Genomic DNA, 230,686 nt, shown 5'->3' with positions numbered 1-230,686 from the left:
TCTACTGCTTCTTGCTTTTTGTCCTCCGAATGCTTCTGGATATCTTTCATTTTATGTTCCGCTTGATCCATTTGCGCTTTAATGGTTTGACTCACCTTTGTTAGCTCATTTTTAAGCAATTCACCAGAACCTAAAACAATCGATTCATTTTTTATAAGTCTATCTTCTAGTCCCTCCATTTTTTTTGTTAGCTGGCTGCATTTTTCTAGAATTCCATATATTTCTTCTTCTTTTCTTTTAAAATGTGCATCTTGTTCTTGTTTGATAAATTCATCATTCGTCTCAATAAGTTCTTTAGCACACTCTTTTAATACCCGAAGAGACCTTACTTGTTCTTGTTCAAAAAAACCTATTGTAAAGGTTAAAACAATATACGCAGGTGATGTAAAAATATTTATTTTTTTAATCAGCAATGTATCATTTTTTTCAGTCCATGCCTCTTGTATTCTTTTTGCAACCTGTTCAAGCTCCATTAATGATTGAATATCTTTTTTAAATATCAATTTACAGGATAGATATGCTTCATATGGTGTAACTAACTGTTTATTGAAAAGCTCTACCCCTAAAAGTCTTGGATTGACTTTTTGATGAAGAATATATTTTTTTATGATTTTTTTTCCCTGTCTTTGGGGATTGTGTTCTGTTTCGTTCATTTCCTCCAACTCCTAAAATCACTGTACTTCAAGTTTATTTCAATATTGTAGTAGCTCTCTACCCAGAACAACTACAACAAGTTTTATATGTTTTCTGATATTAAGTAGGGATAGTGTGGCTAGTAACAACTTAATGGCTTTGAAAAGCTTCTTCAATTTCTTACTTGCCTCTTAATCTTCTTGAACGTCTAGATCCTGCAATTTTCTTCTCGACTTTGTCACCTTTGTCTCGTTTAGGTTTTCTTATTTTCTGAGAATTTTTATTGTCTCGCTTACGCTTCTTCTTTCTGTACTTCATTATTTCTTCGTAATGTTTCTCCTTGCGCTTTCTTAAAATTAATAAAAGTAACAATAGAAGCAATAAAAATACAAATGTAATTACGCAAATAACGGTATAAAATAATATGGTTTCTTTATCTGCACTTGCTTTAGAAACTGTTGTTTTCTCTGTTGCCTCTGTAATTTCTAATTCTTTATCCCATTTCCATTCTTGTCCGGTATCTTTAGACTTAGCAGTTAGGTGGACTTGGTATTTCCCAGTTTGAAATTTTTGTTTCTCCTCTGCAATAATGAATTGAAAACTTGAATTTGGTGCCATTCGATGCCCAGTTACTTTGTTTTGATGAACGATTTTATCCGAATTTTTTTCGTATATTTTTGCTGTGTACTCAATATCCTCTAAATTCACAGCTTGATTATTTTGAAGTGTTGCTTTTATAACACATTTATCTGATTCTTGTGATGAACTCATCTCCAATAAGTCCAATTCAGCTTCAACTGGTGTATCTGTCTCTGTTAATTTGACAGCTACGACATATGTTTTTTTACTTGGCTTTTTGTTATTGTCTGATTCGTTTGTTTCATTGTTTTTTTCAAATGAAACAATTTTAATACCACCTAAGACCATTCCATTAAATAGACCCTTTGGCATTTTTAAGTGAACTGAGACTTTGATCATTTCTTTCGGGGGAATAGTTATTTCTGGTTCAGTTGTTGCGATATCCTTTAAAGAAACTTTCAAACTTTTATCCCTTGGAATGAACTTTGATCGATCTGAATAATCGATGTCCCCTGCATCATTTGTTGTTGCCTCATTGATTTGTAGCGTCACTTTTTTTTCCTTATCAGAAGTATTGTCTAGTTCAAGTATCAACTCTTGTTCTTGACTAGGCGCCATTCTAAGATCATAGTAAGTTACTTCTGGATCATGTTGGTTTTTTGGTAAAATTGGTCTCACTGAAACAGCAACCCCGACATCAACTGCAATTATCATAGATGCCAACAATAACAGAAAAAAAACGATCATCAGAGCAGTCCAACGAAGTGTTTTTCGTTCATTAGTCATCGCATTTCAAACTCCCTGCATAATAAAATTTATGTAGACCTTTCAAAAAATAGACATAGCAACTGTATGAACATTATGAAGAACAGCTACAAGTAGGTATAAACAATAAAAGCGAGTACATCTAAGCAAGTTAACTTAAATTTTTCCCCCTATATTTTTAATCATTGACATTGCTACTTTGGCAATGTGTTATTTCTGATATCGGTGAAAAGCACTTTTTTTGCTAGTTTTTTAAATAAACTATGTAGTGATGGACTGGAAAAGCCGACCATTTCCAATCCTTTTTTCTTTAAATAATCAAGATAGTTAGAAGACAAATTGTTTAAGCACCAACTATTGTCTCTTCATTTAATACTATTTGTTCTAGTAAGTAATTTTCTCCTTGTATAAGATCAAAATAGGCTGCTTTGTTTAATATACTGTCATAGTCCATCTTCATGATCCGAACATGAGGCTGGCGAAACCAAGATTTTTTTTTGATTTTTACTCTCGATTCAATTAACTTACACTCGTCTAAAATCAGATAAATTTCATTGGTAGAAACTGAATCCTTAAAACTTCTTACCTGTTCTCTTTCATACGTCAGTTGATTATCAGAAATGGTCATCTTTTCAGACTTTGTAACTAACTCTTTGTTCATTAACCACGACTGTTCCAAAAATTTAGCTTTTTGCAACAACTGAGAATATTCTCTCAAATCAACTTTTAATATCCGATCCCAATTTTCATTTTCATCACTACTAGATTGACTTAACTCCTTCATAGCTCTAGATAAATTTTGCCGCTCCATTTGATCAATTACAACTTCTAATTTTTTATTTGCTAGTCGCATTCTTTCTTTAGCGTATCTTTCTCTGCTAACAGCTTCTTCAATTTTCAGTAAGTAATTAGCATTATCAATATCGTCATCCTCGTAATGCGAAACCTCTGTTTTTTCTATTGGAATGGTACTATTATCTTGAAGTGGTTTAATAAATTTCGACACAAGTCTTTCAATTTCACCCTCAAATGATTCTAGTGCATCATTCTCATCATCAAATAATTGCTGATTCAGTGATTCTAGTAAATTGACCATGAAGGGAAACCCCGTCTCTCTATATGCAATAGGAACAAAATCAATGTAGTAAACCACACGTTTATCCTCTTTTTCCTTAGATCCGCCTATCCAAGCAATTTGAGGAAATGTATGAATCAGCTCATCAAGTAAGGCGGACCAGTCAAGATCTACGAAGTCTAAAGTAATCTCTACATGTTTAAAAAAAGAGATTATGGTATGAAATTCTTCAAAATACTCTTCTACATCTTTTTGAGGATAAGGGATCCTTTTATTTCTCTTTTGAAAAATCTCTTCACAGATATAATAGATATCCCGTAGCATATCATCATCAAAAAGACGCTCACCTACTGCTGGAGCGGCAGCTTGATAAATGTCAACCATAATATTTTGATAAACCACTTCCTAATCCCCTTTCCTTAATCTAGTGATTGGTCAGCTAACCTACTAGCTTTACCTAAAAGATCTTCCATCAGCACACTTGTTTCACTTTGCAGACGAAGTATTCTAGTATGGTAATTTGCTGCTTCCTGATTGATCATCTTCAATTCGATTGACGCTTCAGAAACTGCTTTTTTCGTTTCATGTCTTGCTGCTTCAACAGTTCGATCAGCTTCAATGGTGGCACGCTCAATAATCTGTTGCGCTTTTTCCTTGGCTTCCATCAAAACTTCTGCAATTTGATTTTTCATCATATCTTGTTGGCGCAATTGTTTTTCGATCTCAGCGCCCCTTGTCCGTTCCTCTAATAATTGTTCGTCTAACTGTATACGCAAATCTTCTGATTGCCTTATTTGTTCTTCAAGCGAGAGAATTCTTTCTTTAGATTTAGATGAGCTGGTCAAACGCATTGTTAATTGATCGATTTCCTGCTGTTTATTTTCAACTTCTGCCTTTAATCGCTCTGCCATTGTTTTCTGACGTTGTACTTCTTTTTGAAACTGTTGATTTTCATTGGTTAAATGCTCTACCACAGCCGCTTGTTCCTGTTGTATTTCTTGCTCTTGTTTTCTCATGGCATTTTCCAAACGTTCTCTTTTAGTTGAGGCTTCTGGTCGACTTTTTTTAGGTGGTTCATAAGACTCCTCTTCAAATTCATCATCCTCATACTCATCGTATTCATCATATTCGTCATACTCATCGTAGTACTCTTCATACTCATCCTCGTATTTATTTTTTTTGTTGTTTTTCTTGTTAAATATCGCCAAATCTCCCGCTTCCCTTCTTCTACTTACCCTTCTTTATCTATACACCGCCTACCAGCAGTTCTCTTATGCCTTCCTCCTGATGTTCATCTAATGAAATAAACTCCTGATTCAGGTAGTAACCTATCCCTTTTTTGTTTAAAATGAATGGTTCAAAAATTGACGTTTTTTCCATTATCTTTTGTTTGATACGATTGATTAGATTACTCAGCAATGCCTGTTTATTTTTTTGTTTGGCATTTGTCCAGATGGCTTCACACAGCGACTGACTGGAAAAAACTCTTTGTTCTGACTTGATAAAGTGCTCTAGCACCTGATGTTCTTTTTTAGTCAATGGAATCAACCAATTATCAATAATCAATGTACGATCTTTCAATTGAAAAGAGTACTGCTTTTTGGTTTTAGCTACATTTGAAAATGACGTTGTATTTTGAGAAAAATCGTCATTATTTATAGAGCTTACCGTTCTTTCTTGCTTGTTTTTATTTGTACGACTTGCATCTTCCTCAAAAATAGTTGCCAACTTACTAGCTAAATCAGTAACAGATATTGGATAACGAACAAAAATTATGTTTGTACTATTCATATATTTAGACTTATTGACTTGCTCAGATTCGAACGTCAAGACAACAATTGGTTTGTTCAGTAACGCTAAGTTATCTAGAAATGATTCTTTCAGCCCACTGTACATAGACTGTTGGTAAATAATAAGATCAAAATTTTGCAGAAAATAGAACTCTTTATCTCTCGGTTGAGTTAATATATCTTTTGAAACCATGATTTCATAATCCATATTTAACAAACTATTTTGCAATAGTCCGTTTGCACTTAATGTGTCGGTCAATATAATAATTTTTTTCCTCATAAATGGAAAATCCTCCTTTTAATTTTTATATATACTAAAATGCCAACCATTCGTATTTGTCAAAAATTCCTCAGATAAGTCTACATAATACATATTTTAAAACCTGTACTACACACAAAATGTAAATTTAGATAGTAGGAATTTCCTATTCTTATATAAAATAAGAAAAATTATTACTTAAGTACTATTACATAAGTATTTATATTTCACCTATGACGGTTAGATGACGGTCTATTGAAAGAGTGAAAAAACAATCTTAGAAAAAATAATAATTTTAATAAAATAAACGAATCCTATTTATTTATAAAATATGAAAAAGGAATATTGGGGACTCTTTCTTGATTACTGACAAAAACAGATGATCTATAATAATTTATTTGACGGTCTATTTGACGGCGTATAAAAATAAGTAAGTTTTTTTAGAACTATTCTTTAATATTAGGAATTGATTTTATTTTAACTTTTTCATATTCTAATGCTGTTCGACCAAGCTCTGTTGTCAATTACATAATTTAAGCTCCTAAGTTGATCATAATGTACATTAACTAAATATATTGTTATTCTTTTATTCCGCATTGACATGTCTAAATTATTTATTGTATACTTGACTTGTAAATATTTAATTAAGTATCTATTTAACAGTGTTCATTTAGTTTGAGTTAAACAATTGAAAATTTTTCTTATTTTATATAATAATAAGAAAAATTATTTTTATTTTTACATATTCTGTTTTTTATAAATATTTATTACTCCAAAATATTTATTTTAGTAAATGATCGAATGTCTGGTTAGATTTAATTATTCATTTTGGTTTTGATCTGTGTTTATTGGAATAATCTAAATTTTCGAATAAAAAGAGTGTGGAGGAAAACTAAATATAGTTTTCCTCCACACTCTTTTTATTCAATTGTTAGTCTGATTAATCATTCTTCATCAAAATGAATCTCCAAAATATCTAAGATTCTAGCTAGGTCTGATTGCGAAAGGTACTCAATTTCGATTTTCCCTTTACCTTCTTTTTCTTGAATCGCGACAGTTGTACCAAATTTATCCATCAAACGATCTTCACTTTCACGAATATAATAAGGTTTTTCTTTCCCGCTTTTCTTTTCTTTCTTAGGCACTTTTTTACCTTGGTTTTCATTTAGATCGTTAACGATTTGTTCTAATTGACGAACAGTTAAATTTTCTGCTACCACTCGTTTGGCCAACGTTAGAATCAAATCTTTATCTTTTAATCCCAGTAATGTTCTTGCTTGCCCCATTGACAATGTTTCACCTTGAACCATCTCTTTAACTTGAGTTGGCAATGTTAACAATCGTAAGTAGTTGGCAATGTATGGACGACTTTTTCCTAGACGTTCTGCTACTTCAGCTTGCGTTAATTTCAGATTCTTCATCAACATATCATAGGCTTCTGCTTCTTCCAATGGATTTAAATCTTCACGCTGTAAGTTTTCTAAAACAGCAACTTGCATCATTGTTTCTTCATCGAATTCACGTACAATTGCCGGAACTGTTTCTTTATCTGCTAATTTTGATGCACGAAAGCGACGTTCTCCAGCAATAATTTCATACCCTTTAACTGCGGACTTTCTTACAATAATTGGCTGAAATACACCCGATTGTTGGATGGAATTCGCTAATTCTTGCAGAGAGGCTTCATCAAATGTTTTTCTTGGCTGATAAGGATTTGGACGAAGTTCATTTAAAGGAATTTCCAGTACTTCTTCTTTTTGAACATCTACATCTTCCAAACTAGCAAACTCTTGAAACAATGCATCAATGCCTCTACCTAAACCTTTTCCTTTACTCATTATCCAACACTTCCTTTGCTAGTGCTTGGTACACTTCGGCACCACGTGAACGAGGATCATAATCAATAATTGATAAACCATGACTTGGCGCTTCAGACAAACGAACGTTTCTTGGAATAATCGTATCATATACCTTTTCACGGAAATATTTACGGACTTCTTCAACGACTTCAGCACCTAAGTTCGTTCGTGCATCGTACATCGTTAATAAAACACCTTCAATACGTAAATCAGGATTAAAGTGTTTTTGAACCAAACGAATCGTATTCAATAGCTGACTCAATCCTTCTAATGCATAATATTCACATTGCACAGGGATCAAAATCGAATCACTCGCTGTAAAGGCGTTGATAGTTAAGTGTCCTAATGATGGTGGACAATCGATCAAAATAAAATCATAGATATCACTAACTTCATCTATAGCTGCTTTTAAACGAGACTCTCTAGCCATCATTGACGTCAATTCAATTTCTGCACCAGCCAGTTGGATCGTTGCTGGAACAATATCTAAGTTTTCTCGTGACGTTTGTTGAATAACATTTTTGATTGGCTCTTCATTCACTAATACATCATATACATCTGTTGCAACATCTGGTTTGCGTACACCGATACCACTAGTTGCGTTTCCTTGAGCATCAATATCGATCAGCAACACTTTCTTACCATAATAGGCAAGACAAGCACCAAGATTCACAGTGGTCGTTGTCTTACCAACGCCCCCTTTTTGATTCGCTACAGAAATTATTCGTGCCATTTGTGTCCCTCCATCTTATTTGATTGGTTGCTTATTTGGTAAACCCGGTTTTCTTGGGTATTTTTTAGGTGTTTCTTTTTTCTTTTGAATTACAACAATATGGCGCTCATCATCTGTGATTGGCAATTCAAATGAAACTTCTTTTTGAAATTTGCCTCCTAAAATAGCAATAGCAGGCTTCGCTTCGGTAATTTCTTCCTCGCTTTTAGCAGCTTTTAAGGCTAAGAAAAAACCATCTTTCTTCACTAATGGCAGGCATAACTCGCTTAATACATTTAAACGGGCAACGGCGCGAGCAGTTACATAGTCAAATGCTGCGCGAAATTCTTCTTTTTGTCCAAATGTTTCTGCACGATCATGATATAAAGAAACATCTTCCAACTTAAGTTCATTAACTAATTCTGTTAAGAATGTGATTCGTTTGTTTAATGAATCAACGATCGTTACTTGTAATGTTGGAAACACGATTTTTAAGGGAATACTAGGAAATCCTGCTCCAGCACCAACATCACAAATTGATTTGTTTGTTGAAAAATCTTCAAAGAACGCTAGCGAAATAGAGTCATAGAAATGCTTTAAGTAAACATCTTTTTCTTCTGTGATCGCCGTAAGATTCATTTTTTCATTCCATTCCACCAACAATTCAAAATAACGGGCAAATTGCTTCATTTGGTGCTCTGATAAATGAATCTCTTTTTGGCTTAATAGCTGTTTAAATTCTTCTGGTGTCATATGTTACCTTCCTTGCGTGAAACAGAAAATGTTTCACAGTTCTCTTTTCTTACTTTAACGCAAATAGAGATTTCTTGCAATGTTTTTAACAAGATTTATCACAGTTTAATAAAATACCTTCTACTATATATGCTTAAATAAATCAACTTATTTATTCCGATCCGCATCAATTGATTTTATGGATGACAGTTTTTTTACATATTATTAGAAATTCTCTTGTGTTCATCATACTTGCGATGATATGATAAAGCTTGCTTTAAAAAAAGGAGGTATACTATGGGTAAAATTGAACAAAAAGCTGGGAAAGTTTCATTCGTTCAATCACTAAAAGATTATTTTATTGGATATGTAGATTTTAAAGGGAGAACAACGAGAGCAGGATATTGGTGGGTGACACTGATTCTTTCTATAATCTCATTTGCATTACTAACTTCATTTCTAACAAAGATTATATCTGCTATTATTGCCATTTCAAATTATGAGAGCGATTATGATTATTTATTGGAATCACAATTAAGAGATGTTTTTGCAGACTCCGTAGGACTTTTGATCTTGTTAGTTGTTTTAGGTTTAGCTACATTCCTTCCAACATTGGCAATGACGGTAAGAAGATACCGTGACGCTGGTTTAAGAGGTCGTGGTACTTTAACAATCTATATCATTTTTATTATCTGCGGCATGACTAATCTTAGCGGTAACAATTTATTTTTTGCGATGCTTGTGTTAGCTATTGATATTTTCTTCTTTGTGTTGACTGTTCTTGCAACAGGTTCTCTTGAAACAACGAGTTCTAACGCAGTTCTTCTATTCTTTTTTAGAAAAAAACAAACAGCCATAGAGTTAACTGAAGAGTAAAATGTAAAAAATAGAGAAAAGAGTCTAAAACAAAAACTAGTTTTTGTTTTAGACTCTTTCTTAATAACTCATAGTAATAAAGCTACTTCAACAGAATAATGCTTTTATTTCCTCTACCGTTTGTCTATTAATCTCCCCCAGAAGTCATTTTCACAATTTGATTATAGATCGGTTCATGTCTCATCAAATCATCAATCGTTCCTATTTTTACTCCTTTAGAATAGTACCCATCCAAAATACCTAATTTTTGAAAAATCGTTTGTTTATAAGCAATTTCCGCATTCCATTCCACTGTATCAAGAATGGATAGGGCAGCGTGGATAGCTTCCATTCCAGTTTCTCCACCTGTAGTAATCAACACGCCGTGACTATCTAGTAAAAATTCATGTGGCAAAGCTTTTCTCGCCATGGTTTTAATGTGATTACTTACAATTTCAGCTAATTCTTCTGAACAATTCGGTTCAAATTCTAATACCTCAATATATTCAACTTTCTGTGTTGCCTCCGTTAAGTTCGGCATATCCAAACCGCTAGTAGCCCAGAACATGCTGTTTGGTGCATGCGCATGTAATACCGCTTTGATCTCTGGATTTGCGTCATATACTGCTTCGTGCATATTGATTTCTCTTGTTAATCCCCCTTCACCAGCAACCACTTTTCTCGTGTGAGGTTCTACCACTAAAATTTGTGACGGCGAAACATGTCCTAGATAAGCTTGTGACATCATCGTAGGTGTCATGATGATATATTCTTTGCCATTCTTATCCATTGTTTTAAATGAAAAATTACCTCCCGCAACATTCGTATTTTTACGTTCAAAAATCAACTGTACAATTTTTGCCATGTCTTCTCTTTCACGTTCAAATAAAATCCTTCCATCTGCCATGATTAACTACAACTCCTTCTTCTTTAATATATTACCTTTACGAATCGTCTCTTTTACTGCATTTTGTACAACTTTATATTCTTCGTATTTTTGTTTTTTTCTTTCATCGTATTCTTTAAAAAGTACGGCATTTCCATTTTTATAGATGAAAAAAGAAAGGAAAATGACTAGAAAATATAATGGTACGATATTTATTGATAGTGCCAGCAAAAAAAGGATGATATCTAAAAATAATAATGCCGTCCATGTCCTTTTTTGATTCATATTTCTGTCCCTTCTTTTTACCTATTCAGTTTAGCTAGCTACTAACTTCTTTATATCGTTCACTTGGCACTGGCTCTTTGGACATATATTTGTATAACCACATAAACATTGCGATGAAAATGATAAACCCGACGATCGCCAAAGCATTCAAATTCGCAGCTTCCGCAAATAAAATTCTAAATTCTGGCCCTTCGATCGATGACCATGTAATACTGCCACCTTTTAAATCTACTGCACCTGTTTTTTTCGCTAAACCAGTCAATACTGGCGCAAGATACGTTGCACCATATAAATAAAGTGGTGTATAAATGATTCCTAACGTGATCATTCGATATAAGTTCCCACCAGTTAAAAGTAAACCGCCAACTGCGATAGAGTAGTTGATAATTCCGGCTAAAGGTAAAACTTGATTGCCTGGTAAAATCATGGCGTAACCAATGAAGACTGGTACTAAAATGATTGCTGTTACCCAAATCTCAGATCGCCCAGCTAAAATCGGCCAATCTAAACCAATATAAACTTCGCGATCTTTGAATCGTTGTTTCATCATTTCTGACATCGCATCCGCTAAAGGCGAGAGAGATTGCATAAACATTTTACTGATCATCGGAAATAATGCCATTGCTGTAGCAACTTGAATCCCTAAATTTAATGAACCAGAAACCCCATATGCTGCTCCGAACCCCAGTAAAACACCTATAATAAAACCCATGACACTATTTTCAGAAAAAATTCCTATTTTAGCTTTCAACGCAGACGTATCCGCCTTTTTATTGAAAACAGGAATTTTATCCATCACGATATTAATCGGCAACATCAATACGGCTGAAATATTCATCAAGTGTGTTACCGTCACTAGTGGAATTCCTGTTAAATCCTGAATATGGCGTTGGAACATATCTCCCATTTTCAGCTCCAAAACAACTTGAATAACAGCAGCGATAAATCCAGCCACCAATGATCCGCTGATGAAATATACTAAGTAAGCAGTCAGCGCTTTACCCCAAACATTCCACATGTCGACATTTAGTGTTTTCGTCAAGTTCAGCAGCAACATAATGAAATTCACACCTAAAACAACTGCGAAAAAAACGAACGCATAGGACCAAGACCACGTAATACTAGCTGCACCAGTCCAACCCAAATCAAGCGCTGGTAAACGAATCCCAGTATTTTTAGCCATCGCCTCAGAAGCAGGGCTGACAGCATCTGACATAAACCCGATTACCATACTCATTCCAGTAAAAGCCACACCCAAAGTAATCGCCGACATAAAGGCTTTTTTCAATGGCATACGTGCTATGAGCCCAATGATCAGAATGATCAAAGGAACAAAAATTGCTGAACCAAGATTTAATATATAATCAATCATCGATTGAAAAATTCCCATCTCTTATACCTACCTATCTTTTTAATTTTTTGGTATGATTAGTTTATAGTAACTATTAAAGATATTGAGGATTTCTCCATATCTATCGGCGATCAGATTCATCACAATCTGATCGCCTTTTTTATTTTTTCGTATCGTTGACGATTCCTTCATAGATTTCATCAACACCCATACCTGTCAAAAACGGAACACCAGCATACACAGAAACACCTAATTTTTCTGCTTCTTTCAACACTTCATCATCGGGTTTAGCAATATAAACATAGATACTAGCGTTGGGCAATTCCTGTAAAATCGATTTATAATCCACCGCTTCTACTGGGTAATCAATCCGATCTGCATCAAATCTGCTTTTGATTTTTTCTGCCACTGTAGTACTTGTTGCGACACCACTGCCACATGCTACAATCAATTTTCTAGCCATTTTTAACTTCCTCCCATTGTTTCATAAATAAATTGAACACCTCTTCGCCTTCTGTGATCGTCTTTAACTCAGAGACAAATGCTTCATTTTGAAATAAAACCATCAACTCTTGCAATAAACCAACCTGTTTTCCAGGTTCTTTAATTCCTAAGAAAAATAAATCTCTTACCTCCATTTCTTGATTATCACCCATTTGTTTGACCTTGATTGGTTTTGTTGTTCTTGCAACATAAATGAAAGGCCTTTCAATATATTCTGTGTCTGAATGAGGTAATGCAATATTAAGGTACTCTGTAATTAACCCCGTTGGGAAAATTTTTTCCCTAGATCTAATTCCTTCCAAGTATCCATTATTTACATACCCAACTTGCTGCAACCGCTTTGCGATAAGCTCAAATAATTCTTCTTCATCTTGAACAACAACTTGTAAATCAATTAATTCTCGTTGAAACATTTCTTTTGTCTCCATTTCTTCCCCCCTAAATTTTAAAGCGTAGTGTTAACCCACGAAGCTAGATGATGCACATATTTAAATTCTTTGTGTTCAACTTTGTAAAATTGTGTTAAACTTTGTTTATACAAAAAGGATACAACTTGAACAAAGGTTTGTCAACGCTTTCTTTCGATTGTTTTTTGTTCGTTTTACGTTTAAAATGTAATAGATAAACATTTTCGAACAAAAAGGAGAACATATTATGTTAAAAAGAGAGCGCCATGCGCATATTTTAGAATTACTGGATAAAAGTACTTTTATGACCGTGTCCGATATTGCTACAGAGCTACATGTTTCTGAGATGACGATTCGTCGTGATATCAATGAATTAAGTGACTCAAATCAATTAGTTCGTTTATATGGTGGAGCTCAAAAAATTGATCGAAAAGATAAAGAGCTGGCGACGCACGAAAAAATCAATCTACATATTGAGCAAAAAGAATATATCGGAAAAATCATGAATTCTTTGATTCAGGATCATCAAGTTGTTTTCGTCGGTGCAGGAACGACCATTCTTTATGCTTTGCCTTTTATCAAAAAACAAAATCTGATGATCGTTACCAATAGTTTGTTAGCATTCAATTATGTTATTAAACACACTGACTATCGAATTTTATTAACTGGAGGGGATTTTACACCAATCACAGAAGAATTCATCGGTGAACATGCGGAGCAAACATTTGAAACTATCAATATCGACATTGCTTTTGCTGCGACAAATGGCATCTACAATAACAACGTGACCACTTCCAACTACTTAGAAGGCGGTGTTCAACGAGCCGCTTTTAAAAATGCCAAGAAAAAAGTCGTTGTTGCAGATAGTACAAAGTTCAATGTTAGTGATGTCTATACATTCTATAAACTATCCGACTTAGACTATCTAATCACTGATGATAAAATCGATGAGCAAACCTTTAATTTCTACCAATCTTATGGCAAATTATTAAACAAAAAAAGTTGACTGGGTATCGTCTGCTCTTTCAGAAACCCAGTTAACTAGGCACCTGAAGGAGGAAACGACAATGATTTTAACCGTTACACTTAACCCGTCTATGGATTCAATTTATTTTGCAGAAACTTTTACTGTAGGTGAAATGAACCGTTGCAGCAATCCAGTCAAAGCCGTTGGCGGAAAAGGAATTAATGCGGGCAGAACAGCCGCAATTTTAGGTGGAGAAGTCACAGCAATAGGTGTTTTAGCTGGAATGAACGGAGCGTTCATCCGAACAGCCCTTGAACAAGAACCATTTAATACATTCTTTCTTTCAGCTGAAGGAGAATCAAGAAATGCGGTCACTGTCATGGACCAAGAAAAAAACCAAACTGAGATCGTAGAGCTTGGACCAGAAATAACAGCTGAAACGTCCGAAAAAATAGCAGACACTATTCTCGAATACGCTCTCAAACAAAAAAAAGCCCCCATCATTGCTTTATGCGGGTCTGCTAATACTAAAAACGAATGGTTATATCATGATTATTTACAACGACTAAATAATACACTAGGCTCAAATGTAAAAATTTTAACAGATATATCAGGAAAACAACTACAACATGTACTAACAGGGACAATAAAACCTTATTTTATCAAACCCAATATCCATGAATTCGGGGAACTACTGAATACCTCCATCACCAACAAAAAAGAAGTTATCCAGCATTTAAATCATCCACTATTAAATGAAATTCCCTTTATTTTAGTCTCCTGTGGAGGTGACGGCGCAATTGTAAAATACAATGAACAAATTTTCGATGTTATTATCCCCAACATTGACATTATTAATCCTACAGGTTCCGGTGATGCTACAGTTGGTGGCATTGCATTTGCTTTGGAGCAAGGACTTTCTATTGAAGAAACGCTACGTTACGGGATGGCGTGCGGGATGAGTAACGCTCTTGAAGAAGCTGTAGGTTATGTGTCAATTAAGAACGTTGAAACGCTGAAAAATAACATCATTATACGAGAAGTGTAGTAAATGTTTCACGTGTAACAATAATTTTTTAGAATAAAATAAAGAGCAAATCTTCATTTTTAAGATCTACTCTTTATTTTATTCTATTTAACACAACGAAAAGCTTGGTCTTTTGCCAGATAAAAGGGGCGTAGATAGCCCACTGTATTTGATAAAGGAATAATCTCTTCGCTTAAATGAATATTTAATACTTCTCTGATATAGGTCTTTCTAGCTGTTATTCGCTGCCATAGCTCTGGGTATTCTATTTTGAGTTGTTCTTGTAAACTTGCATCGGCCAAAGCTACGCATTCTTCAGCACTTACACCAGTATACCTTGGTACAGAGGGAATAATGTCGATTTGTAAAATCATTCCGCTTTTCAATGTCTCCTCAGAGTCATCGTAGATCGGTGAAGACATCCACTCTTCATCTGATACCAAATGTCCAGGATTTAAATACCAATGATACGTCTCTTTAGGAAAAACCGTTTCGATTATTTGGTACAGTTCTTTTCCTTTCATATTGATTTTTATTGTTTCCAACCAAGCTACAACCGCTTGATAATAGGGTTTTGCTACTCGTTCTAGATAGTCTTGTTGTCCTTTGGGAAGTTGTGCCGCATTTTCTATAACAAAACCAGTTCTGCTAGATAACCCACCTTTAAATTCTGTTGTTAAAGACATAAGTATCCGTTTGATGTTTTCAACAACTTACTAGATATGAACATAACAAAAATGTTCAAGCAAGTTCTAAACGGAACATTTGCTACAGGTCATTTTAACCCTTCAACGCAAACAATGCATCCGCAATGCCAGGCACACTACAAGGATCTCCATAATTCTTATGCGTTTGGATCACCCAATACTTTTTTCCTTGATAAGATACCTCTTCCCCTTGATAATACTGGATCGGTTTCAAATCAGTTCCTAATTTAAATTCAGGTGTAGAAATAAAACGACCAAGATAGTCTACATTTGCATCATATACTCCTGGTACACCTTCAAATTCTACTTGTGAACTCCATTGCCATCCAGCTGTGTCTGAGTGCAATAGATTGTCACTTGATGGTGCTTTTGGCCATTCTGCTACCCAACTATTTTCTTTACCCAAGACATCGAATTCTAGGTAATTTTCTGTAAACCAACTTGCCATACTATAATGGATCACATTGTTAAATCCACGTTTGTTCAATTGTTTTTTGAATGCCATTGATGTAATCGTTACATCTGCCGGAATCATTTCCCCTTCTTCTGCATCATTAACCATTACTGTATCTGGACTTAAGTTAAGCTCTTCAGCAAAATCAGCAAAGTAATTCGCTTCATCAACCGCTTTTTGCTCATCCACAAACCAAGAATAATGGAAAACTGAAACCGTTAAACCGGCCTTCTTCGCATTTTCTATTTGAATCTTCGCTAATGGGTTTCTATAGGTTGTGAACTCCGTTAATTTTACCACTACACCCTTAACACCTTGTGCATTCATTTTTTTATAGGATTCTACAGATATTTCACCACTCCAAGAAGAAATATCAATAAAGTCAGCTCTTGGAAGTGCTTTTGGCGTATAAGGTAATACAACCTGTTGGTTTCTTTTATATGCTTCTTCTTTCTTTAAGTTGTTTCCCATGACATGGTTATTTTCTTCTGTGATAGTCACATTTTCAGCATGAGCTGGCATGCTTACAGCAAATAAAGTTGTGCTTCCCATACATACAAACAATAGATTTAATAACATTTTTTTCAACTTTTCAACCACTCTTTCTTTAATTTTTTTGATAGATTAACCTATCTACTTCTTTACACTAACATAATTTTATAGAACCTTTCAAACAAAATAGTAGGTATTTTGTCATTTCACCCTTTTTATTAAAATAACAAAATTTATTAAAATAAATCACAAAAAAAACAATGACAATCCCCTGTGTTAAAGGTGGACATCACTATTTTTTTACTCATATTCAAAAACTACATCTGATATTCTCTTTCATGCTTCAACAACCACTTCTTACGCTCCACACCACCGCCATAACCACCCAAACTGCCATCTGTCTGAATGACACGATGACAAGGAATAATGATCGCCAGTTGGTTAGCGCCGTTGGCATTACCTACCGCTCGCATTCCGTTTGGATTTCCGATTGTTGTTGCTAATTCTTTATACGAAGATGTTTGCCCTCGCTCAATTTCCGTTAGTGCCTGCCAAACACTTTTTTGAAATTCCGAGCCTATGCACATATAGGGCGTTTGAAATTCATCTAATTTCTTCTCAAAATACAGACCCAATTCTGCCTTGATCTGTTCACTGATCTTTGTTTTTCCAGGAACAATCGATGCATTCAGACGATTCCGCAGCCGTTCGATCTCTCTTTCTAAACCACGGCGGTCAACAAATTCCAGTAAGTATAAATACTCGTCGTCCGCAATACTCATCATTGGACCAAGAGTCGTATCAATCCAATCTGCAGATAAAATTTTGATCTCTTGTGATTGTTTTGGATTTCTACCCATGATTTTTGAAAAGGCGTCGTAAAATCCGCTGGAAGAATCATACCCTGCATCTAATTGCGTATCGATTCGTTTTTCACCATTTTTAATTGATTTCAAAGCCATTCCCATTCTTCTTGAACGTGCGTATTGCACAAAGGTCATACCGTAAACTTTTTTAAATTGTCTTCTGGCAGTCATTGAATGAATTCCTAACTCAGCAAAATCCTGATCTTTCCAACGCTTTTCTGGATTTGCTTCTACTAATTCCACCATCTGCTGAACCAAAGGTGGGATTTCTCTTGGAAAGGATAATGGTTTACAACGTTTGCAAGGGCGATATCCAGATAAGAGAGCTTCTTCTGCAGTTTCGTAAAAAGTACAATTTTCATATTTGGGTTTTCTAGCTGGACAAGTTGCATGGCAAAAAATACCTGTTGATTTGATGCCTACAAAGAAAATGCCATCATACGTAGCATCTTTTGCCAGTAACGCTTTATAGTACTGTTTTTTTTCTTTTTCGCTGATCATTTGGAACCATCCTTTCTACTTTATTTTCATTGAAATTTTTATATTTAGATAGCCTGTAAAAGAATCTTTTTTGATATCTAACATCTGATTGATGGTAGGGTTAGTTCATTCTGGATGTATTCATTGTTTTTCACCCTTAATATAAAAATACCATCGATTCCTTTGTTTTCACAGGCTTTGATTCGATTAATTTTAGCAATGTCTTCAGTAAACACCTGTCCGTTTTGACCTTTATGAAAAATTGCTATTCATTTTGTTCTTCTAGCTACTATTTTTTATATTCGCTTTTAAGTTCCTCCACTTTATTTTCTTTCATTAACCCCTTCCTGTATTTTGTATTCTTATTTTACTGCTGATACAAAAAAAGTTCATTCGAAAAATGAACATCAATTTTTTATTTTTGAGATGGAGGAAGGAACTACTACAAGAAATTTCCCTGCATTGTTCATCATCTACTTAGGTCAAGCCCATCGTTGTGATGCACAACAAAAAGACCCACTCTTTGGGGAAGAGTGGGAAAAGGAGTTAAAAATGAAAAAGTGTTTTGTTAGGGTTGTTTGTTTGGTATAAAAGTATAATAACCTGAAATTGTGACTATTTTGTGGTGAAAGATTGGTTTATTTTTTACCCATTTGTTACTTTTTAGTTAAATGTAATCCATTGACAGCAAAAGCTTGATTTTGGAATTGAATTTCTTTAGGTATTAGGCCATACTGCCACTTTATCACCTCAAAATGGAAAGATGTATCTAAGTCTTCCACACCAAAAGCGGCTATGTTAGCTTCAGAAGTATATTTAAATGTTATTTGTTCTTTTGTCTCGTTGACTAGTGTGTAATAATTATCTTGTTTCTTGATCGCATCTAGTACGTCTTTGCCTTGCTTTTCTTTGTCAATAATCAAAAGAGCTGATGTCTCTTTTCCCCTATAGCGTGTTGAGTCCACCGGAAAAATAGTTGCGTTCACTTTCATATAGACGCCAGACATGCCATTAAGTTCTTCCACAACCAAATTTGCTTGATTGTCCGATATCTTTAATTCATGTGGCTGGTCAGCTTCTGTTTGCCAACTACCAGCGATTTTTTGATTGATTGGAAGTAAACGATAACTCAACAGCAGCAATAAACTAACTAAAAATAGGATGCTTATACCTACAAACCATTGTCCTAGACTAAAACAAATTATTTTGGCTTTCGAATCCACATCGGCCCGTTGAGAATTTACTAAGGTTATTTCTTCTTTCGTAGGAATACTTTTTTCATCAACCATTTTTTCGACCTGTTTTCCTTAGCGTTTTTTCTGGACGTTTCATTTCTTCTGAATGACGTTGTGGTCTTTTTTTTCTTTTTTTCTTTTTTCTCTGCATTTCTAACCTTCTACGTTGCTCTTTTCTCCTTTTTTGTATCACAATAAATACAATTACCAAAATAACTAATAGTAGAATGCCAATTCCTAATGCTAAATAAAGCCACCAATTGTTTGTTTCCTCTATATCTATCGCTGACTCATTAAGTTTTTTAGCTTCTGCTTGCGTAATCTCAAACTCATCTTGCCACTGCCAGCTTTGACCTGTTATTTTTGATTCTGCTGATAATTCAACCCGATATTTTCCTGCTTTAAAGGGTTGACTCCCCCAAGGAACTTGATAATGAAAATAAGAGTTTGGAGCCATTCGATAGCCTGATACGGCACGTTCTACTAGTACCTCTTGATCGTCTTTAGCGTATATTTTAGCATGATATGAGAGTTCATCTACATTTATTGGCGCTAAATTTCGGATTTTCGATTTGATAATATTACGTCCTGCTTCTTGTGCAGCGAAAGTCTGACCTTTTTCATATAACAAATCGGCTTCAACGAGCTCATCGTTCTCTGTCAATTTGATTCCCACAGAATAAACAACTTTATTCTTTATCTGCATTCCTCCTTCAGAGTTTCCTTGATTATCTTTATCTTCTGAAAGTGATGTTAAATAAATACCGCCTAGTACCATCCCCTTAAATGATTGATTGGGAATTTTTAAACGAATGTTAGTCGTAACCTTGCTTAATGCAGGGATTGTTACTTCTTTATCTGTTGAAGCTATGTCTGTAATAGCAAGTTTTAGAGACTCATCATATTGATAATTTTTTTCTCTTTCCGAATAATCAATCAATCCATTGTCATTGGTTATTCCTGGATTAATCATTACAGAAACTTTCTGATTTTCTTTTGTTGAGTTATATAATTCCAAATCAAGGGTTTGTTCTATACCCGGTTTAACACGTAAATCATAATATGTAACATCGGGATTCAATTGGTTTTCAGGTAACACTGCTTTGACAGAAAAACCGCCTGTTTCAGCACCTTCTGCCCAACTGCCCATTGGTGATCCACATAAAAATCCTACTATACAGCTCACTAAAATACTTATTTTTAGAGCCCGCTGTTTCTTATTATGCTTACTCTTTAGTATGTACAAAATAATCTCCACCTCTATTTATTTGCTAAATTATTATAAGTAAGGGTCGAAGCTATGATACATGTTTCGACCCTCTTCCTTGTTTTTTTAAATTGAATCGATTAATTCCCAAGTGAGTGTGGCTTTATAATTTTTACCTTTTTCAGCTTGTTCTCCTTGTGGTACAAAGAGTTTCACACTTGTATTATTCGTTGCCGCTTTATAATCTTTATCCGATTTGTACTCTTTATCAAAAACAACTGACGAAATTGTAGCATTAGCATTTTTCCCAGTTTTTACCTTCAATAAAGAAAGACTATTTTGTTTACTGATCGGGATAGCTACCGCAGTATCATTTTTCAGTCCTGGAGCATCTAGCAACGTAGAGGCATCTCCATCGCGTCCCAGTGCGTCTTCTTTATCCGCTTTGTTATTTCGAAGCGTTTTATTGTATAACTCAATACGAGTATTTTTTAACTTTTTAGTTGCATCGTTTACTTGTGCAAACTCAGTCGCTGAAACTTTTACTTCAAATTGACCTGTTGTCCCACGTTCATCAACAATTTGGGCAAAGTGAGGAATAGTAATTTTCGGATCTGTTTCTTTCGGTTTCTCTCCATTTGTTGCTACTTGATAGGTTGTCATCAATGCATCGTAACGCATAGATTGCGCTTTAATATTCACTTCACCAAATTTAATGTGTGGAATGTTTGAGAAACGTAAACTACCAGTTGTAAACGTTCCATCCGCTCCGACCCAAATATTGTCTTCTACTGTTCCTGGTTTAACCAACCCTAGAGATTCTGGTGCTGGATCGAGTGGATCAACAGGATTATCCTTAAAGGTTACTGTTGATTCTGTGTTTTTTTCCTCTGTTACTGCTAAACTAGTTATAGGTAGGAATACCATGCTGCTCAAAAGTATGCTTGAAATAATTTTTACTGTTCTTAGCTTTTTCATTTTTTTTCCCCATTTCTGTTCTTCTCGTTAAATACTATCCGTTAGCGTCCAAATCAAATTCGCTGAATATGTCGCTTTTTCTTTTTTATCTTTTCCTGGTGTACGTAGCTGAATACCACTATGATCGATTGAAAGTGCGGCTTGTTTTTCTGCTGCATAAAATGTGGCATCGTTGTCGTAATCTTTTGCTGAAGCAAAAACAATAGAAGTTTTTGACCCGTCTGTTGTTTTCCCCTCTTTCGTTGCCATTACTTTTATAGCATTTCCTTTTACTCCTACTGGAATATCTACAGCATTTGAAGCGTCTAAGCCCAATACCCCGCTGACTAATACGCTAGCATCTGGTTCTACTGTATTAAACAATTGACCTTCATGGATTTCAATCCGGGTATTTTCTAGTGTATTCTTATCATTCTTCGTATTTTGAAATGCTTTTTCTTGGTATACGGTTAGCTCCCACGAACTTTGAATCCCTCGTTCATCTGTAACTTGAGCAAAACTTGGAATTTTTACTTTTGTCTCATCTTCACCTACCGTACCAGATCCCCACAATGCTTGATAATACTCTATTTTGGAACTGATTTTTTGCTGTCCAAAACGAATCGCAGGAACATGTTCAATACGTAAAGAACCGTTTGTAAAACTTCCATCTGTTTTTTCAGGATAAATTCGGGCTCTTTCTTCTGGTCCTTTCCCAGGAACTACAGGATTCCCCCCATTGGCATCATTAGGAATAAATTCTAAAGTCGTTTCTGTTGATGCCTCTGCCGCATCCGTTGTAACCGATTGATTCATGCCTCCGATAAGTGTGATCGTTGACAGACTAAATAAAAACACTCGAAATTTCATCTTCTTCTCCTTCTATACTACATTTTGATATATTAACAGTTTAAACTTATGGTGCTGAAACCAATTCCCAAACTAAGTCTGTACTGTAGTCTTTAGATGTATCAATGATTTGTCCACCAGGAATTGTTAGTTTTACAGCCGCATTTCTTGCTATTTTCGTCTCATCGACTTCGCCATTCTTTGGCGTTCTAACATCTCCTTTAGAAGATACTTTCTTATCCAAATCGCCAACCCGAACAGACCAACTTCCGTATCCTTGGCTTTCAGTGTTTTTAGCTTCAGTGATTTTTACTGAACTACCTACGTCTGTTCCAATAGCCGTTTCTTCCGTCCCTTTTGGAACAGTTGGAAACTGTTCTGCATTGCTGATAGAGCTATTACTTTGAATCGTTATATCTTTAAATGCAAGAGTTGCTTTAAATTGTTTGCCGTCAGTCGAACGAAAAATACGATCATTTTTCAAATTAACTGTCCAACCTTTTGTTCCTCCTCTTAAATCTACAACCTCATAAAAGGTTGGCCGTTCTTCTTTTTTATCGCCAATCTCTATTTCATCAAATAATGCGTAAAAATCTTGTGTCTTGGTTGATAAACGGTTTTGGCCAAATCGAATAGACGGTATATAGTTAAAGCGCAGAGCCCCTGTTGTAGAACTTCCGCCAGCGGGAGGTTTGATTACACTACCGTCTCCTTCGTGTTGACCTCCTTTTCCTGGATCACTGACCTCTATCCCTGTGGAATCAGAGCCATCACCTTCCAAAAAGTGGATGTCCCCTTTAGTCGTTGCCGCTTTTGCAATATTACTTTGGACCGTTATCGCCAACATCAAAGCACTTAGTGTTGCAGCCCCTAATAATGTTTTTTTCATACTGTTTTCTCCTTCTTTACAGACTGTTTGTTAACGTCCAGATTAATGTTGTGTTGTATTGTCCTGCCTCTTTTTTTACCTTTCCAGGAATATAGACAGATATGCTTTTATTAGCTTCGTTCCCCTCCTTTCCAAACTGGATGGACCAAGTCCCTTGCCCTGTTTCTTTAGTTGCTCTGGCAACAAGTACCGGCTCATTTACTTTTGTTAAATTAATCTCTTTTTCTGGAAAATATGGTGCTGTGGCATCAAATAACAGTCCTTTAAGAACTAAATTTCGAAAAGAAAATCTAGTGTTCTCTAGCATAAAACCACGTTCATTAGTCAACGGTCTACTTTGAGTTACAGTCAATTCCCAACCTAAATTTTTTCCAGTTTTATCTGTTAACTGTACAAAATTAGGTACTTCTTTAGATTGATTGGTCTCCTTATCCATAATATTATCTGGTTGCGCAAAATATTCTTGTGAGCGAGTAGACATTGCTTGTGTGCCAAATGACAAATTACTGACGTAACTTAAGCTTAATGCTCCAGCAATTGGTGGCTGATTTGGGACAATGGGTTTCTCTGGTTCTGTTGGGTCTATTGGCTCTTCTGTTGCATCATCTGAAAAAAATTGAATATTTCCACTGGTTGAATGGGCAAAAGCTTTTGTTTCAAATACGTGAATAAGGAAAGATGACAAATATAATGCTAAAAAAATACGACTTATCTTCATCATTTTCGCTTCTCTCCTTTGTATTTTTTGCCAGTAATTATTAACAAAATCAAAAGAAGTAAGAGACCTAAATATGGTAGAGAAAGTACAATTTCTTCCCCTGTTACAGGAAATTTACTACCTATATTTTTGGTTGTTTCATTTTTTTGTGTATCTACTATACCTGTATTTGGAAATTTGTCATCCGTAAATGTCAAACCGACTTGAGATTCCATTTCGGCTCCGTAGCTAATAACAGTTCGATTAAACATTGTCCCTATAAGTAAAAGCGAAAACAGAAAGACAGACAGTTTCTTTTTCATTTTTAAAACTACTCCTTTCTATGGCCCAGTTGCCAATTCCCAGATAATTGTTGCAGAGTAGGATTTTTTCTTAGCTGTTCCGATTGGTACTTGTAATCTAAAATGTCCAGTACTGTCTAAGTTAACACTAGACTTCGTTTGTAACCGATTTGTATTGATCAAACTATTTTTGAATCCAAGCAGATTTTGATCGTAATATAAAACATTTGGAAGTTTATCATTCGTAGTTGAAGTAAAGTCTTTCGTCAGACGAGCATATAATTGCCATCCTTTAACATTTTTTTCTCCTGCTTTCCGATTATCCCCGATAATGATAGCTGGATTGTTGTCTGCCGGCAGTACTGTTTGTTCCTTGGCTAAGACACGACTTTCTTTAAAGGAGATTTGTTTTGGCACAGAGATGAACCTTAATACACCTTTAAAGGATGCATATAGTTGCCATCCCTTACCTTCTTTATAAGGGATCTCCATTCCAGCAAGAGGATATATGGTTGTCTTATCATCTAAAATGTAACCTTTAAACTCATACCCTTGACTCTTGACTGCTTTATCCACCTCGGTCGTTACTTTCGGTTCTTTATCAAAAATAAATGGTTTTCCCACTATTTGCTTAGGCAATTTAACTAGGTTAGTTGTAACATCTTGGTTGTTTTCATCGTAAAGTTTCATCCCTTCTTCATCTATAAAAGAAACCGAAATATCTTCATAACGATACTGTATTGTCCCAACTGTTTGGTCTAGCCTTTTACTTTCTGCTAAAACAGAATTATCTTTTGCTAAAATCTGAAGGATCAATCCTTGACTGACAGCACTTGAAACTGGCTCTGCTTTTCTAAAAGCTTGAAGAGAGTCATCCTTTACTTTTATTTTATTTTGAGTTTCATCAATTAACGTCCCTTTAGAAATTTGATATGCTTTTACATTTCCATATTCTTTCTTTAAGAGTTGATCACTTGAAATAGATTTAGAAATATCCCAAAAGATCGGGAAATTGTTAGAGCTTGTGCTAAAAACATAATCGCCATCAGCTTCTCCACCAACGAATACTTTTACTTTTATTTCTTTCATTGGCTCCCCTGCAATAGCACCATATTTTAGCCGGAAAGTTAAATCATATATTTGCGTTTCTTTTGGATTAGCAGAAGATGCACTATTGATTCTTTTTAAATCTTCTTGATCTACTTCAACATTTAATACACCACCGGAAAGTCTATTGCCTTTGATCCTATCCCAAGCATGTAACCTTGCAAAATCATCCGTTCTTCTTAACATTCCCTCTGTTAGTGTCTGTGCTTGTTCAAAACTAATCGCAAAATTATGCGCATCCATCACGGCTTTGTCATTATAAACAGAGTTACTTGATAAAACACTCACAATACTTGATGTAACCGAAAACTGTTTTTGAGAGTCTGTTACAAAATAGGTAACTCGTTGAGGTCCTGTTTTTTTAATATCAAAACCTAACGCTTTCCAATCAATTGGTTGTGTAATATCTTGAGGATTACGGTTAATTCTGGCATTTAACCATTGTTGATCCTTTAAATCCATACTTTTATTAAAATCATAAAAATCGTAAACTTTCACTGCATTACTATGCTCAAATTTACCAGTAGGAGAACCTGTCAGTAATTTTCTTTCTACATTTTCAGGAATTTGATAAATTGGATTGTTAGGATTAATCAATTGATCTTTCGGCGCCCGAATAACGGGTGGAAAATCAGCGACTTGTTTGATATTTCCATAAAAAATATTATTTTTGGTGTCTACTCGTTTAGTTGTAGGTCCACCACTTGGATATGAGCTTACAAACTGCGTTCCTTGTAAAGTTCCAGCTAAATGGACATTATCACCTTCCATAGAAACAATTGCGTTAGGTAGTACACGTTCCCCACCTGTACCTATAGCAGACATACTTTCAATATTAAAGTTTTTATCCATAAATCCTGAAACAACACTAGGCTCTGTTCCATACCCTTTAAAATCACCTGTAAAGGATGATACATATCCGAAAAATACTACTTTTCCAGTATGTTCATTTCTTGAAAAATGAAAAGAACTTGGACTTGTTCCTCTAGGATATTCTTTCACTAGACGAACCGTTCCAGTAACGGTGTCTAAACATTTCAAATACAATGGATTTTTAGTTGAACTTGATTCAAAAAAATAGATATTATCAACATCAGAAATTTCACTCTTAATACTAATTGAAGTATCTCCTGATGAAGGTTCATACATGTATTTTATTTTTCCAGTAGTAGCATCCCACACATTTAGAAATGAGTATTGTGGTATATCTACTGTTCGGTCTGTTTTCCCTAGTGTTGCAACTCCAACAAAATCGCCATTTCTAGCTCTAGTTACCTGTGCTAATCCGTCATATGCTGAAATTGGTTTGGGAACCCCTAACTTTTTGGAATATAAATCATCTGCGTCCATAGCTTCTAGTTTATTCAAGGTTGAATACACGGCATCTTTTGACACAGTAAAGACATTATAATTTTTCTTTTCAGATGAGCGCCAATATATATAAGACGTCTTATATATATTATTGTCAAAATCCGTACTTGATCGATTATACGTTTGTCCTTCTAAAGCAAAATTTTCACTTGAAATGATCTTTCGACTAACCATATTTAGATCATTATCAATTGTCAAAATCGCTGGCCCTTTCTCATCTCCCACATAGCCTGAATAGACGATGCTGTATGTTCCATTTTTATTATCAGCAATTAGTTCAAAGCTACTTTCTGATTTTTGAATTTCATTATTGTTTTTAGTTGAATTTAAATCCGGTGTCTTCCCATCTATCCATAATCTTTTAAGAATTTGATTATCTTTTGAAAGAAGAACAACTTCAGACGCTACCATCCAATCAGGATCTTCTAATCCATAAGTTGAATGAGACCATATCTCCAGAATGTTTCCGTTTGATGTTTTTACCGCACCGTAAACCGTATCATTAATTGGTGAACTGCTTCCGTAAAGTTCTTCTTTTGTTAGATTGATAACACTGGATTCCCCTTGAAAATAATCTGGATACTTAAGCTTTAACTCTGGCTCATATATTGGTAGTGAATCCGTAGGGACTACTACTGACAATTCAGTCCCAGCATCAATAATACTTTTCTCAACCGGATGTGCTTTAATGTTTGTATTAGAACGATTTGTTAAAAAGAAAACCATCGCAACTCCAAAAATCATGCACAAACAAACAACCACTTTATACCTTCGTTTTAGGTGAATAAACTTACTCATTACTTTTCCTCCTTTCTAAAAGTAATAACTCCTTCATTGATCCAGCTATCACCTTCCATTTTTTCGCTCCCACCCCATCCAACCTGAACCTTGCCAATACTTTAATTACGAAAGAACTGTATTGGTTTGAGCTTTTTTCTAAAAGTTTATTCACCTCCAACTCTGTATCCCATTGAACGCACAGTTTGGATAAAGCCAGAACTGTGATTATGTTGTTCAATTTTACATCTTAATTTGTAAACAATATTTGCTGTACGATATCTACTAATTTTCCAATCTGCGTTATTGTCATTCCAAATGAAATCCCCTAATTCCTGATAGGTAACAGCTCTGCCTAAGTTTTCATTTAAAATACTCATAAAACGAAATTCCAATCTGGTCAAAAAAATTTCCGTTTCTTCTATGCAAATACTTAGATTACTTTCTTTCAATTTGAAGCCTGATATTTTTTCTTTTTTTATATTTTTATTTGACTGTTTTTCAATAAAAGTTTCTTTTGCAAATTTTTTTTGTAAATTCTTTAATTTTTCTATCTGATGGAAGTTGAAACGTATTAACTCTTTGACCGTTACCATTTCTTTCACACAAACAGTTCCATCCGCTCCCAAACTAGAATAAACTAATCGATAAGGGAGTTGATCTGACAAAGAAAACACCCATAGATAAGTCGGATTATATTTTTTTACAGATAAAATCAATTGACCAATTTCTCCAGCAGCTAATGCCTCATCTTCTAAAATACAAATGATTTGTGGTGAAAAGTCATTGTCATCTATAAGATCTAGTTCATTTGGCAATAAAACATCTACTTTCCCTCCTAAATCTTCAAATTCTTGAATATACGATTGTGCAGTTTCTTTATTTAATGTAATTAATACAATATGCTCCATTGTTTAAAAGTCCTCCTATTTATTATCTAAACATTATATTTACCCACTAAGTTTTGGATCTTTTCAAATATTTTGTAAAAGGTAAAGAATATGTATATTTTTTCTTAAAAAGTAAATGTTTTTTATTTCTTTATTATTTATATCATTTTTAATTAATTAAAATTATTCAGTTTTTCCTAACGAGTTATCCCAAAGTGGCGTCAAAAATAATAAGAGTGTAAAACCTTACTAAAAATCAGTTAGGTTTTACACTCTTCTATCAATAGGTCTTATTCTTCATGTCTTATCTATTCATATGATGCTGAGTTTATTTTATTTAAAATTTCATTATCTATTGCTTCAATTAATCGATGAATAGCGTAATAATCAGAAAAAGTCTGCACGAATACTTTATTAGTTGAAGTATCCGTTGTTTTATATTCTTTATCTGTAACAAAAAGATCAACATCTGAACTATATATATCTAAAATAACGACTTTATCAGAAAAAATAGTTTCAATTTTTCTACGAATAATATCTGCGATATATACTTTAGAATTTTGAACATATATTTTGACTTTTTCTTTATTTTGAACTGGTTCAATTCTACATAACAGACTGTATACTAGTAAATAAACTTGCCTTTTAAACGATATCTGATTTTTTTCTCCTTGAATGTTTAAAAGTCTTGAGAATGCTTTATATTCACTTTCCCAACTCTCAACTATCCCCGTAACTCTTTTAAATAGTTCATCCTCATAAACATTTCGCTTTGTATAAACTTCTTCTTCATATTCATAAAAAAATCTTCTTGTATCATAAAAACTGGCTATCGCATAGATAAAAAACAGCGTCACACTGGTACGGATAAAATTGTGACTTTTTTTATTATTTTTGAAAAAGGTTCTTATTATTGAGTCTATTAAAGAATTACATATCTCGTCAAAATTAGGCGTGTTTTTAATATTGACTATCAGTTCGTTGTCTTCAACATATTTCTCCATTCTAATTACTTGAATCCTTAGCATTGAAACAAAGAGATAGTCAATTTCTGAAGGTTTATTTTCAAAGTAGGGAAAATAGTTGATAATATAATTAGAAATATCCGTATATATTTCTGATAATTTCCCTTTCATTTCTAAATCTATTTGTCTTTTTTTAACGAGAACATATCCTTGGCTATTCCTTTTAATAGTAATGTACAATAATAATCTCATTAATTCTTTTTGAGCAGAATCCATTTGAAAAATTGCAGGGAATTCCACATCCAATGAATGTTCTAAAAAGTTATATGCCTCTTTTGAAAAGATCCAGTTAGAACTAGCATTGGAGAAAAAATGCAAGAAAAAATTGCGAATGCGATACTCCTCACTTTTCAACTCACCGTTAACAGTCATTTCAAGTCCAAAACTTTCTAGTAAATCCCGAAGCTTTTTTTTATATCTTATGCATGTAGTTGTGCTGATGTAGTAGTTTTCACAAATGTATTTATTTTCAACACGTCCTTTCAAAAACAACTCTTTGATCATAATAAATAAAATGGACTTCTCTAAATAAAAAAAAGAAACATCCACGTGCGAACTATTACTAAGCTTGACCGATTCAACTTTTCCCACCTTATTATAGTAAATCTCTAGATTCTTTTTATCAATATATGTATTCTCTTCAAAAGAGTCTATAACACTACGAACTGTTTTATAAGATAGTTGTGTTGCCAAACATATCTCTGACATATTTACACTTTTGTTTTCATTTATTAAAAAATCTAATACTTTAATCTTATTATTATCATGTTCACCAATAAATTCCTTCATAGCATTCTCTCTCCATATTCATTGTTTAGTTCAATTATATACTCTGCTATTTGTTGTTGTCTATGAGCATGTAGCTCTTTAATGTGATAATTATTCATTTTCCTTATCATAATTATTTATTTTTTTAACAAAAAATCCCATTGGTGCACTGATAATTTCTATCTAATATATCATAAAAGCCTTCTAGCTATCTTTGATAGCAAAAAGTTTTTTATGCAGAAAAAGACCCACTCTTTGGGGAAGAGTGGGAAAAGGAGTTAAAAATGAAAAAGTGTTTTGTTAGGGTTGTCTGTTTGGTATGAATCTATAATAACTTGAAATTGTGACTATTTTGTGGCGAAAAATTGGTTTATTTTTTACGATTTTCTATTTAAATTTTGAATTTTTCTTTAAGTTTTCTCTCTATTTCCTCAAAATTTTCTAAATCGATTTCTGTTCAATAGAGAAAAGCCCATAGTTCCTATAATCATCATAACGCCCATAAAAATATATTGTTCCGTTTTTTCACCAGTTCTTGGAAACTTCGTTTGATTTGAACGATTGCTATTATTATTTCCAGTCGTTGTAGTATTCCCGTAGCTTCCACTTGTATTGTCAATGAGGTTATTGTTTTGTTCTTCACTGGAACTTGTACTACTAGTTTCTTTCTCACTTGTTGATTCTTCTGGCCTGCTAGGTCTAGGTTTCTCCTCTGGGTCAGGATTTACATTATCACCAACATACGTATTTGTAATTGTAAATGTGGTATTATCCACTTCACTAGTATACATCTCAGGTACATCAACTTCTTTTATTGTATAAACATATTTTTGATCACTTTGCGGTTTATACTCCGGTAGTCCATCTATAGAGAATTCCCATTCATCTGTTTTATTCGCTTTAACCATAAATGGCTTTCCATAAGACTCCCCATCTTGTAACACTTGTACATTAATTGATTGAGGTCGTTGATTTTTTTGGTTTTGATCGCCTTTCCAAATTTTCTTACCTTTTATGCTGGTATATGTTGGCAAATCAAATACTAAACCTAGATCCCAATCGGTATTCACACCTTTCTTTACTTCGATCTTATCTGTTTGTCCATTGATGTTGAATCTTGAATTTTGTTTTTCAGTTATTTCTCCCTTAATTGTCGCAGCATACTCGCTAGGGATTTCTGCATGAATTTGGTAGCTTCCTGGTTTGATTTGTGAGCCGCTAAAATAATATTTTCCATTAGCTGCGGTCTCCACTGTTTTTACCAAAACTTCCTGTCTTGTGTGATCCATGCGATAAAGAGAGACTTTGACATTACTTACTGGACGTTCACCAGCAGACTGTAGTCCGTCACGATCACTATCGTGCCAGATATACCCATCGATAGTCGTTGGTTCTGTATAACCGCCATCGATGTTCAGTGGGTTTGATTCGGTCGATAAATCAACAAAGGTTTCTCCATATTGTTTGTCTGCCTCAAGTTCTAGAAAATCATTGTCGATTGCCTTATCCGAACCTGTTCGATATGTGGTTAAATTAAAATTTGAACTTACGCGCTTGACCGTTACACGATATTTTTTATTATAGAGATGTTCAAATTCATAGGAGCCATCCCCTTTTGTTTTTGTTGTGCTAACTAAATCATTGTTCCAATCATAAAGATTAACTTCGGCGTTCGGGATTCTTGCTTCTGAACCTTCTCTTAGTCCGTTAGCATTTTCATCTGACCATAAAACGCCAGCTATTTTTTTAGTCGGCTCTTCTTTACCAAGATAAACACCAGATTTCACTGGTTCACCGATTTCTAAAGTAGCATTGGTTGCACCATCTATATAACTGCCCCCCACAGCAAAACTATTCCAGATCGTCTCTATGTCACTCTCAACTTTAGGAATATGATAAGAGAGATTAAAAGAAACGGTTTTTTGGCTGTCTAAGCCATCTTTTTTTATGATTTTAATTGCTGTTGCAGATTTATCTACTGGTGTTTGTCCATCCCAAACTTGCCATGTAGACTTGTCATTTGTTAATTGCTGTAATTCTGTTAAATTATTTTGGGCAGTCGTATTCATTGAATAATAAAGCTCATAGTTTCCATCTAAAGCAGAACCATCTGCCAAAGTGATTGCTTTTAATTGTCCACCGACTGTTGAATGACGACCACTTTCTGAAATGGTCATTGTATCATTTTTACTTGGAAGATTATCGATGATATGCAGTTCATTGATTTTAATATCGCCACTGTTTGGTACCTTTAAACGATAGGTAACATCGGTTCCTCCATCTTGATTTAAAAGATTGATAACACGGGAGAAATTGATACCGTCTTTAGAGATTTCCTTTTTACTATCTACGCCTACCGAGCGATTAAAATTGACTTGACGATACTTAGACATAGATGCTACAACTCCACCAACGCCTGGAACACCCGAAACCCAATCAGCTCCACCATCATAGTTTTGTTTTGTATCTCCAGAGACCAAATAATTGTTAAACTCTTCTACTTTTTTTACTTTTTCAGAACCATTGGCAGTAATTTTTACAGCATGGTTGTCATTATATCCTTCATTATTTCGCCAATCATTATTATAACGAATGACCACTAATTGTGTATTGTCATCCACTTGTTTAATCTCAATTTGTGCATTAGGATCGTTTTGTGGATTTACCAGCTCGACATGTTCAATGTTAATAGTAGTGGGTACTGTTATATACAAAATCGCATCTTTTAATGCACCTGAACCATAAACATTATTTACATTTATTTGATAACTAAATGTAGAACCAATATCATTGACTTTGGGAGAAAATGGCTGTTCCCAATTGGAATAACCTGGATATGCCCCTTCACCAGTAAAAATTGTCGTTGCGGTTTGCGTATTATTAGTATCATCCTGATTTGCTTCATAACCACCCTTTACAAAAGCTTCATACGAGCTTTCAGGAGCCTTAGCATGCTTGCGGTCTCCGTAAATATACAAGGTATTTGTCAAACCGTCTTTTAACGAAAGATCAGGATTTTTGACACCTTCCATGGTTTTACCAATCGCTGAGATTGATACTTTACCTGCATCTTTAGGCAATTGTTTTGAACCTTGATACGTAAATACATATTTGACTGTAGTAACATAGTCACCTTTTGCTAATCCTAAACTAGCTACTTGAACTGTATTAGCTAGACTTGTTGAACCCATTGACTGCCAGTTGCGATTGTTTTTCGTTTGATACAATAATTCAGTACTAACTAGCCCTGTAATCTCAGGGTTTTTACTCTTTTGGGCAGACCATGAAAAACTTTGGTAACGGAACCCTTCAAAGAAATCCGGTTCGTTAGTCTTTCTAATAGGATCATCCACCAAGTAAACATCCCGCATATCTAATCTTGGTGTAAACGTCAATGTATAGGCTAACGTTTGATCTTTTTCTTTAAGAACTTTTGCTGGAGCTGTTTTTGTAAAAAATTTGATGCCAGGATAACCAGATAAATTTTCGATTGCCGGAACTGTTTCTGACAAAATAGCTTCATCATTTACCTGTGTTCCGTCTAGTCTTTCTCCAGTCAAAGTCGCTTTGATTTCATGCGTTTTAGAAGTGCCTGTAGCAGAATATGGATATTCATATGTCAGTTCAACTGCTGTTGTGGCATTGGTTACATTGATATCACCAACGAAAATATCAACAGTATATACACCATTTGCAGGCCCACTCACAGGATAATTTTTCCCTTGATACATTACACTATATAACTCAATATCTGCTGGAAATTCAATATGCAACTTACCGTTTTTAATGTTTACTCCGCCGATTTCTGTTTCAGGAATGATTTTTATTTTTGATGTATGAACCTCAATCGGTTCTGCATCAGGATCTTTTTCAGCAACTAAGTGGTTCGGTTGCTCATAAATTTTCGGTTGAATTCCTTCTAGTAATTTCTCTTTCCCTTCAGCATTACTTGCAGTAACTTTGAGTAAACCATTCAGTTTCGTTGCAGGTATACTAATTCCTTTTTTAAAACGTAAACCAAATGGAACATCTAGCATTCTACCTGCTGGCAACTCTTTTAAATAATCAATTGTTACTCTCGTTTCTGAACCAACTTTTTCGGTCTTTATTTGATAATTGTTACTTGTAGGTAATGAAATAATATCAACACTATCAGGCAGTGTGACCAATATCTGAACATTCTTTATCGGGTCTTCAGACTCTCCGATACTGCCGCTGTTTACCCGCACAGTCATATCAAAATATTCACCTGCTAAAGGCGTCGTATTGGAATAAACCTCTGATATAGAAAGCTTCGCTACCATTTGGTTCTTGTTTTTAGCACTTAATTCCTCATTATTTGTAAGGGGAGCTTCTGCGAGTGTATTGTCTAATTCTGATATTTCTGTAACAACTTGATTATCTTCAGAAAAAGTCACTGATAAAGCTAATTTTTGTGACTCTTCCTTATTTCCTTCATAGATCAATTGAATAGAATCAAGTAAAATAAGATTGTTTTGATCCGTGTCCTCTTTCAATGCTTGTTTTTCGATCACTACATCTATTTCTTCTTGGTACTGTCTTTGTGTACCAACCGAAATAGATCTAATGACTTCCCATTGCCCCGTTTGTGGAAGATTACGAACATGGACAAATGGGTTTTGACTAGAAAGTGTTCCCTTGAAATTACTACCCATATCAATAATGTAGCTTAACTCAGTTTGCTCATTGTCAGAGATATTTCCTTTTATACGTAAAGTTCCTTTCCAGTAATCTTGGGTAGCTGTTTCATTCAAATGATGAGTTTCTTCCCTTCCATTTGCTGATACCCATGAAACATTTAATTGATTCTCCTGAACTGGATCAATGGACGGACGTTCACTCTCAGCAATCGTTTCTTCAGAACTAGTAGTTGTTGTACTAGCTGCTAGTTGTTCCTGACCTATCGGTGAACTTGGAGCTTCTGTTTCTACTGTCTTTTCAACATCTTTTTCTAATAGATCTGTAGATACACCGTAAGCGTTGATTGGCCCTAAAATAATAGGTGCTATCAGACATATCAACATGAGTAACGTTGTTATCTTTTTTTTCATCGACTCTCTCCTTTTTCTATAAAAATATAGTTTGATCACAAAATCACAATATACAAAACATACTAAAAGATTATTTTACAAACCTTTTTGTTCTTTATATACAAAAAAATATTAACATTTTTTACATAAAAAAACAAATACATTATAATTGTATCTAAAATATATTGTTTTAACTTTGTACTAACAAATCTAGGGTTAAAAGTATAGGGAGAAACAAAAAAAGACCCACTCTTTGGGGAAGAGTGGGAAAAGGAGTTAAAAAATGAAAAAGTGTTTTGTTAGGGTTGTTTGTTTGGTATGAATCTATAATAACCTGAAATTGTGACTATTCTGTGGTGAAAGATTGGTTTATTTTTTACGATTGTTTGGTTAAAGTCTGAATTTCATTTTGTTTTCTATAATATGTGCTTTCACAGCTCCCTTTTTCAACTCCATAATAGGTCAATTAAAGAAACCTTTTCCCCATGTCGTATCCGTCTGTCCATCATCTGGCCCTACTGCGACATAGCGTCGGTTGGTACCAGAGTCCGTATAACTGATCCAAACATAGCCATTACTATGAATATAGTGATCATAATTGATGCTCATTCCAGATAAATAATAATCTAGCGCCGGGCTAAGTTTGTCATCTGGATTCGTGTCTTTACTGACCGCCAATTGTCTATCAGGATAAAAGGTTCCTTTCATCGGAATCAATCCAGACTGCTGTTCTTGAGGCGCAGGTTTTGGGTTATTTAGCTGCGGTTTTTGCGGAATACTTTCATTTTTTCCATAGCGATAAATAGTAATTGTCGGACAACCATTTAACGACCAGATCGTATCATGATCATTTATTGTGATACCATTGTAGCCATAGTTACAGTGAATGATATTATCTTGATTATCAATAAAAATTCCAGTATGACCTGCTGCACCCCCAGAAGAGCCACGGGTTCCCCAAATAAAAACATCTCCTTTTCTAGCTGGATAGTTGCCCGATGCATCTGCTTTTACCTGAGTCCAACCAGCTTTTTCAAGATGGACAAAAAGTGTATCTGTATTCCCCATTGTTCCATTTTGCAAAAATCCGCCACTAATTAAAGATAAATAAACGGCGCTGGAACAGTCATAACTATCAGGGCCTAGGCGTGCGTTCATTGAATAAGTAACCTTTCCTTTGCGATCAGTCATCCATTTGATCATTTTTTCTAAATCATACATTCATTTATACTCCTTTACTATTCACTTTACTTTGGTAAAGACAGCGAACTTATTTTGATATTTTATATAATGATTCTTAAAATGCCTGTTACGAAAACTTTTTTCAAATAATCGTTCTAGCTATTTCTTGAACCTTTTGAACCGTCTCTTCATCTTCCATCCAATCAGCTTGTTGAATCCTTTTATAAATCATCGCCATCTTCTTCGGTGTCTCTGGATCTTTATTTAGAAAAATTTTTGATTCAAACAACTGATATGCGAACGTGTTAATGATGTCTACATCTAATTTTCTTTGTATTTGAAGAATGTACGTTAGTGGAGGATTCCATTTTTTACTGGCAGCTTGTTGCGCCTTTCCCCCGACTAACTCAGACCAATTTAGTTGCTTTTCTATTCTTATTTCATCGATTACTTCCCAAAAATCTTCGATTGTTTTTATTGTACGTATTTGTCTCGCTCCCTTTCTTTTTAATTTTTCTTTATGAGTTGATTTTACTGTAAAAATTTCTCCTAATACTGTTGATATTCTCCCGAAAAACTTTCATGTTTGTTTGATAATTGACGCAAAAAAAATCTAATAACTATGTATTAGATCCTGATACTGCCATTATTAATGTTGTATTTGAGGAGAAAAGCAGTGAGTATTTTACTTAAATGTTTCACATGAAACAAAAAAAGCTTGAGAATAACCAGATAACTGATTAATAGTCCAATTGGGGTGGTTATTGATAACATCTCCAACATACTACAACACAATACCTCCTTGAGAAGGACTGTTTGGGAACGTTTCTTTTAACATCCTGTTGAAATCCTTACCGTTTATCTTTAAAATTGGGATCAACCGAATATACAATCTCGTTCAGAATCATTTGGATATTTTACTTTATCTATTGTTTTGCACTCTTATCTATCTTTAAAATCACTTAATTTATGTAATACACATTCTATCCTACCTTACGATAAATACAGTATTTTTTAGTCTTCAACAATTTATGTACATAATCATAGTGTCAAAAACAAAACAGCCGAAAACTTTTTTGAATTCACAAGATACTTGGTATACATTAGACAGATTTTAACTATTGGTTCAGCAACATTCTACGCTATCTTCCCTTGCTGGATATATTCGGCGTTTTTATCACCACGGGCATAAATAAATAGCCTCTCCAAAAGGAAAAGCTATCAATAAACGTTATTTACTCAAAAAAACTATCATCATTAGTAATATTAAACTTCGTTTCACTCCATCGTGTACCGTATGGCAAATATTCACTACCAAATTGATATTTTTTCTTCCCATCTTTCGTTTCATAGATTAAAACAAGATTTCCATCACTAGGTATCTCTTTTTCGTAATATAGGACTTTCTTATCTCCATTTTTCAAATCAGGATAGCTAGCAAGAAGAGTATCATCTAAGGAAATTTTCAAATTGGATTCAGATACTCTCAAACTCTGATATATCTTTAGTTTTTCAATCTCGTAGTTCGTTTGGTTTTCCACTATAAATTTATTATCCACTGGAAAAATTTCTCCATGGAATAAGCGCAAATACTTATAAAAAAGCATTCCACATAATAATACTCCAACTATCCCTACTAAAAATTGTTTAGATTTAAATATCTTCATCCTATTACCTTTCTATTAATGATAAACTTTTCCTGTATATCCTGCACCAGTTGTAGCAATTAATCCCGTTCTAGCAGAATTTAGTTTGTACAATCGTCTATTAAAAATCATTTTCACTGTCCAATCAGCCATATCTTTAGCCCCTGGTCTTCTACCCATTAGTCCAATAGTAAAATTTCTACACTCATTATAAGTATTTCTTCCAGCAGCATTGTTTGCTAAATCCATTTGTGTATATGGACCACTTGTACCATATTCATGTGCCGTTCCCCATCTTTCAGCTACTACAGCACCGTATCTATTAAATTTTTATCTGGAATAATGCCATTTGCAAAATCAAGCGCTACTCTAGCATATACTTCTTGTGATCCTTAGTTGTACTTTCTATCTTCACAGTGTTATCTTCTGTGTAGAAAACTTCAGATGCCTAAGTAACTGTGTTACTAGATAATAGAATACCACTAAACAACAATCCTAACACTTTTAGTTTTAACATTTTTTTCATTTGACCCATTTATCTCCAATTGTTATATTTGATAATGAGTTTACTGATATTTTGTGGTCTGATAATATTTCATTGGGATTTACCAATATTTCAACATGAGATTTCGGCTCTATATTTTTCAAAAAACTGAATATTTTTTCTTGGTAGCTTTCTCTCCGGACTGATCAAATGAAGTTTTTTCAAGATCAATTTTTACTAATGAGCTCACTACAATTTCATCAACTTCAGTAGAAGTAATCTTTATTGTAAAATTTAACTCATCTTTTGAAACAATATCTCCAATAACCAGCATAGGCGGAACTGAATTCACTACATAATTTTTAGGTGAATCTATTCTTCTTTTCTGATACATATATCCTCCTACTAAAAATAAAAAAATGAACAGAATTGCTGAAACTTTCCACTTCATAATACATTGTCCCCCATCAAGTCTTATAAAAGAATCACCAAAAAAACACCTTAAACTCATCAATCTAATAATATTTTAATGAAAATGAAAAGTCAATCTCTTTTTTTATAATGTATAAAAAACATGATATTTATGCATGTTTTTATTAAAAATAGAACATATTAGATTATTCGGCATTTTAATAACCACTACAAACTAAAACGCACCATACAGGCATTTCCGAACAAAAAATAGTACAAATTTTACCATTATATACCACTAGAAAAAGTTTTTTCTTAGTCAATATCTTAGTCAAATTAAAATCTCAATTACCACGGGCATAACAATAAAATCAAACTGCTAAATTAGTCAGAGTTTGAGAATCCACTTGAAATACTCCTTCACTATTCCTAACAACCTTACATTCAACTAACTGTTGATAATGACTGGCAGCAAAGTCTTCAATTTTTCCAACAAGTATCCCTTCTATACCATTTAATAATTCTGCCTGATACATGGAAAGATATTGATTTTGATAATCAAATTATTGATATCAATAAAACTCTTGCAGAACTAAAAAGCGGTGAACCAATAATTCAAGATACAAAAACAGAATCCTCTAACAGAAAAACCACATCGTCCAGCAAAAACTTTCTCTAGGTATAAGAGATAAGCATTTTGAGAACAATGTGGTATTTAGCAACTCTGTTTTATATCGAGTAAAAAAACACTTCCCAGACATGAAAATAATCCGAGTACATGATTTTAGAAAAACTAACGCTTCATTACTTTTTGAAAGTGGCGCAAGTATCAAAAATGTTTCCCAAAGATTAGGTCACAAATCAACAAAAATCACAACAGATATTTATATCAAAGTGACCAAAGCAAAACAGAATAAAACTGCAGAAAAATTTTCTGATTACATGGCATTTTTAAAACCGTATTCAAAACCATGGTGGTTTATATGGAATGAGTTGAAACGTTGCTATTACTAACTTTTAGAAGTAGTTTTTGCAATCTTCCCTTGTTCAATATAAAGCAATCAAAATAAATTTAGAAGCTATTTAATACAAGCAAATGTGAGTTTAGGAGATTAATAAAAAACTGTAGTATAAACAATTAAACTGACAATTCTAATATAATTTACAAACAGAGTAAAATTATCAACTATCTTAAGAAAAATGAATGAAATAAGTAAAAAAATTTCTAACGAATGTCAGATATCTTGATTATATGGTAAAATTAATTTGAACTACGCTCAAGAATAAGGAGGGAACGAATGGTGAATATTGCTTCAGATGTTGGAGCTGCTACTAGAGCAACCACAGGAATTAACGCTGTATCTGTAAATAAAGGAACTCACGTTTCTCTGGATAAAAGCAACATCAGTAGTATGAAAAAAGGAACAGAAGTGACGAATCAATTACTATCGGATTTATCGCAGCTAGTTGATTGTGTGAAAGAACAGAGTCAGAAATTTCCAAAGATAGCTGAAATTATGGCAATTGAAGATAGTAAGATCAAGTTTTAAGGGGTTGTACCATGGATAAGAATGAACAAGAACGAGCAACATATAATCGTTTAATCATCGAGAAGGAAAACAGCGTTGATGACTTAAAAAATGACCAACGAAAAATAGAAAACAGTTTGCAACAGTTGCAAGATGATTTACAGAGAGGGTATCGCGCACTTAGCATGCTAAATGATGAAAAGTTTCGTGAAAACCCAGAAAGCCTGCGATTACAAAGAAAAAACGAAGAACAAGAACACTTGTTTAAACGTCAATTAAGCGAAGCTGTGGAAGAACTCTCTGAAAGTTATACGAAACAAAGAAAAGTCCTCGATGATGAAACCGAAGAGCTCTATAGAAAAAGAGGTGAAATTCCTTGGGATTAATTTATTCTAGCTCAGACTCAGCACAATTAATCAGTGCATTAAAAAAGAATCTCCAAAGTGGGAAAGAGGCTTCTCAACAACTAAAAGCAGGCAGTCAAAAAGTGGTTGCTGCAGTAGATGGCAAAACGCTTTCTGGTGCTGCTTATACCGCAGGAAAAGGTCTCTTTAGTGATTTAGTTTTACCAACGATCAGCAAAGTAACATCAGCGATGGATCGTATTGAGCAAGAATTACAAACATATACGAATGCTGATCAGAACATATCAAGTGAAGGAATGCTAGATGAAGACAAATTGAACCAACAAATTGCCACAAAAAAAGCAATGAAAGCTTCCGTTGATGCTTCTGCAGCTGTTGCTAGAGCATTGTCACGAAGTAATCCTGTTGCGAAAGTCTTAGATGCCTTGCTAGATGTTCAAAACAATCTGAATCGTATGTCCAATACGTTTGAAGAGGATATCCGAGAATTACAAAAGAAGGTAGAAAAACTGCATCAGTTTTCTTCACAAACGAATAGTCTTTTTGCCAGTAGCTTAAACGATATGCATATTGCCATGCAAGGTGTCTTGGTACTGAATAATACAGTGGTTAATCGTGATGGCACGTATCAATTACCTACAGGTGTAGATAGTAGCTGGTTTAATCAATTGAAAGAAAAGAATCTCAATGAAGATAAACAGCCAGATGTAGGCGATCGGGAATACAGATTAATTGATTTAGGGTATGGTAAAATGTGGATGTGGGTGAAAAAAGGAAAGACTTCCGCCACAGCCGCAGATATTGATGTAACCTTAGCCTATAATAAATGGCTTAGTCGAATGATTGATAAATACGGCTTAAGTTTCATTCAAGGCGATCGCCAAAAAGGTGTAGATGAATTATTCTATGAGCAAAATGCAACCCTGATAAAAGAATTAGCTACGGGGATTGATAGTGTAACAGGAAAGAAATTAACTCAAGCGGAAATGCTTGGAAAAGCTTCCTTGTTAGCGAATAGCATGATTACCATCGGTGTGATGGTCAAAGGTGTAATTAATGTAGGGAAAACGCAAAATGCTAAACGTAGAAATACTAATAAGAAAGCCAGTGGGGCTGGAACAGAGATTGGAAAACATTCTGTAGAAACTTTAAATAGAGACCAAACTAGGACAGTAGTTGAAAATCTTTTAGACAATGGAGAAATAAGTTTAAAAGATTTACAAAATATGGTGCCAGAAGGGACCCCAAACACATTTAAACCTACAGATACTATGAAAAATGGGGCGAAATATGAATTCCAATTATCTGATGGTCAGAAGGCTATTATTAGATGGCATGAACCAGACCTTGTTGCAGCAGCAAAATTTCCTAATTCATCATCAGGTTCAAGGTGGACTGCTCAAATTAAGATAGGGAATAAACAAGTAACTGTTGATGGATTATGGACAAAAAAACAAAATTTAAATGAAGTTCATGTTCCAATTCAAGGGAGGTAATAAAATAATGGAAAAAGTCATGAAAAAAGAAGATTACTCTGAAATGCCATGGGTGTCTGTAGATAAACTATATTTATTATTTGAACAAGCTATTACGGACTTTAAAAATGAAAAATTAACTAAGAAAGAATTTTTTGATATTCTAGATGAATTGATGATGAGACAAGGGGATACTTACGAAAATTTGAAAGAGCCTCTAAGAAGTGAATTAGATGATGTTTTATGCGGTTTATGGAATACAGAGAATTATGATGATGTGGACATAATTACATCATTATTAATAAATCTGGGATTGAAAAAGACTTATAACAAAATGAAAGAATCTATTAAAGATACTTCAAATATATCTTCAGAAATACTTGAAGAAATAGAAGATACCATTGAAGAGGTAGGAGATAATATAGAAGACCCCTATCATGATTACATGAAAAAAACAACAGAACAAAATCCCGAATAATCAATAAAATAAAAAAGGCACTTTACTATCTGATTGGAGTCGGATAGTAAAGCCTTGAATAGTAAGCTGGAAATCACTAATCAAGTTGCCAATAGCTAACAAAAGCTAGCTGTATTTATTGTACAAAAATTCAAAGGACTTTTCTAGTCTTTTTGAATGTTTATTTGAAGTACAATCAGCTACATTGTATAAACTATTGTGAACGGTATTAGTGAGTAAACAATCACTGATACCGTTTTTTAGTGTATCAAAAATTGAAGGAGTGAAGAAAATGATTCAAACAGAAAATAAACAACCAATCAAAGAAATTAGCCACCAAGATATTTTTAGCCTATATGATATGTGGGAACAGCTTCAATCATGGCAAGAAATTTTACCCGTACTCGAAAGATTTTTCAGTGACAGAAAAAGACCTGTAGATAAACAACAGATTGCGAGAAAATACTATGCCTGTTCCCAAGTATTTACGTTGTTTTACGTAGATTTCAACCAATCTATGGAGAGAATGGAAAAACAGTTGTTAGAATTGCGAAGCAAGAAAAAGGTTTAAAGGTTTTGGAATCCTATTTTGCTAGATTCTGAGGGTGAAGAAAGGAGAATTTAGAAGAACAGATTTAAGTGCTAAAGCAAACGATAGGCATGTTAGGCTAAAAAAGCTCGAGGAACTAGCCAAAGTGATAGCTATTTTGTGAGTTCCTCGGGCACTGATAAAAGTACATGCCTACGAATGAAAGTCAATGGCGATGAAATCGACGAAGTGAACCATTTACTTTTATTAGAGTGTATTATGGATTAGAAGTGTTATTTCTTTCTTTTTCGTCCATATCTTTCATAAATTTTTTTATCACAAGAACTTTCATCATTTCCATTTCTTCATCGGTCATATTAAATTTATCTTTGCCAATATCAAAGATAGAAAATAAGTTCTTTTTCATTTCGTCTGATAAGGTTTGTGCTTCTTCTTTACTTAAATTCTTTAGTTCGTTTTCAGAGATATCCAAATAATTAATATCTGAATTCCCTAGAAGATAATCAACGGTGGAATTTAGTTCAGTCGCAAGTTCTACCACTTTATCAAGTTCAGGTTCTCTTTTGCCGTTTTCCCAATTTGTATAAGTTACTCTGTTTACACCGACTAAATCAGCGAGAGCCTGTTGTGTCATCTTTTTCTCGGTTCGAAGCTGTTTAAGGCGTTCTGAAAATTTAGACATAGTTATCACCTTTCAAATTGAAACAAAAAGGCGAACTCATCCCAATTTTTGGATTGGAAGACGTAACCCACTACGGTAGAAATCTCTCTATTTTTCTATTAGATAAAAGCTATCTAGTAAAAGAAGTCAATCCCTCCCTCTCTTTTATGGAACGAATGAGTTATGCCAGTACTAAGAAAAATGATAGTTGGGACGCACAATGTATTAGTGCTATTCTTATGAGACGTTCCCATCTATTACCAGACGCAACGCCCCAAGATTATTATTGGACAATGCGCCACATTGTGAACCGAAGAAATGCGTTAGTCAAAAATTTAGGTGGACTGACACGACAGTTTCATGAACAATTACAAGTTGCCTATCCAAGTTATAAACATTTTTTTCATGAATTAACCTGTGCCACTTCCCTAGCTTTTTACGAAAAATTTCCATCAGCTAATCATTTAAAACAGGTATCAGAGGAAGAATTAGGCGCATTTTTACGAGTTCCAAGTCATAACACTTGTTCAACGAATCGAGCAATAAAAATTCTTGATTTAGTAGAACAAGAAAAGCAACCAACCTTAGACTATCAACAGGAAAGAGATTGTCTTGTTCGAAGTATTGCGCAATAAATTCGTTTTATCCTAGGAGAAATTAAAAGTATTGAGAAGCTCGAAACAAGCATGTATCGACAACTAGGATATCAATTGGAAACAATACCGGGTGTGAATATCGTAACAGCTTGTTCATTAGTTGCCCATATCGGCGATATACACCGGTTTTCTAGTTCCCATAAATTAGCGAATTATGCCGGAGTAGCCCCCTTACATTTTGTGTCGGCGGGAAAAGGAAAAGACGTACAAAACAAGTCACAAGGGAACAGAAATCTCTATTCTACTCTTTACTTTTTAGCCGTACAACAAATTTATCTCACAAACAAGGGAAAACCGCGAAATCCAGTGTATCGAGCGTACTTTGAGAAAAAGATATCCGAGGGAAAAACAAAAATACAAGCGTTAATTTGTATCATGCGAAAGCTTATTCGAATTATCTACGTGATGATGAAGAAAAAAGTCGTCTATGAATTACCAGAATTAAAACCGAAATCAGTAAGCTAGTGAAAATGTGTTAGAATATTGATGAACCGATGTTCTAACACATAAAATTAGAAGAATATTTCAGCCCAGAGAAAGCCAGTGGGGCTAATTCAATTATTACTCCAGAAATGGAAGAAAAAATCCTTTGGGGTCAAAGGAAAAACCCTACTAAAAATGAAATAATTGGTGGGCATTCTTCAAGTATTAACAATAATCATCCAAACTTTGCAACTGAAACTATTAAAATTAATCCTGATGGTACAAAAGACATCAAACTTGTTACTCAATTTCCAGATGGAAATCTTTCTAAAATAAAAAATAGTACCGTTTTTCCAGATGGATGGAGCGATACTAAAATTTTAGATAGTATTAAGGATGTTGGGAACTCTCCTACAATCAGTGTTAGAGGACGAGACGGGGCAACATGGCATAGAGCAATTGTTGACGGTGTAGAGATAGATGTAATTAAGCTAGGAGATAATATTGTAAGTGGTTATCCAACAGGGAAAGTAAATGCACCAATTCCAGGAGGATTTACTAAATAGAGGAGGAAAAAATAATGTATGAAAAAGTAGATGAAGTTTTATCTGAGGATAGTTCAGACAATTACTTTTTTGATGATGAATTTTTGTATGTACGAGAATTATTAAGTGAATTTACAGAAAATGATTGGAAAGGTTTAACTCATAATTTAAAAAATAAGGAAGAGAAGTATAAAATTAGGTTAGCCTATTGTATTGATGAGGAAACAGGTATGAATGGCTTCAATGTATTATTAGAATTGCTAAATGAAAATGATGAGGTAGTTGAATATGCTTTAGATTCATTACGTTCATTTGATGGAGAACCATATAGAAATTTGATTATTTCAGACAAGGCAATAATCGAAAAAGCAGAAAATTTATTGAAAAATGCTAGTTTACCAGTAAAACGAATTTTGGAGGCATTTTTACAACAAAATAAATAAAAAAGGCACTTTATCACGAGACTGGTAATCAAGTGATAAAGCCTTGACTAGTAAGGTACAAACTCACTAATCAAGTTGCCAATAGCTAACAGAAAGCTAGCTGTATTTATTGTACAAAAATTCAAAGAACTTTTCTAGTCTTTTTGACCGTTTCTTAAGTGTACAATCATTTCAACTAGAAAATGTAAAAGTTATTGAAACGGTATTAGTGAGGAAACAACCACTGATACCGTTTTTTCGTGTATCAAAATTAAAGGAGTGAAGAAAATGAGTCAAACAGAAAACAAGCAACCAATCAAAGAAATTAGTCCCCAAGATATTTATGCGCTCTATGATGTATGGGAACAATCGCAATCATGGTAAGAAGTGTTGCCTGTGTTGGAAAAATACTTTGAAAATGAGAACAGACCAGTAAACAATTTCTAATAGTTTTAGAACGGTTCCCACTAAGAACTCGGTAGACAATGTGATTAATCTGATCTTATAACAACAGAAAGGAAAGTATATACAAATAAAATATAACTTCTAATTACAAAATCTGGATAACAAAACAAAAACAATCAAAATGAACGGTATAAAATACTTCTGAATATTCATTTCACAAACATATGCCGTCAAAATAAAAAATCTTTTTAAGCTAAAACACCTTTGTTACAAGGTTTAAACTATCTAAATGCAAAAAGAATGCTTTCTTTTATGATTTTTTGCATTGCAACCGTTCAATATAGCATTCAATGAGTTCTAAATGTTTCACATGAAACAAAAAAAGGCTTAGTATCAAGCCTTTTCTGTCTTCACCTTCGCTATCTTCCCTTGTTCAATATAAACCATCAAAATCGACACATCAGCTGGATTGACACCACTGATTCGACTTGCTTGGGCAATCGTTTCTGGTTGGATTTTTTGTAATTTTTGTTTAGCTTCTGTCGCTAAACCATTGATTGCTTCATAATCGATATTTTCTGGAATACGTTTTGCTTCCATTCGTTTTAGTTTATCGACTTTTTCCAACGCTTTTTTGATATAGCCTTCATATTTTAGTTGAATTTCCACTTGTTCAATGACTTTATCTTCTAACTCTACGTCTGATGCTTGAATAAATTGAGTCACTTCGTGATAGCTCATTTCTGGACGTTTTAAGAAGTCACTGGCTAAAACCCCATCTTTCAACGGAACAGAACCTTTCGCCTCTAAGAATGCTTGTACATCCGCTGTAGGCTTCACTCTGATTGAACTTAAACGAGCAATTTCAGCTTCTACCGCTTTTTTCTTTTCAAGATAGGCTGTGTATTGTTCTTCTTTTACTAAACCAATCTCATGACCTTTTTCTGTTAAACGTAAATCTGCATTATCATGACGTAAAATTAAACGATATTCAGCTCTTGATGTCAATAAACGATAAGGCTCATTAGTTCCCTTAGTAACCAAATCATCGATCATTACACCGATATAGCCGTCGCTGCGTTTCATTACAAAAGGTTCTTTGTCTTGAACTTTTAGCGCTGCATTGATTCCTGCAATCAGACCTTGTCCTGCTGCTTCTTCATAGCCGCTTGTACCGTTGGTTTGTCCAGCTGTAAATAGGTTTTCGATGATTTTTGTTTCCAGTGTTGGACGCAATTGATGAGGTACGACCACATCATACTCAATTGCATAACCTGTTCGCATCATTTCAGCTTTTTCTAAGCCTGCAATTGAATGTAAAATATCTGTTTGTACGTCTTCTGGTAATGAAGTAGACAGACCTTGAACGTAAACTTCTTCTGTGTTTAATCCCTCTGGCTCTAAAAATAATTGATGACGGGGTTTGTCAGAAAAACGGACGATCTTGTCTTCGATTGATGGACAGTAACGAGCGCCTACGCCTTCAACGATTCCAGTAAACATTGGTGCACGATGTAAATTATCTTGAATGATTTCATGTGTACCTTCATTTGTATACGTTAACCAGCAAGAGCGTTGATCTAAATTATATGCATCATCTGGTGTGCTGAAACTAAAGTGATTGGGTTCTTTATCACCTGGTTGTTCTTCTGTAACAGAATAGTCGATCGTGCTAGATTTTACACGTGGCGGTGTCCCTGTTTTAAAGCGATCCATTTCTAATCCTAATTCTTTCAAATGATCTGCTAAACCAATTGATGGCAAAGAATTATTGGGACCAGAAGAGTATTTTAGTTCACCAATAATGATTTCACCACGGAGAGCTGTTCCAGCTGTAATGATTACGGCTTTACTGTGGTATTGTGCGCCTGTTGTTGTTATAACGCCTTGGCAAACACCATCTTCCACGATTAGTCGTTCTACGATTCCTTGGCGTAAGGATAAGTTATCTGTTCGTTCGATAGTGTGCTTCATTTCAGTGGCATACGCATGTTTGTCCGCTTGGGCGCGCAACGCGCGAACGGCCGGACCTTTTCCTGTGTTTAGCATTCGCATTTGGATGTATGTTTTGTCTATATTGTGCCCCATTTCTCCGCCTAAGGCATCGATTTCTCTGACAACGACTCCTTTAGCAGGTCCTCCCACAGATGGATTACATGGCATAAATGCCACCATATCTAAATTGATTGTTAAAAGCAGTGTTTTACTGCCCATGCGAGCGGATGCTAAGGCGGCTTCTGACCCTGCGTGTCCTGCTCCAACTACGATTACGTCATAAGATTCTGCTTTAAATTGATTCATCGACTCTTCCTCTCTATTTTCCTAAACAAAATTGACTGAATAATTGGGTGATCAGTTCATCTTGAACACTGTCACCGACGATTTCACCTAAAAAGTCCCAGCAGCGGGTCATATCCATTTGAACTAAGTCCACAGGCATTCCTGCTTCAATTCCACGAATCACTTCATCTAGCGCTATAGCTGCCTGATCAAGTAATGCGATATGGCGGGTATTGGATACATAGGTTGCATCTTTTTCTCCTGTTTGTCCGCCGAAAAACAGATCAGCGATTTTTAATTCTAATTGTTCCATGCCTGTATTGGATAACACAGATACAGGTAAGATCTCTTCATCTTTTACAAGTTTTTTTAGTTCTGTTTGATCAAGTTGGGATGGTAGATCCATTTTATTCAGTAAAATCACACGTTTTAAACCTTCTGTTGCAGCTAACAACTGACGATCTTCTTCAGTTAACACATCGTTTTGATTAAGAACGAGTAAAATCAGATCTGATTCAGCTAATGCTTTACGGCTACGCTCTACACCAATACGCTCAACTATATCTTCTGTTTCTCGAATTCCAGCGGTATCGATCAGTTTCAGCGGCACACCACGGACATTGACATATTCCTCTATTACATCACGGGTGGTTCCGGCAATATCGGTTACAATCGCTTTTTCTTCCCGTAACAAATGATTCAATAAACTTGATTTTCCAACATTAGGTCGTCCAATAATAGCTGTACTTAGCCCTTCACGCAAGATTTTCCCTTGTTTGGCAGTTGTTAATAAGCCTTCTATCTGAGCTTTGACAAAACCTGCTTTTTCCAACAATAGTTTGGTCGTTAATTCCTCTACATCGTCATATTCAGGATAATCAATATTTACCTCAACTTGAGCTAGCGTTTCCAGTATCTCTTGTCTTAATGAGCGAATCAAAGAAGACAAATTACCGTCTAATTGATCTAGAGCAACATGCATCGCTCGATCGGTTTTCGCTCGAATTAAATCCATTACAGCTTCTGCTTGAGATAAATCCATCCGTCCATTTAAAAAGGCTCTTTTCGTAAATTCACCAGGTTCAGCCAAACGTGCACCTTCTCTTAACAACAACTGCAGTAATTGGTTAACAACAACAATTCCACCATGACAGTTGATTTCAACAACATCTTCTCTGGTAAATGTTTTCGGTGCCCGCATCACAGATACCATCACTTCATCTAGTAAGCTATCATCTTTAGGATCAAAGATATGTCCATAATGAATCGTATGAGTAGGCACATCTAGCAATTGTTTACTGCCAGAACGGTATACTTTATTTGCGATATTGATCGCTTCATCTCCACTTAAACGGACAATGCTGATGGCTCCTTCGCCAGGAGGCGTTGAAATTGCGGCGATCGTATCGAATTCTAACGTTATTTGTTGCATGATTGATTTCCTTTCATTAATGAATTGAGGTATTTTTCGCGTAATAAGAGTTACGTTAAACAACTCATCTTTTTTAAGCTATGTATAAATCAAATTTTAGCTACAAAAAAAGCGCCCACTCCACCCCTGTTTTTTCAGGTTGGATCTAGCACTTTCACTGCATCAATTCCTATTAATTTCTTGACATAGAATAGCATATTTTCTCTTTTTTCGCAACACTATTTGTTTACTTAAACCATTCGTTAGCTTTGCATTTATTCACTTTTGTTATTAAAATAAACCTAATAAAAAAAGGGGGTTCCTAGGATGACACACTCGAAAAAAGATAAGTTTAATGAACAAGAATTGGAAGATCGTTTAAGCGGAATCACATTATCTACTGGAAATGTCAATAAAAAATATATTGTCCGAGATATCGTCTTTGCAACAGACCGTATTGAGACAGACTTATTTTCACCAGAGGTCAATCCAAATGATGTATTTAGTGGTGTTTACAGGCAACTGAAAGTAATTGCTTTTGAATATGAAGCAGACGCTGTCATCAATTGTCATTTTGAGGAAAAATATGTAGAGTATCACGGAAAATGGGTTGTAGAAATTTTTGCTTATGGAACCGTAGTTCAGTTTACTCAAACAACGATTGGTTAATCCCAGTATAGTAACGTAAAAACAGAATAAAAACCTTTATTCGAGCTCGTTTGTTGCAAAATAAAAAACCTGATTCCAAAAGAACCAGGCTGAAAGAAGCATGACTGCTTCAACTACTTTATCATCGTATTTTGTACGTTGATAAGAATGATTTCGTAATAAAATATACTTCGTTTGAAAACATTTGTCAATCTATTTTTCAGCTCAATAACTGGATTTAAATAATAAAAGTCCCCTTAAAAATTTCTTTTTAAAGGGACTCTTATTTAACTAAAAATGCTTTTTCGCAGGTTCCACAACCAAATAGCGATAAGGTTCATCACCTTCTGAGTGCGTTTTTATAGCCTCATCTTTGCTCAAAGTGAAATGAATTTGTTTTCTTTCAAACGCCGGCATCGGTTCTAGAAAAACTGGTCGTCCAGTTTGTTTAACTTTTTCAGCTGTTCTTTCTGCCAAACGTTGTAAAATCGCTTGACGTTTTTCACGATAATCACCAACATTTACAACGACTGATAATTTATTCACTGCCACACGATGAACAAAAACTTGTGCCAAATATTGAAGGGCATTTAAGACTTTCCCATGTTTGCCGATCAAGATTCCTTGCTTGTCTGTATCTAAATGGAAAACCAACAATCCATCTTTACGTTCTAAGCGAACCAACGCTGGTGCGTTCAATTCTTTTGAAATCGTAGTTAAATACATCGCCAATTCAGTGATTGCTTCTTCATCTTCGAGGTTTTCCAAGACTTTTGGTTCAGAGGAATCAGAATCTGATATTTTATCAGCCAGCAATTCTTCAACCGCTGCTTCTACTTTGACTTCCTCATCTGTCACAATGATATCTTCAACTGTCTCGTCAATTGCTTCTGAGATTTGTTCACTTACAGTAGGTTCGATTGATACTTGAGCAAGCTTTTTACCAAAACCCAAGAAACCTTTCTTTGCATCAGCGATAACGTTGATCTCTACATCTTCTTTTGACAAATTTAGTGTGTGTAACCCTTTAGTTGTTGCTTCTTCAATTGTGTTTCCCTCATAAACCGGCATCTGGAAAACCTCCTTTTATTTTTTCTTATTTTTTTTCTTAGGATTCATTGCTTTCTTCAATGCTCGTTCGCGTTCTTTTACTTGTCGTTCTGCTTCTGCACGCTCTTTGCGGATTTTAAATGGATTGTTAAGTAATAATGTTTGTCCTACTTGGAAAGCATTAGAAACCACCCAGTAAAGAGATAATCCACTAGCTAAATTCATACCCATTACAAAAATCATGACAGGCATTACATAGTTCATTATTTTTAATGAAGCATTTGATTCTATTTGACTCATACTTGTTAAATACGTACTTGCAAAAGTAAAGAACGCAGCAAGAATTGGTAAGATCAGATAAGGGTCTGGTTGACCTAAATTCAACCACATGAAACTTCCCTGCTTCAATTCTGGTACCCGAGAGATTGATTGATACAACGCCATCATGATCGGCATTTGAATCAATAAAGGTAAACATCCTGCATAAGGATTTACATTATTTTCGGCATATAATTTTTGTTGTTCTTCACGGAATAAACGTTGTGTTTCTGGATCTTTTGATGAATATTGTTTTTGTAATGCTTTTAGTTTAGGTTGTAATTCTTGGGTTTTACGCATGCTTTTCGTTTGGAAATGCATCAATGGTAATAAAATAACCCGAATCACTAATGTAAACAGGATGATCCCGATACCTGTATTTGCTGAAACAGATAAGAATTTGATTGCTTCGGCAAAATAATAGACAATATAGCGATCCCAAATTCCAGTACTATTCTCGTTAATCGGGGCTGTTCCACAGGCAGATAACACGAAAACCAGTACCACTAAACCTGCCATCAATAATAAGCGTTTATACTTCTTCACAAAACTGTTCCTCTCTTATTTCAAAATTTTTGCAAGTTTTAATACATGCATGATGTTGCTGTGCATTTCTTCAGATGTTAATTTGTCAACACCTGGCCTTGCGATGATAATAAAATCACAAGTTGGATCGATTGATTCTTTTAATTGATAGATCGATGTACGGACCTTGCGTTTTACAGCATTTCTAACAACCGCATTCCCGATTTTTTTCCCTACGGATATTCCTACCCGAAAATGCTTTTGTTCCGGTTTTTCCAATACATAAACAACAAATCTGCGGTTCGCACAAGATTGTTTATGCTGAAATACTGTTTGAAATTCTTTTTCTTTTTTAACTCTATAGGATTTCTTCATTTGCATCCCTTTGTTTCTTTCTATCTTTCTTTTTTACTCACTTTACAATAATAGCATATTTCGATCATTTTTTTCCAAATTTCAGGGAAAATCTCTGGATATTTTGGTCATCATGACTCTAATTCCATATATTATCATTTTTTTGGTTTTTTTTCACTTTATTTTGTGGGAATGGGAGATTCTGGAAGCATTCTTTGATTTACGTTGTTTTTTCTGTAGTGAAGTCATGCTGCTTTGTGATTCTTCTTGGCTTTTCATTGCTAATATTTGCTTTAGTAGTAAACCTTTGGTGTTTCAAAGCAAAGAACCCTTTATTATTTTCACATATACATTGTGAAGATAATAAAGGGTTCTTAGTTTAAACTTGATTCGTTATTTAAAATCAACATAGATTATGCTGAAATAACTTTTCTGCCTTTACGACGTCTGCTCGCTAATACGTTGCGACCATTTTTTGTGCTCATGCGTTTACGGAAACCGTGAACTTTTTGACGTTTGCGTTTGTTTGGTTGATACGTTCTTTTCATCTCTTGTTCCACCTCCTGAAATTGTAACTATCCATCAATACATAGACATACTTTGATAGTATAACTAGTATTAGGTAGGTTTGTCAATAAATTTTCAGTAATTAATTTTTCTTCTTATTCATATTAAGTTATCCACAAAACAGAAAGGTTTAGGGATAACTTGTGGATAGTTTTTTTAGTAAGCACATTTCATTTTAACTTTTCTCCACACTTTTACACAAAAAAACAGGCTGTTAAAAAGTTATACACATCTTGTTTTCAAATTGTGCATAACTTCTTAAAAACCCTTTATTTATTACCTTTGTTTTACAGAAAGCATTGTGGATAAACAAAAATACTTTAAGAAATCCACGGTTTATTTCTTCTTTGTGGATAAGTTTATAACCTCCTGTGAATTTTTTTTCCACAATTCACAATTTGCCTGTGGAAAAAGTTCAAAAAAAATGCTAAAATTCTATTTGCGTATCTATTTATATTTGTGCTGCTATTTTTTATATAGAAATATTTTTTCTAGCTTCATGGGCTAGTTCCCTAGAAAAAGATAAAAACTGACTGTGGAAAAAAATACCACCTTCATTTTTCCTATTTTTCTGTCGAAACTAAACACGCCCATTACGCTTTTGCTTTGAAACACAGCAAATGAAACGAGCTGATGTTGTAAAGTACAAGAGTTTCAAAGAAACTTTTGAGCATTAATTATTATTAAGGAGGTCACTGTATGCCCGATGTGGAAAGTTTCTGGAAAGATCTAGAAGATACTTACCAGTCTGTTTTGTCTGCTCCAAGTTTTGACGCTTGGATAAAAACGACTCAACCGTTAAAGTTGGAGAATAATCAATTATGGTTAGAAGTTCCTTCTGCTGTTCATAAAGACTATTGGGAAAAGAATTTAGCCGCAAAAATCGTCGAAACTGGCTTTAAATTAACTGGTGCTGAAGTGATGCCTCATTTTGTTATTACTGGTGAAAAAGAAGTGATGACGGTTCAAGAAGAAAAAAAAGCCCCTGTGACACAAGAAAAAATTGCCGAACATGGCAAAAAGGCTTTATTAAACCCAAAATATTCTTTTGACACCTTTGTCATCGGAAAAGGAAACCAAATGGCTCACGCTGCAGCTTTAGTTGTTGCGGAAGATCCTGGTTCCATTTATAACCCGTTGTTCTTTTATGGTGGGGTCGGCTTAGGAAAAACCCATCTAATGCATGCCATTGGTCACCAAATGTTACAAAATCGACCAGATGCCAAAGTGAAATACGTTAGCAGTGAGACCTTTACAAATGAATTCATCAATTCGATCCAAACAAAGAATTCAGAACAATTTAGAAAAGAGTACCGAAATGTTGATCTTCTGTTGGTGGATGATATTCAATTTTTAGCAGAGAAAGAAGCAACATTGGAAGAATTTTTCCATACTTTTAACGATCTGTATAATGAAAATAAACAAATCGTACTGACTAGTGACCGACCGCCAAATGATATTCCAAAATTGCCAGAACGTTTAGTTTCTCGTTTTGCTTGGGGATTGTCTGTCGATATCACACCTCCAGACTTGGAGACACGAATTGCTATCTTACGGAAAAAAGCAGATGCTGAACGGTTGGAAATCCCTGACGATACACTAAGTTACATCGCAGGACAAATTGATTCTAACATTCGTGAATTAGAAGGTGCATTGGTACGTGTTCAAGCTTTTGCTACTATCAATGGCGAAGATATCACAACTAGTCTGGCAGCAGATGCATTGAAATCCTTAAAATCTGTCGGGGCTCAAAATCATCTATCAATATTACAAATCCAAGAAGAAGTGGCAAAGTATTACCATATCCAATTAAAGGATTTAAAAGGCAAGAAACGTGTAAAATCAATCGTTGTTCCTAGGCAAATCTCTATGTATCTTTCCAGAGAAATGACGGATAATTCACTGCCGAAAATTGGTGCAGAATTTGGCGGTAAAGATCATACAACAGTTATTCATGCTCACGAAAAAATCCAACAATTAATGGAAAAAGATCCAGCCATTCAAAAAGAAGTTGGAGAAATCAAAAACTTGCTTAATTCTTAGCCTGTGGATAAAAAAGAGAAAAAGAAAAAAGTTTTCCACAAGTTATACACAGGTGGAAAACTTATCTTTTATTTCGTTTCTAGACTTTTCCACAGAATTAACAAGACCTACTACTTTTATTATTTATTTATATATAAATACAAAACTGTTTTAGCAAAATATAAGCATTTAAATTCAATTAAAAAGGAGTTCAATCATTATGAAAGTAACTGTAAAAAGAAATACATTCTTACAAGAATTACAAACGGTTCAAAGAGCCATTTCTTCTAAAACAACTATTCCAATTTTAACAGGTGTTAAAATCGTTTTAACTGATGAAGGATTATCATTAACAGGTAGTAATGCAGATATTTCTATTGAAAGCTTCCTAAGCCAAGAAGATGAAAAAGCTCAAATGACAATTGAATCAACAGGTAGTATTGTTTTACAAGCTCGTTTCTTTGGTGAGATCATTCGTAAACTACCTGAAGACATGTTTACATTGGAAGTACTAGATAATAATCAAGTAGCAATTACTTCAGGAAAAGCAGATTTTACAGTTAATGGACTGGATGCAGATAATTATCCACACCTTCCTGTCATTGATGCAAAAAATCAAATTCAATTACCAGTTCATCTGTTGACAAAAATCATCAATGAAACAGGTTTTGCTGTTTCACTTCATGAAAGTCGTCCAATTTTAACTGGGGTTCATTTTATTTTAGAAAATCAAAAATTATTAGCTGTTGCAACAGATTCACACCGTTTAAGCCAACGAATCATTCCAATCGAACAAGCGGCGGAAGATTTTAACATCGTTATTCCAGGAAAAAGTTTGACCGAGCTTTCTCGTTCATTTACGAATGAAGAAGAAATGGTTGAAATTAGCATTATGGAAAATCAAGTATTGTTTAAAACACAAAATATGTACTTTTATTCTCGTTTGTTAGAAGGAAACTACCCTGATACAAATCGTTTGATTCCAACAAGTTTTAATACAGAAATCGATTTTTATGTACCAGAATTATTATCAGCAATTGATCGTGCCTCTTTATTGTCACATGAAGGCCGTAACAATATCGTTCGTTTAGCAATCGCTTCTGATTCTGTGGTTCTTTATGGAAATTCGCCAGAAATTGGTAAAGTTGAAGAACCATTGAACTACGAAAAAGTAACTGGCGATCCATTGGAAATTTCTTTTAATCCGGATTATATGAAAGATGCACTACGCGCATTTGGTGATATGAGCATTACAGTCAAATTTATTTCTGCGATTCGTCCATTTACTTTAGAACCTACAGAAACAGATTTAGACTTTATTCAGTTGATTACACCGGTTCGTACGAATTAAAAAAAATCACCTGTCTCATTTTGGGATAGGTGATTTTTTAGTTTTTTTTAAAATTGGAGATATGAATTTTATATAATTGGCTGAAACCTATTTATACATTTATTGGAAAATAACTCATTCAATGACGTAAAATAATTATTATTAGCTATATAATTGGCTAAAAAAATAACCTCCGTCAGTTATTTTCCCTAAGACAAATGCTATCAATACAGGCTTTTGAAAAGTATAAGCTGAATCTATTGATTCAAATTAATTTTTAATCTACACGAACTAATTATCATTTTATTGAAAGCTATTGAAAAAAAAGTTAAAGGCTAAACTTGCAAAATTCTTCTTAAAATGCATTTTAAGCCTTTTTTTATCGTTATAATATTTTTTGTCGATTGCATTTAAAATTGCTTAGAAACAAAATTAGACGGATAAATTTGTTTTCTGGTATAAAAAAGAGTATAATATTAGAGTAAAAGTGAAAATAAAAAAGAGGGATGCATTTTGAAAAAGACGATTGTTTTAGAGACTGATTTTATGACATTAGGTCAAGTCTTAAAAGAAATCAATGTTATTGGCAGTGGCGGTCAAGCCAAATGGTATTTAGCTGAAAATAGTGTTTTCGTTGATGGTGAATTAGAAAATCGCCGCGGAAGAAAATTATATGCTGGTATGATGATCGAGATACCTGAAGAAGGTACTTTTTTTATGGTGAAAAAAGGCGAGCCAATCGATGAGACTGAATAAAATCGAGGTGCAGCATTATCGTAACTATGATGGGCTGACCTTAGATTTTCCTAAAACATTGAATATTTTTCTAGGCGAAAACGCACAGGGAAAAACTAACCTTCTGGAAAGTATTTATGTTTTAGCGATGACCCGCAGTCACAGAACAAGTAATGAAAAAGAACTTGTTCACTGGGACAATGATTCAGCAAGGATCAGTGGTGTTATTGAAAAAAAGACAGGAACGGTACCGTTAGAAATTATAATTTCTAACAAAGGCCGAAAAACAAAGGTCAATCATATTGAGCAAAAGCGTTTAAGTTCATATATCGGTCAATTGAATGTTATTTTATTTGCACCAGAAGACTTGTCCTTAGTGAAAGGTTCACCACAGCTGAGACGTAAGTTTATTGATATGGAGCTAGGTCAAGTTAATCCTATCTATTTATATGATTTGGTTCAATACCAGTCTGTCTTAAAACAACGCAATCAATATTTGAAACAGTTGGCAGAAAAGAAACAATCAGATCTTGTTTACTTAGATATTTTGACGGAACAATTGGCTGAATTTGGCGGTAAAGTGTTATTTGCACGGCTAGAATTTATAAAGAAATTGGAACATTGGGCCAATTTATTGCAAAAGAAAATCAGTCATGAGAAAGAAGAATTAACAATTCAGTATTTTTCAAGTATCCCATTAGACAAAGAAAATTTTTCACTAGAAGAGATCCAAAAGCAGTTGCTGCAGAGTCTCCTTGACAACCGTAAACGCGAGTTGTTTAAGGCGAATACCTTTTTAGGTCCTCATCGTGATGACCTGATTTTTAATGTAAATGGGCAAAATGTCCAAACATATGGTTCACAAGGACAACAAAGAACCACTGCGTTAAGTGTAAAGCTTGCGGAAATTGATTTAATGTATTCAGAAACAGGTGAATATCCTGTGTTGTTATTGGATGATGTCATGAGTGAATTAGATAATGAACGACAATTGCACCTGCTAGAAACGATTGAAGGAAAGGTTCAAACTTTTTTAACCACCACCAGTTTGGATCATTTAAACAATAAATTAACTGTTGAACCAGATATATTTTATGTTCATCAGGGAGAGATAGAGAGGGAAGCATCTATATGACAGAAGAAGAAAAAAACATGAAAGAACGTGCACAAGAATATGATGCCAGTCAGATTCAGGTATTAGAAGGTCTTGAAGCTGTTCGTAAACGTCCGGGGATGTACATAGGATCGACTAGTTCGGAAGGTTTGCACCACTTAGTTTGGGAAATCGTTGATAATTCGATTGATGAAGCTTTGGCTGGTTTTGCCTCAAGTATCCAAGTAGTTATTGAAGAAGACAACAGTATCACTGTTGTCGATGATGGACGTGGAATTCCAGTTGGTATTCAAGCAAAAACTGGACGTCCGGCCGTAGAAACAGTCTTTACCGTTCTCCATGCCGGAGGAAAATTCGGAGGCGGCGGATATAAAGTTTCCGGCGGACTTCATGGGGTAGGTTCCTCTGTTGTTAATGCCTTATCAACAACTTTAGATGTTAAAGTCTATAAAGAAGGTAAAATTTATTACCAAGAGTTCCATCAAGGTGCTGTAAAAGATGATTTAAAAGTTATCGGTGATACAGATCGTCATGGAACAACGGTCCACTTTGTTCCAGACCCAGAAATTTTTACCGAAACAACTATCTTTAACTTTGATAAATTAGCAACACGTGTTAGAGAGCTAGCATTCTTGAATAAAGGTCTAAAAATCTCTATTGAAGATAAACGTGAAGAAAAACCTGTCTTGAAAGAATATCATTACGAAGGCGGGATCAAGAGTTACGTAGAACATTTGAATGCGAATAAAGATGTGTTATTCCCAGAGCCAGTTTTCATTGAAGGGGAACAACAAGACATCATCGTGGAAGTATCTATGCAATATACAGATGGTTACCACACAAACCTATTAAGTTTCGCCAATAACATCCATACGTATGAAGGTGGAACTCATGAATCAGGTTTCAAAACGGCATTAACACGTGTAATCAATGATTACGCCCGTAAACAAAAGATCATGAAAGAAAATGATGAGAACCTAACAGGGGAAGATGTTCGTGAAGGATTAACAGCTGTTATTTCTATCAAACACCCAGAACCTCAATTTGAAGGACAAACCAAAACAAAATTAGGAAATTCAGAAGTTCGGACGGTTACTGACCGCTTATTCTCTGAGTATTTCAATAAATTCTTGATGGAAAACCCAACTGTGGGTAAACAAATCGTAGAAAAAGGTCTATTAGCGTCTAAAGCCCGTATGGCTGCTAAAAGAGCGCGTGAAGTAACTCGTCGTAAAGGTGCTTTGGAAATCAGTAATTTACCTGGTAAATTAGCTGATTGTTCAAGTAAAGATCCTGAAAAATGCGAAATTTTCATCGTCGAAGGAGATTCAGCCGGCGGTTCAGCAAAACAAGGACGTAGCCGTGAATTCCAAGCGATCTTACCAATTCGTGGGAAAATCCTAAACGTTGAAAAAGCCAGCATGGATAAAATTTTAGCTAATGAAGAAATTCGTTCGCTATTTACTGCGATGGGAACTGGATTTGGCGCTGATTTTGATGTAGCGAAAGCTCGTTACCACAAATTAGTAATCATGACTGATGCCGATGTCGATGGCGCTCATATCCGTACGCTGTTATTGACACTCTTTTATCGTTTCATGCGTCCAGTTGTTGAAGCGGGGTATGTATATATCGCACAACCACCTTTATATGGGGTTAAGCAAGGGAAAAATATCACTTACGTTCAACCAGGGAAAAATGCTGAAGAAGAATTAGCTCAGATTTTAGCTTCTTTACCAGCAAGTCCAAAACCAAGTGTTCAGCGTTATAAAGGTCTTGGAGAGATGGATGACCATCAATTATGGGAAACAACGATGGACCCTGAGAGACGAATGATGTCACGTGTTAGTGTGGATGATGCAATTGAAGCCGATCAAATTTTTGAAATGTTGATGGGGGATCGTGTTGAACCACGCCGAGCATTTATTGAAGAAAATGCCCATTACGTGAAAAATCTAGATATTTAATTAAGAAGGAGATAGATTCATGAGTGAAGAAATGAAAGAGAACATTCAAGACGTCAATCTGACCAGTGAAATGAAAGAATCCTTCATTGATTATGCGATGAGTGTTATTGTAGCTCGCGCACTGCCAGATGTTCGTGATGGGTTAAAACCTGTTCACCGCCGTATTTTATATGGGATGAATGAGTTAGGTGTAACACCAGATAAACCTCATAAGAAATCGGCTCGTGTTGTCGGGGACGTAATGGGTAAGTACCACCCCCATGGAGATTCATCCATTTATGAAGCAATGGTACGTATGGCGCAACCATTTAGTTACCGTAGTATGCTAGTTGATGGACACGGAAACTTTGGTTCTGTCGATGGAGATGGAGCGGCTGCAATGCGTTATACCGAAGCGAGAATGAGTAAGATTGCTTTGGAGATGCTGCGTGATATTAATAAAGATACCGTTGATTTCCATGGAAACTATGATGACTCTGAACAAGAGCCTGATGTATTGCCAGCACGTTTTCCTAACCTTTTAGTCAACGGAACAACTGGGATTGCGGTAGGGATGGCTACAAATATCCCTCCTCACAACTTAACCGAGGTAATCGAAGCTGTTGGTTTACTGATGGAAAATCCAGAAGTTACAACGAATGAATTAATGGAAGTGTTACCTGGACCAGACTTTCCTACAGGTGGTTTAGTTATGGGTAAATCCGGTATTCGTCGTGCTTATGAAACTGGTCGTGGTTCGATTACTGTTCGTGCCAAAGTAGATATTACAGAAATGCCGAATGGGAAAGAACGAATTTTAGTTTCTGAATTACCATATATGGTTAACAAAGCAAAATTAATTGAACGAATTTCAGAATTGCACCGTGAAAAACGAATCGAAGGAATCACCGATTTACGTGATGAATCTTCTCGTGAAGGAATGCGGATCGTAATTGATGTTCGTCGCGATGTTAGTGCATCGGTTATTTTAAATAATTTATATAAAATGACAGCATTACAAACTTCTTTTGGCTTCAATATGTTGGCAATTGAAAAAGGTGTGCCAAAAATCTTAAGCTTGAAACAAATTCTTGAAAACTACGTAGAGCACCAAAAAGTAGTTATTACACGTCGTACAGAATTTGATAAGAAAAAAGCAGAAGCACGTGCCCACATCTTAGAAGGGTTACGAATTGCTTTAGATCATATTGATGAGATTATCTCAATTATCCGAAATTCAAGAGCAGATGATGAAGCAAAAGCTTCTTTGATCGAACGATTTGAATTTTCTGATCGTCAAGCTCAAGCAATCTTAGATATGCGTTTGCGTAGTTTAACAGGCTTGCAACGAGATAAAGTAGAAAATGAATATCAAGAATTATTGAAACTTATTTCTGATTTAAATGATATTTTAGCTCGTCCAGAACGTGTAGTTGAAATCATTAAAACCGAATTAGGTGATATCCGTGATAAATATGGTGACGCCCGACGCACAGAATTATTAGTAGGTGAAGTACTAAGTCTGGAAGACGAAGACTTGATCGAAGAAGCGGAAGTAGTTATTACATTAACGAATAATGGCTATATCAAACGTGTAGCCAATAGCGAATTTAGAGCGCAACGCCGTGGTGGACGTGGTGTTCAAGGTATGGGTGTTCATGATGATGACTTCGTGAAAAATCTTGTCTCTTGTTCAACCCATGATACGTTATTATTCTTTACGAATAACGGAAAAGTGTATCGTGCTAAAGGCTATGAGATCCCAGAATACGGCAGAACGGCTAAAGGAATTCCAGTAATCAATATGCTAGGTATTGATTCAAGTGAGAAAATCCAAGCAATTATCGCAGTTGAAGGGCAAGCTGAAGAAGGTCACTACCTATTCTTCACAACACGTAAAGGTACAGTGAAACGTACAGCCGTCAAAGCATTCTCTAATATTAGAAGCAATGGTTTGATTGCAATCGGTCTGAAAGAAGAGGACGAATTAGTCAATGTTATCTTAACAAATGGCGAACAGAACATGATCATCGGGACACACAACGGTTACTCTGTGACATTTGCTGAAACAGCAGTCCGTGACATGGGACGTACAGCATCCGGTGTGCGTGGTATTCGTCTAAGAGAAGATGATTATGTCGTAGGAGCCTCTTTATTGGACGCTGACACGGAAGTTCTAGTGTTGACGGAAAATGGATACGGTAAGCGTACAAAAGCCTCTGAGTACCCTGTGAAGGGCCGTGGCGGTAAAGGAATCAAAACAGCCAACATTACAGAGAAGAATGGTCCATTAGCAGGACTTACAACCGTTCGTGGTGATGAAGATATTCTAGTGATCACCAATAAAGGTGTTATTATTCGTTTCAACGTAGATTCAGTTTCTCAAACAGGGCGTGCCACATTGGGTGTTCGTTTAATGAGAATGGAAGAAGATGCAAAAGTTGTAACGATGGCAGTTGTTGAGCCGGAACCAGAAGTAGTAGTCGAAGAAGTTGAAGGTGTGGAAGCAACAGTTACTGAAACTGAAACACCTGATGCAGATACAACGACTGAAGAATAAAAGAAGAAAGACCCTCTCAGCAGTAATTGAGAGGGTCTTTTTTTCTCAGCTTAAACAAAATCAGTATGAATTGGATAGTTACAGTAAATATAAAAAAAATTAATTATCATAATATTTGTTTTGAAAAAAAGTATGTTTATAATAGATAGTAATAAGAAGTGAGAGGTAACGATATGATACAAGAAAAATTATTACTATCTAAAAGTTTTTCGAAACAATTAAATATTGGCACAGCACTATCAAATTTCATCGAAAATATCTTAGAGATATTCGGGGAAAAGACGACTGTTTTTGAACGTAAACCGATTACTTTTTCAGAGTATTTTTATGTTGAGTTAATTACTTTTTCAAATGGCTTTCAAGTTAGAACAAGTTTAGAACGAGATTCAGAAACATTTGAGATAAAAGCAACAGCTTATTCTGAACCAAATCATGGCTATTTATCAAATTTAACATTAGAAGAATTAAGTATCATGCGTTCACTTGTCAAAAATGAAAGAGAGTTAATCATTAACCAGAAATATTCAACCGTGGATCAAAAGGAATTAGAACTTATTTCTTCCTTGCTCATGAAATTAAAAATCATAACAGGAGAAATTATATAAATAATGCTCTACCTAAAAAAAATAAAGCAAACGAAGGGTTTACTCACTAACCTTCGTTTGTTTTTTTATATGTTTCGATTTTTTGGAAATACTTAAGTAGGTTTGGATCGTTTCTTGGATATACTCTTGATGTTGCTTTAATTGTTGCAGCGTAAAAACCGTTTTTTCTTCCCTCTGGATATACAATTGAATGTATTCTTTGATTTTAAATATTGGCATTTGTGTTTGTCGCTTTTTTAGCTCGTATCTATTTATTGAAAAATCTGCTAATTCTAAGAACAAATCTTTCAATAGACAACAAATAACCAAATATTACTCATTAATAAACGTTAAAGATCATTTTAAACGATCTTTATTCTATTGTTTTTTTACTAATATATTTTCAAAATTATTTGATCTATATGTTGATTGATGAGCAATACGAATGTTTTTAACAAAATTCAAAACATAGTTATTTATTATATGGAAAATCAATATATAGATGAATCCAGCTAAGATCAATATATGAATGAATATTTGCAAAGAGTAGTGATTAATAAGCTCATTATTCACATTTTTTTATTTATTTTTCATACATGTAGTTATTATGTTTTTGTTAATTATTATTTTTATACCTATATATAATTAAAATTTAACATTTGTTAAATAAAACGTTGCTTTTAGATTGTCATTATTTTATTATTAAGTAGGATTTTTAAATAATTCAGATGTGAATTGAGCTAGTTGTAAGAAGATCAAGTCACGAGTTAAATATCTTTTTTTAAGGTTCATTTTGAAAAAAAACAAATAAGTCTACTACGTTCAAAACTTTTCTCTAAATATCAATTTCTAAAGTTAGAAGACTAGCAAAAAGTTTGTTGCTGGATCAAATATCTTTAAACCTAGTTTGTTCCTTTGCTCGCACTTTACTCAGTTTTTGATAAATCCAGTTTAGCCAAGTTATTTCAAATAGACTTTGAACAGATCTGATAATGGAGATGAGAGGGGTTTTGTAAAGGATTTAGAACCAGAGAGGTGGTATCAAAAAAGGAATAAAAAATAGTTCAATAGCAATTTGGTCAAGAATTATTTAATAAATCTCAACTGAAAAGCTAGTGCAATGAAGGCGTTAGGAGAAGAAGGTAAATGGCTAAATTAAAAAAGAGTTTTCAAAGAAAAGAAAAAAAGTATGCACTCTCTGAAGAAACCTATCATAAATTAAGAGAGAAATTAGCACCATACATGCAAGAAGATGATTATGGATTGCATACAATTATTTCTTTATATTTTGACACTAAAAACTACAAGATGATTCGACATTCGATGAGTAAACCCATGTACAAAGAGAAGTTTCGAATCAGAAGTTATGGTGTTCCAAAAAAAGATTCAACGGTTTTTTTAGAAATAAAAAAGAAAGTCCAAGGTGTTGTTTATAAAAGAAGAATGGCTTTGACTTATTCAGCGGCTAAAGAATATATCAATGATTCTAAGCCTGTAGAATGTATGGATACAAAAGATCAACAAGTAAAAGAAGAAATAGATTGGGTACTATCTCAAAATGAACTCGAATCAAAGGTCATGATCGCCTATGATCGACGAGCGCTATTCTATAATGAGGATGAAGATTTTCGAATCACATTTGATTTCAATATTCGTTATAAAAAAGAATGTTTAAGTGAAAATCTGACTGATGAAGGAGCACGCGTGGCGCCTGAAATTGATGTATTGATGGAAGTAAAAGCTTTAGGTTCTTATCCCATCTGGTTCTCTGGTATTTTATCGGAATTAAATATTTATCCAACATCTTTTTCAAAATATGCTCAAACCTATCAGCGTTATTTATATTGTAAGGAGGATTTTAATTATGTTGTCTAGTTTATTGGTGGAAGGTTCAGGAACGCAAGGAGCCGTAGATTTACCGTTTGATAAACTTTTAATTTGTATAAGTGCATCAATCATTTTAGGGGTTCTGGTTGCTTTTGTTCACATGTATAGAAATGTATACAGTAAAAATTTTGTAATTACACTGGCAGCTCTGCCGACGTTAGTTCAATTAGTTATTATATTAGTGAATGGCAATCTAGGTACTGGTGTCGCCGTTTTAGGTGCCTTTAGTTTGATAAGGTTTCGTTCTGTTGCAGGGGGCGCTCGAGAAATTACGAGTATTTTCTGGTCAATGGGTATTGGTTTAGCAACAGGTATGGGATATGTGATGTATATTATGCTGTTTTCTCTTGTAATTGCCTGTTTCTTAATACTTTTGAATACATCAAGCTTTGGAGAGAAGACCAAAGTAGCAGAAAGAGAGTTAAAGATTACGATCCCTGAAGATTTAGATTATCCAGGACTATTTGATGATTTGTTCCAAAAATACACGTACCATGCAACGTTGGATTCCGTAAAAACAACGACCATGGGAAGTTTATATGAACTACGTTATCGAGTGATGTTAAAAGACCAAAAAGATGAAAAAGAGTTATTAGATGCTCTTCGAGTGAGAAATGGCAATTTGACTATTGTTTCTGGAAAAGTGTCTACGAATAAAGATGAGTTATAAGCAAAAAAAGAGCCAATAAGAAGTTTAAGGATATAACTATTTTTATGTAAATAATTGTTTCATATATTTTGAATTAGGGGTGCAATATGAAAAAAGGAAATGTGTTATCAATAATGGTTAAATTTTATCTACTGGTTGCTTGTTTGTTGATGTTGCCAGTTTATTCGTTTGCTGAAGATCAACAAGATCCGTCAGAGGAAGAAATCGTGAGCGAGCAAGAGAGTGATTTAAACAATTTTAATGCTGTCCAAAGTTCATTTTCTCTTGAAAATAATCTGTTTACGATAAAAAAGGAAATCTCTATCGCTATAGGTAAAGATGATGCCAAAGTTAGTGGAAGTGCAGTTAACTCAATAAGTACCGGATTGGATCTTCATGGACCATCACAATATGATACCTATCTTCGCTTTAAGGATGTATCAATTCCAGAAGATGCTGTAATAAAAGAGGCATACTTAGTTTTTTCAGCTAGAAATGCGTCTAACAAACCGACAAATTTAAAGATTTTTGGAGAACTTGGGGAAGGTCTTGAGTTTGGTGCCCAAGTAAGTTCGTTTACAAACAGAACGATGAGCCAACAATTTATAGAAATGAGTACACCGGCAAATGTAGTTGTTAATCAGAACGTTACAACAGCAAGCCTTCTACCTGTTGTAAATGAGATGAGAGCAAGCAATTCTTCACTTAATAATAGTGTATTTAAAATAGTTGGGGATAATCAAGGGTCATTTATCGCACGCTCTTTTGAATCTAATGCTCAATTAGCGCCGAAACTTGTTATTGAATATGAATCTGCTTTTGGTGAAACAGTGAATGTTATTGACACACCAAAAAATATTGCAGAGGAATATGGGACAAGACAATATGTGACTCAAAGTAGTAATTTAGAAATTGGTGGTTATTTTGCCAATTCATTAACACCAGGTAATAAGCAAATCACAGGGGTGCGATTTAATAATGTTCAACTCCCGAAAGAGGCAGAGATAGAGGAGGCTTATCTTGAGTTTGTAACTGCTTCTACAACAACAAATAATGCCGTTTCTACTATGGAAATTCGTACAGAGATGGGGGAAACTCAAGAGTATCAAAGTACAGTCAAAAATATTAGTAATCGGCAATATGGTCAGTTAGCCGTTCGTTATGAACAAAAAGCATTTACCAATCGTAAAGAGGTCGTTCGGACAGCGAATGTCAGTGATTTAATCAATGAACAACGATTAAATGGCTGGACATCTGGAAATGCACTAGCATTTAAAATAGATGGGAATAACTTTATTGGTAGTGTCTATTCTTCTGGTAAAGAAACTGCCCCAAAATTGGTCATTCGTTATAAATATAATACTACGCCACCGACTTTTAATGATGTAATCACTGATCCTAAAGCGATCGAGCGTGTATTTATCAATGAGGTTTCTTCGGAAGGGACAAAAGAGTCAAAAGATACGTGGATCGAACTCTATAATGACAATGAACAAGCGGTTTTATTAGACAAGGATGTTTATGTAACAAACAAAAAGAAACAAGCTGAGCTAACAAACATCATTATCCCAGCTAAAGAGTATCGTACTCTTTATTTGGATGGAAAATCAGATCGAGGTACTGATCACCTTGCTTTTGAATTAAGTTCACAGGGAGATGTGAAACTTTTAGAAAAAAGTCAAGGGAAAGATCGAATCATAGATATGCTTGAATTTAAAAAGCAAAAATACAATCAAACCTATGGACGAAAACCAGATGGCAGCTCAAATACAACTCTTTTAAATACGCCAACATTTAATTATTCCAACAATGAAGCAAAAGCTAATGCAACCTTATCATTCGATCATGAACGGGGGATTTATGAAACTGGGTTCAATCTTTCATTAACAGCGGATGCTGGATTAACGATTGCCTATACGCTAGATGGTAGTGATCCAACAAAAACAAATGGCGTGACTTATACAGGTCCAATTGATATTAAACAAACGTGTGTGGTTAAAGCAGTTGCATTTGATAATGATAGAATGACGGAAATAAGCAGTCACACATTTGTTTTACAAGATAATTATAAAAATGAAAAAATAGAAGGCATTAAATGGCGCCATAAACAAATCGTCAATGAAGAAGAATATGCGTCTTCATTGAAACAATTTCCGATCGTTTCCGTTACAAGTGATTTAAAAAATCTAGATAAAAATAATGATGCGATTGGTACATTTGAATATATTGATGCACATATAAAAAGTGGCAATAAGAATTATGTTAGTACAGCTTCAAGTAAAAAATACGGACAGTTTAGTGCCAATCAAGAGAATTCAGGTGTGACAGTCAAATTTAATCGTAATGCGAATACCAAAAAAGCTAAATACTCATTTTTTGAAACCTACCCTAATGATGCATTTCCAGTGGTAAAGAAATTTGCAAGACTGAAATTAAAAGAGGGGCAAGATGGTCCACAAAATGATATTTATGGGTTAGGCTACAATCGCTATGATGAGAAAGTGACCAATACATTGGCTAAAGATATGAAAAAAATAGCGCTTGATTCGCGATATGTTCATTATTATTATAATGGAAAATATATGGGACTAAAAACCTTAAAAGAAGATTTTGGGGAGAAGATGTTTGAAGAGTATTTTGGTGGAAATGATACGGATTATACCAAAATTAGATTCCAAGATGGTAGTTTTCCTTCTGGTACCATTGAAAGTGATGATGCAGCAATCAAGTCGAGTGTAGCTTCTATCATCAAAATAAAAGATTTCCAAGAAGCTAAACAGTATATTGATATGGATGATTTTATTAAAACACAAATTCTATTTATGTTTGTTGACACTGAGAGAGAAATCGATGCTGTCATTGCCAATGCAACAGTACAAGGTGATCCTAATTCAGTGAAGATGACATTTAATGTGAATGATACAGACGGTGCTTTTCATAACAACAATTTAACTGGAACACGTCAAGCTGCGTTAGCAGGTGGTGGTGGTACTTACCGTTACAAATGGAATAGTGATGTTCTTTCACGAAGAGGTGCAGGGGGCATGTTTGGTGCCTTTTCTGGCGATAGTACGAATCCTAGTTTAGGAAATCTAGAATTCAAAACATTCGTTAAGGATCAGGTACTAAAACAAATTGGTCCAGCTAAAGGGGATTTTAAAGGAGCAAAAGGCGCTCCACTTTCTGTAGATAATGTACAACGTGTAATTTTGGATAATACGAAGGAACTTGAACTTCCTTATAAATTAGATGCAGCCTTTATGGCAACAAGAAAAACCATATATACTGACTGGTTGAAACAACAAGAAAAGGTTATTCCTCAAGTAGAAGATCGTGTGAAATTTTCTCTTCAAATGTGGCAGAAATATAATATGGCACACACACTAGATCCTGTTGAGATTTCTAATAAAAATGAACAGCTAGTTTTTACGAATCCAAATGTTGAAACTGAGGTTTATTACACATTAGATGGAACAGACCCAATGGGACCAAATGGAAGTATTTCTGAGAGTGCAGTAAAATTTGAATCTAATACGGCGCTTAACTCACAATCAACAGTTACAGTTAGAGCTTTCCAAGCGAATAACTGGGGACCAATCAGCCGATCTGTAAAATAGCATAAATTTTCGTGTAATTGATGAAATTTAGAGGATGAAATAAAAGTGAAAAACACTTTTGTTTCATCCTCATTTTTTATGATTCATGTTTTCGACTCATCAACGTACAACGTCCAACACAAGTCAATTCACCGACATCGTTAAAGACTTTTCCTTCCCAAACTTGAATCACTTGGCCTACACGATCAGCTGTGGCAATCACTGTTATTGTTCCTTTAGCGACACTTTTTAAGTGATTAATCTGAAGATCGACACCAACTGCATAAGAATGTGAATCAAGCTGTTCATTAGCGCCAAGACTGCAAGCAGTTTCGATCAATACACCATTGATTCCACCATGTAAAATCCCATAAGGTTGTTTGTGGAAATCTTCTATTTTCATTGATAAAATGACTTTTTCTTTGGATAGTTCGGTTGTTTCTATTTTTAAATAATCTAATAAATGCATTACAATCAATCCTTTCGTTATTGAGGATGAGTAAAGTATATCATAGATAAAGGAATTGTTTATCTTAACAAAGTTTCAATTTTGGTAGTATAATAGTGTTATTAAGATCGAAAGTAGAGGATGTAGGAATGGGTTGTTTAGGAAATATTATTTGGTTTATTTTTGGCGGATTCGCTGGAGGTTTGGCATGGTGTTTAGCAGGAGTTCTTTGGTGTATCACGATTGTCGGAATTCCGATTGGTTTGCAATGTTTTAAGCTTGCAGGGTTGAGCTTTTGGCCGTTTGGTAAAAAAGTTATTTATAGTACAAGCAGTATGTCATTTTTAGTGAATATTCTTTGGGTGGTTTTCAGCGGCTTTTGGTTAGCGGTTGGCCATTGTATAAGTGGGATTCTTTTATGCGTGACAATTATTGGGATTCCATTTGGGATGCAATCGTTTAAATTAGCTAAACTAGCATTGATGCCTTTTGGAGCCCAAGTAGTACCTACGAATAGTGTTTATATGGAATAAGAAAAAGGAGTTGAGCTGAATTGTCGGTCCAACTTCTTTTTCTTATTTAGATATTTCTCTGCATGACTGTTCTAACGTGTAATTTCTTCTAAAACGAAAGATTAAATTAGCACTGCTTTGTTTAATATTTCACTGCTCTTTAAACCGTCTATCATTCTAAAACTCGTATATTTGTGTATAATAGAAGCATTGATTAAGGTTGAATGAGCCTGTTCAGCTTTTAAAATGTTACCTAGCTGCACAAATCAATCCTTCGGAAAATAGATAAATTGTCAATGAAACAAAGAGCGTTTCAATGTCAATATCCTAATTTTCTACAGGATTAACCGATTTGTCTCGCTTTAAATGTTATCTAGCTGCACAAGTCAGCTTTTCGGAAAAAGATAAATGATGAATAATGCAAAAAGCACCTTAGTCATAATTTCCTATTTTTCTATCAGAGATAAGCGGCTTGTTCCGCTTTTAAAATTATAAGGAGGTTTCCTCATGAGAAACTGGACAACGATCAAAGAGTACGAAGAAATTTTATTTGAACAAGAAGGTAAAGTAGCGAAAATCACTATTAATCGTCCTCATGTGCATAATGCTTTTACACCAAAAACGGTTATGGAAATGATTGACGCATTTAACATTAGTCGCGATAGACAAGATATTGGCGTGATTATTTTAACGGGTGCAGGAGATAAAGCGTTTTGTTCTGGTGGAGACCAAAAAGTCCGTGGACATGGTGGCTACGTAGGTGAAGACAGTGTTCCTCGTTTGAATGTATTAGACTTACAACGTTTGATTCGTGTGATTCCCAAACCAGTCATTGCAATGGTTAAAGGGTATTCAATCGGAGGCGGAAATGTTCTTCAACTTGTTTGTGATTTAACAATTGCAGCTGATAATGCAAAATTTGGTCAAACAGGACCAAATGTGGGTAGCTTTGACGGCGGTTATGGTTCTGGTTATTTAGCTCGTGTGATTGGTCATAAAAAAGCAAAAGAAGTTTGGTTCTTATGTAAACAATATTCAGCTGAAGAAGCATTAGATATGGGCTGGATCAATACGGTTGTACCTTTGGATGAAGTAGAAGATGTAACGATGGAATGGGCAGAAGAAATGTTGAAGAAAAGTCCACTTGCGCTGCGCATGATTAAAGCTTCTCTAAACGCTGATACAGATGGACTTGCCGGAATTCAGCAATTAGCAGGTGATGCGACATTACTTTATTACACAATGGATGAAGCCAAAGAAGGGCGAGATTCATTTAAAGAAAAACGTGATCCTGATTTCGACCAATTCCCTAAATTCCCATAAAAGGATGAAGAACATGAGTAGTTGGCTACAAAAACAAGTAAACGAAAGACCCAATCATCCTGCTTTTTACTGGCAGGATGAAACATGGTCGTTTGCTGAAGTTGCTCAAGAAGTAACACATTGGGCAGCAGAATTTTCTTCAAAAATCCCAAATAAAGAAAAACGAATCGGCTTATTTAGCCGGAATTCAAAAGAAATGTATTTTTCGATTTTAGCGTTGTGGGAGTTAGGAAAAGAGCTAGTTTTATTAAATACACATTTAAGCTTGCAGGAACTCCACTATCAATTGACCGATGCTTCGGTGAATCAGGTAGTGGTTTCTACAGAGAGTTTACCGTTTTTCTCAGAGTTGAACCAAGTAACGGTCATTGAAATGTCACGTTTAAATTGTGGAGATAAAAAACTAATCGAAACGAATGCTACGTACCAACTTGATGCTACCGCTTCGATCATGTATACATCAGGCACAACAGGCAATCCCAAAGGCGTGGTGCAGTGTTTTAGCAATCATCTAGCAAGTGCTTTGGCAACGCAAGAAAATATGAGTATCACAACGGATGATTGCTGGCTGTGTCCTGTACCATTATTCCACATTAGTGGTCTGTCAATTGTGATTCGTCAATTAGTGTTGGGGTGCAGTCTGCGTTTATATAGTAAATTCGATGCAAAAATAGTGACGAATGATTTGGCTAAAGGCTGTGGAACAGTCATCTCTGTCGTAGCAGTCATGCTGCAAGAGTTATTGGAACTACATCCTGAGAAAGGCTATAGTTCAAACTTTAAGGCGATGTTACTTGGCGGCGGGCCAATTTCGTCTAAGGCGTTGGAACAATGCGAAAGTTATGGAATTCCTGTGATACAATCATATGGAATGACGGAAACCTGTTCTCAAGTCGTTGCTTTAAGTTTTGAAGATGCTTCTGCAAAAATTGGTTCTGCTGGTAAACCACTAAAAGGTATGAGTATCAAAATCGTTGATGATACAGGACGGTTACTTAAGCAAAATGAAGTTGGAGAAGTCTTGCTAAAAGGAAACAACGTCGTCCAGCAGTATTTAAATGGTGAACAATGGCAAAAGGTAAAATGGACGGTAGATGGCTGGTTTAAAACGGGGGATATGGGTTATTTGGATAAAGATGGCTACCTGTATTTAGTCAGTCGTTTAAGTGAGTTGATTATTTCAGGTGGTGAAAATATTTATCCCACAGAAATCGAGCATGTCATCCAAGAGTTTCCTGGGGTAAAAGAAGTTGCAGTAGTTGGTGAGCCTGATGAAAAATGGGGTGCTGTTCCTGTTGCTTACATCGTTGGTGAACCGACAATTACAGTGGAAAAAATAAATACATTTGCTCAGGCTTATTTGGCAAGGTATAAATTACCTAAACGGATTTATCTGTGCCATTCTTTGCCGAAAACTGCCAGTGGAAAATTAGCAAAACATCGTTTAACAACAATAGAAAGGGAGGCTTTTTTAAGCAAATGAGCATTCCTAAAGAATTAGAACAAGCTTACGAAAAAGGTTATCGTCAATTTAGTTGGGTCAAGGAATTAAATGAATGCACAGATTCTTTGCGTACTTATTTTGAGAAGGGGAAAAAAATATTTAAAGGTGAACGCTTTTATTGGCAAACCCCTGAAAAAGACTTTATTTTAGTAGGTTTTGGTAAAGAAAAAGAATTGATATATAATCAGGCATCTTTTGAACAAGTAGATGCATTTATTTTAGAAGAAAAAGAAAAGATTTATCAAAATCATTTTATTACAGGAACAGGAGCTATTTTATTTGGTGCGTTTGCCTTTGATAAAAAGCCGCCCAAACGCAATGATTGGGGTGCTATGGAACAAGGACTGTTTTATCTACCAACTTTTTTGATTACTCAACTTGGGGAAAAACAGTACATCACCATTAATTTTAGTGCCCAAACGCAAGAGATCCTGCAGAAAAAGTGGGTAGAACTTACGTCACAATTCGCTGATTTGATGGATAGTCAAGTACTAGTAGACAAAGAAGCTACTCAAATAGAATCCAAAGAAGTTGCTGTAGCTGAATGGCTGGCTGTTGTTGATGAAACAGTGGAAAAACTTAGAGAAGCAGGTCCGTTAGAAAAGGTTGTTTTAGCTAGACAGATGGAAGTGAAAAGTAACGTTCCATTTCAAGCGGATACTATTTTAGAAAATCTCCAAGAACAACAAACGAATACGTACTTTTTTGTTTTAGAATCAGGTGAACATGTATTTATTGGTGCTACCCCTGAACGCTTATTAAAAGCTTCTACGACGATTTTTTCAACGGCTAGCATTGCAGGTTCTGTTTCACGTGGAACAACAGAGGCGGAAGATGCGGAGCTAGGAAATTACTTATTGAATGATATCAAAAATCGCCAAGAACATAAAATTGTTGTGGATCGAATCATCAAAGAATTAGAAATGATGACAGGCACCACCATTCAGACGCAACAACCGCAATTGTTAAAAAATCGCGATATTCAGCATTTGCATTTGCCTATTGAAGGACAACGACAAAAAGACTATCGTTTCTTAAAAGGAATCAAGCAATTGCACCCAACACCAGCATTAGGCGGTGAACCGAAGAATTTAGCTTTGGATTGGCTTAAGGAACATGAACAGTTGGATCGAGGGTTATATGGGGCGCCAATTGGCTGGATCGCTATCAAAGAAGATGTGGGGGAATTTGCAGTAGGAATTCGCTCGGCAGTATTTTCTGGGAATGTTGGCTACCTGTATGCAGGTTGTGGAATCGTTAAAGATTCTCAAGCAGAACAAGAAAGAATTGAGACAAAAATTAAATTTCAACCAATGTTAAGAGGAATAGGCGGGGATGACCATGACAAATCAAAGTGAAATGACACACTATTTACAAGCTTTTGTTGAAGGAATGATCAGCAGTGGCGTAGAGCAGGCTGTCATTAGCCCTGGTTCTCGCTCTACACCCTTAGCGTTGTTATTACATCGTCAAGAAAAGGTTGAGACGTTTATTGAAGTAGATGAACGCTCGGCTGCGTTTTTTGCTCTAGGTTTAAGCAAAGCGAACTGTAAGCCAGTTGCTCTGTTATGTACATCAGGGACGGCCGCTGCAAATTACTACCCAGCAATTTGTGAAGCGAATGCCAGTCACATTCCATTAATGATTTTAACGACTGATCGGCCCCATGAACTGCGTCAAGTCGGTGCACCACAAGCGATGGATCAGTTTCACTTATTCCAAAGTCATGTAAAATCATTTATAGAAATGGCACTTCCAGAAGGAACAAAAGACATGTTGGACTATGCTTACTGGCAAGGAATGCGGGCAACAGATACAGCCTGTCAAACACCAAAAGGCCCCGTTCATTTGAATTTTCCATTAAGAGAACCGCTATTACCTGATTTGAATCAATCCTTGGTTGCTGAAAAAACAACTAAAATTCTTGCAGGTAAAAAACAACTGTCAGAAGAGCAACTAGTTGAGTGCGTGAAGGCATGGCAAGGGAAAAAAGGCGTTTTGATCATTGGTGGAAGTCATTCACTAGAAGAAGCCGAAGTATTTATTGCTTTAGCAGAGGTGTTAAACTGGCCGATTATTAGTGATCCATTAGCAAACATTACTTCATGTGGCAAAAACAGCCCTTTGATTATGAGCTATGCTGACCTGTTTATCCAAGAAGTGCCGATGATTCAGCATCCAGAAGTAATTGTTCGATTTGGACTGTTGCCTATCTCCAAAAATACAATGTTATGGTTGAAGTCACTGAATGAGACTACGGTAACCTACTTTGTTGATGAGACAGGTGAATGGCAGGATCAATTAAAACAAACCCAAGTTGCTATCCAAGTTGAAGAACAGCTTTTTGCTCAAGCGATTACAGATAAAATCAAAGTGAAAACACCAGATTCATGGTGCAGTCAATGGGTCGACTGGCAAAAAACAACTGAAGAACAATTAACGGAACTTAGCGAATTGAATGCACTAAACGAAACCTCTGCAAGTATTCTTGTTCATAAAAAGATGACAGCTGACGGTCAATTGTTTGTTTCAAATAGCAACGCTATTCGTTTTTTAGATCGGTTCTCAACACCTGAGACTAATCACTATCAATTATTTGGTAACCGCGGTATCAATGGAATTGACGGGATTGTTTCAACAGCTTTGGGAATGTGTGCAACCAATCCAGATCGTCAGAATGTCTTATTGATCGGGGACTTGGCCATGTATCATGATATGAATGGTTTATTATTAGCAAAACGATATAATTTACCATTAACGATTGTTTTACTAAACAATAATGGCGGGGGTATTTTCTCTTTTCTTTCACAGAGCCAGTTAACAGTAGAAGATTTTGAACCGGTTTTTGGAACGCCGATTGATTTAGATTTTTCTTTAGTTGCCCAATTATATGATGCAAAATATGTGAAGGCTGAAAGTTTAGAACACTTAGATCAACTGCTGGAAGGGACGAAGAAACAACCGGTATTCCAAATAATCGAAGTAGTCGGTGATCGTCAAGAGAATGTATTGTTGTACGAAAAAGTGATTGATGGGTTGAGGAAAAAGCTTGGGAGAAAGAAATGAAAATCAACATAAATGGCGTAAATTATTATTATGAGTGGCTTTCACCCTATGAAGCAGATCGATTAACTTTGGTTTGTTTTCATGGGTTTACTGGTACGAGTGATACATTTATACCCACCTTTCAAAAAGAACAAGATATAAATATTTTAGCTATCGATTTAATTGGTCATGGTCAAACAGATTGTTATGTTCACCCTTATCGCTATCAGCTGGATTGTTTATGTCAGGATATTGCTTTGTTGACAGAAAATTTGGGGATATTCCAGTTTGCTTTGTTAGGCTATTCAATGGGTGCTAGAGCGGCGTTAGGGTTTACCTGCCTATTTCCTCAGAAAGTATTACAACTAATCTTAGAGAGCGGTTCTCCAGGCTTAGAAAGCAAGACAGAGCGAATGGCTCGTAAACGTTCTGATGAGGATTTAGCTGGTTTTATTATGAGTAGACCAATTGAAGAGTTTGTTGATAAGTGGGAGAGGTTATCTCTTTTTGATAGTCAAAAAAGACTACCGATTCAAACCAAGAAAACGCTCAGACAAGAACGCTTATCACAGCGTCCTTACGGTCTTGCTTGTAGTTTATGGTATATGGGTACGGGAGTTCAGCCTGATTTTTGGTCAGCGTTGGCTAATATAGATATTCCTATCTTGTTGATTGTGGGAGAATTAGATCCTAAATTTCAACAAATTGCGCAAAAAATGAAAACAAAACATCCAGTTATAGATATTGAAATCGTGAGTGGTGCGGGTCATTGTATTCATTTGGAAAAACCACAGGTGTTTGAGGAAGTTGTTTTAACATTTCTATCTCGTTTTACGGGCTAGCTCCCGTCCCCCCGTGCGCTTTAGCTTTGAAAGATAAGAATCAGTTATCAGTTACGGAACATAGTTACCTATAATTTAAGGAGGAGATATCGTTGAGAATTCACCGTATTGATCGTTATCGTGTCAGACTACCTTTGCGTACTCCTTTTGAAACCAGTTATGGCCGCTTAACAGAAAAAGCATTTGATATTTTATTGGTTACAGATGAATTGGGCAACCAAGGTATGGGAGAGTTGGTTCCTTTTGAACAGCCAGATTACATAGAAGAAACGATCGAGACTGCCCGAATTATTATTGAAAAGCATTTGATTCCTTTATTGAAAGGTGCAGAGATTCATCATCCTCAAGATGTGTCGTTTCTCTTTGATGAAGTAAAAGGCAATCAAATGGCAAAATCCAGCCTTGAAACAGCAATCTGGGATTTATATGCCAAACGTAATGGAATGAGCTTAAAAACGTATTTTAACGACACTAGAGCACAAATTCCAGTTGGAGTGAGTGTTGGGATTCAAACCGACTTAGCTGTATTGATGGATCAAATTACTGAATACGTGAAGCAAGGATATCAACGAGTCAAATTAAAAATTCGTCCCGGGTACGATTTAAAACCAATCGAAGCGATTCGACAGAAATTTCCTGAATTGTCGCTGATGGTAGATGCAAACTCGGCCTATAGGCTTAAGGATGTTCCACATTTAAAGCAATTAGATAAGTATAATCTAGCTATGATCGAACAACCTTTTGCAGCGGATGATTTTTTAGACCACGCACTTTTACAAAAAGAACTAAAAACAGCTATTTGTTTGGATGAAAATATTCGAACCCTTAAAGATTGTGAAGTGGCTTTTTCATTAGGGAGCTGTCGAAGTATTAATTTGAAAATTCCTAGAGTAGGTGGAATTACGGAAGCCATGAAAATAGTCGATTTCTGTAAAGAAAAAGAACTACTTGTTTGGCTAGGTGGAATGTTTGAATCTGGTGTAGGACGGGCGCTGAATTTACAATTCGCTTCTCAAAAAATCTTCACATTCCCAGGGGATATTTCTGCTTCGGATCGTTATTATTATGAAGATATCATAACAGATCCTTTTGAGATTCATAATGGCAAAATCAGTGTGCCTGATGAGCTGGGAATTGGTGTTTCTTTATCTGGAGAAATACTAGCAAAGTACAGCACTTATGAAACAATATATAGTAAATAAAAAAGAATCTCAGACAAATTTTTATTCCTGTCTGAGATTCTTTTTTATTGTTACTCTTCTTTCAACGCTTTTTCGATCTGTAATCGTTGTACTTTCATTGTAGCTGTACGAGGAATGTCTTCCCAATCCATAATGATTGGCTTATTTAAATGTGGCAAATCAGTCACTTGCTCCCACCAAGCATCCCAGTTCATCCCTAGTTTTTTATCTACTGCTAAAATCGGTTGGGGAGAATTATCTTTGGCTCTAACAATAATAACTTCTTGAAGAAAGTCTAGCGCATCCAACAAATGATCCTCAATTGCTAAACTACTATCAATTTTTTCAATCAAATCTATTTGACGATCTTTCAGGAATAAATGACCATTTTCATCCATAAAGCCGTAATCACCACTATCCCACCATGGACCAAAAACAGTTGCTTGGAATCGTTCATCTTCCTTATAGTATGTTAGAGCGCGTCCTTTAGATAAAAATTGGATATGTCCATCTGTCATGGCAGGTAAAAGGTTCCCCTCTTTATCTGCTATGCGAGCTTCAGTCAATCCTTGTAACCCAACACCCATATCACGGGCATCAGAGGTTTTCAATGATTCTAAGTTATGAGCTTTTAAGATCATTGGACCACATTCGCTTTGTCCGTATACTTGAAGAAAAATCGGTTTATTTTTCTCTGAAGCTTTTAAGAAACTGGCCATCGTAGCATTGTTGATTGCATCAAATGTAGAGTGGTAATAACGTACACTGGCAAAAACTTCAGGTTGTTCTTTTGCTAATGTTGTCCACTGAACAAAGTTGTTTGGATGGGTTTCAAGAGCAATTGGTTGATGAGTTGAGAGCATTTTTGAAACGGAGTCACTGTTTGAAATCGATAATGGCATCATTGGAAAACCCATTGCCATTAAAGAAGAGACGCCAATATTAAAACGAGAATGAACAGGTGAAATATGAAAACCAACAAGTTTTTTTTCAGCAATTTTTGTGAAAATCGTTTTTTGCCATTTTGTCCGCCAACCCATCGAATTAGCAGAGTGACAAATTAACTTAGGAATTCCAGTTGTACCAGAGGTATGAGTCATATAAGCAATAGCATCTTTAGGTAATTCCACTTGGGGAACTTCTTTAGTAGGAGCTTGTAAAAGTCTTGTTATCGAAATTTGTTTTTCTGGAGAACTATTTCTTACTTTAGTTATTTTCTCTTCTGTTTCATCATCAAATAAGATAAATGGATTTTCCAAACGATCGACAAAAACCTCAATCGTTTCTGCTGGAAAATGATAGGAAATCATTGCTGGAACAGCACCTAAATATGAAGCTGCAACTGCTAACAAATACGTATCGAATGTTGAACTTTTAAAAATAATGATCTTATCTTCAGCTTTTACACCTAAACTAGCTAGTTGGTAGGCACGGTTTAAAATAGCTTTGTGACTTAGTTGATAGGTGTAATTAGTTCCAAGCTCAGGAAAAGCTGGTAAAGCTTCATCATGAATAATGGCGGTTTCTGGGGAATTAAGTGAAGCTTGGAGATAATTCGTATACAGGTTAAGTGGTTGGTACTCTAACAGTTGATTCAATATGATAGCATCCCTTTCAAACTACGTTGAGTGTATTAAATATTTGTGTAATATCGAACAAGGTTAGTATAACATGAAAAATAAATAACCTAAATTAATAACAAAAAAATGAAAAAAATAGATTTATACGTATATTAAAGTAAGACATAAGAGAGAATGATTGCTTGATAAAAAAAATGATCAAAAATTGTGAAGAATGCTTGATTTTATCAGCTTTTAGCTGTATAATGAAAAATTGTGAGTAGTCTATATATTTTAGATAACTCTCCTTGCTCTTAGCAAACTAAGAGCCTAAAGTCCATAGGGAGGTGAAATCAATGAGTCAAGCTACGAATTATGAAGTTATGTACATTATTCGTCCGAACATTGATGAAGAAGCAAAAACTGCTTTAGTAGAACGTTTCGACACAATCTTAAAAGATAACGGAGCAGAAGTTATCGAATCAAAAGATTGGGAAAAACGCCGCTTAGCATATGAAATGAACGGATTCCGTGAAGGCATCTATCATATCGTTAAAGTATCTTCTCCATCAACTGCAGGAGCAATCAATGAATTTGATCGTCTTGCTAAAATCAATGACGATATTATCCGTCACATGATTATCAAGGAAGAAGCATAAGAAAATGTTTCACGTGAAACATTGGATTGACGAAAGGAGATGTTTAAATGATTAACAACGTTGTATTAGTTGGAAGACTAACAAAAGATCCAGATTTACGATATACATCTAGCGGTTCAGCAGTTGCGACGTTTACTTTAGCAGTAAATCGTAATTTTACGAATCAAAATGGAAATCGTGAGGCAGATTTTATTAACTGTGTGATTTGGCGTAAACCCGCTGAAACAATGGCAAACTATGCACGCAAAGGTACATTATTAGGCGTTACTGGTCGTATTCAAACAAGAAATTACGAAAATCAACAAGGTCAACGTGTATATGTGACTGAAGTTGTATGTGAGAATTTCCAGTTGTTAGAGTCTCGTTCTGCTTCAGAACAAAGACAAACACATGAAGGATCAAGCTCAACACCAACATATAATGCTGGCGGCGGAAGTTTCCAACAACAGAATAATGATTTTTCTGGACAAAACAATTTTAATCAATCATCCTCTCAGTCTAACAATAACGGTATGCCTGATTTTGATAGAGATTCTGATCCATTTGGTGGAACAGGAGCTACTATTGACATTTCAGATGATGATTTACCATTCTAAACGGATTTGATAGGAGGGAATAAGAATGGCACAACAAAGAAGAGGCGGACGTAAACGTCGTAAAGTCGATTATATTGCAGCAAACCATATTGAATATATTGACTATAAAGATATCGAATTACTAAAAAAATTCATTTCTGAACGTGGGAAAATTTTGCCACGTCGTGTAACTGGTACTGGTGCTAAGAACCAACGCAAATTAACAATTGCAATCAAACGTGCACGTATCATGGGCTTATTACCATTTGTTGGTGAAGAGCAATAATATAGAAATTACTAAGGATCAAAGGGATTTCCCTTTGATCCTTTTTTGATAATTAAAGACAATATCAATTGAAATAAATAAAGGGTAGATTTACCTTGTGTTTTCAAAAGAACTCTGAAAAACAGAGCACATAAAATCTTTTAGAATGTTTCACGTGAAACATATACGATTCGCAGAAACGTCATTTTTATGCTAAAATAAGCTTATCTGTAGAACAACGGAGGAGTCTTTATAATGGGAAAAAATGGAATGAAACGGATTTTGGGTTCTGTATTCGTTCTCTTTTTATTAGAAATAATATTATTTTTCTTTGTGTCTAACAAATATATTTCGATAGCTGGATTACTTATACTTAATATTATATTAATAAATCGAATAGTGTACTTAATTAGAAGTATTGAGATATCTAATACAGAAAAAATTAGAGAAGCCAGTACGATTGCAGAAAAGTCATTAGACTATGCTTTCAACGAAGTATCTGTTGGAATCATAAATTATGACTCTGATACAAAAGAAGCAAAGTGGTTAAATCCTTTTGCAGAAAGTATCTTTCGAAAAGATGGACAAACGCTGATTAGTCCAGAATTAATAGAGACATACGTATTATTAGCAGAAAAAGATAAAGACATTTTCAAGGTTGGAGATCATATTTATCGTTTCAATCTTGATACAAACCAAAATACGATTACCTTTAGAGATATTACGAAAGAAAGTAATTTATACCAAGAAAAAATCGAAATGCAGACAGCTATTGGCATTGTTTCGGTGGATAATTATGATGATATTACGGATAGTATGGATGAAAAAGAAATTTCCTACTTGAATAGTTTTATCACTACAATGGTTTCCGATTGGATGGATGAGTATCAGGTTTTTTATAAAAGACTGAATGCGGAACGTTATTTTTTTATTGCACAACTAGAGGATGTTAAAAAAATGATGGATTCGAAATTTCAAATTTTAGATAAAATTCGAAAAGAATCCAGTACAAGAGAGATAGCGATTACATTGAGTATGGGAATTTCTTATGGTGGAGAAACATTAAGCCAGACAGGAAACACAGCTCAAACCAATTTGGATACAGCTCTGGTAAGAGGTGGGGACCAAGTCGTTGTAAAAGAAGCTAAAGATAATGCCAAACCTATATTTTATGGTGGTAGAACTGCTTCTGTCGCAAAGAGAACACGTGTTCGCTCTCGTGCGATGAGTACAGCAATCCAAGGAATCTTATCGGAGTCGTCAGATGTGTATATCATGGGACATCGCTTTCCGGATATGGATGCTATTGGTTCAGCGTTTGGTATGGCACGATTAGCTAGATTTCATGATAAAGAAGCTTGGGTAGTTTTACAAAAAACAGAAAGTATCCCAGATGTTGAACGTGTCATGACGGAGCTTGAAAAGTATCCTGATCTAGCGAAACAAATCATCACACCAAAAGAAGCAATGAGGAGAAAAACTGATAGTAGTTTATTAATCATGGTAGATTACCACAAGCCATCACTTTCAGTTTCACAAGAGTTGTATGAACAGTTTGATAAAGTTGTAATTATTGATCACCATCGTCGTGGAGATGAGTTTCCAGCTAAACCGTTACTTTCTTATATCGAATCTTCAGCTTCCTCTGCTTCAGAGTTAGTAACAGAATTAATTGAATATCAAAGCAATACACAAAAACGATTAGAGAAACTGGAAGCAACATTACTGCTCGCTGGGATTGTTGTTGATACAAAAAGTTTTAGTGTACGAACAACGGCACGTACATTTGATGTGGCTAGTTATTTAAGAACTTGTGGTGCTGATTCATCTTTAGTACAATATTTATTAAGCTCAGATTTAAATGGTTATTTAGAAATGAACAGTTTGATTGCTGAAAGCGAGTACGTGACACCAGATACAGTTATCATTGCAGGTAGTGAGGACAAAGAATATGATAGTGTAACTGCGGCTAAAACAGCGGACACACTGTTATCAATGGTGGGAATCAATGCAGCATTCGTTATAACTAAACGAACCGATAAGAAAATTGGTATTAGCGCACGAAGTAACGGCTCTATCAATGTCCAACTGATTATGGAAAATTTGGGCGGAGGTGGTCATTTTACGAATGCTGCGGTACAATTATCTAATGTAACAGTGGCAGAAGTAAAAGAACAGCTATTGAAAGTAATCCATCAAAATATTGATGTGATGTATGATTCAGTTTCAAAGGCTAGCTCTTCGGATAAAAGATAAAATATGAACGAGGCTAGTGCGCTTTTACTTTAAAAGTTGATATTACTTGCTACAAGGTGATTGAAAGAAACTATTGATTATTAATTAGTATATGAGGAGGAATCGTACGTATGAAAGTCATTTTTTTACAAGACGTTAAAGGTAAAGGGAAAAAAGGCGAAGTTAAGGAAGTGCCCACAGGATACGCCCAAAATTTTCTAATAAAAAATGGATATGCTCAAGAAGCAAATAAAGGTAGTATCAGTGCTCTTGCAGGACAAAAAAAGGCGCAAGATAAACAAGATGCTGAAGTTTTAGCTGAAGCAAAAAAAATGCAAGAGTTTTTAGAAAATGAAGAGACCGTTGTGGAGCTTAAAGCGAAGGCTGGAGAGGATGGACGTCTTTTTGGGTCTATTCCTTCAAAACAAATTGCAGAGGCCTTAAACAAGCAATATAAGGTGAAATTAGACAAACGTAAGCTAGAACTATCACAGCCGATTCGTTCACTTGGTTTTACTAAAGTTCCAGTGAAATTACATCATGAAGTAACCGCAACGATTAAAGTTCACGTTGTAGAAGAATAACCAGTGAAAACAGAGGGAATCCTCTGTTTTTTGCATTCTTTGATATGTAAATGATACAGGATTGTGAGTGTACATTTTTGTGGTTTCTTGTTAAAATAGAAAGACTGAACGGCGCAATTTGAGCTATAGGAGAGAAAAAAATGAATGAAGTATGGCAAGATCGAGTACCGCCCCAAAGTATGGAAGCAGAGCAGGCCGTTTTAGGGTCGGTTTTTTTAGATGCTGAAGTAATTATCGATGCTTTAGAATACATAGAACCAAAAGATTTTTATCGCCGTAACCATCAATTGATTTTTCAGACTATGCTTACCTTGAATGATCGAAATGAAGCAATTGATGTTATCACAATCAAAGATCGTTTGGAGCAAGAAAATTTATTAGAAGATGTGGGTGGTTTAAGCTATCTATCTGACCTAGCATTAGCGGTACCAACAGCGGCTAATATTGTTTATTATGCTAAGATTGTTGAGCAAAAATCATTACTGCGCAATTTGATTCAAACAGCTACAGAAATTGTTACTAAGGGATTTGAGCAAGGTGAAGATGTTGAAACGATCTTAGATGATGCAGAACGTAGTATTTTAGAAGTTTCAGAAAAAAGAAATCGAAGCGGCTTTTTATCAATCGCAGATGTCTTGAACACTTCGATTGCAAACATTGACCAATTGTATCAAAATGATGAAGAAATTACAGGATTACCTACAGGTTATCCTGCTTTGGATAAAATGACTGCTGGACTGCAAGCAGAAGAATTGATTATCTTGGCTGCTCGTCCTGCCGTAGGTAAAACAGCTTTTGCTTTAAATATTGCTCAGAATATTGGAACCAAAACAGATCGTTCTGTTGCTATTTTCAGTTTGGAAATGGGGGCAGAATCACTTGTTAATCGGATGCTTTGTGCGGAAGGTTCAATTGAAGCAGGACATTTACGTACAGGACAGTTGTCAGAGGATGAATGGCAAAACCTAATTATTGCAATGGGAAGTTTATCTAGAGCGCAAATCTATATTGATGATACGCCAGGTATCAAGATTACGGAAATACGAGCGAAATGCCGTAAACTAGCACAAGAACGTGGAAATCTTGGCTTGATTTTGATCGATTACCTACAACTAATTGAAGGTACCGGTCGTGAAAGTCGTCAACAAGAAGTATCTGAAATTTCCCGTCAATTGAAAAAATTAGCGAAGGAATTAAAAGTTCCTGTTATTGCCTTATCACAATTATCTCGTGGCGTGGAACAACGTCAAGATAAACGTCCAGTATTAAGTGATATTCGTGAGTCAGGATCTATCGAGCAAGATGCTGATATCGTGGCTTTCCTTTATCGTGATGATTACTACGAGCGTGGTGAAGGCGGAGAAGATGGAGATCATGAACCGCCAGAAATAGATAATGTTATTGAAGTAATTATTGAGAAAAACAGAAGTGGTGCCCGAGGAACGGTAGAGTTGTTATTTATTAAAGAATTTAATAAGTTCGCTTCCTTATCACAAAGACCAGATGATTTTTAAAAGTTAAACCTAAAAACAGCTCTAAACCACTATGAATGTTGGTTTAGAGCTGTTTTTTAATTACCATAATTCTGTTATTATCAAAAATCCTGGAATCCAAGCGGTAACAATTCCTTCAAAAATTGCTAAGTATAAAACAAATTTTCCGATAGGAAGCGATAAAACATGTTGTAGAAATCCGCTAAACCATAGAATTCCCCAGAGTATCCAAATAATGGCAAAGCGCCAATCACCACTAGCATAAGCAAGGTAGGCACAAGGAATCGCATTGACAGCAACGAATAATCCGAAAATACCATATGCCCGCCAATCTAAATCAAAAAGAAAGATAGCTCCCATTAATAGATTGGTACAAGCAAATAAAAATCCTGTACCAGCAGAAAAGTACTCTCCTCGCAATAAAAACGTCGTATTAACTATAAACGTTACACTTCCTGTAAAAAAGTTTATAAATGCAGTCGATTTACCGTTTACTCCAGCTAATCCGCAATAGCCATTACTAATCAATGTGATGCCAACAAATAATAATACAACACCCAACAAAATGAAACCCTCCTATTTAAAATGAATTGCGTATTATATTTTACGCTAATTTTCCAAAAAAGTAATCAAAAATTTTTGTGTTTTAGATAAAAAGTTTTCAAAAAAGATAGTAGAAGGAACCTTCATTCATAGAATAGTCTTTTAATATTCGCTTTTTTATTTAATGATTTTTTTTATATAGATAAACGTTCGTGTTTTGACCCATTTTTATTATCTGAAATTGCAAATATTCGATTTTTTTGTTGAAAGCGTTCTGTTTTATTGGTACAATGAATCAGGACAAAATAATTTAGAACGAGGTGTTCGAATGTCATCAGTTGTAGTAGTCGGAACGCAGTGGGGCGATGAAGGAAAAGGAAAGATCACGGATTTTTTAAGTGAGAATGCTGAAGTCATTGCACGTTATCAAGGCGGAGATAATGCAGGTCATACCATTAAATTTGATGGTGTTACTTATAAACTACATTTGATTCCTTCAGGTATCTTTTACAAAGATAAGATCAGTGTGATCGGAAATGGCGTGGTAGTCAATCCAAAATCTTTAGTAAAAGAACTGGCTTATTTAAAAGAAAATAATGTAACAACAGATAATTTACGTATTTCTGACCGAGCGCATGTGATTTTACCTTACCATATTCAATTGGATCAATTACAAGAAGATGCCAAAGGTGAAAACAAAATCGGTACAACAATCAAAGGAATCGGTCCTGCATACATGGACAAAGCCGCTCGTGTAGGTATTCGTGTTGCTGATTTATTAGACAAAGAAATCTTTGAAGAACGCTTAAAAATCAATCTAGAAGAAAAAAATCGTCAATTCGTCAAAATGTTCGACAGCGAACCAATTGCGTTTGAAGATATTTTTGAAGAATATTATGAATATGGGCAACAAATTAAAAAATATGTAACAGACACTTCTGTTATTTTAAATGATGCGTTGGATGCTGGTAAACGCGTTTTATTCGAAGGCGCACAAGGTGTTATGTTGGATATTGACCAAGGAACATATCCATTCGTTACGTCATCAAACCCTGTTGCAGGGGGCGTTACAATCGGTAGTGGGGTTGGTCCTTCTAAGATTAATAAAGTCGTTGGTGTTTGCAAAGCATACACATCACGTGTTGGTGATGGCCCATTCCCAACAGAATTGTTTGATGAAACAGGAGAAACAATTCGCAAAGTAGGAAAAGAATATGGAACGACAACAGGCCGTCCACGTCGTGTGGGTTGGTTTGATACAGTTGTAATGCGTCATTCAAAACGTGTCTCAGGAATCACAAACCTATCATTGAATTCAATTGATGTTTTGAGTGGATTGGATACGGTGAAGATCTGTACAGCTTATGAACTAGATGGTGAATTGATTTATCATTATCCAGCTAGCTTGAAAGAGTTAAGCCGTTGTAAACCAGTTTATGAGGAATTACCAGGTTGGTCAGAAGATATTACTGGATGTAAAACACTAGCTGATCTTCCAGCGAATGCAAGAAACTATGTACACCGTATCTCAGAATTAGTCGGCGTGCGTATTTCAACATTCTCAGTTGGACCAGATCGTAATCAAACGAATGTATTAGAGAGCGTTTGGGCACAAATTTAAAACGCATATCAGACGAGGGACAAGTTAAAAGCTGTCTCTCGTTTTTTTGATTACTTACTTACCGAATAAAGCATGAGTATACGTCGATTATGTGTTAAAATAGAAAAACAGTTAGGGAGGATTTAAAATGACATTTAAATTAATGACAGATTCATGTTGTGATTTACCATATACATATTTAGAAGCAAATGATGTTGATTTTATTAGTATGACGATTCAACTAAATGGAGATGAATTGATTGATGATTTAGGGAAGACCTTTGATTATGATTGGTTTTTACAAGAGATAAAAACTGGCGGTATGCCAACAACTTCTCAAGTAAATGTGGGTCGCTACATTGAATTTTTCAGACCATTTGTAGAAAAGAAGGTTCCAATATTGTACTTGGCGTTTTCTTCAGGATTGAGCGGCTCTTATCAAAGTGCAATACAAGCTGTTGACATGCTGAAAGAGGAATACAAGGATACAGAAATTTATGTTATTGATACGAAAGCTGCTAGTTTAGGTGAAGGATTACTAGTTAGCGAGGTTATTCAATTAAAAGAAGATGGACATACGTTAGAAGATATTTTGTTATGGCTATCAGAAAATAAAATGACCGTTCAGTCTTGGGTGACGGTGGATGATTTAAAACATTTAGAGCGGGGAGGCAGAATCTCTAAAGCAGCAGCTGCGATTGGTGGATTAATGAATGTTAAGCCAATCATTGTAGTGGATGAACAAGGTAAGCTAAAAAATATTGGCAAAGTGCGTGGCCGAGGGAAAGCATTGAAGAAATTAGCTGATGAAACCGTTCAGGGAATGGTGGAACCATTAAAACAAACGGTGTTTATCGCATATGCTGGGGACGTAGAAAGTGCTGAGAAAGTAAAAGCGCTAATTGAAGAAAAAATTCAAGTTAAAGAAATTCGTTTGTATCCACTGGGGCCAACGATTACGAGTCATACAGGAAATGGTTGTATTGCGGTGTTTTCAAGAGGAAAGAAAAGATAAAAAATGCAATACTAGCATAATTAAATGAAAAAATAAAATTATAAAACATATATATGCAGGTGTTAATTTAAAGTTTTTTAAAAGTTAGACTTTTGAAAAACTTTAAATTAACACCTGTTTGTTTGTGCTTATTAGAAAAAAATCAGCGAAAGTTTTTTGATAGGATATTGACAGAAAATTAAAAGAAAAAGGAAGGTAATTTCCAGTAAGATGGATTTGTAGAGATGTAAAATAGATTAGTGATAAGAAAGAATAAAAAGGCAGACCCAGTTGATTTATGAAGTGCCTCAGGGCTTAAATGTGGTAAGTCTGGTTAGTCGATAAACTGGAGAATTTAGTTTTTTAAATAAAAATAAGACTTAAGTCTGATTACATGTATATTACAAAAAGATTACAATTGTTTTACGAAAGTGTTTTGAGAAATCAAAAATGTAAAAGATACTTCTTTTGAAATCTGGAATTATAAAACAATAAAATAACAAAAAATACAATTTTTCGGGAGATTGCTATATATTGTCAGATTAAAAAAGAGAAAAATAAAAAATAGATTGGGGGATAAGTAGATGTTCAAATATATAGAGGAATATGTTGATTTTTCAATTAGGATAAATGACTATATTTCAACAGTTATGGTTGATAACGGGATTGGTTGTGAGGAATACAACTACTCTCATATTTGGGAGTTAGTAAAATCTCAAGGGGTAGCAATTAGAGGTTTCAGTTTTGAAGGAGGCGTAAATGAACGTATTTCTGGAATGCTTCTTCAAGATAAGTGGGAGACGACAATTGCATTTAATCAACAGTTGGATGAAAAAAATAAAAATTTCGTTATCAGTCATGAAATTATTCACTACTTATTCCACGATAACGAAAAAAATGGTGTATTTTTAGATACACAGAAAAGTTTACAATATTACGAACCTAAATTGTTAATGGAGTTTCAAGCGAATATAGGTGCATCAATTATTTTAATTCCTGATACAACGTTAATTTGCCTTTTAAAAAAAGGGTGGAACATAGTTCAATTATCCGATTTTTTTGGGATACCTGAGAATACCTTAACAGTTCGATTGGTTCAAATGATGCAGGCGGATTTGGGAATGACCTTTAAAGTTGCTAAAGGCCATGTTGACGATATATGTTATGAATTTAATAACAAAGGCAAGTTTATTGTTACCATGCTTGCTACGGAGTTAGAAAATCATTTAAAGCAGAAAAAGACAGTTCATTTGGAGCTTTTTTAGTTAGAAAGGAAATTATTGAATGAATTTTTTCTATGTCTTCATGGCTCAAAAAAGCCTATAAAATAGACTTAAAATCTATTTTATAGGCTATAGAATAGTATCAAAAATTAATATTCACCAGAAAATAATTCATCCAATTGTTTTTGAACATCTTTATTTTCTAAGAATTCATCATATGTTGTATCCGCACGATCGACAATACCTTTATCAGAAACAGCAATGATGCGATTCGCTAATGTTTGAATAAATTGGTGGTCATGAGAAGCAAATAAAATAGCTCCTGTAAATGCCATTAATCCATCATTCAAAGCTGTGATAGATTCTAGATCCAAGTGATTTGTCGGGTCATCTAAAACAAGAACATTGGATTTAGACAACATCAGTTTAGATAACATGACACGAACTTTTTCGCCCCCTGAAAGCACGTTAACGGATTTCAGCACATCTTCCCCAGAGAACAACATTCTTCCTAAGAAGCCACGTAAAAAGGTATTATCATCTTCTTCTTTGCTAGCAAATTGACGTAACCAATCTAAGATTGTTAAATCAGTATCGAAGTCTTTGCTGTTATCTTTTGGCAGGTAAGCTTGAGTTGTTGTAACACCCCAACGAACACTACCAGTATCAGGTGTGATTTCACCCATGATCACTTTGAATAAAGTTGTTGTAACGATATCATTATCTGCAATGAAGGCTACTTTATCAACGTTATTTAAAGAGAAAGAAATATTGTCTAATATTTTCTTACCGTCAATGGTTACAGAAACATTTTCTACGTGTAGTAAATCATTTCCGATTTCTCTATCAGGAGTGAATCCAACAAATGGATAACGGCGAGAAGATGGTTGAATGTCATCTAATGTAATTTTATCCAACATTTTTTTACGAGAAGTCGCTTGTTTTGATTTCGATGCATTAGCACTGAAACGAGCGATAAAGTCTTGTAATTCTTTGATTTGTTCTTCTTTTTTCGCGTTTGCGTTGGACTGTAATTTTGCTGCTAATTGACTTGATTCTAACCAGAAATCATAGTTACCAACGTATAATTTGATTTTACCGAAGTCAAGATCGGCCATGTGTGTACATACTTTGTTTAAAAAGTGACGGTCATGGGAAACAACGATAACGGTATTTTCAAAGTTGATCAAGAACTCTTCCAACCAGTTGATTGAACGAGTGTCCAAACCATTGGTAGGCTCATCTAGAAGTAAAACATCTGGTTTACCAAATAGAGATTGAGCAAGTAACACTTTGACTTTTTGACCAGCTGTTAGTTCGCTCATTTTTTGGTCATGTAAGCTTTCAGGAATATTCAATCCTTGTAGTAAAACAGCAGCTTCTGGTTCAGCTTCCCAACCGTTTAGCTCAGCGAATTCCCCTTCAAGTTCAGCAGCTTTGATTCCATCTTCATCAGTAAAATCTTCTTTCATGTAGACAGCATCTTTTTCTTTCATTACTTCATACAAACGTTTGTGACCCATGATAACAGTTTCTAGGACAGTGTTTTCTTCAAAGTCAAAATGATTTTGTTTCAAAATAGCTAAACGCTCATCAGGACCTAAAGCAACATTCCCAGTTGTTGGTTGAATATCGCCAGATAAAATTTTTAAAAACGTTGATTTACCAGCACCATTTGCGCCAATCAAGCCATAACAGTTACCAGGTGTGAATTTAATATTTACATCATCAAAAAGTTTGCGGTCTGAAAATAGCAAACTTACATCATTTACAGTAATCAATAGTTTTCCTCACTTCATATATAATAGTTAAACCTCTCTGCATTATAGCGAGGAAACCCATATTTTTCAAGGAATTTCAGACTTTTTCAGAAAAGATCTTTATTCAAGGAACTTCAATTAAGTTATAAGACATAGCCGTGTTGATATCTAGATGTTATGTATACCGTTTTCAAAGTGGGAATAAAAATACTCAAGTAATTTGTTTATCAAGGCTTTGATTGTAAGATATAGCGTATGGATGCTTTTTTTAATGAAATAGAAGGTAAAATCATCTATAAGTGATTTTACCTTCTAAAAACTAAGAATTGTGTAAATAGTACAACTTCATTCTGTATTTATTCGAATGCCTCTGCATCAATCCAGCCTAGTTCTTTGTCTTCAACTGTAGTGTAATACCAAGTTACATTTACTCCTTTTAAATCAGTAATCGCTTCTTTACTAATTTGTGCTGTTTTCCCATTATACGTTTTTGCTGTACCGACGTTGATAGCATTAAGAGTGGTATTCCAAGGGCCGTTAGCGTAGATTCCGTCATTACGTTCATTTTGATTTATTTGTTTAGTAAGGTTAGTTTCTACTAGACTAGTAATTGTGCTGTAAACATGACTACCAAATGCAAGTGAATCAATCCACCCAATATCTTTTCCGTTGATACTAAAATAGTACCACTTTACTCTTTGTCCAAGACAATCAGTAATTGCTTCTTTAGTAATTAAGGCAATCTGCCCATGAAAATCTTTTCCTACCCCTATGTTGGCAACGCTAGGGCCAGTATTCCAAGGTCCATTAGCATAAATCCCATCATTCCGTGTGGATTGATCGATTTTTTGAGTAAGTATAATATCATTTTGGTTAACAATAGTATTATAATTTTTTGTATCGAAAGCAAGACTATCAATCCAGCCTAACTCTTTTCCATCTATTTTAATAGAATACCAAGTTACTTTTTGCCCCAGACAATCCGTCACCGCTTCTTGAGTGACTTGAGCGATTTGCCCATGAAAGTTTTTCCCAGTTCCTACATTAACAACATTAGGCCCAGTGTTCCAAGGTCCATTAGCATAAATGCCGTCATTTCTTGTACTCTGATTAAATTTTTTTCCAACAAAGATTGCTTTTTGGCTAACAACAGTATTATAGTTTTTTGTATCAAAAGCTGCAGTATCAATCCAGCCAAGATTTTTACCATTTATCTTAATATGGTACCAAGTCACTTTTTGCCCATAGTAATCTGTCACCACTTCTTGAGTGACTTGAGCCATTTGTCCATGAAAATCTTTTCCCATCCTTGTGTTGGTAACGCTAGGGCCGGTATTCCAAGGTCCATTAGCATAAATCCCATCGTTTCTTGAGCTCTGATTAAACCTTTTCCCGACAGATAGATTTTTTTTGCTGACAATTGTACTATAGACTTTTGCTTGGAAAGCTCTAGAGTCTACCCAACCAAGATTTTTGCCATTGTGATTAACATAGTACCAAGTTACGTTATTATCGGTTACCGCTTCTTGAGTGACACTAACGATTTTATTATGATAATTTTTACCGCTATCTACTTTTACAACATTAGGCCCAGTATTCCAAGGTCCAGCAGCATAAATCCCATCATTGCGATTAGATTGATCGAATAATTTTCCTAAAGAGACATTTTTTTTGCTGATAATTTTGTTGTATACATGTGTTGGTAAATCTTTGAAATGGATATAGTTTTCAAAGCTATTTTTGTTAACTGTGCGATAATGATATCGGCCGTCATAGCTGTAATTATACTCTTCAACGGTGACGTTATTCCCCTTTACTTCGTAAACCCAGGCAACGTGTCCATAACCACCTGCTGAGGTCCAGGCAATTGATCCACGCACTGGATTTTTGTCAACCGTAATTCCTAAGTTTTGAGCGTTTCTTTTCCATTCGTTAGCATTCCAAGAAAATCCGTGTCTTTGGAAATTGTATCCGTTTCTATTCACTAGACGAAATGCGGTGAAAGATACACATTGCCGATAGCCCATTCCCCATTGATCGTAGGAGTCCATTGAAGCATTTTTCCATGGATAATCATCTTTTAAAGTCATAATAAGTTCCTTCTTTCTATTTTTATTTATTTCGCAGCTGCTATACATAGTCTATCTAAATAAAATAGCCTCAATCTATCAATATCCAATTAAGATTCTGTCAGTACTTGTTCCATGTGAAACATTCTAATAAAATAGTTATCAGTGTACTTTTAAAACAATACACTGTATGATACACATAAAATTAGTGTATCGTTTTAAGGGGAAATGATGATGAAACGCATTGAGCGAATCTATCTTTATGTAAAAGAACAGACCGAAAATCTGACACCAAGCGATGTTTCTTTGGGAGGCGGTGTGACAACTGGAGATGTCTCTGAAGCTTTAGACATCCAAAGAACGAATGCCAGCAAAGATTTAAATCAACTTGTTAGAGAAGGACTATTAGAGAAAACAGAAGGACGCCCAGTCAAATATGTAGATAAAGTAATTTTTAAATATCAACCGCTATCGAGACCAGTGAAAAGTTATCGTGAACATAGTCTCACTGAAAATCAAGCAACAGATACACACCATTTACATAGACCTGCAAAAAAATTTGCAGGAGAGGATATTTTTAAAGGCATGATTGGTTCTACTGGAAGTATGAGAACGCCTGTTGAGCAGGCAAAAGCAGCCATATTGTATCCTCCTAAAGGGTTGAACTGCTTGATTACAGGACCCACAGGATCTGGTAAAACCTACTTTGCTCATGCAATGTTTCAATTTGCACTGTTAAATCATGTGATTGACTCAGATAAAAAACTGATTGTGTTTAACTGTGCCGATTATGCCCATAATCCTGAATTGTTGATGTCTCATCTTTTTGGTTATGCGGAAGGTGCTTTTACAGGTGCCACGAAAGCTAAAGAAGGGATTATCCATGAAGCAGATGGGAGTATTTTGTTTCTAGATGAGGTTCATCGCTTACCGCCAGAAGGTCAGGAAATGGTTTTTTATTTTATGGATCATGGCACCTACTCGAGGTTGGGAGAAAGTGTTAAAAATCGTCGAGCAGATGTACGGATCATTTGCGCAACAACAGAAAATCCAACCTCTTCTTTATTGAATACTTTTGTTAGAAGAATCCCAATTATTATACAGTTGCCTAATTTTATTGATCGTCCTGCAAAAGAAAAAATTGATTTACTTAGAGTAATGATTTCTATGGAAGCTTCACGTATTCAACGTAAAATTTCTTTATCAGAAGATGTTGTAAAAGCATTGATTGGAAGTGTTTCTTATGGAAATGTAGGGCAATTGAAATCAAATGTTCAATTAGTAACAGCTAGAGGTTTTTTGAATCATATTGATCAAGATGAGTTGAACATTACCATTGATGAGTTAACTGACAGTATTAAAGAAGGTATGATGCAACTGGCAAGTAATCGTGAGACATTGGCTGAATTATCGAAATATTTAGAGCCACAGATGCTTGTGACACCAAATGAACCTCTTGTTACAATCCAGTCAGATTCGTATGAGCTACCATATAATTTATATGAAATTATCGGTGATAAAGCGGCGTTACTAAAAGAAGATGGTTTAGAACAAGAAGTGATTAATAACTTTATTACAACAGATATCAACGTTCACTTGAAATCTTTTTATAAAGATCATGGCTTTACTTTTGATACTGAAAATAAATTGGCCGAAATAGTGGATCAGCGGATAATTGACGTGACTAAAGAAATCTACAATTTTGCCAAACAAAAGCTAAATTATAATTTTCAATCGAATTTTATTTATGCAATGAGCCTGCATATCAGTTCATTTTTAAAACGAATCCAAAATGGTGAAGAGCGACAGCACCAATTAAATGAAAATATTCGAAATATGGTACTGGATTATCCTATGGAATTTGAAACAGCGCAAGAAATCAAGCGGATTATTGAAGTGAATTATCAAATGAAAATTCCCGAGTTTGAAACTTACTATCTAGCTGTTCTACTGATTTCCTTAAGAGAAAATAAAGATGCTGGACGAATTGGAATCGTTGTAGCAGCTCATGGAAAAAGTACCGCTACAAGTATGGTACAAGTGGTCTCTCAACTTCTAAATGTTGATAATTTAAGAGCAGTTGATATGCCCTTGGAAATGCAGCCTAAAGAAGCCCTGAGACAAATTGTCAATGTAGTGAAAGAAGTCAATGAAGATAGTGGTGTAATTCTTTTAGTTGATATGGGATCTTTAGCAACTTTCTCAGATGAAATAACGCGGCAAACGGGTATTGAAGTTCGGACGGTTGATATGGTCACAACGCCTATCGTTTTAGAAACAGCTAGAAAAACGACGTTGATCGATACGCAGTTGGACACGCTATACGACTCTTTGAAAAATTTCCAAGGTTATGCTGACATTCATCAAGAACGCAGTATCGACCCTTTGGCACCGTGGAAAAAACGAGTGATTATCGCGATCTGTGCATCGGGAGAAGGAACCGCTAAACGAATGAAAGAAATGATCGAAACCTCTGTTCCACCACAATTAGGATTAGAGCTAGAAGTTTTACCACTGTCTATTATCGACATGAAAGAGCAACTAGCCACTATTCAAGAAGAATACCGTGTGATTGCTGTTACAGGTATTACGGATCCTAAAATTGCAGCACCGTTTATTCCTATGGAAACCTTTTTTTCAGGCGAAGCCGAAGAAGTTATCAATCAATTGCTGACAGAAAGTGATACTTCTATAAAAACACAAGAAATCGATGAATCAACTGCTAAGAAACTTTGTATTGATTACATGGAACAAAGCTTTATTTTTATTAATCCTAAAAAAATAATCGACCCACTTTGGGAATTTACAGATATCATCAGAACTGACCTTGGGTTACAGATGGATTATTCTTTTTATGTTAATTTGGTAATGCATTTAGCAGGTGCGTTGGAAAGAATACTACAAGATGGGTCTCTAACAGTCACAGAAACCGATCTAACACAACTTACAGCTGATCCTAACTACGAGGTAGTGATGAAAGCAAATAGGTATTTGAAACAAACATTTAGATTAGAACTGCCGATGGAAGAAGTCTATTATATTATTCTATTGATTAAAAATACTCAATTGAATCAAGAACAAAATACAGAAGATACACTATAAGGGATACACAAAAAAGATACACTGCTGTAGTGTATATTTTTTGTGTATTTTATTAAAAAAACCCTTATTTTTTGCTTTTCTTTTACAATACACTAATTTTGGCACGAAACTTGCTTTAAATAAGCTGGTAGGTAAAATCCTCATGTTTTTCAGTTAGTCAATAGTGAATGATTTGGCTGATTGGGTTAGCCGTTATTTTGGCAATAAATGACTGAGCATAGTATTTTATTACTAAAGAACGTGTTCTGTGTAATGCTTACTATCAGCTAATCGCAGGAATATGAAGGAGAGCATTTCATGATGGATATTCGTCTAGTGAGAATTGATGATCGTTTGATTCATGGACAAGTTGCGACGGTTTGGACTAAAAGCACCAATGTAAATCGAATTTTAGTCATTAGTGATGCGGTTGCACATGATACGTTAAGAAAAGCGTTACTCGTACAAGCATCCCCGCCTGGTGTAAAAGTAAATGTTATTACGGTGGATAAAATGATCGAAATTTTTACAGATGAACGTTTTGATAGCTTAAAAGTAATGTTACTGTTCACTTGTCCGGAAGATGTAAAACGTGTGGTGGAAGGCAGGGTTTTTTTCAACTCTGTGAATATTGGCGGTATGAGTTTTACAGGTGGAAAAAGAATGATTACAAATGCTGTAGCTGTTAATGAAAAGGATATTACAGCGTTCAAGTATTTGAGTGATCAAGGAATTAAATTGGAAATTCGAAAAGTGGTTGCTGACAGCCAAGTAGATTTAATGGAATTGCTGAAAAAAGAGCATTTAGTATAATTTTCTCTTCTTCAGCTTCTATATAAATGAAGTTGTATGATCATGTCAATTGTAGGAACTATACCCATAGAATTGAGAGGGGTGATTAAATAAGTAAACGTTGATATAGGTGATTATATATAGGTGGTTATCAACATTATCCAGTTGACTGAAAAAACGAAAACAAGCTGTGTAACGCATTTTTTCTTTTTATATTTTTCTAATAGCTGTTTTCATGTAGAAGATCAACAGATGGTGGAAATGATAAAGTAGTTGAAAAAAATATAGGAGGTATCAAATTATGGTAGGAATTATTCTTGCGAGCCATGGGGAATTTGCTCAAGGTATTTTACAGTCCGGTTCCATGATTTTTGGTGAACAGGAAAAAGTACAAGCAGTTGTATTGATGCCTAGCGAAGGCCCAGATGATTTAAAAGCAAAACTAAAAGAAGCAATTGCGACATTTGATGAAGAAGATGAAGTACTATTTTTAGTTGATTTATGGGGCGGTACACCATTTAACCAAGCAAACAGTCTTTTTGAAGAACACAAAGACAAGTGGGCAATTGTTAGTGGATTGAACTTGCCAATGTTGATTGAGGCATATGCATCACGCTTCTCAATGAATTCAGCCCAAGAGATTGCAGCCCATGTTCTTGAAACAGCTAAAGAGGGTGTGAGAATCAAACCAGAAGAGTTAGAACCAACTGAAGCACCTAAAGCTGCAGTGGAAGATGCACAACCTAAAGGTGCATTACCTGAAGGAACCGTTGTAGGTGATGGTAAAATCAAATTTGTTTTAGCCCGTGTGGATTCTCGTTTATTACATGGTCAAGTAGCGACTGCTTGGACAAAATCGGTATTACCAAACCGTATTATCGTTGTGTCAGATGCGGTATCAAAAGACGATCTTCGTAAAAAATTGATCGAACAAGCAGCGCCTCCAGGGGTTAAAGCTAATGTTATTCCAATCAGTAAAATGATTGAAATTGCAAAAGACCCACGTTTTGGAAATACAAAAGCGTTATTATTATTTGAAAATCCAGAAGATGTGGTGAAAGTAGTCGAAGGCGGCGTAGACCTCCAAGAAATAAACGTTGGTTCAATGGCTCATTCTGTTGGTAAAGTCGTTGTAAGTAAAGTATTGTCAATGGGACAAGAAGATGTCAAAGCCTTTGAAAAATTGGAAGAGCTAGGCGTTAAATTTGATGTTCGTAAAGTACCAAATGATTCTAGCGCTAATATGGACGAAATCCTAAAAAAAGCAAAGCATGAATTAGCACAAGCAAACGCAAAATAATCCACAAATTCAAATGAAAATAGGAGGCTTATCATGTCTATTATAACAATTATTTTAGTAATTTTAGTTGCCTTTCTAGCAGGTATGGAAGGAATTCTAGATGAATTTCAATTTCATCAACCGTTAGTGGCATGTACCTTAATCGGTTTAGTAACAGGTAACTTGGAAGCGGGTATTGTTCTTGGAGGAACATTACAAATGATCGCACTTGGTTGGGCAAACATCGGAGCCGCAGTAGCACCGGATGCTGCATTAGCATCTGTTGCATCAGCAATTATTTTAGTATTAGGCGGACAAGGTGTTAAAGGTGTTCCATCAGCAATCGCTATTGCTGTACCACTTGCAGTAGCTGGTCTATTCTTAACAATGATCGTTCGTACACTTGCTGTGCCGATCGTACACATGATGGATGCGGCAGCTGAAAAAGGTGATATCAGAAAAATTGAAATGTTGCACATTTTAGCTGTATGTATGCAAGGGATTCGTATTGCGATTCCAGCAGCAGCACTTTTATTCATTCCAGCAGAAACCGTTCAATCAGCGTTAGAATCAATGCCTACATGGTTGACTGAAGGTATGGCTATCGGTGGTGGTATGGTTGTAGCTGTGGGTTACGCATTAGTAATCAACATGATGGCAACAAAAGAAGTATGGCCATTCTTTATCATTGGTTTTGTTGTAGCGGCAATCTCTCAATTAACATTGATCGCACTAGGTGCTTTAGGTGTTGCGTTAGCATTGATCTACTTGAACCTTTCTAAAATGGGTGGTTCTTCAAATGGTAGCGGTGGCGGAAGCAATACTGGCGACCCACTCGGCGATATCTTAAATGATTATTAATCCTGAAGGAGGAGAGAAGAGAAATGGCAGAAAAAATTGAATTAACCAAAAAAGATCGTTTAGCTGTTGCATGGCGCTCTACATTCATTCAGGGCTCTTGGAACTATGAACGTATGCAAAATGGTGGTTGGGCATTTTCAATGATCCCAGCAATCAAAAAATTATATAAAACAAAAGAAGATCAATCAGCAGCACTAAAACGTCACTTAGAGTTCTTTAACACGCATCCATACATTGCTTCACCAATCCTAGGTGTAACATTAGCACTGGAAGAAGAACGTGCCAATGGCGCTCCAGTTGATGATGTAGCAATTCAAGGGGTAAAAGTTGGTATGATGGGTCCTTTGGCCGGTGTTGGTGATCCAGTGTTCTGGTTTACGATTCGTCCGATGTTAGGAGCCTTAGGTGCGTCCCTTGCGATTGGCGGAAACATTTTAGGCCCAATCATTTTCTTCCTAGCTTGGAATATTATTCGTTGGTCATTTATGTGGTATACACAAGAATTCGGTTATAAAGCGGGTTCTAAAATCACTGAAGACCTTTCAGGCGGATTATTGCAAGATGTAACAAAAGGTGCTTCGATTCTCGGTATGTTTGTACTGGCAGCCTTAGTACAGCGGTGGGTATCAATCAAGTTTATACCAATTGTTTCCACGGTTAAATTGGATAAAGGTGCCTATGTTGAATGGGATAAACTTCCGATAAATGGTGAAGGACTGCAAAAAGCATTTGAAGAAGTGGGTTCAGGTAAGGCACTTTCAGCAATGAAAGTAACAACGTTGCAAAATAACTTGGATCAATTGATTCCTGGTTTAGCAGCATTACTTCTTACATTCCTATGTATGTGGTTACTTAAGAAAAAAGTTTCTCCAATCGTTATCATTCTTGGCTTATTTGTAGTCGGTGTACTTGGTCACGTAATCGGATTACTATAATTTGTCTATGAGTTTTATACTTGGGATAAAGCCGTTCGGTTTTGTCCCATGTTTCATTTACATAGCTTAATCATTAAAAAGAACGTATAATAAACAATAGAGATCACTGAAGAAATGGAGCAGATAGAATGGTTCAATCACTGAATACTAAAGTAGATTTCATAACGGATGCCACCGCTTTTACGGGACTTACGGATTATGGAAAAATTATGATCGGCGACAAAGGTTTTGAATTTTATAATTCTCGTGATAGTCGAAAATTTGTTCAAATTCCATGGGAAGAAGTTGACTACGTGATCGCCTCTGTTATGTTTAAAGGAAAATGGATTCCGCGATATGCCATTCAAACGAAGAAAAATGGTACCTTTACCTTCTCTTCTAAGCAACCGAAAAAAGTACTTAGAGAAATGCAGGAATACGTAGCACCAGATCATATGGTGCAGTCGTTAGGATTTTTTGATGTGATTAAACGTGCGTTTTTGTCGATAGGTAGAAAAAAGTAAAAGATGAGCGGAACAAAACCTACAAAGTTTTGTTCCGCTCATCTTTTACGTTAGTAGCTATTTTTCTCCTACTTTATAAATATATTTCCGGTAATATCTGACTATTTAGAGTTAGTGAATGTTCTATTAAATAAAGAACGTTTATTTCTTATTTTTGCTATCAGTCTAAACTCAAATTCATAGCTATTTCGATAGATAAAAGTAAAATTTGAAAAAATTATGAGAGATAAATAACAGTTGTTTTTTAATTCGTCTTTTGCTTTGACCGAGTCGGTTTTTAGGAGTACCATAACATTGCAAAACCAATTAATAAAAGGAAGAAGTGGAGTAGTATGAATGAAACAAAAAAAAATGGTGTAGATTGGGGCTCTTTAATTCTAGGAATACTCTTTGTTTTAACATCGTTAATATCTTTTCAAGATCCAACGGGAAATTTGATTGCAATTGTGATGGTGTTTGCTATATTTGCAATTTTTAAAGGGATTTTTGAAATTTTCGCTCGTAACAGAATGAAAGAATTAACAGGGTACAAAGCATATGCGCCAATTATATTAGGTGTGATCGATATTATTATCGGTGTGTATTTCTTATTTAATTTAAATATTGGTGTTGCAGCATTACCATTCATTTTTGCAATTTGGTTTATCTTAGATTCTATTTTTGGACTATTTGCATTAGATTTAGCCAAATCAGTCAGTACAGGTTATTTCTGGTTTACTTTAATTGTTGATGTATTAGGGATTATATTAGGGGGAATGTTATTGATGAATCCTTTATCTTCTGCACTAACATTAAGTTTTCTAGTTGGATTTTATTTTATGCTTTTTGGCATCACACATATCGTTTACGCATTCAGATAAGGCAAAGGGAGGAATAAGTTATGAAAAACTATGCAGAAAAAGAAGCAAAATTAGTAGAAAAAATTGGTAAAGAACTGGATAAGTTAGATGTTACTCTTGAAAAAATGGAAGATACTGACAGTAAAATAAAACACTTCTATGAACAAGAAAAAGCATTGCATGAAGTGAAATCAATTATCCGAAAAGAAAATAAAATCGAAAAAGAGGAACAAAAAGCACAAGATAAAGCAGTCGAAAATACTGAAAACTGGATTGATAATCAAGAATCATTGGTTGGTCAAATCAATAATGAAATCGATAAATTAGATACAACTTTAGATAAAATCGATGGTGATGAAAATAAAGTGAAAAGCTACTTGGAACAAAAAAAAGCTATTCACGAAATCAAAAAAATTATTAAAAAAACTGATGAGTTAGGTTAATTCAGAAGAGGTTGGGACAAAGGTACTTTTTACTTTTGCCTCATCCTCTTTTTTATCTGCTTTTCATTTCTAAAATGAGGTATAATGAAAAAAACGAAGGGATGACACTATGAACTATCATCGTTTTAAGTTGCCTAAGGCGTATTGTCCGAAATGTTCAAGAAAAGTAGAATTACTTTTTTCCGAAGAATCTCAAGAAGCACCACAATTTTATATTTGTTTTAAGTGTAAAACAGTCGGACAATTTGGTTTAGGTGAATTACCAGCAAATGATTATTCAGCATTTTCAGCTGAAAGAAAAAAAGAAATTCAAGAGGCTGTTGAAGAAATTCCTGATAAATATGTCTATAAAGCAAAAGGCAGTCAATTACGTTTAGAAGAAAAAAGTGATACATATACGAGACGTTGGTTAAGTCTTTATGAATATGAAAAAGCGTTTGGAGAAAAAATAGGTTTTGAGACAATTGATTTTAGAGCGGATAAACGCTTGTGCAAGTGGTGCAATCAAACGTTAGAAGGCAGACGAACATCTTTTTGCTCGGATCGCTGCAGCCGTAATTATGGTAAAGCAACTTTTTTCAAGCGAGGCATTTCAACGTTGCCTTATAGAATTGCCAGCAGAGATCAGTTTTATTGCCGAGTAACGGGAGCGGATTTGGCGATTACCAATCGATTTGGCGTTCGAATTCCTGCAAGTAATCATCAAGTAGAAATCCACCATTTAGTTTTTGTATCAGAAGGTGGAAGTGATCATGAAACCAATCTTTTAACCGTATCTAAACAAGTGCATAAAGATTATCATATGGGTATCACGTATGCTGTAGAGGCAATTGATAAAATCAAAAAGCAACAACTATTACTTTATCAAGATAAAATGTACACAACAGAAATAAAATAAACCCGATTCAGTTCCAAATAAGCGAACTGAATCGGGTTTTTATATATGTTTAATAATATCTACGACGATTTGAAGGCCCTGAAATCATGCGGACTAACCAGACAGCGATAGCCACTGGAATCATTATTTTAATCGCAAACCACAATAGGCTACCCACGAGTCCAAGTACAATACTTAAAATAATACTCCCAGCAAAAAATAACCCGATAACCATTAAAATATTCATTATCATTGATTGTTGTCTCATTTTTAAAACCTCCATTTTTCTCTTGTTCTCTATGGATAAAGTATAGCAAGAATCTTTATTCAAGTAATCCACCTTAGGGCTGATTTTCTCTACACCTTAGGGCGGGTCATATTCATTGCATTTGCTTTAAAAGAACGTAAAATAAAGAAAAGGGGGCGAAAAGATATGTCAAAATCTAGACTTGAAGCTTTTACCGATGCAGTGATTGCTATCGTTATGACCATTTTAGTCTTAGAACTACATCAACCAACAACAGATACATTAGCCGGTTTGGCAGGTATAGAACGAAAATTATTCATTTATGTCGTAAGTTTTGTGATGTTGGCGATTTATTGGAACAATCACCATCATATGTTTCAATTGGTTCGCAAAATCAATGGACGGGTTTTATGGGCGAACAACATTTTTATTTTCACTTTGACTCTAGTTCCATTTGCTACTGCTTGGGTGGGTGACTTTATTGATAGTTTAGTGCCTCAATTGACTTATGGCGTAATAATCCTTTTGGCTAATAGTGCCTATCTGATTCTAACAAAGGAGTTAATACGAGCAAACGGGAAAGAATCAGCATTGAGTGAATTATTTCAACGATATAATAAATCCTATGCAACGATTATTTTAAATATTTTAGGTTTGGTTCTGGGTGTATTGATTCATCCTTATTTTGTATTAATTGTAAATATCGGGATTTTGATCATGTGGATTATCCCAGATCGGCGAATTGAAAAACAATACAAAAAATGAGATAAGACAATTGTTGTGTTTTATCTCATCTTTTTTTTATTTTGGAAAAATCGCAAATATATATGTTAATGTGATAAAATGAACTTTTTAAATTAAATATTCTCAATTTTTTTGTATATTTAAGTATTTTATGAAAACAAAAACTGTTGTTTTTAAGGTAAAATTAAAAATGATTGTATAAAAACGAACGTAATAAACATAGAATTATAAAAATAGTCTAGGGTGAATTTTACTAGGAGTAGATTTTTAGCTGATTGATGCTACTTGGAACCAAATAAATTAAAACACAAAAGTCATAAAGGTAAGGAAGATATCCTATTCAATCTGATCAACATTAAGGATATGAATGTAAAGCTACTAGTCTTGGTGTCCAGAGGTAAATGTTTGTTCCAACCTCTACGATGATACAGGAGTTTTTTAGAATAAAGTGAGGTATAAGTAAAAAAGGGGCAGTTAATACATATGGAAAAGTTGAATCTTACAAAAGGTACTACAGAAAACAAAAAAGTTTTTTTTAGAAAAGAGATCGAAGCTAGCCGTTTAGGTGAAGAGCTCTATTCAGATGACGTGTTAAGCCAGTATTCAGTTTATTTATTAAGAAAATTTGAAGTGTCATCAGATTATGAGCAACCAGAGCAATTCGAAGCACTTGTAACTGATCTTCCAGAGCAATTTAATCATGAATTTGAAGACTGTGTGGCAAAAAATCTATACGTACGTGTAACGCAAAAAGCTGTTTACGTTACATTGCTTATTGCTTTAGCGCATCCGTTGAGTAAATTACAAATAAGTGATTTACGCACATGGATCAGTAGTTTAGAAGTTCCAGAATTACCATTGGAGCATCTGTCTAGTTTTTCAGAAGATGTACCACTTGAAATGGTAAAAGGCCTACAGGAAACCAATAGTGAGGTCTTGCTTTTAACGGAGATGATGAATCAGTTTAGCGAGAACTTGAATGATATTTATAAAGAAGTTCAAACTGTAAAAGACCAGCGAACGCCACCCGTAGTTAAAGTAGTACAAAGTAAAGTTGCTGCTAAAGAAGCATTAGAATCAGAAAATGCGAAACAATTAAAAGCAGCTAACGAGAAAATTGAACAATTAACGAACCAATTTTCAACGTTCAAAACTCATGTAGACAATAAACTGTCGAATATGCCCAAACCCAAGAAACCACCGAAATTTAAAATCGTTTTTGGTTCTGGGGATGAATCAGGGCCAACGGTGGAGAATCGTTTAGATGAAGCATTGCAGAAAATCGATGTTCTTGCTCAAAGATTGGAGCACTCAGATCAACAAGTAGCTGAGTTAAATAAGTCAATTGAAAAAAATAAACAAGAGAAAAGACCAAAATTAAACTTTTCTACAGCAAAAATGGCAAATAGTAAACAAAATCAGTTAGCAGATAAATTAGCAAAAACCACTGAAAAGGTTACTTCTATGGCGCAACAGCTGCAGCAAATCAATGATAAGTTAAATACTGCAGAAAAATCAAAGCCAGATGCTGAGACATTGGCGAGAATAGAGAAGGATTACGAGCAATTACAAGAAACAACATCGGAAACAGCTAACTTGAACCAAGTAATCGATCAGCTGACAGCGAAGCTACAAACAATTGAATCCGAACTAACGGTCAAAAAAGAAAAGAAAAAAATACCTGTAGTAAGACTGACTAAAAATGATTCAGGAAGAAAGTTAGCTGAGCAGCACCAAAAAGATCAAGATCAATTAAAATCAAATGCGACTGAAATTAAGAAATTGACGCAAACAGTTGGTAAAGTGGATGTTCAATTGATTAAAGCACATCAAAAAATCGCGGAGTTAGAACAAAAGATGCGGCAAGCAACACCCCTATCCAAAAAAGAACCAGAGGCAGTTCAGACAGAATTTGTGACAACCAGATCAAATAATAAAATGATAGGGCCGCCGATAGCACCGTCAACAGTGCCAAAAACAAATACAGAGGTATCAGCAAATAGAAACTTTCCCACAAAAGAAACATTTTTACAAGCTAATAGACCCGTGAAATCAGCAACACAATCGGATGAAGAAAGACCAACAGTTACTTTGGCAATTGAGGAAATGCTTGATCGAGTGTCAGAAAAGCATCCTCAGACAGAGTCTAGAAGTGAGTGGGCATTTGACGAAGGTTATAATAAAAATAATGTGAGTTTTCAAGATTCAGAAGGCTCTTCTCTTCGCCGATTGAAAAAATTAGAATGGGAAATCCATTCATTTTTCCAACAAACCCGCGGTTTAGGTCACAAAGGAATGATGCCGAAAGATGATTTTTACACCAATATCCGAAAAATCGAAGTTCTTCCATATTTATGGGCGTCTGTATATGAACGAGAAAAGAAAGATATTTTATTAGGCAATGAATTAAGTTGTAATCAGCTGGTCAATGATTTGAACGACTTCTTGGAAGAAGTAGCTGTACTTTCTAAGAAACGAAAAGTAATGGGGAAATGGATCTATTGTCCAAAAGAAGTTGAGCAAAAAATGGAAGGCTACAAGCGATTAAGTGAGTATCTAGAAGCATATCTTGCAAGGCAAATGGTGTAAAGTAAGAAAATAGAGAAGGCAATGTTTTTTGATATGATTTTTTCAAGATAAAGCTGGGGAGTAACTTCTCCAACTTTATCTTATTTTTATATAATCATTGATTTTCTAAATATCAATTACCTGTTACAATAAAAGCAATAAAAAAATTAAAGGTGCAGGCAAATGACAGGATCATTGATTACGAAAAAGAAAATTGCAAAGGTATTTAAAAAATTGGTTACAGATATTGGATTTGAAAAGGTGACAATTGCAAAAATCATGCAAGAAAGTCATATGCGCCGACAAACGTTTTATGATTATTTTCAGGATAAATATGAGTTGGTAGATTGGATCTTTCAACAAGAAGCAATTGAGAAAATTGAGGATAATCTTACATATGAAGGTTGGCAGGTTATTGTAGAGAATCTATTTGCATATTTTGAAGAAAACCAAATTTTTTACCGAAAGATCTTGCTTTTTGATGGACAAAACTCTTTTCAGGAATATTACACTCGGCATTTAAAAGTATTGATCAATCAAGTGCTTGTGGTTAAATATGAACCAGAAGATGGTATTAAAGAATCTGACCGTTTGTTTTTGGAAAATTTTTATGCAAGTGCCTTTGTTTCCTTGACAACAAAGTGGATTGTAGAGGGATGCAAGACGGAATCAAGATGCTTTGCTGAACAAATGAAGTTGGCATTTTTAATGGGATTTAAAGAAAAACAATAAACATCGGTGTACAGTTTAATTACACTGATGTTTATTGTTTTTTGAATTATTCTATTTAGTCGTTTTTATTTCCAGCCAAAGGCATCGGTTGGAATGTTTAAATAGTCCAACCATTTTTCATCTTGAATTGCCAATAAAGTCAATGAAAGCCCGTCTGTATTATATGCAGTTAAAAAATTCCCCATACGTTTGTAGCTAATCCCAATATCTTCAATATCCAATAATTGTTGTACGTCATTCATAAAAATACCAAGTTCCAATAGAGGGATTCCTCCTAAGCCATTTACCAATATTGCGGCTTTTTCTAGCTCATTTCTGTCATATTGCTGTTTTAACTTATTTACAAGTTCGATCGCAATTCGTTCAGAAGACTGCATTGTTTCAATACGATAGCCAGGCTCTCCGTGGATACCGATTCCAAAATACATTTCGTCTTCTGCCAGTTCGTATTGTTGAGGGATGACGCCAATAGGCGATGCAGGTGAGAAGGCAACACCTAATGTTTTGATCATTGGAATCAAATTTTCGCCTAATAGTTGGAGTTCATCTAACGTTTTCCCCTCCGAAGCAGCAGCTCCTAAGATTTTATGGACAAAAATAGTTCCCGCCACACCACGCCGTCTTTTTTTAAATGTGCCACTTTCAATAGAACAGTCATCATCTACGACTACATGAGAAATAAGCATGCCTTTTGCTTTTGCTAAGCGTTCCGCTTCCAGAAAGCGTGCTAAATCTTTTTCAAAGTTTTTAATAATTAGTAAAGTGCCGTGACCGTTGTATGTTTTTTCAATAGCTTGAAGAATTTCTGAACTCGCTGGAGGTTCAAAAATCGTCCCCATCACTGCACAATCTAGCATATTCTCACCGATATAGCCTACATGAGCCGGTTCATGACCACAGCCTCCTCCGCTGATTAAAACAACTTTATCATTAGGAATTATTTTTTTAGTAACGATCCCAGTTTGGGCGTGCCAGTTTAGTTTATCATTATATGTATAAGTGAGTCCGGCTAATAAGTGCTGGCGGATGTTTCCACTAGAATTAATCAATTGTTTCATGAGCTTTTGCTCCTTTTCAAGTAATATCTGCCTCTATTATACGCTGTCTTCTTTCTGAAAACTATAGATTGCAATAAAAGATCTAAATGAAAGCGGACACATAATCTTTTTTGTCCGTTGCATCTTTTTTCATATGAGCGTATTGTAAACGTATACAAAAGATAAAGACTGAAAGAATTCGTTTAGGTTCAATAGCAGAATAGGAGGAAATCATATGAAAAAAATCATCAATCAAGCGCAAAATGTAGTTCCAGAAATGGTACAGGGTTTTGTTCGTGCTCATCATGAGAAAATCCAGCAAGTGCCGGAGACCTTTGTTTTAAAGCAAAAAGAAATCGCAAAACAAGTTGCTTTAATCAGTGGAGGTGGAAGCGGTCATGAACCAGCCCATGCTGGATTTTTAGGATCTGGGATGTTACAGGCGGCTGTTTGTGGACAAGTTTTTACATCACCAACACCAGATCAAATCTTTGAAGGAATCAAGGCAGTTGATCAAGGACAAGGTGTTGTAATGGTTGTGAAGAACTATTCGGGAGATATCATGAACTTTGATATGGCAAAAGATTTGGCTGAAATGGAGGATATCAAAGTTGGCACAGTTGTTGTAGATGATGATATTGCAGTTGAAGATAGTACGTATACTCAAGGTAGGCGAGGTGTAGCTGGAACAATTTTAGTCCATAAAATTTTAGGAGCAGCAGCACGTAAAGGTGCAACGGTAGAAGAGTTAGTTGCATTAGGTGAAAAAGTTGTGAAAAATTTAAAAACAATTGGAGTGGCTTTAACTGGTGCAACTGTTCCAGAAGTTGGAAAAGCAGGTTTTGTTTTAGCAGATGATGAAATTGAATTTGGTGTAGGTATTCATGGAGAGCCTGGATATAAACGAGAAAAAATTAAACCATCTAAAGAGATGGCTGAAGAATTGGTTTCTAAATTGAAAGATGCATTTCAGTGGAGCAAAGGGGAACAGTTTGCTATTTTGATTAATGGATTGGGTGGAACACCATTGATGGAACAATATATTTTTTATAATGATGCGCTGAATTTATTGAATGAGGAAGATATAGAAGTTTCTTTTTCAAAAGTTGGAAATTACATGACTTCTTTAGAAATGGCCGGGCTTTCTGTGACGATGCTGAAAATAGAGGATGATTGGATAAAAGCGTTAAATGAAGAGGTTGACACAGTAGCTTGGTAAGAAAGCTTACTATAGAATTACCTAGAAAATTGTGAGTTTGTAATATCTAGCTTCACGAGCTTTCTTCTCGGGAAAAAAGCATCATAATCAATTTTCCAGTCGAAGGAAGACGAACTCGTTCAGCTTTCAAATTAGGAGGAATTTCAATGTTTACTGTAGACAATTTAAAGCAGACATTAAACTTGTTCAAAGAAAAAATCGATAAGAATAAAGACTATTTAAGTGAGCTAGACACACCGATTGGTGATGGCGATCATGGAAATAATATGTCTCGTGGCATGGAGGCTGTGAGTGAAAGCTTACAAAGTAAAAATCCAGAAACGATACAAGATGTTTTTAAGCTAACTGCAATGGCATTGATCAGTAAAGTCGGTGGAGCTTCTGGTCCCCTTTATGGAACAGCCATGATGGAGATGGCTAAAGCTTCGGCGACAACGTCAGATGCACTACCTATCTTGGAAGCTGGATTAGCTGGTATTGAAAAACGAGGGAATAGCCAACCTGGTGAAAAAACGATGTTGGATGAATGGGCACCAGCAATTGAAGCAATTAAAACAGGTGGTTTAACAGAAGATGTTTTGGAATCAGCTGTGGAAGCAACAAAAGATATCGTTGCAACGAAAGGACGTGCCTCTTATGTCGGTGAACGCTCCATTGGTCATATTGATCCAGGGGCGATGTCTAGCAGGTATTTCTTTCAATCATTGATGGAAGCTGGTGTATTTGATGAGTAATGGAGTAGTGATCGTATCACATGTTAAAGAAATCGGTGAAGGTGTTGACCGCCTGATCAAGGAAGTAGCAAAAGATGTTCCAATAACTGTTGCCGCAGGATTGGAACAAGGAGAAGTTGGAACGTCATTTGAAAAAATCATAGATGCATTTGAAAAAAATCCAGCCCAGACATTACTAGCGTTTTATGATTTAGGCAGTGCCAAGATGAATTTAGAAATGGCCATTGATATGACGGAGAAAGAAGTGTTGTTATTTGATACAGCTCTAGTAGAAAGTGCATATACAGCTGCAGCTTTACTGCAAGTAGATACACCAATTGAAACCATAAAGGAACAATTGGTTCCTTTAAAAATAAAATAAGAAAAGAATAGGAGTTTGTAAACATGAGAAAAGCATTTATCAGTCCAACGAAGTATGTTCAAGGTGAAGATGAGTTATTGAATCTAGGTTATTTTGTCACAACATTTGGTAAAAAAGCATTATTGATTGCACATGCAGATGATGTTAATCGAGTAAAAGATAAGCTAGATAAAACCGCTGAAACGTTTGATATTTCTTTTGTAGAAAGTAATTTCCACGGAGAAGCGTCACGAGTAGAAGTTGCGCGTCTGCAAAAAGTGGCTGAGGAAAACAATTGTGATTGTGTAATTGGTCTTGGTGGAGGTAAAGCGATTGACACAGCCAAATGTGTAGCTGAAGGTCATAACTTAATCATTGTGCCAACAATCGTTGCAACAGATGCGCCGACTAGCCATTCAGCTGTACTTTATACAGAAGATGGTCAATTCGATGATTATGCTTACTTTGTTCAAAGTCCAAGTGTGGTTCTAATTGATACGGTCGTTATTGCTAACGCTCCTACACGTTTCTTAGTTTCTGGTATGGGTGATGCATTATCAACGTACTTTGAAGCAAGAGCAACACATAATTCTTATTCTAATGTAAACGCTGGTTTACCTTGTGGAGCACGTGAAGGTGTCTGTCCACCAGCTAAAGGAACGAATACAGCTTTGGCATTGGCCAAGTTATGTTACGAAACAATTTTAGAAGACGGTTTAAAAGCGAAAGAGGCCTCTGATAATAATGTTGTAACACCTGCGCTAGAAAATATTATTGAGGCAAACATCTTACTTTCAGGTTTAGGTTTTGAAAGTGCTGGACTGGCTGCAATTCATGCGATCCATGATGGTTTGACGGTTTTACATGATGCTCACGGAGCAACCCATGGTGAAAAAGTGGCGTTTAGCACAATTTGTCAGTTGGTTTTAGAAAATGCACCAAAGGCGGAATTATATGAAGTCCTTGATTTTGCTTTGTCCATTGGATTGCCTGTTTGTTTAGCAGATTTGGGTGTGAAAGAAATTTCAGATGCAGAGTTAACAGAAGTGGCAGAAAAATCGTGTATTCCAGAAGAATCAATTCATTCAATGCCATTCCCAATCACAGTCGATCAGGTGAAAGCTGCGATCATCGTAGCAGATAAAATGGGTCAAGAATATAAGAATCATAAATAGTTAGATGAAAGTAGTTGTTAAGCTCTGATAGTTGAGTTTAACAACTATTTTTTTGTAGAAAAAAAGCAAATAGAAGAACCTAAGTGGAAAAATAATCCGTTATACGCTAACATATAAAAGAAAACTTGATTACAAGAGAGGTGGTGAATGGATGAAACTTAAGCTCAATCAACTATTTCATTGGTTGAAAGCACATAGCTTATTGTTAAAACTAATTTTTCTTGGTTCAGTCTTGATATTTGTAGCGAACCAAGTGACGCATATCGTTCAGGGAATGACTTGGCAAGATGTCTTCCACACAATGGGGCAACAAAGTCGTTTTCGTATCATAGGAATGGTACTAGTTGGTTTAGTTGGTGTATTGCCGATGCTTTTATATGATTTAGTGGTAGTCAAAGTATTGGAAGAGCAGGGAAAGCCGAAAATGAGTCGTTGGGAATGGTTTGTCTGTGCATGGGTCACAAATACGATCAATAATCTCGCAGGCTTTGGTGGCGTTGTAGGGGCAACCTTGCGAGCTAATTTTTATGGAAAAGATGTTTCTCGAAAAAAAGTTGTAGCAACGGTTTCTAAAGTGGCGTTATTCATGATTTCTGGTCTCTCTATTCTAGCATTTTTAGCCTTTATAGATATTTTTTTTATTCGTCCAAATAGTTTGTTCACAGAGTATTGGGTATGGCTACTTGCAGGAAGTCTGATTGCGCCAGCGTTATTGTTGTTTACTCAATTTAAGAAGTATACTTTATTTAAAGATTTTTTCCCGAAAGGTATTTTTTTATTGTTTGGAGCATCTTTAGGCCAATGGTTAGGTGCAATGTTTGTCTTTTTAAGTGTAGGTGCTTTGATGCAAGTCGATGTGTCTTTGCTTTCGGTGTATCCTATGTTTGTAATCGCAACGTTGATTGGGATGTTGACAATGGTACCTGGCGGCATGGGGACGTTTGATGTGTTGATGATTCTGAGCTTGTCACAGCTAGGTGTGAGCCAATCAACAGCAGTTGTCTGGCTGATTTATTATCGACTATTTTATTATGTATTGCCTTTTATTACTGGAATTATTTTATTTATCCATCAAACAGGTGTTAAAATCAATCGATTTTTAGATGATCTGCCACGAATTTTTTCACAAAAAATGGCTCATTTAATTTTAGTTGCAGCCCTTTATTTTGCTGGAATAATGATGGTTTTATTATCCACGATCACGAATTTATCAAATGTTAGTCAGTTGTTTAAATTTTTAACGCCATTTTCTTTTGATTTTTTAGATCAAACATTTAATATGCTGATTGGTTTTTTACTTTTGGGTCTGGCTAGAGGAATTTCTATGAAAGTAAAGAAAGCTTATTGGCCAACGATTGGTTTATTGATTTTTGGAATTATTAATACGATTTCAAGAACGGCATCTTGGCAGCTGATACTTGTTTATCTAGTGATTCTTTCAGCTGTTTTCTTGGCTAGAAAAGAGTTCTACCGAGAAAAATTTGTTTATTCTTGGGGAGCGCTAGCCGTTGACAGTATTTTGTTCAGTTTCTTATTTATTATTTATGCGGTTGCTGGTTATTACAGCTCACATCCAGATAAAAACGGTCCGCTGCCCCATATGTTTTTACTATTTCCTTCAGACGATGTCTGGTTTTCTGGTTTAGTTGGACTAGGTATCTCAATGATTGGTCTAATCACGCTATATCAATACTTGGCTGATACGGATAAGAGATTGGGTGAATCTTTTCAAGAAGCTCGTTTAACGGCATTGATCAATAAATATGGAGGAACAGAAGGCAGTCAGTTATTGTATTTAAAAAATTATACTTATTATTATTATCAGGAAAATGGGCAAGATGAAGTGTTATTTGGTTATCAAATTAAAGCGAATAAATGTTTTGTTTTAGGCGATCCGGTCGGTCATAAAGCAAAATGGATGCAAGCGACATTAGCTTTTATGAACGCTGCTGACTTGCTTGGTTATCAAGTAGCTTTTTATCGGACCAGTGAAAGCTATGCAATGATTTTACATGATTTAGGCTATAATTTCATGAAGGTTGGAGAAGAAGGAATTGTTGACTTTTCCATGGTGGATTCAGCGCCAATTTCTTTAGCAACAAATAGCATGGAATTGCAACATTTAACTAATCTAGGTTATACATTTACGATGTATCATGAACCTGTTTCTGAAGAGCTGTTTCAAGAGCTATTACGCGTGTCAGATGAATGGTTAGGGAGTCAACGGGAACGAAATTTTGTTGGCGGCCAATTTGATCGAGACTACTTGTCTTTAAGTGATATGGGTATAATGAGGAATAAAGGTCATGAAGTGATTGGTTTTATCATCGCTAAGACTATTATTCAAAATGACGAAATTTCCTATGATTTATTGCGTTATTCTGAAAAAGCGCCAGAGCATAGTACGGATTTTTTATTGACGCATTTTATTGCTGAGTATCAAAATCGAGGATATCGCTCTGTCGATCTAGGTACAGCACCATTATCCAATGTTGGTGAAACAAAGTATTCATTTTTAAATGAGCGTTTGATCAATGTTTTTTATAAATATGGTGATCAATTATATGGTTTCAAGGATACTAGAAAAGAAAAAGAGCGCTATGTAACAACATGGGAACCTAGATACTTTGCTTACACTAAGCAGAGTAATGTATGGTTTGCATTTATCCAGTTAGTTTTGTTGATAGAACGCGGGAAAAGAAAGAGTATTTCTTTGGTAGAAGAGGCAATGATTCTATCATAAAATAGAAGGTGAGAAGAAACCAGAAAATGGTTTGTTTCTCGCCTTTTATTTAATTTAAAGTATCACTAGCAAAAAAATAGGAATAGCGTATAATAATTAAAAAAGGATATTGGAGGTTTTTTGGGATGGCTATTGAACAAGTTACAGTAAGAACAAAAGCTGAACTGGCAGTTGAGTTAGACAAGAAGACTGATGAAATTATTGTTGAAGGTGATTTTAGTCAAAGCATCGCAGAAATCAAAAAAGGCCAATTAAACGATACGGATACGATGGGCTTTACTGTTGGTAGCGGTGGTGCGGGTGTTCTAATAGAATATGGGATCAACAAGTTGATGGATGTTTTTGATCCCACTAGCAAAGAAGATAAAAAACTTCATAAGCAAATCGAACGTTTATATACAATCAAACGTTTGAGTAAAGAGTCATTTTTGCTTCACTTAAAACAATTAGATTATTAAAAATAGAAGAGGACAGGAGAACAGTCACTTTTTCTGTTTCCTGTTTTTTTATATAAAAAAAGGGGAGGCTTTAGTGAAGTAAAAATCAGCGTGTGAGAATGGGTGTTTGCTAACTAAAGTCTAAAGGAAGGAAAACATAAAGTGAAAAAACTAAGAAAAATCATCATCGATACAGATCCTGGAATCGATGACGCAGTTGCAATTGCTGCTGCATTATTTGATGAAAGGTTGGACATCAAGTTATTTACCACTGTTGCAGGCAATGTCAGTGTGGATAAAGTGACAAAAAACCTGCTTAAACTATTGGCTTTTTGGAACAAAGATGTTCCTGTGGCGATCGGCTCTGATCGACCGCTTCTTCGTGAAGCAATCAATGCAAGTGATATTCACGGAAGTACGGGTATGGATGGGTATGAATTTCCAGAATCTAAGTATGAATTATTAACAAAAAATCATGCAGTGATCGAGATGTATAAAGTGTTGATGGATTCTAAAGAAAAAACGACGATTGTTGGGATCGGTCCATTGACGAATATTGCGCTTTTACTTAGAATTTATCCCGAATGTGTAGAGAGAATCGAAGAACTTGTAATCATGGGCGGTTCTTTAGGACGGGGAAATCAAGGCGCATTGTCGGAGTTCAATATTGCAGCTGATCCAGAAGCAGCGAAGATCGTTTTTGAAAGTAGAGTACCCTTAACGATGGTTGGATTAGACGTTGGAGAGAAAGCATTAGTTTTATCAAAAGAGCGCGAAGAAATTCAGAAAATGAATAGAACGGGTAATATGATTGATCATTTATTCAAAAAGTATCGTGGGGGCAGTTTGGATAAAGGATTGAAGATGTATGATGGGTGTGCGATTGCCTACTTATTAGCACCTGAGATGTTTGAGGTAAAAGAGACTTATGTTGCTGTGGAAACGCAAGGTACGTTGACTGCTGGAGCCACACTGGTTGATTTAGATGGGTATTTGGGTAAAGTGGCAAATAGCCGAGTGTGTGTTGATATTGATGAACAGTTGTTTAGACAGTGGTTTTTAGAAGCTATTGAGAAGTGTAGTTAATTATATTAGGGGTGGAGCAAATCTGTACTTGGTTTGTTCTACGCCTGTTTTTGCCAATGTAGGAAAATGATGACTGAAAACGATTTGAAAAATGCTCTGAAAATAGATAATGCCAACTTAGTTAGGAATACGATAAAAGCTGATCCGTCAAAAAATGGCATCCCAGTCCCATTTCAAAGTGGTTATTCTGAGTATGAAGCAAAAAAAGCATCTCAAAGTAGTATTGAAATTGTTCTGTTTTATGTATTGGGTATCCTTTTTTCTATCGGGGCTTATTTTTGGTTGATTGATTCTTCTTTTTTGAATGAAGAATGGCAGAATGATGGGACAAACATCCATGGTGCTTCCTAGCATCAAACAGCATGAAAATAAATTGTTTTTATAATTGAAATAGCCTTTTCTGTACTTTTTAAGAAGGAAATCTGAAATGGAAGATTTCCTTCAGTCTTGTTGTGCTGGGGTGGATATCCATAAAAAATAATTCTTGTTGCATCCTTCTTTTTGTTGAAGGATGCAGCAAGATTATTCTCTACACTTGTGTAAATGGTTGACCTACTATTCTTTTTTTCTAAGAACAAAACATAAATCTAACAGATTAATTTAGAAAATTTCCATAAATAATTGTCCAATTGCTACCATTCCTTTTTAAAATCCAATAGAAATTTGAATAAGTAGTCAAAGGAGATAACGATCCAGAAAATAAATTAGTTTTAATATCTGAATTTAGAACAATGATATCTTCATGTTTTTGAGATTTATATGATGAAAGTGTAGGTAAGAAAGTACGCTCAATCAGTTCAGAATTGCTGTTACTAAATGTTAGCGATATAGGTTTAGCAATCTTTACGAAGTTATTATAATCCTTTTTTACAACTGACATAGCTGATCTTATATCATCCTCTGAATATTTATCTGACCCTCCAATCGTTTCCTTTATAGGAGAAGAGCAAGATACTAAGAAGTAGACACTAAATGATAAGATTAGTAATTTTAAATGTTTCATTGAATGCATCCTTAAAGTAGTATTTTTAGCATGCTCGGTGTTTACTTTATTAAGAAATTAAAGAGCTCGTATAACGTAAACATAGTCCGTACCAAAATTTATAGGAATGTTATTCCAATTATCATTATTTCTGTTACTGCTATGTTGACTAACGTATAATGTGCCTCCTTTTTTTTCAGTTACAATAGCATTATGCCAAGATCTACCCGTTTTTTTGTTTGCATAATTTAAGATATCTCCAAGTTTAGCAGTGTTTGAAACTGCACTTTTACTAGTATGCCGAGTAACACTACGTCCTTTAACTTGCCAGTACTGTCTAAATGAGTTAGCGTTAATCCATGCAGCTGAATCAGCTAGACCTAGGTTTGATCGTTTTGATGACCAGTTAATATATGTAGGATAACCAGTCACACCATCTTTTGCTCCTCCAGCTCTAAGCGCTTGTGAAGCGAAATTTGTGCAGTCACCGCCACGACTATCGTAATTTGCATAAGCTGGATTATAACGAAAAGCAAAAGTTCTTGCATAATTTGCTACGTGATTGTTTGTGAACATGGCTCTAGGTGTCGGCTGTATATTTTTATGTGACTCAATAGCTAATTGTTCAGTTTCTAAGTTTTCTTCATCCACGATATCTTTAATATCATTCAGTGTTAAATCAGACACAGAATCTATATCTTCAACTGAATGATCGCGAGAATCATTAGGAAGTGTTTCACGATAAATATATTCAGAAGCATAGGCTAAAATATTCTCATAAGATTCTAGTTTTTCTAATTCTTTATCGCTTCTGTTTACTAATTGATCATATAAATAATTGGAAAGCTCTTCAGAATGCAATGAATAGTTCAACCCACGCTGCTTAAGATGATCCATTAAAGTAGATTCAATTTCTCCAAGTGTCACATCCATATCATCTTTCGTAGTGCTTTGTGTAGTAGGGTTATCACTCTCGTTAGCAAAAGCGATAGCTCCACCTAATGAGAAGGAACAACAAATAATAATACCTAACAACAATTTTTTCATAAAAACACCTTTCTTTCTTTTTTATCGAAACAATTCTAATTGTATTTTAATAATACTATATTCTTATTTTCATGTCAATGATATATTTATGTCATTAAGTTTGTTTAAGTTGATAAATTTTAATTTTAAAATTCCTTATAGTTTTATATAAATATCTATATTGAGTTAGATAATCATAGAGAGAGGTTCTATATGATTTTTGGATAACAAAGTATAGCAGTTTTTTTAGTGGTTTTCTAAAAATAATTTCACAAATTGAACAATATTGTGGAGAAATTCTTACTGTATTTTCTCATAGTGATTAAACCTTTTTTGTTATTTTATCCTATAAAATTCGAGAAAAAGAACAAAATAAATAGGCACTTCATTGAAGGGCACCAACCGCTCAATGAAGCCCTGAATAGATAGCTTTTGAAATTTTTCCGAAATCAGTGAAAGAGTCTTGCTACAGATTTATAATCAGATCAACGGTAGAGATGGTAATCTCTATCGTTTTTTCTTTTTCTCATTTCCGTTCTATCAAAAACATCACTAGAAAAAGGAGGAATTACTAATGAAAAATTCTGCTGTATACATCAAAGCAGTTCCTTATCAAGAAGTCATCGACCTGAGAGATACCTTGGAACGGTTGTCTTCTTGGCAAGAACCGCTGACAACGTTAGAAAAATACTTTAATAACCCTAATACACCGATCAATAAAAAGCAGGTAGTCAAACATATTATGCCTGTTCAAAGTTTTTTCAGCTATTCAATCAAGAATTTGAAAACTTACTGATAACAGCTGAAAAGCAATTAAATAATGTTAGTTGGAACCAAGCAATAGCAAATATCTGAGAAGAAAAGAAGTCTGTATACTAAAAAATGAAGGAGCTTGTTACTAGCTCCCTCATAGTATTTATCGTATTCTGCGCTTACGAGTCTTAGGTTTCACTAAAGCCAGTTTAGGTTTATTCGTCACTCTAACATAAACCACAAACCCACCGATACAAACAATAAACAAAATCACACCCGGCAAAAATCCTTCCGGCAGATAAACAAATTCAATCGTATGTTCACCTTGCGTTACAGGAATACTAACAAATGCTTTTTTAAATACTTCAATTGGTACTTTTTTCCCATCTACATAGGCTTTCCAACCTTTATCGTAAGGAATGGATGTTAAAAGGACTTGGTCTTTATCAGCCGTCACTGTTCCAACTGCTTTCCGTCCTTTAGCTGTTAAATCGGCACCTTTATCTTGAATTGCCTGAACAGACTGTTCAAAGGCTGTTGTATCTAAGCCGACAACTTTTGGCTCCATAAAGCTGACTGTAGTTGTACCATAGAAGCTAACCGTAAAGGTAACGGTTGTTGGTTTGTCATAATATCCGATATTGTAGTATTGGCCTGTGATATTGATTTGAGATTTTTGACTAGTTCCGTTTACTGATAAGGTCGCAGTAGAACTTTCTAGTTGCCCAAAATCTGTTGGGAACAGGCTAAGATAGGCTTGGGTATTGGCAGGTACATCTACCGTCCAAGTGATGTCTTTAGCCACGTTGTTTTGCAGTTCACGATAGGTTACTGACTTGGCATTTTGTTCAATTTTTACATTCTTTTTATCAATGATTGTTGGTTGATAGAAGGTAAAATAATTTTGTTTTTGATCAGACAGCGCATTGAATAATTCTGTTTGACTGCTTAGATTATCATTGGCTGGTTGTTTAACTTTATAGATGTCTTTATCCGCTAAAAATCCTAAAGGCAACGAATTGCTGTTTTCATATAGTGAAAATTTTCCAGCTTTGTCTGTTTGGAAAAAGCCGAATTTCAACGGATCACTTTCAGAAATATTGTATTTGATGCCAACAAGAGAATCCATCAACAGGGTGTTATTCGGATAACGAATATTCAAACCAGTTCCTCTTGAACGGAAACCTAGGTCATTTAAATAAGAAGATGAATGACGATTTCTGATGGAAGAGAACAAGCTTACACCACTATAACCATAATTGATACTATCATTAGAAGAAACTGGGTTTAAGTTCTCTAAACGGTAAAACGTATCGTTTTCTTTTTTTGTTTTGTCGACTAACTTTTTGATAGATGGATACGGCTCAGAATAAAGGCTGCGGGAAGCATAATTCCAATCTGTTAAAATCCCTTTCAACATCGCATTAGTATTGATAAAGGCCTCAGCTGAAACAAGCAATATCAGCAATGTGATCAGATAGTGCATAGGTATTTTTTTCAATTGATAAAATACGATTCCAGCCAAGTACAAGAATAAAAATACAAGGGTTAAAATCAAGGCTGAGATAGGTATATAGCCATAACTTTTTGCATCCTTTGTTCCTTCAGCTAAAGCAAAAACAGCGATCAGCATGATCGTGGAACCCGTTAATAAACCTAAATCATCTGTTTTAAACTTCTCAAATCCATACCCAGCTAGTAAAACAACTAAGAAAGAGAACAAGAAGCTGTAACGAAACAGGAACATATTTGGCGCATGCATACCGTGCCAGAATAGGTTTAATGGTGTGATATAAAAACTTGCGATCAAAATAATAAAGAGACTGCCGAATAATAGTTTGTTTTTCCGAGGAATTTCTCTTGTGACAAAGTAAAAGACACAGAAAATTAGCGGAAGTAATCCTACATAAATAAAAGGAATCGATCCATATTTTGTCGTATCATAAACACCGATCATATTTTTCATGATGATATCCCAAAAGGCTGTTGCTTCTGTCTTAAACTGAGTGACTTCAGACAAGGTTTCTCCATTTGCTCGTAAATCAAGAACTGCAGGCAAGACCAAAATCATCGAGGCTCCTCCTGCTAAAAGAGAAGTAATCCCATAAGGAATAATGCGTTTTTTATACACTTTCCAATTCGTTAGCATACGTACGATAAAGTAAAGGAATGAGAAGACTCCGATCATAAAGCCCATATAGAAATTTGAGATAAACAATAACATGTAACTAACGAAAAGCAACGTAGGTTTTCGTTGATCCATCAGGCGGTGAATACCTAAAATAACCAATGGTAAATAAGTAAAAGCGTCTAACCACATGATGATTTCGGAATGTGCTGTAGCAAAAGACATCAATGCATATGGAATGCTAAGCATCACATGTCCCCATTTTGGCATTTTATAGGTATTTCGAGCAAATACCCAAAAGGCTAATCCTGCCGAACCGATTTTCAACAAGGTAATCAAGTACAGAGCATCAGGAATATTTTGGTTTTTAAAAAATAGGACAAGTGGTGTAAACAATCCCCCTAGATAATATGAAATCAGAGAAAGATAATTTAGTCCGAGAGATGCGTTCCAAGTATAGAAAATACTTTGTTTGCCATGCAATACGTTATTGAAACTAGCATGAAAGTTCGAAAATTGTGAAAAAGAATCACTGGCCATCACACTGCGGCTGCTTCCAGGGTAAATTCCAATACTTAAATAAATAATGACCATCACAAAAAAAGGAATGAAAAAGCTGGCGGTCATATATGGCCAGTTTTCTTTGATAAATGCATGTATTTTTTTCTTCATAATCAACCTCACAACGTAATAAATAGAATATATATAGTTTAGCATATCCATCGAAAAATTGATTGTAAGAAAGGGAAAAAAGGTAAAATTTAATCGTTCCTTATCAATAGATAAAATATTTTTTTTAAAGTCAGAAATATGTCAAAATAAAAGGTAGAAAAATGAAACTTATTATCACCACGGAATATTTTACCAAAAAATATTGTGACGTTACTGCAGTCGACACGGGAATTTATGGAAGACCACAAATAATTAGTGTAAACTGAAGGTTAAGAAATAGCTATTCTCATATAGTTAAGAAAGCGAGGGAATATTTATGTGTACAGGAATAAGTTTAAAGTCGTTAGAAGGCAATCATTACTTAGGTAGAACACAAGAATATAATATTGATTTTGATTATGTTAGTGTCCAAATTCCTCAAAGATTTGAAGTCACGGAAGGGATTGAAACTTGGCAGACGATCTATTCAGTATTAGGAATGGGCATCAAAGAAGATCAAAATAAAGTGGGGCAAAGCGTAGTTGATGGTGTCAATCAATTTGGACTTGGGGGCGTTACACAATATTTTGCGGAGTTTAATCAATATTCGACAGTGGAAGAAATCAAGAAAGCTGGGAAATTATCACTAGTAGCTGAGCAATTTGTTTTTTGGGTATTAGCTAATTGTAAAGATACAAAGGAAGTTGAAGAAAAGATTTTGGATGTAGCGATCGCAGATATTTCGGTAGATGGAAAAGCACCAGGTTTGCCACAGCATTTTATGTTTACGGATACTAAAGGTCGAACGATCGTGGTTGAGCCTTCAATAAAACTAGGATTCGCTGTTTATGAAAATCCGGTTGGTGTTATGACCAACAGCCCTAAGTTTGACTGGCATATGACTAATTTAGAAAATTATACAGGATTAGCTGATACAAATGCGAAAGACGCAGTGTTCGAGAACACAAAGATTCTTTCTGCTGGAAAAGGCTCAGGCTTGCATGGGATTCCCGGAGATTATACGGCAACTTCACGCTTTGTTCGAGCGGCTTATTTATTGAAATTTAGTGATCCAGTGGGGGAAAAAGACATTATCAACAAGGCATTTCATATTTTGTCCACATCAGATATTGTCAGAGGCGTAATCAAATTAGATGAACCCAAAGGACAAGATCGACAATATACGCAGTATACCTCTATCTATGATTTAAGCAAAAGACAGATGTATGTTAAGATGTATGACAACTTTACGATTCAAACAATCAGTTTTGATGAAGCAGCAGGAAATAACGATCAGATCAAGAGTTATGATTTGGTGAAAACATCGCAGTATGAAGCATTGAATTAAACAAAAAATAGTAACTTTAAAAAAAAATGAAGGTAGGGAAAATGATGGATATGAAGGAAATAAAAGAGGAAAGCCAGTTCCTCGTAGATGAATATAAAGCTAGTCTTATGAATGGACTTGTTGAAACACCGAGCCAGTTTATGATGCGTATGAAAGTAGATTCGAAGGTTGAAAGTTATTTACGACCGTTATTAAATGAGGCGGAGCAATGGTATAAAGATAGTAAAAAATAGCGAGTACTAAAAAACTATAGCGTGAGATTGATTAACTTCCTTCATTGTTATCAAAAATGATTTCAATAATTGGAGCGACATTGCAAAAAAAGTGTTTCTCGCACTTCCTTCAAAGGATTGGTTCAGCAATAATCTTGTTATTACAAAAAAATGTAAAGTACTTAGCTCCTTGAAAAGTTTGATTTTGAGTAGCTTTTGCTGAACCAGTGTTGTTCCGTCTTTACCTAATAATCAAGCAGGTATAGAAAAGGAGATGAAGAGGTGATATTAATAGTTTTAAAAACTCTATTGAGCAAGGTGTCAATCAAGCAAAAGATATATGAAACAAGCATTTTCCATGGTCGGATTCTCTTTTCATAGCACTGATTTTGGGGAAATCAGGTGAATATATGGTGAAAAAGTGTGCATGATCATAACAGAAAAATAAGCCTGATTTTGAGAATTATTCTCAAAATCAGACTTATTTTCTTGTTGAGAAGGACTATTTTTAAAATTCAAGGTATTAGTTTTTTAATTACTCTAAAAAAGACTATAGATCAGTAATTTATTGTCTTAGTAATCTTGAGTTTTTTTTATTTTATCACTAAAATATTGTAGTTGTTTGATCTTTTTCTCAATATCCAATGCAATTTTTTTTATTAAATCTGAGTAAAAATCAGTTCTTTTTTTTACAGTATCTTTTCCATGATTATATAGTTTTAAAAATTCTTGAGTTTCTTTTATACTTAAATCTGTTTCTAAAAGGCAAATGATTAAATGAAGTTTTTCCAAATCCTCAGTAGTATAGAGGCGTCGGTCATTTTTATCTCGGTGAGGAACAATTAAATCCATTTTTTCATAGAACCGTAAAGTATCAACTGAAATCTTCATTTTTTGTGAAACCTGACCGATTCTTAGTGTGGCATTTTTTTTATTTTTAAGAGAGTCCAGCATAAATTCCTCCATCAATATTTATTGAAGTGCCACTCATAAAGCTTGCTTTTTCAGAAGCAAGAAATTCTGCTGCATTAGCTACATCTGAAGGTAACGTTATACGACCAAAGCCACTAAGAGCTCGCATTTCTGTATCAATAGTTTGTCTATCTTTTTCTTGATAACGATCTGATAATTCATCGAGTGTTCTACTCCATAATTCAGTATCTACAGCACCAGGGTTGATTGCATTTACATTGATTCCGATTTTTGATAAATCATCCGCAATTGCTTTTGTGAAAGATAAAAGTGCAGCGTTCGTCATGCTTCCAACGATAAAATCTGGAGAAGGTTGCTTACCAAAAGTACCTACAACGTTAATGATTTTGCCGCTAGGGCTTTTTTTGATCAATGGTAAGAACTCACGACACATACGAACATAACCTAATTGCTTTAGGTCGATATTCTTTTGCCATTCTTCATCCGATATATCAGTAAAATCTCCAACCGGTCCTCCACCAGCAGTATTCACTAAAACATCAATTTTTCCAATAGTATCTTTGATATTTTTGACGACCATTTTTATATTAGCTGTATCTGTAACATTGCACATATGATAATTTATACGAGGATCTTCTTTTTTCAAATTTTCAAGTTTATTTTGATTGATATCAAGTAAAATTACATTATCTTCTAAATCCAAGAATCGTTGGGCAATGGCACTGCCAATTCCACCGGCACCACCACTAATTATGATAGTTCTATTCATTTATAAAAACTCCTTTTCTATAATACTAATTCAAATATTTTATTCATATTTGGATTATTTCTAGCCATCATTTCAGGGTGCCATTGAACGCCAAAAATTTTATTCTTTTTATTTTTTGATTCAAAAGCTTCGATTATTCCGTCTTCACTTATTGCAGAAGGGTTAAGTTCATTTGACAACTGGTCAATTCCTTGATGGTGAATTGAATTTACCTCACACCCCCCACCAAGATGTTGGTAGAGTATAGAGTTTTGAAAAATTTTAATCTTGTGAGTAGGTAATTCATTATTAGTATTTTTTGATTGCTCATGTGCAATAAAGGCACTAGAAAGTGATAAGTCTTGATACAAAGTTCCTCCTAATGCGACGTTAATTAGTTGACTACCACGACAAATCCCAAGAATCGATTTGTGATTTCGAATTGCTTGCTGGATCAATTCAATTTCAAATACATCTCTTTCTATATGAGTTGTACGAGTAAGAGGGCCCTCGTCTTGACCATACAATTCGGGTGTTATATCTTGACCGCCTGTTAAAACAAACCCATCAAATGAATGAATGTAATCATCGATGCTTTGAGGAGTACCATAAGGAATTATAAAAGGAATAGCTCCACAATTTCTGATAGCGTTTATATAGCCGTCCATTACATAAAAATGGTTTTCACTTCTAAATAAATCAGTTTCATTTGTAAAATAGTTAGAAGTAATACCAATTTTTTTCTTTTTGATTCTCTTCACCTTCATCTCTGGTTAAAATTTTACTATAGTTGTTTATATAGTTTGCTAACATCGCTAAAAACTTTGGAAGTATTGCCTTGAATGAATAGAGTATTTTCGTCCAGACTATATGGTTTTTCCAAATTTATTATTACTTTTGAAGTTTGACTAGGTAAGCTTCCTCTACTTTGTTTGGTACCCGCGATCAGGATTAAATCGGCTTGGTGAAGAAGAGTAGTACCTTGTTGAACATTAGTTGAATATGTAGCCAAACTTCTTAAAACAAAGTCAGGAATAACTACGCTTCCGCATGTTTCACATATTGGAACTTTGTTCTCTTTAATTATGGTCCAATCATATTGTCTTTTGCAGTTTGTACAATGGTTAAGTTGCACATTTCCCCAATACTCATAAACGTTTTTACTTCCAGATGTTTGGTGTAAGCAGTCAATATTCATTGTTGCGATCCCTAGAATTTTTTTTTGACTTTCTAATTCAGATAAAAACGTATGACAGGGGTTCGGTTTTGCATCAGGATGAAAAAAAGTTTTTCTATAAAGATCATAGAATAGAGCTGGATTATTAATCGCAAATGTTGGATTAAGCATACCGAACACCCCACCATCAAAATTTGGTTCAGCATTTAAAATGGTTGATATACCGGCTAGATCAGGGATGCCACTGTCTGTTGAAATTCCTGCTCCTGTAAAGGCTGCGATCCGATTCTTTGAAGCTACCAATTCTGCTACCCGTTCAATTTTTTCTGAATATTTGATATCAATTACCCCCTAATTCTAACTAGGATTTTTTTCTGGTTGCAAACACTTCTTTTGCAACAAATATCGCATTTAAAACTCTAGGAAATCCAACATAAGGACTACACTGTATAAATATTTCTACAACTTCTTCTTCGGTTACACCAACGTTCAAAGCAGCGTTGATATGAACATCTAATTGCTTTTCAGTACCTCCTAGAGTCAGGAGTGAGGTGATGGTGATTATTTCACGCTGTTTCCAATCAAGAACGCCACGCTCATAAACATCTGCAAAGGTAAATTCTAAGATTAGTTTTCCTAAATCGGGTGCAACACCTTCTAAAGCATCAATGACTTTTTTTCCATCTTCTCCGTCTATTTTTAATAAATTTTCCAAACCGATTTCTACTCTTGTTTTTTTGTCCATGTTAGTTACTTCCTCTCTAAAACTTACTTTGAATTTCTTTTGCATATCTAATTAGTGATTTTGAAATTTCAGTATTTAGAAAGTTAATATTTAAGTTTCCATGAAATCTGAGCCTATCGAGAGCGTCACAATCATCAAAAATATTACTTAAATAAATGAACTCTTTACTTTCTGAAAGGTAAAATCGTTGTTTATATAATTCTTTTTGCTTAGCGTCCAATGAATGAATACAAATGAGGTGTTTTAACAGCTCAGTATCTGTCTCTGATAAAGGAGATTGGATAGTCAGCGACTTAAAGAGCAATGAGTTTAGGTTAGTAGTCAACTTGGAAAAGTTTGTTTTTGAGCAATTTAAAACTGCTGCTAACCGATTGAAACTTTTTTCTCCATGGAACTGATCGTCTAAGTTACTCCATGTTCTTCCTACATCATGAAATAATCCAGCAATAACTAAAACGATCGTCTGGTTAAAAGTAAAGTGCTCTATTGTTGATATAACTGTACTTAACCAAGCAACTCGAATTCCATGGGAGTTTCCATGCCCAATAATGCAAGAATCAAAAAGACCCATATTATTAATGCTGTCCAAATAATTGATTAGTTCAAAGAAAAAGTTTTGATGATGGTTTTGTTGAATCAATCTATCTATATCTAATACTTCATATTGAGGATATGCATAAATATTTTCATCATCACTTATTTTTTCAAAAAGAGTCGTGCCACTTTGCTTTGTTAATTTACTTAGAATAGTAAACTGATTTGTAGTCCAATCTTTGGCTTTCGGTAAGCTCTTATTTACACTGTAGTAGGTGGTCATACCTATTCTCCACTAATAACATTTTGATTATTTTGAGATTGACCTGCATAAGGAAGTATATTTTCAGTTAATTTAAACGTGAAGGTTTCTCGATTAACATAACCTACAGAATGATTGCTATCATATAAATCAAGAAGAAATTGTGCCACTTCTTTACTAGAATGATATGTTCCAAATGCTTGATCATAGTCGTAAGAGTCAAGTCCATTTGCTATTTGTCCAAATTCTGTTTTTGTTGCAGCAGGAGCCAAAACTTTTGCTCTCATTTTTGCTCCAGACTGAATGAGCTCTTGCGAAAGACCCTCGGTAAAGGCACTTACAAAGAATTTTGTTGCACAGTAAACTACAGCTGTTGGTACTACAGTATAGCCACCCGCAGACGAAACATTAATTAATTGAGAGCCTTCGACATTTTTGTACTTTTTCACAAAAAGGGTTGAGAATAGTGTTACGACTTCAATGTTTAATCGGAGAATTGCTTCGACTTTGTCAAACTCATTAGTATCTAATTCTCCGTACATACCAAAGCCAGCATTATTAATCCACGTTTCGAGTTCAAAATTTTCTAATGTTGAGAAAATTTTGTATACATTACTTTTTACTGAAAGATCGAAAGGTAGGATAACTACATCAATATCACTGTTTTGTTTTTGAATCTCATTTTTCAGTTGTTGTAAATGTTTTTCTCTTCTAGCAATGAGTACCAAATTTTTATTTCTTGATGCGAAAGCTTTGGCCACTTCATAGCCGATTCCAGAGCTTGCTCCAGTTACAACGGTGTATTTTTTGTTTACCATTGTTATCACCTCCTAAAGTTATAACTAGTAATTTACATGCTAGAGTATACTCAATGTCAAGCTATTAAATCATTTTAGTAAAAAAGGAAGGATCTTAGGCTTGAGGTCTGGGTTCAGAGTTGAATAAAAATGGCGCCGGAAAATCGTGAAGGTGATTTTCCGGCGCCATTTTTATGTAATAGAAACGATTTATTTTTATAGCAGATGCTATGACCCAATAATTGGTATAAATAATTAAGAGAATCTAGTTTGTTTGGGGGAGAACGTAAAAAAGTGATCAATCCACAAATCATTCTGTCCTTTCTAGTAACATGTAACATAGAAAATAAATTGTAGGTCAATCACTTTGGTTTTTATTATGGTTGGTGAGGATGGTAGGGCTAGATATTCGTTCTAGATACTTTCTGATTTTGTTCAAACAACATATTTTGATAAATTCCAATTTTATTTTGAAGAAAATCTCTATATTCATCTATTTCTTTTTTTTGTTCATTAAGTGTTTCTGACTGATTGAACAGTAAATCGAGTCTTTGTTGAATCGTTTCATCACCCTCATATCGTAGTTGTGCGTACAATTTAATATCTTTTAACTTCATACCTGTCATTTTCAATTTTTTTATAAATTCAATCCAAGTTATGTCACGTTCAGAAAAAATTCGGCGATTGTTGTGATCTCGATCTGTAATAATTAAACCTTCTTTTTCATAATAACGTAATGTATCAATAGAAAAACCAGACAGCTCAGAAAATTTACCAATATTATAATTCATTTAAATTCCTCCTTGACATTGAGTATACTCTAGCATTTATTATAAGTTATCATAACATATATATATCATTAAACGAACGACTATATGTACAAATTGTATAAAAAAATTATATATAATTCGTATTATAGCTATTTAAAAGGTGATTATCGAGATGTATTAGGTAATTCTAAGTGTTATAAAATAACGAGATATTTGTGTTTTGAAAGGTGGGTATGATCCAAAATATTCTTGAAATTTGACATTGATCAAAGGTGAACTACAACTAGGAATTAGACTTCTTTTTCTTAATTATTGTTAGAAAATGATGAGTATCGGGTTCGGAAAATTCCATATTTTATAGACTGGAAAAATCATTTCGTATTCGAATTGGATAAAAATAACTATAAAGTAAGTAAATACTTCTATTTCCAAAAAGAAATTACAGTTAAAACATAAGGAGGGAAACTTTTGAAACAAGATACAAAAATAATTCATGGTTATGAAATGATAGACGAATATACTGGGGCAGCATCGATTCCAAAATTTCAAGCATCAACCTTTCATCAAAAAGATATATTTTCTAATCAAAAGTTCGTCTATTCTCGTTTTGGTAATCCTACAATTTCAGCTGCTGAAAATGCTGTTTCCTGTTTAGAAAATGGAGACTATGGTCTAGCTTTTTCTTCCGGTATGGCTGCGATTAGTTCTGTATTACTACTTCTTTCAGCCGGAGAGCATATCATTCTTTGTAATGACATTTATGGTGGAACGTATTGTATTGTTCGAGACTTTTTAAAGCGCTTTGGGATTGAGGTGACTTTTGTTGACGAAGAAAACATTGATGAGTGGGAGGAACAGATAAAAGAGAATACTAAAATGATTTATATTGAAACACCATCCAATCCTCTGTTAAAAATTACAGATATAAAAAAAATTGCCCAAATTGCAAAAAATCATGATCTTTTATCTATTTGTGATAATACTTTTATGACCCCATATTATCAAAAACCACTTGACTTGGGAGTAGATGTTGTAATTCATAGTGCAACGAAATTTTTGAATGGTCATAGTGATGTTGTGGCAGGATTTGTTGTTACAAATAACAAGGAATTAGAAAAAAAAATTCGATTACAACAAATTAATTTGGGCGGAATATTGGGTGTTGAAGATGCTTGGCTTTTAATGAGGGGATTAAAAACACTATCTGTGAGAATGGAAAAATCTGAAAAAAGTGCAAGAGCAATCGCAAAGTATTTATCATCACATCCAAAAGTTAAGAAAGTTTATCATCCCTCACTGGCTGAACATAAAGGAAAGAAAATTCAAGAAAATCAAGCGGATGGATATGGAAGCGTTCTTTCTTTTGAACTAATGAGTCAAAGACAAGTTGTTCAATTGTTCAATTCGTTGAGGTATCCATTGGTGGCCGTTAGTCTCGGTGGAGTTGAATCAATAGTGTCCTATCCTTGGTCAATGTCCCATGGTGCAATGTCTCCTTATGAGAAAGAGAAGCGAGGTGTCACTGAATCTCTGGTCAGGTTTTCAGTAGGAATTGAGAATCTAGAGGATTTAATACTTGATTTAGATCAAGCATTAAACTCTATTGAATGAGGAATATTAGTATGAAAAAAGAGTATAGGGTAAGGGCTCCGCCAAAAAAATAGTACACAGCGTAACTAAAAAATATGAAAGAAGTGATCAACTGATGGCAAGTAATATGGTAACAGAAAGTCAAACAACAGTCCCAAAATTCACATTAGTTTACACTGATGAAAAAACAGAGGATGTTCAGTTAGGAGCAAATGAAATTCCATTTCACTCAATCAGAGAACTTGAATTATTGAAAATTTCTTTAGGTGAAACAGTATCAAATATTTCTATTCGGGGAATGGAGTCAAGTAACCTATTAAATGCGAGAGATTTTAAATGGGACTATAGAAATCCATTGGAAATGTTTGATATTTCCAAAAAAATTCCAATGCCCGATTTCGTTGAAGAAAAACTATTTGATGAAGAGCAAAGAATTGACAAAAAATTTGTTCATAAGCAAAATGCAGAAAATGTTTTGTTGTCAAAGCCAATTAATTATGGGAATGTTTGGTATTTCAAAGGATTTTCAAATATTGCAGAGTTAAATAGTGACCATTTATCAGATCATGTTGATGGAATTAAACTATTTGAAGCTTTTAGGCAAGCAACGCTAGCTTCGTTTCACTTGAATGGAATGAATTTTGATGGAGTCGTTGCCTTAACTAATTTTAAGATTGATTACATCAACTATGTTGAACTTGATGAACCTTATATTATTCAAACTATTCCTGCTTGTGAAAGTGACGGAGGAGCGATGTATTGCATTTTTAATATTTTTCAAGGTGGGAAAATAGTAACATCAGGGTTTCTTGGTGCATACACGTTCAGATCGAAAGAGATCTATCATGAAAAAAGAAATAAATAATTGTGGGGTTTAATTGTCTATGAAGAATGAAACAAGGTTTAAGCTTTTAGCATTGGATATGGATGGAACGACTCTGAATAGTAGTCATTCACTTAGTTTAAACACTATAAATGCAATTAATTCTTTTGCAGAAAAGGGAGTTAAAGTGGTATTTGCAACTGGGCGGATGCCAAGTGCAGTAGCCGAACATTTGACTCATATAAAGTCTGATGGACTAGTTGTCACACATAATGGAGCTCTGGTAAAGAACATTTTGACAAATGAGGTTTTAGTAAAAAAGACTGTAGATGCTAAAGTAACAAAGACGGTCATTGATTATGCTAGAAAATTTAAGTTAACACTTCATATTAATTTGGAGGACAGTACCCTTATTGAAAAAGACAGTGATAAAAGCGATTTATACGCAGATGAACTACGTATTGATCTAAAAAAGGTTACTAACTTTGATGAAATTAATGAATTACCGATATCTTTGTTATTAATCAGCCAAAAAGAGCTCTTAGAGAACTTTCTGGAATTATACAAGAAATCAGATGGACTAAATTTTGATTATGTTCTAATGCCTTGGAATGAAGATGACTGGATGCTACAACTTTTACCTCCGAATACATCAAAGGGGAATGCTGTAATTGAATTGGCAAATAGATTGAATATTGATCCTAGCAAAGAAGTTATTAGTTTTGGGGATAGTTATAATGATTTTGAATTAATAAAAGGAACATTCTTTGGAGTAGCGATGGATAACGCTTGTAAGGAACTAAAAATAATAGCAGATTATGTCACAAAAAGTAATGATAATGACGGAGTTGCATTTGTATTAGAACAATTGATGATTAATGAAGCTCGTTTTGTTTCATCATTAAAATGAAAGGAGTAAATAAATGCCATTTTTTACATTAAAAACATCTATGTTGTTAAGCGATGGGGAAAAAGCAGATATCATTTCAAATTTAACGAGATTAACCACAAAACTTTTTGATACTGTTGCTCCTGATAAAATTCAAGTTACTATTCAAAATCTTGATCGAGCTAATTTTGGAAGAGCGGGGAGTTCGCTTGTCAATCAAAATTTTAGTTATTCAAGTCGCTTTAAGAATGCGAACTATGACGAAAGTTATTTTAATAAGGAAAATGGACTTGAGGATCTTATTACAATTGAGCTAGATATTTGGGAAGGATTTAGCATTATTCAAAAAAATCTCTTAGGAGAAGAAATTAATAATTATTTAGTTTCAGCATTTAATATCACGGGAGATAATTGCCTTATTTTAATCAGAGATATGATTCCAGCAAATTGGATTCAAAATGGGATAGCGGGAAATAATCCTAGCTTTTTGGATAAAAGTAGAACGATATAAAAATACTATGTCTATACGTTGTGGAGCAACAAAAGACAAAATTTGAAATTAGAGGAGAAACTATTATGAAGTTAATTAAAGAAAGTGCACCTTATTTGGTGGTTACAGAATTTGAATTTTTGTCAAATAAAGATGAGGAAATTATTTCAATTTGGAACAAAAGTGAGGCAAAAGATATTCTCAAAGAATCAGTGCTATATCGTGCATTAAAGAAAAATACATTAGTTTTATTGTATAAAATTCAAGATTTTTCTGAAATCCAAAAATTTGTGGAAAGCAAAGAATTTAGTCATTTCATAGCTGAAGTATCTGAAAAAATGAACAGTGATTTCCATCAAGAAGTCGTTGCCTTGGTAAAACATGTCGCGCCAAGAAACAATTTACTACCAACGACTAAATTTATGCAACTACGGCATATTGAGGTTCCCTTGTCGGGGATTGAAGAATATTTAGATTGGAGAGAGCGAACCATCTTTGACTATGTTAAACGTAATGAAAAAGTAACATCATTTGTGGCTTTTCATAGTTTGTTTTCATCTACTCCTGGTGTGCTATTTGTGACTGAATTTGAAGATGACCCCGATGAATATCGTAATAGTTTTTTGACTTCAGAATATCAAGTAATTATTAAGGAAGCTGGACACGATCATATTAAGGGGGGGCTGAATACTTTTGAATATGAAAAAGTAGGCTAATTTTTGAGTATTCTGCAGAGCTTCAGAATAATGTTATTCTGGGGCTCGTAATTTAAGGAGGAGAGTATATGTCTATTGTTGAAATTTATGGTTGGAAGGGTATTGATCCAGAAAAGAAAAAAAAATGGATAAGAACTTGTACCGATGTTATTGCAGAACAACTTAATGAGCCTTTGGACGAAATTACTGTGTTTATAAATGAGATTCCAAGTGAGAATTGGGGACAAGCTGGTGCCATTGGTACAGATAAAGATTGGTTGGAAAAATCTCGCCGTAAAGAAAGGAAGAATTAAAATGCCTATAATTAAGGTCGAATTAATGACTCCATGCAGTAAAGATGAAAAGAAAAAACTCATATTTGAATTGACGAAAAGGACGCATGATTTACTTGGCATTCCAGCTGAGAAAATTTCGGTGGTTCTTCATGATGTTATCTCTGAGGACTGGGGAAGAGCGGGGTATCTAAGTACACATGTAGATTTTGAGAAAGTAAGCCGAAAATTAGAAATGGAAAAAGAGGAGTGATTTTTTGAGTAGAAAAGTAGTAATAGTTAGTGCACTTCGTACAGCTATAGGTGCTATGGGTGGGACCTTAAGTAATGTTAAAGTGAGTGATCTAGGTGCACATGTAATTAAAGAAATACTAATATCTACTGGGATTGATAGTAAAATGATTGACGAAGTTTATATGGGATGTGTTTTTCAAGCTGGACAAGGTCAAAATGTAGCAAGACAAGCAGCTGTAAAAGCGGGAATATCCTACGACGTACCAGCGACAACAGTAAATATTCTATGTGGATCTGGTTTACACACAGTAAATTTAGCTGCTAAGTTGATTGCTTCTGAAACAGCAGATGTGATTATTGCTGGTGGAATGGAAAACATGTCTGCGGCTCCATTTTTGTTAGAAAAAGCAAGATTTGGTTATCGTTTAGGCAATGATAAACTGATTGACTCAATGATTAATGATGGGCTGGAAGATGCCTTTCATCAAATTCATATGGGAGAGACTGCTGAAAATGTTGCAGAACAGTGGGATTTGACACGAGAAGAGTTAGACTATTTTTCAGAGAATAGTCAAAAAAAGGCGATCAATGCTCTTGAATCAAAAATTTTTAAGGATGAAATAGTTCCTATTACTATAAAAAATAAAAAAGGTTCTTTCGAGTTTGTACAAGATGAATGTGTACGCTCAAATACTTCCTTTGAACATTTATCTACTTTAAAATCAGTTTTTAAACAAAATGGTATTGTAACTGCCGGTAATTCATCAGGAATTGGAGATGGTGCGGCAGCTATATTATTAATGAGTGAAGAAAAGGCCAAGCAATTAAATTTGAAAATTTTAGGATATTGGGAAGCAGGGGAATTGTCTGGTGTTGATCCTAGTATTATGGGTATTGGACCTATTGCTGCTACAAAAAAAGCTTTGAAAAAAACAAAATATTCAGTTGAAGACTTTGATTTAGTTGAATTAAATGAAGCTTTTGCTTCTCAATCTTTAGCAGTGATCAAAGAATTAGGCTTAGATCAACAGATAGTAAATGTAAATGGAGGAGCTATTGCATTAGGTCATCCTTTAGGAGCATCTGGCTGCCGAATTTTAGTAACTTTATTACATGAAATGAATAGACGAGGGTCGAAACTTGGTTTAGCGAGTTTATGTATTGGAGGAGGAATGGGGAGTTCAACAATTATAAGTAATCTTTAGCACTAGATAGAAAATGGTGACACAAAGGAAAATCCTTATAAAATGAGTCTCTCGATGAAAAAAAGTTATAGAATAAATCCATTCTTATTTTGTTAAAAGAACAGAATTGTAGTCGATAGTATGTCCATACGTTGTGGAGCAATATATGAATACGAAGAGAAAACAACTCTGTTCCAGGGAAAATTGTTTGATAGGTAAATAAGTTAATAAAAATGAGATTGGAGTTGTCTACCAATATCATTGCTCAGTCTTAATAAAGCAAGACAAGCAAATAAAAACTTATATCCCTTCTAACTTGAGAAAAAGCTAGGAATTTTGTGAAATTGATCAAAAGTGATTACCCTATCAATATTTTTTGTTGACTAAAGGTAAAGGACACTTAATTGGTCAACAAGCATGACTAAACTAGGGATTGAAAGAATAGTGGGTACTAATTTTTCAAATATATTTTGTATTTAAATTCCTAACATACGAACTCTATTTTAATTAAAAAATATCTTTTAGTCAAATAGTATGGGATACTATTGTAAAAATGTCCATATGTTAGTATATAAAAGAGTTCAAAAAGAAGTTGATTAGCAATCAGCTTCTTTTTACATAGTCTGAAAAAATGCTGTAGCTTCGGTGTGATCATTTTCTTTTAGTACGGTTATGCACAACTGTGGATAACTATGTGGATAACCCTGTTTATAACATTCAGTGATGCTCAAATATGACTTTAATTATCCTTGTTAGAACAAGTTACAAGCTACTATATAAAACGATATTTTTGAAGAGTAATAACCTGTCCTCCCTTAAATAAATAGAAGCATGGAGTATTTAAACAATCTCTTATCCACAGCTCTAAATCCAAACTCTTAATTGAAAATTTTTCTTTTGCTAGAGCAATTTTTTTCTTTTATTTGGTTATTAAATATAGTATGATTAACTTTTGGAAAGGAGAGAAAAAGATGGAAGAGACTTCAAAAGTAGTACCTTCAGAGGTAAAAGGTTGGAATTGGGGAGCATTCATGTTCAATATTATGTGGGGGATTGGTAATAAATCATATTTACCATTACTATGTTTAATTCCCTTATTTAATTTTGTCTGGATATTTGTTTGCGGATTTAAAGGAAATGAATGGGCATGGCAAAAAGGTGAGTATAAAGATGTAGAAACATTCAAAGCTGTACAAGCTACATGGAATCGTGCAGGCTTAGTCTGGTTTATTTTAACAATTGCTATTGTACTGTTTTACATTTTTATTTTTGCAACTGTCATTACTTCTATTCTAAGCAATTATAATAGTTACTAATATTTATTAATGACTCGTTGATTTTAAATAACGATTGAGTTTGGAACTGTAGTCCATGCTCCCAATAAAAAAGCAGGTATACTTTTGATTAAAAGTATACCTGCTTTTTCTAAGTATATTCTATTTTCGATACTGTCCATCACCATAAACAATATATTTCGTAGAAGTTAGTTCTTCTAATCCCATCGGACCTCTAGCATGTAATTTCTGCGTACTAATGCCAATTTCTGCGCCAAAGCCAAAAACAAAACCATCCGTAAAGCGTGTAGAAGCATTAGCATAAACAGCGGCTGCATCAACTTGTTGTAAAAATTGTTGTGTAGCAAAATAATTATCACTGATGATACTTTCAGAATGTTTAGTGTTGTACTGATTAATATGCTGAATCGCTTCATCTAAAGAATCAACTACTTTAACCGCTAGAATATAGTCATTGAATTCTGTTGCCCAGTCTTCTTCTGTTGCTGGGATCGATTGTTCAAAAATCGCTAGTGCTCGTTCATCTGCACGTAATTCTACATTATATTCATTCAGTGCTTTTTCAATTACAGGTAGGAAATTCGCTGCTACATCTTTGTGGATCAATAATGTTTCTGCTGAATTACAAACAGAAGGACGTTGGCATTTTGCGTTTACAATGATATTTGTGGCCATCTCTAATTGGGCATCTTTGTCGATATACACGTGACAATTGCCAGTTCCTGTTTCGATCACTGGAACGGTTGCGGTGGTTAAGACTGTTTTGATCAAGTTTGCACCGCCACGAGGGATTAAAACATCTAGATAGTCATTTAATTTCATCAACTCTTGAGCGGTTTCCCGAGAGGTATCATTAACAAATTGGATGGCAAAAGGAGAAGCATCTTTTTGCTCTAATGCCTGTTGTAAAATGCTTACTAACACTTGATTCGAATGAAAAGCTTCTTTTCCACCTCGTAAAATTACAGCATTTCCAGTTTTAAAGCATAGACTTGCCGCATCCGTTGTTACATTTGGACGAGATTCATAGATAATGCCGATTACACCAAGCGGTACTCGTTGTTTGCCGATCGTTAGACCGTCTTCGTTTTTCCACATTTTATCCACTTCGCCGATAGGGTCAGGTAAAGTCGCTACTTGACGGATACCATCTGCCATATCTTTGATACGTTCATCAGTTAGTCGCAAACGATCTAGCATGGTTTCTGTGATGCCATTTTCTTTTGCTGTGGCTAAATCTTTTTCATTTTCAGTTAAGATTTTTACTGTGTTTTTTTCTAGTTCATCCGCCATATGCAACAATAAATCATTTTTTGTTTTTGTGTCCATCAAACCTAGTTTGTAGGCTGTCTCTTTGGCTTGTTTGCCTAAACGAATTAAGTCAGTCATTGAACTTTCTCCTTTCGATTGAATAAAGTACCAATCATTTCACCATCTAAAATATCAAAAATAATTTTAGGATTCTGACCATTTGCTAAAATCATGGCACCATTATGTTCTAGAACTCGATCGGCTGCTTTTAGTTTACTGTACATACCGCCAGTTCCAAAACGGCTGCCTTTTCCGCCAGCTAATTGTAAAAGTTCATCATTGATCTCATTTATTTCAGAAAAAAGTGTTGCATCTTTATTTGTATTTGGATTATCAGAGAAGAAACCATCGATATCAGATAACATGATTAAAGCATCTGCCTGAATCAGTTGGGCAACGATTGCCGATAGTTGATCGTTATCACCAAATTTAGTTAAGTGATCTAATTCATCAATAGCTACCGTGTCGTTTTCATTGACGATAGGAATGATCCCCATTTGCAGTAATTGTTCCATCGTATTGGTTACATTTTTGCGGCTTTCTGGATATTCAATCACGTCTCTAGTCAATAGTAATTGAGCGATTTGCTGACTGTAAGTTAAAAAGCGTTGGTTATAGATATTCATCAACTCCGCTTGTCCAACTGCAGCAACTGCTTGTTGTTCTGGAATGGTCGAGGGACGCTTACTCATATTTAACTTATTTAAGCCAACACCAATCGCACCAGAAGAAACTAAAATAATTTCTTTACCTTGGTTGCTTAGATCAGTCAAGGTAAATGCCAATTGGTCGATGGCGCTTAAATTGATATTTCCATTTGGATAAATCAAAGTACTTGTTCCTACTTTGATGACGATTCTTTTTGCTTCTTTTAATTGGTTTCGCATGGTTGACCTCGTTTCTGTCTAGCAGTGTATTTGCAAGAAAGCTTGGACAAAAATTCTGCTTTTGTCCAAGCTTAGAGTTTTATTCTTCTATTTTACAGCTTTCTGCTTAATTTGTCTCTAAATCGTGCACAAATAATCCACTTAATAATTTAGGTTCGAACCAAGTTGATTTTGGCGGCATGATTTTACCTGCATCCGCAACGTTTAGTAAGTCATCCATGGTAGTTGGATAAACAGCAAAAGCCACTGACCATTGTCCGCTGTCGACTAACTGTTCTAACTCTTTCATCCCGCGAATCCCACCGACAAAATCGATGCGTTTATCTGTGCGCACATCTTGAATATCAAAAATGTCAGCAAACACATGATTTTGAAGCAAAGAAACATCTAATCCATCCACTGGATCAGTAGAAAAAATTGTTTCTTTAGCAGTTAAAGCAAACCACTGACCGTCTAAATACATACCAAAGGTTTTTGATTCAGTCGGTTTTCCTGAAGTTGTTTTTACCACAGTGAAGTTTTTTTCTAAACGTTTAAAGAAATCTGCTTCAATTGGTACATTCAAGACGCGATTATAATCTAAAATTTCCAATTCTTCTTTTGGAAAAATGACAGATAGGAAGTAATTGAACTCATCTGTGTCACTTGAGTTCATTCGGGCTGTTTTTTTCTTTTGTCCTACTTTTACAGCTGACTCTGTTCTGTGATGACCATCTGCAATGTATAAAGCTGGCACATCTTGAGCAAAAACTGTGACTAGTTCTTCGATTACTTCTGGCGTATCTACAAGCCAAACACGATGTGTCACTTCGTGGAAACTAGTGAAATCATAAGCTGGATCATGTGATTTTTTCCAGTTATCCATTAATGTTTGGATCTGTTTGTTTCTTCGATAAGTGAGAAAAATCGGGCTAGTATTCGCATCGCAAGCTTCAATATGTCGAATGCGATCTACTTCTTTTTCTGGGCGGGTAAACTCATGTTTTTTTATTTTACCTTCAGTATAATCAGTAATTGATGTACAAGTCACAAGACCTGTTTGTGCCCGACCATTCATTGTTAATTCATAAAGGTATAAGAGTGGTTGAGAATCTTGGATCAACCATTTTTTTTGTAAAAATTCCTTTAAATTACTAGTAGCTTTTTCATATACTTTATCGTCATATGATGAAAGATTTTCTGGTAAATCGATCTCTGATTTATCAATATGCAGGTAGGAATAGGGATTGTTTTCCCCAAGATCCCGTGCTTCTTGAGAATTAAGCACATCATAAGGTAATGTAGCAATTTTTTCGCTAAATTCAGCATTTGGTCGAATACCTTTAAATGGATGGATTGTAACCATTAATAACTCACCGCCTCAGTATTTTTGATCGTCCGTACACGGATAATATTTTCGGCTGCTTGAATTTTTTCAGCAGCGGCATGGATTTTTGCTTCGTCTGTTTCAGAAATATCAACGATTGTATAGGCATAATCATCACTACTGCGGTTGATCATCGTATCAATGTTGATCTCTAAATTTGCGATTCCTGTTGAGATTTGTCCTAACATATTCGGAACGTTTCTATGGACGATAGTGAAACGGAATGGCGAGTTGAAGGACATTTCAACGGTTGGAAAATTAACAGAGCGTTTGATGTTACCTGTTTCTAGGAATTTTTTCAGCGTGCGTGCAGCCATTTTTGCACAATTGATTTCAGCTTCTTCTGTTGATGCACCTAGGTGAGGAAGAACTAAGATTTTTTCGTTGTGTAATAGTCGTTCGTCAGCAAAATCAGTAACAAAATTGCTGATTTCACCTTGCGTAATTGCTTCAATGACGGCAGTAGTTTCCACTAATTCACCACGAGCAAAGTTTAATAAGACGGCATTCTTTTTCATTTGAGCTAATTGCTCTTTGCCAATCAAATGATGGGTATTCTCAGATAGAGGAACGTGAACGGTAATAAAATCACAGGTTTTCAAGACTTCTTCCATGCTTTGCGCTCGTTTAACACGACGTGAAATACTCCAAGCGGTGTCAACAGAAACAAAAGGATCAAATCCTGTAACTTCCATACCTAAACGATAGGCGTCATTAGCAACCATAGCGCCGATTGCCCCTAGACCGATTACCCCTAATTTTTTACCCTCCAGTTCAGTACCAGCAAATTGTTTTTTCTGTGCTTCCGCTTGTTCCTCTGCATCTGTCCCTGTTAGTGTCTGAACCCAGTTTGAGCCTTTTAAGATCGGACGAACAGATAAAAGTAAACAAGCAATGACAAGTTCTTTTACAGCGTTGGCGTTAGCACCTGGTGTATTAAAAACAACGATTCCATCTTCGGTGCATTGTTTAACAGGAACATTATTCGTTCCCGCTCCAGCACGTGCTACAGCTAAAACAGAAGCAGGAAAATCATAGTCATGGAGTTTTTCACTACGTAAGATGATGCCAGCAGGTGATTCCGTTTGATTGATTGTAAAGTTATCTTCATTAAAACGGGCTAAACCAATTGGCGCAATTGCGTTGAATGTTTTAATATCATACATCTATTTTTTTCCTCCATTTTCTGCTTCAAATTTTTTCATTAAGTTAACTAGAGCTTCAACACCAGTTTTAGGAAAAGCGTTGTATAAACTTGCACGCATGCCGCCTACAGAACGATGTCCTTTTAAGTTTTCAAAACCTTCTGCTAGAGCTTCCTGATTGAATTTTTTATCTAGCTCATCGTTTCCAGTGATGAAAGGAATATTGTTGATAGAGCGGTCTTTTTTATTTACAGGTGATGAAAATAGGTCAGATGCATCAATTTCATCGTATAAAATCGCTGCTTTTTCTTTATTTTGTTTTTCCATTTGACCAAGGCCCCCTTGTTCTTTGATCCATTCAAAGACAAGTTTAGCCATGTAAATACCGTAGGTTGGCGGTGTGTTATACATTGATCCGTTTTTGGCATGGATATCATAGTCCAACATGGCGCTAAGAACGTCTACTTGGCCGATCAAATCGTTACGAACGATAACAACTGTTAAACCAGCAGGCCCAATATTTTTTTGTGCACCCGCATAGATCAAACCAAAATCAGCGACATTGTAGTCAATGGATAAGATATTGGACGACATATCAGCCACAATCGGTACATCACCTGTATCCGGCAGGTCATAAATTGTTGTTCCTTCGATCGTATTGTTGGTCGTAATATGGACATAGGCTGCATCTTGTGGAATGTCTTCTTTATTGATATCAGGAATATAAGTGAAGTTTTTGTCTTCACTTGAAGCAATTACTTCCACGTCAACATTGCTAAGCTTTTTTGCTTCACTGATGGCTTTCTTTGCCCATGAACCAGTGTTGACGTACAAAGCTTTTTTATTTTGTGCTAAATTCAAAGGAACCATGGTAAATTGCATACTAGCGCCTCCTTGTAAAAAGAGCACTTTATAATTATCAGGAATATTCATCAATTCTCTGAGTAAGGTTTCAGCATTTTCAATAATCGTTTCAAAAAGGGAGGAACGATGACTCAACTCCATCACGGACATGCCGCTGTTCTCGTAATTCACCAATTCGGATTGTGCTTTTTCCAATACACTTTTAGGTAAAACGGCGGGACCAGCTGAAAAATTGTAAACAGTTTTCATACATCTATCTCTCCTTTGATATTCTCTTTCATCTACTAGGATTATTGTATAGTAAATGTGAAAACAATTATAACAGAAAGATTAGATTAAAAAAAGATTAAAAGTAAGTTTCGTAAAATTTTTCACAGTTTTTTTCATGAGGTCTCTTGTAAACTTGTTTGGACAAGTGTGAAAGCGATTTTTGTTGCTGTTTCCCATTATAATATGTCATGAAGAAACATCAACTAAAATGTTCTTCTACTGTAAATTTTAAAATGTGGACTCATTAATAATTCAGAACTGTACCAAAAAATAATTGGGAATGAAAATCTTGATAGGGGGCTTGGAGAGTAAGTATTGGTAACAATTGAAAGTGTAGAGCTCTTGTTGATGGTTGACTAATTATTGCCAACAAAGGTTGGAAAAGTGGTTTGTACTTCATTTTTGTCAAAATATTTGATTGTACAAAAATAAGGCTGGTACAGAATGGATTACTTCTGTATCAGCCGTTTATTCAGATTCTAAGTGACCATGGGAACTGGTAGAGTATGTCCTAATCAGATCTCATTCTTTAAATAATCATGAAACATCAGTCGATGTTCCAAATAGCTATGTTTTAGCAATAAAACAATATAAAAAATGGTATCTCTAGAAATATTATACTTTCATAATAAGAAAGCATAGGTACTTTTCTTAGATTAGTGTGATTTTATCTAGAGTTTTCCAACGTTTTGCGGCCATTTGACCCAGTTATCAACACCTGTACGATCTGGGTGTTTGATTGTAGGGAATTTTCCGCCAATCGGTCCAATCACAATAGGATTAATAACAACCTTATTAGCTCCACCAATAACTTTCTTCATTTCTTTTTCATTCAACTCTTTAGAAAAATTTAAATCCAACTTGATAACCTACTTTAATTACTTTATATTAAATATACTAGACTATTTATTCGTAGTCAATATAATGATTAGAGGTTTTATCGATTTGAATGGCTATTAAATTAATGAAACAACAAGATCAGAAAGATTGTGGCGTGGTTTGTTTGGCCATGATTTTAAACTATTATAAAACAGAAATTCCAATAAATAAATTACGCGAACTGTCAGGTACAGACATTGATGGTACTTCAGTTTTCGGATTAAAAACCTGTCTGAAAAAGCTTAACTTTGATTGTAAGGCAGTCGAGGCAGAGTCCGCTATTTGGAAAGAAAAAGAGTTACCTCTCCCATTGGTTGCTCATGTATTAATTGATCAATCTTATTTACATTATGTAGTTGTTTATAAAGTTCAAGGAGATACGTTATTTATTGCTGATCCTGAAAGAGGATTAGTAAAACAATCTATACAAGAGTTTGAACAACAGTGGACGGGTGTTTTATTACTTATGACTCCAAACGAAACATATCAACCTATTACCGAAAAAGTCGGTAATTTGACTTCTTATTTGCCTATATTATTCAAACAGAAAAAAATCATTACGTATATTGTGTTAGCTTCCGCTTTTATCACACTTTTTGGTGTTCTGGGTCCCTACTATTTTCAAGGAATCATTGATTCTTTCATCCCAAGGCGTACGGTATCTACTCTGAATGTCATTTCAATTGGTCTTATTTTTGTCTATTTTTTTCAAGCTTTTTTTGAATATAGTCGAAATTATTTGTTAGTTATTTTGGGGCAAAAAATGAGTATTTCAGTTATGCTAAGTTATTTTAAACATGTATTGAAGCTTCCTTTATCATTTTTCTCAACAAGAAAGTCTGGGGAAATAATCTCTCGTTTCTTAGATGCAAATAAAATTATTGATGCTTTGGCGAGTGTGACGCTTTCTATTTGCTTGGATATTGCTATGGTTGTGATTATTGGCTTGATTTTGTTTCTTCAAAATCGTTTGTTATTTTTAATTTCGCTAGGTACTATTCCTTTTTATTTGCTTGCAATTTTAGCATTTGTGAAAGCATTTGATCGTTCGAACGAAGAAGAAATGGTTGCTGGTTCCGCTTTAAATGCGAGTATTATCGAAAGTATAGAGGGAATAGAAACAATAAAATCCTATAATGGGGAAGACAAAGTTTATGATAAAGTTGATCAACAATTTAAACAATTGATGAAAAAATCTTTTAAACAATCGAATTTGGACAATATTCAACAAGTGATTAAACGCTGTATTCAACTGATTAGTAGTGTTTTGATTTTATGGATTGGCTCGTATTTGGTTATTGGTGGTACAATTAGCCTTGGGCAGTTGATTTCATTTAATGCTTTACTTGTGTTTTTTACAGAACCTTTGCAAAATATCATTAATTTGCAAGTGAAAATGCAGACAGCACAAGTGGCAAGTCGACGGTTAAATGAAATTTTTTATATTGATGAGGAACAACAGAAATCTGATTCCTACAAAATAGTCGATCCCATTATTTTCAAAGAAGGTATTTGGATTAAGAACGTTTCTTTTTCTTATGGAATGAAAATGCCTGTCCTGCAAAATATATCAGTATCTATTAAAGCTGGATCTAAAGTTGCACTTGTCGGTATTAGTGGTTCAGGTAAGTCAACTCTTGCAAAATTATTAGTTCACTTTCATTCTCCTTCTGAAGGAGACATTTTCTATCAAAAAACGAATATGAAAGAGATTGATCGTTATTTTTTGAGAGATCATGTGACGTATGTTCCGCAAGAATCTTTCTTTTTTCATGGAACTATTATGGAAAATTTGGTTTTTGGGTTAACTGACCTGCCTTCATTTGAACGTATTGTTGAAGTTTGTGAGATGGTTCAACTAATGGATTATGTTAATCAACAACCATTGAATTTTGACACTTTAATTGAAGAAGGAGGCACAAATTTATCTGGTGGTCAGAAACAACGAATTGCTTTAGCTAGAGCCCTTTTAAAAGATGCTGAAATCTTGATATTGGATGAAGCAACGAGTGGGATGGATACATTATTAGAGCATGCAATTGTGCAAAATTTAAAGCAATTACCTAACAAAACTATTTTGTTCATTGCTCATCGTTTGTCTATTGCTAAAGTCTGTGATCATATTTTTGTTATGCATCAAGGGAATTTAATTGAACAAGGAACACACAAAGAACTTCGATTTAATGCTGGGATGTATCAACAATTGTGGGAAATTGATAGCTAAAAGCTGGACTAAATTATAAGTGGCTGATAAAAGTATACAACTAGTAACTTTTCCGATTGTGATATTCAAAATTCCATTAAGGTCACTGGGTTGAAAACGCCAGTTAAAAGAAAAAATCCATAACTAAAAATTTAGCATAGAGTGTTTGGTTATTAACTGAATGCTCTATGCTAGATTTTTTACGTCGGAAGAATGATTTCACTTTTCTGCTTAACATGATAGACTACCTACATAACAAACCGTCTTAAAGGAGATCAAGCAATGTCCAAATTAAAAGAATTGGCTCGCAATTGCCTGCAAGTTGCGCCGTTTATTTTATCTAATACAATTATCTTTATTCCTTATTTTTTATTTTTGAGTTTAAGTGATGGAACAACAATGGAAAGAATTTTACCTTTTGTTCTTTTTTATACTTTTCGCATGACTGGGATTTTCCTGTTAAAAAGCTTTAAACTAGCATTAACAAGTTTTAATATTTTGATTATCTCCATTTTGATTGGCGGGATAGGCTGTTTGGTTGGAGTGATGGGACAATTTTATTTTCCAGCTTATTTATTTTCTGCTGTTCTACTGGGACTAAGTGCTTCTTGGCTGCCTGCTGCTAACACGACAGTTAATTATCATGAAAAACAGCAAGGATATTTTCCTTTAACAGGTAGAAAGTACCTATTTATTTTACTGATATTAGGTGGAGTTATTGCTTCTTTAACAATGACAAGGGAATTGAGAATCCCTTTAGTTTTAGGTGAATATGTTCTGCTATATGTGGCTGCTTATCATACAGTTACCCATTATCCAGATTATGAAATTGATTTCAATGAAGTGAATCAGAAAGTTGTTTCAGTGAAAGAATTCTTTTTATTTTTGAGTTTTTTTGTATTACTGTTATTTATTCGTTCAGCTCGTTTGTTGTTTAATCCGCAACTTTTAGACATTGGTATTGTGGGATTTTCTGTGCTATTTCTGATAAGTGCGTGGTATTTGAATCGTCAAAGAAAAACATGGAAGCTGCCTTTGTGGTTGAATCTATTACCATTTGCTGTTGGAATGTGTATGAATTTTCTATTACTTTTTGGGACATTTTATGTTTCTCTACGTTTAGGGGCAGATCAATTGGTTCTTAATTTATATCTTCCTTATCTTTTAGGAATTGTTGGTTCAGCTGTGTTTATTAAGTTTTTGTATCGCCTGTTTCCAGAAGTTGATCCTAAAATAGTCCAGCTCAGTGCTTTTATTGTGTCTTTATTCTTCTTGCTATTTCGACCACTTTTTCCAGCGGGGATTTTTTTGCTAAGCTTATGTATCAGTGCTACTGGCAATTTTTTGAATCAACTCTATTATCAAGAGAAATTATTGCCGCAAGATCAGCGAATTATTACTAAATATAGTATACAAACCAAAGGCAGTGTAACCCATCAGCTGTTATTGATGAGTGTACTGTGGCTGCTTGTAGAGCAAGAAAATTTACCAGTTAAAACTGTTTTGCAGATCACGGCTCATCGGACAAATAATCCAGCTGCTATTCAGTTGGTTGAACAGGTTCATATAATCAGTGTGGCTGGTTTGATTTTATTCTTTTCTTTTATTCTACATGAAGTGGTAAAAACGACTAAAAATCAAGTCTATAAAGAAAATGATCTAAAATGATGTGAAAACAATAAAAAAGCACAAGAGAATATTAAAGATAGTATAAAACTAAACTGGGAAGCAGTGGAATATGTTAAAATAGAAATAGTTTACAAGTAGAGGAGATTTTTGATGAAACAACGAGGATTTGAAGTTATAACTGATTATTCAGACCAAGGGATTACAATTCCACAACGTGCTACAAAAGGAGCTGCAGGGTACGATTTTGAAGCGGCTGAAACAGTCGTCGTACCAAGTATTTGGCAATTACAAGCACAAGGAATTGCGCCAAAACCAGTTTTAGTAAAAACAGGGATTAAAGCGTACATGTCTGAAAATGAATATTTAGAATTAGTAAGCCGTTCATCGAACCCATTGAAACGTTTTTTAATGTTAGCTAATGGCGTAGGTGTGATCGACAGTGATTATTACAATAACGAAGGTAATGAAGGACATATCATGTTCCAGTTTTTAAATTTCGGTTATGAAGATATGGTAATCGAAAAAGGGGAACGAATCGGACAAGGAATTTTTAAACCGTTTCTTTTAGCGGATGTTGATAACGTAGAAAATGAACGGACAGGCGGTTTTGGTTCTTCTGGTAAAAACTAAGTGGAATGCGCTGTAAAACAGCTTTTTAAAAGGCTCGTCTTAGTCTAGGATACGTATAGTATGGTAAAATAAAGAATACATTAAAACAAGGGGATAGCATATGGCAAAAAAAGCTAAAGTTCAATTTGAATGTCAAACTTGCGGGTACATTTCCCCAAAATATCTAGGTCGTTGTCCTAATTGCGGACAATGGAATACTATGACCGAAGAAGTGATTCAAGATACATCTGATCGCCGTGCCAGAGTTAGTTTGACTGGTAAAAAAACACAACCGCAACGTCTAGCTGAAGTGGTTCCTAAAAAAGAGCCTAGAGTGAAGACTAAGTTAGTAGAGTTGAATCGTGTGTTAGGTGGTGGGGTGGTTCCAGGCTCATTAGTTTTGATTGGTGGAGATCCAGGGATCGGCAAATCAACGCTGCTTTTACAAGTATCACAACAACTTGCAGAAATCGGCGGAAAAGTACTTTATGTTTCTGGAGAAGAAAGTGCGGAACAAATCAAAATGCGGGCGGAGCGATTAAGTTCGATTGATACTGAATTTTATTTGTACGCTGAAACAGATATGAATGAAATTTCTCGAGCAATCGAAAAATTAGAACCAGATTACGTGATTATCGACTCTATTCAAACGATGACTCAACCAGATGTAACTAGCGTTGCTGGCAGTGTTAGTCAGGTGCGGGAAACAACCGCTGAATTATTGAAGATTGCTAAAACAAATGGTATTGCGATTTTTATTGTTGGTCATGTGACCAAAGAAGGTTCGATTGCTGGACCTAGAATGTTAGAGCATATGGTGGACACGGTGTTGTATTTTGAAGGAGACAAACATCATACCTTTAGAATCTTAAGAGCGGTAAAAAATCGTTTTGGTTCAACTAACGAGATCGGAATTTTTGAAATGAGAGAGCATGGATTGGAAGAAGTTGCAAATCCTTCTCAAGTATTTTTAGAAGAACGGCTAGCTGATGCTACTGGTTCAGCGATTGTGGTAGCGATGGAAGGCACACGCCCGATTTTAGTTGAAGTGCAGGCTTTGGTAACCCCGACAATGTTTGGGAATGCGAAGCGGACAACAACAGGACTGGATTTTAATCGAGTATCCTTGATTATGGCCGTTTTAGAAAAACGTGCCGGATTACTACTGCAAAATCAAGATGCTTATCTAAAAGCCGCCGGCGGCGTGAAAATCAATGAACCAGCAATCGATTTAGCGGTGGCGGTGAGTATTGCTTCTAGTTACAAAGAAAACGGTACAAAACCAACAGAATGTTTTATTGGTGAAATTGGTTTGACCGGTGAGATTCGTCGTGTGAATAGTATTGAGCAACGAGTACGTGAAGCGCAAAAACTAGGTTTTACTAAAATTTATGTACCAAAGAATAATTTAGGCGGTTGGACACCTCCAGAAGGAATCGAGATTGTTGGTGTTGCTACAATCGGAGAGACACTAAGAAAAGTTTTCAAATAAAGGTGAGGGGGAGAGATCATCACAAGATTTAGGACTGATCTCAACCTCTATTCTTTAAATTAAGTATGAGTATATAGGAGGATGAAGCTATGCAAAAACGTGTCATCACACTGCTGATGGTCGTCGTTGGCATAAGTCTAGGTATCTCACTGTTACCGATGGCTTGGGATATGGCGAAACAAGCAGATAATACATGGCTGAACAATAACTTTACTAACAGTTTAATTGGTGCACTTATTTTCTTTATTTTATCTTTAGGGTTAGCAAAGTACATTGTTTCAGGTGTTAAAAAAATAGAAGCAGCATTAAATGAGATGAGTTTGACCTATCTTTTATTTGGGAGTGTAGGTGCGATTATTGGCCTGATTATTGGTGTCATCATCTCTATTCCAATGTATAACTTGAATATCCCATTTGTGAATAGCGTATTGCCAATTTTAGTTATGATTATTTTTGGTTACCTTGGTTTTCGCATGGGTACAACTCGGATTGATGAGTGGCGTAAAATTTTCACTCCAAGGCAAAAGAAAGTTCAGACTGAAAATGACGGAGAAGTTTTAGAACGTAGGGCAGAAGATCATTTTCATAAATATAAAATTTTGGATACAAGTGTAATTATTGATGGTAGAATCTATGACATTGCTAGATCTGGATTTTTAGAAGGAGTCATTTTGATTCCTAATTTTGTATTGTATGAATTGCAATATATTGCTGATTCTGGTGACAGTTTAAAACGTGTACGTGGACGTCGTGGACTGGATATTTTAAATGCACTGCAAAAAGAAGCGGGTATTTCTGTTGAAATGTATGATGGCGATTTTGAAGATATTTCTGAAGTAGACAGCAAATTGATCAAATTAGCTAAGTTGCTAGACGGTGTTGTTGTAACGAATGATTACAATTTAAACAAAGTCTCTGAGTTCCAAAATGTTCCTGTATTGAACATCAATGCTTTGGCAAATGCTGTAAAACCAGTTGTGATTCCAGGAGAAACAATGAATGTTATGGTTGTGAAAGCTGGAACTGAAAGACAACAAGGTGTGGCTTATCTGGATGACGGTACAATGGTTGTAGTTGAAGATGGTCAGCATTATATGAATGAACATATTCAAGTGGTTGTTACTAGCGCCTTGCAGACCGCAGCGGGACGGATGATTTTTGCAAAACCTGCTCACTCTGGACGCGGGATCGATGAGAGTAAAGAAGATCATAAAGCCAATGAGAAAAGCTGAAAATAGAAACAAAGCACTAGATTATGAAGTTATCTTGTTAGCTGCTGGGCAAGGGAGAAGAATGGGAGCCAGCCGTAATAAAATTTTACTTCATCTAGTCGGTAAACCAATTATTTCTTATTCATTAAATATGTTTTTGAACGATCCAGCTTGCAAACACATTGTCTTAGTTACACAAGAAGATGAACAAGGTTTATTAGGGGCTATGGTCAAGAAAGAAACCAAAAGGAAACAGAGTCCTGTAACAATTGTTTCTGGTGGGAGTGAGCGTCAATATAGTGTCTATAATGGATTACAATTTTTATTAAATCCAGAAAACATCGTGATGGTACATGATGGGGCAAGACCATTTGTTACGTTGAAGCAATTGAAATTATTACATCGTAAAGTACAAGAAACCAGAGCAGCTATTTTAGGTGTTCCAGTCAAAGATACGATCAAACGTGTAGTTGATGGAATTGTTCAAGAAACAGTTCCACGTGAAACGTTGTGGCAAATCCAAACGCCTCAAGCCTTTTATGGAGAAGATTTATTAGCAGTTCATAGGTGTGCACAACAAGAAAATTATTTAGGAACAGACGAAGCTTCTCTTATTGAAAAATACAGCAATTTATCTGTATCCATGGTATTAGGAAGTTATGAAAACATTAAACTGACAACACCGGAAGATATGCTGATTGGTGAAGCAATCGTGAAACGAAAAAGAAGTTAGGTGAGGAAATATGATACGAGTTGGGCAAGGATTTGATGTTCATCAATTAGTAAAAGGACGGAAATTGATTATCGGCGGAGTAGAACTTCCGTTTGAAAAAGGCTTATTGGGACATTCTGATGCAGATGTGTTGCTTCATGCGATCACTGATGCAATTTTGGGAGCTGCAGGTCTGGGAGACATCGGTCATTTATTTCCAGATACAGACCCAGCGTTTAAAGATGCGGATTCAATCAAATTATTATATGTGGCAAATCAAAAAATTTTAGCTGACGGCTTTACTATTGGCAACATTGATTGTACAATTCTAGCAGAACAACCAAAAATGAAACCTTACTTAGAACAAATGAAAGAAAACATCGCCAAAGCGTGCCAAATTGAAATGAATCAAATCAATTTGAAAGCAACAACGATGGAAAAAATGGGTTTTATTGGTCAAGAAGAAGGTATGGGAGCGATTGCGGTCGCTTTACTTGAAAAATAGAAAGAGGAATGCACAATGACAAAAGTACGTGTACGTTATGCACCAAGTCCAACTGGACACCTGCACATTGGGAATGCAAGAACAGCTTTATTCAATTACTTATTTGCTCGCCACAACGATGGTGAATTTATTATCCGTATTGAAGATACGGATCAAAAGAGAAACATTGAAGATGGCGAAAAAAGCCAACTAGAAAATCTAGCATGGTTAGGTATGGACTGGGATGAATCTCCTGAAAAACCAGGTGAATATGGACCTTACCGTCAATCAGAACGTGGCGAAATTTATCAACCATTGATCGATCAATTGTTGGTAAGTAACCGTGCGTATAAATGTTATTGTACGGAAGATGAACTAGAAGCGGAAAGAGAAGCACAACGTGCTCGTGGTGAAATGCCTCATTACTCTGGTAAATGTGCAGAATTGACGCCATCTGAACAAGCGGAAAAAGAGGCACAAGGATTTGAGCCAGTAATTCGTTTCCGCGTGCCAAGAAATACTTCTTATACATTTGAAGACATAGTTAAAGGTGAAATCGTTTTTGAATCAGATAACATCGGCGGCGATTTTGTTATTCAAAAACGCGACGGCATGCCGACATATAACTTTGCGGTAGCAGTAGATGACCACATGATGAAAATTACTCACGTATTACGCGGGGATGATCATATTGCGAATACACCAAAACAATTAATGGTTTATGAAGCATTTGGTTGGAAAGCGCCAGAATTCGGACATATGACATTGATCATCAACTCTGAAACAGGTAAAAAATTAAGTAAACGTGATGAATCGATTTTACAATTTATTGAACAATACCGTGAATTAGGTTATTTACCAGAAGCAATGTTCAATTTCACAGCCCTACTAGGTTGGTCACCAGTTGGAGAAGAAGAAATATTCTCGCAAGAAGAATTAATCAAGATTTTTGATCCAGAACGTCTAAGTAAATCACCAGCAGCTTTTGATGGTAAAAAACTAGAATGGGTCAACAACCAATATATGAAACAATTAGACTTAGATGTCTTAACAGATATGTGTCTGCCATATTTAGTAGCAGAAGGTAAAGTTGAAGCTCAACCTAGTGGTGAAAAACTGGAATGGCTGAAAAAAGTAGTCAGCTTATACCAACCTCAAATGAGTTATGCGGCAGAGATCGTTGATGCATCTGAATTGTTTTTCAACGAACACCCTGTCTTAGATGATGCAGCAAAAGAAGTATTAGCTGGAGAAACTGTTCCAACTGTTTTAGCTGCATTTAAAGCACAATTAGAAGCAATGGATGTTGTTGATGTGCCAAGTATTAAAGCAGGGATCAAAGCGGTTCAACAAGAAACGGGTGTTAAAGGAAAGAACTTGTTTATGCCAATTCGTGTGGCTGTTTCAGGACAAGTGCATGGCCCTGAATTAGGCGATACAATCGAACTTTTAGGAAAAGAAAAAGCGTTAGATCATTTAAATAACGTTTTATAATAAAAATATGTAGATAAGAAGAAGTAAAAAAGTATTTGTCTTAAGAGAGACTGTGGATGGTGAAAACAGTTGTCAGGACTTTTTGAAATGCATCTTTGAATAGTTTCAGCGATATGTAGCTGAAAACGGCCAACAACCGTTATCTGTTTTGAGGCAGGGAGACCTGTAAAAAAAAGTGGAACCACGCAGAAGCGTCTTTTAAACGAAGTTATTTTGTTTAAAAGACGCTTATTTTTTATTGAATGAAAGGGGAGGCAATATGGAGTGGTTAAAAAAAGCGGTCATAGCAGTCAAAAAAAATGATCCAGCAGCACGTTCAACACTAGAAGCAGTACTTACATATCCTGGTGTACACGCATTGTTTTGGCATCGTTTTTCGCATTTCCTGTATCGACATCGCTTGTTTTTATTAGCAAAAATACATGCGCAATTCTGGCGCTTTTTAACAGGAATTGAAATCCATCCAGGGGCAAAAATTGCTTCAGGCGTTTTTATCGATCATGGGATGGGCATTGTGATTGGACAAACTGCTGAGATTGAGGAAGATGTAGTTTTATTTCACGGAGTGACTTTAGGCGGAACAGGGAAAGATGTGGGAAAGCGTCATCCAACTGTAAAAAAAGGTGCCATGATTCATGCTCATGCACAAATACTAGGACCAGTAACGATTGGTGAACGAGCAAAAATTGGAGCCTCAGCGGTGGTTTTAACAGATATTCCAGCCGATGCGACAGCAGTAGGAATACCAGCGAAAGTTGCGAGAATTAAAGGAGAAAAAATGGAGGAAGAATATGATTCAAATTTATAATACATTAACAAGAGAAAAAGAAGTTTTTCAACCAATAGAGGAAGGAAAAGTCCGGATGTATGTCTGCGGACCAACTGTCTATAATTATATTCATATTGGTAATTCACGGAGTACAGTCGCCTTTGATACGATCAGACGTTACTTTGAGTATCGTGGTTATGAAGTGAATTTTGTATCAAATTTTACAGATGTCGATGATAAAATTATCCGTGTAGCCAAGGATTTAGGGATAACAGCACCAGAAGTAGCTGAACGATTTATTCATGCTTTTGAAGAAGATACCAACGCTTTAAACGTACTGCCTGCTACCAAACACCCACGTGTAATGGATCATATGCCGGATATTTTAACATTTATTCAAACGTTGATCGACAAAGGATATGCTTATGAGTCTCAAGGAGATGTGTATTATCGAACACGTAAATTTGAAGGTTACGGGAAACTTAGCCACCAGTCCATTGATGAATTGGAGATCGGCGCTAGTCAGCGAACAGGGCTAGAAAAAGAATTAAAAGAAGACCCGTTAGACTTTGCACTATGGAAAGGGGCAAAAGCAGACGAAATTTCTTGGGAATCACCGTGGGGAGTGGGGCGTCCAGGGTGGCATATTGAGTGTTCAGTCATGGCAACCAAACATTTAGGTGATACAATTGATATCCATGGAGGCGGTCAAGATTTAGAATTTCCTCATCATGAGAATGAAATCGCTCAAAGTGAAGCAAAGACTGGAAAGACATTTGCTAATTACTGGATGCACAACGGTTTTGTAACAATTGGTGAAGACGATGAAAAAATGAGCAAATCTTTAGGGAACTTTGTGACTGTTCATGAATTGATTGAGCAGGTTGATCCTCAACTTCTGCGCTTTTTCATGGCAACTACCCAATACCGTCGTCCGATCCGTTACAGTGAAACACTACTAAAAGAAGCGGGCGTTAATTTGCAAAAATTAAGGAATGCTTTTGAGAACCTATCATTTAGACAAAATGATGCTGCAGCAACACTTGAAGAAGATGGTCGTAAATTACAAGAATTAGAAGAATTAGAAATACGTTTCACCACTGAAATGGATGATGATTTCAACGCAGCTAATGGGATTACAATTGTTTACGAACTGGCTAAGTGGCTAAATCAATATAGCGAGCAAGAAAAAGTTTCCGCAATAGTTATTGAAAAAGCGATAGAAAAATTCACGCAATGGTTGAGTATTTTTGGTATTTTCTTCCTATCAGAAGAATTACTAGATGATGCTATTGATCAATTAATCGAAGAGCGCAATCAAGCCCGTGCGAACCGTGATTTTGCCCGCAGTGATGAAATTCGTGATTTACTGAAAGATAAAGGAATAACCTTGGAAGATACAGCGCAAGGAACTAGATGGAGAAGAAGTGAATGAGAGATTATACACAATTAAACGGTTTAGCCTTAGCTTATGTAGGAGATGCGATTTATGAAATCTATATCCGCGACTACCTAGTTGAACAAGGGCAAACCAAACCCAATGTTTTACATCGTATGGCAACACACTACGTTTCAGCTAAAGCACAAGCCTTTTTGATCCAAGAAATGCTAGAAGAAAAGTTACTGACAGAAGACGAAGAACTAATGTATAAACGTGGTCGTAATGCTAAAAGCCACACGTCAGCAAAAAATGCTGATATCACAACGTATCGTGTTGCAACAGGCTTTGAATCGTTGATGGGGTATTTGCATTTAACGAAACAAAATGAACGTTTAGAAGAATTGATCAATTGGTGTATAAAAAAAGTAGGTGAAAAAGATGAGAAATGATAAGAAGCGTCCTTTTAAAGGAAATAAACCTAAGAAAAATCAGCCATTTAAAAAAGAACCAGTAAGAAAAGAACGGGAAGTCTCTCAAGAAGCAATCGAAGATAACTTTGTTTTTGGAAATCATGCCACGGTTGAAGCCATTCAACAAGGTCGTGGGAATAAATTGTTTCTACAAGAAGATAGTAAAAGTGAAAAAGTAGAACAGCTGAAATTACTGGCAAAAGAAAATGCAGTTCCAGTAAAATGGGTACCAAAGCAAAAGCTAGACACAATGACCGATCATGGTGTGCATCAAGGGATCGTATTGGCGATTACAGCTTACGAATATCTTACCTTGGATGAATTGTTGGATCGTACAAAAGAGAAGACAGAGACCCCATTTTTCTTGATTTTGGATAGCATAGAAGATCCCCATAATTTTGGTTCGATATTACGAACAGCTGATGCAACGGGTGTGGATGGCATTATTATTCCCAAACATCGTGCAGTAGGAATCACGCCAGTAGTTACAAAAGCATCAACTGGAGCAGTGGAATACATTCCAGTTGCCCGTGTAACGAATTTAGCCCAAAGTATTGCAACACTGAAAGAAAATAGTTTTTGGGTTTTTGGAACGGATATGAAAGGGACTGATTACCGTCAATGGAATACTCAAGGAGCAATTGCATTGATCATCGGTAATGAAGGTAGAGGCATGAGTCAAGGTCTTCACAAAGAAGTGGATGAATTATTGACAATTCCAATGACTGGTCACGTTCAAAGTTTAAACGCCGGTGTTGCCGCAGGTCTATTGATGTATGAGGCATATAGAGGACGGAATCCGCTCTAAATCCGAGTAAATGGCGAGAAAAAAAGCAAACTGTATAATACTCCGATTACATTACTTCATTCAGTGCTTAAGAGCTGAATGAAGTAATGGTGAATATCTTGTTTTTCGGAGCTAGTCGCTTTTGTTTCGACTACCCATTATAAAGAAGGGGACAAAACAAAATGAAAAAACAATTACTGATTGTTGATGGGTATAATATGATTGGTTCTTGGCCGGAACTGGTTCAGTTAAAGAATCAAAATAAACTTGAAGATGCTAGAGAAGTCTTGCTGCAGCGTTTATCCAACTATGCAAAGTATGAGGACTTAAAAGTGATTGTTGTTTTTGATGCACAGTTAGTCCCGGGAATTCAGCAGACCTATAAAAAATATCTTTTGACTGTTGTGTTTACCAAAGAAGATGAAACAGCTGATAGTTATATCGAACGGATTGCAGGTGAAAAAAATGATCGCTTGACTCAAGTGACAGTAGCAACAAGTGATTTGGCTGAACAATGGCTCGTTTTTTCAAAAGGTGCATTACGTACGTCAGCGAATGAACTATATAAAAGTGTTAAAAAATCAGAACGTACGATTGCAATACATGCCACAGATATCCATTTTCAGGATTTTCGACGAAATTCTCCATGGAATCTAGAACAATTGTCAAAGTTGTCCGACAAATTAGAAGAATTATCCAAAAAGGATGATTAAACGTTTGTTCGCTTCTATTTTTTTCTAAAAAAATGTTACGCTTTTTTTAAGCATTTTGCGTATTAGTGAAATGTTTGAAAGGAGAAGGTTGGTATGAATAAGTATGAAGACATTTTAAAGGGAGATACATTGGCATTTGATTGTTTATATCGGAAATATTATCCAGTCGTATATAAGTTTCAGAAAAAGTATTACTTGAAAGACTTTGATCGCGAAGACTGGATTCAGGAAGGACGAATCATTTTCCATCGATCACTGGAACGCTATGAGGAAGTTCATAATGTTTCTATTGGGAAATTTTTTAAGTCAAATTTTGAAAATCATATTCGCAGTTTAGTCAGAAAACAGTGTGCAATTAAACGTACGATCGATGTACAATCGGTCTCTTTAGATCAAAAAGTAGAGAAACAGGGAGAATCTTTTTTTGATTATATTGGGGCGGAAGAGGCAGATGTATTAGAGCAAATGATCATTAGAGAGAAGTTGGAGCAATTACCAATCGTGTTGTCTCCATTTGAGCGAGTAACGTTTCAGGAATACATGAATGGTAAAGAGTTGGAAGAGATAGCAAAAGATACAGCTAGTCGTGAAATAACAGTTAGAAGTGCTTATGATCGGGCTAAAAAGAAGTTGAAAGCAATAATTTATGATTAAATGAGAACATTGGATTTTTTCACATCAAATAATTATCGGTTTATAAATTATAATTAGTTGCAATTAATTTTCTGCTATGGTAAACTTGTTATTTTTATTATTACGTGGTACAATGGAATTTGAGGTGAATGCAATGCCAACAACTTTAGCGTCAATTAAAAAAGATCTAGAATGTCGTATCGGCAGCCAAATCACATTAGTTGCTCAGACCGGCAGAAAGCGCCAAACTGAACGTAAAGGTATTTTGACAGAAACGTATCCATCTGTCTTCGTTGTAGATTTAGATCCAGATGAAAACTCATTTGAACGAGTTTCTTATAGTTATTCTGATGTGTTGACACGCACAGTAGAGATTGAATTTGTCAGTGAAGCAGTTTAAAGTTTTAAAAGTAGAGTCAAAGCGATATCGCTTTGACTCTACTTTTTTATTGTTATCTGTAAGGTTAAATTGTTTAAAAACAGTCTTCCGGAATGTGTGAGATAGCTAAGATACAGCGTTTGTGGGATACATACTAGTTGCAAGTACAAAAATTAGATGCAAGTAGACTTTTAGAAAATGCTACTGGGACTTAAAAAACGGTGAATAAACAGTTTATCAATACTTTTTTACATCTAAGATGTGTATGTGACTTCGAATTTTAACTATTTTTTAGTTGGAAATTAGAAATAAGATAGTTAACGCAAAACTATATCAATTTTTCAACAATTATATACTTCTCCAACAACATATGTTAGAATTTAAAAGATTGTGAAGTTGGTCAGGTATTGGGATTAGATAGGTGAAAAAGAATGGAAATCATAGAAAAAGCGCCCGCAAAAATTAATTTGGGGTTGGATGCTCTCTATAAAAGAAACGATGGTTATCATGAATTAGAGATGATCATGGCTAGCGTAGATTTAGCCGATCGGTTGACTTTTAAGTTATTACCGAAAAATGAGATAGTGGTCGAAACAGATAGCTCCTTTTTACCAGTAGATAGAAGAAACCATGTGTATCAGGCCGCAGAACTACTGAAAAACACATTTCATCTTACTCAAGGAGTCAAAATTTATATAGAAAAAAAAATACCTGTCGCAGCTGGTTTAGCTGGCGGTAGTAGCGATTGTGCTGCTGCATTGCGAGGGTTGAATCGATTATGGAATCTAGGCTTGTCTTTAGAAGAGCTTGCAGAACTAGGAAGTAAGATTGGTTCAGATGTCCCTTATTGTATTCATGGCGGGACGGCGTTTGTCACAGGACGTGGAGAAAAAATCGAGTTTTTACCGCCAATGCCTCAGTGTTGGGTTGTTATGGTGAAGCCTAAGATGAGTGTTTCTACTAGTTCAATATTTGGTAGTTTATCATTCAATAGTGTACAGCATCCTGATATTGCTGGATTGAAACAAGCGATCGAAACAGATGACTACTATTTAATGACTGAAAAAATCGGAAATACTTTAGAAGATGTGACAATCAAACGGCATCCAGTGGTACAGCAAATCAAAGACCGTATGATGAAATATGGAGCGGATGCGGCGTTAATGAGTGGCAGTGGTCCAACGGTATTTGCTTTATGTGAGAAAAAAACTCGAGCACAACGTATATACAATGGCTTGAAAGGCTTTTGTGACGAAGTTTATATTGTGCGAACATTAAAATAAGCAAGAAATGAAGAGGGCTTATTTCAGTCAACTCTTCATTTTTTTAGCAAAAAATCGGAAATAATAAAATACTTTTTTCATTTTTTAGATTTTCTCTTGACGATAGTTCTTCCTTCTGTTAAATTAGTTCTTGCTAACAAATCGTAAATGTTACGATTTGAATAAGATAAATCGAAATGGAGAAATCAAAATGAGAAAAAATACCTGGAAATATATGGTTGGATTACTTTTAACAGCTACAATTTTTGTCTTAGGGGCTTGTGGAGAAACAAAAGAGCAAGAAAAATCTGGAAAAAGTGATACAATAAAAGTCGTAACAACTTTTTATCCAATGTATGATTTTGCTAAAAATGTGGTTGGCGATGCTGGTGATGTTCAGTTGTTGATCCCTGCTGGAACAGAACCTCATGACTATGAACCAAGTGCAAAAGATATTGCGAAAATAACAGATGCCGATGTCTTTGTTTACAACAGTCATGAATTAGAAACATGGGTCAACGATGTTTTGGAAAATGTGGATAAGAAGAAAGTCGCTGTTGTAGAAGCAGCAGGTTCGATTGACTTGATGGCTGGAGAAGAACATGACCATGATCACGATGAAGAAGCTGACCATGACGAACATGATCATGACCACGAGCTGGATCCTCATGTCTGGTTAGATCCAGTTTTAGCACAAAAAGAGGTTGAAGCTATTCGTGACGCTTTAGTAAAAAAATATCCAGAGAAAAAAGAAACATTTGACAAAAATGCAGCAGCCTATATTGAAAAATTAAAAGCGTTAGATACAGAATACAAAGAAGCTTTTGCAAATGCTAAAAATAAAACATTTGTGACGCAACACGCAGCATTTGGCTACTTAGCAAAACAATATGGATTAACGCAAGAATCGATTGCTGGAATTTCTCCAGACCAAGAACCATCACCGAGCCGTTTGGCAGAGTTGAAAAAATATATCAAAGAACACAACGTATCAGTGATTTATTTTGAATCATCTGCTTCGTCAAAAGTTGCTGAAACATTGGCGCGTGAAACAGGTGTTGAATTAGCAGTGCTAAATCCGCTAGAAAGTATTACGAAAAAAGATCAAGATCAAGGTGAAGATTATATTTCTGTGATGAAAGCTAATCTTGACGCTTTGAAGAAAAGTATTAAGTAAAAAATAAAGGCGGGATAAAAAGTATTAGGCTTTTATCCCGGCTTTCAGTTGTGTATAAGTTTATTATAAAAGGAGAATGGTCATGCATTACTTAGAAGTCAAAGACCTCACATTTTATTATGATGATGAACCAGTCTTAGAAGGTGTTTCATATTATGTTGATCCGGGCGAATTTGTAATCCTGACTGGTGAAAATGGTGCCGCAAAGTCTACATTGATTAAAAGTACTTTGGGGTTATTGAAGCCGACAAAAGGTGCGATCACAATCGCCAAAGAAAATACAACAGGAAAAAAGCTCAGTATTGGTTATATTCCTCAGCAAGTGGCTTCTTTCAATGCGGGGTTTCCAAGTACGGTGATCGAGCTAGTTCGTTCAGGTCGTTTTCCCCGTGGTCGTTGGTTTAAACCATTAACCAAAAGAGACCATCAGCATGTAGAAAAAGCATTGAAAGCAGTAGGAATGTGGGAGATGCGTCATAAACGAATCGGAGAGCTTTCCGGTGGACAAAAACAACGGATTAGTTTAGCTCGTATTTTTGCGACAGACCCGGATTTATTCATTTTAGATGAACCAACAACAGGAATGGATGAAACGTCTAGAAATGAATTCTATCGCCTTTTAAGACACAATGCCCATGATCATGGGAAGGCGATTTTGATGATCACACACGATCATGAAGATATCAAATCTTATGCAGATCGACAAATTCGTTTGGTTCGGAAGGAGGACTCACAATGGAGATGCTTTCATATGAGTTCAGATTCAGTGTGAATTAAGACGAAAATACTATAAAAACATTGTTTCTACCAATCTTGTTTTGTACAAATAAACTTAAAGAAGACCTACTATTCTCAGTAGGTCTTCTTTTTGAATCGAAATTAGTCTGTTCCTGGCTTGTAAAGTTTAATTAAGTTATTTACCATTATACAAAAATTTTCTTCGAACATTCACCTAACTAACCCATGTCAACTAAATCTGAAGTACTCACTTCAAGGATAAACTCAATTGAAAAATACTCTTCATCAACATAAAAAGAGAATGAGGTTCCTCGATATTGAGCCAAAATCTTCGAGATACTATTAAGCCCTGCATTTTTCAAAGCTCTTTTATTATTCAACGCGTAGTCAGCAGTTTCAGTAAGGGACATATGCTGTTCTCCGATATTTGTTAATCTAACATAAAGATGGGCATTCTCTTTTTCTACAGTCAAAATGATTTCATCTTCCAGTTTAAGGTCTTTTTTAGTTAGTACATAGTCAAAGCTAGCAGATAGACAACGGATAAAATCAATTAAACGAATAGAAATATCTATCTCCTGAATGGTTTGAGGAATAACAATTGTAAGCTTGATGTTTTTTGTTTTACACCTGTCCACAAAATGAATCAACAATCCTTGCACCGAAGGAATTAATAAATAGCTCAGCTGCTCATATTGATCATCTTCCAATAAATCCTTTGAGTAATTGGTAATTGAAGCAATATATGCCAATGCCTCTTTTGTTTTACCTTTCTCAACATAACTCATTAAACTTACCAAAATATTACGATAATCATGTCTAAATTCATCAGCCAGCGCAATTTGTTCCATTTCATTATTATATCGTTGAAATAAAAGGGTCTTTTTTATTTGCTGCAAATAATAGCGACTATATAAATAAGCTGTAAGGAAAAAAACGGTACTAAGTGTGAGTAGAATAAAGGTTAAGTATAAAAAAGTAATCAGAGTAGATGTAACGACGGACAGATGTCTCAGGATGCTTAGAATAATCAAAAGAATAGTGAGAATGATTACTGATACTTTATAATTTTTTTGAATTTGGGAAATGGAGTCAAAAATTTTATATCTGAATTCCAATTTTATAATCAACAAAATCAAAAGAAGGAGCAATAGCTGTTGTGCTACTAAAGAAAAAGGAGAAAACTGCTGATAAAGAGTCGCTGGAACTTTTCCTGTTTTAACTAAGAAAAACAAAAGATCATGTGTGAACAACCAAGCAAGAATAACTAGGGAATTTTCTAAATAAAGAAAAAGCCCCATTGACAGCCAATTATTTGAGTAACGGATAATAAATATAGGATGTAGAATTGAAAAAAGAAATAAAACACCCAAAATATAGGGAGCTTTAATGAATAAACTCAACAAAAACTGAAAAACTAATAATGAAGAAAGAACAGTTGTTTGAAAAGGAGAAGTAAATTTTTTGTTTCCTAAAAGCCAAATGGTCTGGAGATAATTTAGTGCAAGCATTCCAGTAAAAACAGATATGTCCATGAATAATCTCCTTTTACGTATGATCAACGTGTTTTTTAAGAATAGTAAATTTAGCAATAAAATGATTGTTTTTCTTAGAAATATTATAGCTACTTTGCTTATAATTATCCAAAATACTCAAGAAGATATGCAGTCCTTTACCTTGATGACCTTTTTTAGTAGAAAAATTATTTTGTAAAAGAGAATTAAAAGGAATAGATTCCTTTTCCTCAAAAGTATTTACAACTTCCACAGTTATTGTTTGGGTGTTTCCAGTGATGTTAATAGCGATCTCAGGCTGATTAGCCACTTCTGTTGCTTCATAAGCATTATCTAACAGTATTGAGAAGCAGCGAATAAAATCAACGACATTCATATCAATATCGGTTAGCTTTTCCGTGATCTGTAAATCTATCTGGACACCTGTAGCTAAACAACGATTTAAAAAACTAGTTAAAAGCCCTTGGATTGGTAAATTTTCTATAACTGATATTTTCTTATATAAATTGGGTGTAAGTAATGAATCAGAATAGTCAATAATGCCACGGAGCAGTTCGAGGGTTTTTTCTGTATCTCCAGACTCTAAATATCCAGTTAAACTGAGTAAAAGAGCTTTATAATCTTTGCGAAACTCATGTGAAAGAGTAATTTTCTTTTTTTCTCGGTCGTGTGTTTCCGATAAAAGAGCAATATATTGTTTTTCATTGTTGTATTTGACTAAAATCAAGATCGTAAATCCAATAAATAAGGTATAACCGATCACAATAAATGAGCTGTAGAACAGGGAAGAAAGGTCACCACTCAAAACACTGATCTGTTTAAGATTGATAGATAAGAATAGAAAAAATAAAAAGATTGTTGATAGGAATTTATAATTTTTAGGCAATAAAGCAATTGAATGCGTAAATGAAAATCGTGTATTTAAATAATTCGTCAATACAATAAATAAAAAAAGTAGAAATTGTTGTAAAAAAATAAATAGAACTAAAAAAGCCATATATGTACTAGTAGAAATTTGTTGATTAATGTACAAAATATCCCATGTATCTAGAGTTGGTATCCAAGATAAGAGAATTAAAGAGTTCTCAAAACTAATCAATAATGAAGGAATAAACCAATTTTTTAACCGTCTCATAGAAAAAGTAAACTGGAAAAAATAGAAGGGGAGTTTAAGTATGGTTACGTATTGATAACTAATAAAAAAAGCTAAAGTAAATTGTAAGAGAACAAAGCACGTTAAAATCAGACTTTCACGCAAGTTTAGTAATTTTTTATAGGTCACGAACCAAATGATTTGTAGAAAGTTTAAAGCAATTAGAGAAGTAAGTAGTGACGTATTCAATAAAGGACTCCTATAAAATTTTTTTTATTTTGTCAATAATTTTTATGCCGACTAGCAATTCCTGACCATCGGAAAAAGTAATCATACCATGTCGTCTATCTACAAATGTAATGGCGGACAAGTTAATAATGTATGATTTCAAAGATGTTAATAGATAAGGCTGATCTAATAATGTTTTTATTTTTCCAATTCGTCCATCAATTAAAATATCTTCAGACAAAGTCTTGATTAAAATCCTTCCCCTCATTCCTTTTAATGATTCAATATAAAGAATATCTTTGCAATTAAGATAGACATTTTCTGTTCCATTGGTCAACATTACAACATCTTCATCTTTTCGCCAATAACTTCTTAAATTATTCTCTACTTTAGTCAGTAATGTTTGAATCGACTCGGTCAAGTTTGATGCCGTCGAAAGATCTTTAACAAGATAACCTAACGGAAAGATATTATTGTTGATGATCGAAATGGCTTGATCTTCAAGGCTAGTAAGAAAAATAATCATACATTTGGTATTTTTTTTGCGAACCTCTATTGCTAAATCTATTCCAGAAAAAGTAGTTTTTAAATCGATATCAAAAATAAAAATATCTGTATCACTTATCGGAAGTATTTGAAGTTCCTCCATAAAAAATAAATGATTATCAACAGGAGAAACCTCAAAATGAATAAAACGAGAATGATAGCTTTGTAAAGATTGGATAATTCCTTTTCTATATTCATTGTCATCTTCTATTATGTATACTTTTGCAGTGAGAGTCATCGATCTCCTCCTTTGTTTAGGATAATTAAAAGCAACGAGTTAATTAAATAATTTTAATATATTTTAGATTATATTTGCAAAAAAAGAAAGTATTTGTTAACTAATATCAAAAAAATGCTCGAAAGTGACGATGAAGCGCTTACAAGGAATTTTTTTAAAAAGTTGGAGATTGTAGTATTTAAAGAGTATTAGAACAGCTTCTTTTAGATACATACAAAATTACGATCAATAATTTAGGTAAAAGGGCTATTCCAATACAAAATAGATTTTTGAGCAAGAACAAAAAATATTAAGGAGGTGTTTTTTATGAAAAGGGAACGATTGCTTCTTTTATTTCTAGTGTTGGCCTGTTTTACATTCTACCCTAAAACTGTCTCAGCTGTCGAACAAAACGCTGGAAATAAAGCAAGCAGTCAAGTAAGTATTAGATTTTTAAAAGACAATACACCAATAAAAAACGGTAAATTTCCTGATACACTGGGGAATTTTCTAGGGGACTTGGGTGTTGGAGATGGAAAGAGATTACCACAAACAGGAGAAATTCTGACGATTGTTGGAATCGCACTTGGATTCCTACTCATCTTAGCCGCAGGCGGCATTATTATTTACAGATATATATTAGGAGGAAGAACAATGAAATTATGGAAATCAATGTTAGTAACAACGGTTGTATTAGGTGGACTTGTAAGTCCGACTTTGGCATTAGCTGATAACACAGCTGGAGATAAAGAAGAAAATAAGGATGCAACATCTTATGGAACAGTTGAATTAAAAGCTGGTGAAGAAGAAGAGGGTAAGCCAACTAATCCAGGAGGAGAAGAAGGCGGAGGAACTGGTAATACAGGACGTTTAGCACTTGTGTTTGTTTCACCATTAGATTTTGGCACGTTCCAATTGACAGGGAAACAAGAAATCATCAAAGCAAAAAATACAGCGCCAAATATCGAAGTAAGAGATATTCGCGGAACAGCAAAAGGTTGGACTGTCAGTGTCTCAATGTCTGACTTTGTACAACAAGAAGACAATAAAGTTACATTGAAAGGTGCAGAGTTGTACTTACCGATGGGAGAAGCAACATCACCAGATAAATTAACAAATGGAAAACCGACACCTATCGAAGTGAAATCTGTAGAGAAAGATCCTCAACTAGTATTTGTCGCTAACGATAAAGAAGGTGCTGGAATTTGGCTGAATGAATTTGGTAAAGATAAGATTGAACTGAAAATTCCTCAAGATGCTTTAGTAGGAAATTATAAAGCGGAATTAAATTGGACAATTGCAACGACACCAACTGGAACAGAAGAAGAAACTAAAGGAGAGTAATAAAAATGAAAAAGACAATTATTTTAAGCAGCACAGTTATTTTAGGGGCATTATTAGTGGCAGGGGCAAATGCAGCACATGCAGATGAAAAAAATCCATTAGTAGCAGCTTCACAGGCAACGTTTGAATTTACACCAGCAGATCCATCTGAAACAAATCCCCCAGTGGATGAAACTAAACCAGTTAAACCAGAAACAGGCAATAAAGGTCCTTTAGTAATTGATGCTGTTTCTAAATTTGCATTTGAGTCAGCAGAGATCAAAGGTGGAGAAACAAAAACAAACGTAAAGGTTCCAACTGGTGAAACAATTGGTATCCAAGTAACTGATAAACTAGGAACAGCAAAAGGTTGGGCAGTTCATGCACAAATAACTGACTTTACAGAAGAAACCAATGAAACTCAAATTTTAAGAGGTGCATACATTACTGTACCAGCAGGAACATTCTACACAAGAGCTGATGGAGATATGAATAATCCGCCAGTAGCAGCAGATGCAGCAGGAACTGTAATTGGTAAAGATGCTGCATCAAAAATTTTATTTGCAACTGAGGGTAAAGGTAACGGTTCTTGGGTCAATGATTGGGCAGATGAAGTAGAATTAACAATTCCAGGCGGAAACTTACTTGGTAAATATAAAGCAGCAATCACATGGACAATCAGCGCTGCACCAGCTGGAAACGAGTAAGTTTAAACAAGGGAAGGACTCTTTAAATGAAAAGAATTAGTTTAATAATAGGATTAGGAATGACAAGTTTATTGTTTGTAAATGTATCAGCAGCTTTTGCTATAGATACCCCTGTAAACAAAACTTCGTCTGCTGAAGTAGAAGTAACAAAATCTCAAGGTAGTGGCGGAGCGGAACCAGAAGAACCGATTGGTGAACCAGGAAAACCTGGTATTGGGTCTGGCGATTTTACGATTAATGGACTCTCAGACTTCAACTTTGGAAAAATTGAAATGGGTAAATTAGGAAAAGCAATTGTTGCAAAAGATCGAAAATTAGGATTAGAAGTAATTGATGAACGAGGATTCGGTTCAGGTTGGAATGTTCAAGTAGTTATGGGTGAATTTAAGTCAACAGAAGAAGGCAATAAAAATACAATTGCTAAAGGTTGGAAGTTAGTCATTCCAGCAGGAACAGTTACCAGTAAGTTTGGAGATTTGGCTAATCCACCTAAATCTCATGAAGTTATTATTGATAAAATGGCGGCTTCAGTTGTATTTTCAGCGGACAAAGATTCTGGTTTGGGAACATACACGAATGTTTTTATGGATGACAAAACAACAGATGAAGAGAAATCAGTTCGTCTTTCCATTCCAACGTATGCAAAAATCGGCAAATATAAAGCAGATTTAATTTGGGTTCTAACAAATGCACCAAAAAACTAAGGGTAAGATAGGGAGAATAAAATGAAAAAACACACACTAGTATTAGCTTCATTAGCATTAGGATTATTAACGGTAGGTAGTCTTCAATTAGAAGCACAGGCAGAAAAAAAATCAGATGCAAATTCAATTACAACCATCAAGATGTTACCTGGAGATGAAAATGCTGTTCATCCACCTGTTGATAAAGATAAAGACGATGAAGATGAAGAGAACGAAGGAACTGGTAACAAAGGTACACTTACTATCGATCGTGTACCAAACATAAAGTTTGGTGACATCAACATCAATGGATCTGATCAAGTAGAATATGCTAAAAACAGCAATCCTTACACTCAAGTAACAGACGTTAGAGGAACATCAAATGGCTGGGCATTATATGTAAAAGCGGATGAATTTGCTAGTGATAAAAATGAAAAATTAACAGGTGCAGCTCTGACCTTAAATAAGGGGAACGTTGTTACAAATAGTACAGGTAAGACAATTACACCGCCAATCGCAAATAATGTAACACTAACAAAACAAAACCAAAAAATTATGACAGCAGCAGCAAAATCTGGTGAAGGTACTTGGATGCTTTCATGGAAAAATCTAGAACAACAAGAAAAAAACAAAAATATTCAATTGTCAATTTTAGCTGGTACAGCAAAAGCAAACACTGAATATAAAACAACGATCTACTGGGAACTTCAAGACGCACCTGGAAAATAATTATAAATAGAAGAACCAACAGTTAGATTCAATAGTTCAAGTAATGAAACTGAGAAGTACAATGAACGATTAAGTACTTCTCAGGATAATTACTTAATCAGAGAATATACCTGATAGGCTATGTTAAGTAGCAATTTTTATTACATAGGAGGAAATAACATGCAACATATAAAAAGAAGCTTATATGGTCTACTTAGTTTAATCATCTTACTAACTCTATTCACATCACAAGCAAAGGCCGCTGATATGGACTATTCAGTCAGTGCGAAAATACCAGAAAATCAAATTGATAAATCACAATCTTATTTTGATTTAAAAGTAAAACCGGGTGAAAAGCAAGACCTAATTCTTAACGTTACCAACTCTGGAGACAAAGAAATTGTCATCAATATTGTCCCGAATGTTGCAACAACGAACCAAAACGGTGTAATAGATTTTAGTGAAAAAGACCGCAAAATTGATTCAACCTTAAAGTATCCTGTAACAAAACTACTTTCAAAAGCCCAAAAAGTAACAGTCGCCCCTTTTGAGAAAAAAGAAGTGATTTTTAACTTGGAAATGCCAAAAGAAGAAATCCCAGGCAGAATTGTCGGTGGATTTTATATTAATAAAGAAGAAAAAGAAGACAACAGCAAACAATCAGGTGGCGTGCAGATTTCTAATAAATATGCCATGGTTGTGGGCTTACAATTAAGAGAAAATGACGAAAAAGTTGCACCAGAAATGATATTAAACGATATCAAACCAAGCTTGATCAATTACCGAACAGCAGTAACGGCCAATCTCCAAAATACCAAACCAACATTTCTCAACGGATTAAAAGTGGTTGCTAAAGTAAGTAAAAAAGGTTCAACAGAAATTCTACATGAAACAACAAAAGAAGCAATGGATATGGCACCAAACTCAAACTTTGATTTTCCAATCAACTGGGACAATCAAGAATTAGCTGCTGGAAAATATACAATGAATTTAGTTGCTAGCAACAAAGATGATGAATGGACATTTAAGAAAGACTTTGAAATTACTGCGAAAGAAAGTAAAAAATTAAATGACGAAGCTGTTGAATTAGTGAAAGTACCAAATTACTGGCTGATCGGCGGAGTAATTGCGGCAATCGTGATTACTATCTTTATCCTTATCCTAGTAATTGTGAAAGTGATTAGCAACAAAAAGCGTAAAGCAGCTAAGGAAAGAAAACGTAAAGCCAAGAAGCAAAAACAAGAACAACAAAGAAAACGCAAAGTAAAACGAGACAACGACAAATAGTTAAAAAGGGGAGAAAAAAGTGAAACAACGAATAAAATCAATCTGCTTACCATTTTTCTCTCTGATTTTAATCAGTTTATTTCTAAATATAAACCAAACGATAGGGCTTGCTGCTGCAAGTGATTATTTTACAGAAGTGGATACGAATGGGGATATTTTAACAGGTACGGTTTTTTACCCAGATAAGCCAGTAATCAGACCAGAATATCAAGGATCGTGGGAGACGTTATTGAATGATATTGTTGATACATCCGGGAAACCTTACTTTACTAACTTTGGAGAAGCTAATAAACGTGAGTATAAAAAAGGCACGACAATTTTTTATAAAAATGTAGGTATTCATAATAAAAGAAGTCTCTCATTAAAAATGACTTATGTTCAAGGAGCGACTGGGATCAGTACTGATTGGTGGTACGGAACGTGGTTAAATGAAGATGGCTCGTTAACTCAACATACTTTAGGAACTTCAGCCGCCGCCGAAGCCATGTTAGCCTATCAACTTGTTTATACGGATACAAAGGAAGTAGTAAAAGATGTTTATTTAGAATTTCCTCAAGTAATTTTTAATCATCAAGGATATAACTCGAATCATAAAAATTATTCGTATAATTCATTTGATCCGAAGGGGTTGAAGAAAGTTTATTTGACGAGAAGTCGGGATATACAACCGACTATCGTAGAAATGGCTAAGGGGCCTTTAACTGGGAAAGAAATATTGCAAGCAAAATTAGCAGACACATTTAAAGCAGAAATACCAGAAAATTTTATTATTCTATCAGACAATAATTCCGAGATGATCTTAGGTGTGTTGTGTGTGTTTGCTTATATGCCAAAATTCAATATCTTTTCAAGTTCGGTCGAAGTCCCAAGTGTTCCGACTTATATGACGCCAAAAATTGAAGGGAAAAAAACAGTAACTGATTTTCAAGCGAGCTATACAATAGAACAATCAGTGAATGCCACCTACGATCAATATTATCCTGACAATGTAACGGTACTCTTAGAAGATAAGGAAGAAATTTTTACCTCAATGGAGCCAGCCGCCATCAAGATAACAGATCGAAGTGGTAATAACATCAAAGATAAAGTGATGATCAAAGAACTGGCAAAAGATACATTAGCAATCATAATTCCTAATGCTACATTGAAAGAGCTAAAGAGCAACTCTGTCAAGATCGATGTTGACTTTGCTAAATTAGATTTGGATAAAGTATTGGCTCTATACAACACTGAAAGTGCTTCTGCTAAAGTTCCATTATCAGTATCTAACACTAGAAAAAAAGCTGCTGAAGAAATTGGGTCATCTAAAAATGAAAGTACAGCAGAAATTCTACCTTTGATTTCGGCAACAGCTATAGCAAAAAAAGTACCGATCAACACTACTACAGCAGATTTAGCAATAGAGCAATTAGTAACTGATTTGCAAAGCAATATCCCTGGTGACATCGTTAAAATTATTGGTATCACAGAAGAAAAAGTGTTTGATACCGTAAAAAAAGACTCAATTAAAATTAAGATTCAAAGTCAACGTCTTCCCGAATTGACAAGGGACATTTCAGTGTCGATAGATGTGACGGATGACCTGATTACTTCATCATTTTTTGAAAATCAGTCATGGATCATTGATCAAGTAAACACTCAACTAGCACCTAAAAAAATCAATACAAACGTCTATATGTCTGATTTAGCAAAAATAATGCAAATTAATAGTCAAAATAAAGGATCTTTTAAAGGACAGCATATTCCTAAAACAATCCAATATTTAAGAAACCTAGACTATCTTGCTTTAGGTGAGACGGATTTATCAGGCCAATTACCAGAAGAGTTAGGTTCTTTGACTAAAATGACTGTTCTCTCTATTTTTGGTAATTCATTCACTGGGGGTATTCCTGAAAGTCTCAGTAACTTAAAAGAGCTGAGAAGCTTAAATTTAAGTAGAAATAATTTGATTGGAAGGGTGTCAAAAAGCTTAATGGCTTTACCGAATTTGAGTTATCTAAAGTTAGATGACAATCAATTAGTAGGACAAGTACCAGAAAGTGATACACCTTTTATTACAATAGATATCAGTAATAATCAATTCACGTACAATTCAGCTGAAATCCCAGAATTTCTGGCTAACTCAGTTGAAAAAAAATATACGGGCACCTTTTTACAAGATTTGTCATTAGCTGGAAAGCCAGCACTTAGTATTAAAGATAAGCACTTAAGCACGATTAAACCTTTTGATGAAAGCAATCAAGGCTATTTTAACTTACACGCAATGTCTGAAAACCAAACACAACTTTTTTCAGGGCACACGTATACGATTTTAAATGATGTAACCAAAAAGGTGCTATATGAAGGTAGTTGGGATCAAGAGATAACTATTCCTTACGAAAAGGGAATGGTCTACAGTGTAATCTTAGATGAAGCACCATTAAATCCAAATAACAGGTACGTCATAAAAACAAAGATCCCAGAATTGAAACTCGAATCGTTACCATCCGTTATGTCATTTGGACTCTCTTTAGGGGGGCACTTAAAAAAGGCAGTCGATTTGGAAGGAAGCCTAACAATATTTGATAATCGAGATACAGGAAATTGGAAATTAAGCATGACGCCAAGCAGACTAGTCTCTGAAACAAAAATATTAAAAGGAGAATACAGTTATATCGATTCAAACGGTGTAGAGACAAGTATCGTAAATGACCAAAAAGCATCTATTGAAACAGGGATTAGTGATACTGAAAATGAATTAATTGAAGTCTCAAATAACTGGAACGAGAAACAAGGCCTACAATATACAATGAATGGTTCAAATTATTTAGGTAGCTACAAAGGCAATGTGATATGGACATTAGAAGATGTGCCAACTTCAAATTAGAAGAAACATTTTTTCTAATACCGCTGTGAAAAGCCAACGATTGAAGAAAAAGTGATCACTTCTGGATATTGGATGCTAGAGCATTGTAAAAAGTGCATCGTTAATCAAAAAAATTAAGGTAGCGAGAAGGGAAACTCACTAGTAATACAAAGTTGTTGGTACTTTGTGTATTTTGAAAATAAATCGTCAAAAAACGTAAATTTCTATAAAAGGAGCATATATTGATAAAAAATGGGAGGGAAAATAGATGAAAAACAGAGGAAATATCTTTTTAGCATCACTTTTTTGCTTATTATTCAGTAGTTTATTTTTATTGAAAGGGGAAGTTTCTTTCGCAGATGATCCTAAGGATTATTTTACTGAATTAAATAAAGAGGGGGATGTCGTACAAGGAACGATATTTAAACCAGATAAACCAGTATTTAGACCAGAGTACAAAGGAGAGGATTTACTAAGAGATGTTGTGAAATCTAACGGAGTGACGCCTTTTTTTTATGATTTTTCTACTGCAATCCCATACAATAGTGATGATATTATGTACTATAATAATGTTGGTGTGTACAATAACAAGCCAGTCTCCCTAAAAATGACCCATCTTGTAGGCCCAAAGGTTTCTACTGAAAGAATGGATTACAAAACGATTTTAGGTAGATCGGGTAGTACAAACCAACATGTCAGGCGGATGAATCGCGCTTCTGGAGAAGGGAGTATTTCTTACCAATTAGTTTATACAGATACTAAAAAAGTAGTTTCTGGAATTTATCTTGAAATGCCTGTGTTGATTTTGAACCCTAGTTATTCTGCGAAATATCCGGATATTGGTTTTGATGGCTTTGAAATGAATAACTTAAAAAAAGTCTATTATCATCGTCTGGAAGAGCAGCTAACTATTACCTATTATGACATAGTTGCCAAAGATTCTAAAAAATTGCTTCGATTAAATTATAGTAAGAAGACAAATTATGAGAAGGAAGCTCGCCAGTACGTTACGGTAGTTGATAACGACTATCCTACAGTAATTGGTTCCTACAGTCTTTATGATGGTTTTAGTATTCATAACTTTGTGGGGGAAGTTAATACGCCTGGGATGCCCAATTACTCCCAACCAAACATTGAGGGAAATAAAACTGAAACCTTTACCGCAGAATATCAAGTAGAACAAACGTTAATACCTGCCTATGAAAAGAATTATCCTGATAACGTGACAATCATTTTAGAAGACAAAGAAAAATTGTTCACGACATTGGATTCTGCCACTGTTCAATTAGTTGACAGTGGAGGGAATGACATTACAAGTAATGTAACGGTAAAACCGATTGGAACAACTAAATTAAGTGTTACTTTATCTAAAAGTACATTACAGGAGTTAGGAAGGAATCGGATCGACATGAAAGTGGCGATAGATAAAATTGATGTAACAAAAGCAAACAAGTTATACAATGCGTCTACAGGAACAATCAAGTTACCTTTAACAACCTATAATATTAGACAAGATGAAACAGAAGAAATTATATCTGATTCGAGCACAGCCTCTGCTGAAGTAATGCCGCAACTTTCTGCGGAATATGTTACACCAACAGTGCCAGTAGGTAGTTCAACTAAGGATTTAGATTTAAAGAAGCTCTTAAAAAATGTGAGCAGTAACATCCCAGGAGATGAGATAATATACAGTGTACTTCAAGATAAAGAGTTCAATACTGTTAAAGTGGATAGCCTAGTGGTTAAGATTCAAAGTGAATTGATGCCTAACGTGATAAAAACGGTTATGGTTCCTATAAATGTGACGGATGAGTTGATCAGCACTGATTTTTTTGAAAATCAAGCATGGATTATTGACAATATAAATGAGCAATTAAAACCAAAGAAAATTGGTTCAAATGTTTATCTATCCGATTTAATGACCATTACAAAGATTGATACAGAGAAAACACGACCATTTAAAGGACAGCATATCCCTAAAAATATTAAAGCTCTTAAAAATCTAGAGTTGTTGTATTTGAGAAATACAAAGATGAGCGGTTCATTGCCGCAAGAACTAGGTAGCTTAACAAATATGACCGATTTACGGATTTTCGATAATACCTTGACGGGTGGAATTCCGAAAGAATTGGGGAACTTAAAAAATTTAGAATATCTTTATTTGGATATGAATGACTTAACTGGAACCATTCCCAAAGAGATCGCACTATTACCAAAACTGCATAGCGTTTATTTAGATAGAAATAAATTTGTAGGCCTATTACCAGATTTTAAGGATGGACTTAAGATTCTTCATGTAGGAAGTAATCAATTAACGTATAATTCAGACCAAGTTCCAAGCTTTATAACAAGTGCTGTGAATAAAGGGATGAATGAATCTTTTTTGAGTACATTATCTTTAAAAGGCAATGGAGTATTGACTGTTAATGACGGGGAAATCATTCGTCCATTTGATCCAGCAGCTGCCAGAACCTTTGACTTACATGCATTTTCAACAACGAATGGCAAACAGGCGCTTTATGACGAGCATATTTATACCATTAAAAATCAAGATGGAACAGTGTTATATGAAGGAAGTGCGGAAAAAAATGTTTCGATTTCCCATAAAAGAGGAACGAAATATACCGTAATATTGGACAAAGCAGATAAAAATCCAAATAATGTTTTTAAGGTAACCGTTAAGGAAGAAGATGTGATTACCGCGGCCTTTTTTGAAAATCAAGCTTGGATTATTGATAACATCAATGATCAATTAAGCCCTAAAAAAATCGATGTAGATGTTTTTCAATCTGATTTAGACACGATCAAAAAAGTTATTACAGATAATAAACGACCATTTAAAGGACAACATATTCCTAAAAACATCAAGGCTCTTACAAACCTGGAGTCACTCCATTTAAGAAATACAAAGATGAGTGGTTCACTGCCAGAAGAGTTAGGCAATTTGACGAAAATGAAAGATTTACGTATTTTTGATAATACGTTAACTGGAGAAATCCCAAAAAGTTTAACGAATTTAAAGGATATAGAGTATCTATACTTGGATCAAAATGGGCTAACTGGAACAATTCCTACAGGATTAAAAGATTTACCTAAGCTTCATAGTCTTTATTTAGATAAAAATAAATTAGTAGGTCTATTACCAGATTTTAAGGATGGACTTGAGATTCTTCATGTAGGAAATAATCAATTAACGTATAATTCAGACCAAGTTCCAAGCTTTATAACGAGTGCGGTTAATAAAGGAATAGATGAATCCTTTTTAAGTACATTGTCTTTAAAAGGCAATGGAGTATTGAATATTAAGGAAGGACAAATCATTCGTCCATTTGATCCAGCAGCTGCCAATTACTTTGATTTACATGCATTTTCAACAACGAAAGGCAAGCAGGCACTTTATGGCGAGCATATTTATACCATTAAAAATCAAGATGGAACAGTATTATATGAAGGCAGCCCAGTAAAAAATGCCTCAATTTTTCATGAAAAAGGAACAACATACACAGTGATCCTAGACAAAGCAGATCAAAATCCAAATAATGTTTTCAAGGTAACCGTTAAGGAAGAAGATGTGATTACGTCTGACTTTTTTGAAAATCAAGCTTGGATTATTGATAACATCAATGATCAATTAAGCCCTAAAAAAATCGATGTAGATGTTTTTCAATCTGATTTAGACACGATCAAAAAAGTTATTACAGATAATAAACGACCATTTAAAGGACAACATATTCCTAAAAACATCAAGGCTCTTACAAACCTGGAGTCACTCCATTTAAGAAATACAAAGATGAGTGGTTCACTGCCAGAAGAGTTAGGCAATTTGACGAAAATGAAAGATTTACGTATTTTTGATAATACGTTAACTGGAGAAATCCCAAAAAGTTTAACGAATTTAAAGGATATAGAGTATCTATACTTGGATCAAAATGGGCTAACTGGAACAATTCCTACAGGATTAAAAGATTTACCTAAGCTTCATAGTCTTTATTTAGATAAAAATAAATTAGTAGGTCTATTACCAGATTTTAAGGATGGACTTGAGATTCTTCATGTAGGAAATAATCAATTAACGTATAATTCAGACCAAGTTCCAAGCTTTATAACGAGTGCGGTTAATAAAGGAATAGATGAATCCTTTTTAAGTACATTGTCTTTAAAAGGCAATGGAGTATTGAATATTAAGGAAGGACAAATCATTCGTCCATTTGATCCAGCAGCTGCCAATTACTTTGATTTACATGCATTTTCAACAACGAAAGGCAAGCAGGCACTTTATGGCGAGCATATTTATACCATTAAAAATCAAGATGGAACAGTATTATATGAAGGCAGCCCAGTAAAAAATGCCTCAATTTTTCATGAAAAAGGAACAACATACACAGTGATCTTAGACAAAGCAGATCAAAATCCAAATAATGTGTTTACAGTTCAAAGTAAAATACCTGAACTGAAATTAAACAGTATACCATCAAAATTATCTTTTTCAATTACAGCGAAAAGCAACCAGAAAAAACCAGTAAAACCAATAGATGGGCATGCTTCTGTCTTTGATAATCGGGGCAAAGGTAATTGGCAACTAAGCATTCTGCCAAGTGAGCTGATTTCTGGCAACAAAAGACTAATTGGGGAATACCAATATCTCAATACGAATGGTACTGCGAATACAATTATAATGGGTCAAAAAGTATCGATTGAAAAAGGCTCGAGTGATGAAGAGAATGAAATCATTCCAGTTTCTGAAAAATGGACGGACAAGCAAGGTCTGCACTTTAATGTTAATCAATCAAACTATTTGGGTGATTATAAAGGTAGTATAACGTGGATCCTGGAAGATGTACCGAGGTAAAAAATAAGTTTAACAGACAAAGTTTTATATTATTATTTATTCAGATTTTTAGGTAAACGAGGCAGAAACGTTCGTTTCTTGCCTCGTATACTATGTAAAAAACATAAAAAATACAACGGAATTTGTTTTATTGGCAACTAAAAAAGAGTTACTAAACAACATAATTCCTAGTTAAAAGCTTACATAAAAATTAATTTGTTTGGAGGAAACAATGATGTACACAATTAAGTTTTTGACTGATGACGACTCGCAAGAAAATAAACACATTGACTATTTAAAGGGAAAAGGCTGGGATGTTTCACCAATTCAAATAAACAAACTTCTAGAAACGGAAGAAAAAATGACAGCTATTATTATAGAAGAAAATACGATTCCTATAACTTGTTGTTGGTTGATGGAATTGACGCAACGATTTGACCTACCTATTTATTTATTTTCGACTGGTGGAGGCTCAGAGGCAAATATTGTTTACTTACAATTAGGTGTAAAAATCTGTTTTGCCGAAAGAACCAATGCTGAAGAACTTTTTCACACACTGACGAATTTGTTGACACATAACCTGTTGGAGCGAGCAAGAGGTAAAGAAAAAATAGCACGCTCAACAAGTCTAGAATTGAACCCAGAAAATTTAAGTGCCATAGTCGACGGGGAAAGGGAAATCATTTTAACTAGAAAAGAATATCAGGCGTTGGAAATACTATATGACAATCCATGCGTGGCAATTTCATATCAGGAGTTTAAGAAACATTTATGGGATACAGAACATAGTTTAAACAATGAAAACTATCGAATCGCCAATGTTATTTTTCATTTAAGAAATAAAATTGAGAAGAATACAGCAAGGCCTAGATTTATAAAGACAGTTCGTTCAAGAGGCTATATGCTAGACATTAGGTAAAACCAAGAAATGTTGAGATAGAAGTGTAGTTTATATTAGGCACTTCTATCTTATCCTGTATTTTTTATCAATAAACTAATTAAATTAAACATTACATAGATAAGCTTAGGTGAGATCAGCAAATACCCAATCCGAAGCATTAACGAAGGGGAAAGAATGTGAAACAAAAAATATTTATTAGCATAATTTTACTAATTGGACTATTTTCAACAGGACAATCAGCTGCTGCTGAAGTGAAAGAGAAGGAAATTAAAAGTATTGAAGAACCTGTCTGGTTATTTAAAGCGGGTATCTCTAAAGGACAAAATCATGATCGTCAGGATTTAGGCTTCATATTAGCTGAAAATACTGTTTTAAAGGTTCGACAAATAAATACAGAAATCAAAAATAAATTAACTGTTCGCCTCCTATCTAATGATTCAAAAGAAGAAAAATCTATAAGTGTGGGTTCTGAATGGACTGAGATTTCCAGTGAGGCTGTAACTGTTCCTTTTGTGGATACACCATTTGGTAATGTGAATGCAACGATTGAATTTCAAATTGAAAATGATAAAATTCAAAAATTATTACCAATTTATGAGAAAAAGGAAAACGAAACTCAATTTTTCAATCTCTGGGATCAAATGGATAGTGAGTTTGCGTTGATTAAGTCAAAAAATTTTCAGTTTTTTTTACCCCAAATAGATAAAGAGTTACTTAGAAAATCAAAAGATTTTGACTCTATTGATGAGCTGATTGATCATTATGAAAATATATTCGATACATATGATAAGTATATTGGGTTAGATAATTCATCGTTTGAAAATCAACAATCAAAAAATCGTTATTTTTTGAAAGCTGATACGAATGGTCCAGGCGGTGCTTATTATGGACATATTTGGACGGCTAATTCTAAAAATAATACGGTCTTGTGGCTAAATAAAATGAGTTGGGGTGCGCTCCATGAAATTGCGCATGGGTATCAAGCGGAATTCAAAAATAAAGGGCTATATACAGGAGAAGTATCAAATAATTTATTAGCGGCTCAATATCAATATGATCAGTATGGAAAAGAAGCAGATCGGTTTAGCTGGCTATTTAACAACGGTAAAAGAGAAGCGGTAGATAATAATTTATATCAGAGAACGATTGTTAATGGGGAAGGATATTCTGCGCTTGATTTACGAAGTCAATTAGTTCTATTAGCCATGTTAAAACAAAAAGCTGGAACAAATACGTATGCGAAACTATATCAAGAATATAGAAAGTTAGCGCTACAACCAGATGTCAAAAAAGAAACTATTTTATTCCCAGATTTGATGAATAAGTATTATAGTGAAACAACTGGTTTAGATTTTACTCCTGCCTTAAATAAGTGGAAAATTCAAACCAGTAATTTTCAAGATGAGATCAATCGTTATCAAAACTACGAAGCGGTCGCATCATTGGTTAATATTGTACCGTCAAGTCAATTAGCTAATGCGCGTAAACTTGTAGATCCAACCATTCTCATGAATTCCAATTTTGAACTGGTTAATAATAAAGATATTGCTCCTTTAGGATTAAAAGGGGACGTTACGATTCATTTAGCAATCGATGATATCAATGTTTTAAAGGGAAAAACATTGAAACTCAAAGAAGGACGTCGTGTGATTCAAGAAGTTGAGATTGATCAAGAAAATATTCATTTTTATAATGTTCCCAATGGTGTTTATACAGTTGGATTTTCTAATGAATCGAATGAGTATAGATATAAGGGACACTACGTGCATATCAAAGAAAAAAACAATGAAGCAACGATTGAAATGGAGAAACTGAATTCAAGTGAATTGATGAATCAAACAATCAAATTTTTAGGTCTTAGTGATTATACATTTGCAAATTTAGAAACGGATATAAATAATGAAACAGCCACGTTCTCTGTTACATCAAGTACTCCTCATTACTTTTATGCAAATGAATTGTATGCGTCAATAAAGGTTTTTGATGAAAATGATCAGGCTATTTATTCCAAAGAAATTGAAGGAATGAATGCTCAATTGGTCAAGGACGTGATTCCTATGAAAAAAGGGTACAGAGTTGTACTATTTCATGCAGAGACTAAAAAACGATTAACAAATGGGGAAGGGATCATTGATTCTACTTCAAAAACGAATTCATTTAAAATGACCGAATTAGGGCTGCAAAATGAGACTCTTAAAAATGATTTAGAAGCTACTTTAATTAATAAAATTACTGAACAAGCATCACAGATCAGCAGTTCAGAAATACCGAAAGATACGATTGGATTAAATGGTATCAAACAGCTTTTTATGGCAATTAATGCCTTAAGTGAACCGAATCGATCCACTTATTTAGAGAAGTACAATGATTTGTTTGAGCGGTCATTAGAATCAGCAAACAGCAAAGCAATAGTTGAAGTGACAACACCCGATTTAAACGAAGAGCAATTACCAGAAGAACCGATCGGTCCACCAATTGGCTCAGGCAATTTTACAATAAATGCTGTATCTGACTTTAAATTTGATAAAATTCAAATCGGTCAAACGGCAAAGGCTCAAGTTGAAGTAAATAAAAAGCTTGGTTTAGAAGTAATCGATAAGCGGGGGACAGGCGGCGGTTGGAACGTTCAAGTGGCTATGACCGATTTTGTTGCAATTGCTAAAGAGCAAGAAGTAGTATTGAAAGGTTGGAGCTTAACGATACCTAAAGGCACCGTTACTAGCAAACTAGGTGATTTATCTGCTCCTCCTGAAACTAAAGAAGTCATTATAAATGCCGCAAACGCTGCTCAATTTGTATTTTCTGCAGAAAAAGATCATGGTTTGGGAACGTATTCTTCCATTTTTATGGATGAAAAGACGTCTCTTGAACAGGCTGTTCGCTTATCAGTGCCAGCTTATGGAAAAATCGGACAATACAAGTCGGAATTAACATGGTCGCTAATTGATGCTCCTTTAAATTAAGTTATGTACACATGAAAGGTGAAAAAATTCATGAGCTAAACTATTCTAATGTAGAAAGTACTTTAAGAATAGTATACTCAAATGAAGATATAGAGGTTGTAAAAGGATTAGACCAGAATTTTTAGGATAATTCTCTTGACTAGCCATTTTTATTCTGCTAAAGTATATCTTGCTTATTAATCGTAATTGTTTCGATTTGTTTCGGTAAATCGAAATGGAATATAGTGTGATAACAATGTTCTCACGGTTGTTTCCACGAAAAAATTTGGCTTCTAAAGCCTTATATAGCAGGGAGGAATAAGATTTTGGAGATGCTTTCATATGAGTTCAGAGTTAGTAACGGATAAGGTAAAAACACTGTGAAATAAGCGTTTCTGTCAATCTTGTTTTGTGCAAGTAAACATAAAAAAGACCTACTGTTCTCACGAATGTTCCCAGTAGGTCTTTTTTATGTTTATCTATTTTAATAAAATCATAGAAGTAGATATCGACTTTAGGTATAATAAAAATAACATAAAGTGAACGTTTTTCGGGTATAAGGAAGGTGAGATGAAGATGAAAAAGTTTTTTGTAATGTTAGTAGGGATTTGTTGGTTGACTATGTTCAATTTTGCTATTGTAGAGGCACAAGAAATAGCGGAAAATGATTTGGTTGTTGAAAGTGGTGAAATTAGTGCAGAAATGGATTCATATGCAAAAAATAATGTATCAAAAAAATTAGTCTCAATGATAATTCCTGAGGGGAAAGGATACGCAGAACTAAATGATTATACATTGGGTTCAGGAATTAGTATGTTGAATACTTATGAAAAAGTTGAGGAAAGAACTGCTGTGTATCCTATATACTATGATGGACAAATTGTCTATACGTATATGTTGAAAAAAGATGATGGACAATATGTAGACACATTGGGAGTGTCTCTTGTTAAAGAATTAAATGAATTAGCAGTAAAAGAAAAAGATTCTGAAGTACCAGTTAAATTATTTAATAAAGGTTATGATATTTATTACACTGATGGGAATGAAAAGACAGAACTTTTATATCAGGCTCCTATTCAAAGTGATGTTCAAAAAGAAACTACGGTGGAAGAAGTCGTAGATGTGATTTCAAGTGAACGCACTGAGGTAGTTGATGTGAGTGAAGAAAAAGAATATGTTAATCGTCCTTTAACTTTAGCAGAAAACAGAAATGAATTAAATAAGGGAAATCCTATCTTTGTGTTTTCTAAAGTAGAATATGATGCAAATGCAAAATATGATTACCATGCATTAGTTCTTCATGGATGGGTAAGTCCAGAAAAAGGATTGAATGTTTATTATATTTGGAATCCTTGGTATCCACATACAAATTGTATTGATGGAGGTGTAAAATCACCAACACTACCATTTCCAGGAGGGAAATTTAAATGGGAAACATCAATAAGAAATTTCCAATAGTTATTTGTCTCTTTATTATACTAGTTGTGGCAGTCCTTCTTTTTTTTCCAAAAGTATCTAAGCCTAAAGAAGAACAAGTATCAGCTAAAGAATATATTTTCCGTTTTTTATTAGATAAACATTGGAAAAATGAAAGTCAAAATACAAATGTTGTCTTTAAAAGTAAAGATATGAAAAAATTGGAGATTATTGAAGATGGAGAAAAAAATAGCATGTTTTATAACTATGATGAGAAATCAAAAGGAAATAGTTTTATTTTCACTAATAATAAGAGTACCTGCCGTATTGAAATCAAAGGGAAATCTACAATAACATATCAATTTGCTTCAAATATTGAAGGGAATGGCGGACTATCTGTTCCTATTGAACTTACTTCAAAATAAACATCAAAAAGACCTACTATTCTTGCACGAATATTCTTAGTAGGTCTTTTTTCTTTATTTTTTAGCTTTCTTTAATGAGTCCGACAGAGTATGAAACGTTCTCAATGCTATCTTTATTGTGCGTCAATTCTTTCACTTCATTGTTGACATTTTTAGCATGTTCAGAATCGCCAATATCTTCTAAAATTGTTATAAAATTATTGATTTGTTGCATATATTTAAGTTCTCCAGTTTGTAACCAATCAGCTAAATTTTCGAGATATTTCAAATTCATGCGATAACTATAGTTACTATTTGATAGTAACTTTCTAGGATTTTCTTTTTTGTAGATTGGTTGTTTGGATGGTTACCACAATAATAATAGAGATGATTAAAAATTTCTTGTTGATCCTCCCAACTTGTTAATGCGAAAAATTCTTCCGTCTGAACGTTAAGTTGTTTCGGTATAACCTCAAATGATTCAAGAGAGATTAAGTTATGAAAACATCGAAATGACGTTGGGAATATACTCACATTTATATCCAAATGAAGATGTAGATGTTATAGAAAGATTGAATCAAATTATTTAGAATAATTCTCTTGACTAGTCGTTTTTATAATGCTAAAGTATATCTTGCTGTTTAATCGTAATTCTTACAATTTGTATTTTTAAAGCGTAATAGGCATAGTAAGAGAATCTGTTGTTCTCACAACTGTTCCAAAAAAAATAAACTAGGCTTCTAGAGCCTTGTGTAACAAGGAGGAATAAGATTTTGGAGATGCTTTCATATGAGTTCATAATTAGTAATAGTTAAAGCAAAAACACTGTAATATAAGCGTTTCTATCAATCTTGTTTTGTACAAATGAATGAAAAAAATACTTACTGTTCTCATGAATGTTCTCAGTAAGTATTTTTTTATGTACTATATTGGAGAAAATATGACAATAAATGACATTTAGTTCTTTCTAAGGTTGCTCATCAAATTAATAAATTTGATAAAATGTAACTATCGATTGTATACATGAAATAATTACTACTGTAGATGTTACGAATCCATATGGATTTTTTCTTAGAATCAAATAGATTAAATAAGTTAGTTTTGTTCATGATATTAGTAAAAATTTTTTGTAAATTATTTTATATTCTAAGTGTCAAATTATTCTGGCTATGTTATTATTAATAGGTTGGGTTTATTTTTGATATACTTTTTGTTTATGAAGAGGTAAAGCTTCATGTGAATTGATGCATAAAAGGAGCAATTTATTTTTAATTAAAATTAATTGAAATGTTGTTATATTAAATTGAAAACGTTTAAACACTATTAAATTTGTGAGGGTTTGCTATGAAAAAAATAAGTTCTATCAAAGTTACTCATTATCATGTTCTAGGGTTATTTATTGTGCTAAGTTATATCTATGGTATAACCCAATTCAAAAATAATGATATCATTAAAACTTTTGACCTTGAATTTCAGTTGAGTCGTATATACAGTTTGTCTGATGTATTTTTTTCCCCAACAAACTTTGATACGTTTGGTTCATATGGGCAGCCAATCAATATATTTTATGGTTGGTTGACAGTTCTGCCTGCGTACCTTTTCTTTAAAATATCAAATAATATGGCAAGTGCGTACAATATGTATTTATTTTTCATTACTTTTGTAACGTTACTATGCTCTTATTTCTGTATGTATAGAATATATAAAGAAAAATTTGTTAGTGTATTTTTTTCCTTAATTTATACGTTCTCTATGTATAGAACCCTAAGTATCTTTTTTAGAGGAGCACTTGGAGAAGTTATCGGCATTGCATTTTTACCTTTAGTGTTTGGTGCAGCATATGGAATCATATTACAAAAAAAAGATGAATGGCTTCTCTTAAGTGTTGGTTTCTCATTGCTTATTTATACGCATGTATTGTCTACTATTATTACTTTTGTTTTTATTCTTGTCTTTTACATATCTGCTATGGTGAGTAAGTTAAGTTATAAAAAGGAAATCACCATATCTTTTCTAAAAGCTGGTATAAGTTCTGTTATTTTATCATTGCCTTTTTTTATTTCGTTACTTGAAGAACAAACTTTTCAAAGAATAACACCTCCTGGATGGTCAGATTTAGATAATAGAGCGCTCACAATGAAGCAGTTGATTTTAGGGGCTGTCAGACAAGATTTTACAACATATTCTTTTGGAATTATTCTATTGATATTAACAACTATTACGTTGCTCCTTTTTTTCAAATTGAAAACACAATATAAATATATACTAATTCTAGGTATATTGACTTTATTGATGACAACAAAGCTTTTTCCTTGGAAACTTGTACAGGAAACACCGATCATATTGATTCAATTTCCATGGAGATTGATGAGTATAGCAACACTGTTCTTGTCTTTTATTTCTAGTTATGTGATTAAAAATCTTTTAAAAAAAGATGAATTAAAGATGGTGGGAGTATGTATTACAGCTATTATTTTAATTTTTATAAACGTGTATTCCATTTCACATTCTCCCTTCGTTAATAATAGAATAGGTTCGGATGATATTCCCAATATAATTAGTAGTTATAAAACTGATAATTACAAGCCTGTTGGATATGAAAAGTATGATTATTTAACAAATGACCATCTTGTAAGTATTGACGGTGTTCCAAAACAAACTGATAGAGTAGTAACTGAAAATGAATATAAATTTAAAGTGATTACAACTAAATCTGATGAACTAATATTACCCATCTATTTTTATAAAGGTATGCAAGTTTTTATTAATGAAAAGAAAGTAGATATTTCTCAAGCTAATCACCCAATGATTTCTATCATGTCAGTATCAGGTGAAAATAATATAAAAGTTGTTTTTAGATATTCTATGTTGAGTAAGTTATCTGTGGCTATTTCCATGGTATGGTGGATTGTTATTGCTATCTGGTTGCTAAAGCACAACAAACTATATTTGAAATAAGAAATATTTGTTATTTAGAAAATAATTTTTATTTTAAATATGAACGAATTCTTTGGAGTATATTTTTATTAATGACGGATCGAAAGACCGTACCTTAGATACCTTAAGAAAACTTTATAAAGAATATCCGGACAAAGTTCGCTATCTTTCTTTTTCAAGAAATTTTGGCAAAGAAGCTGGACTGTATGCTGGATTGAAAGAAGCCAAAGGTAGTTTAGTGACAGTAATGGATGTCGATTTACAAGACCCTCCAGAATTATTACCAAAAATGATTAAGATGTTAGAAGAAAATAAAGATTTAGATTGTATTTGGACAAGGCGTGGCGATCGTGAAGGAGAGCCGGTTATCCGTAGTTTTTTTGCTAAGCTATTTTATCGCTTGGTTAATAAAATTGATGATACTGAAATGGTTGATGGGGCTAGAGATTTTCGTCTAATGACTCGTCAAATGGTTGATGGAATTTTAGAATTAACAGAATATAATCGTTTTTCAAAAGGGATCTTTAGTTGGGTTGGTTTTAACACCGAATATCTATCTTATGGAAATCGAGAGCGCGTGGTGGGAGCTACTTCGTGGTCTTTTTGGATACTCTATTGATGGCATTGTAAACTTTTCAGAAGCACCATTAATATCGCTTCTTATGTCGGTGCATTTTCATGTATTGGCTCTGTACTTGCGATGTTTATAATTTTCTTTAGAACAATCATTAAAGGTGATCCGACTAGTGGTTGGCCGTCAATGGTTTGTATTATTTTATTTGTTGATGGACTGCAATTACTTTGTCTAGGGATTATAGGGAAAATATTTTTGGAAACGAAAACGTGACCAATATATATTATAAAAGAAACAAATGAAGATTATTGAAATGTCTAGTTTTAAAACAGACTTTATTTAATGGAATAGAGTTATTTTTAAGTGGTACGCTTGAGCAGCTCTCCACTTAAATTTTTTATAGTATATTTATAGTAAATAAAAACATGCTATATATTATTTTTGTGAAACAGATAGAGATAAATAAAATTAAATAATTAGACTATTTCATATGAACGATGTTACTCGGTACACTCACTTGCTAAGGGTGTAAAAAGAAGAGTTATAAATTACTTTTAAAATTAGCAGCATTATTAGTACTTACACTACTTATCAAGTACTAAGTCTACAAAATAGCTGCTTAACATAAATAAACAATGTAATATGTTTAGTATTTATTAAATGGAGTTACTAGAATAGGAGAGTGTCAGGGTGAAAAACAAAAAAACTCATTTGTTTGTTTTAATTTGTATGATATTTATAAGTACATTTGGGGTGTTGCAAACTAAAGAAGTTGAAGCGGCAGTTATTGGTGATGATTATCCTACTAAATGGAAAAATCTGCCATTAGGTGGTGCAATTGACGATTGGAGACTTTACACAAGGTATTGTACTTCGTTTGTGGCAAATAGATTAAGCAAAGTTAATAAATTTGATATTCGTAATGGTGGGTTGGATTGGAATGCCAACCAATGGGCAAATAATGCTAGAAGACAAGGTTATCGTGTTGATAATACACCTAAGATAGGATCTGTTGCACAGTGGACAGGAAAATATCATGTTGCGTGGGTAGCAGATATTAAAGGAGATCAGGTGCAAATTGAAGAATATAATAATCCTGCTGGTTCGGGTACTTATAAGACACGTTGGATAAATAAAAATGATCCAGATGCCTACATTCATTTTAAAGACATGGCAGTAACTATACCTGTTCCAACTGGAAAAACAACAGTAAGTAAAGAAGGAACTATGGTCACAATTACCTCAACGTTCACTGGAACATCGGAACAATTAGCAGCTATTAAGAAAGTAGAATATCCAACATGGTCACACAATAATACAGCTAATAAAATATGGCACACTGCTAAAAAAATAAACAGTAATACGTATCAAGCTCAAGTTGATTTTAGTATATATAAGCAGTATGGATTGTATTCGACTCACAGCTATGTAACAATGAGTGACGGGCGTCAATCTACTTTTGCTAATAATAATGGATACACATTAAATCCTCCTATATTTCCAGAAGGGACAACGACTGTTGAGTTGGAAGGAGACGTTGCTGTTGTAACATCTATATTTGCAGGAACATCACAGCAATTAGCAGCCATAAAGAAAGTGGAATATCCAACATGGTCACATAACAATTCGGCTAATAAACTATGGCACACGGCAACGAAGATAAACGAGACTACGTATCAAGCGCGTATAGCCTTAAGTACCTACAAACAATATGGATTGTATTCAACTCATAGTTACATCACAAATAAAGACGGTTACCAAAAATCATTTGCTAATAATAATGGATACACGTTAAATCCTCCTATATTTCCAGAAGGAACAACAACTGTAGAATTGGAAGGAAGTACGGCGGTATTAACATCAACATTTACAGGAACACCTGAACAGTTAGCAGCTATAAAGAAAGTAGAATATCCAACGTGGTCACATAATAACACATCAAATAAAGTATGGCATATGGCAACAAAGATAAATGAAACTACGTACCAAGCAAGAGTTGATCTAAGTACTTACAATCAATATGGGTTATACTCAACCCATAGTTATATTACAAACAAAGATGGTTACCAAAAATCATTTGCAAAAAATAATGGTTATGTACTAGATCCACCAGCGATACCAACAGGAACAACGACAGTGGTATTAGAGGGAAATATAGCAGTTCTGACATCGACATTTACAGGAACATCGGAACAATTAGCAGCTATTAAAAAAGTGGAGTATCCAACATGGTCACACAACAATACACCGAATAAAATATGGCATATGGCAACAAAGATAAATGAAACTACGTATCAAGCACGAATTGACCTAAGTGTTTATGATCAGTATGGGCTATATTCGACGCACAGTTATCTGACAATGAACGATGGTCGAGAAATATCATTTGCAAAAAATAATGGTTATGTACTAGATCCACCAGCGATACCAACAGGAACAACGACAGTGGTATTAGAGGGAAATATAGCAGTTCTGACATCGACATTTACAGGAACATCGGAACAATTAGCAGCTATTAAAAAAGTGGAGTATCCAACATGGTCACACAACAATACACCGAATAAAATATGGCATATGGCAACAAAGATAAATGAAACTACGTATCAAGCACGAATTGACCTAAGTATTTATGATCAGTATGGGCTATATTCGACGCATAGCTATCTGACAATGAACGATGGTCGAGAAATATCATTTGCAACAAATAATGGATATACATTTGAGAAACCGCAATAAAGTGTTGTTATCAATAGACTAATGATATTTTTCTGAATACCTAGTGAGATTAGTAGTTGGTTAAATAAGCTCTTAGTATTATCTTGTCATATTTAATAAGTAAGAACAGCAATGATTGTTTGCTCTAATGTTAGCAATCATTGCTTTTTCTATTTGGTTTATGATGAGTGGTAAATGAGTTTATAATTAGTAATAATTAAATAGAAAATACTTTAAAATAAGCGTTTCTATCAATCTTGTTTTGTATAGAGGAATTAAAAAAGACCTGTTGTTCTCACAAATGTTCACGGTAGTTTTTTTAATTAGTCAGAAACGTATAACTAACTTTCTTTAATTAGTCCAACAGAATAAGAAGCGTTAGTATTTATATCTTTATGGTGAGTTAAATCTTTGACTTCTGCTTTAACGTTTTTTGCATGATCGTAGTCGCCAATATCTTCTAAAATAGTGATGAAGGTAGAAACATGTACAAAACAAGATTTGATAGCTAGAGGCTACTGTGAGTATCAAGCACGAATAATTATTAAATCAGCAAAAAAAGAAATGGTTGAACGTGGGTGTGTGTTCTATTTAGGCAATAGGGTTGGGCGCATCCCATGTTGGTTTGTTGAGGAAATGCTTGGTTTTGAGTTTGGAACAGGAAAAGAGGTTTAACTCTATGGCTAGAAAATCAAATGTTTATAAAGATAATAACGGTTGGTATTGTAAAGCTAGTTTAGGTAATGATCCACATACAGGAAAAAGAAGAACAAAGACTAAGAGGGGGGTTAAAACAGAACGAGAAGCAAAGAAGGCGTATATGGAGTTTATGCTTTTGTAGGAATTTCAATAAGAAAATATAGGTGATAAAACTAACGAAAACATGACTTTCAAAGAATTTACTGATTCTGTATTTTTGCCATGGTATCAATCACAAGTTAAACCGAATACTTACAATAGGAGAGTATTGTATTTGAAAGAAAGGTTGTCTATATTTAATGACAAAAATCTTAGAGAGGTAACTAAACTAGAGGTACAATTACTTCAAAGTCAGTTAGTATCTGAAAATTTAAGTGGAAGCTATATAAACCTGTTGTTCTCATTAGGTGGTATGATCTGGGTGGGGTAGGGCAAAAAAATTTGATTTAGTTCAAGAAAATCCTTTCAGAGAAGTAGGTAGAGTCCGAGTTAATCCGAAAAAAATAAAATTTTGGACTGTTAGTGATTTTAAAAATTTTTACACCAGAACTTGAAATTCAAATAATGAGAAAAGAAAAATTGGCGTATAATCAATATTATGATTTTTTTCATTACTTGTATTTTAGATTTTTATTTTCTACAGGTCTAAGATTTGGTGAAAATGCTACGTTATTATGGGAAAATATAAATTTAAATAATGGTAAGTTGAATATATGTTAGGTAATGTGGCTAAACATAAAAATGAGCAATACCTTTCAACACCTAAGACAAAAAGCAGTGAAAGAGAGCTATACTTAGATAGTAAAACTTTAAAGCTAATTTGCATATGGAAAGAATATCAATCAAAAGTAGGAAATGTAGAGTTAGTGTTTAGCCATGATGGTACATTTCTAGATCAAGGATGGATGTGGAAGAAATTTAGGACATTACAGAAAAAATTGGAGTTACCCTTTATTAGCATTCATGATTTAAGACATTCACATGCAAGTATGCTTGTTCATTTGGGAGAAAATCCAAAAATGATACAAGAGAGGTTAGGGCACGCAAATATAGAAATGACGTTAGGAACCTATTCTCATTTATACCCAAATCAAGATGTAGAACTTGTGAAAAAATTAGATCAAATAAACTAGAAATAATTTACTCTTGACTAGAATTTTTTATTCTGCTAAAGTATATTTTGCGTTATAAGTGTAACGTTTACGATTTGCACGTGTTAATCGTAACGAAGTAAACTATGATCTATTGTTCTCAAAAATGTTCTCACAAAAAATAAGAGGCTTGAAAAGCCTTGTTTAATAGGGAGTTGAACGGTTTTGGAGATGCTTTCATATGAGTTCATGAGAAAAGCCTTTTTAGCAGCAACCTTTATTTCGGTAATTGCACCGATGTTGGGCGTATTTCTTGTAATCAGAAGACAATCTTTAATGGCAGATACTCTTTCTCACGTATCGTTGGCGGGTGTTGCGTTGGGCTTTTTCTTAAATTGGAATCCTGATATCATGACGCTTGTTGTTGTGATTATTGCAGCAATTATTTTAGAATATCTACGGATGGTTTATAGTACGTACTCGGAAATCTCGATTGCGATTTTAATGTCGGGAGGATTAGCGTTAGCGTTGGTCTTGATGAATCTAAGTGGAGGTAATTCAGCTGCCAGTATCCAGTCTTATCTATTTGGTTCGATCGTCACTATTACGTGGCAGCAAGTTATTATTTTAGCCGTTCTTTTTGTAGTATTAGTGACGTTGTTCTGTTTATTTAAACGGCCAATGTATGTGCTGACCTTTGATGAAGATACAGCTCATGTGGATGGACTACCGATTCATTGGATGTCGATGCTCTTCAACGTGATCACTGGTGTGGCCATTGCAGTGATGATTCCAATTGCTGGGGCGTTATTGATTTCAGCGATCATGGTCTTACCTGCTGCAATTGGGATGCGGATCGGTAAAGGCTTCAATACAGTGATTGTTATTAGCGTCATCATGGGATTGATTGGCATGTTAACAGGATTGACGGGTTCTTATTATTTAGAAACGCCGCCAAGTGCCAGCATCACGCTGATTTTTATTGGGCTATTTATTCTGGTCAGTATCATTCGTAAATTAGTTGTTACAACGCAGCGGAATAAGAAAATGAGTCAAAGATAGAGAGTAAATTTTTTTAAAGCAAAAAGAGAGACAACTATTCTTCTGATTTTGAAGAATGTTTGCCTCTCTTTTTGCTTTTAGTCTAAGTGGGATGGATGTAGGATAGTTCAATTAGATATGTATTCATCACGAATACTATCCCTGTTGGAAGTTCAATTGTTTTAAAAACCAATCTAATAAAGATTCTTTTTCATAGACAATATATGAAATAGTCGGCATAGATTGTTTGAGTTGAATGATTTCTTTTTCATTTTTTAAGTAGTCTTGATTTAATGAGATTTTTAACGAATAAAACAGTCCTCCAGACAGGTCATCTTTCTTTAATGAGTTTGAAATAGCTTCAATTTTTCCAGTGATAAATTTAAATTTATTTGCATTTACACCATTCAAATAAATTTTTACTTCATCAGTAGTATTTACTTTGTTACGATCCTCTTCAGCAATGAATGCATCAATAAATTTTGATGCTGTTTGGTTAGTTTCAGTAAAAATAAATCCGATCTTTTGTTGTTGTTGAATCGCATCGCCTTGTTTCAGTTCTTCAAAATAATGAAGTAAACCAGCATTATTTGCGCGAATAAGTGATTGTTCTTTGAGTTCTTTTTTTACTTTTAGTTTTTCATCTAACGCATCTATCTTTTCGATTAAGGCTTCTTTTTTTTCATCCGCTTCTCTAATTAATTGATTAAAGTCATCACTTTTAGTAAGTTCATTTCGTTTTAGTTCTAATTGCTGGATGTCGGTATCTATGCTATGAAAAAGTCTAGATACTTCACTTTGTTCATTTTGTAGATCTAATTGTTGGCTTGATTGCATCGAATTCATTTCTGCTTCTAAATCAAGAATGTCCTTGTTTTTATTTTGAATTTCCATTTGGATGGATTCATCATTGTCTTGTTGAAGACGCACAACTAAACTATCTCTTTGAGACAATAACTGATTCAAAGATTGTTGTTTTCCTGTGTGTTCTTTGGCATATTTTTCAGCGATTAGCAGTTTTTTATTGTTAGACTCTGAAAGAAGGCGATTTTTTTCTTGTATGTTTTTTTCAATTGAACGGGTTAAAAGGTCTATTTCTTTTTGATTGCTATTTAAATTTTCCAAATAGCTATTGATTTTTAGAAAATATATTTGTTCTGCTTCTTCATTCTTTAGAAGGTTTTCTTTTTTTTTGATAGACTCAATGTAACGATCTAGGATATTTAATTTCAATTTTGATTGTTGTAGTTGTTTATCCCATTCAATCTGTTCTTGATTACTCTCTCCTGTTTCTAATTCGAGAATGATATCATCTTTTTTTATTATATCTCCAGATTTTTTGTGAATCATTTTTATTTTTCCGTTTTCAAGAGAACTTACGTTTACGGTATTTTTCATTTCAACGGTTCCTTTGACTTTTACTATATAATTTTTAGGAATGTATTTTAATGAAAAAATCGAAATAACAAGTATAATAAAAAGTCCGTATATGAAAAAATGAATCAGTTTGTGGGGTGATTTTTCTATATATAATCTACTATTTTCAAAGCTCTTTTTATCATAAAATTTCATAATCCAACTATGCTATGGGTTTAAATAGATCTATTTCTGCCAATCCTTGTGAGTTTTCTAAATAAACCATATACTCCTCTCCAGAATCGATTAAATCTTCTTCCCAAATATGAATTTTCATTTTTGATTGAACATACTCTATATCCTCAATTGAACCCTTAAATTTGGAATATAGGCAATTTGGTACATTCACGTTGCCTTTAAATTGTGTGTTTAATGCACTATTTGCTTTTAATGTTTTAGTGGTTTGAACCATTAAGTCAAAATCAGAATATAGTATCCCGTTTTCATCAATTTGGCTATTATATTGACGTGTGATTAGAGGGCCTTTTGTTTGGATTTTTGCAACTGAAAGAAAATTTGTGTATTTGGTAATTTCTTTGTACAGGTCTACTACTTTGACCATCTTCTTTTTTCTAATTAAAACATTGATTAATTTTAAATTTTTATTTGTTTCAATTGAAATTTTAGACATACTCAATATCCTCACATTCATTACTTGTTGTTTGTATTTTATCTGTATCATATAAAAATTGTTTTTCTATGATTTCTCGATAAGTTTCGTTCTCTTTTAAAAGGGTCTCGTGATCTCCGCTTCCTAATATCTTGCCATTGTTTATTAAAAAAATAATGTCACTCTTAATTACAGTGGAGATTCTATGGGCGATTGTGATAGTCGTTTTATTCTTGGTCAATTCATTAATATATTGTTGGATCCGATACTCGTTAAAGACATCTAAGCTACTGCTAAATTCATCAAAAATATACAGATCTTTGGGAGTCGTGAAGGCTCTTGCAATTGCGATTCTTTGTTTTTCTCCCCCAGATAGATTAGAACCGAATTCTTCAACAATACTGTCATATCGGTTAGGTAAAGTTAAAATGAATTCATGAATACCTAAATTTCTACAAAGAGAGACAATTGTTTCATATGGAACATCGTCGTTCCCTATACGAATGTTATCTAAAATGGTTCCAGAAAATAATTCAATGTCTTGAGAAACGTAACCAATATTATTTCTTAAAAAATCTAAATCTAAGTCTCTAATTTCGTAATCGCCAATGAAAATATTTCCTTCATTTATTTGATAAAATCCCATCAGTAATTTAGCTAAGGTACTTTTACCAGAACCGCTCTCTCCAACTAATGCCACTTTTTTACCTTCTGGAATAGTAAAGCTTAGTTGATCAATAATTGGTGGAGTAAACCCGTGTTGAAAAGATACTTCTTTAAAGAAGATATCTTTTTTTAGAGAACCACTTTTTATGTTTCCTTGATGTTCTGTTTTCAAATTGATAATTTCGTCTAGCCGAGCAATTGAAGTTTTGGCTTCTTGTATTTCCAATTGTAGGCTCAATAAGTTATTGATTGGCGAGACAAAATAATTGCTTAGCGTGTTAAATACAATAAAAGTTCCTAAGGTAATTTGGCTATCCATTATTAGACTGGCTCCGACTAGTAAAAAAAGTGCTTCACCAACATTCTCAATGAGATTTGCCAAAAAACTTTGAGTATTTTTTAATTTAGCTAAGTCGAAATCTACTTTTTGTAAAGTTACGGTTTTTTGTTCAAAGGAGTCGGAATTATGATTTTCTGCTCTGAAACTTTTTACAGTTTCGATATTACTGATTGTTTCAATTACATGGGAATTTAGAATGCTCTCTTGAATAAGATATTCTAATTTTTTCTTTTGAAATGGTTTTCTATACATCAATACAAGGATGATACTAGCAAAGATTATCAATAGTAATACAAAAAATAACTCTTTATTGATCATAAGTAAGATACCACCTGTGATGATTGATAAGAAAATATCAAGAAATAATGAGACAGTGATCTTAGTAAATATTGCTCCAACAGTTTCTACATCTTGAAATCTTGTTAAAATATCGCCACTTTGTCTGTTTACGAAAAAGGTATAGGGTAATTTTAGAATATGTCTAAAAAAACCTGACATCAAAGGTATCTTTACTTTTAAAGAGATAAAGTTGATCATATGCTGTCTAAAAAACAACAAAATAGAACGTGTTAAATAAATGATGAGAATTACTATTACATAGATGTATAAGCTGTTTTTTATGGAATAGGGGATGACTTCATCATAAATTAATTTTGAAAAAAAACCTGTTATGATGCCAAAACAAGTCGTTAAAAAGCTTGCTAAAAAAATAGTCGCTAAAATTTTCTGTTGTTTGAAAAAAAGAGAAATGACAAACTGCTGTAAGTGAATTCGTTCATCATTTTTTGTTTTTGCTTCGAAATTTTCCAATGGAAGCATCAAAATTAAAATACCTGAAAAAACGTTTTCAAAATCAGTGTAAGAGTATGACATTAATCCTAACTCCGGATCAGCTAACAAAATTTTTTCAGGTGTGATTTTGTATAACACAACAAAGTGATCATCACCGTATTCATTTGTCACCTGAGCAATTGCTGGAAGCGTCATTGTTTTATCGAAATTTTCAATAAATACTTTGACCGCTTTCACGTTGAAGCCCAGATGTTCCGCACCTTCTTTAAGACCTAAAATAGAGGTGCCGTGTTGAGTTGTACCAACGATTTCTCTAATTGAAGCAATAGGTAGATTTTTTTTGTAAAACTTGCATACCATTGCTAATGCTGCTGCACCACAATCTGTTGAATCATGTTGCTGTATGTAAGGGTACTTTTTCTTTAGAAAATAAAGTTTGATTTCCGAGAACATAATCAGTAAATCCTTTTCTGTTTAAAATTAAACTAATATAAATTGAATGTTTTTATATCATGTATTGTTTTATTATTGTTCTATAAAAACTTAACGAGCTGGCTGTTTTCCAAAGAATTTAGAAACTGTGTTTACAGCACCAATGATTCCTTTAACTGTTGATACCACTTTGATACCTGTTGATACTGCTTTTTTTGCCCATTTCCAAGCTTTTTTAAAGAAGCCGCTACCTTCCAAGTACATCATTTCCTCATTTGTCAATTCTACATAATTGTTAGGCATAACTAGTTCATTCATAATTTTTCCCTCCATATAATTTATTTACATTAGATTGATATAAAAACATTCAACTTATTTCTAATCAAATATTAACTTAAAGTTGAATGGTAGTCAAGCTTATTTTACTAAAAGAGTGATTAAAATTAATGTGAACATTTATAACTGGAAAATAGATAAATTTTGCCTATAGGTTCAATAAATACGAACAATTTTTGTTTTTTTTAAATAAATACTCGAAATTTCCTGTAAAACAACTTATAATAGATAGGATACATTAGTAGAAGGAGTGAGATTTTTGAAAATTCGGAGAAGTGAACGATTGATTGATATGACACAATATTTGTTAGATCATCCACATACATTAGTTTCTTTAACCCATTTTGCACAGCGCTATAAATCAGCCAAATCATCAATAAGTGAGGATTTAGCGATTATCAAAAAAACATTTAAACAACGAGGAACGGGAATTCTTGAAACAATTCCAGGGGCTGCTGGTGGAGTTCGATTTATCCCTGAAATTCCCTATGAGGAATCAAAAGAGTTAGTACTGGCTTTGTGTGAACGTTTGTCAGAACAGGATCGTCTGTTGCCAGGAGGATATGTGTATCTGTCTGATTTGTTAGGACAGCCAGAGTTATTGCGCCAAGTGGGCCGAATTATTGCTTCTAAATATTTAGGGGAACAAATCGATGCAGTTATGACTGTAGCGACAAAAGGTGTACCAATCGCTCAAGCTGTTTCTTACTATCTAAATGTACCGTTTGTGATTGTTCGACGTGATTCAAAAATCACTGAAGGGTCTACCGTTAGTGTAAATTACGTTTCTGGTTCATCAGAACGAATTGAAAAAATGGAATTATCAAAACGCAGCTTAAAACGTGGATCTAGAGTTTTAGTCGTAGATGACTTCATGAAAGGTGGAGGCACAGTTAACGGAATGAAGAGTTTGATCGAAGAATTTGAGGCAGAACTTGTTGGGATCACCGTGTTTGCGGAGTCTAAATTTAAAGGACAACGCGCGATCGATGATTATACTTCACTACTTTATGTAGAAGATGTGGATACAAGAACAAAGACAATCAATGTAGTTCCTGGAAATTATTTTAACGAATAAAACCTGAAATAGAAGTTGGGATGAACCTGTTTAGCTCCGAGAACCAAGTAGGTACTGTGGAACATCAACTTGTACCTTGTTGTGTTTTACATCAATAAGAAGAAATTTTTGTGAATTTCAGCTTATTTTCGAAGTTAATGTGATAGAGCAACACTTAGTATGCTTTTGTCTCACCGTTTTTCCGATTTTAAGGATCTGAGGTATAACTTGAAGAGTTATGTCCCGGATCCTATTTTATTTGGAAAATAACCTTTTTTATTTAACGAATTTTCTAATTAGGTGTATAGTTAAGTTGTAAGCAATTTTATCCAGTTTTTTTCTCACACATGATACGCTAAAAGTCTGGATGATCAAATGAAAGAAGGCAAACAATATGGAAAATCAAGAAAAAGTACAAATTTTAAAGGATATCGTAGCCATCAAATCAGTCAACGGTAATGAAAAAGAGGTCGCTGAGTATTTAAGCAAACTATTCAAAAAATACGATATTGATTCAACATTTTTAGAATTTGAAAAAGATCGTGACAACTTAATCGTTGAGATCGGTAATAAAAATAGTGAGAAAGTTTTAGCTTTTTCTGGACATATGGATGTTGTATCAGCAGGGAATGTGGCGGATTGGACAACAGATCCCTTCAAACCTGAAATTCGTGATGGGAAAATGTATGGCCGCGGCACTTGTGATATGAAAAGTGGTTTGGCTGCAATGGCGATTGCTATGATCGAATTAAAAGAAGAAAATGCAATGTTTAATGGACGTCTTCGTTTACTAGCTACAGTTGGTGAAGAAGTCGGTGAACTTGGGGCAGAACAATTAACAAAAGAAGGATACGTGGATGATGTTACATCAATGGTGATTGGTGAACCTTCTGGATATGCGGGGATTGTCTATGCTCATAAAGGATCAATTAACTTTAAAGTAGACTCTCAAGGGAAAAATGCTCATAGTTCAATGCCACAATTAGGTGTGAATGCGATCGATCATTTGAATGATTTCTATACAAGAGCCAACCAATTATTCCGTAGTGAAATTCACACAGATGAAGTGTTAGGCGATTTTATCTATAATGTAACTATGATTTCTGGTGGTGAACAAATCAATAGTATTCCGAGTGAAGCCAGTCTTCAAGGAAATATCAGAACCATTCCTGGTTATGACAACGATGTAGTGATTAAAAAAATGAATGAACTGATTGATGAATTGAATCAAAAAGAAACATATCATTTAACATTAACTATCGAAGCAAATAAAATCTCAGTCAAAAGTGAAAAAGATTCAGATATTGCTAAAATCGCTCAACAGGTAGCGAAAAAACATGTTAATGTAGATATTCCAATGGTGGGTGTTTCTGGAACTACAGATGCTGCAGAGTTTACCAAAGGCAAACAAGCATTTCCAGTCATTATTTTTGGTCCTGGTAATGAAACGCCTCACCAAGTAGATGAATATGTAGATGTGGATAACTATTTGGAAATGGTGGATATCTATAAAGAGATGGTGACGACTTATTTGAATTAACTGGTCGCCATAATATAAAATTGCCCAACTCTATGATAATTTAAAAGAACTGATTGAAGTACTAGGGAAAAATATGAAGATACCACTCAAATTTGTAAGAATCACTAGTATTTCTTACAAAAATTGACTAGGGCAACTTATGTTATTAGTTTTGGCTGATAATATGAGGCTCTGTACGAGGATGTCCGTCCTTTTACAGAGTGCCTTTTTTCGCTCTAATTACCTGATTTTAAACACAAAAAAATGATATTAGTCAGCTACTAATACCACGAAGCGTTCGTTAAATTAAATAACCATTCACTAACAGTATTGAGCAAGTAAAAAAGAGTGGGAAACTGTTCTTACTTTTAGTACAATAATATTAGTCAATAAGAAATTATTGGCGAGGCAACTTGTATTCTTAGTTTTGGCTGATAATACAGGTCTCTCTTTAGAAGATGTCCGTCTTCTGACAGGGCGCCTTTTTTTATTTTATGTTGTAAATTTATTCTAATGTAGAGAGGTTCGGATAGTTAATAGAATATCGTGGAAGAATTCAAATAGTCAAAAGAGCCTCAAAGAAAGGACAAGTTTGACTAAAGCAGTGAATTTTTTAAAGTGTTACTTGCATTGCTGATCGAATGTTGAGAGAAAAGTGATAGTTTAAATCGAAATGAAACGCTATACTCATGTTGTAAGAGTATATAAAACAAACAAAACCGTTCTTTTGATGAGCTATACTGAAACAAAAGTAGTTGAGATGAATAAAAACATGTGGTAAGATTAATTTGTAGATATTTTGAAACAAAAAAAGCCTGATTGGCGTCAGACTTCTTTTGCTACTAATTTTGATACGTAACCTAAATAATTAGGCTTGCAAAAACAAGTTGGCATTCCTGATTTAGTATCAAAAAAAGTATTGAATTACATACTTATTTCTTTAACCGACCACAAGATGCCTTCGAAAACTTCTTGTTGGTCTTTTTTTTGCTTTCACATCTAATTTTAGTTCGTTTAGTCTTATAATGTTCTCTGATAGTTAATCCAGGAATATCCATAAATAATACCAAAACAAATAAAATCACAGAAATCCATGCCGGAAATCCGCTGATATAGTTAAGCAAAAACGTACATATAAGTGTACTTTGTTTCATTCTGACCCTCACGTAATTTATTTACCAAAGTGAGTTTACAATTATTTTTCATGTATCACACTCCATTTGATAGTATTAGGAGTGCTACTTGTTTTCTAATTATTCAGTTACCTATAACTATATCAAATTTACATAGATATTCGCAATAGATATAGTAATATTTATTGCTCTTAGTGTTTTTTTATTGATACTATTTGCAAGTGAGACAAGATAGATAAAAAGGGTCTTTGCCAACATTCGTTGACAAAGACCCTTTTTAATAAGTACAATGATTCAACTTGTTTATGAACTATTTCATAAATTTTACATTCTGAACAAAGGTCTCTAACTCATCTCTACGCTCGATATTATGGTTGCATTTCTCACTGTCATAGCAAATATAGTTCCCACGCTTCGTATACATCCCATCGCCAGATTCTTTCACCTTAGATAAAAACATCGAAACTTCTGATGTTTCATGACAAATCGGGCAAATGCCTTTTTGAGTTGTAGGCGAAATTGTTCCTGAAACACCGACTAGCTGTCCGTCAATTGAAGCGATAATAAATTTTTGCTGTTTTCCGCTATCATTCCAACTGTAAAAAGTATAATCTCTCAAGTCCATTGTTTCCCAGTCTGGGATTTTCAACTTCTTGGTCTTTTTAAAGAGCTTTGTCAGTTGTTGTTTTGAAGGTGGAGCAAAGGGAATAACAGCTTCTTTCAGTCTATTCAGATATTGTTCTAGTCGTGGTTTAGAAGTCGCTGCTTCTAAAAATCCTTCTAGAAGCGGCTGTAATTGATCTTTATCTACACCAAATTGATCATTGATTTTTTCAAGAACAATCGCTTGCAGTGTTTTGACTGTATTCTTATCATTTACAGATAAATGGGCTTGTAGTAAAATATTGGCTTGTTTTCTAATAAAATTAAATTGATATGGTTGTATTTTTGTGTTCATAATGGATTTCCTTTCTATCATTCAAGTGATAAAGTACTTAGGGTACAGGTAATCCTTACAACCAAAGTACTTTATTATTTCAAATCTGAATGGTTTTTTGATCGAGATACGTGTGTTTGAGTTTGTATCATATTATCACCCCGCTGACATAAATTTTCTTTCATTATAACGCAAACACCCCAAATTATAAATTGGTATAGCAAAAAAGCAATTGGTTCAGTTGAAAAACAGTAAAGAGTAAGCTAAACTAAAAGACGGCGCTATTTTAAATCGAATGAAACAGTTAAAAATAAATCAAATTTTAGGAGTGAAGCAATTGGAAAATAGATATGTCATCATCCTTGCAGCCGGTAAAGGAACTCGTATGAAATCGAAGCTTTATAAAGTGTTACATCCTGTCGCTGGAAAACCAATGGTAGAGCACATTATGGATCAAGTAGAAAAAACGAATCCAAGTGAAGTTGTAACAATTGTCGGTCACGGGGCTGAGGCGATCAAAGGTCATCTAGGTGAGCGTAGCCAATATGCTTTACAAGAAGAACAATTAGGAACTGGTCATGCAGTTTTGCAAGCAGAAGCTCATTTGGCTGGGAAACAAGGTACGACACTTGTGATTACAGGTGATACGCCACTTTTAACATCAGAAACATTAACTAATCTTTTTGACTATCACCAAGGGAAAAATGCCAGTGCTACGATTTTAACTGCTCATGCAGAAGATCCAACAGGATATGGCCGCATCATACGCGATCATGTTGGAATCGTTGAAAAAATTGTTGAACAAAAAGATGCTTCTGAACAAGAGGCTCGCGTGCAAGAAATCAACACAGGAACATTTTGTTTTGACAATGAGGCGTTGTTTAATGCTTTATCTAAAATTAATACCAACAATGCACAAGGAGAATACTATCTAACGGATATTATTGAAATTCTTAAAAAAGAAGGCAAAGCAGTTGCCGCATATCAAATGTCCAATTTTGAAGAAGCGATGGGTATCAATGATCGTGTGGCGTTGGCTGAAGCGAATAAAATCATGCATCAGCGTTTGAATAAGATGCATATGATGAACGGTGTTTCTTTTGTCGATCCTGATTCAACATACATTGATGAAGGAGTTGTGATTGGCTCTGATACTGTCGTTGAAGCTGGTGTACACATAAAAGGTAAAACAGTGATCGGTGAAGACTGTTTTATCGGCGGACATTCTGAAATCGTTGATAGCGTAATTGAAGATAATGTGAAAATTATTCAGTCTGTGGTTGAGCAAAGTGTTATTCGCAAACATGCAGATGTTGGCCCATTTGCTCATATACGTCCAAATACAGATATCGGCGAACGCGTCCATGTTGGAAATTTTGTGGAAATTAAAAATGCAACAATCGCTGAAGAGACAAAAGTTGGTCACTTAACGTATGTAGGTGATGCTGATTTAGGTAAAGATATCAATGTTGGTTGCGGCGTTGTATTTGTAAATTATGATGGCAAAAATAAATACCGTACAACAGTCGGTGACCATGCCTTTATCGGTTCATCCTCAAGCTTGATTGCGCCAGTAAAAGTTGCTGCAAATTCAGTTATTGCTGCGGGTTCAACAATCACGGATGACGTGGAAGAATTTGACTTAGCTATCGCTCGGGCAAGACAGGTAAATAAAGAAGGATACGGAAAGAAACTACCGTATTTTGATAAAGAGAAATAGAAGATAAAAAGAAGATGAATGCTAATGTTTGGCATTCATCTTCTTTTTGATTTTTACTACCTAAGATAGAGTGTGTATTTTTTCATTTTCAACGTTTCCCTCGCAAACTGGGATTCAATGAGAACGATTTGATTTAACCTATTTTGCGTTTTCGGTTATAGTCATAAAGACTGTAACCAGAAAGTCCAATCACAAGTAATCCTAAACTTAAATAAGAAGTAATTTTTTCACCTGTTTTTGGATAATTTGTTGTTTTTCCAGTCGCATATTTACCAGTTTGAGGTGTTTTTATTTCCTCTGTTGGCTCCTTAGTCGGATCTTTTGGATCTGGCGTTGGTTTTGGCGTAGGTACTGGTTCTGGTTTGAATTTGTTCTTAAAGTCAGTTTCTGAAATAGAAACAATGCGCTCACCAGGAAAGGCTTCTTTGTATTGTGATAAATCAATATTGGTAGCAGCATTGTATAGACGAAGGTTCGCTCCTTGTTTTAAATGATTGATTAAGACCGTATCTAAAGATGGGCCTTCTTCGGGTGAGCCACCTAACATATCGTAACCGTCTCCACGAGCTGCTAAAAAGTCATTGGTTGCCATATGGTAAGTTGCTTTTTCATCTATTGGTTCAAATTCACCAGTTTTGCGGTTTTTGATTTCAACACGAAGTACACGTTCACCTACGAGGGTTTTATCAGTTCCGTTTCCTTCATCTGCTGGTAGTAACGAACCTTTTTTCGTTGAGTCATAATGAACTCGAATCGAACTTGAAACGTGTAAGAAACCACCATTTGCACCAAGTTTTGGCTGATTGTATTCGTCTAAGATGTCTTTGCCGTTTTCGTCTTTTTGAGTCATAGACCGTAACGATAATTCGAACATTTCTTTGACTTGTGAGCCAGTTACTTTTATTTGAGAGATTCTGTTGCCAAATGGTAATACAGCAATGACATCACCTAAAGTGACTTGTCCGGGTTCGATATTTGTACGTATACCGCCTCCATTTGTTACGGCAAAATCAGTTGGATTTTTGAATCCCTCTTGTCCATAAGCTAACATAGCATCGCCAATCAAGTTACCTAAATTGGTTTCTCTTGTTCGTACATTGTCACGTTCACCGTTGAACTGATAAGGATTATTTTCAATGATAACCTCTGAACCCCAATCTTCAAAATTCGCTTTTGCTGTATCAACTAAAGCTTTGACTGCTGGATTTTCAGCTAAATTCGCTAGTTCATTTGCAGGAGTCAATGATGCTGTTTTTTTACTTAAATCAGTTAGATCAACATCCACTAAGCCAACATTATTTAAATAGTTTCCAGTTTGTGTATACATGACATTGCCGAATTGTTTTCCGCCATTTACAGCTGTATGTGAATGACCATCTAAAACAGTGATGTTTAAATCAGAAAATTCTTTGCTTAAAGTTTCGGCTAACGTATCTCCTCGCCATTCATGAGGTGTCGTTTCGTCAATACCTAAATGTCCAGTAACAACATAAGCATCGATTGTTTGAGTCGGATTTTTTTGAATCTCTGCAATTGTTTTTTTCGTTTCACTGATTGGATCAGCGAAAGTTACGCCAACGACATTGTTAGGGTGTGTTTTTGTTGCCGTTTCTGGTGTTGTTACGCCGATAATAGCGTAAGTTTTCCCATTTTTTTCAACGATTGTATAAGGATCAAATACAAGTTTTCCATCTTTGAATGTATTGTTGGAAAGGATTGGGAAATTTAATGCCTCTTTATACTTCATCGCTGTATCAAATCCAAAGTCGAACTCATGGTTTCCGACAGCCATCGCATCGTATCCGACAGCATTCATTACATTGACCATGTCCATCCCTTTGGAAAAATTAGAGATAGGTAATCCTTGGAAAGCATCACCAGCATCAATCAAAAGTTCTGGTTCTACCAAATCTTTGTATGTTTTCAAACGCGCCATACCTAAAACATCTTTGCCGTTACCTTCCATGCGACCATGCACATCGTTGGTATGCATAATCGTAATCTTTTTAGGTGAAAACCCTGCGTTGATTACATCTTGCTTGGTGATAGGTTTAACATTTGGCGTACGACCATCTGGTGCAAGTTCTGTTTGAAGCGTTCCGTCATTGACTAGTTGAACAGCCAACTCACGCCAGTTTTTGTTAAAGTGGTAACCGATCACTTCCCAGTTGTTTTCGATTTCTTGTGCAGGATCAAGGATCTGTTTCTCTCTGATATAATCTGCAATCAGTCCTCGTATGGTTTCAGGATCAGTTGATTTTATCGGATCTCCTGAAATGATTCCTTGTGCTAATAAACCTTCATAGCGGTAATTATTCATTGCGATAGTATAGTTTGCTGCAAGATCAACTGGTTGTCCATCAATCGTTGGATTGATGATACGTTCACCGTGAGGTTTAGAAATATCGATCTTATAAGAAATACCGGAAATTATATCATAATTAAAGACGCGGATATTTTGGTTAAAGCTGATTGTTAAATCATCAGGCCCAGGAGTATTGTAATAATCTGCTTGATTTTCCATGTACGCTAGGAGATTTTCTCCAGTAATGTTGGCGCTGACTAAAGTGTTAGGATACTTGTAAATATCAAAAACATTTGAATAAGAGAGATCTCCAGCATTTAACTTACTGTCTGCTTTAAATAGGGCAGATGCAGACAGTTGTGCGCCTGTTGCTTTTCTTTGAACATTATTGATAAGAGAAATCATAGCTGTTGGGCGCAATTGTGCTTCTGGAATTCCTTTAACTTCTTCAGGAGGCAAGAAGTTCCCCGTTGCTGTTCCAATTTTTTCAGAGATAAATTTTCTAGTTGTATCATGGTATTCTTTTATTTCTGCTTTTAGTACTTCATCTGCTGGAACAGTCTTGGTATTGACGATTGCAGCGTTGCTATTTTTAACAACCCATTTTTCATCCGATTTTTCAATATCAAGATCGATACGTACCATTTCAACGCCTGTATCTCTAGGACCAGCGACAGGTACTAAGCCAGTTGGACCTTGTAGTTGTTCGGCGAAAGAGCGATGGTCGTGTCCTAAAATATAGGCGTCAATACCGGCAACGTTGCTGATTACTTCATCGGCACTTGAAGCTGCACTAGAACTTTTTCGACCAGCATGCATCGAAGCAATGATGATATCAGTGTCATCTTTTAACTCAGCGACAGCTTTTTCAGCTTCTGCTCTCAGTGGTTCAAAATGAAGACTATCTACTTTGGCACCATCCCATAAAGGCACTTGGGGTGTTGTCAACCCGATGATTCCGACTGTTAAGTCTTTTGTGCCGTCACCATCTATATCGATATCTTTCTTCATGGTTCCGCCAACGAAGCGAGTATTTGTTTCTTTCACGTATGTGTTAGCAGATAAAATTGGGAATTGTGCTTCACTGTGAAGTTTTTTGATTAAATCCAACCCGAAATTGAATTCATGATTCCCCAAGACCATGGCATCATATTTCATGTAGTTCATTGCTTTGATCATAGGGTTAGGTTGATTGATCAGTGGTGTTTTGTTATATAAATCATCAGTTAAAATAGTTCCTTGATTTATATCACCATTGTCGATCAGAATCGTACCATTTGGGTTTTCTAAACGGACATTTTCCACAACAGAGCTTACTTGTGAAAGCCCCACTGGTGTTTGTTTGTCATCTTCGTAGGACCAATCCCATAATTGACCATGGACATCCGAAGTCCCTAAAATAGTTAATGTTTGTGGTGTTGCTGCTGCTTTTGTTTCAATTTTTGGTTGAGAAATAGTTTCTTGCGTACTTTCACTTTCTATTGTACTTGAAGCAGTCGAACTTTCTGAGATTGTTGTATCTGTTGTTTGCGTCTCACTGCTTAGTGTCTCCCCAATAGCTAATGCAGTTGTTGCACTTGTTCCTGCTAATAATGTAGATACCATTAATACCTGTAAACCAAGTTGTACTTTTTTCAAAACTGACTTTTTCACAAAATTCCTCCTTAATTTAAAAGCGTAGCGGGCTTGTCCAGTCTCGAAATAAAAATAGGAAGGTGGCTTTTTTTGCCACAATCAAATGTCATTTTTTTCGACAGCGGAGCCCAAGAAACGAGTTTAAAAAAATAATACGCTTTCAATTTTTGATACCATCTAAATAGTAATATATATCTACTCTCTTGTCATTAGTAAATGTGATAATTTTTAAAAAGAAAACAACAAAAACTACATATTTTTGTTGCTTTCATTTTTTTCAAAGGAACAGCAGTCCATTTTTATTAGAAAATCGTATTAATTTAGAGGAATGCCTCAAAATCACTTGATTTATTTCGGAAAAGTGACTACTATTTATAAGGAAACTATTGTTCAGTAAAAGAAAGTGGAGGTCCCCATGTCAAAACATTATTTTGATCCAAGATTGAAAATCTTTTCTCTTAACTCGAATCGTCCGTTGGCAGAAAAAATCGCAGAAGCTGTTGGTGTAGAATTAGGAAAATCTTCTGTAAATCAATTTAGCGATGGCGAAATTCAAGTAAATATCGAAGAAAGTATTCGTGGTTCTCACGTTTACATCATCCAGTCAACAAGTAGTCCAGTGAACGATAACTTGATGGAGTTATTGATTATGATTGATGCCTTAAAACGTGCCAGTGCTAAAACAATCAATGTTGTGATGCCTTATTACGGTTACGCACGTCAAGATCGTAAAGCCCGCGCCCGTGAACCAATCACAGCGAAACTTGTAGCAAATATGCTTGAAAAAGCTGGAGCGACTAGAATGTTGACATTAGATTTACATGCGGTCCAAATTCAAGGATTTTTCGATATTCCTGTAGATCATTTGATGGGAGCGCCATTGATTGCGGATTATTTCTTAGAACGTGATATTAAAGGCGATGATGTTGTCGTTGTTTCTCCTGACCATGGTGGAGTGACTCGTGCTCGTAAATTAGCAGAGTATTTGAAATCACCGATCGCAATCATCGACAAACGCCGTCCAAAAGCCAATGTTGCTGAAGTTATGAACATTATTGGACATGTAGAAGGCAAAACATGTGTACTTATTGATGACATGATTGATACTGCAGGAACTATTTCACTAGCAGCTAATGCATTGAAAGAAGCTGGCGCAAAAGAAGTTTACGCCTCTTGTACACATCCAGTATTGTCAGGACCTGCGTTACAGCGTATCGAAGATTCTGCTATTGAACGTTTAGTTGTGACAGACTCTATCTATCTTTCTGATGATAGAAAAATTGATAAAATTGATGAAGTTAGTGTGGGTGAATTAATTGGGGATGCCATCAAACGTATCCATGAAAATAAACCAGTTAGCCCATTGTTCGAAACAAAACATCGTTAGAATCAATAAATAATAGGTCGACAGACATTATTTTTCTGTATTAAAAATGCAGATGAATGATGTTTGTCTTTTTTTACGTAAAAATATCAAAATTAGTTTTATAACTGGAAAAATTGACTGTTTTTATATTTATATTGTTTTTTCTACGGAAAATAAAAAGGTAAAATAAGCGGATACGGGACAAGAAAGCGTTTTATTGGATATGTTTATAAAAAATAAAAAGGATAATTTCTTTCTATGGGGAATCGCAAGTTCAATTTTAGGCACGTACCAGAAAAAAATAACCATTCGGTCGATAGTTTGATGATATGCTGAAAGTAGGGAGTTATCTTTTATTATACATAGTAAACATATAAAAAAGGAGCAATCATGAGAAGAGAAAGATATGAAATTTGGGGTTTAACAGTGCAATTAGTTATTCTGGCTGTTGCTTTAATCTACTACTTTTTTATTTATAGGTGAACAGAAAATTATAGTTAGAAGGAAGGGAAATTAATGTTTTTTAGGATAAAAAGAAAACTTGGCGGAGTTATGGTTGCAAAAAATAAGTGGCTGACAAAGCTAGAAACAATCCGAGACCTAAGCGCACCTAAATCAATTGTTTTGCCAATGAACATGCATATTGGTAAGCCTGCAAAAATTATTGTTTCAGTGGGACAAGAAGTAAAAATAGGAACATTAGTAGGGGAAAAAGATGGTTTGATTTCTTCTAACATACATAGTTCGATTTCTGGAATTGTTGAGAAAATTGAACAAAGAATCATCGGAAACGGTGAAGTGACAGTTGTGGTCATCAAAAATGACTTTAAAGATACATATGAAATCCCGCAAGTAGAGAATGCAAATTTAGTTGAAATGATCCGAAATAACGGGATCGTCGGAATGGGCGGAGCCGGTTTTCCAACAGACGTAAAATTTTTACTGAAGGAACATCAGAAAATAGAAACGTTGATTATAAATGCTGTAGAGTGTGAACCGTTTGTTACAGCGGATAGAAGAATCATCATTGAACAATTGAATGACTTTCTTAAAGGAATCAGCTTGCTTCAAGAGATGTTGTCAATCAAAGAATGTGTGATTGCAATAGAAAGTTCATCAGAAGAAGCCGTTCAAAAACTGCAAGAAAAAATTGATAATGAGCGTATCAAGCTAAAGATACTACCTAATTATTATCCTCAAGGTGCGGAGAAAATCGTTATCAAGGCGGTAACGGGAAAAGAACTTCCAGTAGGAAAACTGCCAATCGATCTGAATGTTGTGATCATGAATGTTTCTACCGTGCTAGCGACATTTCAAGCATTGAAGGAAAATCGTCCTTTGATTGATCGTGTAGTTACTATTTCCGGTACACCTATCAAACATCCACAAAATCTTCGAGTTAGAATCGGAACACCAATCGAGCATGTAATTGAAGCGTGTGGCGGTTTTACGCAAAGTCCGATGAAAATGATCAATGGCGGTCCGATGATGGGGAAAGTGATCCAAACACTAGACGAGCCAGTGACCAAAACAACCTCTTTAATTCTTGCTTTGACTAAAGAGGAAGCCAATATTCCGGAAGAACAAAATTGTATTCGCTGTTCAGAGTGTGTTAACGTTTGTCCAGTCAATTTACAACCGATTTCCATTAGTAATGCTTATCGAGCAGGAGATATAGAAGAAACCAAGCGATTAGGTGTGTTGAACTGTATTGATTGCGGGGCTTGTTCCTATATTTGTCCGTCAAAAATCGATATCTTAGGAGATATTCGAGCAGCGAAGCAGAAAGTATTGGAGAGTCGATGATGATAAATACAGAATATAAAAGTACAGGACCATTTATGGGGCCTCATATTAGAGAAAAGTGGACATCACAGTGGATCATGCAGCAAGTGTTGATTGCCCTGATCTTTCCAACGATTGCAGCAACCTACTTTTTTGGTTTGCAATCGTTAATAATGATTTTGGTAAGTATTTTTGCCTGTGTAGGACTCGAATTTTCTTTTCAAAAAATCTTTCATAAAAAAGTGACGATAAATGATTACAGCGCAGTTATCACAGGTTGGTTGTTAGCCTTGTCATTACCTGTGACAGCTCCTTTATGGACATTACTTGTAGGCGATTTTATTGCGATTATTGTCGTGAAACAATTTACTGGCGGTATTGGTAGAAATTGGCTAAATCCTGCTGTGGCAGCGCGTGTATTGCTGAAACTATTTTTCTCACCATGGATTACGAACTGGGTTACGCCTCAACCAGATGTTGTGGCAACAGCGACACCATTGGCTGGTTTAGGAAATTTTGCTAGAGACGTGTCTTCGACAACGCCTGATTTATTTGATTTGTTTATGGGAATCGGATTAGGTGGACCTATTGGAGAAACAAGCAAATTTGCGTTGCTTTTATCAGCAATTTACTTAATTGCACGTAAAATTATCAATCCGTTGATTCCAGTTCTTACATTAGGGTCATTTTATGTAGCGATTTTGCTTTATAGTTCATTTAATTTTGCTTTTGCTAATGCACATTTATTGAGTGGCGCATTGATTTTTGCAGCGGTATTTATGGTGACGGATTATACAACGTCACCATTGACAGATAAAGGAAAGTACATCTTTGCAATTGGGTGTGGAGTGTTAGCGGTAGTCTTGAGAATTAGCTTAGATTTACCAGGCGGGATCGGTGTGGCGATTTTGGTCATGAACTTACTGACACCGTTAATCAATAAATATACAGTATCAAGGATTTATGGGGAATAATATAAAATGGAGACCAGAACAAATTGTTCTGGTCTCTTTGAAATTTTAGTATTAATTACTCTCTATTGCAGACATCTGTTCTCCATACAATTTTCCATCATACATCTTAAAGAACGGATAATAACAAACAACCGAAACAGCCAAATTAATAAATGCAATCAACACTGCACGAAAATCTCCCCCAGTTCCAAGAAACGCTCCGATGCCCACTGGAGAAATCCAAGGAATCCCAGTAGTCACCTTATTCACGAAACCAACAGAAGAAGCAAAATAAGCAATTGTCACATTAATCAAAGGTGTCACAATAAAAGGAATGATCAAATACGGATTATAAACAATCGGAGCTCCAAAAATTACCGGTTCATTGATATTGAATAAACCAGGCAGCACGGCTGCTTTACCAAGTACCTTAAGCTGATCTGATTTTGCAACAAAAATCATCAATAAAACCAAACCAAGCGTACTGCCAGCACCACCGATAAAGATATACATATTAATAAAATCACCGGCGAAAATATTCGTTCCACCATTCACGTTTTCAGTCAAGGCTACTAATAAAATTGGGTTGATAAAACTGTTTTTTATCACCGCTGTTCCATGAACCCCAACGGCCCAAAGTAAATGAATCAGCAACATAATCACAATGATTCCCAACCAAGAACCGGTCAACTCTTTTACAAATTCAAAAGGTTTTGATAATAATCCATGTAAATCAGTATGGAAAATAGCTAAAATGGTATTGATAAATAGCATTACAAAAGTAATAAAAATAGCAGGAATCAATGAAGCAAAAGCTTTACTTACACCATCAGGAACTCCTTCTGGCATCCGAATCGTAATATTTTTTTTCACACAAAAACGATAAATCTGAGTAGCAATTACAGCAGTGATAATTCCAATAAAAATACCAACACCACTAAATCGAGTGATCCAACCGCCCAAGGCAATGCCGTTGTAAATAATTGACGTCTCACTTTCAGATTGAATCAGTTTGGCTCCACCATCGGTTATATCAGTTTGCACAATCGTCATTAAAAAGGCAAACAATCCCAAAATAGCTCCTACAAAACTGCTTAATCCATCATTTTCTTCTTTCCGATAAATATCGGTTAAATAATAAGCTGTAGCTAAACAATAAAAAATCGCAATCGAACCAATTGACATAGTAGTAGCTACACTATAAATCGGTGCAAATTTCAAAATCGTGTTCTCAAAAAATGGTGCCAGTGGCGGAATGATCTGAGGGAGATTATTGATAATCAGAAAAATAGAACCGACAATTGTGAAGGGAACCGTGATAATCCCAGCTTGCATGATAGCACGAATAAAACGCAAGTTAGCAACTTTATTCAAAGGCGGCATCAGTTTTGTTTCTAAAAATGTAAATAACTTATTCATTTTTTCTCCTTTTCTTATGAAGGCAGTTGATTGGTTTCAATTAGTTTTTGATACCAATAAAAGCTGTCTTTTCTATATCTAGCTAGTTCTTTTTCGTCATGTTCTGTACGATCCACATAAATAAATCCGTAACGTTTACTAATTCCTTCATGAACGCTGACTAAATCAATGGCTGACCATGGACTGTAACCAATCAAATCAACACCAGCTTCAATTGCTTGTAAACATTGGTCAATATGTTGTTGTAAATAATTGATGCGATAAGTGTCATGGATGTTGCCTTCAGTTGTTAATTCGTCTTTTGCACCTAAGCCATTTTCGGTAATAATAATCGGTAAGTGATAACGATCATAAAGTGTTTGTAACGTCGTTTTTAAACCATCAGGATCAATCGTCCAGTTGAATTCATTTTTCTTCAAATAAGGATTAGTAAAACCTTTATAAAAGCCCCATTCCATAATATCTTCACTTTGCTGATCACTGATACCATTAGCCATACCGTCTTTTTCAGTTGGTTTTTCTACAGTGACAGTGGTATAAAAGTTCATGGCAATAAAATCGGGGAAATTATTTTCCATTAATTCGCTATCTTCTGGTGCAAAGTCGATGGTAATGTTGTTGCGCTTTAAGTAATCTTTAAAGACAGTATTATAACGGCCAAAACAAGAAAAATCTAAATACGCCCAATTACGAACACTATTAAAATAAAGAGCTGCTTGATTATCTAAAGGCTTGCTAGTTGCTGGATAAACAAGAGAAATATTTGGTACCGGTCCAATTTGTCCGCCTTCGATCAATTCATGGCAACGTTTAAATGCATACTTTTCAGCAATCATTAGGTGGTGGAACTGTTGGTATTTTTCCTGTAGTGGAATTTCTTTTCCTAGAATTTTTTTATCCACTAAAAGCATGATGTTGGGTTCATTAATCGTCAGCCAATGCTTTGCGCGGTCGCCATAGGCTTCAAAAACTGTTTCAGCGTAATGTTTAAAGGCATCCACGGTACTACGAACACCCCAGCCTCCTTCATCTTCTAATGCTTGAGGTAAATCAAAGTGGTTCAACGTGATGTACGGTTGAATATCATATTTTAATAATTCGTCGATTACAGAATTGTAGTGCTGTAGTCCTTTTTGATTAATTTCACCACGTCCATTTGGGAAAATTCTTGTCCAAGCGATAGAAAAGCGGAAAACTTTAATGCCCATTTCAGCTAACAACCGAATATCCTCTTTGTAATGATGATAATGATCAACTGCTACAGTGAAATCAGCAATCTCATGATTATCTCTTTGGCGTGTGTCTTGCACGCTTAAGCCTTTACCATCGCTTTGATAAGCGCCTTCTGTTTGATGAGCGGAAATTGATGCGCCCCATAAGAAATTCTCTGGAAATGTATGTGTCATTGGTTTCTCCGATCTGTATTTTTTTAATGATTTTAGAAGAAGTGATGATATGATTTACTAAAGAAAAGTTATCTCCTTTAGTATACCTTTTTTATCCAATATTTGAGAGAGTTTTTTCGTGATAAAAAGCGAGCTTGTTTCAACAAGGATTTGATGCTATATTTTGTTAAACATGCTAGAAAAAAGTCAGGAGGGTCAAATATATGGTAGAATCCAAACAATTTCCTTTTCACCTGTCATTGATGAAAGTTAGCTATGCACCGCCGCAAATTAGTGATTATTTTACGTTATTTCTTATGCTTAGTGGAAGTATGAATGTCACGGTCGGGGAACAAGAATATACGCTGAATACAGATGATCTATTAGTCATCAATCCCCGCCAACAGTATCAGGTGAAAAGTGAAGATAAAAATTTATTGTTGTCTTTACGTATCTCTAAAACACCGCCAACAACACATTTTAAAGAAAACTGGCTACCATATATTGACTGTTCAACAACAGATGCAAAGGTCAAGGATGAAGAAAAATTTCAACAATTACGTGAAGCGCTCGTTCATTTAATGGTGGCATATTTTAAGAAAAATGAGGAAACAGAGCTAGAAATCTACCAGTATTTATTTACAGTACTTAAACACTTAGTCAAAGATTTTAAAAAAGATGTCGTACCTGTTCCTCAAATCAGGATGGACTTAGCAGATGATCGAATGAGTCCGCTGTTAGAGGAAATTCAAAGGAACTATGATCAGCCTATTTCTTTGGAATCGCTTGCGGAAAAAAGTGGGCTATCTTACTATCATTTATCTCGTTCCTTCAAAAAGCAGGTAGGTGTTACATTTACCGAATATTTAAATCAAATCCGCTTAATGCATGCGGCGGAAAGTTTAGTTTTGACATCCCAATCTGTGATTAAAGTGGCTCTGAATAATGGCTTTTCAACTGTTAAAAATTTTCACCAAGTCTTCAAGAAACAATATGGAGTGACACCTGCAAATTTCCGTAAAACCTACTCTTTGGAAAATAATCAGATGAAACAGACAACAGGAAGCCCTGACTACCAAGAGATAACTGGTGGGGCGGCATTACAGGAGTTAGCAAAGTATTTAGTAGAAAAAGATATCGAAGATGAGAATGCTACAATTGAGCAACAGTTGCAATTAAGGTTACCCAAAGAACAGCAGTCTGATTACAAAGGAAGTAAAAAAATTATAAAAATTGGACCAGCAAGAGAAGGCTTGGCTAATGGCGTTCAGCGTGAATTATGTATTTTACAAAAAGACCTAGCCTTTGATTTCGTTCAATTTGAAGGTTTTTGTGAGGAGACCAATTTTGAAAATGATGTTTTGTTGGTATCAGAGTATATTTTAAATAATCAATGGTTCGATTTTTTAGTGAAGATCCAGCTGAAACCGATGATTCTGTTTTATTTGCCAGAGAACTATATTGAAAACGAAGAGGTGCAACTTTGGTGCGACAAGCAGTTAAAAATCATTCGTCATTTTCTAAATCGTTATGGTAGAGACGAAGTTAATCAATGGTATTTTCAATGGTCTTTGCCTAAGGTAAGTGGCATTTGGAATGAGGGAAGTCGTTGGGGATATCATTATTTTTATCGCAAGCTAAAACAACTGCTGCCTAACTGTAAGGTAGGGTTGATGTCGCTGCGTTCGCTAGATGACAAAGAGTATCGGCAATACCAAGAGTTTATTCACGAGCAAGAAGAACAACATTGTCTGCCAGATTTTATTAGTTTTCACGCAGATCCTTATGCTTCACCTTTGATCAAAGATGAACATGCATTACGATTTAAAAAGTATCAGCAAGATATTTTAAGTCGAGTGAAATCAGTGATCGCAATGAGTCAAACAAAAAAGGATTCAGTATGTTCAAATTGGACACCAGAATTATTTTTAACGGACTGGAATACGTTAGTTGGGGAAGGAAATACATTTTCAGGAACTTTTTTCCGTTCAGCGTTGATTTTGGAATCGATTGTTGAATTGTCAAAAGAAGTAACAGGAATTGCTTTTTGGCTGAATATTAAAGTAAAGGAACGACAAACACATACAAGAGAAGACAGCAGTTTGTCGGTTTTTCTATATGAAGAGTTACGACGTCCGCTCTTTTTTTCACTACGCTTTTTGAACCATCTAAAGGGAGAATTGCTTGCCAGTGGAGATGGGTATATTTTGACGCGAAATCAAGGGCAATATCAACTGTTGCTTTATAATTCCAGTTACCTTGACCCTTTGTATTCAGTTGACACTTTTCAAGTTCAGTATCAGACGAAAAAAGTCAGGGTTCATTTAAACGAGCTTCCTGTGGGGAATTATTTGATTAGGGAATATGTCTTGGATAAAGATCACGGGGGGATTTACAATGATTGGATTAGAGTCGGTGGTCAAGCGGAATTAGATCATGAGCTGCAGAGATATTTGGAGCAAAAGATTGTACCGAAGTTTGAGCTTAAGAAAGAAAAGATTGATTCTTTCGGGTATGAGTTGGAAGCGACCTTGACCTTGAATGCTTGTCAGTTGTACTTGTTTCAGCCTTTGTATTGAGCGTTGCTAGAGGGGGAGTCAAACTACAAATCATTAAATAAGCTGAAGTTATATTATAGGTTAGATGGATCAAGGGATGATTAGTAAGTGGGAGGAGATACTTTGAAAATAGTCGATAGAATATCCGATTTTTTGGATGATCAACGAAGAAAAAAACACAAGAAAATTAGAGAAAGAAATGATAAGCTGCGTGCAAAAGGGAAAAATCCTACTAAAAAAGGCTGGGGGTCAATGGTAAATACTGGAACTGGCAGTATGAATCAAGACAGAATTACGCGTATATATGATGCTGCCCAACAACAAAAAAATATCTCTGAAGAGCATGAGATCAAAGAACGTCGTTCTGGTGAGGTTAAAAGAAAATAAATTATTTGAATAAAATAAACAAAGCAAAAAAGACTGGTTCTTTTTTGCTTTTATGTTTAATTTTCCTTTGGATTCAAAATATTAATACCATATCAAGCAATTATAGTGATTTTTAATTCTAGATAGTTTTATATAATTAAGTGGAAAGAAAACGTTTTCTTGTATTTTGAAGATGGAGGGAAAAAATGGAGACACAAGTTGAAAAAACAACAAACAAAAGTAGTGCTGGATTGATTTTTGCCTTAATGGCAGGATACTCGATGATTTACATGGACAAGAGCATGATTTCTACAGCTGTTTTACCGATGGCAAAAGAGTTTAATCTGGATGCAGGGCAAACGGGAATGATCATGTCATTCTTTTTCCTAGGATACTCAATGATGCAGATTCCTGGTGGTTGGTTAGCAGATAAAATCGGAGCAAAAAAAGTATTAATGTTGTCACTAGCAATTATTTCAATCTTTTCATTCGCATTTGGGGCGGTCAGTAGTTTGATGCTATTTATGGTTATCCGCTTTTTTGCTGGAATCGGACATGGTGGCTATCCACCAAGTTGTTCAAAATCAATTGCTGATAATTTTCCGCAAGAACGCAGAACGTTTATCCAGTCATTGATTCTTTCAACTTCTGGTATCGGCGGTATTTTAGCTTTTACTTTAGGAACAAATTTGATCAATGCCAATTGGCGTTACGGGTATTTAGCATTAGGAACATTATTTGCGGCTTCACTGGTTTTGGTTGCTTTATTTGTACCAAACCAAGCAGTCAGTTCTCATTCAGGACGAGGAAGTAAGCCGGCAATTAAATTTAGTCAAGTGATTACAAATCGAAATGTATTAGTTTTGTTTGTAGCAATGCTGTTATTGAACTTCTTGCTTTATGGAAATATGTCTTGGCTTCCAAGCTATTTAGCACAAAAATTTGCGATTGATATTAAAACAATTGGTTATCTATTGGCAGTCAATGCAGTGTTCCAAACAGCTGCAACGATGTTTGCAGGAGCGTTATTATCGAAATTATTCTTAGGCAAAGAACGAGTGTTTATCATTAGCGCCACTGTTTTAGCTGCAGTTTTAGTGGCTGCGTTTGTGGCATCGAATAATCTAGTTTTATCAATGATTTGTTTAATTGCAGTAAGTATGGTTTCTGTTAGCGCCTTTACAGCGATTTTCACATGGCCTCATAAAATTATGGATCCATCGATTATCGGTTCATCTATCGGAATCATAAATACTGGTGGTACATTAGGTGGATTCTTAGCACCACTGATTTTAGGGCAATTAATTAAAGCTGCTGGCGGTTCGTTTACTCTAGCCTTTGGTTTTATGGCAGTAGCTAGTTTACTGTGCGGACTTTGTGTATTGGGAGTGAAAAAAGAAGCGTAATGTCAGACAAAAAATTTAAATATAAAAGTGCCTTTGATATTATCGGACCAATCATGGTTGGTCCTTCTAGCTCTCATACAGCTGGAGCGGTTAGAATCGGTAATATGGCAAGAGAACTCTATAAACATACACCCCGAAAATTGATTGTGACGTTTTTCGGCTCATTTGCAGAAACCTATAAAGGTCATGGCACGGCCGTTGCGATTGTTGCAGGAGTTTTAGGTTTTGAAACACATGATGAACGAATTCCAGATGCTATTGAAATTGCAGAAAAACAAGGAGTTATGATTGAATTTTTAGTGAGTGCAAAAGAAACAGAACATGCTAATACAGTCAATTTAGAATTGATCGATGAACAAGAAAAACTGAATTTAACAGCTATTTCAATTGGGGGCGGCAGTATTCAGTTGACTGAGATCAATCATCATTCAACGCTATTGAATCAAAAGCAAGGGAATGGATTGGTTTTTACCACAGATCAGTCGAATGTGACGATTCCAGCTATTGAAGATGCATTGGAAAGTCCAGTGTTTGTGGAGGTTCAAGAATTAAATAAGGAGACGGTTTTCTTTGTTGAAACAGTCAGTGACATTAGTCAAAAATTAGTAGCAAAAATCAGAGAAATACCGGGAATAACAGCAGTCTTGCCAACGACCGGCTAAATTAGAGGACGTGAATGTTTTGTTTGAATCAATTGAAGAACTTGTACAACGAGCAAATGAGAACCAGTGTAAAATATCCGAGGTTATGATCACTCAAGAAATAGATACTTCTGGACGTAGTAGGACAGAAATCATGAACCAAATGATGCTAAACTTAGAAACGATGGAAGCAGCAGCGGCCAAAGGGGTTCAAGGCGTTCGCTCTCATTCTGGTTTAACTGGGTATGATGCGAAGAAATTACAAGCATACCTAGATGGAAAGACAGTTTTGACAGATACTACTTTTGTTAAAGCTTTATGTTATGCGGTAGCAACCAATGAAGTAAATGCGGCAATGGGGATGATTTGCGCCACGCCAACAGCAGGTTCCGCAGGAGTGGTTCCAGGTGTCTTACTTGCGTTTAGTGAAAAGTTTGGCTCAACTCGTGAGGAAATGCTGAACTTTTTATTTACCGCAGCAGCTTTTGGTTTTGTAACGGCGAACAATGCCATGATTTCTGGTGCAGAAGGCGGTTGTCAGGCTGAAATCGGTTCTGCCTCAGGAATGGCGGCAGCGGCCTTAGTGGAAATGGCAGGAGGTACACCTGAACAAGCTAGCCATGCTTTTGCTATTGCTTTAAATAACTTGATTGGTTTAGCTTGTGATCCAGTTGCGGGGTTAGTAGAAATTCCTTGTATCAAAAGAAATGCAGGTGGCACATCAAATGCAATCAGTGCGGCAGAAATGGCTTTAGCAGGAATCGAAAGTGAGATTCCTGCCGATGAAGTAGTAGAAACTATGTACCGAGTAGGACGAAGTATGCCCGCTGATATTCGTGAAACAGGAATTGGCGGATTAGCAGGTACAAAAACCGGAAAAAGAATTGCCAAAGAACTGTTTGGAATCGATAGGTAGTTGTAAGGAGTATAAGTTACTGCAAAAAGGAAACACTAGGCACAACAGAGAAAGGAAGAACTAAAAATGAATGCAAAACAACAAATTTCAGAGTTAATTGATGCAAAAAAAGACCAATTTATCGCTGCGGCAGATCGTATTTGGGGAACACCAGAAACAAGATTTGCCACAACAGAATCTGTTAAACCATTTCTAGAAATTTTAGAAAAAGAAGGATTCTCGATTGAAAAAGGTGTTGCTAATATGGAACATTCTTTTGTTGCCACCTATGGTAGTGGTAATCCAGTTATTGGAATTTTAGCGGAATATGATGCATTAGGGAATTTAAGTCAGATCGCTGATTTAGGTGAACAAAAAGCAGAGAATGAAGGTGGCAACGGACATGGTTGTGGACATAATCTGCTAGGGACGGGTGCTTTAGCAGGTGCTGTGGGAATCAAAGATTTAATGGCGCAGGAAAACCTAACAGGCACGATCAAATTATTTGGTTGTCCAGCTGAAGAAAGTGGCTATGGTAAAGCATTCATGGCAAGAGATGGTATTTTTGATTGTTTAGATGTAGCCCTTTCATGGCATCCAATGGATTCAAGTTCTGCATGGGGATTAAGTAGTTTAGCCGTTTACCAAATTTATTATAATTTCAAAGGTATTTCAGCTCATGCAGCGGCAGCTCCTGAACAAGGGCGCAGTGCCCTTGATGCGGCAGAATTAATGAACATTGGAGTACAATTTTTACGTGAACATATCATTGATGAAGGGCGTGTTCATTATGCCTTTATGGATGCAGGTGGCGAGTCAGCGAATGTTGTTCAACCGACGGCAAGTTTATATTACTTTATACGTGCACCAAAATTAGAACAAGCAGAAGAAATCTACAAACGTGTCAATAAAATTGCAGAAGGAGCGGCTTTGATGACTGAAACAGAGTTGGAAATTGTATTCGATTCTGCCTGTGCCAACTATTTGCCAAACCGCGCTGTCACAACTGCAATGTATGAAAACTTTAAAGAATTCGGCAATTTGAACCTAACAAAAGAAGATCAAGAATATAGCCAAAGATATTATGACAGCTTGAATGAAGCAACAAAAGCTAGCTTAATAACTAGAGCAAGACAAAGCAACCCAACTGCAAGTGAAGAAGAGATTGAACGTCTTGGAACAATGCCGATCTTAGATCAAATAAGTCCCTTAGTTTTTTCAGAAGCAACTTCTGGATCAACTGATGTGGGTGATGTTAGTTGGGTTTGTCCAACCGCACAAGTGTTAGTAGGCTGTGAGCCACAAGGAACACCGCCACATTCATGGCAATGGGTAGCAAATGGTAAATCTTCTGTGGCGCATAAAGGGTTGTTGGCCGCAGGTAAAACGATCGCAACAACAGCGTATGATTTGCTGAAAAATCCAGAGCTTGTTGCACAGGCTAAAGCAGAACATCAAGCAACGGTTGGCGGCAAAAAATATCAATCTGCTATTCCAGCAGAGGTTATGCCTAAATAATAAAACAGATTGAATTAAATGGGAATTTAGGTCAGTTTGAATAGAAAAAGCCCTGATATCAATTGATATTAGGGCTTTTAGATTAATATCCGTTCAATAAATATCTCGTGAAAAGAATATAAGAAGAGCGCATCTCATTTTAAATTCCAGAAAAATGTTCAAATTTAGAAGGCAAAATAGTGAGGTTTATCAGCGAGAAGGAAGATGGCAACGGTGGTCAAAATGGTAAAATCTTGCTTAGTAATAAAAATTAGCCATATTCACTGTGCAAAAATTCAATTAGGGACTATTGATTCTTTAAATAGGAAGAAAATATTTTTCTGGATATTGAAAAAACATCTAAATGAAGTAGTTTTTCTATTTTAAAACGACAAAAAACTCTTTTTTATGTTATAATCGTAGTGTTTATAACGGAAAGAAAGGAAGTGGATTTATATGTTAACTCAAATGAGTATTGAAAATTTCTTTTCTATTAATGAAAAAGCGACTTTATCATTAGAGCATCCACATAGTAATGCTGAGGTTTTTGAAAGAAATACTGTATTTAGCTATTATGATCAAAAGAAAAAAATAAGTGTCGTAAATGGTGCTGTCATATACGGGGCAAATGCTTCTGGAAAAACCAATTTATTATTAGGTGTGTCTATCATTCGGGAAATTATTCGTAAAAGTTATAATTATTCCAAAAAAGAAGATTTTGAACACCGAGCTCAGAGTTTTAAGTTTTCAGCTGAGACAGATCCAGTAAGTCGTTTCTCTATCTCTTTTATTGCTGAAGAAAATTATCTTTCGGATGTGGATTTTCCATGTGTAAAATTTACATACAATGTGGCCATCAATACAGAAACATTAGAAATTGAAACAGAATCACTGAGCTACCAAAAGATATTAAAAACGACGTTAGGCAAGACTACAGTAATCTTTGATAGAACGAAAAATCGAATTACATCTCAAGTTGTTGAGTTGAAAAAAATGTTACGAAAAGTAGAACAAGAGAATTTGACATTCAAATCAATTGCTTCATTGCTTATTTATGACATTAATAAAGAATACTTTGAAAAAGAGACAGAAACTTTTTCTTATACGGTTTTAATGGTATTAGCTTATGAAGTATTAATGGGATTTTCAAATGAACAATTTATGGGTAGCCAATTGGAGGAGTTTGCACAAAAAGTAGAAGAGAGTGAAAAGTTTAAGCAAAATATTTTAGATACACTCTATGATTTTGATTTTGCGATTCAAGATTTTTCTATAACAGATACGACAGAGTTGTTGGTTGACGCAATCAAGCTCTCCGATCTTCCAGATGAAATAAAAGAAGGTATGCTGGAACGAACTAAAGAAAGAAAAACATTTGAAATTAAAACGGTGCATGCTACCAATGAAGGTGATTATGAATTAGATGTCGAGGTAGAATCTGATGGAACAAAGAAATTTTTAGAAAGTTCAATAAGAGTATTCGAGGCATTAGAATCAGAAACATTATTTATCTCTGATGAGTTCGATGATAAATACCACATCAAAATTCAAGAAGGTCTACTAAACAAATTTTTGAATCAGGAGTCTGGTAAAAGCGCACAATTTGTCGTTTCTACGCACAATCCGCTGTTACTGAATCCAGAAATGTTTGCGAAAGAACAAATTGTCTTTGTCCAAAAAAATCGGGATACACAAGCAAGTGAAGTATATCAATTAAGCGAATTCAAAGAGATCACTTATCATAACCACAGTTGGGTCAATGCGTACTTAGATGGACGATTTGGGGCAATTCCGGAGGTGTTTTAATCAATGGCAAGAGAAATCAAAAAACTAGTTCACCTGTATATTCCAGAAGATAGTGGCGGCAATAAACCAAATACTTGTGAAGCAGGGTATTTTCAACACTTGTTTCAACGTCGTTTAAAAAATCATCAATTGAAATTTTACACGGAACCTCAAACGAATAGTTTTAAAAAGGCCCTAAAATCAAATGAATTTAAAGAAGATCTATTTTTTGTTCTTACCGATTTAGACTACAAAGAAGATCGCTCGAATATCTCTGATGTTGTTAGAGATATTCGTAGTCTTAGTAATGAGTATCGAGAGAAAGCAACAATCGTTGTATCTGGTAGAAGCTGGGAAGTTTGGGTTTGCATGCATAAATGTGCGTATACCAAACCTTTTTCAACACAAAAAGCACTGAATAAAGATGTGCAAGAAGATTATGTTAAAAAACACCAATGGTATAAAAAAGAATCGATAAATCTATATTCAACGTTAGATAATGCCTGTGCAAATGCAAGAATAGCTAGAGGAAATCGGATATCAGGATGTATTAAACAACCTGATTCAAAAAATTATGTAACTGAATTACCTGATTTTGGGAATGAAGCCTTGACGCAATGGTTTATAAAAGAAGTAGAAACATTCACTTACGTGGATTTTTTAGTTGAGAAGCTTAAAGCGTTATGTTTGTGAAAAAGGTAACTAAAATGCATACTTTCTTTAAAGTTACTATTTAATGGTACTTGTATTCCTGTGATAAGATTTAAAATAAAAGAAGATAAGGAGTGGAGTCGTGCGTACTTACGAGAATAAGCAGGAATTGATTGCGGAAATCAAAAAAAGATATGAGAAGTATGATGAAGAGTTCGAACAAGTACCAGAACCCTTAAAAAATAAACGAATAGAAGAAGTAGATAAAACACCTTCTGAAAATTTATCTTATCAGCTTGGGTGGACGAACTTGATCCTTCAATGGGAGAAAGATGAGCAAGCAGGTAAAGTTGTACAAACGCCCACTCCAGAGTATAAATGGAATAATTTAGGTGGTTTATATCAGTCTTTTTATGAAACGTATGGGAAGTACAGTATTGCTGAACAAAGAAAACTGCTAAGAGAATCTGTTGATGAAGTATGTATATGGCTAGAAACACTTTCTGATGAGGAATTATTTGATTCAGGACAAAGAAAATGGGCGACAACGAAAGCGATGTGGCCAGTATACAAATGGGTACATATAAACACCGTAGCACCATTTACAAATTTTCGAACGAAGATCCGTAAATGGAAAAAACTTGTTTTATAAAAAGCTGATTTAACTAGAAAACCACTCACTTATGTTTCCGCAAGACATGTAGGAAACGTAAGTGAGTGGTTTTTTGAGTGACTCATTCTTCTTTTTTGCGTATTTTCTTCTTCTTCCGTTTTAATCGTTGTTCTTCTCGGTATTTTTGTTCTTTATTCATTTTGTGTACGTAACGCCAGAATAATAAAATAAGTAGGATGATGATGATTAGGAGAACGGTATTTAAGTAACAGCACCAGTTTGGCATTTTTTTCTCCTTTTCTTTCTTTTCCAGTGGAATTCGTTCACCTCTGACAAGGAGGCGATGAGTATTTACCATATAAGGTGTACAAGTAAGCAGTGTAATATAGTCTTTTTCAGGAACCACCCTCAAATCAGTGATATCTTCGGGTAAAACAGTTTTGATTTGATTGATTCTATACTCGTGGGTTTCACCTATAATATCAATGAAAAAAGTATCTCCTTTTTTTAATTCAGGAAGATCCGAAAAAAGCTTTGAACTGGGCAGTCCACGATGACCAGTAAGTACGCTGTGGGTACTTTTCCCACCGATAGGTAATGAGGTTCCTTCCAGTACACCGATTCCTTTTTGTAACTGTAAATCAGATGCACCGCTGTATAGAGGAAGCTTAGCATCTATTTCTGGAATCGTGATATATCCTAGTACTTCACCTAATTTATTTTCCAATGCATCAATGACTTTGTGTTTTTTTTCTTTTTCTTTCGGTTCTTTGTTATCAAAGGGATCTGCTCCCACCAGTTCGCCACCAGTCACCATATCTTTATTGTAGTTGATCATGTCAGTGACTAGCTTCATTTTTTCATCACGAGATTTTTTATTTACTTCTTTTTGATAGGTATCAATAACTCTAGTATGATAAAAGTTGGCATATAAATTACTTAAGATTGGGTAAGAAAATATAAGAAAACCAGCAAGGAAAATGATACCCATAATTATATTGATACCTGTATTCTTCTTCCTTTTTTTTTGCACTTGGTTTTTCTTCATTTTCTCCCCCACCTTCAAGATATCCATTATTTGTAATTATAGACAGAAAAGCATGAGAAATGAATTCTCACGCTTTCTTTCTATCCAAGTGAAATCAATTATGCATGACTATATTTTTTTCTGTAAATTAGGAATGCTAATCCCATTAGAATTAGACCTAGAACAAAAAATAGGATAGTCCCGATTGACCCAGTAATGGGAATCGTCGGTGCATTTGTATTCACAATCACTAACTGAGCCTCGTCAGAATAACTCTTCTTGTCAATAGTGAATTTTTTGTCTTCTGTTAATAAGTTGTATCCACTTGGTGCTTTTGTTTCTTCTAGTAAGTATGAGCCATATCCTAAGCCGTACGCTTCAAACTTACCATCTTGGTCAGAAGTAAGAACGGTAGCATCTTTCTTTTCTTTTGTCCAAGTGATGGTTTTGTCATTATTTCTTTGCAGATAAAGTGGACCTTTGTAACCGTCATGTCCTTTGCCATTTACATTTTTATAAATAACAAACTCTGCATTGGCTAGCGGTTTTTGAGAAGAATTAACTTTTAAGAACTTACGGCCACCCGTTTCAACCGATGGAGCTGTTGGGTGAGTAGATGTAGCATCCACATAACCGTTATTTACAGTCAATATTGAATTATTAGAAATAGGTGTACCTGGCACAGCTGTATGATTGATAACCGTGTCAAATGTAATAATTAGCTGTTTTCCATTAGCTAATTGATCTGTTGCACCTGGGAACAGTTCATCAATAAAGATAATTGTGATCACACCGTTTGACTCAGTTACTTTGTAGTGTGAAGGATTTACTACAACACCGTCAAGAGTAATAGTTATATTCCCAATGTAACTTAAATGAGATTCTAAAGTATTGGTAATAACGTATTTAGTATAGTCCGTGATATTTTTTGGTACATCTGTTGTGACTTTCCAAGTAACGGTTTGACCAATATCAGTGCTTTCGTCAGTCAATCGCTCTCCTGATAAGGTTGGTTTTAGATAGTTGAGCAAATTGGTTGAAACAACTTTAGTCTCATCTAATGTACCACTTTCATCGTAGGCGTGGTTTTCAGGCTTGATTGAGAAGTCGATTTTTCTACCGTTTAATAAGAAATTATCTGGTGCATTTGTTTCAACAAAATAATAATCCCCTACTACCAAGTTTCCAATAATATCTGTGTATCCATCCCCATGAGATACTAAGTTAGCTTGGACCAAATTGTCAGGTTGACCAGTAAGTCCCTTTTTATAAAGAGAAAATGTCGCGCCGATCAATGGTTGATTATCTTCCGTTAATTTTTGCGTCTTCGCAGCACCTAAAGTTACTGCATTTTTGGTATAGATATGAACTTGATCATTCCAAGCAGATCCATCTGAGTTCATTGTAGGAAGTGAAACAACGACAGGTGCAGCAATTTTTGTTGCTCCTAATTCAGACGTTAACTCTACAACCAAATATTTATCTGCTGGTAATGTTTTTGTTTCAAAAATACCGGCAGCATCTGTTTTACCCGTAGTTTGGGTAATACTTGGATTGTTTTTCACTGAATTGTAATAAGCAATTGCTTCAGCTTGGCTCGGGCTAGCGCTTAATTTACTCTTTTTTAAGGAAACAACTGCAAATTCAACATCGGGAGAAGGCGCTGCTCCAGAAGGAAGTTCACTTAACTGGGCTCCATCTCCCATAATCGATGGTAAATCTTGTACCCCAGTAAACTTCAACTTGTGAATAAATAATTTTCCTTCTTTAGGTTTTTCCGTAACCGCTTCAGCAGGGCTACTTAGCAAAGAAAAACCGAGAGGCACCATCAAAACAAAAATCATAAGCAACGACCACAAACTCCTTAAACGTCTCTTTAACATTTGTAACATTCTCCTTTCTGTTCGTTCATAATATGAATTTTTTGAAATTCATATTATTACTTTATCATTTATATTTGTTTTTTGAAAATAAAAAGTAATATATTTTTATTTTAGGGTTAAAAAGCTTATTTTTATTGAAGTTTAATAAAAACTAAATGAAATATAGAAGTTATCAGGAGTAGGAAATTTATTTTAACGAATAGAACCAAATTATGTAAGAAGTATAGAAATAAGAAAAAAGTGATTAAGACAAAACTTAAAGGGTTTTGTCTTAATCACAAAAAATCCGAATACATAGTTTAAAAAGCTAGGTACTGTAACTTGTCTAGACTACATCAATCTTTCCGCTAGACTATGCAAATGTAAGTAAATAAATTGAAAATTATATAGAGTTGTGTTTAGTTATTCCAACTTTAAAACTGATCTACATTTAGTTCAGTCATTGATGCAACTTGTAAATCAGCACCCTGTAATGTTTCGGTAGAAGATATTCCTACAGCATACATGCCAGCTGCTTTAATTCCGTCGATGCCAGCTTGTGCATCTTCAAAACCTACTGCATCTTTTGGCTCAACGTTGATACTTTCAGCTGCTTTTATGAAAATTTCTGGATCTGGTTTCCCTTTTTTTAGAGTTTCCGGATCAACGATATGTCCAAAGTAAGCAAGAACACCTAATTTTTCTAAAATCATAGGTGCATTTTTCGATGCGGAAGCAATTGAACATGGAATATTACGTTCTTTTGCTTGAACTAGAAAGTCGTGAACACCTGGCAGTAGGTCTTTTTCAGAAAGGTCAGCTAGAAGTGTCACATATTCATCATTTTTCTTTTGAGCTAAGGATTTTTTTTCTGCTAATGTAAAATCATTTTCCCGTTTTCCATAAGCTAAAATTTTATCCAGAGAATCCATGCGGCTAATTCCTTTTAAGGTCTCGTTGAATGTTTCGTCAATTAAGATACCTAGGCTTTTCGCTAAATTTTTCCAGGCGATGTAATGGAACTTAGCAGTATCTGTAATAACACCATCTAAATCAAATACAAATCCTTTTTTCATGAGTACGCTCCTCTAATCGTTGTTATTTTATTTGCAGTCAACTGATAAGGCTGTTTTTTGATGATCACGGTTGTTTCTTGAGAAGGGCAAATTTGAACATAATTTTTTGAGACAGTTAATTCGTAATGGATCCCTTTGTGATCAACAGTAAATGTCATGTCCTTCCAATTGTTCGGTAAATTTGGTTGAATTATCAGGTGATTCTTTTTGATGTCAATTCCGGCGTAGGTAGTCAAGGTAACGTAAATCGTTGCAGCCATTACACCAGTGTGGATTCCCTCAGCAGTCGTTCCTCCTTGAATATCTCGATAGTCAGAATATAAAGCTTCTTGATATAGTGTCCAAGATAAATCATGAAAAGCTACTTCTTCAGCCAATTGAGCATGAACGATTCTTGAAAGTGTGGAACCGTGTGAAGTTCTGTTGAGATAATATAAAAGATTTTTTTCTAAATAATCTGAAGGTAGCTCATAACCAAGCTCCTCTAAAATTTCATCAATTTTTTCTTTATTTAAATTATAAAACAGCATCAAGGTATCTGCTTGTTTGGACACTTTATAATCATCAGGCGACTGACCTTCCGCTTTTAAAATACGATCCATTCTGTAAATGTTACCGTATTTTTTTCTCGCTTGTTCCCAATCGATTTCTTTTAAGTCAAAATAGCCTTCATATTGGGCGATGATTCCTTCTTCATTTGTTTCGATCGCTAAACGTTTACGAATGTCTTTCATTGTTTTTAGATTTTCTTGGGTGATTCCTGTTTTATTAAATAATTCTACTTGTTCTTGCGTATTTAATAGTGAAAGGATCTGTTCTATTTCTTCAAATAGCCAAACCACCATTAAGTTGGTGTAGGCGTTGTTTTTTAAACCACTTTGTGTACTGTTGGGATAGCCTTCATGGAATTCATCAGGACCCATGACTTTATCGATGTAATAACGATTCGTTGTTTCGTCAAAAGTTGCAGCACTACGCCAAAAATTGGCGATTTCTAACAGCATTTCAGCACCGTAGTTTTTGATGAATTCTTCATCGTTAGAGTTATTCCAGTACATCCAGATATTGTAAGCTATTGCTAAGGACACATGGCGCTGAAGGATACTGTGATCTTCACCCCATTCGCCATTTAAAGGATTCAGGTGAAGTTTTTGCGTATCCTCGCTACCGTCTAGGCCAGATTGCCAAGGATACATTGCACCTTCATAGTTACTTTCCCGTGCATTCTCTTTTGCTTTACCTAAACGATTATATCGGTACATTAATAACTGTTTTGCTGTTTCTGGGAAATGAAGAATGTAAAAAGGCAAGATAAAGATTTCATCCCAAAAAATGTGTCCGCGATAAGCTTCACCATGTAGTCCACGAGCAGTTACAGAAACATCTAATGCGTTGTTATTAAATGGAGAAGCTGAAACAAGTAAATGATAGGTGTGAATACGTAGTAATTTCTGTGACATTAGATCACCAGTTAGTCGGATATCTGATTTTTTCCATAGCGCTTCCCAAGCAGTTTTACTTTCAGTAAATTCTTTCTCAAAAGAAGTAGCCAGAGGTGTAGGCGTTTCCCAGTTAGCCTTAGCAATAGAGGCTTTAACTTGTACATGCTTTTCCATCGTATAGGTGTTATTTTGTTCCCCATAAAAAGAGAGGGTTTGTTGGATGCTTTTTTCACTAATGAAATTATTTACAGCATC

General features: G+C 34.8%; 200 protein-coding genes, 3 pseudogenes and 1 other annotated feature (2 of these 204 cut by a window edge). Of the genes and pseudogenes, 124 read left to right on the top strand and 79 right to left on the bottom strand.

Annotated features, from left to right (window positions below; translation table 11 throughout):
* From BCR23_RS09595 to rsmG, 8 genes are all read right to left on the bottom strand, one after another.
* On the bottom strand, window positions 1–653 hold the 5' portion of the coding sequence (locus BCR23_RS09595; RefSeq protein WP_069635271.1) for a hypothetical protein. It extends 592 nt beyond the left edge of the window; the window shows 653 of its 1,245 coding nt (coding positions 1–653); its start codon is at window positions 651–653; its stop codon lies off the left edge, out of view.
* Between the two features lie 160 nt (window positions 654–813).
* A complete protein-coding gene (locus tag BCR23_RS09590) occupies window positions 814–1,998 on the bottom strand; it encodes a WxLIP family cell surface protein (protein WP_069635270.1) in 1,185 nt (394 codons plus the stop codon).
* Between the two features lie 322 nt (window positions 1,999–2,320).
* Entirely contained in the window at window positions 2,321–3,454 is a 1,134-nt protein-coding gene (locus BCR23_RS09585) for a hypothetical protein (protein WP_069635269.1), read from the bottom strand.
* A gap of 17 nt (window positions 3,455–3,471) precedes the next feature.
* Window positions 3,472–4,260 (bottom strand): coiled-coil domain-containing protein, encoded by a 789-nt coding sequence (locus BCR23_RS09580; RefSeq protein ID WP_069635268.1) that lies wholly within the window; start codon window positions 4,258–4,260, stop codon window positions 3,472–3,474.
* A gap of 37 nt (window positions 4,261–4,297) precedes the next feature.
* Window positions 4,298–5,122 carry a helix-turn-helix domain-containing protein gene (locus BCR23_RS09575; RefSeq protein WP_069635267.1) on the bottom strand — a complete coding sequence of 275 codons (825 nt, stop codon included), beginning with the start codon at window positions 5,120–5,122 and terminating at the stop codon, window positions 4,298–4,300.
* 923 nt (window positions 5,123–6,045) lie between these two features.
* Complete coding sequence (locus tag BCR23_RS09570; RefSeq protein ID WP_069635266.1) at window positions 6,046–6,939, bottom strand: ParB/RepB/Spo0J family partition protein; 894 nt, start codon at window positions 6,937–6,939, stop codon at window positions 6,046–6,048.
* The gene (locus BCR23_RS09565; protein WP_069635265.1) at window positions 6,932–7,693 is read right to left on the bottom strand and encodes a ParA family protein; all 762 of its coding nucleotides are present in this window, start codon (window positions 7,691–7,693) and stop codon (window positions 6,932–6,934) included. The genes BCR23_RS09570 and BCR23_RS09565 overlap by 8 nt, the downstream gene beginning before the upstream one ends.
* A 15-nt stretch (window positions 7,694–7,708) precedes the next feature.
* The gene (gene rsmG / locus BCR23_RS09560; protein WP_069635264.1) at window positions 7,709–8,425 is read right to left on the bottom strand and encodes a 16S rRNA (guanine(527)-N(7))-methyltransferase RsmG; all 717 of its coding nucleotides are present in this window, start codon (window positions 8,423–8,425) and stop codon (window positions 7,709–7,711) included.
* Between the two features lie 276 nt (window positions 8,426–8,701).
* On the opposite strand from rsmG, the gene BCR23_RS09555 reads away from it, so the two are divergent.
* On the top strand, window positions 8,702–9,280 hold the full coding sequence (locus BCR23_RS09555; protein ID WP_069635263.1) for a DUF805 domain-containing protein: 579 nt from the start codon (window positions 8,702–8,704) through the stop codon (window positions 9,278–9,280).
* 127 nt (window positions 9,281–9,407) lie between these two features.
* Here the strand turns inward: BCR23_RS09555 and BCR23_RS09550 are convergent, their stop codons facing one another.
* The 5 genes from BCR23_RS09550 to BCR23_RS09530 all read right to left on the bottom strand — a co-directional run bounded on the left by BCR23_RS09550 (window position 9,408) and on the right by BCR23_RS09530 (window position 12,713).
* Window positions 9,408–10,166: a class II aldolase/adducin family protein gene (locus BCR23_RS09550; protein ID WP_069635262.1), complete on the bottom strand. Its 759-nt coding sequence runs from the start codon at window positions 10,164–10,166 to the stop codon at window positions 9,408–9,410.
* A 6-nt stretch (window positions 10,167–10,172) separates the two neighbouring features.
* The gene (locus BCR23_RS09545) at window positions 10,173–10,430 is read right to left on the bottom strand and encodes a hypothetical protein (RefSeq protein ID WP_069635261.1); all 258 of its coding nucleotides are present in this window, start codon (window positions 10,428–10,430) and stop codon (window positions 10,173–10,175) included.
* 34 nt (window positions 10,431–10,464) lie between these two features.
* Entirely contained in the window at window positions 10,465–11,820 is a 1,356-nt protein-coding gene (locus BCR23_RS09540) for a PTS galactitol transporter subunit IIC (protein ID WP_069635260.1), read from the bottom strand.
* Between the two features lie 121 nt (window positions 11,821–11,941).
* Window positions 11,942–12,244 carry a PTS sugar transporter subunit IIB gene (locus BCR23_RS09535; protein WP_069635259.1) on the bottom strand — a complete coding sequence of 101 codons (303 nt, stop codon included), beginning with the start codon at window positions 12,242–12,244 and terminating at the stop codon, window positions 11,942–11,944.
* Complete coding sequence (locus BCR23_RS09530) at window positions 12,237–12,713, bottom strand: PTS sugar transporter subunit IIA (RefSeq protein WP_069635258.1); 477 nt, start codon at window positions 12,711–12,713, stop codon at window positions 12,237–12,239. The genes BCR23_RS09535 and BCR23_RS09530 overlap by 8 nt, the downstream gene beginning before the upstream one ends.
* Before the next feature lie 226 nt (window positions 12,714–12,939).
* Here BCR23_RS09530 and BCR23_RS09525 point away from each other — a divergent pair, with 226 nt between their 5' ends.
* Entirely contained in the window at window positions 12,940–13,698 is a 759-nt protein-coding gene (locus BCR23_RS09525) for a DeoR/GlpR family DNA-binding transcription regulator (RefSeq protein ID WP_069635257.1), read from the top strand.
* A gap of 61 nt (window positions 13,699–13,759) precedes the next feature.
* The gene (locus BCR23_RS09520) at window positions 13,760–14,707 is read left to right on the top strand and encodes a 1-phosphofructokinase family hexose kinase (protein ID WP_069635256.1); all 948 of its coding nucleotides are present in this window, start codon (window positions 13,760–13,762) and stop codon (window positions 14,705–14,707) included.
* 83 nt (window positions 14,708–14,790) lie between these two features.
* Here BCR23_RS09520 and BCR23_RS09515 read toward each other — a convergent pair.
* The 18 genes and pseudogenes from BCR23_RS09515 to BCR23_RS09425 all read right to left on the bottom strand — a co-directional run.
* Window positions 14,791–15,372: pseudogene (locus tag BCR23_RS09515) on the bottom strand (M24 family metallopeptidase); the annotation flags it as partial.
* 94 nt (window positions 15,373–15,466) lie between these two features.
* Window positions 15,467–16,426 carry a GH25 family lysozyme gene (locus BCR23_RS09510; protein WP_083241933.1) on the bottom strand — a complete coding sequence of 320 codons (960 nt, stop codon included), beginning with the start codon at window positions 16,424–16,426 and terminating at the stop codon, window positions 15,467–15,469.
* A gap of 230 nt (window positions 16,427–16,656) precedes the next feature.
* Window positions 16,657–17,706: a bifunctional transcriptional activator/DNA repair enzyme AdaA gene (locus BCR23_RS09505; protein WP_069635254.1), complete on the bottom strand. Its 1,050-nt coding sequence runs from the start codon at window positions 17,704–17,706 to the stop codon at window positions 16,657–16,659.
* A gap of 635 nt (window positions 17,707–18,341) precedes the next feature.
* Window positions 18,342–18,974, bottom strand: coding sequence for a hypothetical protein (locus BCR23_RS09500; RefSeq protein WP_069635253.1), 633 nt, complete (start codon window positions 18,972–18,974; stop codon window positions 18,342–18,344).
* A complete protein-coding gene (locus BCR23_RS09495) occupies window positions 18,967–20,070 on the bottom strand; it encodes a WxLIP family cell surface protein (RefSeq protein ID WP_069635252.1) in 1,104 nt (367 codons plus the stop codon). The genes BCR23_RS09500 and BCR23_RS09495 overlap by 8 nt, the downstream gene beginning before the upstream one ends.
* 183 nt (window positions 20,071–20,253) lie before the next feature.
* Window positions 20,254–21,105: a WxL domain-containing protein gene (locus BCR23_RS09490; RefSeq protein WP_069635251.1), complete on the bottom strand. Its 852-nt coding sequence runs from the start codon at window positions 21,103–21,105 to the stop codon at window positions 20,254–20,256.
* Between the two features lie 27 nt (window positions 21,106–21,132).
* A complete protein-coding gene (locus tag BCR23_RS09485) occupies window positions 21,133–21,954 on the bottom strand; it encodes a WxL domain-containing protein (protein ID WP_069635250.1) in 822 nt (273 codons plus the stop codon).
* A gap of 46 nt (window positions 21,955–22,000) precedes the next feature.
* The gene (locus BCR23_RS09480) at window positions 22,001–22,822 is read right to left on the bottom strand and encodes a WxL domain-containing protein (RefSeq protein ID WP_069635249.1); all 822 of its coding nucleotides are present in this window, start codon (window positions 22,820–22,822) and stop codon (window positions 22,001–22,003) included.
* Window positions 22,823–22,838: 16 nt separating this feature from the next.
* Window positions 22,839–23,543 carry a WxL domain-containing protein gene (locus tag BCR23_RS09475; RefSeq protein ID WP_069635248.1) on the bottom strand — a complete coding sequence of 235 codons (705 nt, stop codon included), beginning with the start codon at window positions 23,541–23,543 and terminating at the stop codon, window positions 22,839–22,841.
* Window positions 23,540–23,842 (bottom strand): LPXTG cell wall anchor domain-containing protein, encoded by a 303-nt coding sequence (locus tag BCR23_RS09470; protein ID WP_069635247.1) that lies wholly within the window; start codon window positions 23,840–23,842, stop codon window positions 23,540–23,542. The genes BCR23_RS09475 and BCR23_RS09470 overlap by 4 nt, the downstream gene beginning before the upstream one ends.
* Before the next feature lie 18 nt (window positions 23,843–23,860).
* Window positions 23,861–27,097, bottom strand: a complete 3,237-nt coding sequence (locus tag BCR23_RS09465) for a hypothetical protein (RefSeq protein WP_069635246.1) — start codon at window positions 27,095–27,097, stop codon at window positions 23,861–23,863.
* Between the two features lie 146 nt (window positions 27,098–27,243).
* Window positions 27,244–27,987 carry a winged helix-turn-helix domain-containing protein gene (locus tag BCR23_RS09460; protein ID WP_069635245.1) on the bottom strand — a complete coding sequence of 248 codons (744 nt, stop codon included), beginning with the start codon at window positions 27,985–27,987 and terminating at the stop codon, window positions 27,244–27,246.
* Between the two features lie 287 nt (window positions 27,988–28,274).
* The gene (locus tag BCR23_RS09455) at window positions 28,275–29,780 is read right to left on the bottom strand and encodes a helix-turn-helix domain-containing protein (RefSeq protein WP_069635244.1); all 1,506 of its coding nucleotides are present in this window, start codon (window positions 29,778–29,780) and stop codon (window positions 28,275–28,277) included.
* A gap of 410 nt (window positions 29,781–30,190) precedes the next feature.
* Window positions 30,191–34,831 (bottom strand): SdrD B-like domain-containing protein, encoded by a 4,641-nt coding sequence (locus BCR23_RS09450; protein ID WP_069635243.1) that lies wholly within the window; start codon window positions 34,829–34,831, stop codon window positions 30,191–30,193.
* Window positions 34,832–35,272: 441 nt separating this feature from the next.
* Window positions 35,273–36,031 (bottom strand): peptidoglycan amidohydrolase family protein, encoded by a 759-nt coding sequence (locus BCR23_RS09445; protein ID WP_069635242.1) that lies wholly within the window; start codon window positions 36,029–36,031, stop codon window positions 35,273–35,275.
* Window positions 36,032–37,227: 1,196 nt separating this feature from the next.
* Complete coding sequence (locus BCR23_RS09435; protein ID WP_069635240.1) at window positions 37,228–37,659, bottom strand: hypothetical protein; 432 nt, start codon at window positions 37,657–37,659, stop codon at window positions 37,228–37,230.
* Between the two features lie 15 nt (window positions 37,660–37,674).
* On the bottom strand, window positions 37,675–37,887 hold the full coding sequence (locus BCR23_RS09430; RefSeq protein ID WP_069635239.1) for a hypothetical protein: 213 nt from the start codon (window positions 37,885–37,887) through the stop codon (window positions 37,675–37,677).
* Between the two features lie 395 nt (window positions 37,888–38,282).
* Complete coding sequence (locus BCR23_RS09425) at window positions 38,283–38,573, bottom strand: hypothetical protein (RefSeq protein ID WP_069635238.1); 291 nt, start codon at window positions 38,571–38,573, stop codon at window positions 38,283–38,285.
* A gap of 707 nt (window positions 38,574–39,280) precedes the next feature.
* Here BCR23_RS09425 and BCR23_RS15015 point away from each other — a divergent pair.
* The 6 genes and pseudogenes from BCR23_RS15015 to BCR23_RS09395 all read left to right on the top strand — a co-directional run.
* Window positions 39,281–39,484: pseudogene (locus BCR23_RS15015) on the top strand (tyrosine-type recombinase/integrase); the annotation flags it as partial.
* 347 nt (window positions 39,485–39,831) lie between these two features.
* Window positions 39,832–40,083 (top strand): hypothetical protein, encoded by a 252-nt coding sequence (locus BCR23_RS09415; protein WP_069635236.1) that lies wholly within the window; start codon window positions 39,832–39,834, stop codon window positions 40,081–40,083.
* A gap of 11 nt (window positions 40,084–40,094) precedes the next feature.
* On the top strand, window positions 40,095–40,448 hold the full coding sequence (locus tag BCR23_RS09410; RefSeq protein WP_069635235.1) for a hypothetical protein: 354 nt from the start codon (window positions 40,095–40,097) through the stop codon (window positions 40,446–40,448).
* Window positions 40,439–41,923 carry a T7SS effector LXG polymorphic toxin gene (locus BCR23_RS09405; protein WP_069635234.1) on the top strand — a complete coding sequence of 495 codons (1,485 nt, stop codon included), beginning with the start codon at window positions 40,439–40,441 and terminating at the stop codon, window positions 41,921–41,923. The genes BCR23_RS09410 and BCR23_RS09405 overlap by 10 nt, the downstream gene beginning before the upstream one ends.
* A gap of 7 nt (window positions 41,924–41,930) precedes the next feature.
* Entirely contained in the window at window positions 41,931–42,380 is a 450-nt protein-coding gene (locus tag BCR23_RS09400; protein ID WP_069635233.1) for a hypothetical protein, read from the top strand.
* Between the two features lie 271 nt (window positions 42,381–42,651).
* Window positions 42,652–42,930: a hypothetical protein gene (locus BCR23_RS09395; protein ID WP_083241931.1), complete on the top strand. Its 279-nt coding sequence runs from the start codon at window positions 42,652–42,654 to the stop codon at window positions 42,928–42,930.
* 235 nt (window positions 42,931–43,165) lie between these two features.
* Here BCR23_RS09395 and BCR23_RS09390 read toward each other — a convergent pair whose 3' ends face one another.
* Complete coding sequence (locus BCR23_RS09390) at window positions 43,166–43,591, bottom strand: helix-turn-helix domain-containing protein (protein WP_069635232.1); 426 nt, start codon at window positions 43,589–43,591, stop codon at window positions 43,166–43,168.
* A 17-nt stretch (window positions 43,592–43,608) separates the two neighbouring features.
* Between BCR23_RS09390 and BCR23_RS09385 the strand changes: the two genes are divergently transcribed.
* The 4 genes from BCR23_RS09385 (at window position 43,609) to BCR23_RS09370 (ending at window position 45,637) form a co-directional block, all read left to right on the top strand.
* Entirely contained in the window at window positions 43,609–44,205 is a 597-nt protein-coding gene (locus BCR23_RS09385; RefSeq protein ID WP_071870054.1) for an IS110 family transposase, read from the top strand.
* Window positions 44,206–44,256: 51 nt separating this feature from the next.
* Window positions 44,257–44,691 (top strand): transposase, encoded by a 435-nt coding sequence (locus BCR23_RS09380; RefSeq protein ID WP_071870053.1) that lies wholly within the window; start codon window positions 44,257–44,259, stop codon window positions 44,689–44,691.
* A 107-nt stretch (window positions 44,692–44,798) separates the two neighbouring features.
* Window positions 44,799–45,215 (top strand): EndoU domain-containing protein, encoded by a 417-nt coding sequence (locus BCR23_RS09375; protein WP_069635229.1) that lies wholly within the window; start codon window positions 44,799–44,801, stop codon window positions 45,213–45,215.
* Window positions 45,216–45,229: 14 nt separating this feature from the next.
* Entirely contained in the window at window positions 45,230–45,637 is a 408-nt protein-coding gene (locus BCR23_RS09370; protein ID WP_069635228.1) for a hypothetical protein, read from the top strand.
* Window positions 45,638–46,414: 777 nt separating this feature from the next.
* On the opposite strand, the gene mnmG is transcribed toward BCR23_RS09370, so the two are convergent.
* Window positions 46,415–48,322: a tRNA uridine-5-carboxymethylaminomethyl(34) synthesis enzyme MnmG gene (gene mnmG / locus BCR23_RS09365; RefSeq protein WP_069635227.1), complete on the bottom strand. Its 1,908-nt coding sequence runs from the start codon at window positions 48,320–48,322 to the stop codon at window positions 46,415–46,417.
* A gap of 13 nt (window positions 48,323–48,335) precedes the next feature.
* Window positions 48,336–49,733, bottom strand: a complete 1,398-nt coding sequence (mnmE, locus tag BCR23_RS09360) for a tRNA uridine-5-carboxymethylaminomethyl(34) synthesis GTPase MnmE (RefSeq protein ID WP_069635226.1) — start codon at window positions 49,731–49,733, stop codon at window positions 48,336–48,338.
* 306 nt (window positions 49,734–50,039) lie between these two features.
* Here mnmE and BCR23_RS09355 point away from each other — a divergent pair, with 306 nt between their 5' ends.
* A complete protein-coding gene (locus BCR23_RS09355) occupies window positions 50,040–50,381 on the top strand; it encodes a hypothetical protein (RefSeq protein WP_069635225.1) in 342 nt (113 codons plus the stop codon).
* Between the two features lie 270 nt (window positions 50,382–50,651).
* Here BCR23_RS09355 and jag read toward each other — a convergent pair whose 3' ends face one another.
* The 4 genes from jag to rpmH all read right to left on the bottom strand — a co-directional run bounded on the left by jag (window position 50,652) and on the right by rpmH (window position 53,155).
* Entirely contained in the window at window positions 50,652–51,431 is a 780-nt protein-coding gene (jag, locus tag BCR23_RS09350; protein WP_069635224.1) for an RNA-binding cell elongation regulator Jag/EloR, read from the bottom strand.
* Window positions 51,432–51,446: 15 nt separating this feature from the next.
* Complete coding sequence (locus BCR23_RS09345) at window positions 51,447–52,274, bottom strand: YidC/Oxa1 family membrane protein insertase (RefSeq protein WP_069635223.1); 828 nt, start codon at window positions 52,272–52,274, stop codon at window positions 51,447–51,449.
* 15 nt (window positions 52,275–52,289) lie between these two features.
* Complete coding sequence (gene rnpA, locus BCR23_RS09340) at window positions 52,290–52,628, bottom strand: ribonuclease P protein component (RefSeq protein ID WP_069635292.1); 339 nt, start codon at window positions 52,626–52,628, stop codon at window positions 52,290–52,292.
* Between the two features lie 392 nt (window positions 52,629–53,020).
* The gene (gene rpmH / locus BCR23_RS09335; RefSeq protein ID WP_010762140.1) at window positions 53,021–53,155 is read right to left on the bottom strand and encodes a 50S ribosomal protein L34; all 135 of its coding nucleotides are present in this window, start codon (window positions 53,153–53,155) and stop codon (window positions 53,021–53,023) included.
* A 718-nt stretch (window positions 53,156–53,873) separates the two neighbouring features.
* Between rpmH and dnaA the strand changes: the two genes are divergently transcribed.
* From dnaA to BCR23_RS09300, 7 genes are all read left to right on the top strand, one after another.
* Window positions 53,874–55,217 (top strand): chromosomal replication initiator protein DnaA, encoded by a 1,344-nt coding sequence (gene dnaA / locus BCR23_RS09330; RefSeq protein ID WP_069635222.1) that lies wholly within the window; start codon window positions 53,874–53,876, stop codon window positions 55,215–55,217.
* Between the two features lie 199 nt (window positions 55,218–55,416).
* The gene (gene dnaN / locus BCR23_RS09325; protein WP_069635221.1) at window positions 55,417–56,547 is read left to right on the top strand and encodes a DNA polymerase III subunit beta; all 1,131 of its coding nucleotides are present in this window, start codon (window positions 55,417–55,419) and stop codon (window positions 56,545–56,547) included.
* 492 nt (window positions 56,548–57,039) lie between these two features.
* A complete protein-coding gene (gene yaaA, locus BCR23_RS09320; RefSeq protein ID WP_069635220.1) occupies window positions 57,040–57,282 on the top strand; it encodes a S4 domain-containing protein YaaA in 243 nt (80 codons plus the stop codon).
* Window positions 57,269–58,396, top strand: coding sequence for a DNA replication/repair protein RecF (gene recF / locus BCR23_RS09315; RefSeq protein WP_069635219.1), 1,128 nt, complete (start codon window positions 57,269–57,271; stop codon window positions 58,394–58,396). The genes yaaA and recF overlap by 14 nt, the downstream gene beginning before the upstream one ends.
* A complete protein-coding gene (gene gyrB / locus BCR23_RS09310; RefSeq protein ID WP_069635218.1) occupies window positions 58,393–60,342 on the top strand; it encodes a DNA topoisomerase (ATP-hydrolyzing) subunit B in 1,950 nt (649 codons plus the stop codon). Before recF ends, gyrB begins: the two co-directional genes overlap by 4 nt.
* A gap of 19 nt (window positions 60,343–60,361) precedes the next feature.
* A complete protein-coding gene (gene gyrA, locus BCR23_RS09305; RefSeq protein WP_069635217.1) occupies window positions 60,362–62,881 on the top strand; it encodes a DNA gyrase subunit A in 2,520 nt (839 codons plus the stop codon).
* Between the two features lie 173 nt (window positions 62,882–63,054).
* On the top strand, window positions 63,055–63,486 hold the full coding sequence (locus BCR23_RS09300; RefSeq protein WP_069635216.1) for a hypothetical protein: 432 nt from the start codon (window positions 63,055–63,057) through the stop codon (window positions 63,484–63,486).
* A gap of 39 nt (window positions 63,487–63,525) precedes the next feature.
* Here the strand turns inward: BCR23_RS09300 and BCR23_RS09295 are convergent, their stop codons facing one another.
* Window positions 63,526–63,705, bottom strand: coding sequence for a hypothetical protein (locus tag BCR23_RS09295; protein WP_141706728.1), 180 nt, complete (start codon window positions 63,703–63,705; stop codon window positions 63,526–63,528).
* A 906-nt stretch (window positions 63,706–64,611) separates the two neighbouring features.
* On the opposite strand from BCR23_RS09295, the gene BCR23_RS09290 reads away from it, so the two are divergent.
* From BCR23_RS09290 to BCR23_RS09280, 3 genes are all read left to right on the top strand, one after another.
* Window positions 64,612–65,340 carry a polyphosphate polymerase domain-containing protein gene (locus tag BCR23_RS09290; RefSeq protein WP_069635214.1) on the top strand — a complete coding sequence of 243 codons (729 nt, stop codon included), beginning with the start codon at window positions 64,612–64,614 and terminating at the stop codon, window positions 65,338–65,340.
* Complete coding sequence (locus BCR23_RS09285; RefSeq protein ID WP_069635213.1) at window positions 65,330–66,022, top strand: DUF4956 domain-containing protein; 693 nt, start codon at window positions 65,330–65,332, stop codon at window positions 66,020–66,022. Before BCR23_RS09290 ends, BCR23_RS09285 begins: the two co-directional genes overlap by 11 nt.
* Before the next feature lie 86 nt (window positions 66,023–66,108).
* Window positions 66,109–69,618: an FN3 associated domain-containing protein gene (locus BCR23_RS09280; protein ID WP_069635212.1), complete on the top strand. Its 3,510-nt coding sequence runs from the start codon at window positions 66,109–66,111 to the stop codon at window positions 69,616–69,618.
* Between the two features lie 76 nt (window positions 69,619–69,694).
* Here the strand turns inward: BCR23_RS09280 and BCR23_RS09275 are convergent, their stop codons facing one another.
* Complete coding sequence (locus BCR23_RS09275; protein WP_069635211.1) at window positions 69,695–70,066, bottom strand: PaaI family thioesterase; 372 nt, start codon at window positions 70,064–70,066, stop codon at window positions 69,695–69,697.
* Window positions 70,067–70,194: 128 nt separating this feature from the next.
* Here BCR23_RS09275 and BCR23_RS09270 point away from each other — a divergent pair, with 128 nt between their 5' ends.
* The 7 genes from BCR23_RS09270 (at window position 70,195) to menC (ending at window position 78,473) form a co-directional block, all read left to right on the top strand.
* Window positions 70,195–70,578: a YccF domain-containing protein gene (locus BCR23_RS09270; protein ID WP_069635210.1), complete on the top strand. Its 384-nt coding sequence runs from the start codon at window positions 70,195–70,197 to the stop codon at window positions 70,576–70,578.
* 486 nt (window positions 70,579–71,064) lie between these two features.
* On the top strand, window positions 71,065–71,880 hold the full coding sequence (gene menB / locus BCR23_RS09265) for a 1,4-dihydroxy-2-naphthoyl-CoA synthase (RefSeq protein ID WP_069635209.1): 816 nt from the start codon (window positions 71,065–71,067) through the stop codon (window positions 71,878–71,880).
* A gap of 13 nt (window positions 71,881–71,893) precedes the next feature.
* Window positions 71,894–73,363: an o-succinylbenzoate--CoA ligase gene (locus tag BCR23_RS09260; RefSeq protein ID WP_069635208.1), complete on the top strand. Its 1,470-nt coding sequence runs from the start codon at window positions 71,894–71,896 to the stop codon at window positions 73,361–73,363.
* Window positions 73,360–74,742: an isochorismate synthase gene (locus BCR23_RS09255; RefSeq protein ID WP_069635207.1), complete on the top strand. Its 1,383-nt coding sequence runs from the start codon at window positions 73,360–73,362 to the stop codon at window positions 74,740–74,742. Before BCR23_RS09260 ends, BCR23_RS09255 begins: the two co-directional genes overlap by 4 nt.
* A complete protein-coding gene (menD, locus tag BCR23_RS09250; protein ID WP_069635206.1) occupies window positions 74,726–76,450 on the top strand; it encodes a 2-succinyl-5-enolpyruvyl-6-hydroxy-3-cyclohexene-1-carboxylic-acid synthase in 1,725 nt (574 codons plus the stop codon). Before BCR23_RS09255 ends, menD begins: the two co-directional genes overlap by 17 nt.
* A complete protein-coding gene (menH, locus tag BCR23_RS09245) occupies window positions 76,447–77,271 on the top strand; it encodes a 2-succinyl-6-hydroxy-2,4-cyclohexadiene-1-carboxylate synthase (protein ID WP_069635205.1) in 825 nt (274 codons plus the stop codon). Before menD ends, menH begins: the two co-directional genes overlap by 4 nt.
* A gap of 92 nt (window positions 77,272–77,363) precedes the next feature.
* Window positions 77,364–78,473 carry an o-succinylbenzoate synthase gene (gene menC, locus BCR23_RS09240; protein WP_069635204.1) on the top strand — a complete coding sequence of 370 codons (1,110 nt, stop codon included), beginning with the start codon at window positions 77,364–77,366 and terminating at the stop codon, window positions 78,471–78,473.
* A 50-nt stretch (window positions 78,474–78,523) separates the two neighbouring features.
* Here the strand turns inward: menC and BCR23_RS09235 are convergent, their stop codons facing one another.
* Entirely contained in the window at window positions 78,524–80,050 is a 1,527-nt protein-coding gene (locus tag BCR23_RS09235; protein WP_069635203.1) for an AMP-binding protein, read from the bottom strand.
* A gap of 317 nt (window positions 80,051–80,367) precedes the next feature.
* Between BCR23_RS09235 and rpsF the strand changes: the two genes are divergently transcribed.
* From rpsF to dnaB, 6 genes are all read left to right on the top strand, one after another.
* Window positions 80,368–80,670 (top strand): 30S ribosomal protein S6, encoded by a 303-nt coding sequence (gene rpsF / locus BCR23_RS09230; protein ID WP_069635202.1) that lies wholly within the window; start codon window positions 80,368–80,370, stop codon window positions 80,668–80,670.
* Window positions 80,671–80,717: 47 nt separating this feature from the next.
* On the top strand, window positions 80,718–81,266 hold the full coding sequence (ssb, locus tag BCR23_RS09225; protein ID WP_069635201.1) for a single-stranded DNA-binding protein: 549 nt from the start codon (window positions 80,718–80,720) through the stop codon (window positions 81,264–81,266).
* A gap of 25 nt (window positions 81,267–81,291) precedes the next feature.
* The gene (rpsR, locus tag BCR23_RS09220) at window positions 81,292–81,531 is read left to right on the top strand and encodes a 30S ribosomal protein S18 (RefSeq protein ID WP_010762117.1); all 240 of its coding nucleotides are present in this window, start codon (window positions 81,292–81,294) and stop codon (window positions 81,529–81,531) included.
* 234 nt (window positions 81,532–81,765) lie between these two features.
* Entirely contained in the window at window positions 81,766–83,766 is a 2,001-nt protein-coding gene (locus BCR23_RS09215; RefSeq protein WP_069635200.1) for a DHH family phosphoesterase, read from the top strand.
* Window positions 83,767–83,876: 110 nt separating this feature from the next.
* Window positions 83,877–84,329: a 50S ribosomal protein L9 gene (gene rplI / locus BCR23_RS09210; protein WP_069635199.1), complete on the top strand. Its 453-nt coding sequence runs from the start codon at window positions 83,877–83,879 to the stop codon at window positions 84,327–84,329.
* Window positions 84,330–84,469: 140 nt separating this feature from the next.
* The gene (gene dnaB, locus BCR23_RS09205; protein WP_069635198.1) at window positions 84,470–85,843 is read left to right on the top strand and encodes a replicative DNA helicase; all 1,374 of its coding nucleotides are present in this window, start codon (window positions 84,470–84,472) and stop codon (window positions 85,841–85,843) included.
* A 60-nt stretch (window positions 85,844–85,903) separates the two neighbouring features.
* On the opposite strand, the gene BCR23_RS09200 is transcribed toward dnaB, so the two are convergent.
* Window positions 85,904–86,386 (bottom strand): AmiS/UreI family transporter, encoded by a 483-nt coding sequence (locus BCR23_RS09200; protein ID WP_069635197.1) that lies wholly within the window; start codon window positions 86,384–86,386, stop codon window positions 85,904–85,906.
* Window positions 86,387–86,693: 307 nt separating this feature from the next.
* Between BCR23_RS09200 and BCR23_RS09195 the strand changes: the two genes are divergently transcribed.
* From BCR23_RS09195 to BCR23_RS09185, 3 genes are all read left to right on the top strand, one after another.
* Complete coding sequence (locus BCR23_RS09195; RefSeq protein ID WP_069635196.1) at window positions 86,694–87,986, top strand: adenylosuccinate synthase; 1,293 nt, start codon at window positions 86,694–86,696, stop codon at window positions 87,984–87,986.
* Window positions 87,987–88,113: 127 nt separating this feature from the next.
* Window positions 88,114–88,980 carry a DegV family protein gene (locus BCR23_RS09190; protein ID WP_069635195.1) on the top strand — a complete coding sequence of 289 codons (867 nt, stop codon included), beginning with the start codon at window positions 88,114–88,116 and terminating at the stop codon, window positions 88,978–88,980.
* A 563-nt stretch (window positions 88,981–89,543) separates the two neighbouring features.
* On the top strand, window positions 89,544–90,224 hold the full coding sequence (locus BCR23_RS09185) for an ImmA/IrrE family metallo-endopeptidase (RefSeq protein WP_069635194.1): 681 nt from the start codon (window positions 89,544–89,546) through the stop codon (window positions 90,222–90,224).
* Window positions 90,225–90,331: 107 nt separating this feature from the next.
* On the opposite strand, the gene BCR23_RS09180 is transcribed toward BCR23_RS09185, so the two are convergent.
* Window positions 90,332–91,963, bottom strand: coding sequence for an ABC-F family ATP-binding cassette domain-containing protein (locus BCR23_RS09180; RefSeq protein ID WP_069635193.1), 1,632 nt, complete (start codon window positions 91,961–91,963; stop codon window positions 90,332–90,334).
* 335 nt (window positions 91,964–92,298) lie between these two features.
* Window positions 92,299–94,032 carry a GW dipeptide domain-containing protein gene (locus BCR23_RS09175; RefSeq protein WP_069635192.1) on the bottom strand — a complete coding sequence of 578 codons (1,734 nt, stop codon included), beginning with the start codon at window positions 94,030–94,032 and terminating at the stop codon, window positions 92,299–92,301.
* A 213-nt stretch (window positions 94,033–94,245) separates the two neighbouring features.
* Between BCR23_RS09175 and BCR23_RS09170 the strand changes: the two genes are divergently transcribed.
* The 9 genes from BCR23_RS09170 to BCR23_RS09130 all read left to right on the top strand — a co-directional run bounded on the left by BCR23_RS09170 (window position 94,246) and on the right by BCR23_RS09130 (window position 103,642).
* Window positions 94,246–97,113, top strand: a complete 2,868-nt coding sequence (locus BCR23_RS09170; protein WP_069635191.1) for a sigma-54-dependent transcriptional regulator — start codon at window positions 94,246–94,248, stop codon at window positions 97,111–97,113.
* A 297-nt stretch (window positions 97,114–97,410) separates the two neighbouring features.
* A complete protein-coding gene (locus tag BCR23_RS09165) occupies window positions 97,411–97,905 on the top strand; it encodes a mannose/fructose/sorbose PTS transporter subunit IIB (RefSeq protein WP_069635190.1) in 495 nt (164 codons plus the stop codon).
* A 280-nt stretch (window positions 97,906–98,185) separates the two neighbouring features.
* Entirely contained in the window at window positions 98,186–99,184 is a 999-nt protein-coding gene (locus tag BCR23_RS09160) for a mannose/fructose/sorbose PTS transporter subunit IIA (RefSeq protein WP_069635189.1), read from the top strand.
* Window positions 99,185–99,217: 33 nt separating this feature from the next.
* Window positions 99,218–100,024, top strand: a complete 807-nt coding sequence (locus tag BCR23_RS09155; protein ID WP_069635188.1) for a PTS mannose/fructose/sorbose transporter subunit IIC — start codon at window positions 99,218–99,220, stop codon at window positions 100,022–100,024.
* Window positions 100,025–100,047: 23 nt separating this feature from the next.
* On the top strand, window positions 100,048–100,959 hold the full coding sequence (locus BCR23_RS09150) for a PTS system mannose/fructose/sorbose family transporter subunit IID (protein WP_069635187.1): 912 nt from the start codon (window positions 100,048–100,050) through the stop codon (window positions 100,957–100,959).
* A 128-nt stretch (window positions 100,960–101,087) separates the two neighbouring features.
* Window positions 101,088–101,462 carry a DUF956 family protein gene (locus BCR23_RS09145; protein ID WP_069635186.1) on the top strand — a complete coding sequence of 125 codons (375 nt, stop codon included), beginning with the start codon at window positions 101,088–101,090 and terminating at the stop codon, window positions 101,460–101,462.
* 332 nt (window positions 101,463–101,794) lie between these two features.
* On the top strand, window positions 101,795–102,322 hold the full coding sequence (locus BCR23_RS09140; RefSeq protein WP_069635185.1) for an HdeD family acid-resistance protein: 528 nt from the start codon (window positions 101,795–101,797) through the stop codon (window positions 102,320–102,322).
* Between the two features lie 20 nt (window positions 102,323–102,342).
* Entirely contained in the window at window positions 102,343–102,744 is a 402-nt protein-coding gene (locus BCR23_RS09135) for a hypothetical protein (RefSeq protein ID WP_069635184.1), read from the top strand.
* Between the two features lie 109 nt (window positions 102,745–102,853).
* Window positions 102,854–103,642 carry an HNH endonuclease gene (locus BCR23_RS09130; protein WP_069635183.1) on the top strand — a complete coding sequence of 263 codons (789 nt, stop codon included), beginning with the start codon at window positions 102,854–102,856 and terminating at the stop codon, window positions 103,640–103,642.
* Between the two features lie 49 nt (window positions 103,643–103,691).
* Here the strand turns inward: BCR23_RS09130 and BCR23_RS09125 are convergent, their stop codons facing one another.
* Entirely contained in the window at window positions 103,692–103,889 is a 198-nt protein-coding gene (locus BCR23_RS09125; protein WP_069635182.1) for a hypothetical protein, read from the bottom strand.
* A 165-nt stretch (window positions 103,890–104,054) separates the two neighbouring features.
* On the opposite strand from BCR23_RS09125, the gene BCR23_RS09120 reads away from it, so the two are divergent.
* The 3 genes from BCR23_RS09120 (at window position 104,055) to dhaS (ending at window position 107,912) form a co-directional block, all read left to right on the top strand.
* Window positions 104,055–104,633, top strand: coding sequence for a TMEM175 family protein (locus BCR23_RS09120; RefSeq protein ID WP_069635181.1), 579 nt, complete (start codon window positions 104,055–104,057; stop codon window positions 104,631–104,633).
* Between the two features lie 462 nt (window positions 104,634–105,095).
* Window positions 105,096–107,201 (top strand): coiled-coil domain-containing protein, encoded by a 2,106-nt coding sequence (locus BCR23_RS09115; protein WP_069635180.1) that lies wholly within the window; start codon window positions 105,096–105,098, stop codon window positions 107,199–107,201.
* 162 nt (window positions 107,202–107,363) lie between these two features.
* Window positions 107,364–107,912 (top strand): dihydroxyacetone kinase transcriptional activator DhaS, encoded by a 549-nt coding sequence (gene dhaS, locus BCR23_RS09110; protein ID WP_069635179.1) that lies wholly within the window; start codon window positions 107,364–107,366, stop codon window positions 107,910–107,912.
* Between the two features lie 65 nt (window positions 107,913–107,977).
* Here dhaS and BCR23_RS09105 read toward each other — a convergent pair whose 3' ends face one another.
* On the bottom strand, window positions 107,978–108,970 hold the full coding sequence (locus BCR23_RS09105; protein ID WP_069635178.1) for a dihydroxyacetone kinase subunit DhaK: 993 nt from the start codon (window positions 108,968–108,970) through the stop codon (window positions 107,978–107,980).
* Between the two features lie 214 nt (window positions 108,971–109,184).
* On the opposite strand from BCR23_RS09105, the gene dhaK reads away from it, so the two are divergent.
* From dhaK to BCR23_RS09065, 8 genes are all read left to right on the top strand, one after another.
* Entirely contained in the window at window positions 109,185–110,168 is a 984-nt protein-coding gene (dhaK, locus tag BCR23_RS09100; protein WP_069635177.1) for a dihydroxyacetone kinase subunit DhaK, read from the top strand.
* 146 nt (window positions 110,169–110,314) lie between these two features.
* Window positions 110,315–110,902, top strand: coding sequence for a dihydroxyacetone kinase subunit DhaL (gene dhaL, locus BCR23_RS09095; RefSeq protein WP_069635176.1), 588 nt, complete (start codon window positions 110,315–110,317; stop codon window positions 110,900–110,902).
* A complete protein-coding gene (gene dhaM, locus BCR23_RS09090) occupies window positions 110,895–111,263 on the top strand; it encodes a dihydroxyacetone kinase phosphoryl donor subunit DhaM (RefSeq protein WP_069635175.1) in 369 nt (122 codons plus the stop codon). The genes dhaL and dhaM overlap by 8 nt, the downstream gene beginning before the upstream one ends.
* Before the next feature lie 23 nt (window positions 111,264–111,286).
* Window positions 111,287–112,417 carry a glycerol dehydrogenase gene (locus tag BCR23_RS09085; RefSeq protein ID WP_069635174.1) on the top strand — a complete coding sequence of 377 codons (1,131 nt, stop codon included), beginning with the start codon at window positions 111,287–111,289 and terminating at the stop codon, window positions 112,415–112,417.
* 151 nt (window positions 112,418–112,568) lie between these two features.
* Entirely contained in the window at window positions 112,569–115,160 is a 2,592-nt protein-coding gene (gene mprF / locus BCR23_RS09080) for a bifunctional lysylphosphatidylglycerol flippase/synthetase MprF (RefSeq protein WP_069635173.1), read from the top strand.
* 125 nt (window positions 115,161–115,285) lie between these two features.
* Window positions 115,286–115,618, top strand: a complete 333-nt coding sequence (locus BCR23_RS09075; RefSeq protein WP_069635172.1) for a hypothetical protein — start codon at window positions 115,286–115,288, stop codon at window positions 115,616–115,618.
* A gap of 141 nt (window positions 115,619–115,759) precedes the next feature.
* On the top strand, window positions 115,760–116,683 hold the full coding sequence (rihC, locus tag BCR23_RS09070) for a ribonucleoside hydrolase RihC (RefSeq protein WP_069635171.1): 924 nt from the start codon (window positions 115,760–115,762) through the stop codon (window positions 116,681–116,683).
* Between the two features lie 69 nt (window positions 116,684–116,752).
* A complete protein-coding gene (locus BCR23_RS09065) occupies window positions 116,753–117,034 on the top strand; it encodes a hypothetical protein (RefSeq protein WP_069635170.1) in 282 nt (93 codons plus the stop codon).
* A gap of 244 nt (window positions 117,035–117,278) precedes the next feature.
* Here the strand turns inward: BCR23_RS09065 and BCR23_RS09060 are convergent, their stop codons facing one another.
* Window positions 117,279–117,686, bottom strand: coding sequence for a hypothetical protein (locus BCR23_RS09060; RefSeq protein WP_069635169.1), 408 nt, complete (start codon window positions 117,684–117,686; stop codon window positions 117,279–117,281).
* A gap of 57 nt (window positions 117,687–117,743) precedes the next feature.
* The gene (locus BCR23_RS09055) at window positions 117,744–118,712 is read right to left on the bottom strand and encodes an amidase domain-containing protein (RefSeq protein ID WP_069635168.1); all 969 of its coding nucleotides are present in this window, start codon (window positions 118,710–118,712) and stop codon (window positions 117,744–117,746) included.
* A 553-nt stretch (window positions 118,713–119,265) separates the two neighbouring features.
* On the opposite strand from BCR23_RS09055, the gene BCR23_RS09050 reads away from it, so the two are divergent.
* A complete protein-coding gene (locus tag BCR23_RS09050) occupies window positions 119,266–119,487 on the top strand; it encodes a hypothetical protein (RefSeq protein ID WP_240482544.1) in 222 nt (73 codons plus the stop codon).
* A gap of 120 nt (window positions 119,488–119,607) precedes the next feature.
* On the opposite strand, the gene BCR23_RS09045 is transcribed toward BCR23_RS09050, so the two are convergent.
* Window positions 119,608–122,244 carry a YfhO family protein gene (locus tag BCR23_RS09045; RefSeq protein ID WP_069635167.1) on the bottom strand — a complete coding sequence of 879 codons (2,637 nt, stop codon included), beginning with the start codon at window positions 122,242–122,244 and terminating at the stop codon, window positions 119,608–119,610.
* A 316-nt stretch (window positions 122,245–122,560) separates the two neighbouring features.
* On the opposite strand from BCR23_RS09045, the gene BCR23_RS09040 reads away from it, so the two are divergent.
* Both BCR23_RS09040 and BCR23_RS09035 read left to right on the top strand, forming a co-directional pair.
* Window positions 122,561–123,571 carry a choloylglycine hydrolase family protein gene (locus tag BCR23_RS09040; protein ID WP_069635166.1) on the top strand — a complete coding sequence of 337 codons (1,011 nt, stop codon included), beginning with the start codon at window positions 122,561–122,563 and terminating at the stop codon, window positions 123,569–123,571.
* A gap of 41 nt (window positions 123,572–123,612) precedes the next feature.
* The gene (locus BCR23_RS09035) at window positions 123,613–123,804 is read left to right on the top strand and encodes a hypothetical protein (protein WP_240482543.1); all 192 of its coding nucleotides are present in this window, start codon (window positions 123,613–123,615) and stop codon (window positions 123,802–123,804) included.
* A gap of 552 nt (window positions 123,805–124,356) precedes the next feature.
* On the opposite strand, the gene BCR23_RS09030 is transcribed toward BCR23_RS09035, so the two are convergent.
* The 8 genes from BCR23_RS09030 to BCR23_RS08995 form a co-directional block, all read right to left on the bottom strand.
* Window positions 124,357–124,749 (bottom strand): MerR family transcriptional regulator, encoded by a 393-nt coding sequence (locus tag BCR23_RS09030; RefSeq protein ID WP_083241929.1) that lies wholly within the window; start codon window positions 124,747–124,749, stop codon window positions 124,357–124,359.
* Entirely contained in the window at window positions 124,721–125,485 is a 765-nt protein-coding gene (locus tag BCR23_RS09025; RefSeq protein WP_069635164.1) for an SDR family NAD(P)-dependent oxidoreductase, read from the bottom strand. Before BCR23_RS09025 ends, BCR23_RS09030 begins: the two co-directional genes overlap by 29 nt.
* A 17-nt stretch (window positions 125,486–125,502) precedes the next feature.
* Window positions 125,503–126,225, bottom strand: a complete 723-nt coding sequence (locus BCR23_RS09020) for a gamma-glutamyl-gamma-aminobutyrate hydrolase family protein (protein ID WP_167352166.1) — start codon at window positions 126,223–126,225, stop codon at window positions 125,503–125,505.
* A 23-nt stretch (window positions 126,226–126,248) separates the two neighbouring features.
* Window positions 126,249–126,944: an SIR2 family NAD-dependent protein deacylase gene (locus BCR23_RS09015; RefSeq protein ID WP_167352165.1), complete on the bottom strand. Its 696-nt coding sequence runs from the start codon at window positions 126,942–126,944 to the stop codon at window positions 126,249–126,251.
* A gap of 58 nt (window positions 126,945–127,002) precedes the next feature.
* Window positions 127,003–127,386: a carboxymuconolactone decarboxylase family protein gene (locus BCR23_RS09010; protein WP_069635162.1), complete on the bottom strand. Its 384-nt coding sequence runs from the start codon at window positions 127,384–127,386 to the stop codon at window positions 127,003–127,005.
* Window positions 127,387–127,402: 16 nt separating this feature from the next.
* On the bottom strand, window positions 127,403–128,203 hold the full coding sequence (locus BCR23_RS09005) for a hypothetical protein (protein WP_069635161.1): 801 nt from the start codon (window positions 128,201–128,203) through the stop codon (window positions 127,403–127,405).
* 2 nt (window positions 128,204–128,205) lie between these two features.
* The gene (locus BCR23_RS09000) at window positions 128,206–129,000 is read right to left on the bottom strand and encodes an SDR family NAD(P)-dependent oxidoreductase (RefSeq protein ID WP_069635160.1); all 795 of its coding nucleotides are present in this window, start codon (window positions 128,998–129,000) and stop codon (window positions 128,206–128,208) included.
* A 380-nt stretch (window positions 129,001–129,380) separates the two neighbouring features.
* Complete coding sequence (locus tag BCR23_RS08995; RefSeq protein ID WP_069635159.1) at window positions 129,381–129,770, bottom strand: MerR family transcriptional regulator; 390 nt, start codon at window positions 129,768–129,770, stop codon at window positions 129,381–129,383.
* 447 nt (window positions 129,771–130,217) lie between these two features.
* Here BCR23_RS08995 and BCR23_RS08990 point away from each other — a divergent pair, with 447 nt between their 5' ends.
* The 9 genes from BCR23_RS08990 (at window position 130,218) to BCR23_RS08950 (ending at window position 137,263) form a co-directional block, all read left to right on the top strand.
* Window positions 130,218–131,360, top strand: a complete 1,143-nt coding sequence (locus BCR23_RS08990; RefSeq protein ID WP_069635158.1) for a trans-sulfuration enzyme family protein — start codon at window positions 130,218–130,220, stop codon at window positions 131,358–131,360.
* A 94-nt stretch (window positions 131,361–131,454) separates the two neighbouring features.
* On the top strand, window positions 131,455–132,204 hold the full coding sequence (locus BCR23_RS08985) for an AfsA-related hotdog domain-containing protein (RefSeq protein ID WP_069635157.1): 750 nt from the start codon (window positions 131,455–131,457) through the stop codon (window positions 132,202–132,204).
* A gap of 19 nt (window positions 132,205–132,223) precedes the next feature.
* Entirely contained in the window at window positions 132,224–133,072 is an 849-nt protein-coding gene (locus tag BCR23_RS08980; RefSeq protein ID WP_069635156.1) for a Cof-type HAD-IIB family hydrolase, read from the top strand.
* A 13-nt stretch (window positions 133,073–133,085) separates the two neighbouring features.
* Complete coding sequence (locus BCR23_RS08975; protein WP_069635155.1) at window positions 133,086–133,562, top strand: hypothetical protein; 477 nt, start codon at window positions 133,086–133,088, stop codon at window positions 133,560–133,562.
* Between the two features lie 65 nt (window positions 133,563–133,627).
* On the top strand, window positions 133,628–134,257 hold the full coding sequence (locus BCR23_RS08970) for a hypothetical protein (RefSeq protein WP_069635154.1): 630 nt from the start codon (window positions 133,628–133,630) through the stop codon (window positions 134,255–134,257).
* Between the two features lie 68 nt (window positions 134,258–134,325).
* Window positions 134,326–134,550, top strand: a complete 225-nt coding sequence (locus tag BCR23_RS08965; protein ID WP_069635153.1) for a tautomerase family protein — start codon at window positions 134,326–134,328, stop codon at window positions 134,548–134,550.
* Window position 134,551: 1 nt separating this feature from the next.
* A complete protein-coding gene (locus BCR23_RS08960) occupies window positions 134,552–134,782 on the top strand; it encodes a tautomerase family protein (protein WP_069635152.1) in 231 nt (76 codons plus the stop codon).
* Window positions 134,783–134,786: 4 nt separating this feature from the next.
* Complete coding sequence (locus BCR23_RS08955) at window positions 134,787–135,968, top strand: acetyl-CoA C-acetyltransferase (protein WP_069635151.1); 1,182 nt, start codon at window positions 134,787–134,789, stop codon at window positions 135,966–135,968.
* A 950-nt stretch (window positions 135,969–136,918) separates the two neighbouring features.
* Complete coding sequence (locus BCR23_RS08950) at window positions 136,919–137,263, top strand: ribonuclease G (protein WP_069635150.1); 345 nt, start codon at window positions 136,919–136,921, stop codon at window positions 137,261–137,263.
* A gap of 120 nt (window positions 137,264–137,383) precedes the next feature.
* On the opposite strand, the gene BCR23_RS08945 is transcribed toward BCR23_RS08950, so the two are convergent.
* The 6 genes from BCR23_RS08945 to BCR23_RS08920 all read right to left on the bottom strand — a co-directional run bounded on the left by BCR23_RS08945 (window position 137,384) and on the right by BCR23_RS08920 (window position 143,945).
* Entirely contained in the window at window positions 137,384–138,631 is a 1,248-nt protein-coding gene (locus tag BCR23_RS08945) for a glutamate-5-semialdehyde dehydrogenase (RefSeq protein WP_069635149.1), read from the bottom strand.
* A complete protein-coding gene (proB, locus tag BCR23_RS08940; protein ID WP_069635148.1) occupies window positions 138,628–139,440 on the bottom strand; it encodes a glutamate 5-kinase in 813 nt (270 codons plus the stop codon). Before proB ends, BCR23_RS08945 begins: the two co-directional genes overlap by 4 nt.
* Before the next feature lie 106 nt (window positions 139,441–139,546).
* The gene (locus BCR23_RS08935) at window positions 139,547–140,785 is read right to left on the bottom strand and encodes a DUF1015 domain-containing protein (protein ID WP_069635147.1); all 1,239 of its coding nucleotides are present in this window, start codon (window positions 140,783–140,785) and stop codon (window positions 139,547–139,549) included.
* Window positions 140,785–141,972, bottom strand: coding sequence for a phosphoglycerate dehydrogenase (locus BCR23_RS08930; protein ID WP_069635146.1), 1,188 nt, complete (start codon window positions 141,970–141,972; stop codon window positions 140,785–140,787). Before BCR23_RS08930 ends, BCR23_RS08935 begins: the two co-directional genes overlap by 1 nt.
* Window positions 141,973–143,064 (bottom strand): 3-phosphoserine/phosphohydroxythreonine transaminase, encoded by a 1,092-nt coding sequence (gene serC / locus BCR23_RS08925; protein ID WP_069635145.1) that lies wholly within the window; start codon window positions 143,062–143,064, stop codon window positions 141,973–141,975.
* Window positions 143,065–143,756: 692 nt separating this feature from the next.
* The gene (locus tag BCR23_RS08920) at window positions 143,757–143,945 is read right to left on the bottom strand and encodes a bacteriocin (protein WP_069635144.1); all 189 of its coding nucleotides are present in this window, start codon (window positions 143,943–143,945) and stop codon (window positions 143,757–143,759) included.
* Between the two features lie 89 nt (window positions 143,946–144,034).
* Between BCR23_RS08920 and BCR23_RS08915 the strand changes: the two genes are divergently transcribed.
* The 18 genes from BCR23_RS08915 to BCR23_RS08830 all read left to right on the top strand — a co-directional run bounded on the left by BCR23_RS08915 (window position 144,035) and on the right by BCR23_RS08830 (window position 162,141).
* Window positions 144,035–146,188: a peptide cleavage/export ABC transporter gene (locus BCR23_RS08915; RefSeq protein ID WP_069635143.1), complete on the top strand. Its 2,154-nt coding sequence runs from the start codon at window positions 144,035–144,037 to the stop codon at window positions 146,186–146,188.
* Between the two features lie 261 nt (window positions 146,189–146,449).
* On the top strand, window positions 146,450–147,835 hold the full coding sequence (locus tag BCR23_RS08910) for a hypothetical protein (RefSeq protein WP_069635142.1): 1,386 nt from the start codon (window positions 146,450–146,452) through the stop codon (window positions 147,833–147,835).
* Between the two features lie 111 nt (window positions 147,836–147,946).
* Window positions 147,947–148,426: a dCTP deaminase/dUTPase family protein gene (locus BCR23_RS08905; RefSeq protein ID WP_069635141.1), complete on the top strand. Its 480-nt coding sequence runs from the start codon at window positions 147,947–147,949 to the stop codon at window positions 148,424–148,426.
* Between the two features lie 100 nt (window positions 148,427–148,526).
* On the top strand, window positions 148,527–149,897 hold the full coding sequence (radA, locus tag BCR23_RS08900) for a DNA repair protein RadA (RefSeq protein WP_069635140.1): 1,371 nt from the start codon (window positions 148,527–148,529) through the stop codon (window positions 149,895–149,897).
* A gap of 89 nt (window positions 149,898–149,986) precedes the next feature.
* Window positions 149,987–151,129 carry a PIN/TRAM domain-containing protein gene (locus tag BCR23_RS08895; protein WP_069635139.1) on the top strand — a complete coding sequence of 381 codons (1,143 nt, stop codon included), beginning with the start codon at window positions 149,987–149,989 and terminating at the stop codon, window positions 151,127–151,129.
* Entirely contained in the window at window positions 151,089–151,841 is a 753-nt protein-coding gene (ispD, locus tag BCR23_RS08890; RefSeq protein WP_338030592.1) for a 2-C-methyl-D-erythritol 4-phosphate cytidylyltransferase, read from the top strand. The genes BCR23_RS08895 and ispD overlap by 41 nt, the downstream gene beginning before the upstream one ends.
* A gap of 10 nt (window positions 151,842–151,851) precedes the next feature.
* Window positions 151,852–152,325: a 2-C-methyl-D-erythritol 2,4-cyclodiphosphate synthase gene (gene ispF / locus BCR23_RS08885; RefSeq protein WP_069635137.1), complete on the top strand. Its 474-nt coding sequence runs from the start codon at window positions 151,852–151,854 to the stop codon at window positions 152,323–152,325.
* 15 nt (window positions 152,326–152,340) lie between these two features.
* On the top strand, window positions 152,341–153,798 hold the full coding sequence (gene gltX / locus BCR23_RS08880; protein WP_069635136.1) for a glutamate--tRNA ligase: 1,458 nt from the start codon (window positions 152,341–152,343) through the stop codon (window positions 153,796–153,798).
* A gap of 1 nt (window position 153,799) precedes the next feature.
* Window positions 153,800–154,000 (top strand) — a binding site (T-box leader).
* Between the two features lie 57 nt (window positions 154,001–154,057).
* Window positions 154,058–154,606: a serine O-acetyltransferase EpsC gene (gene epsC / locus BCR23_RS08875; RefSeq protein ID WP_069635135.1), complete on the top strand. Its 549-nt coding sequence runs from the start codon at window positions 154,058–154,060 to the stop codon at window positions 154,604–154,606.
* Window positions 154,590–156,002, top strand: a complete 1,413-nt coding sequence (gene cysS, locus BCR23_RS08870; protein ID WP_069635134.1) for a cysteine--tRNA ligase — start codon at window positions 154,590–154,592, stop codon at window positions 156,000–156,002. The genes epsC and cysS overlap by 17 nt, the downstream gene beginning before the upstream one ends.
* The gene (locus BCR23_RS08865; RefSeq protein ID WP_069635133.1) at window positions 155,999–156,397 is read left to right on the top strand and encodes a Mini-ribonuclease 3; all 399 of its coding nucleotides are present in this window, start codon (window positions 155,999–156,001) and stop codon (window positions 156,395–156,397) included. Before cysS ends, BCR23_RS08865 begins: the two co-directional genes overlap by 4 nt.
* Window positions 156,387–157,226, top strand: coding sequence for a 23S rRNA (guanosine(2251)-2'-O)-methyltransferase RlmB (rlmB, locus tag BCR23_RS08860; RefSeq protein WP_069635132.1), 840 nt, complete (start codon window positions 156,387–156,389; stop codon window positions 157,224–157,226). The genes BCR23_RS08865 and rlmB overlap by 11 nt, the downstream gene beginning before the upstream one ends.
* 161 nt (window positions 157,227–157,387) lie before the next feature.
* Window positions 157,388–157,918 carry an NYN domain-containing protein gene (locus BCR23_RS08855; protein ID WP_069635131.1) on the top strand — a complete coding sequence of 177 codons (531 nt, stop codon included), beginning with the start codon at window positions 157,388–157,390 and terminating at the stop codon, window positions 157,916–157,918.
* A 93-nt stretch (window positions 157,919–158,011) separates the two neighbouring features.
* Window positions 158,012–158,572: a sigma-70 family RNA polymerase sigma factor gene (locus BCR23_RS08850; RefSeq protein ID WP_069635130.1), complete on the top strand. Its 561-nt coding sequence runs from the start codon at window positions 158,012–158,014 to the stop codon at window positions 158,570–158,572.
* Window positions 158,573–158,705: 133 nt separating this feature from the next.
* The gene (locus BCR23_RS08845) at window positions 158,706–158,951 is read left to right on the top strand and encodes a Veg family protein (RefSeq protein WP_069635129.1); all 246 of its coding nucleotides are present in this window, start codon (window positions 158,706–158,708) and stop codon (window positions 158,949–158,951) included.
* Window positions 158,952–159,361: 410 nt separating this feature from the next.
* The gene (gene ispE / locus BCR23_RS08840) at window positions 159,362–160,213 is read left to right on the top strand and encodes a 4-(cytidine 5'-diphospho)-2-C-methyl-D-erythritol kinase (protein ID WP_069635128.1); all 852 of its coding nucleotides are present in this window, start codon (window positions 159,362–159,364) and stop codon (window positions 160,211–160,213) included.
* A 190-nt stretch (window positions 160,214–160,403) separates the two neighbouring features.
* Window positions 160,404–161,369: a metal ABC transporter substrate-binding protein gene (locus BCR23_RS08835; RefSeq protein ID WP_141706726.1), complete on the top strand. Its 966-nt coding sequence runs from the start codon at window positions 160,404–160,406 to the stop codon at window positions 161,367–161,369.
* 82 nt (window positions 161,370–161,451) lie between these two features.
* Window positions 161,452–162,141, top strand: a complete 690-nt coding sequence (locus BCR23_RS08830; protein ID WP_069635127.1) for a metal ABC transporter ATP-binding protein — start codon at window positions 161,452–161,454, stop codon at window positions 162,139–162,141.
* Window positions 162,142–162,325: 184 nt separating this feature from the next.
* Here the strand turns inward: BCR23_RS08830 and BCR23_RS08825 are convergent, their stop codons facing one another.
* The 3 genes from BCR23_RS08825 to BCR23_RS08815 form a co-directional block, all read right to left on the bottom strand.
* A complete protein-coding gene (locus BCR23_RS08825; protein WP_141706725.1) occupies window positions 162,326–163,480 on the bottom strand; it encodes a hypothetical protein in 1,155 nt (384 codons plus the stop codon).
* 175 nt (window positions 163,481–163,655) lie between these two features.
* Window positions 163,656–164,348, bottom strand: coding sequence for a GHKL domain-containing protein (locus BCR23_RS14905; RefSeq protein ID WP_240482542.1), 693 nt, complete (start codon window positions 164,346–164,348; stop codon window positions 163,656–163,658).
* Window positions 164,349–164,973: 625 nt separating this feature from the next.
* Window positions 164,974–165,726, bottom strand: a complete 753-nt coding sequence (locus tag BCR23_RS08815) for a LytR/AlgR family response regulator transcription factor (RefSeq protein WP_069635124.1) — start codon at window positions 165,724–165,726, stop codon at window positions 164,974–164,976.
* A gap of 306 nt (window positions 165,727–166,032) precedes the next feature.
* Here BCR23_RS08815 and BCR23_RS08810 point away from each other — a divergent pair, with 306 nt between their 5' ends.
* From BCR23_RS08810 to BCR23_RS08760, 11 genes are all read left to right on the top strand, one after another.
* A complete protein-coding gene (locus BCR23_RS08810) occupies window positions 166,033–167,049 on the top strand; it encodes a WxL domain-containing protein (protein WP_069635123.1) in 1,017 nt (338 codons plus the stop codon).
* 5 nt (window positions 167,050–167,054) lie between these two features.
* Window positions 167,055–167,735, top strand: coding sequence for a WxL domain-containing protein (locus BCR23_RS08805; protein ID WP_069635122.1), 681 nt, complete (start codon window positions 167,055–167,057; stop codon window positions 167,733–167,735).
* A 26-nt stretch (window positions 167,736–167,761) separates the two neighbouring features.
* Window positions 167,762–168,439, top strand: a complete 678-nt coding sequence (locus tag BCR23_RS08800) for a WxL domain-containing protein (protein WP_069635121.1) — start codon at window positions 167,762–167,764, stop codon at window positions 168,437–168,439.
* 21 nt (window positions 168,440–168,460) lie between these two features.
* Window positions 168,461–169,147 carry a WxL domain-containing protein gene (locus tag BCR23_RS08795; RefSeq protein ID WP_069635120.1) on the top strand — a complete coding sequence of 229 codons (687 nt, stop codon included), beginning with the start codon at window positions 168,461–168,463 and terminating at the stop codon, window positions 169,145–169,147.
* A gap of 159 nt (window positions 169,148–169,306) precedes the next feature.
* The gene (locus BCR23_RS08790) at window positions 169,307–170,413 is read left to right on the top strand and encodes a WxLIP family cell surface protein (protein WP_069635119.1); all 1,107 of its coding nucleotides are present in this window, start codon (window positions 169,307–169,309) and stop codon (window positions 170,411–170,413) included.
* Between the two features lie 19 nt (window positions 170,414–170,432).
* Entirely contained in the window at window positions 170,433–173,279 is a 2,847-nt protein-coding gene (locus BCR23_RS08785; protein ID WP_069635118.1) for a hypothetical protein, read from the top strand.
* 247 nt (window positions 173,280–173,526) lie between these two features.
* Window positions 173,527–178,107 (top strand): leucine-rich repeat domain-containing protein, encoded by a 4,581-nt coding sequence (locus BCR23_RS08780; protein WP_069635117.1) that lies wholly within the window; start codon window positions 173,527–173,529, stop codon window positions 178,105–178,107.
* Window positions 178,108–178,321: 214 nt separating this feature from the next.
* Window positions 178,322–179,005 carry a winged helix-turn-helix domain-containing protein gene (locus BCR23_RS08775; RefSeq protein WP_069635116.1) on the top strand — a complete coding sequence of 228 codons (684 nt, stop codon included), beginning with the start codon at window positions 178,322–178,324 and terminating at the stop codon, window positions 179,003–179,005.
* A gap of 158 nt (window positions 179,006–179,163) precedes the next feature.
* Window positions 179,164–181,950 carry a putative mucin/carbohydrate-binding domain-containing protein gene (locus tag BCR23_RS08770; RefSeq protein WP_069635115.1) on the top strand — a complete coding sequence of 929 codons (2,787 nt, stop codon included), beginning with the start codon at window positions 179,164–179,166 and terminating at the stop codon, window positions 181,948–181,950.
* Window positions 181,951–182,505: 555 nt separating this feature from the next.
* Window positions 182,506–183,387 (top strand): hypothetical protein, encoded by an 882-nt coding sequence (locus BCR23_RS08765; protein ID WP_141706724.1) that lies wholly within the window; start codon window positions 182,506–182,508, stop codon window positions 183,385–183,387.
* Window positions 183,357–183,770 (top strand): hypothetical protein, encoded by a 414-nt coding sequence (locus BCR23_RS08760; RefSeq protein ID WP_069635113.1) that lies wholly within the window; start codon window positions 183,357–183,359, stop codon window positions 183,768–183,770. The genes BCR23_RS08765 and BCR23_RS08760 overlap by 31 nt, the downstream gene beginning before the upstream one ends.
* Window positions 183,771–183,831: 61 nt before the next feature.
* Here BCR23_RS08760 and BCR23_RS14745 read toward each other — a convergent pair whose 3' ends face one another.
* Window positions 183,832–183,984, bottom strand: coding sequence for a hypothetical protein (locus BCR23_RS14745; RefSeq protein ID WP_167352164.1), 153 nt, complete (start codon window positions 183,982–183,984; stop codon window positions 183,832–183,834).
* 1,109 nt (window positions 183,985–185,093) lie between these two features.
* Between BCR23_RS14745 and BCR23_RS08755 the strand changes: the two genes are divergently transcribed.
* The 8 genes and pseudogenes from BCR23_RS08755 to BCR23_RS08735 all read left to right on the top strand — a co-directional run bounded on the left by BCR23_RS08755 (window position 185,094) and on the right by BCR23_RS08735 (window position 192,827).
* On the top strand, window positions 185,094–186,707 hold the full coding sequence (locus BCR23_RS08755) for a 6-pyruvoyl-tetrahydropterin synthase-related protein (protein WP_069635112.1): 1,614 nt from the start codon (window positions 185,094–185,096) through the stop codon (window positions 186,705–186,707).
* Window positions 186,708–186,750: 43 nt separating this feature from the next.
* Window positions 186,751–187,533 (top strand): annotated as a pseudogene (locus BCR23_RS08750) (glycosyltransferase family 2 protein); the annotation flags it as partial.
* A gap of 417 nt (window positions 187,534–187,950) precedes the next feature.
* Complete coding sequence (locus BCR23_RS08745) at window positions 187,951–189,996, top strand: GBS Bsp-like repeat-containing protein (RefSeq protein ID WP_069635111.1); 2,046 nt, start codon at window positions 187,951–187,953, stop codon at window positions 189,994–189,996.
* Window positions 189,997–190,446: 450 nt separating this feature from the next.
* Window positions 190,447–190,650, top strand: coding sequence for a DUF3173 family protein (locus tag BCR23_RS14500; RefSeq protein ID WP_071870077.1), 204 nt, complete (start codon window positions 190,447–190,449; stop codon window positions 190,648–190,650).
* Between the two features lie 4 nt (window positions 190,651–190,654).
* Complete coding sequence (locus tag BCR23_RS14495) at window positions 190,655–190,816, top strand: Arm DNA-binding domain-containing protein (RefSeq protein ID WP_083241925.1); 162 nt, start codon at window positions 190,655–190,657, stop codon at window positions 190,814–190,816.
* Between the two features lie 42 nt (window positions 190,817–190,858).
* Complete coding sequence (locus tag BCR23_RS15010; RefSeq protein WP_141706723.1) at window positions 190,859–191,104, top strand: tyrosine-type recombinase/integrase; 246 nt, start codon at window positions 190,859–190,861, stop codon at window positions 191,102–191,104.
* A 283-nt stretch (window positions 191,105–191,387) separates the two neighbouring features.
* A complete protein-coding gene (locus BCR23_RS08740) occupies window positions 191,388–191,807 on the top strand; it encodes a site-specific integrase (protein WP_069635110.1) in 420 nt (139 codons plus the stop codon).
* A 183-nt stretch (window positions 191,808–191,990) separates the two neighbouring features.
* Window positions 191,991–192,827 carry a metal ABC transporter permease gene (locus tag BCR23_RS08735; protein WP_069635109.1) on the top strand — a complete coding sequence of 279 codons (837 nt, stop codon included), beginning with the start codon at window positions 191,991–191,993 and terminating at the stop codon, window positions 192,825–192,827.
* 135 nt (window positions 192,828–192,962) lie between these two features.
* Here the strand turns inward: BCR23_RS08735 and BCR23_RS08730 are convergent, their stop codons facing one another.
* The 4 genes from BCR23_RS08730 to BCR23_RS08715 form a co-directional block, all read right to left on the bottom strand.
* Window positions 192,963–194,156 carry a beta-barrel domain-containing protein gene (locus BCR23_RS08730; protein WP_167352163.1) on the bottom strand — a complete coding sequence of 398 codons (1,194 nt, stop codon included), beginning with the start codon at window positions 194,154–194,156 and terminating at the stop codon, window positions 192,963–192,965.
* A 229-nt stretch (window positions 194,157–194,385) separates the two neighbouring features.
* Window positions 194,386–194,853, bottom strand: coding sequence for a hypothetical protein (locus BCR23_RS08725; RefSeq protein WP_069635107.1), 468 nt, complete (start codon window positions 194,851–194,853; stop codon window positions 194,386–194,388).
* Window positions 194,846–197,083 carry a peptidase domain-containing ABC transporter gene (locus tag BCR23_RS08720; RefSeq protein ID WP_069635106.1) on the bottom strand — a complete coding sequence of 746 codons (2,238 nt, stop codon included), beginning with the start codon at window positions 197,081–197,083 and terminating at the stop codon, window positions 194,846–194,848. The genes BCR23_RS08725 and BCR23_RS08720 overlap by 8 nt, the downstream gene beginning before the upstream one ends.
* Before the next feature lie 90 nt (window positions 197,084–197,173).
* The gene (locus tag BCR23_RS08715) at window positions 197,174–197,380 is read right to left on the bottom strand and encodes a hypothetical protein (protein WP_069635105.1); all 207 of its coding nucleotides are present in this window, start codon (window positions 197,378–197,380) and stop codon (window positions 197,174–197,176) included.
* A 277-nt stretch (window positions 197,381–197,657) separates the two neighbouring features.
* Here BCR23_RS08715 and purR point away from each other — a divergent pair, with 277 nt between their 5' ends.
* Together purR and BCR23_RS08705 are read left to right on the top strand one after the other, a co-directional pair.
* Window positions 197,658–198,476 (top strand): pur operon repressor, encoded by an 819-nt coding sequence (purR, locus tag BCR23_RS08710; RefSeq protein ID WP_069635104.1) that lies wholly within the window; start codon window positions 197,658–197,660, stop codon window positions 198,474–198,476.
* Window positions 198,477–198,849: 373 nt separating this feature from the next.
* A complete protein-coding gene (locus BCR23_RS08705; RefSeq protein ID WP_069635103.1) occupies window positions 198,850–199,995 on the top strand; it encodes an ArgE/DapE family deacylase in 1,146 nt (381 codons plus the stop codon).
* Window positions 199,996–201,417: 1,422 nt separating this feature from the next.
* Here the strand turns inward: BCR23_RS08705 and BCR23_RS08695 are convergent.
* Window positions 201,418–202,065: a FusB/FusC family EF-G-binding protein gene (locus BCR23_RS08695; RefSeq protein ID WP_069635101.1), complete on the bottom strand. Its 648-nt coding sequence runs from the start codon at window positions 202,063–202,065 to the stop codon at window positions 201,418–201,420.
* 316 nt (window positions 202,066–202,381) lie between these two features.
* On the opposite strand from BCR23_RS08695, the gene glmU reads away from it, so the two are divergent.
* The gene (gene glmU / locus BCR23_RS08690; RefSeq protein ID WP_069635100.1) at window positions 202,382–203,764 is read left to right on the top strand and encodes a bifunctional UDP-N-acetylglucosamine diphosphorylase/glucosamine-1-phosphate N-acetyltransferase GlmU; all 1,383 of its coding nucleotides are present in this window, start codon (window positions 202,382–202,384) and stop codon (window positions 203,762–203,764) included.
* Between the two features lie 133 nt (window positions 203,765–203,897).
* On the opposite strand, the gene BCR23_RS08685 is transcribed toward glmU, so the two are convergent.
* Complete coding sequence (locus tag BCR23_RS08685) at window positions 203,898–207,722, bottom strand: 5'-nucleotidase C-terminal domain-containing protein (RefSeq protein WP_069635099.1); 3,825 nt, start codon at window positions 207,720–207,722, stop codon at window positions 203,898–203,900.
* 397 nt (window positions 207,723–208,119) lie between these two features.
* Here BCR23_RS08685 and BCR23_RS08680 point away from each other — a divergent pair, with 397 nt between their 5' ends.
* The 3 genes from BCR23_RS08680 to BCR23_RS08670 all read left to right on the top strand — a co-directional run bounded on the left by BCR23_RS08680 (window position 208,120) and on the right by BCR23_RS08670 (window position 211,829).
* Window positions 208,120–209,091: a ribose-phosphate diphosphokinase gene (locus BCR23_RS08680; protein WP_069635098.1), complete on the top strand. Its 972-nt coding sequence runs from the start codon at window positions 208,120–208,122 to the stop codon at window positions 209,089–209,091.
* A 495-nt stretch (window positions 209,092–209,586) separates the two neighbouring features.
* Window positions 209,587–210,876: an electron transport complex subunit RsxC gene (rsxC, locus tag BCR23_RS08675; RefSeq protein WP_069635097.1), complete on the top strand. Its 1,290-nt coding sequence runs from the start codon at window positions 209,587–209,589 to the stop codon at window positions 210,874–210,876.
* The gene (locus BCR23_RS08670; RefSeq protein WP_240482541.1) at window positions 210,876–211,829 is read left to right on the top strand and encodes an RnfABCDGE type electron transport complex subunit D; all 954 of its coding nucleotides are present in this window, start codon (window positions 210,876–210,878) and stop codon (window positions 211,827–211,829) included. Before rsxC ends, BCR23_RS08670 begins: the two co-directional genes overlap by 1 nt.
* Before the next feature lie 51 nt (window positions 211,830–211,880).
* Here BCR23_RS08670 and celB read toward each other — a convergent pair whose 3' ends face one another.
* Window positions 211,881–213,227 (bottom strand): PTS cellobiose transporter subunit IIC, encoded by a 1,347-nt coding sequence (celB, locus tag BCR23_RS08665; RefSeq protein WP_069635095.1) that lies wholly within the window; start codon window positions 213,225–213,227, stop codon window positions 211,881–211,883.
* A gap of 14 nt (window positions 213,228–213,241) precedes the next feature.
* The gene (locus tag BCR23_RS08660; RefSeq protein WP_069635094.1) at window positions 213,242–214,633 is read right to left on the bottom strand and encodes a glycoside hydrolase family 1 protein; all 1,392 of its coding nucleotides are present in this window, start codon (window positions 214,631–214,633) and stop codon (window positions 213,242–213,244) included.
* Window positions 214,634–214,836: 203 nt separating this feature from the next.
* Here BCR23_RS08660 and BCR23_RS08655 point away from each other — a divergent pair, with 203 nt between their 5' ends.
* The 9 genes from BCR23_RS08655 to BCR23_RS08615 all read left to right on the top strand — a co-directional run bounded on the left by BCR23_RS08655 (window position 214,837) and on the right by BCR23_RS08615 (window position 225,063).
* Window positions 214,837–217,191, top strand: coding sequence for a helix-turn-helix domain-containing protein (locus BCR23_RS08655; protein ID WP_069635093.1), 2,355 nt, complete (start codon window positions 214,837–214,839; stop codon window positions 217,189–217,191).
* 102 nt (window positions 217,192–217,293) lie between these two features.
* Entirely contained in the window at window positions 217,294–217,557 is a 264-nt protein-coding gene (locus tag BCR23_RS08650; RefSeq protein ID WP_069635092.1) for a hypothetical protein, read from the top strand.
* 185 nt (window positions 217,558–217,742) lie between these two features.
* Window positions 217,743–218,942, top strand: coding sequence for an MFS transporter (locus tag BCR23_RS08645; RefSeq protein ID WP_069635091.1), 1,200 nt, complete (start codon window positions 217,743–217,745; stop codon window positions 218,940–218,942).
* Window positions 218,942–219,604 carry an L-serine ammonia-lyase, iron-sulfur-dependent subunit beta gene (gene sdaAB / locus BCR23_RS08640; protein WP_069635090.1) on the top strand — a complete coding sequence of 221 codons (663 nt, stop codon included), beginning with the start codon at window positions 218,942–218,944 and terminating at the stop codon, window positions 219,602–219,604. Before BCR23_RS08645 ends, sdaAB begins: the two co-directional genes overlap by 1 nt.
* 19 nt (window positions 219,605–219,623) lie before the next feature.
* Window positions 219,624–220,499 (top strand): L-serine ammonia-lyase, iron-sulfur-dependent, subunit alpha, encoded by an 876-nt coding sequence (sdaAA, locus tag BCR23_RS08635; protein WP_069635089.1) that lies wholly within the window; start codon window positions 219,624–219,626, stop codon window positions 220,497–220,499.
* A gap of 66 nt (window positions 220,500–220,565) precedes the next feature.
* On the top strand, window positions 220,566–221,996 hold the full coding sequence (locus BCR23_RS08630) for an amidohydrolase (RefSeq protein ID WP_069635088.1): 1,431 nt from the start codon (window positions 220,566–220,568) through the stop codon (window positions 221,994–221,996).
* Between the two features lie 435 nt (window positions 221,997–222,431).
* A complete protein-coding gene (locus BCR23_RS08625) occupies window positions 222,432–223,781 on the top strand; it encodes an AAA family ATPase (RefSeq protein WP_069635087.1) in 1,350 nt (449 codons plus the stop codon).
* A gap of 3 nt (window positions 223,782–223,784) precedes the next feature.
* A complete protein-coding gene (locus tag BCR23_RS08620) occupies window positions 223,785–224,453 on the top strand; it encodes a hypothetical protein (protein WP_069635086.1) in 669 nt (222 codons plus the stop codon).
* Between the two features lie 100 nt (window positions 224,454–224,553).
* Window positions 224,554–225,063: a ClbS/DfsB family four-helix bundle protein gene (locus tag BCR23_RS08615; RefSeq protein WP_069635085.1), complete on the top strand. Its 510-nt coding sequence runs from the start codon at window positions 224,554–224,556 to the stop codon at window positions 225,061–225,063.
* An 82-nt stretch (window positions 225,064–225,145) separates the two neighbouring features.
* Here BCR23_RS08615 and BCR23_RS08610 read toward each other — a convergent pair whose 3' ends face one another.
* From BCR23_RS08610 to BCR23_RS08595, 4 genes are all read right to left on the bottom strand, one after another.
* Complete coding sequence (locus tag BCR23_RS08610) at window positions 225,146–226,072, bottom strand: class C sortase (RefSeq protein ID WP_069635084.1); 927 nt, start codon at window positions 226,070–226,072, stop codon at window positions 225,146–225,148.
* Between the two features lie 98 nt (window positions 226,073–226,170).
* Window positions 226,171–227,934, bottom strand: coding sequence for a SpaH/EbpB family LPXTG-anchored major pilin (locus tag BCR23_RS08605; RefSeq protein WP_167352162.1), 1,764 nt, complete (start codon window positions 227,932–227,934; stop codon window positions 226,171–226,173).
* A gap of 413 nt (window positions 227,935–228,347) precedes the next feature.
* Window positions 228,348–228,989: a beta-phosphoglucomutase gene (gene pgmB, locus BCR23_RS08600; RefSeq protein ID WP_069635082.1), complete on the bottom strand. Its 642-nt coding sequence runs from the start codon at window positions 228,987–228,989 to the stop codon at window positions 228,348–228,350.
* On the bottom strand, window positions 228,986–230,686 hold the 3' portion of the coding sequence (locus tag BCR23_RS08595; RefSeq protein ID WP_069635081.1) for a glycoside hydrolase family 65 protein. Its footprint extends 1,017 nt past the window's final position; 1,701 of the gene's 2,718 nt are visible here — the last part of the coding sequence; its start codon lies beyond the right edge, outside the window — the gene reads right to left on this strand; the stop codon is at window positions 228,986–228,988. The genes pgmB and BCR23_RS08595 overlap by 4 nt, the downstream gene beginning before the upstream one ends.

This window comes from Enterococcus quebecensis (assembly GCF_001730365.1).
Classification (GTDB): Bacteria; Bacillota; Bacilli; order Lactobacillales; family Enterococcaceae; genus Enterococcus_L; species Enterococcus_L quebecensis.
This window is presented reverse-complemented; position numbering and strand designations above follow the sequence as displayed.

What these genes read in the sequence shown, in the direction of transcription:
- BCR23_RS09370 (WP_069635228.1), top strand. Translation starts at nt 45,230, where the DNA reads ATGTATGAAAAAGTAGATGAAGTTTTATCTGAGGATAGTTCAGACAAT.
- BCR23_RS08715 (WP_069635105.1), bottom strand. Translation starts at nt 197,380, where the DNA reads ATGAATGAACTAGTTATGCCTAACAATTATGTAGAATTGACAAATGAG.
- BCR23_RS09260 (WP_069635208.1), top strand. Translation starts at nt 71,894, where the DNA reads ATGAGTAGTTGGCTACAAAAACAAGTAAACGAAAGACCCAATCATCCT.
- BCR23_RS09270 (WP_069635210.1), top strand. Translation starts at nt 70,195, where the DNA reads ATGGGTTGTTTAGGAAATATTATTTGGTTTATTTTTGGCGGATTCGCT.
- epsC (WP_069635135.1), top strand. Translation starts at nt 154,058, where the DNA reads ATGGAGTGGTTAAAAAAAGCGGTCATAGCAGTCAAAAAAAATGATCCA.
- BCR23_RS09165 (WP_069635190.1), top strand. Translation starts at nt 97,411, where the DNA reads ATGATGGATATTCGTCTAGTGAGAATTGATGATCGTTTGATTCATGGA.
- BCR23_RS09400 (WP_069635233.1), top strand. Translation starts at nt 41,931, where the DNA reads ATGGAAAAAGTCATGAAAAAAGAAGATTACTCTGAAATGCCATGGGTG.
- proB (WP_069635148.1), bottom strand. Translation starts at nt 139,440, where the DNA reads ATGCGAAACCAATTAAAAGAAGCAAAAAGAATCGTCATCAAAGTAGGA.
- BCR23_RS15010 (WP_141706723.1), top strand. Translation starts at nt 190,859, where the DNA reads ATGACTTTCAAAGAATTTACTGATTCTGTATTTTTGCCATGGTATCAA.
- BCR23_RS09035 (WP_240482543.1), top strand. Translation starts at nt 123,613, where the DNA reads ATGATGGATATGAAGGAAATAAAAGAGGAAAGCCAGTTCCTCGTAGAT.
- BCR23_RS09175 (WP_069635192.1), bottom strand. Translation starts at nt 94,032, where the DNA reads ATGACTTTAAAAGATGATTATCCATGGAAAAATGCTTCAATGGACTCC.
- BCR23_RS09255 (WP_069635207.1), top strand. Translation starts at nt 73,360, where the DNA reads ATGAGCATTCCTAAAGAATTAGAACAAGCTTACGAAAAAGGTTATCGT.
- BCR23_RS09140 (WP_069635185.1), top strand. Translation starts at nt 101,795, where the DNA reads ATGAATGAAACAAAAAAAAATGGTGTAGATTGGGGCTCTTTAATTCTA.
- BCR23_RS09120 (WP_069635181.1), top strand. Translation starts at nt 104,055, where the DNA reads ATGTCAAAATCTAGACTTGAAGCTTTTACCGATGCAGTGATTGCTATC.
- BCR23_RS09290 (WP_069635214.1), top strand. Translation starts at nt 64,612, where the DNA reads ATGGCTAAATTAAAAAAGAGTTTTCAAAGAAAAGAAAAAAAGTATGCA.
- BCR23_RS09460 (WP_069635245.1), bottom strand. Translation starts at nt 27,987, where the DNA reads ATGGAGCATATTGTATTAATTACATTAAATAAAGAAACTGCACAATCG.
- recF (WP_069635219.1), top strand. Translation starts at nt 57,269, where the DNA reads ATGAGACTGAATAAAATCGAGGTGCAGCATTATCGTAACTATGATGGG.
- BCR23_RS08720 (WP_069635106.1), bottom strand. Translation starts at nt 197,083, where the DNA reads ATGTTCTCGGAAATCAAACTTTATTTTCTAAAGAAAAAGTACCCTTAC.
- BCR23_RS09030 (WP_083241929.1), bottom strand. Translation starts at nt 124,749, where the DNA reads ATGGAGGAATTTATGCTGGACTCTCTTAAAAATAAAAAAAATGCCACA.
- mnmE (WP_069635226.1), bottom strand. Translation starts at nt 49,733, where the DNA reads ATGCAACAAATAACGTTAGAATTCGATACGATCGCCGCAATTTCAACG.
- rsmG (WP_069635264.1), bottom strand. Translation starts at nt 8,425, where the DNA reads ATGACACCAGAAGAATTTAAACAGCTATTAAGCCAAAAAGAGATTCAT.
- BCR23_RS08965 (WP_069635153.1), top strand. Translation starts at nt 134,326, where the DNA reads ATGTCTATTGTTGAAATTTATGGTTGGAAGGGTATTGATCCAGAAAAG.
- BCR23_RS09575 (WP_069635267.1), bottom strand. Translation starts at nt 5,122, where the DNA reads ATGAGGAAAAAAATTATTATATTGACCGACACATTAAGTGCAAACGGA.
- BCR23_RS09195 (WP_069635196.1), top strand. Translation starts at nt 86,694, where the DNA reads ATGTCATCAGTTGTAGTAGTCGGAACGCAGTGGGGCGATGAAGGAAAA.
- BCR23_RS08780 (WP_069635117.1), top strand. Translation starts at nt 173,527, where the DNA reads ATGAAAAACAGAGGAAATATCTTTTTAGCATCACTTTTTTGCTTATTA.
- BCR23_RS14495 (WP_083241925.1), top strand. Translation starts at nt 190,655, where the DNA reads ATGGCTAGAAAATCAAATGTTTATAAAGATAATAACGGTTGGTATTGT.
- BCR23_RS08805 (WP_069635122.1), top strand. Translation starts at nt 167,055, where the DNA reads ATGAAAAAGACAATTATTTTAAGCAGCACAGTTATTTTAGGGGCATTA.
- BCR23_RS08865 (WP_069635133.1), top strand. Translation starts at nt 155,999, where the DNA reads ATGAGAGATTATACACAATTAAACGGTTTAGCCTTAGCTTATGTAGGA.
- BCR23_RS09570 (WP_069635266.1), bottom strand. Translation starts at nt 6,939, where the DNA reads ATGAGTAAAGGAAAAGGTTTAGGTAGAGGCATTGATGCATTGTTTCAA.
- rlmB (WP_069635132.1), top strand. Translation starts at nt 156,387, where the DNA reads ATGAGAAATGATAAGAAGCGTCCTTTTAAAGGAAATAAACCTAAGAAA.
- BCR23_RS09025 (WP_069635164.1), bottom strand. Translation starts at nt 125,485, where the DNA reads ATGAATAGAACTATCATAATTAGTGGTGGTGCCGGTGGAATTGGCAGT.
- BCR23_RS09430 (WP_069635239.1), bottom strand. Translation starts at nt 37,887, where the DNA reads ATGGATTTAGCAAACAATGCTGCTGGAAGAAATACTTATAATGAGTGT.
- dhaM (WP_069635175.1), top strand. Translation starts at nt 110,895, where the DNA reads ATGAGTAATGGAGTAGTGATCGTATCACATGTTAAAGAAATCGGTGAA.
- BCR23_RS09000 (WP_069635160.1), bottom strand. Translation starts at nt 129,000, where the DNA reads ATGGTAAACAAAAAATACACCGTTGTAACTGGAGCAAGCTCTGGAATC.
- BCR23_RS08795 (WP_069635120.1), top strand. Translation starts at nt 168,461, where the DNA reads ATGAAAAAACACACACTAGTATTAGCTTCATTAGCATTAGGATTATTA.
- BCR23_RS09480 (WP_069635249.1), bottom strand. Translation starts at nt 22,822, where the DNA reads ATGAAAAAAACATTATTAGGGGCTGCAACACTAAGTGCTTTGATGTTG.
- sdaAB (WP_069635090.1), top strand. Translation starts at nt 218,942, where the DNA reads ATGTCAGACAAAAAATTTAAATATAAAAGTGCCTTTGATATTATCGGA.
- BCR23_RS09375 (WP_069635229.1), top strand. Translation starts at nt 44,799, where the DNA reads ATGGAAGAAAAAATCCTTTGGGGTCAAAGGAAAAACCCTACTAAAAAT.
- menH (WP_069635205.1), top strand. Translation starts at nt 76,447, where the DNA reads ATGAAAATCAACATAAATGGCGTAAATTATTATTATGAGTGGCTTTCA.
- BCR23_RS09280 (WP_069635212.1), top strand. Translation starts at nt 66,109, where the DNA reads ATGAAAAAAGGAAATGTGTTATCAATAATGGTTAAATTTTATCTACTG.
- BCR23_RS09065 (WP_069635170.1), top strand. Translation starts at nt 116,753, where the DNA reads ATGACTGAAAACGATTTGAAAAATGCTCTGAAAATAGATAATGCCAAC.
- BCR23_RS09505 (WP_069635254.1), bottom strand. Translation starts at nt 17,706, where the DNA reads ATGATCAGCGAAAAAGAAAAAAAACAGTACTATAAAGCGTTACTGGCA.
- BCR23_RS08705 (WP_069635103.1), top strand. Translation starts at nt 198,850, where the DNA reads ATGGAAAATCAAGAAAAAGTACAAATTTTAAAGGATATCGTAGCCATC.
- ispD (WP_338030592.1), top strand. Translation starts at nt 151,089, where the DNA reads ATGAGAGTAAAGAAGATCATAAAGCCAATGAGAAAAGCTGAAAATAGA.
- BCR23_RS08790 (WP_069635119.1), top strand. Translation starts at nt 169,307, where the DNA reads ATGCAACATATAAAAAGAAGCTTATATGGTCTACTTAGTTTAATCATC.
- BCR23_RS09300 (WP_069635216.1), top strand. Translation starts at nt 63,055, where the DNA reads ATGATACAAGAAAAATTATTACTATCTAAAAGTTTTTCGAAACAATTA.
- BCR23_RS09465 (WP_069635246.1), bottom strand. Translation starts at nt 27,097, where the DNA reads ATGAGTAAGTTTATTCACCTAAAACGAAGGTATAAAGTGGTTGTTTGT.
- BCR23_RS08680 (WP_069635098.1), top strand. Translation starts at nt 208,120, where the DNA reads ATGTCAAAACATTATTTTGATCCAAGATTGAAAATCTTTTCTCTTAAC.
- BCR23_RS08970 (WP_069635154.1), top strand. Translation starts at nt 133,628, where the DNA reads ATGAAGTTAATTAAAGAAAGTGCACCTTATTTGGTGGTTACAGAATTT.
- BCR23_RS09275 (WP_069635211.1), bottom strand. Translation starts at nt 70,066, where the DNA reads ATGCATTTATTAGATTATTTAAAAATAGAAACAACCGAACTATCCAAA.
- BCR23_RS09190 (WP_069635195.1), top strand. Translation starts at nt 88,114, where the DNA reads ATGACATTTAAATTAATGACAGATTCATGTTGTGATTTACCATATACA.
- BCR23_RS09475 (WP_069635248.1), bottom strand. Translation starts at nt 23,543, where the DNA reads ATGATGAAGATAAGTCGTATTTTTTTAGCATTATATTTGTCATCTTTC.
- BCR23_RS09150 (WP_069635187.1), top strand. Translation starts at nt 100,048, where the DNA reads ATGGCAGAAAAAATTGAATTAACCAAAAAAGATCGTTTAGCTGTTGCA.
- BCR23_RS09125 (WP_069635182.1), bottom strand. Translation starts at nt 103,889, where the DNA reads ATGAGACAACAATCAATGATAATGAATATTTTAATGGTTATCGGGTTA.
- BCR23_RS09380 (WP_071870053.1), top strand. Translation starts at nt 44,257, where the DNA reads ATGTATCGACAACTAGGATATCAATTGGAAACAATACCGGGTGTGAAT.
- BCR23_RS09550 (WP_069635262.1), bottom strand. Translation starts at nt 10,166, where the DNA reads ATGGCAGATGGAAGGATTTTATTTGAACGTGAAAGAGAAGACATGGCA.
- BCR23_RS09105 (WP_069635178.1), bottom strand. Translation starts at nt 108,970, where the DNA reads ATGAAACAATTGATTAATTCTAGTGGAAACATCCGCCAGCACTTATTA.
- BCR23_RS08760 (WP_069635113.1), top strand. Translation starts at nt 183,357, where the DNA reads ATGGGAAACATCAATAAGAAATTTCCAATAGTTATTTGTCTCTTTATT.
- BCR23_RS08645 (WP_069635091.1), top strand. Translation starts at nt 217,743, where the DNA reads ATGGAGACACAAGTTGAAAAAACAACAAACAAAAGTAGTGCTGGATTG.
- pgmB (WP_069635082.1), bottom strand. Translation starts at nt 228,989, where the DNA reads ATGAAAAAAGGATTTGTATTTGATTTAGATGGTGTTATTACAGATACT.
- dhaK (WP_069635177.1), top strand. Translation starts at nt 109,185, where the DNA reads ATGAAAAAAATCATCAATCAAGCGCAAAATGTAGTTCCAGAAATGGTA.
- BCR23_RS09075 (WP_069635172.1), top strand. Translation starts at nt 115,286, where the DNA reads ATGGCTATTGAACAAGTTACAGTAAGAACAAAAGCTGAACTGGCAGTT.
- BCR23_RS09155 (WP_069635188.1), top strand. Translation starts at nt 99,218, where the DNA reads ATGTCTATTATAACAATTATTTTAGTAATTTTAGTTGCCTTTCTAGCA.
- BCR23_RS08755 (WP_069635112.1), top strand. Translation starts at nt 185,094, where the DNA reads ATGAAAAAAATAAGTTCTATCAAAGTTACTCATTATCATGTTCTAGGG.
- BCR23_RS08855 (WP_069635131.1), top strand. Translation starts at nt 157,388, where the DNA reads ATGAAAAAACAATTACTGATTGTTGATGGGTATAATATGATTGGTTCT.
- ispF (WP_069635137.1), top strand. Translation starts at nt 151,852, where the DNA reads ATGATACGAGTTGGGCAAGGATTTGATGTTCATCAATTAGTAAAAGGA.
- BCR23_RS08845 (WP_069635129.1), top strand. Translation starts at nt 158,706, where the DNA reads ATGCCAACAACTTTAGCGTCAATTAAAAAAGATCTAGAATGTCGTATC.
- BCR23_RS08905 (WP_069635141.1), top strand. Translation starts at nt 147,947, where the DNA reads ATGAAACAACGAGGATTTGAAGTTATAACTGATTATTCAGACCAAGGG.
- BCR23_RS09115 (WP_069635180.1), top strand. Translation starts at nt 105,096, where the DNA reads ATGGAAAAGTTGAATCTTACAAAAGGTACTACAGAAAACAAAAAAGTT.
- BCR23_RS08980 (WP_069635156.1), top strand. Translation starts at nt 132,224, where the DNA reads ATGAAGAATGAAACAAGGTTTAAGCTTTTAGCATTGGATATGGATGGA.
- BCR23_RS09535 (WP_069635259.1), bottom strand. Translation starts at nt 12,244, where the DNA reads ATGGCTAGAAAATTGATTGTAGCATGTGGCAGTGGTGTCGCAACAAGT.
- gyrB (WP_069635218.1), top strand. Translation starts at nt 58,393, where the DNA reads ATGACAGAAGAAGAAAAAAACATGAAAGAACGTGCACAAGAATATGAT.
- BCR23_RS08610 (WP_069635084.1), bottom strand. Translation starts at nt 226,072, where the DNA reads ATGAAGAAAAACCAAGTGCAAAAAAAAAGGAAGAAGAATACAGGTATC.
- BCR23_RS08915 (WP_069635143.1), top strand. Translation starts at nt 144,035, where the DNA reads ATGGCTATTAAATTAATGAAACAACAAGATCAGAAAGATTGTGGCGTG.
- BCR23_RS14745 (WP_167352164.1), bottom strand. Translation starts at nt 183,984, where the DNA reads ATGCAACAAATCAATAATTTTATAACAATTTTAGAAGATATTGGCGAT.
- BCR23_RS09520 (WP_069635256.1), top strand. Translation starts at nt 13,760, where the DNA reads ATGATTTTAACCGTTACACTTAACCCGTCTATGGATTCAATTTATTTT.
- BCR23_RS09390 (WP_069635232.1), bottom strand. Translation starts at nt 43,591, where the DNA reads ATGTCTAAATTTTCAGAACGCCTTAAACAGCTTCGAACCGAGAAAAAG.
- BCR23_RS08985 (WP_069635157.1), top strand. Translation starts at nt 131,455, where the DNA reads ATGGCAAGTAATATGGTAACAGAAAGTCAAACAACAGTCCCAAAATTC.
- BCR23_RS09545 (WP_069635261.1), bottom strand. Translation starts at nt 10,430, where the DNA reads ATGAATCAAAAAAGGACATGGACGGCATTATTATTTTTAGATATCATC.
- menD (WP_069635206.1), top strand. Translation starts at nt 74,726, where the DNA reads ATGACAAATCAAAGTGAAATGACACACTATTTACAAGCTTTTGTTGAA.
- BCR23_RS09445 (WP_069635242.1), bottom strand. Translation starts at nt 36,031, where the DNA reads ATGTATGATTTAGAAAAAATGATCAAATGGATGACTGATCGCAAAGGA.
- BCR23_RS09005 (WP_069635161.1), bottom strand. Translation starts at nt 128,203, where the DNA reads ATGACCACCTACTACAGTGTAAATAAGAGCTTACCGAAAGCCAAAGAT.
- rnpA (WP_069635292.1), bottom strand. Translation starts at nt 52,628, where the DNA reads ATGAAGAAATCCTATAGAGTTAAAAAAGAAAAAGAATTTCAAACAGTA.
- BCR23_RS09135 (WP_069635184.1), top strand. Translation starts at nt 102,343, where the DNA reads ATGAAAAACTATGCAGAAAAAGAAGCAAAATTAGTAGAAAAAATTGGT.
- BCR23_RS09525 (WP_069635257.1), top strand. Translation starts at nt 12,940, where the DNA reads ATGTTAAAAAGAGAGCGCCATGCGCATATTTTAGAATTACTGGATAAA.
- BCR23_RS08835 (WP_141706726.1), top strand. Translation starts at nt 160,404, where the DNA reads ATGAGAAAAAATACCTGGAAATATATGGTTGGATTACTTTTAACAGCT.
- BCR23_RS08910 (WP_069635142.1), top strand. Translation starts at nt 146,450, where the DNA reads ATGTCCAAATTAAAAGAATTGGCTCGCAATTGCCTGCAAGTTGCGCCG.
- dnaB (WP_069635198.1), top strand. Translation starts at nt 84,470, where the DNA reads ATGAATGAAGTATGGCAAGATCGAGTACCGCCCCAAAGTATGGAAGCA.
- BCR23_RS09565 (WP_069635265.1), bottom strand. Translation starts at nt 7,693, where the DNA reads ATGGCACGAATAATTTCTGTAGCGAATCAAAAAGGGGGCGTTGGTAAG.
- BCR23_RS09495 (WP_069635252.1), bottom strand. Translation starts at nt 20,070, where the DNA reads ATGGGCAGTTGGGCAGAAGGTGCTGAAACAGGCGGTTTTTCTGTCAAA.
- BCR23_RS09145 (WP_069635186.1), top strand. Translation starts at nt 101,088, where the DNA reads ATGGTTCAATCACTGAATACTAAAGTAGATTTCATAACGGATGCCACC.
- celB (WP_069635095.1), bottom strand. Translation starts at nt 213,227, where the DNA reads ATGAATAAGTTATTTACATTTTTAGAAACAAAACTGATGCCGCCTTTG.
- BCR23_RS09530 (WP_069635258.1), bottom strand. Translation starts at nt 12,713, where the DNA reads ATGGAGACAAAAGAAATGTTTCAACGAGAATTAATTGATTTACAAGTT.
- gyrA (WP_069635217.1), top strand. Translation starts at nt 60,362, where the DNA reads ATGAGTGAAGAAATGAAAGAGAACATTCAAGACGTCAATCTGACCAGT.
- BCR23_RS08930 (WP_069635146.1), bottom strand. Translation starts at nt 141,972, where the DNA reads ATGTATGATATTAAAACATTCAACGCAATTGCGCCAATTGGTTTAGCC.
- BCR23_RS09540 (WP_069635260.1), bottom strand. Translation starts at nt 11,820, where the DNA reads ATGGGAATTTTTCAATCGATGATTGATTATATATTAAATCTTGGTTCA.
- BCR23_RS09450 (WP_069635243.1), bottom strand. Translation starts at nt 34,831, where the DNA reads ATGAAAAAAAAGATAACAACGTTACTCATGTTGATATGTCTGATAGCA.
- mprF (WP_069635173.1), top strand. Translation starts at nt 112,569, where the DNA reads ATGAAACTTAAGCTCAATCAACTATTTCATTGGTTGAAAGCACATAGC.
- rpsR (WP_010762117.1), top strand. Translation starts at nt 81,292, where the DNA reads ATGGCACAACAAAGAAGAGGCGGACGTAAACGTCGTAAAGTCGATTAT.
- BCR23_RS09500 (WP_069635253.1), bottom strand. Translation starts at nt 18,974, where the DNA reads ATGGTTGATGAAAAAAGTATTCCTACGAAAGAAGAAATAACCTTAGTA.
- BCR23_RS09455 (WP_069635244.1), bottom strand. Translation starts at nt 29,780, where the DNA reads ATGAAGGAATTTATTGGTGAACATGATAATAATAAGATTAAAGTATTA.
- BCR23_RS09160 (WP_069635189.1), top strand. Translation starts at nt 98,186, where the DNA reads ATGGTAGGAATTATTCTTGCGAGCCATGGGGAATTTGCTCAAGGTATT.
- BCR23_RS08625 (WP_069635087.1), top strand. Translation starts at nt 222,432, where the DNA reads ATGTTAACTCAAATGAGTATTGAAAATTTCTTTTCTATTAATGAAAAA.
- BCR23_RS08895 (WP_069635139.1), top strand. Translation starts at nt 149,987, where the DNA reads ATGCAAAAACGTGTCATCACACTGCTGATGGTCGTCGTTGGCATAAGT.
- BCR23_RS08830 (WP_069635127.1), top strand. Translation starts at nt 161,452, where the DNA reads ATGCATTACTTAGAAGTCAAAGACCTCACATTTTATTATGATGATGAA.
- BCR23_RS09555 (WP_069635263.1), top strand. Translation starts at nt 8,702, where the DNA reads ATGGGTAAAATTGAACAAAAAGCTGGGAAAGTTTCATTCGTTCAATCA.
- cysS (WP_069635134.1), top strand. Translation starts at nt 154,590, where the DNA reads ATGATTCAAATTTATAATACATTAACAAGAGAAAAAGAAGTTTTTCAA.
- BCR23_RS09415 (WP_069635236.1), top strand. Translation starts at nt 39,832, where the DNA reads ATGGTGAATATTGCTTCAGATGTTGGAGCTGCTACTAGAGCAACCACA.
- BCR23_RS09045 (WP_069635167.1), bottom strand. Translation starts at nt 122,244, where the DNA reads ATGAAGAAAAAAATACATGCATTTATCAAAGAAAACTGGCCATATATG.
- BCR23_RS08725 (WP_069635107.1), bottom strand. Translation starts at nt 194,853, where the DNA reads ATGTCTAAAATTTCAATTGAAACAAATAAAAATTTAAAATTAATCAAT.
- rsxC (WP_069635097.1), top strand. Translation starts at nt 209,587, where the DNA reads ATGTTTTTTAGGATAAAAAGAAAACTTGGCGGAGTTATGGTTGCAAAA.
- gltX (WP_069635136.1), top strand. Translation starts at nt 152,341, where the DNA reads ATGACAAAAGTACGTGTACGTTATGCACCAAGTCCAACTGGACACCTG.
- BCR23_RS08655 (WP_069635093.1), top strand. Translation starts at nt 214,837, where the DNA reads ATGGTAGAATCCAAACAATTTCCTTTTCACCTGTCATTGATGAAAGTT.
- menB (WP_069635209.1), top strand. Translation starts at nt 71,065, where the DNA reads ATGAGAAACTGGACAACGATCAAAGAGTACGAAGAAATTTTATTTGAA.
- BCR23_RS09170 (WP_069635191.1), top strand. Translation starts at nt 94,246, where the DNA reads ATGAAACGCATTGAGCGAATCTATCTTTATGTAAAAGAACAGACCGAA.
- BCR23_RS08850 (WP_069635130.1), top strand. Translation starts at nt 158,012, where the DNA reads ATGAATAAGTATGAAGACATTTTAAAGGGAGATACATTGGCATTTGAT.
- BCR23_RS09355 (WP_069635225.1), top strand. Translation starts at nt 50,040, where the DNA reads ATGACACACTCGAAAAAAGATAAGTTTAATGAACAAGAATTGGAAGAT.
- rplI (WP_069635199.1), top strand. Translation starts at nt 83,877, where the DNA reads ATGAAAGTCATTTTTTTACAAGACGTTAAAGGTAAAGGGAAAAAAGGC.
- BCR23_RS08620 (WP_069635086.1), top strand. Translation starts at nt 223,785, where the DNA reads ATGGCAAGAGAAATCAAAAAACTAGTTCACCTGTATATTCCAGAAGAT.
- radA (WP_069635140.1), top strand. Translation starts at nt 148,527, where the DNA reads ATGGCAAAAAAAGCTAAAGTTCAATTTGAATGTCAAACTTGCGGGTAC.
- ssb (WP_069635201.1), top strand. Translation starts at nt 80,718, where the DNA reads ATGATTAACAACGTTGTATTAGTTGGAAGACTAACAAAAGATCCAGAT.
- BCR23_RS08975 (WP_069635155.1), top strand. Translation starts at nt 133,086, where the DNA reads ATGCCATTTTTTACATTAAAAACATCTATGTTGTTAAGCGATGGGGAA.
- BCR23_RS08765 (WP_141706724.1), top strand. Translation starts at nt 182,506, where the DNA reads ATGAAAAAGTTTTTTGTAATGTTAGTAGGGATTTGTTGGTTGACTATG.
- BCR23_RS08670 (WP_240482541.1), top strand. Translation starts at nt 210,876, where the DNA reads ATGATAAATACAGAATATAAAAGTACAGGACCATTTATGGGGCCTCAT.
- BCR23_RS09055 (WP_069635168.1), bottom strand. Translation starts at nt 118,712, where the DNA reads ATGAAAAAATTGTTGTTAGGTATTATTATTTGTTGTTCCTTCTCATTA.
- BCR23_RS09395 (WP_083241931.1), top strand. Translation starts at nt 42,652, where the DNA reads ATGATTCAAACAGAAAATAAACAACCAATCAAAGAAATTAGCCACCAA.
- BCR23_RS09295 (WP_141706728.1), bottom strand. Translation starts at nt 63,705, where the DNA reads ATGCCAATATTTAAAATCAAAGAATACATTCAATTGTATATCCAGAGG.
- BCR23_RS08695 (WP_069635101.1), bottom strand. Translation starts at nt 202,065, where the DNA reads ATGAACACAAAAATACAACCATATCAATTTAATTTTATTAGAAAACAA.
- BCR23_RS08730 (WP_167352163.1), bottom strand. Translation starts at nt 194,156, where the DNA reads ATGATTCACAAAAAATCTGGAGATATAATAAAAAAAGATGATATCATT.
- BCR23_RS09215 (WP_069635200.1), top strand. Translation starts at nt 81,766, where the DNA reads ATGGGAAAAAATGGAATGAAACGGATTTTGGGTTCTGTATTCGTTCTC.
- dnaA (WP_069635222.1), top strand. Translation starts at nt 53,874, where the DNA reads ATGCCCGATGTGGAAAGTTTCTGGAAAGATCTAGAAGATACTTACCAG.
- BCR23_RS09285 (WP_069635213.1), top strand. Translation starts at nt 65,330, where the DNA reads ATGTTGTCTAGTTTATTGGTGGAAGGTTCAGGAACGCAAGGAGCCGTA.
- BCR23_RS08945 (WP_069635149.1), bottom strand. Translation starts at nt 138,631, where the DNA reads ATGACTGACTTAATTCGTTTAGGCAAACAAGCCAAAGAGACAGCCTAC.
- jag (WP_069635224.1), bottom strand. Translation starts at nt 51,431, where the DNA reads ATGCCGGTTTATGAGGGAAACACAATTGAAGAAGCAACAACTAAAGGG.
- ispE (WP_069635128.1), top strand. Translation starts at nt 159,362, where the DNA reads ATGGAAATCATAGAAAAAGCGCCCGCAAAAATTAATTTGGGGTTGGAT.
- BCR23_RS08775 (WP_069635116.1), top strand. Translation starts at nt 178,322, where the DNA reads ATGTACACAATTAAGTTTTTGACTGATGACGACTCGCAAGAAAATAAA.
- BCR23_RS09485 (WP_069635250.1), bottom strand. Translation starts at nt 21,954, where the DNA reads ATGAAATTTCGAGTGTTTTTATTTAGTCTGTCAACGATCACACTTATC.
- BCR23_RS08630 (WP_069635088.1), top strand. Translation starts at nt 220,566, where the DNA reads ATGAATGCAAAACAACAAATTTCAGAGTTAATTGATGCAAAAAAAGAC.
- BCR23_RS09425 (WP_069635238.1), bottom strand. Translation starts at nt 38,573, where the DNA reads ATGAAGTGGAAAGTTTCAGCAATTCTGTTCATTTTTTTATTTTTAGTA.
- rpsF (WP_069635202.1), top strand. Translation starts at nt 80,368, where the DNA reads ATGAGTCAAGCTACGAATTATGAAGTTATGTACATTATTCGTCCGAAC.
- BCR23_RS09085 (WP_069635174.1), top strand. Translation starts at nt 111,287, where the DNA reads ATGAGAAAAGCATTTATCAGTCCAACGAAGTATGTTCAAGGTGAAGAT.
- BCR23_RS09435 (WP_069635240.1), bottom strand. Translation starts at nt 37,659, where the DNA reads ATGAAGATATTTAAATCTAAACAATTTTTAGTAGGGATAGTTGGAGTA.
- mnmG (WP_069635227.1), bottom strand. Translation starts at nt 48,322, where the DNA reads ATGAATCAATTTAAAGCAGAATCTTATGACGTAATCGTAGTTGGAGCA.
- dhaS (WP_069635179.1), top strand. Translation starts at nt 107,364, where the DNA reads ATGACAGGATCATTGATTACGAAAAAGAAAATTGCAAAGGTATTTAAA.
- serC (WP_069635145.1), bottom strand. Translation starts at nt 143,064, where the DNA reads ATGAAAACTGTTTACAATTTTTCAGCTGGTCCCGCCGTTTTACCTAAA.
- BCR23_RS14500 (WP_071870077.1), top strand. Translation starts at nt 190,447, where the DNA reads ATGAAGGTAGAAACATGTACAAAACAAGATTTGATAGCTAGAGGCTAC.
- BCR23_RS08605 (WP_167352162.1), bottom strand. Translation starts at nt 227,934, where the DNA reads ATGTTAAAGAGACGTTTAAGGAGTTTGTGGTCGTTGCTTATGATTTTT.
- BCR23_RS08800 (WP_069635121.1), top strand. Translation starts at nt 167,762, where the DNA reads ATGAAAAGAATTAGTTTAATAATAGGATTAGGAATGACAAGTTTATTG.
- BCR23_RS08995 (WP_069635159.1), bottom strand. Translation starts at nt 129,770, where the DNA reads ATGAATTATAATATTGGTAAATTTTCTGAGCTGTCTGGTTTTTCTATT.
- dnaN (WP_069635221.1), top strand. Translation starts at nt 55,417, where the DNA reads ATGAAAGTAACTGTAAAAAGAAATACATTCTTACAAGAATTACAAACG.
- BCR23_RS09130 (WP_069635183.1), top strand. Translation starts at nt 102,854, where the DNA reads ATGAACTATCATCGTTTTAAGTTGCCTAAGGCGTATTGTCCGAAATGT.
- BCR23_RS09010 (WP_069635162.1), bottom strand. Translation starts at nt 127,386, where the DNA reads ATGGACAAAAAAACAAGAGTAGAAATCGGTTTGGAAAATTTATTAAAA.
- BCR23_RS09050 (WP_240482544.1), top strand. Translation starts at nt 119,266, where the DNA reads ATGAAAAATTCTGCTGTATACATCAAAGCAGTTCCTTATCAAGAAGTC.
- BCR23_RS08740 (WP_069635110.1), top strand. Translation starts at nt 191,388, where the DNA reads ATGTTAGGTAATGTGGCTAAACATAAAAATGAGCAATACCTTTCAACA.
- BCR23_RS09040 (WP_069635166.1), top strand. Translation starts at nt 122,561, where the DNA reads ATGTGTACAGGAATAAGTTTAAAGTCGTTAGAAGGCAATCATTACTTA.
- BCR23_RS08960 (WP_069635152.1), top strand. Translation starts at nt 134,552, where the DNA reads ATGCCTATAATTAAGGTCGAATTAATGACTCCATGCAGTAAAGATGAA.
- BCR23_RS08950 (WP_069635150.1), top strand. Translation starts at nt 136,919, where the DNA reads ATGGAAGAGACTTCAAAAGTAGTACCTTCAGAGGTAAAAGGTTGGAAT.
- BCR23_RS09410 (WP_069635235.1), top strand. Translation starts at nt 40,095, where the DNA reads ATGGATAAGAATGAACAAGAACGAGCAACATATAATCGTTTAATCATC.
- BCR23_RS09060 (WP_069635169.1), bottom strand. Translation starts at nt 117,686, where the DNA reads ATGAAACATTTAAAATTACTAATCTTATCATTTAGTGTCTACTTCTTA.
- BCR23_RS09490 (WP_069635251.1), bottom strand. Translation starts at nt 21,105, where the DNA reads ATGAAAAAGCTAAGAACAGTAAAAATTATTTCAAGCATACTTTTGAGC.
- BCR23_RS09510 (WP_083241933.1), bottom strand. Translation starts at nt 16,426, where the DNA reads ATGTTATTAAATCTATTGTTTGTATGTATGGGAAGCACAACTTTATTT.
- BCR23_RS08815 (WP_069635124.1), bottom strand. Translation starts at nt 165,726, where the DNA reads ATGACTCTCACTGCAAAAGTATACATAATAGAAGATGACAATGAATAT.
- BCR23_RS09590 (WP_069635270.1), bottom strand. Translation starts at nt 1,998, where the DNA reads ATGACTAATGAACGAAAAACACTTCGTTGGACTGCTCTGATGATCGTT.
- BCR23_RS09185 (WP_069635194.1), top strand. Translation starts at nt 89,544, where the DNA reads ATGTTCAAATATATAGAGGAATATGTTGATTTTTCAATTAGGATAAAT.
- BCR23_RS09470 (WP_069635247.1), bottom strand. Translation starts at nt 23,842, where the DNA reads ATGAAAAAGAAACTGTCTGTCTTTCTGTTTTCGCTTTTACTTATAGGG.
- dhaL (WP_069635176.1), top strand. Translation starts at nt 110,315, where the DNA reads ATGTTTACTGTAGACAATTTAAAGCAGACATTAAACTTGTTCAAAGAA.
- BCR23_RS08660 (WP_069635094.1), bottom strand. Translation starts at nt 214,633, where the DNA reads ATGACACATACATTTCCAGAGAATTTCTTATGGGGCGCATCAATTTCC.
- BCR23_RS08935 (WP_069635147.1), bottom strand. Translation starts at nt 140,785, where the DNA reads ATGGTTACAATCCATCCATTTAAAGGTATTCGACCAAATGCTGAATTT.
- rpmH (WP_010762140.1), bottom strand. Translation starts at nt 53,155, where the DNA reads ATGAAAAGAACGTATCAACCAAACAAACGCAAACGTCAAAAAGTTCAC.
- BCR23_RS08810 (WP_069635123.1), top strand. Translation starts at nt 166,033, where the DNA reads ATGAAAAGGGAACGATTGCTTCTTTTATTTCTAGTGTTGGCCTGTTTT.